Source organism: Nocardioides taihuensis (assembly GCF_042657275.1).
Classification (GTDB): domain Bacteria; phylum Actinomycetota; class Actinomycetes; order Propionibacteriales; family Nocardioidaceae; genus Nocardioides; species Nocardioides taihuensis.
The window spans coordinates 1-224,485 of the sequence record NZ_JBHSKD010000027.1 but is presented as its reverse complement, the minus strand read 5'-3'; the positions used below and the strand labels follow the sequence as shown (position 1 = coordinate 224,485).

Annotated in this window: 214 protein-coding genes (1 of these 214 cut by a window edge); 120 read left to right on the top strand and 94 right to left on the bottom strand. The window is 73.1% G+C overall.

Features of this window, described 5'->3' with window-relative positions; genetic code table 11:
- The 4 genes from ACFPGP_RS19100 to ACFPGP_RS19085 form a co-directional block, all read right to left on the bottom strand.
- Positions 1 to 502: the 5' portion of a multicopper oxidase family protein gene (locus tag ACFPGP_RS19100; protein WP_378592525.1), read on the bottom strand. Its footprint begins 947 nt before the window's first position; the window shows 502 of its 1,449 coding nt (coding positions 1-502); it begins with the start codon at positions 500 to 502; the stop codon falls past the left edge of the window.
- 3 nt (positions 503 to 505) lie between these two features.
- Positions 506 to 1,000: a hypothetical protein gene (locus ACFPGP_RS19095; protein ID WP_378592524.1), complete on the bottom strand. Its 495-nt coding sequence runs from the start codon at positions 998 to 1,000 to the stop codon at positions 506 to 508.
- A 174-nt stretch (positions 1,001 to 1,174) separates the two neighbouring features.
- Positions 1,175 to 1,750 carry a hypothetical protein gene (locus ACFPGP_RS19090; protein ID WP_378592522.1) on the bottom strand — a complete coding sequence of 192 codons (576 nt, stop codon included), beginning with the start codon at positions 1,748 to 1,750 and terminating at the stop codon, positions 1,175 to 1,177.
- 106 nt (positions 1,751 to 1,856) lie between these two features.
- Positions 1,857 to 2,510 carry a thymidine kinase gene (locus tag ACFPGP_RS19085; protein WP_378592520.1) on the bottom strand — a complete coding sequence of 218 codons (654 nt, stop codon included), beginning with the start codon at positions 2,508 to 2,510 and terminating at the stop codon, positions 1,857 to 1,859.
- 51 nt (positions 2,511 to 2,561) lie between these two features.
- Here ACFPGP_RS19085 and ACFPGP_RS19080 point away from each other — a divergent pair, with 51 nt between their 5' ends.
- On the top strand, positions 2,562 to 3,428 hold the full coding sequence (locus tag ACFPGP_RS19080; protein WP_378592518.1) for a sulfurtransferase: 867 nt from the start codon (positions 2,562 to 2,564) through the stop codon (positions 3,426 to 3,428).
- On the opposite strand, the gene ACFPGP_RS19075 is transcribed toward ACFPGP_RS19080, so the two are convergent.
- Positions 3,425 to 6,643, bottom strand: a complete 3,219-nt coding sequence (locus tag ACFPGP_RS19075; protein WP_378592516.1) for a S8 family serine peptidase — start codon at positions 6,641 to 6,643, stop codon at positions 3,425 to 3,427. The genes ACFPGP_RS19080 and ACFPGP_RS19075 overlap by 4 nt on opposite strands.
- Before the next feature lie 126 nt (positions 6,644 to 6,769).
- Positions 6,770 to 8,779, bottom strand: coding sequence for an SDR family oxidoreductase (locus ACFPGP_RS19070; protein ID WP_378592514.1), 2,010 nt, complete (start codon positions 8,777 to 8,779; stop codon positions 6,770 to 6,772).
- Between the two features lie 115 nt (positions 8,780 to 8,894).
- Here ACFPGP_RS19070 and ACFPGP_RS19065 point away from each other — a divergent pair, with 115 nt between their 5' ends.
- Complete coding sequence (locus ACFPGP_RS19065) at positions 8,895 to 11,981, top strand: MMPL family transporter (RefSeq protein WP_378592513.1); 3,087 nt, start codon at positions 8,895 to 8,897, stop codon at positions 11,979 to 11,981.
- A 24-nt stretch (positions 11,982 to 12,005) separates the two neighbouring features.
- Here the strand turns inward: ACFPGP_RS19065 and sepH are convergent, their stop codons facing one another.
- The 3 genes from sepH to ACFPGP_RS19050 all read right to left on the bottom strand — a co-directional run bounded on the left by sepH (position 12,006) and on the right by ACFPGP_RS19050 (position 15,635).
- Positions 12,006 to 13,004, bottom strand: a complete 999-nt coding sequence (gene sepH, locus ACFPGP_RS19060) for a septation protein SepH (RefSeq protein WP_378592511.1) — start codon at positions 13,002 to 13,004, stop codon at positions 12,006 to 12,008.
- A gap of 93 nt (positions 13,005 to 13,097) precedes the next feature.
- Positions 13,098 to 14,408 carry a D-arabinono-1,4-lactone oxidase gene (locus ACFPGP_RS19055; protein ID WP_378592510.1) on the bottom strand — a complete coding sequence of 437 codons (1,311 nt, stop codon included), beginning with the start codon at positions 14,406 to 14,408 and terminating at the stop codon, positions 13,098 to 13,100.
- Between the two features lie 9 nt (positions 14,409 to 14,417).
- Positions 14,418 to 15,635, bottom strand: a complete 1,218-nt coding sequence (locus ACFPGP_RS19050; protein WP_378592508.1) for an MFS transporter — start codon at positions 15,633 to 15,635, stop codon at positions 14,418 to 14,420.
- 83 nt (positions 15,636 to 15,718) lie between these two features.
- Here ACFPGP_RS19050 and ACFPGP_RS19045 point away from each other — a divergent pair, with 83 nt between their 5' ends.
- From ACFPGP_RS19045 to ACFPGP_RS19035, 3 genes are all read left to right on the top strand, one after another.
- Positions 15,719 to 16,831: a ferrochelatase gene (locus ACFPGP_RS19045; protein WP_378592506.1), complete on the top strand. Its 1,113-nt coding sequence runs from the start codon at positions 15,719 to 15,721 to the stop codon at positions 16,829 to 16,831.
- Positions 16,828 to 17,646 (top strand): inositol monophosphatase family protein, encoded by an 819-nt coding sequence (locus ACFPGP_RS19040; protein WP_378592504.1) that lies wholly within the window; start codon positions 16,828 to 16,830, stop codon positions 17,644 to 17,646. Before ACFPGP_RS19045 ends, ACFPGP_RS19040 begins: the two co-directional genes overlap by 4 nt.
- 170 nt (positions 17,647 to 17,816) lie before the next feature.
- Positions 17,817 to 18,107 carry a DUF4193 domain-containing protein gene (locus ACFPGP_RS19035; protein WP_378592503.1) on the top strand — a complete coding sequence of 97 codons (291 nt, stop codon included), beginning with the start codon at positions 17,817 to 17,819 and terminating at the stop codon, positions 18,105 to 18,107.
- 99 nt (positions 18,108 to 18,206) lie between these two features.
- Here the strand turns inward: ACFPGP_RS19035 and ACFPGP_RS19030 are convergent, their stop codons facing one another.
- The 5 genes from ACFPGP_RS19030 to ACFPGP_RS19010 form a co-directional block, all read right to left on the bottom strand.
- Positions 18,207 to 18,545, bottom strand: coding sequence for a DUF4235 domain-containing protein (locus ACFPGP_RS19030; protein ID WP_378592501.1), 339 nt, complete (start codon positions 18,543 to 18,545; stop codon positions 18,207 to 18,209).
- 78 nt (positions 18,546 to 18,623) lie between these two features.
- Positions 18,624 to 18,785 carry a hypothetical protein gene (locus ACFPGP_RS19025; RefSeq protein WP_378592499.1) on the bottom strand — a complete coding sequence of 54 codons (162 nt, stop codon included), beginning with the start codon at positions 18,783 to 18,785 and terminating at the stop codon, positions 18,624 to 18,626.
- A 43-nt stretch (positions 18,786 to 18,828) separates the two neighbouring features.
- Complete coding sequence (locus tag ACFPGP_RS19020) at positions 18,829 to 19,641, bottom strand: TSUP family transporter (protein ID WP_378592498.1); 813 nt, start codon at positions 19,639 to 19,641, stop codon at positions 18,829 to 18,831.
- On the bottom strand, positions 19,638 to 21,008 hold the full coding sequence (locus tag ACFPGP_RS19015) for a rhodanese-like domain-containing protein (RefSeq protein ID WP_378592496.1): 1,371 nt from the start codon (positions 21,006 to 21,008) through the stop codon (positions 19,638 to 19,640). Before ACFPGP_RS19015 ends, ACFPGP_RS19020 begins: the two co-directional genes overlap by 4 nt.
- Positions 21,005 to 21,337 carry a rhodanese-like domain-containing protein gene (locus ACFPGP_RS19010; RefSeq protein WP_378592495.1) on the bottom strand — a complete coding sequence of 111 codons (333 nt, stop codon included), beginning with the start codon at positions 21,335 to 21,337 and terminating at the stop codon, positions 21,005 to 21,007. The genes ACFPGP_RS19015 and ACFPGP_RS19010 overlap by 4 nt, the downstream gene beginning before the upstream one ends.
- Before the next feature lie 123 nt (positions 21,338 to 21,460).
- Between ACFPGP_RS19010 and ACFPGP_RS19005 the strand changes: the two genes are divergently transcribed.
- On the top strand, positions 21,461 to 21,727 hold the full coding sequence (locus ACFPGP_RS19005; protein WP_378592494.1) for a metal-sensitive transcriptional regulator: 267 nt from the start codon (positions 21,461 to 21,463) through the stop codon (positions 21,725 to 21,727).
- On the opposite strand, the gene ACFPGP_RS19000 is transcribed toward ACFPGP_RS19005, so the two are convergent.
- Complete coding sequence (locus ACFPGP_RS19000) at positions 21,690 to 22,172, bottom strand: DUF3093 domain-containing protein (protein WP_378592493.1); 483 nt, start codon at positions 22,170 to 22,172, stop codon at positions 21,690 to 21,692. The genes ACFPGP_RS19005 and ACFPGP_RS19000 overlap by 38 nt on opposite strands.
- Before the next feature lie 52 nt (positions 22,173 to 22,224).
- Here ACFPGP_RS19000 and dut point away from each other — a divergent pair, with 52 nt between their 5' ends.
- From dut to ACFPGP_RS18980, 4 genes are read left to right on the top strand one after another with little or no spacing between them, the layout of a single operon-like run.
- On the top strand, positions 22,225 to 22,728 hold the full coding sequence (dut, locus tag ACFPGP_RS18995; RefSeq protein ID WP_378592492.1) for a dUTP diphosphatase: 504 nt from the start codon (positions 22,225 to 22,227) through the stop codon (positions 22,726 to 22,728).
- 9 nt (positions 22,729 to 22,737) lie between these two features.
- Entirely contained in the window at positions 22,738 to 23,391 is a 654-nt protein-coding gene (locus ACFPGP_RS18990) for a DUF3710 domain-containing protein (RefSeq protein WP_378592490.1), read from the top strand.
- Between the two features lie 7 nt (positions 23,392 to 23,398).
- Positions 23,399 to 23,767, top strand: coding sequence for an OB-fold nucleic acid binding domain-containing protein (locus tag ACFPGP_RS18985; protein ID WP_378592489.1), 369 nt, complete (start codon positions 23,399 to 23,401; stop codon positions 23,765 to 23,767).
- The gene (locus ACFPGP_RS18980) at positions 23,764 to 24,483 is read left to right on the top strand and encodes a DUF3159 domain-containing protein (RefSeq protein WP_378592488.1); all 720 of its coding nucleotides are present in this window, start codon (positions 23,764 to 23,766) and stop codon (positions 24,481 to 24,483) included. The genes ACFPGP_RS18985 and ACFPGP_RS18980 overlap by 4 nt, the downstream gene beginning before the upstream one ends.
- Positions 24,484 to 24,805: 322 nt before the next feature.
- Here the strand turns inward: ACFPGP_RS18980 and ACFPGP_RS18975 are convergent, their stop codons facing one another.
- Complete coding sequence (locus ACFPGP_RS18975) at positions 24,806 to 25,144, bottom strand: hypothetical protein (RefSeq protein ID WP_378592486.1); 339 nt, start codon at positions 25,142 to 25,144, stop codon at positions 24,806 to 24,808.
- A gap of 88 nt (positions 25,145 to 25,232) precedes the next feature.
- Between ACFPGP_RS18975 and ACFPGP_RS18970 the strand changes: the two genes are divergently transcribed.
- Complete coding sequence (locus tag ACFPGP_RS18970) at positions 25,233 to 26,114, top strand: GNAT family N-acetyltransferase (RefSeq protein WP_378592485.1); 882 nt, start codon at positions 25,233 to 25,235, stop codon at positions 26,112 to 26,114.
- Positions 26,115 to 26,145: 31 nt separating this feature from the next.
- Here the strand turns inward: ACFPGP_RS18970 and ACFPGP_RS18965 are convergent, their stop codons facing one another.
- Together ACFPGP_RS18965 and ACFPGP_RS18960 are read right to left on the bottom strand one after the other, a co-directional pair.
- The gene (locus tag ACFPGP_RS18965; RefSeq protein ID WP_378592484.1) at positions 26,146 to 26,817 is read right to left on the bottom strand and encodes a potassium channel family protein; all 672 of its coding nucleotides are present in this window, start codon (positions 26,815 to 26,817) and stop codon (positions 26,146 to 26,148) included.
- The gene (locus ACFPGP_RS18960) at positions 26,817 to 27,482 is read right to left on the bottom strand and encodes a potassium channel family protein (protein WP_378592483.1); all 666 of its coding nucleotides are present in this window, start codon (positions 27,480 to 27,482) and stop codon (positions 26,817 to 26,819) included. The genes ACFPGP_RS18965 and ACFPGP_RS18960 overlap by 1 nt, the downstream gene beginning before the upstream one ends.
- A gap of 116 nt (positions 27,483 to 27,598) precedes the next feature.
- Here ACFPGP_RS18960 and ACFPGP_RS18955 point away from each other — a divergent pair, with 116 nt between their 5' ends.
- The 5 genes from ACFPGP_RS18955 to ACFPGP_RS18935 all read left to right on the top strand — a co-directional run bounded on the left by ACFPGP_RS18955 (position 27,599) and on the right by ACFPGP_RS18935 (position 36,651).
- Positions 27,599 to 29,647 (top strand): APC family permease, encoded by a 2,049-nt coding sequence (locus ACFPGP_RS18955; RefSeq protein WP_378592482.1) that lies wholly within the window; start codon positions 27,599 to 27,601, stop codon positions 29,645 to 29,647.
- Positions 29,644 to 30,804, top strand: a complete 1,161-nt coding sequence (locus ACFPGP_RS18950; protein ID WP_378592481.1) for a class I SAM-dependent RNA methyltransferase — start codon at positions 29,644 to 29,646, stop codon at positions 30,802 to 30,804. Before ACFPGP_RS18955 ends, ACFPGP_RS18950 begins: the two co-directional genes overlap by 4 nt.
- 203 nt (positions 30,805 to 31,007) lie before the next feature.
- Positions 31,008 to 32,441, top strand: a complete 1,434-nt coding sequence (locus ACFPGP_RS18945; RefSeq protein WP_378592480.1) for an NAD(P)/FAD-dependent oxidoreductase — start codon at positions 31,008 to 31,010, stop codon at positions 32,439 to 32,441.
- Between the two features lie 677 nt (positions 32,442 to 33,118).
- On the top strand, positions 33,119 to 35,917 hold the full coding sequence (locus ACFPGP_RS18940; RefSeq protein WP_378592479.1) for an aconitate hydratase: 2,799 nt from the start codon (positions 33,119 to 33,121) through the stop codon (positions 35,915 to 35,917).
- Between the two features lie 41 nt (positions 35,918 to 35,958).
- Positions 35,959 to 36,651 carry a sulfite exporter TauE/SafE family protein gene (locus ACFPGP_RS18935; protein WP_378592477.1) on the top strand — a complete coding sequence of 231 codons (693 nt, stop codon included), beginning with the start codon at positions 35,959 to 35,961 and terminating at the stop codon, positions 36,649 to 36,651.
- A gap of 14 nt (positions 36,652 to 36,665) precedes the next feature.
- On the opposite strand, the gene ACFPGP_RS18930 is transcribed toward ACFPGP_RS18935, so the two are convergent.
- Positions 36,666 to 37,073, bottom strand: a complete 408-nt coding sequence (locus ACFPGP_RS18930; protein ID WP_378592476.1) for a VOC family protein — start codon at positions 37,071 to 37,073, stop codon at positions 36,666 to 36,668.
- A 94-nt stretch (positions 37,074 to 37,167) separates the two neighbouring features.
- On the opposite strand from ACFPGP_RS18930, the gene ACFPGP_RS18925 reads away from it, so the two are divergent.
- Positions 37,168 to 37,890, top strand: coding sequence for a phosphatase PAP2 family protein (locus ACFPGP_RS18925; RefSeq protein ID WP_378592475.1), 723 nt, complete (start codon positions 37,168 to 37,170; stop codon positions 37,888 to 37,890).
- Here the strand turns inward: ACFPGP_RS18925 and ACFPGP_RS18920 are convergent.
- Complete coding sequence (locus ACFPGP_RS18920) at positions 37,884 to 38,927, bottom strand: S66 peptidase family protein (protein WP_378592474.1); 1,044 nt, start codon at positions 38,925 to 38,927, stop codon at positions 37,884 to 37,886. The two genes, ACFPGP_RS18925 and ACFPGP_RS18920, sit on opposite strands and share 7 nt — an antisense overlap.
- A gap of 37 nt (positions 38,928 to 38,964) precedes the next feature.
- Between ACFPGP_RS18920 and ACFPGP_RS18915 the strand changes: the two genes are divergently transcribed.
- Positions 38,965 to 39,267, top strand: coding sequence for a thiamine-binding protein (locus tag ACFPGP_RS18915; RefSeq protein WP_378592473.1), 303 nt, complete (start codon positions 38,965 to 38,967; stop codon positions 39,265 to 39,267).
- The gene (locus tag ACFPGP_RS18910; protein ID WP_378592471.1) at positions 39,264 to 39,887 is read left to right on the top strand and encodes a DUF3105 domain-containing protein; all 624 of its coding nucleotides are present in this window, start codon (positions 39,264 to 39,266) and stop codon (positions 39,885 to 39,887) included. Before ACFPGP_RS18915 ends, ACFPGP_RS18910 begins: the two co-directional genes overlap by 4 nt.
- Positions 39,888 to 39,903: 16 nt before the next feature.
- Here the strand turns inward: ACFPGP_RS18910 and ACFPGP_RS18905 are convergent, their stop codons facing one another.
- Positions 39,904 to 40,689 (bottom strand): GNAT family N-acetyltransferase, encoded by a 786-nt coding sequence (locus tag ACFPGP_RS18905; RefSeq protein WP_378592470.1) that lies wholly within the window; start codon positions 40,687 to 40,689, stop codon positions 39,904 to 39,906.
- A gap of 40 nt (positions 40,690 to 40,729) precedes the next feature.
- On the opposite strand from ACFPGP_RS18905, the gene ACFPGP_RS18900 reads away from it, so the two are divergent.
- From ACFPGP_RS18900 to ACFPGP_RS18875, 6 genes are all read left to right on the top strand, one after another.
- Positions 40,730 to 41,137 (top strand): secondary thiamine-phosphate synthase enzyme YjbQ, encoded by a 408-nt coding sequence (locus tag ACFPGP_RS18900; protein WP_378592469.1) that lies wholly within the window; start codon positions 40,730 to 40,732, stop codon positions 41,135 to 41,137.
- Positions 41,134 to 41,736, top strand: a complete 603-nt coding sequence (locus ACFPGP_RS18895) for a GNAT family N-acetyltransferase (RefSeq protein WP_378592467.1) — start codon at positions 41,134 to 41,136, stop codon at positions 41,734 to 41,736. Before ACFPGP_RS18900 ends, ACFPGP_RS18895 begins: the two co-directional genes overlap by 4 nt.
- 49 nt (positions 41,737 to 41,785) lie before the next feature.
- Entirely contained in the window at positions 41,786 to 42,154 is a 369-nt protein-coding gene (locus ACFPGP_RS18890) for a hypothetical protein (RefSeq protein WP_378592466.1), read from the top strand.
- A 98-nt stretch (positions 42,155 to 42,252) separates the two neighbouring features.
- Positions 42,253 to 44,079, top strand: coding sequence for a bifunctional metallophosphatase/5'-nucleotidase (locus tag ACFPGP_RS18885; protein ID WP_378592465.1), 1,827 nt, complete (start codon positions 42,253 to 42,255; stop codon positions 44,077 to 44,079).
- A 40-nt stretch (positions 44,080 to 44,119) separates the two neighbouring features.
- The gene (locus ACFPGP_RS18880; protein WP_378592464.1) at positions 44,120 to 44,767 is read left to right on the top strand and encodes an SDR family oxidoreductase; all 648 of its coding nucleotides are present in this window, start codon (positions 44,120 to 44,122) and stop codon (positions 44,765 to 44,767) included.
- 20 nt (positions 44,768 to 44,787) lie between these two features.
- Positions 44,788 to 45,219, top strand: a complete 432-nt coding sequence (locus tag ACFPGP_RS18875; RefSeq protein WP_378592462.1) for an NUDIX domain-containing protein — start codon at positions 44,788 to 44,790, stop codon at positions 45,217 to 45,219.
- On the opposite strand, the gene ACFPGP_RS18870 is transcribed toward ACFPGP_RS18875, so the two are convergent.
- On the bottom strand, positions 45,195 to 45,731 hold the full coding sequence (locus tag ACFPGP_RS18870) for a hypothetical protein (RefSeq protein WP_378592461.1): 537 nt from the start codon (positions 45,729 to 45,731) through the stop codon (positions 45,195 to 45,197). The genes ACFPGP_RS18875 and ACFPGP_RS18870 overlap by 25 nt on opposite strands.
- 156 nt (positions 45,732 to 45,887) lie before the next feature.
- Here ACFPGP_RS18870 and ACFPGP_RS18865 point away from each other — a divergent pair, with 156 nt between their 5' ends.
- Genes ACFPGP_RS18865 through ACFPGP_RS18845 form a run of 5 tightly spaced genes read left to right on the top strand, consistent with a single transcriptional unit; the run spans position 45,888 to position 52,103 of the window.
- Positions 45,888 to 47,009: a sensor histidine kinase gene (locus ACFPGP_RS18865; protein ID WP_378592459.1), complete on the top strand. Its 1,122-nt coding sequence runs from the start codon at positions 45,888 to 45,890 to the stop codon at positions 47,007 to 47,009.
- The gene (locus ACFPGP_RS18860; protein WP_378592458.1) at positions 47,006 to 47,677 is read left to right on the top strand and encodes a response regulator; all 672 of its coding nucleotides are present in this window, start codon (positions 47,006 to 47,008) and stop codon (positions 47,675 to 47,677) included. Before ACFPGP_RS18865 ends, ACFPGP_RS18860 begins: the two co-directional genes overlap by 4 nt.
- 9 nt (positions 47,678 to 47,686) lie before the next feature.
- A complete protein-coding gene (locus ACFPGP_RS18855) occupies positions 47,687 to 48,619 on the top strand; it encodes an SMP-30/gluconolactonase/LRE family protein (protein WP_378592457.1) in 933 nt (310 codons plus the stop codon).
- 25 nt (positions 48,620 to 48,644) lie between these two features.
- Complete coding sequence (dxs, locus tag ACFPGP_RS18850; protein WP_378592455.1) at positions 48,645 to 50,549, top strand: 1-deoxy-D-xylulose-5-phosphate synthase; 1,905 nt, start codon at positions 48,645 to 48,647, stop codon at positions 50,547 to 50,549.
- 51 nt (positions 50,550 to 50,600) lie between these two features.
- On the top strand, positions 50,601 to 52,103 hold the full coding sequence (locus tag ACFPGP_RS18845; protein ID WP_378592454.1) for an amino acid permease: 1,503 nt from the start codon (positions 50,601 to 50,603) through the stop codon (positions 52,101 to 52,103).
- A gap of 71 nt (positions 52,104 to 52,174) precedes the next feature.
- Here the strand turns inward: ACFPGP_RS18845 and ACFPGP_RS18840 are convergent, their stop codons facing one another.
- Positions 52,175 to 55,051, bottom strand: a complete 2,877-nt coding sequence (locus tag ACFPGP_RS18840; protein ID WP_378592453.1) for a PxKF domain-containing protein — start codon at positions 55,049 to 55,051, stop codon at positions 52,175 to 52,177.
- Positions 55,052 to 55,273: 222 nt separating this feature from the next.
- Between ACFPGP_RS18840 and ACFPGP_RS18835 the strand changes: the two genes are divergently transcribed.
- Positions 55,274 to 56,176, top strand: a complete 903-nt coding sequence (locus ACFPGP_RS18835; protein WP_378592452.1) for a homocysteine S-methyltransferase family protein — start codon at positions 55,274 to 55,276, stop codon at positions 56,174 to 56,176.
- A gap of 322 nt (positions 56,177 to 56,498) precedes the next feature.
- Here ACFPGP_RS18835 and ACFPGP_RS18830 read toward each other — a convergent pair whose 3' ends face one another.
- From ACFPGP_RS18830 to ACFPGP_RS18820, 3 genes are all read right to left on the bottom strand, one after another.
- Positions 56,499 to 57,218 (bottom strand): peptidoglycan-binding domain-containing protein, encoded by a 720-nt coding sequence (locus tag ACFPGP_RS18830; RefSeq protein ID WP_378592450.1) that lies wholly within the window; start codon positions 57,216 to 57,218, stop codon positions 56,499 to 56,501.
- A gap of 85 nt (positions 57,219 to 57,303) precedes the next feature.
- Positions 57,304 to 59,406: a 3-hydroxyacyl-CoA dehydrogenase NAD-binding domain-containing protein gene (locus ACFPGP_RS18825; protein ID WP_378592449.1), complete on the bottom strand. Its 2,103-nt coding sequence runs from the start codon at positions 59,404 to 59,406 to the stop codon at positions 57,304 to 57,306.
- Positions 59,406 to 60,620 (bottom strand): thiolase family protein, encoded by a 1,215-nt coding sequence (locus ACFPGP_RS18820; protein WP_378592447.1) that lies wholly within the window; start codon positions 60,618 to 60,620, stop codon positions 59,406 to 59,408. The genes ACFPGP_RS18825 and ACFPGP_RS18820 overlap by 1 nt, the downstream gene beginning before the upstream one ends.
- 220 nt (positions 60,621 to 60,840) lie before the next feature.
- Between ACFPGP_RS18820 and ACFPGP_RS18815 the strand changes: the two genes are divergently transcribed.
- Both ACFPGP_RS18815 and ACFPGP_RS18810 read left to right on the top strand, forming a co-directional pair.
- On the top strand, positions 60,841 to 61,806 hold the full coding sequence (locus ACFPGP_RS18815; protein WP_378592446.1) for a PAC2 family protein: 966 nt from the start codon (positions 60,841 to 60,843) through the stop codon (positions 61,804 to 61,806).
- A complete protein-coding gene (locus ACFPGP_RS18810; RefSeq protein WP_378592444.1) occupies positions 61,803 to 62,654 on the top strand; it encodes an acyl-CoA thioesterase in 852 nt (283 codons plus the stop codon). Before ACFPGP_RS18815 ends, ACFPGP_RS18810 begins: the two co-directional genes overlap by 4 nt.
- Before the next feature lie 20 nt (positions 62,655 to 62,674).
- On the opposite strand, the gene ACFPGP_RS18805 is transcribed toward ACFPGP_RS18810, so the two are convergent.
- Positions 62,675 to 63,517 (bottom strand): MaoC family dehydratase, encoded by an 843-nt coding sequence (locus ACFPGP_RS18805; RefSeq protein ID WP_378592443.1) that lies wholly within the window; start codon positions 63,515 to 63,517, stop codon positions 62,675 to 62,677.
- A 1-nt stretch (position 63,518) separates the two neighbouring features.
- Positions 63,519 to 64,871 (bottom strand): 3-oxoacyl-ACP reductase, encoded by a 1,353-nt coding sequence (locus ACFPGP_RS18800; protein WP_378592442.1) that lies wholly within the window; start codon positions 64,869 to 64,871, stop codon positions 63,519 to 63,521.
- A 97-nt stretch (positions 64,872 to 64,968) separates the two neighbouring features.
- Between ACFPGP_RS18800 and ACFPGP_RS18795 the strand changes: the two genes are divergently transcribed.
- Positions 64,969 to 66,249 (top strand): acetyl-CoA C-acetyltransferase, encoded by a 1,281-nt coding sequence (locus ACFPGP_RS18795; protein WP_378592441.1) that lies wholly within the window; start codon positions 64,969 to 64,971, stop codon positions 66,247 to 66,249.
- 40 nt (positions 66,250 to 66,289) lie between these two features.
- The gene (locus tag ACFPGP_RS18790) at positions 66,290 to 67,702 is read left to right on the top strand and encodes a serine/threonine-protein kinase (RefSeq protein WP_378592439.1); all 1,413 of its coding nucleotides are present in this window, start codon (positions 66,290 to 66,292) and stop codon (positions 67,700 to 67,702) included.
- Positions 67,703 to 67,712: 10 nt separating this feature from the next.
- On the opposite strand, the gene ACFPGP_RS18785 is transcribed toward ACFPGP_RS18790, so the two are convergent.
- Together ACFPGP_RS18785 and ACFPGP_RS18780 are read right to left on the bottom strand one after the other, a co-directional pair.
- On the bottom strand, positions 67,713 to 68,396 hold the full coding sequence (locus ACFPGP_RS18785) for a TetR/AcrR family transcriptional regulator (protein ID WP_378592438.1): 684 nt from the start codon (positions 68,394 to 68,396) through the stop codon (positions 67,713 to 67,715).
- A gap of 55 nt (positions 68,397 to 68,451) precedes the next feature.
- Complete coding sequence (locus ACFPGP_RS18780; protein ID WP_378592437.1) at positions 68,452 to 69,984, bottom strand: ATP-dependent DNA ligase; 1,533 nt, start codon at positions 69,982 to 69,984, stop codon at positions 68,452 to 68,454.
- A 75-nt stretch (positions 69,985 to 70,059) separates the two neighbouring features.
- Between ACFPGP_RS18780 and ACFPGP_RS18775 the strand changes: the two genes are divergently transcribed.
- Positions 70,060 to 70,710, top strand: coding sequence for an FMN-binding negative transcriptional regulator (locus tag ACFPGP_RS18775; protein ID WP_378592436.1), 651 nt, complete (start codon positions 70,060 to 70,062; stop codon positions 70,708 to 70,710).
- Here ACFPGP_RS18775 and kynA read toward each other — a convergent pair.
- A complete protein-coding gene (gene kynA, locus ACFPGP_RS18770) occupies positions 70,707 to 71,579 on the bottom strand; it encodes a tryptophan 2,3-dioxygenase (protein WP_378592435.1) in 873 nt (290 codons plus the stop codon). The genes ACFPGP_RS18775 and kynA overlap by 4 nt on opposite strands.
- A gap of 84 nt (positions 71,580 to 71,663) precedes the next feature.
- Between kynA and ACFPGP_RS18765 the strand changes: the two genes are divergently transcribed.
- Together ACFPGP_RS18765 and ACFPGP_RS18760 are read left to right on the top strand one after the other, a co-directional pair.
- Positions 71,664 to 72,605: a DNA-3-methyladenine glycosylase family protein gene (locus ACFPGP_RS18765; protein ID WP_378592434.1), complete on the top strand. Its 942-nt coding sequence runs from the start codon at positions 71,664 to 71,666 to the stop codon at positions 72,603 to 72,605.
- Positions 72,606 to 72,663: 58 nt separating this feature from the next.
- Complete coding sequence (locus ACFPGP_RS18760; protein ID WP_378592433.1) at positions 72,664 to 73,623, top strand: SCP2 sterol-binding domain-containing protein; 960 nt, start codon at positions 72,664 to 72,666, stop codon at positions 73,621 to 73,623.
- An 8-nt stretch (positions 73,624 to 73,631) separates the two neighbouring features.
- On the opposite strand, the gene ACFPGP_RS18755 is transcribed toward ACFPGP_RS18760, so the two are convergent.
- The 5 genes from ACFPGP_RS18755 to ACFPGP_RS18735 all read right to left on the bottom strand — a co-directional run bounded on the left by ACFPGP_RS18755 (position 73,632) and on the right by ACFPGP_RS18735 (position 79,425).
- Positions 73,632 to 74,795, bottom strand: a complete 1,164-nt coding sequence (locus ACFPGP_RS18755; protein ID WP_378593555.1) for a phospholipase D-like domain-containing protein — start codon at positions 74,793 to 74,795, stop codon at positions 73,632 to 73,634.
- Between the two features lie 175 nt (positions 74,796 to 74,970).
- Positions 74,971 to 75,564 (bottom strand): GTP-binding protein, encoded by a 594-nt coding sequence (locus ACFPGP_RS18750; protein WP_465263272.1) that lies wholly within the window; start codon positions 75,562 to 75,564, stop codon positions 74,971 to 74,973.
- On the bottom strand, positions 75,545 to 75,916 hold the full coding sequence (locus tag ACFPGP_RS18745) for a DUF742 domain-containing protein (RefSeq protein ID WP_378592432.1): 372 nt from the start codon (positions 75,914 to 75,916) through the stop codon (positions 75,545 to 75,547). The genes ACFPGP_RS18750 and ACFPGP_RS18745 overlap by 20 nt, the downstream gene beginning before the upstream one ends.
- Before the next feature lie 6 nt (positions 75,917 to 75,922).
- On the bottom strand, positions 75,923 to 76,366 hold the full coding sequence (locus ACFPGP_RS18740; protein ID WP_465263271.1) for a roadblock/LC7 domain-containing protein: 444 nt from the start codon (positions 76,364 to 76,366) through the stop codon (positions 75,923 to 75,925).
- On the bottom strand, positions 76,363 to 79,425 hold the full coding sequence (locus ACFPGP_RS18735) for an ATP-binding protein (RefSeq protein WP_378592430.1): 3,063 nt from the start codon (positions 79,423 to 79,425) through the stop codon (positions 76,363 to 76,365). Before ACFPGP_RS18735 ends, ACFPGP_RS18740 begins: the two co-directional genes overlap by 4 nt.
- Before the next feature lie 122 nt (positions 79,426 to 79,547).
- Here ACFPGP_RS18735 and uvrB point away from each other — a divergent pair, with 122 nt between their 5' ends.
- From uvrB to ACFPGP_RS18720, 3 genes are read left to right on the top strand one after another with little or no spacing between them, the layout of a single operon-like run.
- A complete protein-coding gene (gene uvrB / locus ACFPGP_RS18730) occupies positions 79,548 to 81,677 on the top strand; it encodes an excinuclease ABC subunit UvrB (RefSeq protein ID WP_378592429.1) in 2,130 nt (709 codons plus the stop codon).
- Entirely contained in the window at positions 81,674 to 82,117 is a 444-nt protein-coding gene (locus ACFPGP_RS18725) for a VOC family protein (protein WP_378592428.1), read from the top strand. Before uvrB ends, ACFPGP_RS18725 begins: the two co-directional genes overlap by 4 nt.
- 44 nt (positions 82,118 to 82,161) lie before the next feature.
- On the top strand, positions 82,162 to 82,713 hold the full coding sequence (locus ACFPGP_RS18720; protein ID WP_378592426.1) for a hemerythrin domain-containing protein: 552 nt from the start codon (positions 82,162 to 82,164) through the stop codon (positions 82,711 to 82,713).
- 86 nt (positions 82,714 to 82,799) lie between these two features.
- Here ACFPGP_RS18720 and ACFPGP_RS18715 read toward each other — a convergent pair whose 3' ends face one another.
- Entirely contained in the window at positions 82,800 to 83,366 is a 567-nt protein-coding gene (locus ACFPGP_RS18715; RefSeq protein ID WP_378592425.1) for a DUF1707 SHOCT-like domain-containing protein, read from the bottom strand.
- 179 nt (positions 83,367 to 83,545) lie between these two features.
- On the opposite strand from ACFPGP_RS18715, the gene ACFPGP_RS18710 reads away from it, so the two are divergent.
- The 7 genes from ACFPGP_RS18710 (at position 83,546) to ACFPGP_RS18680 (ending at position 88,889) form a co-directional block, all read left to right on the top strand.
- Positions 83,546 to 84,514, top strand: coding sequence for an NAD(P)/FAD-dependent oxidoreductase (locus ACFPGP_RS18710; protein ID WP_378592423.1), 969 nt, complete (start codon positions 83,546 to 83,548; stop codon positions 84,512 to 84,514).
- Between the two features lie 23 nt (positions 84,515 to 84,537).
- Positions 84,538 to 84,978: a pyridoxamine 5'-phosphate oxidase family protein gene (locus ACFPGP_RS18705; protein WP_378592422.1), complete on the top strand. Its 441-nt coding sequence runs from the start codon at positions 84,538 to 84,540 to the stop codon at positions 84,976 to 84,978.
- 47 nt (positions 84,979 to 85,025) lie between these two features.
- Positions 85,026 to 85,223, top strand: coding sequence for a ferredoxin (locus ACFPGP_RS18700; RefSeq protein ID WP_378592421.1), 198 nt, complete (start codon positions 85,026 to 85,028; stop codon positions 85,221 to 85,223).
- Positions 85,220 to 86,119, top strand: a complete 900-nt coding sequence (locus ACFPGP_RS18695; protein WP_378592420.1) for a 3-oxoacyl-ACP reductase — start codon at positions 85,220 to 85,222, stop codon at positions 86,117 to 86,119. The genes ACFPGP_RS18700 and ACFPGP_RS18695 overlap by 4 nt, the downstream gene beginning before the upstream one ends.
- Before the next feature lie 42 nt (positions 86,120 to 86,161).
- The gene (locus ACFPGP_RS18690; protein WP_378592419.1) at positions 86,162 to 86,917 is read left to right on the top strand and encodes a glucose 1-dehydrogenase; all 756 of its coding nucleotides are present in this window, start codon (positions 86,162 to 86,164) and stop codon (positions 86,915 to 86,917) included.
- A 165-nt stretch (positions 86,918 to 87,082) separates the two neighbouring features.
- Positions 87,083 to 87,265 carry a PAS domain-containing protein gene (locus ACFPGP_RS18685; RefSeq protein WP_378592417.1) on the top strand — a complete coding sequence of 61 codons (183 nt, stop codon included), beginning with the start codon at positions 87,083 to 87,085 and terminating at the stop codon, positions 87,263 to 87,265.
- A 193-nt stretch (positions 87,266 to 87,458) separates the two neighbouring features.
- Positions 87,459 to 88,889: a sensor histidine kinase gene (locus ACFPGP_RS18680; protein WP_378592416.1), complete on the top strand. Its 1,431-nt coding sequence runs from the start codon at positions 87,459 to 87,461 to the stop codon at positions 88,887 to 88,889.
- 17 nt (positions 88,890 to 88,906) lie between these two features.
- Here ACFPGP_RS18680 and kstR read toward each other — a convergent pair whose 3' ends face one another.
- On the bottom strand, positions 88,907 to 89,515 hold the full coding sequence (gene kstR, locus ACFPGP_RS18675; RefSeq protein ID WP_378592415.1) for a cholesterol catabolism transcriptional regulator KstR: 609 nt from the start codon (positions 89,513 to 89,515) through the stop codon (positions 88,907 to 88,909).
- Positions 89,516 to 89,766: 251 nt separating this feature from the next.
- Between kstR and ACFPGP_RS18670 the strand changes: the two genes are divergently transcribed.
- Genes ACFPGP_RS18670 through ACFPGP_RS18660 form a run of 3 tightly spaced genes read left to right on the top strand, consistent with a single transcriptional unit; the run spans position 89,767 to position 92,885 of the window.
- Entirely contained in the window at positions 89,767 to 91,065 is a 1,299-nt protein-coding gene (locus tag ACFPGP_RS18670; RefSeq protein ID WP_378592414.1) for a glycosyltransferase family 4 protein, read from the top strand.
- Positions 91,052 to 91,789 (top strand): class I SAM-dependent methyltransferase, encoded by a 738-nt coding sequence (locus ACFPGP_RS18665; RefSeq protein WP_378592413.1) that lies wholly within the window; start codon positions 91,052 to 91,054, stop codon positions 91,787 to 91,789. Before ACFPGP_RS18670 ends, ACFPGP_RS18665 begins: the two co-directional genes overlap by 14 nt.
- Entirely contained in the window at positions 91,776 to 92,885 is a 1,110-nt protein-coding gene (locus ACFPGP_RS18660; protein WP_378592411.1) for a prenyltransferase, read from the top strand. Before ACFPGP_RS18665 ends, ACFPGP_RS18660 begins: the two co-directional genes overlap by 14 nt.
- Before the next feature lie 9 nt (positions 92,886 to 92,894).
- On the opposite strand, the gene ACFPGP_RS18655 is transcribed toward ACFPGP_RS18660, so the two are convergent.
- The gene (locus ACFPGP_RS18655; RefSeq protein WP_378592410.1) at positions 92,895 to 93,569 is read right to left on the bottom strand and encodes a class I SAM-dependent methyltransferase; all 675 of its coding nucleotides are present in this window, start codon (positions 93,567 to 93,569) and stop codon (positions 92,895 to 92,897) included.
- Positions 93,570 to 93,652: 83 nt separating this feature from the next.
- Between ACFPGP_RS18655 and ACFPGP_RS18650 the strand changes: the two genes are divergently transcribed.
- Positions 93,653 to 95,728: an acyl-CoA dehydrogenase family protein gene (locus ACFPGP_RS18650; RefSeq protein WP_378592409.1), complete on the top strand. Its 2,076-nt coding sequence runs from the start codon at positions 93,653 to 93,655 to the stop codon at positions 95,726 to 95,728.
- A 42-nt stretch (positions 95,729 to 95,770) separates the two neighbouring features.
- Here ACFPGP_RS18650 and ACFPGP_RS18645 read toward each other — a convergent pair whose 3' ends face one another.
- On the bottom strand, positions 95,771 to 97,048 hold the full coding sequence (locus ACFPGP_RS18645) for an alpha/beta hydrolase fold domain-containing protein (protein ID WP_378592408.1): 1,278 nt from the start codon (positions 97,046 to 97,048) through the stop codon (positions 95,771 to 95,773).
- A gap of 56 nt (positions 97,049 to 97,104) precedes the next feature.
- Here ACFPGP_RS18645 and ACFPGP_RS18640 point away from each other — a divergent pair, with 56 nt between their 5' ends.
- Positions 97,105 to 98,541 carry a WS/DGAT/MGAT family O-acyltransferase gene (locus ACFPGP_RS18640; RefSeq protein WP_378592407.1) on the top strand — a complete coding sequence of 479 codons (1,437 nt, stop codon included), beginning with the start codon at positions 97,105 to 97,107 and terminating at the stop codon, positions 98,539 to 98,541.
- Here the strand turns inward: ACFPGP_RS18640 and ACFPGP_RS18635 are convergent.
- Positions 98,501 to 98,647, bottom strand: a complete 147-nt coding sequence (locus ACFPGP_RS18635) for a hypothetical protein (RefSeq protein WP_378592406.1) — start codon at positions 98,645 to 98,647, stop codon at positions 98,501 to 98,503. The genes ACFPGP_RS18640 and ACFPGP_RS18635 overlap by 41 nt on opposite strands.
- Positions 98,648 to 98,777: 130 nt before the next feature.
- Between ACFPGP_RS18635 and ACFPGP_RS18630 the strand changes: the two genes are divergently transcribed.
- The 7 genes from ACFPGP_RS18630 (at position 98,778) to ACFPGP_RS18600 (ending at position 106,753) form a co-directional block, all read left to right on the top strand.
- Complete coding sequence (locus ACFPGP_RS18630) at positions 98,778 to 100,772, top strand: ArnT family glycosyltransferase (RefSeq protein ID WP_378592404.1); 1,995 nt, start codon at positions 98,778 to 98,780, stop codon at positions 100,770 to 100,772.
- Positions 100,769 to 102,001, top strand: a complete 1,233-nt coding sequence (locus ACFPGP_RS18625) for a bifunctional glycosyltransferase family 2/GtrA family protein (protein WP_378592403.1) — start codon at positions 100,769 to 100,771, stop codon at positions 101,999 to 102,001. Before ACFPGP_RS18630 ends, ACFPGP_RS18625 begins: the two co-directional genes overlap by 4 nt.
- 82 nt (positions 102,002 to 102,083) lie before the next feature.
- Entirely contained in the window at positions 102,084 to 104,300 is a 2,217-nt protein-coding gene (locus ACFPGP_RS18620; RefSeq protein ID WP_378592401.1) for an acyl-CoA dehydrogenase, read from the top strand.
- The gene (locus ACFPGP_RS18615; protein ID WP_378592399.1) at positions 104,300 to 104,812 is read left to right on the top strand and encodes an FAS1-like dehydratase domain-containing protein; all 513 of its coding nucleotides are present in this window, start codon (positions 104,300 to 104,302) and stop codon (positions 104,810 to 104,812) included. Before ACFPGP_RS18620 ends, ACFPGP_RS18615 begins: the two co-directional genes overlap by 1 nt.
- Positions 104,809 to 105,210: a Zn-ribbon domain-containing OB-fold protein gene (locus ACFPGP_RS18610; RefSeq protein WP_378592398.1), complete on the top strand. Its 402-nt coding sequence runs from the start codon at positions 104,809 to 104,811 to the stop codon at positions 105,208 to 105,210. Before ACFPGP_RS18615 ends, ACFPGP_RS18610 begins: the two co-directional genes overlap by 4 nt.
- The gene (locus ACFPGP_RS18605; protein ID WP_378592396.1) at positions 105,207 to 105,593 is read left to right on the top strand and encodes a MaoC family dehydratase; all 387 of its coding nucleotides are present in this window, start codon (positions 105,207 to 105,209) and stop codon (positions 105,591 to 105,593) included. Before ACFPGP_RS18610 ends, ACFPGP_RS18605 begins: the two co-directional genes overlap by 4 nt.
- Positions 105,590 to 106,753 (top strand): lipid-transfer protein, encoded by a 1,164-nt coding sequence (locus ACFPGP_RS18600; protein WP_378592395.1) that lies wholly within the window; start codon positions 105,590 to 105,592, stop codon positions 106,751 to 106,753. The genes ACFPGP_RS18605 and ACFPGP_RS18600 overlap by 4 nt, the downstream gene beginning before the upstream one ends.
- Before the next feature lie 15 nt (positions 106,754 to 106,768).
- Here ACFPGP_RS18600 and ACFPGP_RS18595 read toward each other — a convergent pair whose 3' ends face one another.
- On the bottom strand, positions 106,769 to 107,512 hold the full coding sequence (locus ACFPGP_RS18595; RefSeq protein ID WP_378592394.1) for a dienelactone hydrolase family protein: 744 nt from the start codon (positions 107,510 to 107,512) through the stop codon (positions 106,769 to 106,771).
- 141 nt (positions 107,513 to 107,653) lie between these two features.
- Between ACFPGP_RS18595 and ACFPGP_RS18590 the strand changes: the two genes are divergently transcribed.
- Together ACFPGP_RS18590 and ACFPGP_RS18585 are read left to right on the top strand one after the other, a co-directional pair.
- Positions 107,654 to 108,163, top strand: a complete 510-nt coding sequence (locus tag ACFPGP_RS18590; RefSeq protein ID WP_378592393.1) for a 2'-5' RNA ligase family protein — start codon at positions 107,654 to 107,656, stop codon at positions 108,161 to 108,163.
- Between the two features lie 11 nt (positions 108,164 to 108,174).
- Positions 108,175 to 109,068, top strand: coding sequence for an aminoglycoside phosphotransferase family protein (locus tag ACFPGP_RS18585; protein ID WP_378592392.1), 894 nt, complete (start codon positions 108,175 to 108,177; stop codon positions 109,066 to 109,068).
- Between the two features lie 15 nt (positions 109,069 to 109,083).
- On the opposite strand, the gene ppk2 is transcribed toward ACFPGP_RS18585, so the two are convergent.
- From ppk2 to kstD, 3 genes are read right to left on the bottom strand one after another with little or no spacing between them, the layout of a single operon-like run.
- Complete coding sequence (gene ppk2 / locus ACFPGP_RS18580) at positions 109,084 to 109,893, bottom strand: polyphosphate kinase 2 (protein WP_378592391.1); 810 nt, start codon at positions 109,891 to 109,893, stop codon at positions 109,084 to 109,086.
- A gap of 34 nt (positions 109,894 to 109,927) precedes the next feature.
- The gene (locus tag ACFPGP_RS18575; RefSeq protein WP_378592389.1) at positions 109,928 to 110,779 is read right to left on the bottom strand and encodes a MaoC/PaaZ C-terminal domain-containing protein; all 852 of its coding nucleotides are present in this window, start codon (positions 110,777 to 110,779) and stop codon (positions 109,928 to 109,930) included.
- Positions 110,779 to 112,476: a 3-oxosteroid 1-dehydrogenase gene (kstD, locus tag ACFPGP_RS18570; RefSeq protein WP_378592388.1), complete on the bottom strand. Its 1,698-nt coding sequence runs from the start codon at positions 112,474 to 112,476 to the stop codon at positions 110,779 to 110,781. The genes ACFPGP_RS18575 and kstD overlap by 1 nt, the downstream gene beginning before the upstream one ends.
- Positions 112,477 to 112,511: 35 nt before the next feature.
- On the opposite strand from kstD, the gene ACFPGP_RS18565 reads away from it, so the two are divergent.
- Genes ACFPGP_RS18565 through dmpG form a run of 3 tightly spaced genes read left to right on the top strand, consistent with a single transcriptional unit; the run spans position 112,512 to position 115,350 of the window.
- Positions 112,512 to 113,306 carry a 2-keto-4-pentenoate hydratase gene (locus tag ACFPGP_RS18565; RefSeq protein ID WP_378592387.1) on the top strand — a complete coding sequence of 265 codons (795 nt, stop codon included), beginning with the start codon at positions 112,512 to 112,514 and terminating at the stop codon, positions 113,304 to 113,306.
- Between the two features lie 14 nt (positions 113,307 to 113,320).
- Positions 113,321 to 114,262 (top strand): acetaldehyde dehydrogenase (acetylating), encoded by a 942-nt coding sequence (locus ACFPGP_RS18560; protein ID WP_378592386.1) that lies wholly within the window; start codon positions 113,321 to 113,323, stop codon positions 114,260 to 114,262.
- Positions 114,259 to 115,350, top strand: a complete 1,092-nt coding sequence (dmpG, locus tag ACFPGP_RS18555) for a 4-hydroxy-2-oxovalerate aldolase (RefSeq protein ID WP_378592385.1) — start codon at positions 114,259 to 114,261, stop codon at positions 115,348 to 115,350. Before ACFPGP_RS18560 ends, dmpG begins: the two co-directional genes overlap by 4 nt.
- 5 nt (positions 115,351 to 115,355) lie before the next feature.
- On the opposite strand, the gene ACFPGP_RS18550 is transcribed toward dmpG, so the two are convergent.
- Positions 115,356 to 116,507: a Kelch repeat-containing protein gene (locus ACFPGP_RS18550; protein WP_378592384.1), complete on the bottom strand. Its 1,152-nt coding sequence runs from the start codon at positions 116,505 to 116,507 to the stop codon at positions 115,356 to 115,358.
- 123 nt (positions 116,508 to 116,630) lie between these two features.
- Between ACFPGP_RS18550 and ACFPGP_RS18545 the strand changes: the two genes are divergently transcribed.
- The 6 genes from ACFPGP_RS18545 to ACFPGP_RS18520 all read left to right on the top strand — a co-directional run bounded on the left by ACFPGP_RS18545 (position 116,631) and on the right by ACFPGP_RS18520 (position 122,405).
- A complete protein-coding gene (locus tag ACFPGP_RS18545) occupies positions 116,631 to 117,089 on the top strand; it encodes a hypothetical protein (RefSeq protein WP_378592383.1) in 459 nt (152 codons plus the stop codon).
- Between the two features lie 350 nt (positions 117,090 to 117,439).
- Positions 117,440 to 118,675 (top strand): DUF222 domain-containing protein, encoded by a 1,236-nt coding sequence (locus ACFPGP_RS18540; RefSeq protein WP_378592382.1) that lies wholly within the window; start codon positions 117,440 to 117,442, stop codon positions 118,673 to 118,675.
- Between the two features lie 66 nt (positions 118,676 to 118,741).
- Complete coding sequence (gene hsaA, locus ACFPGP_RS18535) at positions 118,742 to 119,929, top strand: 3-hydroxy-9,10-secoandrosta-1,3,5(10)-triene-9,17-dione monooxygenase oxygenase subunit (RefSeq protein ID WP_378592381.1); 1,188 nt, start codon at positions 118,742 to 118,744, stop codon at positions 119,927 to 119,929.
- Positions 119,930 to 120,829 (top strand): 4,5:9,10-diseco-3-hydroxy-5,9,17-trioxoandrosta-1(10),2-diene-4-oate hydrolase, encoded by a 900-nt coding sequence (gene hsaD, locus ACFPGP_RS18530; RefSeq protein ID WP_378592380.1) that lies wholly within the window; start codon positions 119,930 to 119,932, stop codon positions 120,827 to 120,829.
- Positions 120,826 to 121,725: an iron-dependent extradiol dioxygenase HsaC gene (hsaC, locus tag ACFPGP_RS18525; RefSeq protein ID WP_378592379.1), complete on the top strand. Its 900-nt coding sequence runs from the start codon at positions 120,826 to 120,828 to the stop codon at positions 121,723 to 121,725. The genes hsaD and hsaC overlap by 4 nt, the downstream gene beginning before the upstream one ends.
- A gap of 14 nt (positions 121,726 to 121,739) precedes the next feature.
- Complete coding sequence (locus ACFPGP_RS18520; RefSeq protein WP_378592378.1) at positions 121,740 to 122,405, top strand: flavin reductase family protein; 666 nt, start codon at positions 121,740 to 121,742, stop codon at positions 122,403 to 122,405.
- 39 nt (positions 122,406 to 122,444) lie between these two features.
- On the opposite strand, the gene ACFPGP_RS18515 is transcribed toward ACFPGP_RS18520, so the two are convergent.
- From ACFPGP_RS18515 to ACFPGP_RS18495, 5 genes are read right to left on the bottom strand one after another with little or no spacing between them, the layout of a single operon-like run.
- Positions 122,445 to 122,828: a cupin domain-containing protein gene (locus ACFPGP_RS18515; RefSeq protein ID WP_378592377.1), complete on the bottom strand. Its 384-nt coding sequence runs from the start codon at positions 122,826 to 122,828 to the stop codon at positions 122,445 to 122,447.
- Positions 122,829 to 122,854: 26 nt separating this feature from the next.
- The gene (locus ACFPGP_RS18510; RefSeq protein WP_378592375.1) at positions 122,855 to 123,829 is read right to left on the bottom strand and encodes an acyl-CoA dehydrogenase family protein; all 975 of its coding nucleotides are present in this window, start codon (positions 123,827 to 123,829) and stop codon (positions 122,855 to 122,857) included.
- Positions 123,829 to 124,737: an acyl-CoA dehydrogenase family protein gene (locus ACFPGP_RS18505; RefSeq protein WP_378592374.1), complete on the bottom strand. Its 909-nt coding sequence runs from the start codon at positions 124,735 to 124,737 to the stop codon at positions 123,829 to 123,831. Before ACFPGP_RS18505 ends, ACFPGP_RS18510 begins: the two co-directional genes overlap by 1 nt.
- The gene (locus tag ACFPGP_RS18500) at positions 124,734 to 125,888 is read right to left on the bottom strand and encodes an acyl-CoA dehydrogenase family protein (protein WP_378592372.1); all 1,155 of its coding nucleotides are present in this window, start codon (positions 125,886 to 125,888) and stop codon (positions 124,734 to 124,736) included. Before ACFPGP_RS18500 ends, ACFPGP_RS18505 begins: the two co-directional genes overlap by 4 nt.
- Positions 125,888 to 127,420 carry a FadD3 family acyl-CoA ligase gene (locus ACFPGP_RS18495; protein ID WP_378592371.1) on the bottom strand — a complete coding sequence of 511 codons (1,533 nt, stop codon included), beginning with the start codon at positions 127,418 to 127,420 and terminating at the stop codon, positions 125,888 to 125,890. The genes ACFPGP_RS18500 and ACFPGP_RS18495 overlap by 1 nt, the downstream gene beginning before the upstream one ends.
- 38 nt (positions 127,421 to 127,458) lie before the next feature.
- Between ACFPGP_RS18495 and ACFPGP_RS18490 the strand changes: the two genes are divergently transcribed.
- The 5 genes from ACFPGP_RS18490 to ACFPGP_RS18470 all read left to right on the top strand — a co-directional run bounded on the left by ACFPGP_RS18490 (position 127,459) and on the right by ACFPGP_RS18470 (position 133,622).
- Entirely contained in the window at positions 127,459 to 128,592 is a 1,134-nt protein-coding gene (locus ACFPGP_RS18490; protein WP_378592370.1) for an acyl-CoA dehydrogenase family protein, read from the top strand.
- Entirely contained in the window at positions 128,593 to 129,396 is an 804-nt protein-coding gene (locus tag ACFPGP_RS18485; RefSeq protein ID WP_378592369.1) for an SDR family oxidoreductase, read from the top strand. It begins immediately after the preceding gene.
- Positions 129,393 to 129,971 (top strand): TetR/AcrR family transcriptional regulator, encoded by a 579-nt coding sequence (locus ACFPGP_RS18480; RefSeq protein WP_378592367.1) that lies wholly within the window; start codon positions 129,393 to 129,395, stop codon positions 129,969 to 129,971. Before ACFPGP_RS18485 ends, ACFPGP_RS18480 begins: the two co-directional genes overlap by 4 nt.
- Positions 129,964 to 131,139, top strand: a complete 1,176-nt coding sequence (locus ACFPGP_RS18475; RefSeq protein ID WP_378592365.1) for an acetyl-CoA C-acetyltransferase — start codon at positions 129,964 to 129,966, stop codon at positions 131,137 to 131,139. Before ACFPGP_RS18480 ends, ACFPGP_RS18475 begins: the two co-directional genes overlap by 8 nt.
- Before the next feature lie 209 nt (positions 131,140 to 131,348).
- Positions 131,349 to 133,622: a M4 family metallopeptidase gene (locus ACFPGP_RS18470; RefSeq protein ID WP_378592363.1), complete on the top strand. Its 2,274-nt coding sequence runs from the start codon at positions 131,349 to 131,351 to the stop codon at positions 133,620 to 133,622.
- Positions 133,623 to 133,713: 91 nt separating this feature from the next.
- Here the strand turns inward: ACFPGP_RS18470 and ACFPGP_RS18465 are convergent, their stop codons facing one another.
- Positions 133,714 to 134,061, bottom strand: coding sequence for a hypothetical protein (locus ACFPGP_RS18465; protein ID WP_378592361.1), 348 nt, complete (start codon positions 134,059 to 134,061; stop codon positions 133,714 to 133,716).
- A gap of 79 nt (positions 134,062 to 134,140) precedes the next feature.
- Here ACFPGP_RS18465 and ACFPGP_RS18460 point away from each other — a divergent pair, with 79 nt between their 5' ends.
- On the top strand, positions 134,141 to 135,133 hold the full coding sequence (locus ACFPGP_RS18460) for a GNAT family N-acetyltransferase (RefSeq protein ID WP_378592360.1): 993 nt from the start codon (positions 134,141 to 134,143) through the stop codon (positions 135,131 to 135,133).
- On the opposite strand, the gene ACFPGP_RS18455 is transcribed toward ACFPGP_RS18460, so the two are convergent.
- From ACFPGP_RS18455 to ACFPGP_RS18440, 4 genes are read right to left on the bottom strand one after another with little or no spacing between them, the layout of a single operon-like run.
- Positions 135,123 to 136,193 carry an NAD(P)H-dependent flavin oxidoreductase gene (locus ACFPGP_RS18455; protein WP_378592358.1) on the bottom strand — a complete coding sequence of 357 codons (1,071 nt, stop codon included), beginning with the start codon at positions 136,191 to 136,193 and terminating at the stop codon, positions 135,123 to 135,125. The two genes, ACFPGP_RS18460 and ACFPGP_RS18455, sit on opposite strands and share 11 nt — an antisense overlap.
- On the bottom strand, positions 136,186 to 136,980 hold the full coding sequence (locus ACFPGP_RS18450; protein ID WP_378592356.1) for a CoA-transferase subunit beta: 795 nt from the start codon (positions 136,978 to 136,980) through the stop codon (positions 136,186 to 136,188). Before ACFPGP_RS18450 ends, ACFPGP_RS18455 begins: the two co-directional genes overlap by 8 nt.
- The gene (locus ACFPGP_RS18445; RefSeq protein ID WP_378592355.1) at positions 136,977 to 137,870 is read right to left on the bottom strand and encodes a CoA transferase subunit A; all 894 of its coding nucleotides are present in this window, start codon (positions 137,868 to 137,870) and stop codon (positions 136,977 to 136,979) included. The genes ACFPGP_RS18450 and ACFPGP_RS18445 overlap by 4 nt, the downstream gene beginning before the upstream one ends.
- Positions 137,867 to 138,622 (bottom strand): enoyl-CoA hydratase family protein, encoded by a 756-nt coding sequence (locus tag ACFPGP_RS18440; protein ID WP_378592353.1) that lies wholly within the window; start codon positions 138,620 to 138,622, stop codon positions 137,867 to 137,869. Before ACFPGP_RS18440 ends, ACFPGP_RS18445 begins: the two co-directional genes overlap by 4 nt.
- Positions 138,623 to 138,661: 39 nt before the next feature.
- Between ACFPGP_RS18440 and ACFPGP_RS18435 the strand changes: the two genes are divergently transcribed.
- A complete protein-coding gene (locus ACFPGP_RS18435; protein WP_378592352.1) occupies positions 138,662 to 139,405 on the top strand; it encodes an SDR family oxidoreductase in 744 nt (247 codons plus the stop codon).
- Positions 139,406 to 139,413: 8 nt separating this feature from the next.
- Positions 139,414 to 140,292: an SDR family oxidoreductase gene (locus ACFPGP_RS18430; RefSeq protein ID WP_378592350.1), complete on the top strand. Its 879-nt coding sequence runs from the start codon at positions 139,414 to 139,416 to the stop codon at positions 140,290 to 140,292.
- Between the two features lie 7 nt (positions 140,293 to 140,299).
- Here ACFPGP_RS18430 and ACFPGP_RS18425 read toward each other — a convergent pair whose 3' ends face one another.
- On the bottom strand, positions 140,300 to 141,463 hold the full coding sequence (locus ACFPGP_RS18425) for a steroid 3-ketoacyl-CoA thiolase (protein ID WP_378592349.1): 1,164 nt from the start codon (positions 141,461 to 141,463) through the stop codon (positions 140,300 to 140,302).
- Between the two features lie 111 nt (positions 141,464 to 141,574).
- On the opposite strand from ACFPGP_RS18425, the gene ACFPGP_RS18420 reads away from it, so the two are divergent.
- The gene (locus ACFPGP_RS18420) at positions 141,575 to 142,834 is read left to right on the top strand and encodes a cytochrome P450 (RefSeq protein ID WP_378592347.1); all 1,260 of its coding nucleotides are present in this window, start codon (positions 141,575 to 141,577) and stop codon (positions 142,832 to 142,834) included.
- A 66-nt stretch (positions 142,835 to 142,900) separates the two neighbouring features.
- Here ACFPGP_RS18420 and ACFPGP_RS18415 read toward each other — a convergent pair whose 3' ends face one another.
- Positions 142,901 to 143,107 carry a hypothetical protein gene (locus tag ACFPGP_RS18415; protein WP_378592345.1) on the bottom strand — a complete coding sequence of 69 codons (207 nt, stop codon included), beginning with the start codon at positions 143,105 to 143,107 and terminating at the stop codon, positions 142,901 to 142,903.
- Between the two features lie 13 nt (positions 143,108 to 143,120).
- Complete coding sequence (locus tag ACFPGP_RS18410; protein ID WP_378592344.1) at positions 143,121 to 144,098, bottom strand: alpha/beta fold hydrolase; 978 nt, start codon at positions 144,096 to 144,098, stop codon at positions 143,121 to 143,123.
- 148 nt (positions 144,099 to 144,246) lie between these two features.
- On the opposite strand from ACFPGP_RS18410, the gene ACFPGP_RS18405 reads away from it, so the two are divergent.
- A complete protein-coding gene (locus ACFPGP_RS18405; RefSeq protein WP_378592342.1) occupies positions 144,247 to 145,191 on the top strand; it encodes a homocysteine S-methyltransferase family protein in 945 nt (314 codons plus the stop codon).
- A gap of 8 nt (positions 145,192 to 145,199) precedes the next feature.
- Here the strand turns inward: ACFPGP_RS18405 and ACFPGP_RS18400 are convergent, their stop codons facing one another.
- Both ACFPGP_RS18400 and map read right to left on the bottom strand, forming a co-directional pair.
- The gene (locus tag ACFPGP_RS18400; RefSeq protein ID WP_378592340.1) at positions 145,200 to 148,112 is read right to left on the bottom strand and encodes an AfsR/SARP family transcriptional regulator; all 2,913 of its coding nucleotides are present in this window, start codon (positions 148,110 to 148,112) and stop codon (positions 145,200 to 145,202) included.
- Between the two features lie 102 nt (positions 148,113 to 148,214).
- Positions 148,215 to 148,982, bottom strand: coding sequence for a type I methionyl aminopeptidase (map, locus tag ACFPGP_RS18395; RefSeq protein WP_378592339.1), 768 nt, complete (start codon positions 148,980 to 148,982; stop codon positions 148,215 to 148,217).
- A gap of 91 nt (positions 148,983 to 149,073) precedes the next feature.
- Between map and ACFPGP_RS18390 the strand changes: the two genes are divergently transcribed.
- Both ACFPGP_RS18390 and ACFPGP_RS18385 read left to right on the top strand, forming a co-directional pair.
- On the top strand, positions 149,074 to 149,706 hold the full coding sequence (locus ACFPGP_RS18390) for a ClpP family protease (RefSeq protein WP_378592337.1): 633 nt from the start codon (positions 149,074 to 149,076) through the stop codon (positions 149,704 to 149,706).
- Complete coding sequence (locus ACFPGP_RS18385; RefSeq protein WP_378592335.1) at positions 149,703 to 150,308, top strand: ClpP family protease; 606 nt, start codon at positions 149,703 to 149,705, stop codon at positions 150,306 to 150,308. The genes ACFPGP_RS18390 and ACFPGP_RS18385 overlap by 4 nt, the downstream gene beginning before the upstream one ends.
- Positions 150,309 to 150,337: 29 nt before the next feature.
- Here ACFPGP_RS18385 and ACFPGP_RS18380 read toward each other — a convergent pair whose 3' ends face one another.
- Genes ACFPGP_RS18380 through ACFPGP_RS18360 form a run of 5 tightly spaced genes read right to left on the bottom strand, consistent with a single transcriptional unit; the run spans position 150,338 to position 154,750 of the window.
- Positions 150,338 to 150,679, bottom strand: coding sequence for a helix-turn-helix domain-containing protein (locus ACFPGP_RS18380; protein ID WP_378592333.1), 342 nt, complete (start codon positions 150,677 to 150,679; stop codon positions 150,338 to 150,340).
- 9 nt (positions 150,680 to 150,688) lie between these two features.
- Complete coding sequence (locus ACFPGP_RS18375) at positions 150,689 to 151,501, bottom strand: hypothetical protein (RefSeq protein WP_378592332.1); 813 nt, start codon at positions 151,499 to 151,501, stop codon at positions 150,689 to 150,691.
- Positions 151,502 to 151,552: 51 nt separating this feature from the next.
- On the bottom strand, positions 151,553 to 152,716 hold the full coding sequence (locus ACFPGP_RS18370; protein WP_378592330.1) for a thiolase domain-containing protein: 1,164 nt from the start codon (positions 152,714 to 152,716) through the stop codon (positions 151,553 to 151,555).
- The gene (locus ACFPGP_RS18365; protein WP_378592328.1) at positions 152,713 to 153,765 is read right to left on the bottom strand and encodes a thiolase domain-containing protein; all 1,053 of its coding nucleotides are present in this window, start codon (positions 153,763 to 153,765) and stop codon (positions 152,713 to 152,715) included. The genes ACFPGP_RS18370 and ACFPGP_RS18365 overlap by 4 nt, the downstream gene beginning before the upstream one ends.
- Before the next feature lie 10 nt (positions 153,766 to 153,775).
- Positions 153,776 to 154,750: a Zn-ribbon domain-containing OB-fold protein gene (locus tag ACFPGP_RS18360; RefSeq protein WP_378592327.1), complete on the bottom strand. Its 975-nt coding sequence runs from the start codon at positions 154,748 to 154,750 to the stop codon at positions 153,776 to 153,778.
- A gap of 45 nt (positions 154,751 to 154,795) precedes the next feature.
- Here ACFPGP_RS18360 and ACFPGP_RS18355 point away from each other — a divergent pair, with 45 nt between their 5' ends.
- From ACFPGP_RS18355 to ACFPGP_RS18345, 3 genes are all read left to right on the top strand, one after another.
- A complete protein-coding gene (locus ACFPGP_RS18355) occupies positions 154,796 to 155,839 on the top strand; it encodes an LLM class F420-dependent oxidoreductase (protein WP_378592325.1) in 1,044 nt (347 codons plus the stop codon).
- Positions 155,836 to 157,416, top strand: coding sequence for a fatty-acid--CoA ligase FadD8 (gene fadD8 / locus ACFPGP_RS18350; protein WP_378592324.1), 1,581 nt, complete (start codon positions 155,836 to 155,838; stop codon positions 157,414 to 157,416). The genes ACFPGP_RS18355 and fadD8 overlap by 4 nt, the downstream gene beginning before the upstream one ends.
- A gap of 72 nt (positions 157,417 to 157,488) precedes the next feature.
- The gene (locus tag ACFPGP_RS18345) at positions 157,489 to 160,302 is read left to right on the top strand and encodes a hypothetical protein (protein ID WP_378592322.1); all 2,814 of its coding nucleotides are present in this window, start codon (positions 157,489 to 157,491) and stop codon (positions 160,300 to 160,302) included.
- 23 nt (positions 160,303 to 160,325) lie between these two features.
- Here the strand turns inward: ACFPGP_RS18345 and ACFPGP_RS18340 are convergent, their stop codons facing one another.
- Positions 160,326 to 161,153 (bottom strand): crotonase/enoyl-CoA hydratase family protein, encoded by an 828-nt coding sequence (locus tag ACFPGP_RS18340; RefSeq protein WP_378592320.1) that lies wholly within the window; start codon positions 161,151 to 161,153, stop codon positions 160,326 to 160,328.
- 46 nt (positions 161,154 to 161,199) lie between these two features.
- Here ACFPGP_RS18340 and ACFPGP_RS18335 point away from each other — a divergent pair, with 46 nt between their 5' ends.
- From ACFPGP_RS18335 to ACFPGP_RS18320, 4 genes are all read left to right on the top strand, one after another.
- Positions 161,200 to 162,846 carry an acyl-CoA synthetase gene (locus tag ACFPGP_RS18335; protein ID WP_378592319.1) on the top strand — a complete coding sequence of 549 codons (1,647 nt, stop codon included), beginning with the start codon at positions 161,200 to 161,202 and terminating at the stop codon, positions 162,844 to 162,846.
- On the top strand, positions 162,843 to 163,958 hold the full coding sequence (locus ACFPGP_RS18330) for an NAD(P)H-dependent flavin oxidoreductase (protein WP_378592317.1): 1,116 nt from the start codon (positions 162,843 to 162,845) through the stop codon (positions 163,956 to 163,958). Before ACFPGP_RS18335 ends, ACFPGP_RS18330 begins: the two co-directional genes overlap by 4 nt.
- 149 nt (positions 163,959 to 164,107) lie before the next feature.
- A complete protein-coding gene (locus ACFPGP_RS18325; protein ID WP_378592315.1) occupies positions 164,108 to 164,278 on the top strand; it encodes a hypothetical protein in 171 nt (56 codons plus the stop codon).
- A gap of 29 nt (positions 164,279 to 164,307) precedes the next feature.
- The gene (locus ACFPGP_RS18320; protein WP_378592313.1) at positions 164,308 to 164,604 is read left to right on the top strand and encodes a hypothetical protein; all 297 of its coding nucleotides are present in this window, start codon (positions 164,308 to 164,310) and stop codon (positions 164,602 to 164,604) included.
- A gap of 13 nt (positions 164,605 to 164,617) precedes the next feature.
- Here the strand turns inward: ACFPGP_RS18320 and ACFPGP_RS18315 are convergent, their stop codons facing one another.
- The gene (locus ACFPGP_RS18315) at positions 164,618 to 165,508 is read right to left on the bottom strand and encodes a LysR family transcriptional regulator (protein WP_378592312.1); all 891 of its coding nucleotides are present in this window, start codon (positions 165,506 to 165,508) and stop codon (positions 164,618 to 164,620) included.
- Positions 165,509 to 165,583: 75 nt separating this feature from the next.
- On the opposite strand from ACFPGP_RS18315, the gene ACFPGP_RS18310 reads away from it, so the two are divergent.
- The 4 genes from ACFPGP_RS18310 to ACFPGP_RS18295 all read left to right on the top strand — a co-directional run bounded on the left by ACFPGP_RS18310 (position 165,584) and on the right by ACFPGP_RS18295 (position 169,808).
- Positions 165,584 to 165,841, top strand: coding sequence for a hypothetical protein (locus ACFPGP_RS18310; RefSeq protein ID WP_378592310.1), 258 nt, complete (start codon positions 165,584 to 165,586; stop codon positions 165,839 to 165,841).
- A gap of 147 nt (positions 165,842 to 165,988) precedes the next feature.
- On the top strand, positions 165,989 to 166,948 hold the full coding sequence (locus ACFPGP_RS18305; RefSeq protein WP_378592309.1) for a helix-turn-helix domain-containing protein: 960 nt from the start codon (positions 165,989 to 165,991) through the stop codon (positions 166,946 to 166,948).
- Positions 166,949 to 167,102: 154 nt separating this feature from the next.
- Positions 167,103 to 169,232, top strand: coding sequence for an MMPL family transporter (locus tag ACFPGP_RS18300; protein WP_378592307.1), 2,130 nt, complete (start codon positions 167,103 to 167,105; stop codon positions 169,230 to 169,232).
- A 69-nt stretch (positions 169,233 to 169,301) separates the two neighbouring features.
- The gene (locus tag ACFPGP_RS18295; protein WP_378592305.1) at positions 169,302 to 169,808 is read left to right on the top strand and encodes a metallophosphoesterase family protein; all 507 of its coding nucleotides are present in this window, start codon (positions 169,302 to 169,304) and stop codon (positions 169,806 to 169,808) included.
- 62 nt (positions 169,809 to 169,870) lie between these two features.
- Here the strand turns inward: ACFPGP_RS18295 and ACFPGP_RS18290 are convergent, their stop codons facing one another.
- Together ACFPGP_RS18290 and ACFPGP_RS18285 are read right to left on the bottom strand one after the other, a co-directional pair.
- Positions 169,871 to 170,965 (bottom strand): acyl-CoA dehydrogenase family protein, encoded by a 1,095-nt coding sequence (locus ACFPGP_RS18290; protein WP_378592304.1) that lies wholly within the window; start codon positions 170,963 to 170,965, stop codon positions 169,871 to 169,873.
- A 7-nt stretch (positions 170,966 to 170,972) separates the two neighbouring features.
- The gene (locus ACFPGP_RS18285) at positions 170,973 to 172,151 is read right to left on the bottom strand and encodes an acyl-CoA dehydrogenase family protein (protein ID WP_378592303.1); all 1,179 of its coding nucleotides are present in this window, start codon (positions 172,149 to 172,151) and stop codon (positions 170,973 to 170,975) included.
- Between the two features lie 63 nt (positions 172,152 to 172,214).
- Here ACFPGP_RS18285 and ACFPGP_RS18280 point away from each other — a divergent pair, with 63 nt between their 5' ends.
- Genes ACFPGP_RS18280 through ACFPGP_RS18270 form a run of 3 tightly spaced genes read left to right on the top strand, consistent with a single transcriptional unit; the run spans position 172,215 to position 174,761 of the window.
- Positions 172,215 to 173,366 carry a Rieske 2Fe-2S domain-containing protein gene (locus ACFPGP_RS18280; RefSeq protein WP_378592301.1) on the top strand — a complete coding sequence of 384 codons (1,152 nt, stop codon included), beginning with the start codon at positions 172,215 to 172,217 and terminating at the stop codon, positions 173,364 to 173,366.
- Positions 173,366 to 173,668, top strand: a complete 303-nt coding sequence (locus tag ACFPGP_RS18275) for a hypothetical protein (protein WP_378592300.1) — start codon at positions 173,366 to 173,368, stop codon at positions 173,666 to 173,668. Before ACFPGP_RS18280 ends, ACFPGP_RS18275 begins: the two co-directional genes overlap by 1 nt.
- Before the next feature lies 1 nt (position 173,669).
- Entirely contained in the window at positions 173,670 to 174,761 is a 1,092-nt protein-coding gene (locus ACFPGP_RS18270; RefSeq protein ID WP_378592298.1) for a 2Fe-2S iron-sulfur cluster-binding protein, read from the top strand.
- Positions 174,762 to 174,772: 11 nt separating this feature from the next.
- Here the strand turns inward: ACFPGP_RS18270 and ACFPGP_RS18265 are convergent, their stop codons facing one another.
- From ACFPGP_RS18265 to ACFPGP_RS18255, 3 genes are all read right to left on the bottom strand, one after another.
- Positions 174,773 to 175,384 carry a hypothetical protein gene (locus ACFPGP_RS18265; protein WP_378592296.1) on the bottom strand — a complete coding sequence of 204 codons (612 nt, stop codon included), beginning with the start codon at positions 175,382 to 175,384 and terminating at the stop codon, positions 174,773 to 174,775.
- A 130-nt stretch (positions 175,385 to 175,514) separates the two neighbouring features.
- Positions 175,515 to 176,201, bottom strand: a complete 687-nt coding sequence (locus ACFPGP_RS18260; RefSeq protein WP_378592295.1) for an MBL fold metallo-hydrolase — start codon at positions 176,199 to 176,201, stop codon at positions 175,515 to 175,517.
- On the bottom strand, positions 176,198 to 176,977 hold the full coding sequence (locus tag ACFPGP_RS18255; RefSeq protein WP_378592294.1) for a maleylpyruvate isomerase family mycothiol-dependent enzyme: 780 nt from the start codon (positions 176,975 to 176,977) through the stop codon (positions 176,198 to 176,200). Before ACFPGP_RS18255 ends, ACFPGP_RS18260 begins: the two co-directional genes overlap by 4 nt.
- A 167-nt stretch (positions 176,978 to 177,144) precedes the next feature.
- On the opposite strand from ACFPGP_RS18255, the gene uvrA reads away from it, so the two are divergent.
- From uvrA to ACFPGP_RS18200, 11 genes are all read left to right on the top strand, one after another.
- Positions 177,145 to 180,156: an excinuclease ABC subunit UvrA gene (gene uvrA, locus ACFPGP_RS18250; RefSeq protein WP_378592293.1), complete on the top strand. Its 3,012-nt coding sequence runs from the start codon at positions 177,145 to 177,147 to the stop codon at positions 180,154 to 180,156.
- Between the two features lie 61 nt (positions 180,157 to 180,217).
- Positions 180,218 to 180,703, top strand: coding sequence for a Rieske (2Fe-2S) protein (locus ACFPGP_RS18245; protein WP_378592292.1), 486 nt, complete (start codon positions 180,218 to 180,220; stop codon positions 180,701 to 180,703).
- Positions 180,704 to 180,747: 44 nt separating this feature from the next.
- Complete coding sequence (uvrC, locus tag ACFPGP_RS18240; protein ID WP_378592291.1) at positions 180,748 to 182,748, top strand: excinuclease ABC subunit UvrC; 2,001 nt, start codon at positions 180,748 to 180,750, stop codon at positions 182,746 to 182,748.
- The gene (gene rapZ / locus ACFPGP_RS18235; RefSeq protein WP_378592290.1) at positions 182,749 to 183,624 is read left to right on the top strand and encodes an RNase adapter RapZ; all 876 of its coding nucleotides are present in this window, start codon (positions 182,749 to 182,751) and stop codon (positions 183,622 to 183,624) included.
- A gap of 7 nt (positions 183,625 to 183,631) precedes the next feature.
- Positions 183,632 to 184,621, top strand: a complete 990-nt coding sequence (locus ACFPGP_RS18230) for a gluconeogenesis factor YvcK family protein (protein ID WP_378592289.1) — start codon at positions 183,632 to 183,634, stop codon at positions 184,619 to 184,621.
- Positions 184,622 to 184,642: 21 nt separating this feature from the next.
- Complete coding sequence (gene whiA, locus ACFPGP_RS18225) at positions 184,643 to 185,629, top strand: DNA-binding protein WhiA (RefSeq protein ID WP_378592287.1); 987 nt, start codon at positions 184,643 to 184,645, stop codon at positions 185,627 to 185,629.
- A gap of 223 nt (positions 185,630 to 185,852) precedes the next feature.
- Positions 185,853 to 186,878 carry a type I glyceraldehyde-3-phosphate dehydrogenase gene (gap, locus tag ACFPGP_RS18220; protein WP_378592285.1) on the top strand — a complete coding sequence of 342 codons (1,026 nt, stop codon included), beginning with the start codon at positions 185,853 to 185,855 and terminating at the stop codon, positions 186,876 to 186,878.
- A gap of 1 nt (position 186,879) precedes the next feature.
- Positions 186,880 to 188,079: a phosphoglycerate kinase gene (locus ACFPGP_RS18215; RefSeq protein ID WP_378592284.1), complete on the top strand. Its 1,200-nt coding sequence runs from the start codon at positions 186,880 to 186,882 to the stop codon at positions 188,077 to 188,079.
- A 55-nt stretch (positions 188,080 to 188,134) separates the two neighbouring features.
- The gene (tpiA, locus tag ACFPGP_RS18210; RefSeq protein WP_378592283.1) at positions 188,135 to 188,926 is read left to right on the top strand and encodes a triose-phosphate isomerase; all 792 of its coding nucleotides are present in this window, start codon (positions 188,135 to 188,137) and stop codon (positions 188,924 to 188,926) included.
- Between the two features lie 31 nt (positions 188,927 to 188,957).
- Entirely contained in the window at positions 188,958 to 189,194 is a 237-nt protein-coding gene (gene secG, locus ACFPGP_RS18205; protein WP_378592281.1) for a preprotein translocase subunit SecG, read from the top strand.
- Between the two features lie 15 nt (positions 189,195 to 189,209).
- Positions 189,210 to 189,569 (top strand): RNA polymerase-binding protein RbpA, encoded by a 360-nt coding sequence (locus ACFPGP_RS18200; RefSeq protein ID WP_378592279.1) that lies wholly within the window; start codon positions 189,210 to 189,212, stop codon positions 189,567 to 189,569.
- A 67-nt stretch (positions 189,570 to 189,636) separates the two neighbouring features.
- Here ACFPGP_RS18200 and ACFPGP_RS18195 read toward each other — a convergent pair whose 3' ends face one another.
- The 3 genes from ACFPGP_RS18195 to ACFPGP_RS18185 form a co-directional block, all read right to left on the bottom strand.
- Positions 189,637 to 189,783, bottom strand: a complete 147-nt coding sequence (locus ACFPGP_RS18195; RefSeq protein ID WP_378592278.1) for a hypothetical protein — start codon at positions 189,781 to 189,783, stop codon at positions 189,637 to 189,639.
- A gap of 133 nt (positions 189,784 to 189,916) precedes the next feature.
- Positions 189,917 to 190,654 (bottom strand): VOC family protein, encoded by a 738-nt coding sequence (locus ACFPGP_RS18190; protein ID WP_378592277.1) that lies wholly within the window; start codon positions 190,652 to 190,654, stop codon positions 189,917 to 189,919.
- Between the two features lie 37 nt (positions 190,655 to 190,691).
- On the bottom strand, positions 190,692 to 191,285 hold the full coding sequence (locus tag ACFPGP_RS18185; protein WP_378592275.1) for a hypothetical protein: 594 nt from the start codon (positions 191,283 to 191,285) through the stop codon (positions 190,692 to 190,694).
- A gap of 204 nt (positions 191,286 to 191,489) precedes the next feature.
- Between ACFPGP_RS18185 and ACFPGP_RS18180 the strand changes: the two genes are divergently transcribed.
- The gene (locus ACFPGP_RS18180; protein WP_378592274.1) at positions 191,490 to 191,663 is read left to right on the top strand and encodes a hypothetical protein; all 174 of its coding nucleotides are present in this window, start codon (positions 191,490 to 191,492) and stop codon (positions 191,661 to 191,663) included.
- A gap of 60 nt (positions 191,664 to 191,723) precedes the next feature.
- Here the strand turns inward: ACFPGP_RS18180 and ACFPGP_RS18175 are convergent, their stop codons facing one another.
- From ACFPGP_RS18175 to tkt, 8 genes are all read right to left on the bottom strand, one after another.
- On the bottom strand, positions 191,724 to 191,984 hold the full coding sequence (locus ACFPGP_RS18175) for a hypothetical protein (RefSeq protein ID WP_378592272.1): 261 nt from the start codon (positions 191,982 to 191,984) through the stop codon (positions 191,724 to 191,726).
- 36 nt (positions 191,985 to 192,020) lie between these two features.
- Complete coding sequence (locus ACFPGP_RS18170) at positions 192,021 to 192,215, bottom strand: hypothetical protein (protein ID WP_378592271.1); 195 nt, start codon at positions 192,213 to 192,215, stop codon at positions 192,021 to 192,023.
- Between the two features lie 638 nt (positions 192,216 to 192,853).
- Positions 192,854 to 193,585, bottom strand: coding sequence for a 6-phosphogluconolactonase (pgl, locus tag ACFPGP_RS18165; RefSeq protein ID WP_378592269.1), 732 nt, complete (start codon positions 193,583 to 193,585; stop codon positions 192,854 to 192,856).
- On the bottom strand, positions 193,582 to 194,496 hold the full coding sequence (locus ACFPGP_RS18160; protein ID WP_378592268.1) for a glucose-6-phosphate dehydrogenase assembly protein OpcA: 915 nt from the start codon (positions 194,494 to 194,496) through the stop codon (positions 193,582 to 193,584). Before ACFPGP_RS18160 ends, pgl begins: the two co-directional genes overlap by 4 nt.
- Before the next feature lie 28 nt (positions 194,497 to 194,524).
- Positions 194,525 to 196,075 carry a glucose-6-phosphate dehydrogenase gene (gene zwf, locus ACFPGP_RS18155; RefSeq protein WP_378592267.1) on the bottom strand — a complete coding sequence of 517 codons (1,551 nt, stop codon included), beginning with the start codon at positions 196,073 to 196,075 and terminating at the stop codon, positions 194,525 to 194,527.
- Entirely contained in the window at positions 196,072 to 197,712 is a 1,641-nt protein-coding gene (locus ACFPGP_RS18150) for a glucose-6-phosphate isomerase (RefSeq protein WP_378592265.1), read from the bottom strand. The genes zwf and ACFPGP_RS18150 overlap by 4 nt, the downstream gene beginning before the upstream one ends.
- On the bottom strand, positions 197,709 to 198,818 hold the full coding sequence (gene tal, locus ACFPGP_RS18145) for a transaldolase (RefSeq protein ID WP_378592264.1): 1,110 nt from the start codon (positions 198,816 to 198,818) through the stop codon (positions 197,709 to 197,711). The genes ACFPGP_RS18150 and tal overlap by 4 nt, the downstream gene beginning before the upstream one ends.
- A 75-nt stretch (positions 198,819 to 198,893) precedes the next feature.
- Complete coding sequence (gene tkt / locus ACFPGP_RS18140) at positions 198,894 to 200,945, bottom strand: transketolase (protein ID WP_378593550.1); 2,052 nt, start codon at positions 200,943 to 200,945, stop codon at positions 198,894 to 198,896.
- A gap of 186 nt (positions 200,946 to 201,131) precedes the next feature.
- Between tkt and ACFPGP_RS18135 the strand changes: the two genes are divergently transcribed.
- Positions 201,132 to 202,082: a heme o synthase gene (locus tag ACFPGP_RS18135; protein WP_378592262.1), complete on the top strand. Its 951-nt coding sequence runs from the start codon at positions 201,132 to 201,134 to the stop codon at positions 202,080 to 202,082.
- Between the two features lie 78 nt (positions 202,083 to 202,160).
- Here the strand turns inward: ACFPGP_RS18135 and ACFPGP_RS18130 are convergent, their stop codons facing one another.
- The 9 genes from ACFPGP_RS18130 to ACFPGP_RS18090 all read right to left on the bottom strand — a co-directional run bounded on the left by ACFPGP_RS18130 (position 202,161) and on the right by ACFPGP_RS18090 (position 211,965).
- Positions 202,161 to 203,147 carry a COX15/CtaA family protein gene (locus tag ACFPGP_RS18130; RefSeq protein WP_378592261.1) on the bottom strand — a complete coding sequence of 329 codons (987 nt, stop codon included), beginning with the start codon at positions 203,145 to 203,147 and terminating at the stop codon, positions 202,161 to 202,163.
- The gene (locus ACFPGP_RS18125) at positions 203,138 to 203,905 is read right to left on the bottom strand and encodes an ABC transporter permease (RefSeq protein ID WP_378592260.1); all 768 of its coding nucleotides are present in this window, start codon (positions 203,903 to 203,905) and stop codon (positions 203,138 to 203,140) included. The genes ACFPGP_RS18130 and ACFPGP_RS18125 overlap by 10 nt, the downstream gene beginning before the upstream one ends.
- Complete coding sequence (locus ACFPGP_RS18120) at positions 203,902 to 204,855, bottom strand: ABC transporter ATP-binding protein (RefSeq protein ID WP_378592258.1); 954 nt, start codon at positions 204,853 to 204,855, stop codon at positions 203,902 to 203,904. The genes ACFPGP_RS18125 and ACFPGP_RS18120 overlap by 4 nt, the downstream gene beginning before the upstream one ends.
- 62 nt (positions 204,856 to 204,917) lie before the next feature.
- Positions 204,918 to 205,244, bottom strand: a complete 327-nt coding sequence (locus ACFPGP_RS18115) for a lipopolysaccharide assembly protein LapA domain-containing protein (protein WP_378592257.1) — start codon at positions 205,242 to 205,244, stop codon at positions 204,918 to 204,920.
- Between the two features lie 51 nt (positions 205,245 to 205,295).
- On the bottom strand, positions 205,296 to 205,955 hold the full coding sequence (locus tag ACFPGP_RS18110) for a glycerophosphodiester phosphodiesterase (protein ID WP_378592255.1): 660 nt from the start codon (positions 205,953 to 205,955) through the stop codon (positions 205,296 to 205,298).
- Positions 205,952 to 206,725 carry a phosphatase PAP2 family protein gene (locus ACFPGP_RS18105; protein WP_378592254.1) on the bottom strand — a complete coding sequence of 258 codons (774 nt, stop codon included), beginning with the start codon at positions 206,723 to 206,725 and terminating at the stop codon, positions 205,952 to 205,954. The genes ACFPGP_RS18110 and ACFPGP_RS18105 overlap by 4 nt, the downstream gene beginning before the upstream one ends.
- A 102-nt stretch (positions 206,726 to 206,827) precedes the next feature.
- Positions 206,828 to 207,715, bottom strand: a complete 888-nt coding sequence (locus tag ACFPGP_RS18100; RefSeq protein WP_378592252.1) for a lysylphosphatidylglycerol synthase domain-containing protein — start codon at positions 207,713 to 207,715, stop codon at positions 206,828 to 206,830.
- A gap of 92 nt (positions 207,716 to 207,807) precedes the next feature.
- The gene (locus ACFPGP_RS18095; protein WP_378592251.1) at positions 207,808 to 210,126 is read right to left on the bottom strand and encodes a xanthine dehydrogenase family protein molybdopterin-binding subunit; all 2,319 of its coding nucleotides are present in this window, start codon (positions 210,124 to 210,126) and stop codon (positions 207,808 to 207,810) included.
- Positions 210,127 to 210,219: 93 nt separating this feature from the next.
- Positions 210,220 to 211,965: a sialidase family protein gene (locus ACFPGP_RS18090; RefSeq protein ID WP_378592249.1), complete on the bottom strand. Its 1,746-nt coding sequence runs from the start codon at positions 211,963 to 211,965 to the stop codon at positions 210,220 to 210,222.
- Positions 211,966 to 212,313: 348 nt separating this feature from the next.
- On the opposite strand from ACFPGP_RS18090, the gene ACFPGP_RS18085 reads away from it, so the two are divergent.
- Genes ACFPGP_RS18085 through ACFPGP_RS18050 form a run of 8 tightly spaced genes read left to right on the top strand, consistent with a single transcriptional unit; the run spans position 212,314 to position 218,778 of the window.
- Entirely contained in the window at positions 212,314 to 213,012 is a 699-nt protein-coding gene (locus ACFPGP_RS18085; RefSeq protein WP_378592247.1) for a helix-turn-helix transcriptional regulator, read from the top strand.
- Positions 213,009 to 214,427, top strand: coding sequence for a Fe-S cluster assembly protein SufB (gene sufB, locus ACFPGP_RS18080; RefSeq protein ID WP_378592245.1), 1,419 nt, complete (start codon positions 213,009 to 213,011; stop codon positions 214,425 to 214,427). Before ACFPGP_RS18085 ends, sufB begins: the two co-directional genes overlap by 4 nt.
- On the top strand, positions 214,427 to 215,587 hold the full coding sequence (gene sufD, locus ACFPGP_RS18075; RefSeq protein ID WP_378592244.1) for a Fe-S cluster assembly protein SufD: 1,161 nt from the start codon (positions 214,427 to 214,429) through the stop codon (positions 215,585 to 215,587). Before sufB ends, sufD begins: the two co-directional genes overlap by 1 nt.
- Positions 215,587 to 215,922, top strand: a complete 336-nt coding sequence (locus ACFPGP_RS18070; protein WP_378592242.1) for a non-heme iron oxygenase ferredoxin subunit — start codon at positions 215,587 to 215,589, stop codon at positions 215,920 to 215,922. Before sufD ends, ACFPGP_RS18070 begins: the two co-directional genes overlap by 1 nt.
- The gene (gene sufC / locus ACFPGP_RS18065; RefSeq protein WP_378592241.1) at positions 215,919 to 216,677 is read left to right on the top strand and encodes a Fe-S cluster assembly ATPase SufC; all 759 of its coding nucleotides are present in this window, start codon (positions 215,919 to 215,921) and stop codon (positions 216,675 to 216,677) included. Before ACFPGP_RS18070 ends, sufC begins: the two co-directional genes overlap by 4 nt.
- A gap of 2 nt (positions 216,678 to 216,679) precedes the next feature.
- On the top strand, positions 216,680 to 217,957 hold the full coding sequence (locus tag ACFPGP_RS18060) for a cysteine desulfurase (protein ID WP_378592239.1): 1,278 nt from the start codon (positions 216,680 to 216,682) through the stop codon (positions 217,955 to 217,957).
- Between the two features lie 3 nt (positions 217,958 to 217,960).
- The gene (sufU, locus tag ACFPGP_RS18055) at positions 217,961 to 218,413 is read left to right on the top strand and encodes a Fe-S cluster assembly sulfur transfer protein SufU (protein WP_378592238.1); all 453 of its coding nucleotides are present in this window, start codon (positions 217,961 to 217,963) and stop codon (positions 218,411 to 218,413) included.
- The gene (locus tag ACFPGP_RS18050) at positions 218,410 to 218,778 is read left to right on the top strand and encodes a metal-sulfur cluster assembly factor (protein ID WP_378592236.1); all 369 of its coding nucleotides are present in this window, start codon (positions 218,410 to 218,412) and stop codon (positions 218,776 to 218,778) included. Before sufU ends, ACFPGP_RS18050 begins: the two co-directional genes overlap by 4 nt.
- 72 nt (positions 218,779 to 218,850) lie before the next feature.
- Here the strand turns inward: ACFPGP_RS18050 and ACFPGP_RS18045 are convergent, their stop codons facing one another.
- Positions 218,851 to 219,444, bottom strand: coding sequence for a hypothetical protein (locus ACFPGP_RS18045; protein WP_378592235.1), 594 nt, complete (start codon positions 219,442 to 219,444; stop codon positions 218,851 to 218,853).
- Between the two features lie 145 nt (positions 219,445 to 219,589).
- Here ACFPGP_RS18045 and ACFPGP_RS18040 point away from each other — a divergent pair, with 145 nt between their 5' ends.
- Entirely contained in the window at positions 219,590 to 222,934 is a 3,345-nt protein-coding gene (locus ACFPGP_RS18040; protein ID WP_378592233.1) for a BTAD domain-containing putative transcriptional regulator, read from the top strand.
- A gap of 56 nt (positions 222,935 to 222,990) precedes the next feature.
- Positions 222,991 to 224,385, top strand: coding sequence for an FAD-binding oxidoreductase (locus ACFPGP_RS18035; RefSeq protein ID WP_378592232.1), 1,395 nt, complete (start codon positions 222,991 to 222,993; stop codon positions 224,383 to 224,385).
- Positions 224,386 to 224,485: the final 100 nt, after the last annotated feature.

Here is a 224,485-nt window from a genome sequence, read left to right as displayed (position 1 = left end):
TCCCGGCCTGGTCGGCGACGAAGCGGTAGACGAACTCCTCGCCGGGCATCACGGCGTCCTGGGTCACGCCGGCCACGCCGTCCTCGGCATTGGGGACGTCGACACCGTGCCAGTGCAGCGTGGTGCCCTCCTCGACGTTGTCGTTGACCAGCGTCACCTCGACGAGGTCACCGAGCGTCGCCTCGAGCAGCGGGCCGGGAGAGGTGCCGTTGACGGTGTAGCCCCCGTCGTCCTCGCGCCGCACGGTGAAGGTCGCGCGGACGTCGGCGGTGCGATCAGGATCGGCGGTCAGCTCGGAGACGGGGGTCGTGTGCATCCCCGCCATCCCCTCCATGGACGCGTGCTCGCCGACCGGGCCGCCGCCCCAGTCGGCGTACCCCATCTCCGCCATGTCGTAGGAGTCGGGCAGCAGGCTGCTCCACCACAGCCAGGCCACGGGCAGCACGAGGACGGCCGTGGCGGCGAGGGCCAGCCACAGCCGCCGTCGGCCGTGCGATGCCACCCCTCAGGCGGAGACGGTGTCGGGGTCGCCGCTGGAGCGCACCTTCTGCGGCCGCTCCTTGATCGCGGCGCCGGCCCGCCCGCCGGCGTAGATCGCGACGCCCATCAGCACCAGCGCGTTGATGCCGTGGAGCCCGCCGAAGCCGGAGCCGGCCGAGCGCGACAGCGCGGGCAGGATCATGATCTGGGCGATCACCAGGGCGACGATGACCACGGCCAGCATGATGCCGCGGGGCACCTTGGCGAAGAACGACGTGACCAGCAGCGCCAGGGAGACCAACGGGATGGCGATGAGCCCGTTGAAGAACATGTGGATGGCGAAGCCCCACTCGGCGGTGAAGTTCTGCTCGCAGTCGGTGCACTCGAGGAGCGCCTTGTTGACCACACCTCCGTCGTCGGAGATCCAGTTGACCATGCCGAAGAACGCCCAGGCGATGGCGCCGGCCTGCACGACCACGAGCACGGCGATGGTGTAGGCGAGGAAACGGTAGACCTTCATTGCAGTGACCCCCTCAGGTCTCGGCGCTCCCGAGCCGCGCAACGATGTCCGAGCGGGGAAGACGATCCTCCTCTTCGCGCCGAACGGCAATGGGTAGGTGAGAGGCGAAGGCCGGCGCCCCGGAGCGCGGTCAGTGGGACTGCGACTCCGGGGCGCCCTGGTCGGGGTGTCGGGTCAGCCGATCGCCGATCCGGTGAGGACGCAGTCCGCGCCGGCGAACCCGTCCTCCTCGCTGAGCTCGACCACCGCGGTGTCGCCGTTGGAGGCGACGTAGCGCAGGTGCCCGATGATGTCGGAGTGGGCGACGTTGGAGAAGTCGAGGTCCACCGGGCTGGCCGACGTGAAGCTGTCGACGTTCTGGTCGATGCTGCTGTCGTCGCTGGCGTCGACCGCCTCCCACGAGAGCTCGGCGTCGCCGGAGGTCGTCTTGGCGGTGACGGTCGCGACGCCGCCGGTGCAGCTCGCAACCAGGCTGAACGAGTTCAGGCGAAGGATCGTGGTGGCTCCGACAGGGCTGGCCCCGACGAGGCGGATCCGCTTGACCTGGACGCCGCCGACCTTGTCAGCGTTCTTGGCCGCGGGCACCTTCGCCAGCGAGGACTCCTTGACATCCTTGCCGGTGACGGAGTCGTTCTTGATGTCGGCCCCGGTGATCAGTCCGGCGGCGACGGCGCCGCTGCCGAGACTGACCACGAGGGCCAGGATCGCGATACCGGTGGCGGGATGGAGCAGGGTGCGGAGGCGGGACATGGGACTCCTCGGGGGTGGGGGTTGTCGAGCGTCCCGACGCTAGGAGCCACGGAGCCGGAAGCCCGGCACATCCGCCGCGGCGACACGACTGGTCTGGCCACGTGGTCTAGCCGAAGGGCAGCGGTTCGGGCGCCAGCGAGACCGCCTTGGCGCGCGCCGCGGTGAGCCGGCGCCGGTGGTGCTGGCGGCAGAGCACCTCGTAGGCGACCTCGGCCGGGGCCGCGTCGTGGTCGTCGACGTCACCCACCACGATCACTTCACCCTCGACGACCATCACGCCGTTCTCGGTGCGCGCGTTGTGGGTGGCCCGCTTGCCGCACCAGCAGAGCGCCTCGACCTGGAGCACGTTCATCCGGTCGGCGAGCTCGACGAGTCGCCGGCTGCCCGGGAACAGCTCGGAGCGGAAGTCGGTGAGGATCCCGAAGGCGAAGACGTCGATCTGCAGCTCGTCGACCACCTTGGCCAGCTGGTCGATCTGGTCGGGGGAGTAGAACTGGGCCTCGTCGCAGATCAGGTAGTCGATCCGCTCACCCCGGGTGAGGCTGTCGACGACGTAGCGCCAGAAGTCGAAGTCGGTCGCCACCTCGAGAGCGTCGTGCGTGAGCCCGAGGCGGCTCGAGAGCGTGGCCTCGCCGGCGCGGTCGTGGGTGGTGAAGATCCGTCCGACGCGGCCGCGGGCGGCGTGGTTGTGGTTGGTCTGCAGGGCCAACGTCGACTTGCCCGAGTCCATGGTCCCCGTGAAGAAGTGCAGTTCGGCCACGGGCGCTGATCCTGTCACAGGTGGCCGCGGTGGATCGGGTTGGATGGCGCCGTGCCCCGATCCCTCGTCTCCGCCGCCGACCTCCGCCGCCTGCTCGACGACGACCCGCAGCACGTCACCGTCCTCGACGTGCGCTACCGCCTGGGCGGGAGCGGGGGCGGTCTCGAAGAGCATGCGGCCGGCCACGTGCCGGGCGCGGTCTACGTCGACCTCGACGACGCGCTCGCCGACCCGCCGGGGGAGCGCGGACGTCACCCGCTGCCCGACCCGGCACGGTTCGCCGTCGCGATGCGCGCGGCCGGCGTCAGTGCCTCCCGCACCGTCGTGGTGTACGACGACTGGGCCGGGCGGGCCGCGGCGCGGGCCTGGTGGCTGCTGCGGCACCACGGCCACGCGGACGTCCGGGTGCTCGACGGCGGCTGGCCGGCCTGGCGCGCCGCCGGCGGTGCGGTGGAGACCGGCGCGGTGGCCGCGCCCGTGCCGGGGGACTTCGAGTCGCAGCCGGGTGACCTGCGCATGGTCACCGCCGCCGAGGTCCCGGGAGTGGGGGTGCTGGTCGACGCCCGGGCACCCGAGCGCTACCGCGGGGAGGTCGAGCCGATCGACCCGGTGGCCGGCCACGTGCCCGGCGCGGTCAACGTGCCCACCGACGCCAACCTCGACGCCGACGGACGCTTCCGCCCCGCCGAGGAGCTGCGCGCGCTCTACGCCGGCGTCGGGGCGACCGCCGGCGCCGACGTCGCGGCGTACTGCGGCAGCGGCGTGACCGCCGCCCACGACGTGCTCGCCATGGAGATCGCCGGGGTGGGCGCGGCGCTCTACGCCGGCTCGTGGAGCGAGTGGGTGGCCGATCCGGCGCGGCCGGTGGCCCGCGGGCCCCACCCCCAGGAGGAGGGGCCCGCGGACCGGTCCGGCTAGTTCGGCGTCACCTGCTGCACCACCACGTCGCCCGACCCGACGAGGACGTTCGCGTCGGTCCGGACCTGCACGGTGCCGAGCAGCACCCGGCTGGCGGCCGGAGCGGCGTTGGCCGTCACCGCGCCTGGCACGGTCCACGTCGAGCCGGCCGGGCGCAGCGCGTTCGCGTCGGTCACCGCGACCGAGCCGAACGCCGGGTTGGCGAACACGTCGACGTAGTCGTACGTCGTCGTCCCGCTCGGCACCGAGTAGCCGTCGACCAGCGCCACCCAGGTGCCGGCCGCCGGGTTGGCGATCGTCACCGACTCCTCGGAGTCACCGTCCGCCGACTGCGCGGCCAGCACACAGGGGCTGCCGGACGTGCAGTTGTAGACGTACAGGTCGAGGTCGGCCCCCGGGTCGGAGGTGTGGCCGATCGTGACCCGCAGGCTCGTCGACCCCGCCGCCACGTTGATCGCCGTCTGGCTCTGCGCGAGGTTGGCGATCGTGGGCGTTGCCAGCTTGGCGCTGCCCAGCGCGGTGCCGACCGCCCGGCCGGTGAAGGCGCCGAACAGGTTGGTCATCGTGTACGACCTGGCCACAGGGACCCCGATGTCCGCCGAGGGGATGGTGTCCGGGTTGGGGGAGACCGAGGCGCCGAGGATCGACGCCGTCAGCGTGTACGGCGCGGACACGGCATCCGAGGTGCGCCGGGCCTCGACCGTGACCTCCCACACGCCGGGCAACGGGTTGCTCGTGGTGCGGCTCGTCGCCGAGCCCGTGCTGCACCCGGCTCCGGCGTTGGGGTTGTAGCAGTTGGTGGTCGCGTTGCCGTCGATGCCGACGCCGTACGGGTGGAACCGCAGGAACCGGATCTGCCCCGCCCCAGCAGCGGCGCCGCCACCCGTGAGGTCGACCTTGAACGCCGGCGTCCCCGCCGGCACGCGGAAGAAGTACGACGTCGTCTGGTTGCGGCCGATCTCGCCGGAGTGCGTGACCGTGTAGGAGTTGCCGGCCGTGAAGTCCTCGGCCGCGACCACCGTGTTCAGCGTCTGGGCGTCGGTGCCCGGGGTGGCGGGGTTGTCGAGGTTGAGGATCGCCGAGTGGATCCCGGCGTCCTCCGGGTTGACCCGCACGGCGAGCGTCACCGGCGTGTTCAGCGGCAGCGAGATCGTCGACGCCGCCGCCGAGAAGGTGCCGTCGTTGCCGACCCACCCGAGGTTGTAGGTGATCGCCTTGCTGCCGCCCGTGGTGCGGGTGAAGGTGTAGGTGCGGGTGTAGTCGTCACCGACGGCCACGCCCTCGCGGTCGTAGATGCCCGTGCCGAAGCCCGGAGTCGCCAGGAAAGCCGACAGCACGGTGTGCACCGCGACCTTCGAGGTGATCGAGACCGGCTTCACCGTCTGCCGCAGCACGTCCCAGGCCGCGCCGACCCGGAGCAGGCCGTTGCCCTGCTCGTAGGCGCCGTAGCGGGGGAGGAACCGGGCCGAGGACAGCACGGCCTGCCGCAGCTGGGCCGGCTGGCTCTGCACGCCCGCCTGCTTCGCCGCGCTGACCAGGAGCGCCAGCGCACCGGCGGTCTGCGGCGAGGCCATCGAGGTGCCGTTGAGCATGCTGTAGCCCGGCGGCAGGGAGTATGTGCCACCGACCGGACCGCCCGGCTGCCACAGCGGGGTCGTCGAGATCGCCGCTCCCGGTGCGACCAGCTGCGGCTTGAAGCCGCCGTCCTCGCGCGGGCCGCGCGAGGAGTACCCGTGGATGTTGTCGTCGTACGCCGAGTCGGAGCCGTAGTTGGAACGCCAGGTGTCGTCGGTGACGTAGGAGCCGACGGCAAGCGCGTCCGTTGCCACGGCCGGGTCGCCGATGGTGTTGAGGCCCGAGCCGCTGTTGCCCGCCGAGAGGACGATCTGCACGTTGTACTGAGAGATGAGGCGGTTGTAGAGGACGGCCCGGGTGTTGTTGCCGTCGTTGAGTGCGGGCAGGCCGCCGATCGACATGTTCACGACGTCGACGTTGCCCTGCTTGGTCACCCAGATCATGCCCTCGAGCAGGGCGTGCGCCGTGCAGCTGCCCAGGAAGAGGCAGGCGCGCACGGACTTGACCTTCGCGCCCGGGGCGGCGCCGTCCATGTCGCCGCCGAAGAGGCTGTTGCCCGCGGTGATGCCGGCGACGTGCGAGCCGTGCTGTGCGGAGACGACGCCGATGTTGACGAACTTGTTCTTCCCGTCGGTCTGCACGGTGAACGGCATCTGCTCCCGGACGTCGGTCGCGGGGTTGTCGGCGCCGAAGTGGCCGACGTCGTAACGCACGCCGTAGTCGGTCATCGCCTGCTCGTCACCGAGGTCGTGGTCCTGGTCGGTGTCGACCCAGACGTTGTTGCTGCTGGTGTTCCAGAGCACGGCGAAGATCCCGCTGCTCCCGGCGGGGTTGCCGTCCCGGTTGATGTCGTTGCCGAGCTCGCCGCCGAAGTTGGGGTCGCGCTCGTCGAAGAGGCCGATCCGGTAGCTGCCACTTGCCGGGGCGGTGTAGGTCACGCCCTGGTAGCTGAACGACGCACCACTGACCTGCGCGGCCATGCTCACCCAGGTCGGGTCGCCGTCGGTCAGCGGGTCGGTGTAGGTGACCCAGTCGACGATCTTGCGCGCGCCGGTGCTCGTGGTCTGCAGGGCCGGGTGGTCGAGGTCGACGCCGGAGTCGACGATGCCGACCGTGACGCCGCGGCCGTCCCAGGTCGGGTGGGCCGCCACGAACTGCGGGGCACCGGTGTCCTGGGTGGGCAGGTAGGGGTTCAGCGCCGGTGTGCCCGGGCCCGGCGGGGTCTGCGGGGTCGCCCCCTGGGCGCCCTGGGGGGCGGGGTCGTCGAGCGGGACGTCCTCGTCGAGGTCCACGGCCTGGATGCCGGCGACCCGGGCGGCGGCCTCGGCCTTGCCGATCGGCACGCTGACGCGCAGGTAGCTGACGTCGTCGTCGCGCTTCTGCACGGTGCCGCCGAGGGCGGTCACGCCGCTGACGACGGTCTTGTTGGCTCCGGACTTCGCGGCGATCAGGAGCGTGACGCTCTTGTCGCCTTCGGCGCGGGCGTCCGCGAGAAGCTCGCGGTCGTGCTTGTCGAGGCCGGCGCCCTGGGCGGTCGGCGCCGCGACCGCGGCCGGCGTGGGCGTGAGGACGAGCAGGGCCACCGGCAGTGCGGCGGCGAGCAGACCGGCGAAGCCGGCGCGAGATCGGGATCGAGACACGGTGATGCGACCTTCCCTCCGTGGGCCGCCCCTGCGGGCGGCGGACCGGAGGAGACACCCTCCGCGCCCGAGGTCTTCCTACTCCCGTCGACGGGCGGTGTCCATGGTCCTACTCGGGTAGGGCACTCACCAGTGCACGCCCTTGAACACCTTGGCCAGCATGATCTGCTCCGATTCGCGGGTGCCCTGCGAGGCCGCCTCGCCCTTGGCCGCCGCGGAGTCGGGGAACACGTGGTAGGCCATGTTGAGCACCCGGAACGCGGTGCGCGGCGCGACGGTGTGGGCGACGGCCCCGACGTTGCCGAGGAGGGTGTTGATCTCGTGCGGCCGCTCGACCATCGCCTCGATCACGAGGTCGGCCGCCTGGGCCGGAGAGATGGTCGGGAAGCGGTCGTAGAGCTTGGTCGGCGCGATCATCGGCGTGCGCACCAGCGGCATGTGGATGTTGGTGAAGGTGATGCCGTCACCGAAGAGCTCGGAGGAGACCACGTTGCTCCAGGCGTCGAGCGCGGCCTTCGACGCGACGTACGCCGAGAAGCGCGGCGGGTTGGTCTGCACGCCGATGGAGGAGATGTTCACGATGTGGCCCGACTTCTGCTGCCGCATCGCCGGGACCAGCCCCATGACCAGCCGGATCGCGCCGAAGTAGTTGAGCTGCATGGTGCGCTCGAAGTCGTGGAAGCGGTCGTGCGAGAGCCGCAGTGAGCGCCGGATGGAGCGGCCTGCGTTGTTGATGATGAAGTCGATGCCGGGCAGCTCCGCGGTGACCTGCTCGCACAGGCGGTCGATCGCCTCGAGGTCGGAGAGGTCGCACGGGAAGACGTACGCCGTGCCGCCGCGCAGCTCGATCATCGAGCGGGTCTCCTCCAGCTTGTCCTTGCCGCGCGCCACGAGCACCGGGACGCCGCCGGCCTGCGCGACCTTGAGCGCGGTGACCTGGCCGATGCCCGACGAGGCCCCGGTGATCAGCACGTGCTTGCCCTGGAGCGCCGCGCGGATGACCGGGTCACGACCGGTGGAGGTGTCGAGGTTGTCCTCCCAGTAGCCCCAGAGGGTGCGGGCGTAGGACTCGAGGTCGGGGACGGCGATGCCGGAGCCGGCCAGCGCCTTCTCGGTGCGGCGGGAGTCGAAGACGGCCTCGAAGCTGGTGTGCGCGAGCACCTCGGCCGGGACGCCGAGGCGGCCCACGGTCTGGTCGAGGAGCAGCTGGCCGGGGCCGGACTTCACGACGCCGTTGAGCAGCGACAGCGGGCGCAGCCGCCGGGGGACCAGCCCCAGCAGGCCCGACTGGGTGACCGAGCGGTCGACGGGGGTGGCGAACCGCGGCGCCCCGGCGGCCGAGCAGAACAGGTTGATCACCTCGCTGACCGGCTGCGGCTCGGGGTTGACGAGGTGGAAGGCCTCGCCGTCGCGGTCGGGCAGGTGCGCGAGGTGGTCCATCGCCTTGGCGACGTAGTCGACCGGCACCACGTTGGTGTCGCCGAGGTCCGCGCCCACGAGCGGGAGCCACCCGGGCACCCGGTCGCGCAGCGCCTTCATCAGCGGGAAGAAGTAGTAGGGGCCGTCGATCTTGTCCATCGCGCCGGTCTGGCTGTCGCCGACCACGATCGCGGGGCGGTAGACCCGCCACGGCACCGGGCTCTCCTCGCGCACGATCTTCTCGGACTCGAACTTCGTGCGGTGGTACGGCGAGGGCAGGTCCTGCCCCTCGTCGAACATGGTCTCGTCGAAGGCGCCGTGGTAGTCCCCGGCCGCGGCCACCGACGACACGTGGTGCAGGTGGCCCGCCTCGAGGGCTCCCGCGAGCTCGAGGGCGTGCCGGGTACCGCCGACGTTCATCGCCTCGTTGGTCTCGTCGTCCGCGGTCATGTCGTAGATCGCGGCGAGGTGGAAGAAGTGGTCGACGTCGCCCCGGTGCGCCTCGACCCACTCCGGGTCGACACCGAGCCCGGGATCGGCGAGGTCCCCGACGACCGGCGTCACGCGGTCGGTGCCCCAGCGCCGCAGCAGCGGCTCGAGCCGCGGCAGCGAGGCCTCGCGGCACAGCACGAAGACCTCGCCCTCGCGGTGGTCGACGAGCTCCTGGACCAGGTGGCGGCCGATGAACCCGGTGGCTCCCGTGACGAAGTACGACATGGCCGGAGACTACCGACTGGTAGCCCGCACGGGCAGGGGTCCCGCGTCGCGATCGCTGACGGGTGCGCGGCTGCTGCGCTACAGTCCAGCCACCTTTGCCGCCAGAGGGGATCCGATGTACCGGGCGCTCCGCGCTCTCGGGAAACTGTGTGCACGACGGCCGTTCGTCGTGGTCGGTGCGTGGGTGCTCCTCGTCCTGGTCGTCAGCCTGAGCGTCACCACCTTCGGTGCACAGACCAACGACGACCTCAGCCTGCCGGGCACCGGCAGCCAGCAGGTGAAGGACCTGCTCGAGGAGAAGTTCCCGCCGCAGCAGAACGGCGTCAACCCGATCATCCTGCACGTGGACTCGGGGAAGCTGACCGACGCGGCGAACAAGGCAGCCGTGAAGCAGGCGGTGCAGGACCTGCGCGCGGCGCCCCACGTCTACAGCGTCACCAACCCGCTCAGCAGCAGCGGCCAGACCGCGGGCCTGCTGTCGGACGACGCCCGCACCGGCTTCGTGCCGGTCCTGCTCGACGTGAACTCGGGCGCCGTCGACGAGGACCTGGCGAACCAGATCTTCTCCACCGCCGACCCGGCGCGCGACGCCGGCATCGAGGTGGAGGCCGGCGGCTCGCTGGGCAGCACGCTGTCGAAGGAGCCGACCGAGAGCAGCGAGGTGGTCGGCATCGCCGCCGCGATGGTGATCCTCAGCCTGGTGCTGGGCAGCCTGGTCGCGATGGGGCTGCCGATCATCACCGCGGTGGTCGGGCTCGCCACGGCGCTCGGGGTGATCGGCCTGGTCGGCCACCTGGTCAACATGCCGTCGACCGGCGCGACGCTGGCCACGATGATCGGGCTCGGCGTCGGCATCGACTACGCGCTGTTCCTCATCACCCGCCACCAGGACGGCCTCCGCGACGGCCTGCCCGTGGAGGAGTCGATCGCGCAGGCGGTCGGGACGTCGGGCAGCGCGATCGTCTTCGCCGGCACCACCGTCGTGATCGCCCTGCTCTCGCTCGGGGTCGCCGGCATCCCGCTGGTCAGCGCGCTCGGCCTGGCCTCGGCGATCGCGGTGGTCACCGCCGTCCTCGGCGCGATCTCGCTGCTGCCCGCGCTCCTCGGGCTGCTCAAGCACCGGATCGCGTGGCTCTCGATCCCCGCGTTCCTCACGCCGCACCCCGAGCCCGGACGAGGCATGTGGGAGCGCTGGTCGGGCGTGGTCGGCCGGCACCCGGCCTGGGTGGCGCTGGGCTCGCTCGCGCTGCTGGTGCCGCTGATCATCCCGGTGTTCAGCCTCGAGCTCGGGCAGGAGGACGTCGGGGCCACCGACCCCTCGACGACCGAGCGCAAGGCCTACGACCTGATCACCGCCGGCTTCGGCGTCGGCTTCAACGGCCCGCTGCAGGTGGCGTCCGAGATGTCGCCGCCAGCGGCGCCCAGCGCGGAGTTCACGAAGAAGTACGACGAGGCGACCTCGCTGCAGAAGGAGCTGGAGAAGGCGCAGAAGCAGCTGCCCAAGCAGCAGGCGGCGCTGGAGGCGCAGAGCGCCGAGCTGCAGCAGGAGCAGAAGGCGCTGCAGAAGCAGGCCGACGAGCTGCAGGCCCAGCAGGCGGCGCTCGAGGCGCAGGCCGCGGACCTCCAGGCCGAGCAGGCTTCACTCGAGGCCGAGTCGGCCCGGCTCCAGCAGCAGGGAGACGAGCTGGCGCGCGAGCAGACCGCGCTCGAGCGGCAGCGCGACCGGCTGCGCGAGCAGGCGCAGGCTCTGGCGGCGAAGATCCGTCCCCTGGCCCGCGAGCTGGCCGGCCTGCTGGCACGAGAGCGGGTGCTCGAGCGACGGATCGAGCACGCGCAGGAGAACGGCAACGAGGTCCGCGTCGCCCGGCTGCGCGCGCGCCTCGCCGAGGTGCGGGCGCAGGCCGGGGAGGTGCGCCAGCAGCTCGCGCCGCTCGAGCAGCGGGCCCGTGAGCTCGCCGCGCAGGCCGAGCAGCTGGTCCGGGAGGCCGAGCAGCTCCAGCAGCAGCGCGACGCCCTGCTCGCGCGCAAGAGCCGGCTCGAGGCGCAGGGTGCCGCGCTCGCCCAGCAGGGCCAGGAGCTGCAGGCGCAGAAGGCCTACCTCGAGCGGCGGGCGGCGGTGCTCCAGCAGCAGGGCGACGAGCTGCAGGCCGAGGGCGACGCGCTGCAGCGGCAGGCCGACGAGCTGAAGCAGGAGAAGAAGCAGGCCCAGCAGGAGAAGAAGCAGGCCGAGCAGCTCCAGAAGGAGCTCACCGACATGCTCACCGCCGCCGGTGGCGACGAGCGCGGCACCGACCCGCGGGTCGTGGCCCTGCAGCAGGCCCTGCTCGACACCGACGGGGTCGTCTCGCTGACCCTGCCGCAGATCAACGAGCCGGGCAGCGTGGTGCTGCTCTCCGCCGTGCCGAGCACGGCGCCCGCCTCCGACGAGACGGCGGCGCTGCTCGCGACCGTCCGTGACGACGTGCTGCCGGAGGTCGAGGCCGCCGAGGCCATCACGTCGTACGTCGGCGGCTACACCGCGTCGTACGTCGACCTCGCGACGCTGATCACCGACCGCCTGCTGCTGGTGATCGGGACCGTGATCCTGCTCGGCTACCTGCTGCTGATGATCGCCTTCCGCTCGCTGCTCATCCCGCTGCAGGCGGCGGTCACCAACCTGCTCTCGGCAGCGGCTGCCTTCGGCGTGCTGACCGCCTGCTTCCAGTGGGGCTGGGGCGTCGACCTCGTCGGGCTCGACACGACGAGCGGGACGGTGCCGATCGCGAGCTACGTGCCGCTGATGATGTTCGCCGGCCTCTTCGGGCTCTCGATGGACTACGAGGTCTTCCTGGTCAGCCACATCGAGCAGCACCACCTCGCTGGCGAGCCCGCGTCGCGGGCGGCCGCGAGCGGACTTGCGTCCAGCGCCCGGATCACCACCGCGGCGGCGCTGATCATGGCGTCGGTGTTCGCGAGCTTCATCATCAACGGCGACCCGACGATCAAGCAGTTCGGTGTCGGCCTGTCGGTCGCGGTGCTGCTGGCGGGGATCCTCGTGGTGACCCTGGCCCCGGCGGCGCTGGTGCTCTTCGGCAACGCCGCCTGGTGGCTGCCCCGGTGGCTCGACCGGCTGCTCCCGCACATCTCGGTCGAGGGCGAGTCGTCACCACCGCCGCCGGCCGAGCCGGTCGTGCCCGAGCCGGAGCCCGAACCTGCGGGCTGACGCGGGAGTGCCGCCCGGCGGGCGTCAGTCGGCCTTGCCACCGCCGAACATGATCTCGTCCCAGCTCGGGACCGAGGCCCGGCCCTTCTTGCGCGCCGGGCGCCGGGTCGCGGGGGGCTCCGGCTCGGCCTCGGCGGGGGTGTCGGTCTCCCCGGTGGGCTCGACCGGCTCGGCCTGCTCGGTGGGCGCGGCGGCCTCGGGCTCGTCCGGCTCCGCGGACCCCTCGGCCGGCGCGTCGAGGTAGGCCTCGACCGACTGCTCACTGCCGAGCGCGGCGTCGCCGTCGTCGGCGGTGACCATCTCGATCACGTCGTCGCCCAGCGGCAGCTCGTCGGCCGGCACGGCGGAGAGCCGGCGGGCGCGGGCCTGCGACAGGTCGTCGGCCGGGGCACCGACCGGGGCCTGGGCGGCCGGGGTGGCGGTGGCCTCGCCGACCAGCCAGCGGCCGTCGTCGTCCTCGGCCACCACGTAGTTGCCCGGGGCGTCGAAGGTGAAGGTGGCGACGCCGCTGCGCTGCCCGGCGTCGAACTCGCCGGTCAGGGTCCAGCGGCCGTCCTCGCGGCGGCAGGCGTCCCACTCCACGGTGCCGGGGTCGACGTTGAGCGAGCGGAGGTGGCCGCTGACCGCGTCGCCCAGCGTGCGCGCCCCGCCCAGCGAGCCCTCACCGGCGCGGCGGCGCACCGACGAGCGCTGCGCGCGCTCGGCGACGTGCTGGCGCTCGGCGAGCACGGGCGCGGCGAAGGCCATGATCTTGTCGACCGAGGTCTGTGCGGCCTGCGCCACCTGCTCGGGGGACTCCCCGGCCCTGATCCGGGCCTGGATGTCGCGCGGGCGGAGGGTCGAGTCCATGGTGATCTCCAACTGGCCGAGGCGGGCGTGATCGCCGCGCAGGGCGGCCCGGAGCCTGTCGTCGACGTCGAGGGTGAACTCGACGCCCTTGTCGCTGACCAGCAGCAGGCGCTTGCCGTCCTCGCTCAGTCCCGCGAGCGTGAGGTGCGCCATCCCTGCCCTGCTCCTGCTCATCAGCCTGTCTCCGGTTCCTGCGAGCCTACGCCAGCGACCACCCCCGCCCGGAGCACCGTGTCCGGCGCGGCGGGACCCTCCTGACCTGCGGGATCAGTCGCCGAGCACCCGCCGCAGGTAGGTGTTGGCGAAGACCCGGTCGGGGTCGAGCCGGTCGCGCATCGCCAGGAAGTCGCCGAACCGGGGGTAGGACGCCGCGAGGTCGGCCGAGCCGAGCGTGTGCAGCTTGCCCCAGTGGGGCCGGCCGCCGTGGTCGCGCACGATCGCCTCCATCGCGCCGAAGTACGCCTCGTGGTCGGCGAGGTCGGACTTCCAGTGGGTGTGGAAGGCGAAGTAGCAGGAGGCCCGGTCGTACGCCGTGCTCAGCGGCACGTCGTCGGCGGGCGCGGTGCGCAGCTCGACCGGGAAGCTGATCCGCCAGCCCGAGGAGTCCACGACCCGGCGCACCTCGCGCATCACGTCCGGACCGGCCGCGCGTGGCACGGCGTACTCCATCTCGCGGAAGCGGACGTCGCGGGTGGTGGTGAACACCCGGTGGGCGACGTCGCTGTAGCGGCGCTCGGAGAGCACCCGCGAGGTCAGCCGGTTCATCCGCGGGATCGCCGCCGGCACCCGGTTGGCCGCGGCGGTGAGGCCGCCGAAGACCGTGTTGGAGAGGAACTCGTCGTCGAGCCAGCCGCGCCAGCGGGGGAGCCGCTCGGCCTCGTCGAGCGGCGCGTCGAGGCGGTCGTTGGTCTTGGCCATGAAGCGGTCGGTGTGCGGGAACCAGTACATGTCGACGTGGTGGTGGGAGTCGAAGCGCTCGTCCCAGCCGCCCAGCGCCTCGTCCCAGCCCAGCGGCTGCTCGTGGGCCTCGAGCAGGAACAGCGGCTCGACGCGGAAGCTGATCGTGGTCAGCACGCCGAGCGCGCCGAGGCCCACCCGCGCGAGGTCGAGGACGTCGGCGTTCTCCTCGGGGGTGCAGCGCAGCACCTCGCCGGTGCCGGTGACGAGCTCGAGGGCGGCGATCTGGGCCGACAGCCCCGCGGCCACGCCGCCGGTGCCGTGGGTGCCGGTGCTGGTGGCGCCGGCGAGCGTCTGCTCCGCGATGTCGCCCATGTTGTGCAGCGAGAGGCCGAGCCGCTCGAGCTCGGCGTTGAGCACCTTCAGCTGGGTGCCGGCCAGGGCGGTGACCGTGAGCGCGTCGCGGTCGACGCCGATGATCCCGCGCAGCCGGTCGGGGGCGAGCATCGTGCCCTCGGGTGCCGCGATGGCGGTGAAGCTGTGGCCGCTGCCGACCATCTTCACCGTGCTGCCGTTCGCGCGGGCCTTCTCCACGGCCGTGACCACGGCCGCCGTGTCGGCCGGGTGCGCCACCTCCGTCGGCGTGGCCGAGGCCAGGCCGCTCCAGCTGCTCCACTCCACGAGCGGAGCCTACGACCCGGTCGGCACCGGGGTGGTGCGGATCGGGCGGCGGGGCAGCGTCTGGGCCGCGAGCGCAGCAACCACCCCCGCCGCCAGCGAGACGAGGTAGGCCGCCGACGCGCCGTGGGCGTCGATCACGATGCCCCCGATCGTCGCGCCGGGGGCGACCCCGGCGACGATGCCGGTCTGGATGATCGCCATGCCCTCGGTGAGCCGCCCCGCCGGGACGGTCTGCTCGGTCAGGGCCATCGTCGCGATCAGGGTCGGGGCGATGGCGAACCCGGCCACGAAGAGCATCGCCCCCATGGCGGGGATCGAGCCGACGAAGGCCAGCGGCGCCATCGCCACCATCATCCCGACCGCGCCGAGGCGCACCCGGACCTCCGGGCCGCGCCGCCAGTGGATGGCGCCGGTGATCAGCCCGGCGAGCAGGCTGCCGGCCGCCCACAACGCGAGGAGGAAGCCGGCCGCGCCGGTGTGGCCCTGCTCCTCGGCGAACGCCACGGTCGTCACCTCGGCGGCGCCGAAGAGCGTGCCGAGAGCCGCGGCGACGAAGGCCAGGGGCACGACCGTGCGCCACGGCATGCCCGGCCGGTCGCCCCGCTCGACCGCCCGCGGGTGCGGTGGCGGCTCGGTCGGGCGCTGCGAGCCGAGGTAGAGCGTGCCGAGCAGGCCCGTGAGCAGGGCCGCGGACAGCCCGGCGACCGGGTGCCAGGCGGTGGCCAGGGTGGTCACCAGGATCGGGCCGGTGATGAAGACGGACTCGTCGACCACCGCCTCGAGCGCGAATGCCGTCTGCAGCTGGGCGGGCCGGCCGTGCAGCAGGTGCGACCAGCGCGCCCGCACGCAGGAGCCGACCGCGGGCAGCCCGGCGCCGGTCAGCGCGGCGACGAGGTACGTCACCCATATCGGCCACGACGACTCGACCGACCACATCAGCAGCGCCAGCGACACGGCGTACACGGTGATCGCCAGGGGCAGCACCCTCGACTGGCCAAAGCGGTCGATCCACCGCCCCTGCGGGATCGCGAAGAGCGCGTTGGCGAGCAGGTACGCCGCCGCGGTCGCCCCGGCCTGGGCGTAGGAACCGGTGGCGTTCTCCACGAGGATCACCACGCCGAGGCCGACCATCGAGATCGGCAGGCGGGCCACGAGCCCGGTGGCGCTGAACCGCAGCGCGCCCGGGTAGCGGAGCACGCGGCCGTACGACGAGCTCATCGCGGTCATCTCGCGCGCAGCGTAGGCCCGGTCCGGAGGGGTGGACCAATCCCGGCGCGGGGGCACCACCGCCGCCTTCCTACGATGAGGACATGCCAGACACCGAGGCGCCCGACGTCACGCCGTACGACGCGCTGCTCCTGCTCTCCTTCGGCGGCCCCGAGGCGCCCGAGGACGTCGTCCCCTTCCTGGAGAACGTCACCCGCGGCCGCGGCATCCCGCGCGAGCGCCTCGAGGAGGTCGGGCAGCACTACCACCTCTTCGGCGGGCGCTCGCCGATCAACGACCAGAACCGCGCGCTGCTGGCCGCGATCCGCGAGGACCTCGCGGGCGCGGGCATCGACCTGCCGGTCTACTGGGGCAACCGCAACTGGGACCCCTATCTCGCCGACGCGCTGCGGCAGATGCGCGATGACGGCGTGCAGCGGGCGGCGGTGTTCGTCACCAGCGCCTACTCCTGCTACTCCTCGTGCCGGCAGTACCGCGAGAACCTCGCCGAGGCCAGCGCGGAGGTCGCGGCCGAGGGCCGCGGGGTGCCGGCGCTCGACCGCTTCCGGCAGTACTACAACCACCCCGGCTTCGTGGAGCCCGTGGTCGACGCCACCCTCGCCGCGCTGGCCGAGCTGCCCGAGGCGGTGCGCGACGAGGCCCGGCTGGTCTTCGTCACCCACTCGATCCCCGAGGCGATGAACGACGCCAGCGGTCCCGGGGGAGGGGCGTACGTCGCCCAGCACCGCAGCGGGCTCGGCGCGGTCGTCGACCGGGTGCGTCAGGAGACCGGGCGCCGCCACGACCACGACCTCGTCTACTGCTCGCGCTCCGGCCCGCCGCAGGTGCCGTGGCTCGAGCCCGACGTCAACGACCACCTCGCGGAGCTCGAGAAGGGCGGGACGCCGGCGGTGGTGCTGATCCCGATCGGCTTCGTCTCCGACCACATGGAGGTCATCTACGACCTCGACACCGAGGCCCTGGCCACCGCCGCCGAGCTCGACCTCCCGGCCGTGCGGGCCGCGACGCCGGGCATCGACCCGCGCTTCGTCGCGATGGTCCGCGACCTGCTGGTCGAGCGGGCCGCGGCCGAGCGGGGCGAGGCCCCCGCGCGGCCGGCGCTCGGCAGCCTGGGCGTGATGCCGGACCGGTGCGCCGTGGGGTGCTGCGCCAACGCGCGCGGCCCGCGCCCGGCGCTCGGCGGCCAGGACTCGTGAACGCCGGCGCCGCAGAGCTCCGCACCCTCGCGGTGGAGGTCGCCCGCGCAGCCGGGGCGCTGGTGCGCGAGCGCCGCGCGACCGGTGTCAGCGTGGCGGCGACCAAGAGCAGTGACGTCGACGTCGTCACCGAGGCCGACCGCGCCAGTGAGGAGCTCGTGCGCCGGTTGCTCGCCGAGGCGCGCCCCGGCGACGGGTTCCTCGGCGAGGAGGGCCACGACGACGACGGGTCGACCGGCGTGCGGTGGGTCGTCGACCCGATCGACGGCACCGTGAACTTCCTCTACGGCATCCCCCAGTACGCCGTGTCCGTCGCGGCGCAGCGCGACGGCGTGAGCGTCGCCGGGGCGGTGCTCGACGTCGCGAGCGGCTCGGTGTGGAGCGCGGAGCGCGCCGACGACGGCTCCGCGGCGTCGTGGCGCGACGGCGTACCGACCGCCGTGCGGGCCCCTGCGCCGCTGGCGCAGCGGCTCGTCGGCACCGGCTTCAGCTACGAGGCGCGGGTGCGCGCGCTCCAGGCCGCGGCCGTGGGGCGCCTGCTGCCGCAGGTGCGCGACATCCGCCGGTTCGGGTCGTGCGCGCTGGACCTCTGCGGGGTGGCCTCGGGCCTGCTCGACGGCTACGTCGAGGAGGGCACGCACCTGTGGGACCACGCGGCCGGCTCGCTGGTCGCGGAGGGGGCCGGGGCCCGCTGGGCGCTGGCGCGCGGGGTGGGCGGCGGCGACCTCCTGGTGTGTGCGCCGGCACACGGCTTCGACGAGCTCTGGGAGACCGTCGTGGCCTGCGGGTTCGCGGCGGCGTCCGACACCGTCTGACGCGCCCGTGCGGGGGAATAGCCACCCTGCGCGTACTGTTCACCCGCCACGCCCCGGACCGGTGTTCCGAGTCGGGGACGGATGGTGCACAATCTGGCGCCGACGACGACGAAGAGTGAGATGCGAGCCCGGTGAGACGGGCGATGCCCGCAGGACAGGGGAGGCAAGCCATGGCGACCGACTACGACGCGCCACGCAAGAACGAGGAAGACCAGTCCGAGGAGAGCATCGAGGAGCTCAAGGCCCGCCGCCACGACAAGAACTCGGGCAAGGTCGACGAGGACGAGGCGGAGGCCGCTGAGGCCTTCGAGCTGCCCGGCGCCGACCTCTCCCACGAGGAGCTGGCGGTGGAGGTGAAGCCGAAGCAGGAGGACGAGTTCACCTGCATGAGCTGCTTCCTGGTCCACCACCGCTCGCAGCTGGCCGACGAGAAGAAGCTGATCTGCAAGGACTGCGCCTGAGCGCTGCGCGCCGCCTCAGCGGCGCGACGAAGGGCCGCCACCCGGCTGGGTGGCGGCCTTTGCGCATGTCGAGGCGGTGACCCTGGGTCAGGTCGTGCGTCAGGAGGTCGGCGCGCCGGCCTTGTCGGCGTCCTGCCCGTCCTTCTGCAGCTCCGGGGGCAGGTGGCCGGTGGAGCGCGCGTAGTAGTTGGCGGCCTTGCGGGCGGCCAGCATCCGGGCCAGGGCGATGAAGGTGCCGCTGACGGTGGCCCAGGCCACCGCCTCCCACAGGTCGACGTCGGGGTCGGCGGGGTTGGCCGGCGGGTTCTTGCCCGTGGCCGCGCGCCAGGACGTGTTGATCGTCTTCTTCGCCACGGCGGCGGCGCCCAGCGCGGCCACCAGCGAGAAGACGGTCCAGACCTTGGAGCTCCCGGAGCTCCCCTGCGACGAGTCAGCCATGACCCGACCTTACCCAGCCACCCGGGCGCGCATGAGCCCCAGGGGAGCCCCAGGGGGAGAAGGCGGACGGCGGCGGGCTCAGCGGCTGAACAGGCGCGCCAGGAAGCCGGTGCCCGGCTCCTTGGGGTGTCCGGCGCAGCGCTGGGAGCGCGGCACGCCGGCGAGCACCTGCTCGACGTGGCGGCCGCAGCCGGCCCAGCCGGTCTTGCCGCACTTCCGGCACACGGTCGGTCGACACACAGTGGTTCTCCTCTTCCTCGGGGGTGGTGGTGGGTTCGGGGGGTCAGGCCAGGACAGCGGTCGCGGAGGCCACGGCCACCCCGAGCAGCAGCGCGATGAAGGCCTGCGACAGCCGTCGGGGGTCGGTGCGGCGTGCCGTGCGCACGCCGGCCAGGGCGCCCACGACGGCGGCGGCGGTGAGCACCAGCACGATGCCCCAGTCGGGCACCGGCGCGTCACCGGGGAGGCGGGCGAGCAGGGCGACGGCGCTGGTGGCCACGATCACGACGAGGGAGGTCCCGGCGGCCTCGGCGACCTCGAGACCGAGCGAGAGCACGAGGGCCGGCACGACCAGGAAGCCCCCGCCCACCCCCAGGAAGCCGGTCAGCAGCCCGGTCACGGTCGCCGCCACCAGCACCTTGAGCGCCCGCGGGCAGGCGCAGGTGAAGGGCCGCAGGGTGATGATCGGGACGTCGGCCGGTCGCTGCTCGGCGGGCAGCCCGCGCCGCCGGTGACTGCGCACCAGCATCGCCAGCGCCACCACGAGCAGCAGGGCCGAGAAGGCCAGCAGGAGGACGTCCCCCGGGGTCCGCAGCGCGAGCCGGGAGCCGACCACCGCACCGCCGGTCGCTGCGGCGCCGAAGGCCAGGCCGCGGCCGACACGCACGGTGCCCGATGGTCGCGTCGCGACCGCGGCCACCAGCGCGGTGGCGCCGACCACGACCAGCGACCCGGTCGTCGCGGCGATCGGCGACTGTCCGAGCAGGTGCACCAGGACCGGGACGGCGAGGATCGAACCGCCGCTTCCGAGGGCGCCGAGGCTGAGCCCGATGAGCAGGCCCGCCGCGACGGCCACCAGCCCGGTCACCAGGGTCACGCCGACGCCTCCACCAAGGGCAGTCCGGCGTCAGCGGCCCGGTCGAACTCGTCGTCCACGACCACGACGGAGCGGCCGCGTGCCGCCAGCAGCGACCCGGCGGTCGCGGCTCGGTACCCGGCGCCGCAGTGCACCCACACCTCGCCGTCGGGCACCTCGTCGAGGCGTCCGGGCAGCTCGTGCAGCGGGATGCCGAGCGCGCCGTCGAGCCGGCGCTCGGCGTGCTCGCCGGCGAGCCGCACGTCGAGCACGACCACGTCGCGGTGGCGGCGTACGGACTCGAGGTCGGCGAAGCGGGCGACCGGGAACGACGACGGCTCCGTGGTCCAGTCCTGCGGACCTCCGGTCGCCTGGGCGGCCGGACGGTCGAGGCCGATCCGCGACAGCTCGCGCTGCGCGAGGGCCACCTGCTCCGGCGTCTCGCCCAGCAGGGTCAGCGGGGTGCCCGCGGGGATCAGCCAGCCGAGGTAGGTGGCGAAGGAGTCCTCGAGCCCGAAGCTCAGCGAGCCCGGCACGTGCCCGGCCGCGAAGGCCGTGCGGTGCCGCAGGTCGACCACCCACTCGCCGGCGTGCAGCGCCCGCCGGATCTGGTCGGCGTCCGCGTGGCGCGGGGGAGTGAGGTCGGGGGCGTCGGGGCCGGCGAGGTTGGCCGGTGCCATCCGGGCGTAGTAGGCGGGCCAGGCGTCCAGACCGGCCAGCAGGCCGGCCACCCATGTCTCGACGTCCTCGCGGAGCACCGGGTTGGCCAGGCGCTCGTCGCCGATGGTGGAGGCCGTCACGTCGGACTGGGTCGCGGAGCAGAAGGAGCCGAAGCCGTGCGTGGGCAGGAGGCGGGCGCTGCCCGGCGCGAGGTCGGCGAGCAGGTGGGCCGAGGCGTGCTGGCGGCGCACGAGTGCGTCGGTGTGGTCGGGGCCCAGGAGGTCCGGTCGCCCGGTCGACCCGTGGAGGAGAGAGCCCCCGGAGAGCACCGCCAGGGTCCGGCCGGCGGTGTCGTCGGCGAGCAGGTAGGAGAGGTGGGTCCAGGTGTGGCCGGGCGTCGCCACGGCGGTGAGCCGCATCCGGTCGCCGACGGCGACCACCTGCCGGTCCTCGACCGGCACCCGGTCGAAGGAGACGGGGTCGGCGGCGTTGACGAGGTACGCCGCGCCGGTCTCCCGCGCCAGCGCGTAGCCGCCGGTGACGTAGTCGTTGTGGATGTGGGTCTCGAGCACGTGGGTCAGGCGCACGCCCTCCTGCTCGAGCAGGTGCTGGACGCGGTCGATGTCGCGCTGCGGGTCGACGACGAAGGCGACCTCGCCGTCGTGGACCAGGTAGCTCCGGTCGCCCAGGCTCTTCGTGTCGACCGGGAGGATCGTCAGGTCGCTCACCGGGAGACCCCCGGTGCCGGTGCCAGGCCGGTCTCGACCGGCCGACCGGAGCGCACCCAGGCCGACGTCCCGCCGACGACGTTGAGCGCGTCGTACCCGGCGGCGCTCAGCACGTTGCAGATCACGCCGCTGCGGTTGCCGGTGGCGCACACGACGAGCACCGGCCGCTCGCGGTCGATCTCGGCGAGCCGCCCGGTCACCTGGGCCATCGGCACGAGCAGCGCGCCGGGCAGGTGCCCGGCGACGTACTCCCTCGGCTCGCGCACGTCCACGAGCGTGGCACCGGCGGCGACGGCGCCCTCGACGTCCTCGATCGCGATCTCTCGCACGGGGTTCTCCTCGGTTCGACCTCCATACCCGACGGGGTATGCCTTGCGAGTGCGACATTAACACCCCGGGGGGTATAGTGCACACCGAGGAACGACGACGACGGCGCCCCCCGAGGAGACCCCATGGAGCTCGACCCCACCGAGATGGTCCCGGTGATCAACCGGATCAAGCGCGCCCAGGGTCAGCTGGCCGGGGTGCTGCGGATGCTCGAGGAGGGCCGTGAGTGCGAGGACGTCGTGACCCAGCTCGCGGCGGTGTCCAAGGCGCTCGACCGGGCCGGCTTCGCGATCGTGGCCACCGGCCTCCAGCAGTGCCTGGTCCAGGGTGACGGCGACGCCGACCCGCTCGACGTCAAGAAGATGGAGAAGTTGTTCCTGTCGCTCGCGTGAGCGCGCCCAGCGCCGCGACCAGCTCCTCGGGGCGGCGCGTGCTGACCAGCCAGTACGGCGCGGGGTCGGCCGGGTCGACGACCTCGACCTTGACCGCTCGCTTGAGGTACGGGCGCAGCAGGAGGTAGGCGCGGGCGTCGGCCTCGCGGCCGGCGACGCGCCGGGTGGCCTCGGGGTCGAGCGCGGTCGAGGTCCCGAGGTGCTCCGCCCCGATCCGGGCGCGACCCGCGCGGAGCACGCCGCCGCCGACCTGCACCCGGGCCGCGCCGTAGGCGACGAAGAGACCGGCCATCAGGGCGAGGGCGAGGGCCGTGACCACCCAGGCCGCGGGGCCCGGGACAGCGACCACGACGGCGATCCAGAGCGTGGCGACGAGCATCGTCCCCTGCACCCACCAGCGCAGCGGGACGCCGAGCCGCTCGTCGTACTCCACCGGCGTGTCCACGGGCACGATCGTAGGCGGCGCGGTGCCGGCGCCCGGCGGGTAGGGTCCGCCCGTGAGCCCAGCCGAACCCCCCGCCGGCCCGCTGCAGGTGGCGGTCCTCCGCCTCGACCCCGACCTCCCGCTCCCGGCGTACGCCCACCCCGGCGACGCGGGCGCGGACCTCGTGACCGCGGTCGACGTGAGCCTCGCGCCGGGGGAGCGGGCGCTGGTGCCGACGGGCGTCGCCCTGGCGCTCCCGGCCGGCTACGTCGGCCTGGTGCACCCGCGGTCGGGCCTCGCCGCCCGGCACGGGCTCTCGATCGTGAACACCCCCGGCACCATCGACGCCGGCTACCGCGGCGAGATCAAGGTGCTGCTGGTCAACCACGACCGCCACGAGCCGATCGAGCTCCGGCGGGGCGACCGGGTGGCGCAGCTGGTCGTGCAGCGGTACGAGCACGTCGCCTTCCACGAGGTGGAGGCCCTGCCGGACTCCGTGCGCGGTGCCGGGGGCTACGGTTCTACCGGAGGTTTCGCGTCGTCCGTCGAGCGCGAGGCCCGAGTCGAGGGGAGCTGAGGAACCGCCGTGAAGTTCCGTCGCAAGGCCGCTGACGAGCCCGTCCCGGAGGACGAGGGGTCGTCCGAGCTGCTCGACGCGCCGGCGGTGCCGGACGAGGCGCCCACCGCCGGGCCGTACGACGTCGCCGACGTCGGGGACGACGGTGTCGAGCGGGTCGACCTCGGGTCGCTGCTGATCACGCCCGAGGCCGGCCGCGAGCTGCGCCTGCAGGTCGACGAGAACACCCAGTCCGTGCAGTCGGTCGTGCTGGCCGGCTCCGACGGCGCGCTCGAGCTGCGCGCCTTCTCCGCCCCGCGCGGGGGAGACCTGTGGAGCGAGGTGCGCCCGCAGGTGGCGGCCGACATGGCGCGCCGGGGCGGCACCGCCACCGAGCGCGAGGGCGCCTTCGGCACCGAGCTGGTCTGCCAGCTCACCGTGCAGAGCCCCGACGGCAAGACGGCGACGCAGCCGTCGCGCATCGTCGGGATCAACGGCGCGCGCTGGATGCTGCGCGCGACCTTCCTGGGCCGGCCGGCCCTCGACCCCGAGGGCGCCGAGGGCTGGGACGACACCCTGCGCTCGGTCGTCGTACGCCGGGGCGAGCACGCCATGCCCGTGGGGGACCCGCTTCCCCTGGTGCTGCCGGCGAACGCGCGCCGGCAGGCGCCCCCGGCCGGTTGAGCCGACGATGGCACACGAGAGCCGGATCCGCCGGAGCCTGAGCCGGTGGGCCAACAGCTCGGAGATGCACGAGCGTGAGCTGCGCCGCGCCTTCTCCGAGTCGGGGCTGGTGCCCATCGCGGACGCGCCCGACCGCGAGCTGGTGCGGCTGCGCGGGACCGTGCGGACGGTCACGCTGCGACCCCGGGGCGGCGTACCGGCGCTCGAGGCGGAGCTCGGGGACGGATCCGGCTCGCTGACCCTCATCTTCCTCGGCCGCCGCCGGATCGCCGGGATCGCGCCGGGCTCGGACCTGCAGGTCGAGGGCCGGATCGGCGTCCACCAGGGCGAGCGGATCATGTACAACCCGCGCTACGAGCTGATCCCGCCGCCATGAGCGCCGCCGCCCACGAGCCGGCTGCCGTCGAGACCGTCGAGGCAGTGGTGCGCGCCCAGCTCGCGCGTGCCCTCGGTGGTCGCCGCGGGATGGTCGAGGCCGCCGTGCCGACGCTCGTGTTCACCGTGCTCTGGCTGACCACCAAGGACCTCACCCTGGCGATCGCCTCCAGCGTCGGCGTGGCGCTGGTGCTCCTCGCGGCCCGGCTGGTGCAGCGCTCGACGATCCAGTTCGTCGTGAACGCGCTGTTCGGCATCGGCATCGGCTGGCTCTTCGTCCACCTCTCCGCCCGCGGCGGGGGGAGTGCGGACGACCAGGCGCTGGCGTACTTCCTGCCCGGCATCCTCTACAACTCCGTCTACTCGGTGCTGCTCGCCTTCTCCTGCCTGGTCGGGTGGCCGCTGGTCGGCTTCATGGTCGGCAGCGTCACCGGTGACCCGACCGCCTGGCACTCCGACCGCCAGGTCGTGCGGCTCTGCTCGCGGCTGACGTGGGTGCTGGTGGCGCCGTGCATCATCCGGGTGCTCGTGCAGGCGCCGGTCTGGCTGTCGGCGAAGTCGGGCGCCCTGGACGTGGACACCGCCGTCGCCGTCCTCGGCGTCGCCAAGATCGTGATGGGCTGGCCGCTCCAGCTCGCCGCGCTGGGGCTGATGGTGTGGCTGCTGGCCCGCAACCACACGCCGCTGGAGCAGTCGGTCGCCGAGCCGGAGGCCTGAGCCCGTCGAGACCACGCCCGGGTGCCGTCGGTGCAGCCCGTCGGTCGAGCTCGTCGAGACCACCATTCCCGCCGCCGGTCTGTGCACGGGGTGATCTGGACGTGTGACCCCCGTGCCTCAGCGGCGGCCAAGCAGGCACGGGAGTCACACCGATGGTGGGGGGAGGTGCCGCCCGCCACGGCCTGGCACGCGGTTGGGTGGGCCACGGAGATCCACTCGGCCACCGAGGCGGGGGCACTCCCTCGTGCTCCTACTGTGCGCCTCGAACGGCGGGCGTGCATCGCCGAAATCGACGATAGCTGGCCGGGACCGCGCGCCGTCGTCAGGTGCGCGACAGCCAGACCTCGTCGGCCTTGACCTTCGCCCTGCGCCGGAGGAGTGACGCTGCGACGACGAGGCCGGCTCCGAGACCGACCGCGGCGAGCGCGAGCGGCAGCCGGGCGTCGGCGGTCTCCCGGCACGCGGTGAAGCCGTCGGTCCCCTGGTAGCCCTCGGAGTTGTCGAAGAGGAAGGCGGAGCCACAGTGGAAGCTCTCGCTGTCGTAGAGGCCCCCGACGGGCGCGAACCCGATGACGGAGCCGCACACGAGCAGCACGCCACCGGCGACGAGCAGCGCGGCCGCGGCGACGAGCAGCCACGGGGGCCGGCGACCACGATCCATGCGACCAGTTGACCGCACTGCGGAGGGCTCGGCGGCGCGGACCGCCGGTCATACCCCCATGTGGGGGTGCGGCGGACTACCGTGCGGCATGGACCTGTCCGTCTGCGTCACCGACGAGCAGTACGACGCGTGGCGCGCCGTGCGGCTCGTCGTCGAGCCGGCGTCGCGCACCCAGAGCCTCCAGGAGATCCGGGCCGAGGACTCCCCGGAGCGACTGCTGCTCCTCGCCGTCGACGAGGGTCACGTCGTGGGATGCGGCATCGCCAAGAAGGGCGAGACCGCCGGCGGGTTCGTCATGCCACGCGTCCTGCCCGAGCACCGTCGGCGGGGCGTGGGCTCGGCGCTCCTGCATCGGCTCGCCGACCACTGCGGCGACCTGGGTCTCACGTCGGTGTCGACCGGCGTCGAGGACGAGGGTGCGCTGGCGTTCGCGGAGCGCTTCGGGTTCGTCGAGGTCGACCGTGAGGTCGAGCAGGTGCGGGCGGTGGGCGTCGAACCGGCACCCGGGGCGCCACCGGAGGGCGTCGTGGTGGTCGAGGCGAGCCGGCGCCCCGGGCTGTGGGGAGCGTGCTTCGAGACGTTCGGCCGGGAGGTGCTCGCCGACTTCGCCCTGCACTCGCCGCTCGAGATCACCGCCGGGCAGTGGAACGCGGACTGGTGCGGCGACCCGATGTGGTTGGCCCTGCTCGGTGACGAGGTGATCGGGTGCGCGGGCCTGATCCGCGACGCGGACCGGCCGGGGCGCGCCGAGAACTCCCTGACCGCGGTCAGTCGTGCGTGGCGCGGTCGTGGCGTCGCCTCGCACCTGAAGCGCCTCACCCTCCACTGGGCCGCCCAGCACGGGCTGGAGGAGGTCTACACCTGGACGCAGGACGGCAACGCGTCGATGCGGCGCCTCAACGAGCACCTCGGCTACGTCACCACCCGCAGCTCCATCACCGTCTCGCGGCCGCTGCCGCTCACCATCTGACCGCGGTGACCTGGGCGGCAGCCCGGGGCACTCAGCCCCCGTGGTGCGTGGGCGCGAGCAGCCGCTCGAGCTCGTCCTCGACGTCGGCGGAGACCACGAAGAGCAGCTCGTCGCCCGACTCGATCGGCTGCTCGGCGCTCGGCGTGTAGACCTGACCGTCGCGCAGGATGGTGACGAGGGCACAGTTCTCCGGCAGGGGGATCAGGCCGGCCGGCTTCCCGACGTACGGCGAGTCCTCGGGCAGCGTCAGCTCGACCAGGTTGGCGTTGCCCTGGCGGAAGGTGAAGAGCCGGACCAGGTCGCCGATGGTGACGGCCTCCTCGACCAGGGCGGACATGATCCGCGGGGTCGAGACGTTGACGTCCACGCCCCAGGCCTCGGTGAAGAGCCACTCGTTGTTCGGGTGGTTCACCCGGCCCACGGTGCGCGGCACGCCGAACTCGGTCTTGGCCAGCAGCGAGGTGACGAGATTGACCTTGTCGTCGCCGGTCGCCGCGATCACCACGTCGCACTGGTCGAGGCGGGCCTCCTCGAGCGAGGAGAGCTCGCACGAGTCGGCAAGCAGCCACTCGGCGTCGGGCACCCGCTCCGGCTTCATCGCCGATGGCGACTTGTCGATGAGCAGCACCTGGTGGCCGTTCGTGATCAGCTCGCGGGCGATGGAGCGCCCCACGGCGCCGGCCCCTGCGATCGCGACGCGCATCAGTCCTCGCCCTCCGGGCCCTGGTCGATGACGGAGTAGGCGTGCGCCGCGTTCTCCTCGCGCATCACGAGGTGGAGGAGGTCGCCCTCCTGGATGATCGTGTCGCGGCCCGGGAGCATGCCCTCGCCGAGCCGGTCGATCCAGGCGATCCGGCTCCGGGTCTGGTCCTGGAACCGGACCGTGCGCTGGCCGACCCACTTCTCCGGCAGCGGCACCTGGTCGAGCCGGATGGTGCCCGACGGGTCGCGGTAGTCGGGCTCGGCGCCGGCCGGCAGCAGCCGCCGCAGCACCTGGTCGGCGGTCCACTTGACCGTGGCGACCGTCGTGATGCCCAGGCGCTGGTAGACCTCGGCGCGGCCGGGGTCGTAGATCCGGGCCACGACCTGGGGGATGCCGAAGGTCTCGCGCGCCACCCGCGCGGCGATGATGTTGGAGTTGTCGCCGCTGGAGACCGCGGCGAACGCCTCGGCGCGGCGGATGCCGGCCTTCTCGAGGACCTGCTGGTCGAAGCCGAAGCCCGTGACCTTGTCGCCGTTGAACGACGGGCCGAGTCGCCGGAAGGCGTCCGGCTCGCTGTCGATCACCGACACCGTGTGGTTGCGGTCCTCCAGGCTGCGGGCCAGCGTGGAGCCGACCCGGCCACATCCCATGATCACCACGTGCACGGGGGCCACCGTATCCCAGTGCCGCCCCCGCGCCGCCCGGCGTCACCGGGGGCGCGCCGTCACCGGCCGACCACGGATGACACGGGGCGCGGGACGGAGGTCTACGCTTCCCACTCGTGGGTGTCGGCGACGTCTCGAAGCGGATCCTGCTGGGGCGCAAGCTGCGCAGCTCCCAGCTGGGCGAGACGCTGCTTCCCAAACGCATCGCGCTCCCGGTCTTCGCCAGCGACGCGCTGTCGTCGGTGGCCTACGCCCCGGACGAGATCTTCATCATGCTCGGCCTCGCCGGCGCATCGGCGTACGTCTGGTCCTGGAAGATCGGCATCGCGGTCGCGATCGTGATGGCGGTCGTGGTCGCGTCGTACCGCCAGAACGTCCACGCCTACCCGAGTGGCGGCGGCGACTACGAGGTGGCCACGGTCAACCTCGGGCGCAACGCCGGCATCACCGTGGCCAGCGCCCTGCTCTGCGACTACGTGCTGACCGTCGCGGTGTCGATCTCGTCGGGCTCGCAGTACGCCGCGGGCGCGATCCCGGCGCTCGTGGGCCACGAGGCCACCTTCGCCACGGCCATGGTGCTGCTGCTGATGGCGATGAACCTGCGCGGCATCCGCGAGTCCGGCACGTTCTTCGCGGTGCCGACCTACGCCTTCATGGTCGCGATCCTCGGCATGTGCGCCTACGGGCTGTTCCAGCTCGTCACCGGCACGCTCCCCGACGTGCAGAGCGCCGACCTCGACATCACGACCGCCCCCGGGTACGAGCAGCCGCTGACGACCGTCGCCCTGATGATCCTGCTCGCCCGCGCGTTCTCGTCGGGCTGTGCCGCGCTGACCGGTGTCGAGGCGATCTCGAACGGCGTGCCGGCCTTCCGCAAGCCCAAGAGCCGCAACGCGGCGACCACGCTGCTGCTGCTCGGGATGATCGCGATCACGATGATGCTCAGCGTCATCGTGCTGGCCGACCAGATGGGCCTGAAGTACGTCGATCCCCACGAGCTCGAGCGGATGACCCTCAACGGGCAGCCGCTGCCGGTGGGCTACGACCAGGACCCGGTGATCGCCCAGATCGCCCGCGCGGTCTTCGACCACTTCCCGGCAGGCTTCTACCTCGTGGTCACGGTCACGGGGATCATCCTGGTGCTCGCCGCCAACACGGCGTTCAACGGCTTCCCGGTGCTCGGCTCGATCCTCGCCGAGGACGGCCTCGCGCCCCGTGCCCTCGGCTCTCGCGGCGACCGCCTGGCCTACAGCAACGGCATCGTCTTCCTCGCGCTGATGGCGATCGTGCTGATCCAGATCTTCGACGCGGAGACCACGCGGCTGATCCAGCTCTACATCGTCGGCGTCTTCGTGTCGTTCAACCTCAGCCAGCTCGGCATGATCCGGCACTGGACCCGCCACCTGGCCACCGAGCAGGACCCGGCGACGCGCCTGAGCATGCAGCGCTCGCGCGTGATCAACACGATCGGCCTGTCCTTCACGGCCGTGGTGCTGGTGATCGTGCTGCTCACCAAGTTCATGGCCGGCGCCTGGATCACCCTCCTGGCGATGGCCACCTTCTTCGCGACCATGAAGGCGATCAGCCGCCACTACGACAAGGTCGCGATGGAGCTCGCCGCCGACGAGGACGACAAGATCCTCCCCACACGGGTGCATGCGATCGTGCTGGTCTCCAAGCTGCACAAGCCGACCCTGCGGGCGCTGGCCTTCGCCAAGGCATCCCGGCCCAACATCCTCGAGGGCGTCTACGTCGCCGACGACGCCGCGAAGACCAACCGGCTGCTGCAGGAGTGGGACGAGCGCAACTTCGGGGTGCCGCTCAAGGTGCTCCATTCGCCCTACCGCGAGGTGGTGCGGCCCATCGTCGAGTACGCCGGCGAGATCCGGCGGTCCAACCCCCGCGGTGTGGTGGCGGTCTACATCCCGGAGTACGTCGTCGGCCGCTGGTGGGAGCAGCTCCTGCACAACCAGACCGCGCTGCGGCTCAAGGGGCGGTTGCTCTTCGCGCCGGGCGTCATGGTCATCTCGGTGCCCTACCAGCTGCGCTCCTCGGAGATCGCGGTGCGGCGCGAGCTCCGCGAGGAGGAGCGCGTCCACGCCGGCGACCTGCGGCGCGGCCGGATCCGGACCCGCAACAACCGCGACACCCAGATCCCGCGGTGAGCGCTCGTCGCGGGGGAGGGCGTCGGGCCCGGGCCCGGCAACCGCGCGGGCGGTCGCGGGTCGGCGAGCAGTTCGAGGCCGAGGTCGGGCCGGTCGCCCACGGCGGGCACTGCGTCGTCCGCCTGCCCGAGCCCGAGTCACGGGTCGTCTTCGTGCGGCACGCCCTGCCGGGTGAGCGGGTGGTGCTGGAGGTGACCGAGGGCACCGACGGCGACCGCTTCTGGCGCGCGGACGCAGTCGAGGTGCTCGACGCCTCGCCCGACCGGGTGCCGGCACCGTGCCCCGTCGCGGGGCCGGGGCTGTGCGGCGGCTGCGACTTCCAGCACGTGACCCTGCCGGCGCAGCGGGCGCTCAAGGCCGCCGTGGTGCGCGAGCAGCTGGTGCGCCTCGGACGGCGCGACGCGGACGACCCGCTCGTGAGCGGCCTGGCGGTCGAGGCGGTGCCCGGCGACGTCGACGGCCTGCGGTGGCGCACCCGGCAGCGGTACGTCGCCCTGCCCGACGGCCGCCGTGGGATGCGCAAGCACCGCTCCCACGACGTCGTACCGGTGGACGACTGCCTGCTCGAGGCGCACGCACCGGCGGCCCACACGGTGCACGGCGTGGACTTCTCGGTCGCGGCCGACGGCTTCTGGCAGGTGCACCCGGGCGCGCCGGAGGTGCTGGTCGACGCGGTGCTCGACCTCCTGGCGCCGCGGTCGGGGGAGACGGCGCTCGACCTCTATGCCGGCGTCGGCCTCTTCGCCCGCTTCCTGCTCGGCGCCGTCGGGCGCGAGACCCGGGTGGTCGCCGTCGAGGGCGACGCGGCCGGCTGCGACCACGCCCGCCTCAACCTGTCCGACCACCCGCGGGCCGTGGTCGCCCACGGCCCGGTCGAGCGCGTGCTCAGGTCGTCGTACGACGAGCCCTTCGACCTCGTCGTCCTCGACCCACCCCGCGAGGGCGCCGGGAAGACGGTCGTCGAGCAGGTCGCCGACCGCGCTCCGCGCGCTGTCGCCTACGTCGCCTGCGACCCCGCGGCGCTCGGCCGCGACGTGGCGACATTCGCCTCGCTCGGCTACCGACTCACCGCCCTGCGCGCCTTCGACCTCTTCCCGATGACCCACCACGTCGAGTGCGTGGCGCTGCTGGAGAAGACCGGATCTCACCTGCGGTGACGCGGATTCGCGATGCGCGCGCTGACGGTCAAGAATCCGCCTTCGGGGGCACTTGGGGGGGCGCTGCGCCGCATCCGACAGGAGGCGGACTTCGTGGAGCTCGGCGCGAATCCCTGACCGGGACTGCTGCGCCAGGTGGTTTCCCCTCGCGCCGAAGTCACGGAGCCGACGGGCGGAACGCGCCCAGCGGACGAACGATCTTGATGGCGCCGCGCGGTTGCTGTGGCAGGGGGATGGTTGAATCCCCGAGCATGGACGGCACATCGCCTCAAGACACGGCTTATGAGGACAGGCCGAGCAGGTCGCCCTGGATCGCCCAACTCGCCGCCGACGGTCCGCCCCGGCCACTGGCCGAGGACACCCGGGCGGATGTCGTGATCGTGGGTGCCGGCATCGCAGGCGTAGCAGCCGCGTTCTTCACATTGCGGGAAACCACGGCGCGGGTGCTCCTGGTCGAGCGCGACCGGGTGGGGCGGGGCGCGACCGGACGCAACGCTGGACAGCTCACGACGTACTTCGAGCGGCCGCTGTGCGACATCGCCGACGAGTTCGGGGTCGAGATGGCAGCTGCCGGCCAGCGCGGGTTCGATGATGCGCACGGCCTGCTCGACCTGATGGTCGCCGAGAGCGAGGCCTCGGTCCGGGTGGAGCGGTTCACCGGCCACATGGGGATGTTCAACCTCCACCACGTGCTCGTGCACCTGCGCAGCAATCTGGTACGTCGACAGGGCGGGCTGCGCCTGGAGACCTGTCTCGTCTCGGACGAGGCCGCCTTCGCCTCAGCGATCCCCGCCGAGCTGGATGGCCTGTACACGCTGGTCCCGCAGGCGCGGATCCGAGAACTCCTGGAGACGCGCGACGACCGGTACTCGGCCGTGCTCTCGGACCGCAAGGGTTGCGCCAACAGCGGCCTCCTGGTCCAGCAGGTGCTCGCCAACCTCGAGCAGCGCTATCCGGAACGCTTCCGGTTCGTCGACCACACTCCCGTCGATCGTGTGGTCGTCGGGGAGGACCGCGTCGTGGCGCACGGCCGGGGTCACACGGTGACGTCGTCCCAGGTGGTCCTGTGCACCAACGGCTTCGTGGACCACCTCGTCACCGATCGGCTCGGAGCACCGATCGGGCTCGCGCCCGACCAACAAGTGACCGGCCGAGTCGCCTACATGACGGCGTTCGTGGACCACCCGCGGCCCCCCGCAGCCATGAGCTACATCCGCAACCCCACCATCGGCGGCGACACGGCCTACGTCTATGTCACCCGGCGCACCTACGACCGACCCGATGACACCGTCACCCTCACCTGCATGGGGGGGCCGGAGTACCCGTTCCACGAAGCAGGCTACGACCCGGACACCCCGTTCCCGGGACCCCTGCTCGGCGCCATGGACCAAGAGGTCCGGCCGTTCGCTCAGCCCGCGCGCCCACCGGGTCTGCCCTACGACTTCCAGTGGCACGGACTGATGGGCTACAACGCCGGCGGGGTCCGCGTCGTCGGAGCCCACCCCCGCCACCCCAGGCTGTACTACAACCTCGGCTGCAACGGCGTCGGGTTCCTGCCCTCGATCTACGGCGGGGAACGCATCGCTCACCTGCTCGCCGGCGAGCGCCTGACCCCCAGCATCTTCGATCCCCGCTGACACCTGTGCCCGAGACCGCCGCAGCGATCGGCTACTCGTGGACTCCACCAGGAGCGACATGCCACCGCGACAGCGGCCAGTTCGCTGCGGCGCTCCTCGCCACGTTGCGTGCGTGCGGTCGAGTTCGCCCACATGGGCAGCGTCGGGAAGCAGCCCCGGTCGCTGGATGAGTCCCGGATGACGACGCAGAGGCGCGACTGGTCGGGCAGAACCTTCCGCGAATCGACGTCGAGCGCCGCTGTGGGGCGATGCCTGTGGCCGGTTGCCATGAGCAGAAGCCGACTCTTCGAGGGCGCGCTCGGGGTGCCCTCTGCATCGCGGTCGTTCGCAGAGGGATGCTGACGTTCAGAGCATCTCAGGCGGCAAATCGGCAGGTCAGCGCCTCTTCGCTCTCCTGAAGGCAGTGGACCGCACAGGCTCGCGCTCACGCTCAGGACGATCGGTGTCTTCCCGATGATCCCCCAGGTCGAGCGCGTGGCGCTGCTGGAGCGGTAGAGCCTCACCCCGGGTCAGGTTGGCACCGGCCCGGCCGACCATGTATCTTGACGTCAAGATAGTTGCGTGGCGGACCCGCCTACCGGGGCTGCCGGCACAGCGGCAAGATGGGGAACCGTGCCCGACGTCCACCACCCTGGGCGCGACCGGGCCACGACGACGACACGACGAGGAGACGGCGGATGGCGAGCAAGGACAGCTTCGGCGCGAGGAGCACCCTGGACGTCGGGGGGACCGGCTACGAGATCTACCGGCTCGACGCGGTCAGTGGCGAGGGCCTCGACGTCGCGACGCTGCCCTACAGCCTCAAGGTGCTGCTGGAGAACCTCCTGCGCACCGAGGACGGCGCAGACATCACCGCCGACGACATCCGGGCGCTGGCCGGCTGGGACGCCGACGCCCAGCCCGACAAGGAGATCCAGTTCACCCCCGCGCGGGTGATCATGCAGGACTTCACCGGCGTGCCCTGCGTCGTCGACCTCGCCACGATGCGCGAGGCGATGGCCGAGCTCGGCGGCGACCCGTCGCGCATCAATCCGCTCGCCCCGGCCGAGATGGTGATCGACCACTCGGTCATCGCCGATGTCTTCGGCACCCCGGAGGCCTTCGAGCGCAACGTCGAGATCGAGTACGAGCGCAACCGCGAGCGCTACCAGTTCCTGCGCTGGGGACAGGGCGCGTTCGACGACTTCAAGGTGGTCCCGCCCGGCACCGGCATCGTCCACCAGGTCAACATCGAGCACCTCGCCCGCGTGGTCTTCACCCGCGAGTCCGACGGCGCGACCCTGGCCTACCCGGACACCTGCGTCGGCACCGACTCCCACACCACGATGGTCAACGGCATCGGCGTGGTCGGCTGGGGCGTCGGCGGCATCGAGGCCGAGGCGGCGATGCTCGGCCAGCCGGTGAGCATGCTGATCCCGCGTGTGGTCGGCTTCAAGCTCAACGGCGACCTGCCCGAGGGTGCGACCGCGACCGACCTGGTGCTCACGATCACCGAGATGCTCCGCAAGCACGGGGTCGTCGGCAAGTTCGTCGAGTTCTACGGCCCCGGCGTGTCCGCGCTGCCCCTGGCCAACCGCGCCACGATCGGCAACATGAGCCCCGAGTTCGGCTCGACCATCGCGGTCTTCCCGATCGACGAGCAGACCGTCGAGTACCTGCGCCTCACCGGCCGCCCCGACGGGCAGCTCGCGCTGGTCGAGGCCTACGCCAAGGAGCAGGGCCTCTGGCACGACCCGGCCGCCGAGCCCCGCTACTCCGAGCGCCTCGAGCTCGACCTCTCCACCGTCGTCCCGTCGCTCGCCGGGCCCAAGCGCCCGCAGGACCGCGTCTCGCTCTCCGAGGCCAAGGACGCCTTCCGCGGGGCGCTGGCGGACTACGTCGAGGGCGACGAGCAGGAGGAGCAGGGGTACGACGAGGCGGTCGCCGAGTCGTTCCCGGCCTCCGACTCGCCCAGCCACGCCGAGGGCAACGGCGCCCCGGCCAGGCCGTCGGCGGCCCCGCGCGACGGCGGTCGCCCGAGCCGCCCGGCGACCGTCACCATCGACGGCCAGGAGGTCGTGCTCGACCACGGCGCGGTCGCGATCGCCGCGATCACCTCCTGCACCAACACCTCGAACCCCTCGGTGATGATCGGCGCCGCGCTGCTGGCCAAGAAGGCGGTCGAGAAGGGCCTCCAGCGCAAGCCGTGGGTCAAGACCACGCTGGCACCGGGCTCGAAGGTCGTCTCCGACTACTACGAGAAGGCCGGCCTCACGCCCTACCTCGACAAGCTCGGGTTCAACCTCGTCGGCTACGGCTGCACCACCTGCATCGGCAACTCCGGCCCCCTGATCCCCGAGGTCAGCCAGGCGGTCCAGGACAACGACCTCGCCGTGGTCTCGGTGCTCTCCGGCAACCGCAACTTCGAGGGCCGGATCAACCCTGACGTGAAGATGAACTACCTCGCCTCGCCGCCGCTGGTGGTTGCCTACGCCCTGGCCGGCTCGATGGACGTCGACCTGTTCCACGACCCGCTCGGCCAGGACACCGACGGCAACGACGTGTTCATGCGCGACATCTGGCCCACCGCGGCCGAGGTCGAGGAGGTCATCGCCAGCGCGATCACCTCGGAGATGTTCACCTCGGACTACTCCGACGTCTTCGCCGGTGACGAGCAGTGGCGCTCGCTGCCCACGCCCGAGGGCGACACGTTCGCCTGGGACGAGGACTCGACGTACGTCCGGAAGCCTCCCTACTTCGACGGCATGCCCGACGAGCCCGAGCCGGTCACCGACATCGAGGGCGCCCGCGTGCTGCTCAAGCTCGGCGACTCGGTCACGACCGACCACATCAGCCCGGCCGGTGCGATCAAGAAGGACAGTCCGGCGGGCCGCTACCTCGCCGAGCACGGCGTCGAGCAGCGCGACTTCAACTCCTACGGCTCGCGCCGCGGCAACCACGAGGTGATGATCCGGGGCACCTTCGCCAACATCCGCCTGCGCAACCAGCTCGCCCCGGGCACCGAGGGCGGCCTGACCCGTGACTTCACCGCGGGCGGCGAGGTGACGACGGTCTTCGAGGCGTCGGAGAACTACCTCGCGGCCGGTACGCCGCTGGTGGTCCTCGCGGGCAAGGAGTACGGCTCCGGCTCCTCGCGCGACTGGGCCGCGAAGGGCACCGCGCTGCTCGGCGTCAAGGCCGTGATCGCGGAGTCCTACGAGCGCATCCACCGCTCCAACCTGATCGGCATGGGCGTCCTGCCGCTGCAGTTCCCGGAGGGGGAGAGCGCGGAGTCGCTGGGCCTGACCGGCGAGGAGGAGTTCTCCTTCACCGGCGTCACCGCACTCAACGACGGCACGACGCCGCGCACCGTGAAGGTGAAGGCCGGCGACGTCGAGTTCGACGCCGTCGTCCGGATCGACACCCCGGGCGAGGCGAACTACTACCGCAACGGCGGGATCATGCCGTTCGTGCTGCGCAACCTGCGCCGCGGCTGAGGCCCGAGCTGCTCGGTCTCAGCGCACCCGTCCTCGTCGCGGTGGCCCTGGCCCTCCTGGCCGGGGCCACCGTGCAGGCGTTGGTGGGCCTCGGTCTCGGCCTGGTCGCCGCGCCGGTGGTCACCCTGGTGGCGCCCGAGCTGATGCCCGAGCTCATGCTCTGGCTCGCCTTCGCCTACCCCGTCGTGACCCTGCTCGTCGAGCGCGATGACATCGACTGGCGCGGTCTGGGGTGGTCGCTGCCGACGCGCGTGCTCGGCACCGGGCTCGGCGTCGCGGCGGTGGCGGCGTTCACGACCCGCCAGCTCGGCATCGCGGTGGCGGTGATGGTGCTGCTGGCAGTGGTCGTCACCTGGCGTGCGGTCGAGGTGCCGATCACCCCGGCGACGCTGATGACCGCCGGTCTGGTGTCGGGGGTGACCGGGACCGCGACGTCGATCGGCGGGCCACCGGTCGCGGTCCTCTACCAGCACCGCCCGCCGCGGGAGATCCGGACCACGCTGGCGGTCTTCTTCATGGTGGGTGCGGGCCTGTCGCTCGGCGGCCTGGCGCTGGCCGGGCAGCTCGACGGGCACCAGGCGCTCGTGGCGCTGCTCCTGGCGCCGGTGCTCCCGCTGGGCGCGCTGCTCGGCCACGCCCTGCGCCGGTGGCTGCCGGCCGCCCACGTGCGGCCGGCCGTCCTGCTGGTCTGCGCCTCGTCGGCCCTCGTGCTGCTCGTGCGCAGCCTGGCCTGAGAGCGCCCGACCGGTCAGCCCCCGGCGATGTTGACCATCCAGGGCGTGCCGAACCGGTCGGTGACCATGCCGAACTCGTCGCCCCACATCTGCTTCTCCAGCGGCATCGTGACCTCGCCGCCCTCCGACAGCTTCTCGAAGTAGCCGCGCAGCCGGTCGCCGTCGGCGTGGTCGCCGCTGATGCTGACCGAGAAGTTGGCGGGACCCGGGGTGTGCTCCATGCCCGGCGGGGTGTCGGAGGCCATCAGGGTGAAGTCGTCGTCGGTGTGCAGGTTCGCGTGCATCACCCCGTCGGCCGGCTCGCCGCCGAACTCCCCGAAGGTGCTGATGTCGAGCTTCCCGCCGAGCACGGACTGGTAGAACTCCATCGCCTCGCGCGTGGTGTCCTTGAAGTTCAGGTAGGGGTTGAGCCGCGATGCCATGGGTCCTCCTGGGTCGGGTCTGGGTGGTGCTCGCGAATCTAGACCGGGGCGCCGACAGGGATTCAGCGGACGCCTGACGGGGAACTGACGAGGCATGACCCCGAGCCCCACCACCTCGTCGCGCGCCGCCGACGCGTCCACGCGCCCCCACGGCGGCTCCTCCGGCCGCGGCTGGCTCTCCACCTCGGCGACGGTGCTGGTCGCCTGGGCGGTGATCCTCGGCGCCGTCCTGGCGGTCGGGTGGCTGATCACCGGCCCGTTCCGCTCCGGCGTCGAGCCGTGGGACGACGACGTCTCCCGGTGGTTCGCCGACCAGCGGACCCCGACCCTGACCACGTTCGCGGACGCCGGCACGCTGCTCGGGGAGACCCCGGTGGGTGCCGGGGTCGCGGCCGTCGTCGCGATCGCGCTGTCGGTGTGGAAGCGCAGCTGGCGGCCGGCGGCGTTCTTCGCCCTGCTGATCGTCGGCATCGGCGGCTTCTACGCCGTGGCCACGATGCTGATCACCCGGCTGCGCCCGCCGGTGAAGATCCTCGACCCCGGCCTGGTGCCCAACGACAGCTTCCCCTCCGGCCACGTGGCCACGGCCACCGCCGCGTACGCCGGCACCGCCGTCGTCGTCTGGTTCCTCGCGCCGGCCCTGCGTCGGTGGGTGGCGGTGCTGTTCCTGCTCCCGCTCGTCGAGGTGCTGTCGCGGCTCTACGAGGGCGCCCACCACCTCACCGACGTCGCCACCAGCGTGCTCTACACGACCGCCTGGATGGCCGTGCTCATCACCGCCCTGATCCTGCCCGGCAGGGAACGCACGGATCAGTAGCGGACCCGCACGGTGCCCGCGGCGGGGTCGACCCGCACCACGCCGCCGTGCGGCAGCACCAGCTGCGGATCGGTGTGGCCGCTGTCGACGTCGAGCACCACCGGGACGTCCGGCGCGTACTCGGCGAGCGCCCCCAGCACTGCCTCCCGCTGGGCCGTGACGTACGACGCGCGCCCGGCGGCGTCGTTCGGGTGGTCGAAGCTCCACGCCTTGGGCCGCCCGACCAGCACCGCCGCGAACTGCTCGAGCAGCCCGCGCTCACCGGCGCACATCAGCACCTCCCCGACGTACTGCGCGGTCGGCATCTCCTCGGAGGTCTCGAGGAACAGCACGCACCCGGCGTACTCCTCGACCGGCCGCACCCAGCGACCCACCCGCAGCTGGAAGTCGACGATCTCCAGGCAGCCGCCCCACAGCCGCCCCTCCACCGCGGCCTCGCTGCCGGGCACGTGCCAGGTCCAGCCCCCGCCCGGGAGCATCTCCGGCTCGCGCTCGAGGCTCTCGGCCAGCTCCCACCGCTCGTCGACGTCGGTGAACGTCTCGGCCGGGCGCAGGTCGTACCATCCCGAGCCGAGGAACGCCCCCTCGAACGCCTCGGCGGTGTGCGGGTTGCGCGACCCGCAGCGACCCGCGTCGGTCATCACGGCGCCGCCGTAGTAGGACACGAGCCCGGTGTTCCACAGCAGGTGGTGGAGGTTGGTGTTGTCGCTGAGGCCGAAGAACGGCTTGGGGTCCGCGGCCAGCACCGCAGGGTCGAGGTGCCGCAGCACCTTGACCTGGTCCTCGCCGCCGATGCTGGTCAGCACCGCCCGGATCCGCGGGTCGGTGAAGGCCGCCGTCACGTCGCGCGCGCGCTCGGCCGGCGTGCCCTGGCGACGCGTCGTCGGGTACTCGACCACCTCGACGTCGTACGCCTCCTGCAGCCGCCGGATCCCCAGGTCGTAGGGCCCGGGGAAGACCTCGGGCAGCGCGGCGCCGGGGGAGAGGACCGCGACGGCGTCGCCGCGACGCGGCTTGGGCGGGTAGAGGGGCGTCATCCGACAACGCTAGGGCCCCACTCGCTACGGTTCCACCATGATCGTCGCCTTCAGCATCAGCCCGGCCACCGCCGATGACACCGGTGGTGTCTCGGCCGCCGTCGCCGAGGCGGTGCGGGTGGTGCGCGAGTCGGGCCTGCCGTCCGAGACGAACAGCATGTTCACCAACGTCGAGGGCGAGTGGGACGAGGTGATGGCCGTGGTGAAGGCGGCGGTGGACGCCGTCGCGGCGGCGTCGCCGCGGGTGTCGCTGGTGCTCAAGGCCGACATCCGCCCCGGTCGCAGCGGCGAGCTCACCGGCAAGGTCGAGCGGCTCGAGCGCGCGCTGGAGGGCCGGTGACCACGGAGGGTCCCGACACCGAGCAGCCGAGCCGCCGCACCGGGGTCGTCGTCGCAGCCGCCACCGGCGTGGCGATCCTGGTGCTCGCCGTGGTGCTCGGCCCGATGATCGTCGACCAGGCGACGGAGGCCAACATCCCGCCGGCGCCGACGGGGCCCAACCTGGCCTCGGTCGACCTGCGCGAGGACATCCCCAACTCCGAGGTGTCTGCCGACATCGACTACCCCGAGGTGCCGCCCGACGGCGGTGACCACGACGAGCAGTGGCTCAGCTGCGGGCTCTACGCCAAGGCGGTGCGCGAGGAGAACGCCGTGCACTCGCTCGAGCGCGGAGCGGTCTGGATCACCTACGACCCCGAGGAGATCAGCCGCAAGCAGGCGAAGGCGATGTTCGACCAGCTCCCCGAGGACAAGGGGATCGTGTCGCCGTACGTCGGGCTGCCGGGCAACGTCGTGCTCTCGGTCTGGGGTGCCCAGCTGCAGCTGCTGAGCCCCGACGACCCGCGCTTCGACCTCTTCCTCGAGGAGTACGGCGACGGCCACCTCGCCCCCGAGCCGGACGCCGGCTGCGCCGACGGCGTGGTGGAGTACGAGAAGAAGGGCGGCGGGGCGCCGGAGTAGGACCCCGCCCACAGGCTCACCCCCGGGGGAGGCGGGCCGCCTGCAGCTGGGTCTCGCCGTCGCGGAAGCCGGCCCGGCGGTAGACCCGGACGGCGTCGTCGTCGGGGTCGGCGACGATCAGCAGCCGCCGCGCGCCGAGCTCGGCCAGCGCGTGCCGCCCGGCGGCGTGCACCAGCGCGGTGCAGAGGCCCCGGCGGCGGTAGGCAGGGTGGGTCTGCACGCCCTGGTAGCGCGCCAACCCGGTCGAGGCCACGAAGACCCCGAGCGAGGCGGCGAGCACGTCGTCCACGAAGGCGCCCCACCACAGCCCGTGGCCGTCCTCGACCAGGCCGCGCTCGGCGCGGGCGCGCCGGGTCGCGAACTCCCGACCACCGGCGAGGTCGGGGTCGCTCATCGAGAGCTCGACCTGCTGCTCCCAGTCCCGGTCGTCGGAGAGCGGGCGGACCACCGCGCCGTCCACCGACGGGGGCGCGGCGGCCAGCGCGTGCGTGGTCAGCACGGTCGAGACCTCCACGCCGAGCCCCGCGGCGCGGAAGCCGCCGAGGTCGTCGAGCGTGCCGCGGCAGCCGTCCACGCCGAAGGTCCGGTGCTGGGCCTCGGGGAAGGCGTCCTCGAAGACCGCGAGCCAGTGCTCGACCGAGGCCGTGCTCGGTGGGGCGGCCAGCAGCAGGAAGTTGCCCCAGTAGAAGGTCGGGTTCGCGGGTGTGCGGACGATGAGGTGGTCGCCGCGGTCCTCGACCTCGCCACCGGCGTACGCACGCAGCGCGACGTCGGTACGCCAGGCCAGCGACCGCACGTCCATGCCTCCGAACCTACGCCGGAGGTCGTGACAGGATCGCCCGATGGACTCCGAGACCCGCAGCTACCGCACCGGGAACCGGGACACGGTGCTCGATCTGACCGACGACTGCGCGGCGTACGTCGCGGGGCGTGGTGACGGCCTGCTGCACCTGTTCGTCCCGCACGCGACCGCCGGTCTGGCGATCCTCGAGACCGGGGCCGGGAGCGACGACGACCTGCTGGCCACGCTCGCCGACCTGCTGCCCGCGGACGACCGCTGGCGGCACCGGCACGGCAGCCCGGGGCACGGCCGCTCGCACGTGATGCCGGCCCTGGTGCCGCCGTACGTGACCGTGCCGGTGCTCGGCGGGCGGATGGCGCTGGGCACCTGGCAGAGCATCTGCCTGGTCGACCTCAACGTCGACAACCACGACCGCGAGGTGCGGTTCTCGTTCCTGGCGGGCGCATGACCGTCCGGTCCGCGACGCCGGGCGACGACGCCGCCGTCGACCGCGTGGTGCGCGCCGCGTTCGACGACGAGGGCGACCAGGTCGCCGCGATCTGGGCGGAGCTGGGGCCGCTGGGCCACCTGCGCGCGAGCCTGGTTGCGGTCGTTGGAGCCGTCGATGGAGCGGACGGGGGAGCGGACGCCGTGGTCGGGCACGTCGGCCTGAGCCGGGCGTGGGTCGATGCCCGGCGCGCGCTGGTCGAGGTGCTCGTGCTCAGCCCCCTGAGCGTGCTGCCGGAGCACCAGGGCCGCGGCCACGGCACGGCGCTCGTGGCCGCCGCCGTCGACACCGCCCGCGCTGCCGGGACGCCGGTGCTGCTGCTCGAGGGGAGCCCCACCTACTACGGCGCGCGCGGCTTCACCCCGGCGGCGCTGCACGGGCTGCTGCCCGCGTCGGTGCGCGTCCCGGCCGCGGCCTTCCAGGCCGTCTTCCTCGACGGGTGGGAGTCGTGGATGGCCGGCCGGCTCGTCTACCCCGACGTCTGGTGGCGGCACGAGGGCGTGGGGCTGCGCGACCCGCTGCTCGCCGAGCTCGAGGGCCTGTTCGGCCGCAGCAGCTGATCCCTGATTGATTCGAACAGGTGTTCGATCCACGGCGTACGATGGGCGGGTGCCCGCGTACGCCCCACCCGGCTGGCCCCGTGCCGTCCGCCCGCCTGACGCCCCCGACTGGGAGGCGACGGCTGCCGCGTGGCTGCTCGACCTCTGCCCGCCCGACTACCGCCGGTACGCCGGGCTGCGCCGCCACGTCGTGGTGCTGGCGCGGTTCGCCGCGCTCCACGTCGAGGCCGGCCAGGCCGCGGTGCGCCGCGGGCTGAGCGAGGCCCGGGCCGACCTGCGCGAGGTGGCCTCGCCCGAGGTGGTCGAGGCAGCCGTCCAGACCTTCCAGCTCGAGGAGGCACGGCTGCTCGCGGTGCGGCGCGAGGTCGGCCTGGTCGAGGAGGCGCTGCGCGGTCGGCGCTTCGTGGCACGGCTCTGACCGGGTTTCACCTGATCTTGACCTGCCCGCCGTTGACTCGTCGGTCAGGACGCGGAAATGTCTCCCTCGTTCCCCAGCCCCCTGAAAGGTCCGTCCTCGTGCCGAACTCCGCCTCCACCGCCCGACGCTGGCTCGCCGGCGCCGGTGTCGCCAGCCTCGCCCTGCTCGGGCTCACGCTCCCGTCCACCTCGGCCGACGCCGCGCCCCGGGCCCACAAGCCCGCGCCGTCGCCCACCGTCGAGGGCAAGCTCCTCGCCTTCAACGACTTCCACGGCAACATCGACCCGCCGACCGGGAGCAGCGGCTACGTGGCGCAGGTGGGCCAGCCGAACACTCCGGCGGGTGGTGTCGAGTACCTCGCCTACTGGATCAAGCAGCTGCGCGCGGAGGCGCTGCAGGAGACCAAGAACGTCTACACCGTGGCGGCGGGCGACCTCATCGGCGCCTCGCCGCTGGTGAGCGCCGCGTTCCACGACGAGCCCTCGATCGAGGAGATGAACGCGCTCGGGCTCGACATCACCAGCGTGGGCAACCACGAGTTCGACGAGGGCGTCGACGAGCTCCTGCGGATGCAGAAGGGCGGCTGCCACCCGACCGACGGCTGCCAGGACGGCGACGGCTTCGCGGGCGCCGACTTCCCGATGCTCGCGGCCAACGTGGTCCGCAAGAGCAACGGCAAGCCGATCCTCCCGGCGTACAAGGTGCGCAAGGTCGGCGGCATCCCCGTCGGCTTCGTCGGCATGACCCTCGAGGGCACGCCGAGCATCGTGAACCCCAACGGCATCACCTCGGTCGACTTCCTCGACGAGGTCGAGACCGCCAACAAGTACGCCGCGCAGCTCGAGGCTCAGGGCGTGAAGTCGATCGTCCTGCTGCTGCACGAGGGCGGCATCCAGTCGCCGTCCAACAGCGACATCGACGGGTGCGCCGGGTTCAGCGGCGCGGTGAAGGACATCGTGGCCGGTCTCGACCCGGCGTACGGCGTCGTGGTCAGCGGCCACACCCACCAGCCCTACGTGTGCCAGCTGCCGGACAGCGGCGGTGAGGACACGCTGGTCACCAGCGCCGGCTCCTTCGGCCGGATCGTCACCGACGTGACCTTCACGATCAGCAAGGCCACCGGGAAGTTCGTCTCCGCCTCGGCCGACAACGAGATCGTGAAGAACGGCATCCAGAACCCCGACGGCACCTGGCAGACGGTCCCGGGCGGCTCGGCGACGGCGTTCGTGCGCAACCCCGACTGGATCGACCCGATGGCCAAGCTGATCGCGGACAAGTACCGCACCGCGGTGGCGCCGATCGCCAACGCCGTGGTCGGGTCGATCACGGCCGACATCACCCGCGTCACCTCGCCGGCCGGCGAGAGCCCGCTGGGCGACGTGATCGCCGACGGGATGGTGGCCTACTCGCAGTCGGCCTCGCCCGACTTCGCGATCATGAACCCCGGCGGCATCCGGGCCGACCTCAACTACGCCTTCAGCCCCGGCGGCGAGCAGCCCGGCCAGGTCACCTACGGCGAGGCGTTCACGGTGCAGCCGTTCAACAACCTCGTGGTCACGCGCACCTACACCGGCGCGCAGATCAAGGAGGTGCTGGAGCAGCAGTTCGCGGGCTACGCCGGACAGGGCGTGACCAAGATCCTCCAGGTCTCCGACGGCTTCACCTACAGCTACAGTGCCAGTGCCGCCCCGGGCAGCAAGGTCAGCGAAATCCGCCTGAACGGCGTCCCGCTCGACATGGGTGCGACGTACAACGTGACGATGAACGACTTCCTCGCCGCGGGTGGTGACAGCTTCACCAACCTCAAGGTGGGGACGAACCCGGTCTACCAGCCGGGCTTCGACGTCGACTCGCTCACGTCCTACCTCGGCACCTTCGGCCCCGTCGCCCCGGGGCCGGTCAACCGGATCACCAGGCTCCCCTGAGGTACCTGCCGGTCCCGGCGCCGGTCCTAGGGTGGCTCCCATGAGCATCCTGGTGATCGGCGCCGGTCCGGGCGTCAGCGGGTCGGTGGCCCGCCGGTTCGCACGTGACGGCCACGACGCCGGCCTGGTCGGCGTCGACGAGGCCCAGCTGGCCACGCTGGGGGAGGAGCTCGCGGCGCTCGGGGTCGCGGCGCACCACGAGGTCGCCGACATCACCGACGCCGAGGCGTGCACGGCGGCCGTACGTCGCCTCGCCGAGCGGCTCGGCCGGGTCGACGTCCTGCACTTCAACCCCAGCGCCTACCGCGAGGCGGACCCGCTCACGCTGACCGTCCCGCAGCTGCTCCAGGACGTCACGCTGGGCGTCGGGGCCCTGCTCACCGCCCTGCAGGCGGCCCGCCCGTCGATGGCGGCCGGTGCCCGGGTCACCGCGACGGGCTCGATGGCCGCCGACAAGCCCGCGCCGGGGGTGGCGTCGCTCGGCGTGCAGAAGGCCGCCCTGCGCAACCTCGTGCAGAGCATCGACGGCGCGCTGCGGGGCGACGGCATCCGGGCGGTGTCGGTCACGGTGCGCGGCGTCCTGGCCCGGGAGGGCGCCTTCACGCCCGACCGGGTCGCGGAGGCCATCCACGCGGCCGCCCACCAGGACGAGGCGGACTGGCGCACCGAGGTGCCCTACTCCGGATAGGCGCGGGATAGGTTCGGCCCGTGGCCAACCGCTTCTCGAGCATCGTGCTCGTCGACGCGCGCGGCTGGCTGCTGCTCCAGGAGCGCGACGAGTTCCCGGTCATCGACCCGGAGAAGTGGGGCTTCGTCGGCGGGCACCTCGACGACGGCGAGGACTTCGAGCCCGGCGCGTACCGCGAGCTCGAGGAGGAGACGGGGCTGGACCTCGACGGCGGTCTCGAGCTGTTCTCGCCGTTCCACGTCTTCCACGAGCACAGCGGCACGCTCGACGAGTTCCGGCTCTTCGTGATGCGCACCGACCTGACCGATGCCGACATCGACTGCCGTGAGGGCCGCCAGATCGTCTTCGTGGACCCCGCCCACGCCCTCGACCTCGACCTGACGGCCGCCGCACGGGTGGCCCTGCCCGTGTTCCTCGCCTCGCCGGCCTACGCCGCGATGGCCGGCTCCTGAGCCTTCTGCCGGACCGGGCTCGGACCCAGCAGGGCGGCGATGCCGACCCAGCCCACCGACCAGGCGAGCAGGCCGTAGCCGTCGCCGAGCGCGATCATGCCGACCAGTGCGGCGAGCAGGACCAGGCCGGCGAAGCGTGGCTCGACCCGGCGGCGCAGGTCGCCCACGGCCAGCGTGAGGTAGCCGAGCAGGATCGCGAGCAGCCCGATCGGGAAGACGGACCCCAGCACGTCGTGCCCGTTCACGTGCGTCGCAGCAGCCACGACGGAGAGGGCTCCGCTGCCGGCGGCTGCCAGCCCGAAGCCGGCGCGGGCGACCCAGGCGCCTGCTGCCCTGGCCAGCGACGCGAGCGTCACCGTGGCAGCGGCCAGGGAGAAGGCGAACAGCGCCTCGAGGGCGAAGTCCGCCGTCGAGACGAAGGGTTCGGCCTGGTCGTGCGGGATGTCGATGGCGGCCGTGGCCGCGAAGAGGCCGGCGGCGGTGAGGGCGAGGTGTCGGGTGGTGATGTTCACGGTCGTGCTCCTGTCGTCGGTGACGTCGCGGGTCGACGTCGTGGCGAGACGCTAGGAGTGGTCACGGGGGCGGGTCGTCGGGCTGCGGACCGGTCCTGACGTCGGACCACGGTCTGACGACAGGCCCGCTCCGGCCCTCCTAGGGTGAGGCGCACCATGGACCGACCCCGACCGTCGCGCCCCCCGCTGCCCGACGTCCTCCTCGCCGCGGCCCTGGCGGCCGTTGCCTGGTGGGAGGTGCTCGTCACGCCCCTGGCCGAGGACGTCGTCTCCGGGCCCGTGTGGCTCGACCTGCTCGCGGTCAGCGCCGGAACCCTGCCCCTCGCCTTCCGCCGGCAGGCGCCCTTCGCCGTGGCGATCGGGGTGTACGGCGTGCTGGCGGCACGGGCGCTGGCCGGGGATCCGCTCGAGCTCTACCCCACCTTCCTCGCGGCCCTCGTCGCCACCTACACGGTGGCGTCGTACGCCCCGCTGCGCGACGCCGTGCTGTCCGCCGTCTTCTCGGCGCTCGCGCTCGCCGTCCTCGTGGTGCGCGGGAGCGGCACCGACGCCGCGCCGGCGCCGCTCGCCACCGCGGTGCTCTTCGGCACGGTCTGGCTGGTCGGGCGGGTCGTCGGTGTCCGCAACGAGCGGGCGCGGGAGCTGCACGCCGCCCGCGACCAGCACGCAGCCGAAGCCGTGGCCGCGGAACGCGAGCGGATCGCCCGGGAGCTCCACGACGCCGTGTCGCACAGCCTGGCCGCGATCGTCATGCAGGCGGGCGGGGCGCGCAACGTGCTGGCCGACGACCCCGAGCGCGCCGCCGCGAGCCTGGCGGTGATCGAGCAGACGGCCCGCCGTGGCCTCGACGAGATGCGGCGCATGCTGGGGCTGCTCGGCGAGGAGGCGGCCCTCGCCCCCCAACCCGGCCTCGACCGCATCGACGCCCTGGTCGCGGACCTGCGCGCGGGTGGGCTCGACGTCCGGCTCTCGACCTCGGGCACGCCCGGGCCCGTCCCGATCGCGGTCGGCCTCGCGGCGTACCGGATCGTGCAGGAGGCGCTCACGAACGTGATCAAGCACGCCTCCCCGTGCCGTGCGGAGGTCCGGCTCGACTGGTCGGACGAGGCGGTCGAGGTCACGGTGACGGACGACGGTCCGGGCACGGGGTCGGCCGGCCCCGGAGCCGGCCGCGGCCTCGCCGGCATGCGCGAGCGGGTGGCCGTGCTCGGGGGTGTGTTCGAGGCCGGCCGTGGCGGGAGCGGGGGATTCCGGGTGCACGCGAGGCTTCCGCGATGACGGCGGTCAGGGTGCTCCTCTGCGACGACCAGGAGCTCGTGCGGGCGGGGCTCGACATGCTCCTGGCGGGGGAGGCCTCCGTCGAGGTCGTCGGCCAGGCCGCGGACGGTCTCGAGGCCGTGCGCCTGGCGCGGTCGGAGGTGCCCGACGTCGTGCTCATGGACATCCGGATGCCGGGGCTCGACGGCATCGAGGCGACCCGGCGGATCCGCGCCGGCGGTCCCGAGGCGCCGCGCGTGGTGATCCTCACGACCTTCGACCTCGACGAGTACGTGTTCGCGGCCTTCCGCGCCGGCGCCAGCGGGTTCCTGCTCAAGGACTCGCCGCGCGAGCGGATCCTCGAGGCCGTGCAGCACGCCGCGGCCGGGGACGCGCTGGTGAGCCCCTCGGTGACGCGCCGCCTGATCGAGCACTACGTCACCCCCACCCCGCGGTCACGACCCCGCCCCCCGGAGCTGGACGCCCTGACCCCGCGCGAGGCCGAGGTGCTCGAACTCATCGGCCGCGGCCTGTCCAACGCCGAGCTCGCCGGCCGCCTCGTCGTCAGCGAGAAGACGGTCAAGACGCACGTCGGACGGATCCTGGCCAAGCTCGGGCTGCGCGACCGGGTGCAGGCGGTGATCCTCGCCTACGAGACGGGGATCGTGGTCCCCGGTGAATCGCCCTAGGTTGAGCGCATGGAGCTCGCGGTGGTCCCGGTCCCCGGACCCGGTGCGGAGGACGTCGTCGTCGCCACGGACGGTCCCGACGAGGGGGCGGTCTTCACCGGCACCGAGGACGGCAGCATCTTCCGGGTCAGCCACGACGGACGACGCGTCGACCGGGTCGCCCACACCCGCGGCCGCCCGCTCGGGATCGAGCTCGACCGCGACGGCCGGCTGCTCGTCTGCGACGCCCGCCGCGGTCTCCTGCGGGTCGACCCCCGCACCGGTGGGGTCGAGGCGGTGCTCGACTCCGTGGGCGGGGCACGCATGGTCTTCTGCAACAACGCCGCGGTCGCGGACGACGGGACCGTGTGGTTCTCCGACTCCTCGACCCGCTTCGGGATCGACCGGTGGAAGGACGACTTCGTCCAGGCGACGCGCACCGGTCGCCTGCTGCGGCTCGACCCGGACGGCCGCGTGAGCGTGGTGCTCGACGGGCTGGAGTTCGCCAACGGCGTGGCCCTGGCCGCCGACGGCTCCTTCGTGGCGGTCGCCGAGACCGGGGGCCGCGACGTCGTCCGGCACTGGCTCACCGGCGAGCGGGCCGGCCGGCGCGACCACCTGGTCGCCGACCTGCCGGGCTACCCCGACAACATCGCCCGCGGCAGCGACGGGCTGGTCTGGGTGAGCATCGCGAGCCCCACCGACCCGGTCGTCGAGCGGATCAAGCGCGGGCCGGTGGTGCTGCGCCGCCAGGTCACCCGGATCCCCGAGCGCGTGCAACCGAAGCCCCGGCGCACCGTCCGCGTGCAGGCCTTCGACGACGCCGGCCGGCTCGTGCACGACCTCGACCTGCCGCGCACGCCCGACCCCGGCTACCACATGGTCACCGGCGTGCGCGAGCACGACGGAAGGGTGTGGCTGGGCAGCCTCCACGAGCCCGCCGTCGCGGTTCTCGATCTCTGACCCCCGTTCACTAGACTCCGACCCCATGGGCCAGCTCGAGCAGATCCGCACGCCCCGCGACCTGCGGGACCTCAGCGACGAGCAGCTCGACGGCCTCGCCGCCGAGGTCCGCGACGTCCTCGTCTCCACCTGCGCGCGCACCGGTGGCCACCTCGGCCCCAACCTCGGCGTCGTGGAGCTGACGCTGGCCATCCACCGGGTCTTCGACTCGCCCCACGACCGCGTGGTGTGGGACACCGGCCACCAGGCCTACGTGCACAAGCTGCTCACCGGCCGGGTCGCGGAGTTCGAGCACCTGCGCCAGGAGGGCGGGCTCTCGGGCTACCCGAGCCGGGCCGAGAGCATCCACGACATCGTGGAGAACTCCCACGCCTCCACCGCGCTCAGCTACGCCGACGGACTGGCCAAGGCCTACGCCATCAAGGGTGAGGAGCGCCACGTCGTCGCCGTGATAGGGGACGGCGCGCTGACCGGCGGCATGGCCTGGGAGGCGCTCAACAACATCGCGGTCGCCCGCTCCAGCCGGCTCGTCATCGTCGTCAACGACAACGGCCGCTCCTACACCCCGACCGTCGGCGGCCTCGCGAACGCGCTCACCTCGCTGCGCACCAACCCGCGCTACGAGCAGGCACTCGACCAGGTGAAGCGGCGCCTCAACGCCGTCCCGGGCGTCGGCCACGCGACGTACGACGCGCTGCACGCGATCAAGAAGGGCCTCAAGGACGCGCTCGCCCCGCAGGGCCTCTTCGAGGACCTCGGGCTCAAGTACGTCGGTCCGGTCGACGGGCACGACCGCGCGGCGGTCGAGCAGGCGCTCGCGCAGGCCAAGCGCTTCGGCGGGCCCGTGATCGTGCACGCGCTGACCCGCAAGGGTTTCGGCTACGACGCGGCGGAGCAGCACGAGGCCGACCAGTTCCACTCGCCGGGTCCGTTCGACGTGGACACCGGTGAGGAGGACCCCAAGGGCCCGATCTGGACCGACGTCTTCGCCGACGAGATCGTCGAGGTGGGCAAGCGCCGCGACGACGTCGTGGCCATCACCGCGGCGATGATGCACCCGGTCGGCCTGCACCACTTCCAGCGGCACTTCCCCGAGCGCACCTTCGACGTCGGCATCGCCGAGCAGCACGCCGCGACCAGCGCCGCCGGCCTCGCCCTCGGGGGGCTGCACCCGGTCGTGGCCGTCTACGCGACCTTCCTCAACCGGGCCTTCGACCAGGTGCTGATGGACGTCGCGCTGCACCGCTGCGGGGTCACCTTCGTGCTCGACCGCGCCGGCGTGACCGGCGACGACGGCGCCTCCCACAACGGCATGTGGGACATGTCGATCTTCCAGGTCGTGCCCGGCCTGCGGATCGCGGCGCCGCGCGACGCCACCCGGCTGCGCGAGCTGCTGAACGAGGCGGTCGAGGTCGACGACGCGCCGACGGTCGTCCGCTTCCCCAAGGGCCCGCCCCCGGCGGACATCCCGGCCGTCGACCGCGTCGGCGGCTGCGACGTGCTCGTGCGCTCCGGTGCCCAGGACGTGCTGCTGGTCGCCGCCGGCTCAATGGCCACCACGGCGGTCGACGTCGCCGACCGGCTCGGCGCCCAGGGCATCGGCGTGACCGTGCTCGACCCGCGGTGGGTCAAGCCGGTCGACCCGGTGATCGTCGAGCTCGCCCGCGACCACCGGCTCGTGGTCAGCCTCGAGGACAACGGCCGGGTGGGCGGCGTGGGGGCCGCGATCATGCTGGCGCTCGACGACGCGGGGGTCGACACGCCGTTCCGGCTGCACGGCATCCCGCAGGAGTTCCTCGGCCACGCCAAGCGCGCGGTCATCCTCGAGCGGATCGGCCTGAGTCCGCAGGCGCTGGCCCGGGGCATCGTGGAGGACGTGACGGCGCTCGCCGAGGGTCGTTCTCCGGTTGACGTGGAGCACCCGATCTGACGCTTCACCGCGCGTGGTTTGGGGCCGCTGCGTCGCGGGCACCGTGCGGGGATGAACGTCTTCCGCACCAAGAGCGTCGAGCAGTCCATCGCGGAGACCGACGAGCCCGGGCACCAGCTCAAGAAGAACCTCGGTGCCCTCGACCTCACGGTCTTCGGCGTGGGCGTGATCATCGGCGCCGGCATCTTCGTGCTGACCGGCACCGTCGCTGCCAGCAACGCCGGCCCGGCCGTGGCCCTGTCCTTCGCGATCGCCGGCGTCGCGTGCGCGCTGGCCGCCCTGTGCTACGCCGAGTTCGCCTCGACCGTGCCGGTGGCGGGCAGCGCCTACACCTTCAGCTACGCGACCTTCGGCGAGCTGGTCGCGTGGATCATCGGCTGGGACCTGATCCTGGAGTTCACGATCGGCTCGGCGGCCCTGGCGACAGGCTTCTCCGGCTACTTCCAGGACGTCGTCGCCGACACCCCGTTCGAGGTGCCCGCCCAGCTCGGCTCGGCCGCGGACGGCACCGTCGACCTGCCGGCGATCATCATCTCGCTGCTCGTGATGGGGATCCTGATCGCCGGCATCAAGCTCTCCAGCCGGGTCAACCAGGTGGTCGTCGCGATCAAGCTGCTCGTGGTCGCGGTCGTCATCGTCGTGGGCATCACGCAGATCACGCCGTCCAACTACACGCCGTTCATCCCGCCCGCCGAGCCGACCCCCGAGGGTGCCGGCGGCTTCATGCAGCTGCCGCTGATCACCTCGCTGCTCGGCATCGAGCCGGCGGTCTACGGCCTCGGCGGCGTCATCGCCGGTGCGGCGGTCGTCTTCTTCGCCTTCATCGGCTTCGACATCGTGGCCACCACCGCCGAGGAGGCCCGCAACCCCCAGCGCGACGTACCGCGCGGCATCCTCGGCTCGCTGGCGATCGTCACCGTGCTCTACATGGCGGTGAGCCTGATCGTCACCGGCATGCAGAGCTACACCCAGATCGACCCCAACGACGCCGCCCCCCTGGCGACCGCGTTCGACTCGGTCGGCCTGGAGGGGATGGGCAGGGTGATCTCCGTCGGCGCCTGCATCGGCCTGATCGTGGTCGTGATGATCCTGATGCTGGGCCAGACCCGGGTCGGCTTCGCGATGGCCCGCGACCACCTGCTGCCGCCGGTGCTGGCGAAGGTCCACCCGACCTTCGGCACGCCGTACGTGATCACGGCGGTGACGGGCACGGCCGTCGCCCTGATCGGCGGCCTGGTCGACCTCGAGACCCTCGTGAACCTCGTGAACATCGGCACGCTCTTCGCCTTCGTGCTGGTCAGCATCGGCGTGGTGATCCTGCGTCGCACCCGTCCCGACCTGCCGCGCTCGTTCACGGTGCGCGCCGTCCCGGTCGTGGCGGGCGCCGCGGTGCTGCTCTGCCTCTACCTGATGCTCAACCTCACCGGCGAGACGTGGGTGCGCTTCCTCGTGTGGATGGCGATCGGCCTCGTCGTCTACTTCGCGTACGGCGTGCGCCGCAGCCGGCTGGCCACCGGTGAGCGCGCGGCCGAGCAGGCGACCGCCGACCGCTGACACACGACGGGTCGTGTGCCCGGGAGCACCCGTCAGGGTGTCCTCAGGCACACGACCCGTGTGCTCTCCCGCTACTTCAACTTGAACAGGGCGTCGAGCACGCTGCCGTCCGCAGTCGTGGTGAGCACGCGGTAGCAGCTGCCCGGCGACCTCGGCGTCTGCCAGTTCTGGATGAACTGCCCCGCCGTCCCGTCGTACCGGAACGTCGTGCCGCCGGTCGTCGTCAGCTCGATGTCGTCCACCGGGGTGGTCGCGCCGGGGCAGGACACGCCCTTGACGGTGAACGTCGCCCCGAGCTCGGTCGTCGTCGCGATCTCGCGGGCCCCGGCGAACGCCTCGAACTTCAGCGGCACCGTCGACCCGCCCTTGACCGTGTTGAGCACGCCGTTCACGTCCACCGGCGCGTAGTAGCCCCGCAGTGACCAGGCGAGCACCGTGTAGGTGCGGGTCGCCGTCGTGTCGTTGCCGGCCACGTCGGTGGCGGTCGCCGTCACGGTGTGCGTGCCGACGGCAGCCGAGTAGCCACTGGTGGTGCACGACGCAGGACCCGACAGGGCGTCGGTCGCCGCGCACGTCGGAGCCGCGGGCACCGAACCGAAGTAGTAGCTGCCCCCGTCGGTGAGCGGTCCGCCCCACGTGACGCCGGGGGCTGTCTTGTCGAGCTTGATGCCGGTGACCTCGGCCGAGGCGGTGTTGTCCGCCCTGTCGCTGCACGTCCCGGTCGCGGTCCGGCTCGCTCCCTCGGTCGAGACCGTGTCGCTGACCGTGGCGGTCAACGCGCCGGAGAGAGCATCGGAGCAGGCCCAGGTGACGGTCACGTCCTCGTGGTTCCAGCCAGAGGCGTTCGGGGCCGGGGTCCGGCTCTGGAGCGCGATCGCCGGTGCGGTGAGGTCGATGTCGATGTCTCCCTGGGAGCCGCTGGCCGTGTTGCCCGCGTGGTCGGTGCAGGTGGCCTCGTACGACTGGTCGGCGCCCTCCTCGCCGAGGGTGTGGGTGCCGCCGTCGTCCGTGGCGCCCGAGAGCTCGTCCGCACACGTCCACACGACCAGCACGTCACCGTTGTTCCAGCCGTACCCGTTCGCCGACGGGCTCCGGCTGATGTCGACGACAGGGTCGGTGAGGTCGATGTCGATCCCGCCGACATCGTCCGTGGCCTCGTTGCCGGCCCGGTCGACGCACCAGGCGGACGCGGTCTGGTCCCTGCCCTCGGTCGTGACGGTGTCGCTGAGGTGCGAGGCGTCCTCGTCGACGCCGGAGAGGACGTCCTGACAGGTCCAGGTGACGGACACGTCGCCGTTGTGCCAGCCGGTCGGGGCCTCGCCGTCGCGCGTCAGCACCGGCAAGGTCTTGTCGATCCTGATACCGGACACCTCGGCTGTGGCGGTGTTCCCGGCCTCGTCGGTGCACGAGGCGGTGGCGACGCCGTCATCACCCTCGCTCGACACCGTGTCGGTGAGGCGCGAGGCGTCCTCGTCGACGCCGGAGAGGATGTCCGTGCACTCCCAGGTGACGGTCACGTCGCTGTTGTGCCATCCCGACGGCTCCTCGCCGAGGAGTGTCAGCTCCGGGTCCGTGAGGTCGACGTCGACCCCGGTCCGGGTGTCGCTCTCCGTGTTGCCTGCCTTGTCGGTGCACGTCCCCGTGGCCGACTGGCCGGTGCCCTCGGTGTCGATCGTGCGGGTGACGGTCTCGTCCACGGGGCCCGAGAGCGTGTCGCTGCACGACCACTCCAGGCTGACCGGGGTGTTGTTCCACCCGGCTGCGTTCGCCTCGGGGTCCTGCTTCTCGAAGGTGATGACCGGGTCGGTCTCGTCCACGTCGATGTCGTCGACCCCGTCCGAGGCCGTGTTGCCGGCCTTGTCGGTGCAGGTGGCCGACCAGGACTGGTTCTCGCCCTCGACGAGGACCTTGCTGCCTCCGGCGTCGACCGCGCCGGCCAGGGCGTCGGTGCAGGTCCACGCGACGGTGACGTCACCGTTGTTCCAGCCGGCGTCGTTGGCGGACGGGCTGAAGCCGATCTCGATGTCCGGCGCAGTCCTGTCGATGCTGATACCGCCCACCGTGTCGGAGGCCGCATTGCCGGCGTGGTCCGCGCAGGTGCCGGTGACCGTCTGGTCGGCGCCCTCGGTCGACACCGTCGCGGAGACCGTGCTGCTGACGACTCCGGAGCCGCTGTCGGAGCAGGTCCACGTGACGGTCACGTCGTCCTTGTTCCAGCCGTGGTCGTTGGCTGCCGGTGTCCGGCTCTGGAAGGTGATGACCGGGTCGTGGGTGTCGACGATGCTGTACGTGGCCAAGGACGTCGCCGTGAGCCCGCCGGCGTCGGTGTAGGAGCAGGAGGCCGTGAACGTCCCCAGCCCGGTCGCCGGGCCGGTCACGGTGGCCGCGAAGCTCTGGGGACCGTCCTCGGCGTCGGTGACCGTGCACCCGGCGGCAGGGACGGCGCCGAGCTCGTAGGTCGAGCCCCCGGACACGCCCGTGATCGCCACGGTCGGTGCGGTGTTGGCCGGCGGGGCGACGACGACGTCGAACGTCGCCGGGGCCAGGTTGAAGGTGCCACCCGTGTTGTTGGAGGCCTGGCTCACCGAGATGGTCGACGATCCAGCGGACACGGGCGTCACCGTCACGGCCGGGGTGTCCCCACAGCTCCCGAACGTGACCGAGGACGGACTGACCGTGGCCACCGCGGTGTTGCTCGAGGCGACGTTGACGACCAGGGTCGTGGAACCCGTGAGGTTGCAGCCCTGCTTGCCGTCGCCGTTGGCTGGACTGATGTAGAGCGTCGTCGACTTCGCGACGCCGCCCACGTTGAGGCTCATCACCTCGGCGGTCGCATCGATGCTGGTGTCGAGCCTGTTCGCGACGTCGTCGGCCAGGGCGGGCCCGGCACCGACGAGGAGAATTGCTGCAGAGGTCGCGAAAGCGCGACCAAGGACGGACCTTGACACGGAGTTCCCCCACCGGCACGGAGCGGCACCGGACGCCGCTCGAATGACCGCAGCGTAGGAACGGGTTGCGGTCGGGCGCCGCGGAGTCGACAAGTGCTGGCGAAGTATTGACGCAACCCAGAACGGCGGGCGACACCGGTCCAGACCACCCTGCCGAACACCCTTGTCGGTGACGCGGGGCAGGACGAGGCTCACCGGATCACGGACCGGGAGGAGGTGCCCATGACCGGCAACCCGCTGGAGCACGGTCGCTTCGTCACCGACGGCGGCCTCGAGACCGACCTGATCTTCCACCGCGGCGTCGACCTGCCCGAGTTCGCGGCGTTTCCCCTGGTCGACCACGCCGACGGACGGCACCTGCTGACCGGCTACTACGACGACTACGCGGCGATCGCCCGCGATGCGGGGGCCGGGCTGCTGCTCGAGACACCGACCTGGCGGGCCAACCCCGACTGGGGTGCCGCCCTGGGCTACGACGCCGCGGACCTCGACCGGTTCAACCAGGCGGCCGTCGAGCTGCTGCTGGTCTTCCGCGAGCAGCACCCCGATCTCACCGTGCTCGTGTCCGGGAACATCGGGCCGCGCGGGGACGGCTACGTGGCGGGGGAGAAGGCCGACCCCGACGAGGCCGCGGACTACCACGCCGCCCAGGTGCGGTCGCTGACGCGGGCCGGCGTGGACGCCGTCCACGCCCTGACGCTCACCGGCCCGGAGGAGGCGGTCGGCGTGGTCCGCGCCGCCCGCGACGCAGGCATCCCCGTCGGCATCTCGTTCACGGTCGAGACCGACGGCCGGCTGCCCGACGGCACGCCGCTCGCCGACGCGATCGGTCAGGTGGACGCCGCCGCACCGCCGGACTGGTTCGGCGTCAACTGCGCGCACCCGACCCACGTCACCCCGGGCCTCGACGGGGGAGCCTGGCAGTCGCGGATCTCGACCGTCCGCCCCAACGCCTCGACCATGACGCACGAGGAGCTCGACGCCATGGAGGTCCTCGACGAGGGCGACCTCGGGCACCTCGCCAGCAGCCTCGGCGAGCTGCGTGCCGACCTCCCCGCGCTCACCACCATTGGCGGGTGCTGCGGCACCGACGCGCGGCACGTGCGTGCCCTGTGGGGCGTGTGAGACCAGCGCCTCCACAGGTGTCCACGAGAAAGCCGCAATTTCATGACAATTGCGTTGGTGCTCGAGGCCCGCGGCGGCACCGTGGAACCAGCTCCCGGCCGGTGGGAGTCAGCCTCTCGGGAGGCACGTGCCGAGCAGTCAGGACCTCCCATGTCCGTTCACCGTCGTACCTCCGACACCGCGATCCACCGTGGCCCCCGCCGCCTGGGCGGCCTGCTGCGGCCCGCCCCCAAGCCGCGTCCGCGCCACCGCGGGGACCGGTCGGAGTCCCAGCAGTCGCCCCAGCCCGCGCACGCCTGAGGTCCCGGCCGCGGCCCGGGGGTCAGAGCACCCGCACCCGCGTGCGGTGACCCTCGGTGAACTCCCAGACGCGCAGCGACATCTCCCGGCTCAGCCGGATGCAGCCGTGCGACTGGTCGAGGTTCGTGCCGAGGTACCAGTCGGGGTGCATCTGCCGCATCGTGCTCTTGTAGACCGGGATCCGGTGGAAGCCGACCCCGCAGGGCGCGAAGCGCACGAAATTCATCAGCCACAGCGTGCCGCTGACCGAGCTGTTGCGCTTCACCCGGGCGGGGCGGCCGCAGTAGGAGCCGGTGGCGTGCCACCCCGTGGGTAGTGCGGACGGCAGGTCGACCATGCCCTGCTGTGCGCGCACCTCACCGCCCGCGCCCACCAGCCAGACCCAGTTCTGGCGCTGGCTGATCACGACCCGCCGGCCCTTCCCGCTGCCTCCCGGCACCGGACGTACGTCGCAGCGGTGCGCGTCGTCGGCGTACAGGCGCTTGCGGGTGGCGTCGGTGAGGTGCCCGTGGGCCGGCAGCCGGTGCCGGGTCTGGAACCGGACGACGGCCGAGCGCGCCCACGGGTCGAGGACGCCGTCGGCGCGTCCCGCGCTGCAGTGGAGGTCGTTGAGCCGCTTCTGCGCGCGCTCGACCCACGGCTTGCCCGCGGCGACGGAGGGTGCGGCGGGCAGGGCGACGGCGAGCGTGCCGGCGACGACGACGGCGACCAGCGCGGCCAGGGCGCGGTGGAGATGACGCATGGGTCCTCCCGGGACGGACGACAGGGGGCCGGACCGGTCGGTCCGCCCCCCCTGTCCGATGCTAGGTCGCCGACGGCGGCCCGCGTCAGTGGAAGCGCCGACCGGTGGCGCGCTCGCTGATGCCGTCGGTGTCGAGCAGCATGGTCAGGCCGCCGTTCCAGAAAGCGAAGCCGGCGCCGGTGATCATCGCGAGGTCGAGGTCCTCCGGGGCCGCGACGACGCCCTCGTCGAGCATCAGCCGTGCCTCCTCGGCCAGGGCGCCGAGCACCCGCTCGCGGACCTCCGCCGCCTCGAGCACGACCGGCTCGGCCGGCTGCTCGAGCATCGCCTCCACCTCGGGGTCGAGCGCACCGTCGGGGCCGTAGTAGCCGGGCTTGCGCGCCGCCACCACCCGCTCGAGCGCGGGGGAGACGTGGAAGCGGTCGGGGAACGCCCGGTGCAGCGTCTCGCTGTTGTGCAGCGCGATCGCCGGCCCGACGAGCGAGAGCAGGACGAACGGCGGCATCGGCGCGACGCCCGCGAAGGCGCCGTCCACGACCGGCACCGGGGTGCCCTCGTCGACGATCCGGCCGACCTCGCCCATGAACCGGCCGAGCAGCCGGTTGACGATGAACGACGGGCTGTCGGTGACCAGGATCGTGGTCTTCTTCAGCGCCTTGCCGGTGGCGAAGGCCGTCGCCAGCGTCGCGTCGTCGGTCGCGCCGCCCCGCACGATCTCGACCAGGGGCATCACCGCCACCGGGTTGAAGAAGTGGAATCCCACGACCCGCTCGGGGTGCTCGAGGTCGGCCGCCATCTCGGTGATCGACAGCGACGAGGTGTTGGTGGCCAGCACGCACTCGGGCGAGACCACCTTCTCCACGTCGGCGAACACCGACTTCTTCACCGACATCTCCTCGAAGACGGCCTCGATCACGAAGTCGGCGTCGGCGAAGGCGTCGGCCTTCTCGACCACGCCGGTGACCAGGCCGCGGTAGCGGTTGGCGCGGTCACGCGACAGGCGCCCCTTCGCCTCGAGCTTGCCGATCTCGTCGTGCACGTAGGCCACGCCCTTGTCGACGCGCTCCTGGTCGAGGTCGGCCAGCACGACCGGCACCTCGAGGCGGCGCACGAAGAGCATCGCGAGCTGGCTGGCCATCAGGCCGGCGCCGACGATGCCGACCTTGGTGACCGGACGGGCCAGGGAGCGGTCGGGTGCGCCCGCGGGGCGCCTGGCGCGCTTCTGCACGAGGTCGAAGGCGTAGAGCGAGGCGATCAGCTCCGGCGTGCGCGACATCGCCTCGAGCGCGTCGTCCTCGCGGGCGAACCCGGCGTCGCGGTCCCCGTCGCGGGCGGCGTCGATCAGCTCGACCGCCGTGCGCGCGGCCGGGCTGGCGCCCCCGGTCTTCGCCTGCACCAGGGCGCGGCCGCGCTCGACAGCGGCGTCCCAGGCGGCGCCGCGGTCGACCTGCGGGCGGTCGACGACGAGCTCGCCGCACAGGACGGCTGCCGCCCAGCGCAGCGACTCCTCGAGGAAGTCGGCGCCCGAGAAGACGGCGTCGGCGAGGCCGAGCTCGTACGCTGCCGCGCCGTTCAACGTCTTTCCGTTGCTGAGCGGGTTCTCGACGACCACGGTCACCGCGGCGTCCGCGCCGAGCAGGTTCGGCAGCAGGAAGGCGCCGCCCCAGCCGGGAACCAGGCCGAGCATGACCTCGGGCAGACCCAGCGCGGGGGCGGAGTCCATCACCGTGCGGTAGGTGCAGTGCAGCGCCACCTCGAGGCCCCCGCCCAGGGCGAGGCCGTTGACGAAGCCGAACGACGGCTTGCCTCCGGGGTCGCCCAGCTTCCGGAAGACGGCGTGCCCGAGCTCGGCCACGACGCGCACGGCGTCGGGCCCGCCGCCGGCGATCGAGGTCAGGTCGGCGCCCGCGGCGAGGATGAACGGCTTGCCGGTGACGCCGATCGAGGTGATCTCGTGGTCCGCCAGGGCCGCGTCGATCGCGGTGTTCAGCTCGAGGAGCGACCTGGGGCCGAAGGTGTTGGGCTTGGTGTGGTCCTCGCCGTTGTCGAGGGTGATCAGTCCCATCACGCCGGCGCGGCGGCCCTCCACGTCGGGCAGGGCGACCTTGCGGAGGTGGGCGTGCGTCACGCGCTCGGCGTCGGAGGAGATCTCCTGCGCGCGTGCCAGCAGGGCGGTCATGTCGCTCATCAGGCGTCCTCTCCGGCGTAGTGCGGGTTCTCCCAGATCACGGTGCCGCCCATGCCGATGCCGATGCACATCGTGGTCAGGCCGTAGCGGACCTGGGGGCGCTCCTCGAACTGCCGCGCGAGCTGGGTCATCAGCCGCACGCCGGAGGAGGCGAGCGGGTGGCCCATGGCGATCGCGCCGCCGTAGGGGTTCACGCGCGGGTCGTCGTCGGCGATGCCGAAGTGCTCGAGGAAGGCGAGCACCTGCACCGCGAACGCCTCGTTGACCTCGAAGGCGTCGATGTCGTCGATGGTCAGGCCGGCCTGGGCCAGCGCCTTCTCGGTCGCCGGGATCGGCCCGGCGCCCATCACCTCGGGCTCGACGCCGACGAAGGCGTAGGTGACCAGCCGCATCTTCACCGGCAGGCCGAGCTCGCGCGCCGTCTGCTCCTCGGCGACCAGGCACGCGGTGGCGCCGTCGTTGATGCCGGCGGCGTTGCCCGCCGTCACCTTGCCGTGGGGGCGGAACGGGGTCTTGAGCGTCGCGAGCGACTCCAGCGTGGTGCCCGGCCGCATCGGCTCGTCGGACGTCGCCAGGCCCCAGCCATGCTCGGCCGAGCGGGTGGCGACCGGCACCAGGTCGGGCTGGATCTTGCCGGCGTCGTACGCCGCGACGGTCTTCGCCTGCGAGCGCACGGCGTAGGCGTCGACGCGCTCCTTGGTGATCGAGGGGTAGCGGTCGTGCAGGTTCTCGGCGGTCTTGCCCATCACCAGCGCGTCGGGGTCGACGAGGCGCTCGGAGAGGATCCGCGGGTTGGGGTCGACGCCCTCGCCCATCGGGTGGCGGCCCATGTGCTCCACGCCGCCGGCGATGGCGATGTCGTAGGCGCCGAAGGCGATGCCCGACGCGGTCGTGGTGACCGCGGTCATCGCGCCCGCGCACATCCGGTCGATGGCGAAGCCGGGGACGCTCTGCGGCAGGCCCGCGAGCAGGGCGGCGGTGCGGCCGATGGTCAGGCCCTGGTCGCCGATCTGGGTGGTCGCGGCGACCGCCACCTCGTCGACGCGCTCGGGCGGGAGCGAGGGGTTGCGGCGCAGCAGGTCACGGATGCACTTGATGACGAGGTCGTCGGCGCGGGTCTCGGCGTACTGGCCGGACGCCTTGCCGGTGCCGAACGGCGTGCGGACGCCGTCGACGAAGACGACCTCCCGCAGTGCTCGGGTGGCGGTGGGCACGAGGTTGCCTCCTGGGGCGCGGGGTGGGGACGCACCAACGTTACCGCGCAGTAACAACGTGCGGAACGCGGTCGCCTGTTGCGGTGGTCACCCCGGCGCGGGGTCCGTGCCACCGCCCGCCGCTGGACCGCGGGGGCACCCGACCGGGAATACTGGGCCCCGCTCCGCGGCTCATCCCCGGGCAGGCCCATCCACCGCATCCCCCGAGAGGACGGTCCGCGTGTCCAAGGAATCCCGGCTGGTGCACATCGTCGACGACGTGCCCGAGCTCGACGTCCACGGTGAGTCCGTGGACGGGCTCGACCGCTCGCTGACCCTGGTGCTCGTGCTCGACGGGTTCCTCGACGCCGGCAGCGCCGCCGCCCGCGCCGCCCAGCACCTCGTCGACCTCAGCCCCGACAGCCGCGTGGTGGCGACCTTCGACGTCGACGAGCTCCACGACTACCGCGCCCGGCGCCCGGCGATGTCGTTCGTCCGCGACCACTACGAGGGGTACGACGCCCCGCGTCTCGTCGTGCGGCTGCTCACCGACACCGGCGGCACGCCGTACCTGCTCCTCCACGGGCCCGAGCCCGACAACCGCTGGGAGGCCTTTGCCCGCGCGGTGCGCCGCGTGGTCGAGCGGTTCGGCGTCACCCGGGTGGTGAGCCTGGGGTCGGTGCCGATGGCGGTGCCGCACACGCGCCCGATCGCGATCACCCCGCACGCGAACCGCTCCGCGCTGCTCACGGCCGAGAGCCCGTGGCGCGGCGAGCTGCGGATCCCCTCGAGCGCGCAGGCGCTGCTCGAGGTGCGCCTGGGGGAGTGGGGCCACGACGCCCTCGGCTACGTCGCGCACATCCCGCACTACCTGGCGCAGCTGGAGTACCCGCGCGCCTCGACCGCCCTGCTCGAGCACCTCGAGATCGGCGGGCACCTGACCGTCGACCTCTCCGGGCTGCGGGCCGAGGCCGAGGACCGCGAGGTCGAGATCGCCCGCTACCTCTCCAGCAACGAGGAGGTCAGCGCGGTGGTGGCGGCGCTCGAGCAGCAGTACGACGCCTTCGAGCGCGCCGAGGAGTCGGGCTCGAGCCTGCTGGCCCAGGACCAGCCGCTGCCGACGGGGGAGGAGATCGGCCAGCAGTTCGAGCAGTTCCTCGCGGGCCTCGACGGCCCGGACGCCGACGGCGAGGAGGACCGCGCGTGACCGCGGCCCGGGAGCTCGTCGAGCTGCTCGACCTCGAGACCCTCGACACCAACCTCTTCCGCGGGCGGCAGCCCGACACCGACCGGCAGCGGGTCTTCGGCGGTCAGGTGGCGGCCCAGGCGCTGGTGGCGGGCATCCGCACCGTCGACGCGGCGTACGTCCCGCACTCGCTGCACTCCTACTTCCTGCGGCCCGGTGACACCTCGGTGCCGATCGTCTACGACGTCGAGGCCCTGCGCGACGGGCGCTCGTTCGCGACCCGGCGGGTGGTCGCCCGCCAGCACGGCCGGCCGATCTACTTCCAGACCGCGAACTTCCAGCGCGTCGAGGAGGGCCTTGAGCACCAGGACGTGATGCCGACGGTGATCCCGCCGGAGGAGGGCCTCGACATCGTCGACCTGATGCGGCGGGCCGGCAACGACGAGGCCGACGCGCTCGCCAAGGAGTGGGCCTCGCTCGAGGCGCGCTACGTCGGCAACTCCCAGCAGGGCCTCGACGAGGACCCCGCGCGCCCCTCGCGGGCCCGGATGTGGATCCGGGTGCAGGAGGAGCTCGGGGACGACCAGCAGCTGCACCTCGCCGCCTTCACCTACGCCAGCGACATGAGCCTGCTCGGCGCGACCCTCGCCGCCCACGACCGGCGGCCGCCCGAGGTGATGATGGCCTCGCTCGACCACGCGATCTGGTTCCACCGGCCGTTCCGGGCTGACGAGTGGTGGCTCTACGACCAGCACTCGCCCTCTGCGCAGGGGGCCCGGGGGCTGGCCTTCGCCGAGGTCTACACGCGTGACGGGACCCTCGTGGCGTCGGTCGCCCAGGAGGGCCTGATCCGGCTCCGCACCCGCTGACCGGGCGCACGGGGGACGGCTCAGAGCGCCCGCGCCCGCCCCACCAGGTGGGCGGCGCCGTCGGCCGGGTTGGCCAGCGAGAAGGTCCGCTCGTGCCGGTCCCCGGCCGTCGCGAAGCGCACCGAGCCGGGCAGCAGCACCGGCTTGCGGAAGGCGACCTCGACCTGCACCGCGTCAGGCAGCCGGTTCTCCAGCGCTGCGAGGCAGCGGGCCAGGGTCGACATCCCGTGCGCGATCTGCCGCGGGAAGCCGAGCGCCCGCGCGGTCCACGGGTAGAGGTGGATCGGGTTGCGGTCGCCCGAGACCGCCGCGTAGCGGCGTCCGAGGTCGGCCGGGAGCCGCCACTCGATCCCGCCGGGCAGCGGGTCGGGCAGCGTCAGTCCGGGGCCCGGCTCGCCGCTGGCGGAGGCTCCGCGGCGAAGGTACGTCGAGACCGACTCCCAGGCCACGTGCTCGCTGCCGCGCACCTCCGTGACGAAGTCGACGAGCGCTCCTCTCGGGTGCGGGCGCGGCCCGCGCACCGTCACCGTGACCTCGAGCGCCTCGCCGACCTCGATGGCGCGGTGCGCGGTGATCGTGTTCTCCAGGTGCACCGAGCCGATGGCCGGGAACGGGAACTCCGGGCTGGTCATCAGCTCCAGGTGCAGCGGGAACGCGAGCACGTGCGGGTAGGGCAGCGGTGCTGTGTCCTTGTGGGGGAAGCCGCAGACGGCGCCGTACGCCGTGACGTGGTCGCGCTCGACGGAGACCTCGCGCGACGCGGACAGGCTGCCGAGGTCGGCTCCGGGCACCTTGCGCACCCCCGGCAGCTGGTTGACGACCGGCACCGACGGCAGCGCCGCCTTGAGGAGCACCGGCAGCACGTCAGGCCCCGAGCATCATCTGGCCGCAGACGCGCACCACGTTGCCGTCGACGGCGGTCGAGGCGGGGTTGGCGAACCAGGCGATGGTCTCCGCGACGTCGACCGGCTGGCCGCCCTGGCTCATCGCGTTGAGGCGACGGCCCACCTCGCGGGTCGCGAAGGGCACCGCCGCGGTCATCTTCGTCTCGATGAAGCCCGGTGCGACGGCGTTGACCGTGATCCCGTCGGGCAGCTCGCCCGCCAGGGCGTCGACCAGGCCGATCACCCCGGCCTTGGAGGTCGCGTAGTTGGTCTGGCCCGCATTGCCGGCGATGCCCGCGATGGAGGCGACGCCCACGATCCGGCCGTTGGCGTGGACCACCTTCTGGTCGAGCAGCTCGCGGGTGATCCGCTCGGGCGCGACGAGGTTGACGTCGAGCACCGACGTCCAGCGGTCGCCGGAGGAGGAGGCGGCCATGTTGGCCAGCTTCTTGTCCCGCGTGATGCCGGCGTTGTGGACCACGACGTCGACGCCGCCGTGCTTCTCCTGCAGGTGGTGGGCGATCCGCTGCGGGGCGTCCTTGCCCGTGATGTCGAGGGTCAGGTGGTCGCCGCCGAGCTCGGCCATGAGCTCCTGCAGCTCGCTGGCCGCCTGCGGGACGTCGATGCCGACCACGGTCGCGCCGTCGCGGTGGAGCACGCGGGCGATCTGCTCGCCGATGCCGCGGCTGGCGCCGGTGACCAGTGCGGTCCGCCCGGCGAGCGGCCGCAGCCAGTCCTCGACCTGCCCGGGCGACGTGGTGCCGGTCGCGCCGACCCGGACCACCTGGCCGGAGACGTAGGCCGACTTGGGGCTGAGGAGGAAGGCCAGGGTCGAGGCGACCGCTCCCTCGGCGCCCTCCGCGACGTAGGCCAGCTGGCTGGTGCCCCCGCGGCCCACCTCCTTGCCCAGGCTGCGGGTGAAGCCCTCGAGCGCGCGCTGCGCCACTCGCTCCGGGCCGTGGCACAGCTCCGGGGGAGTACCGAGGACGACGAGCCGGGCGCAGGTCGTCAGCGAGCGCATCAGGGGGGTGAAGAAGTCGCGCAGCGCCACGAGGTCGGAGGCGCTGGTCAGGCCCGTGGCGTCCAGCACGAGGCCCCGGAACGTCGTGTCCCCGGGCCCTCCGGACGCGTCGGTCGACGCGATGCCGAGCCCGTCGAGGATCTCGGGCAGCGGCCCGGCGAGCCGGCCGCGGCCGCCGAGGCCGACCACGCCGTCGACGAGCGGCTCCCCGGCGGTGTAGCGGTCGAGCCGCACGGGGTCGGGCAGGCCGAGGTTCTTCACGAGGACCCGGCCCAGCGGGGACTGGACGAAGCCCTGGTAGCGGTCGCTCATGAGTACATGTAACTGTCTGTGTAACTCGGAGTCCACATTTCGTGACCTGCCCCTCATTGCGTTCCGTCGGGCCGGACCCGTCGTCCACGATAGGCGCATGCAGACCACCACCCGCCGCGTCGCCGTGCTCGGCGGCAACCGGATCCCGTTCGCCCGCTCCAACACCGCCTACGCGACCGTGTCCAACCAGGACATGCTCACCGCGGCCATCGACGGGCTGGCCGCCCGGTACGGGCTCGAGGGGGAGCGGCTCGGGGAGGTCGTCGCCGGTGCGGTGCTCAAGCACAGCCGCGACTTCAACCTCGCCCGCGAGGCGGTGCTCGGCTCGACGCTCGCGCCGGAGACGCCCGCCACCGACATCCAGCAGGCCTGCGGCACCGGCCTGCAGGCGGCGATCCAGGTCGCGAACAAGATCGCCCTCGGCCAGATCGACGCCGGCATCGCGGGCGGCACCGACACCACCTCCGACGCCCCGGTCGCGATCAGCGACCGGCTGCGCGGCAAGCTGATGAAGGTCAACGCCGCGCGCGACACCACCGGCAAGCTCAAGGCGCTGGGCTCGATCCGGCCCGGGGACATCGGGCTGGAGATCCCGCGCAACGGCGAGCCCCGCACCGGGCTGTCCATGGGCGACCACGCCGCGCTCACGGCGCTGGAGTGGCAGGTGGGGCGCGAGGAGCAGGACGAGCTCGCCGCCCGGTCCCACCAGCGCCTCGCCGCGGCGTACGACGCCGGCTTCCTCGACGACCTGGTCACGCCCTTCCACGGCCTCGAGCGCGACAACAACCTGCGACCGGACTCCTCGGTCGAGAAGCTCGCCACGCTGAAGCCGGTCTTCGGCAAGGGCTCGGCGGCGACGATGACGGCCGGCAACTCCACCCCGCTGACCGACGGCGCCTCGGCGGTGCTGCTCGGCTCGGAGGAGTGGGCCGAGGAGCACGGCCTGCCGGTGCTCGCCTGGCTCACGGCGTACGAGACCGCCGCCGTCGACTACGTCCACGGCGCCGAGGGCCTGCTGATGGCACCGGCGTACGCCGTGGCGCGGATGCTGCAGCGTGAGGGGCTCTCGCTGCAGGACTTCGACTTCTACGAGATCCACGAGGCCTTCGCCTCGCAGGTGCTGGCCACGCTCGAGGCGTGGGAGGACCCGGTCTTCTGCAAGGAGCGGCTGGGCCTCGACGCCCCGCTCGGCGCGGTCGATCGGGACAGGCTCAACGTCAACGGCTCCTCGCTGGCCGCGGGCCACCCGTTCGCCGCGACGGGCGGGCGGATCGTGGCCAACCTCGCGAAGCTGCTCGACCGCAACGGTGGCGGACGCGGCCTGATCTCGATCTGCGCGGCCGGCGGCCAGGGCGTGGTGGCGATCCTGGAGAGGTGACCGGGGGTTCACGTCGCCGTGCGCGGGGTACCACCCGCGCATGGTGGAGGTCGGGGAGGTCCTCGCCGGGCGTTACGCGCTCGGAGACGTGCTGGGGGCCGGCGGCAGCGGCGTGGTCCGGCGGGCACGCGACACGCTGCTCCACCGCGACGTGGCGATCAAGCAGCTGCGCGCCGGGCAGGACGACGACGTGCTGCGGGCGCGGCTGCAGGCCGAGGCGCGGCTCGCCGGCTCGCTGCACCACCCGGGCGTGGCCGAGGTCTTCGACTACCTCGAGGTCGACGGACAGCCCCACCTCGTGCTCCAGCTGGTCGAGGGGACCTCGCTCTGGCAGGTGCTGCGCGACCGGCGGACCCTGCCGGTGCGCGAGGTGCTCGACCTCGTCGCCCAGGTGGCCGACGCGCTCGAGGCCGCGCACGAGGCGGGCATCGTGCACCGCGACCTCAAGCCCTCCAACGTGATCGTCACCGACGAGGGCAGGGCGGTGCTGGTCGACTTCGGGATCGCGCGCAGCGCTGACGCCGAGCCGCTCACCTCGACCGGCACCATCGTCGGCACCGTGGACTACATCAGCCCCGAGCAGTGCTCGGGCCACACGGCCACGCCTGCCTCCGACCTGTGGTCGCTGGGCATGCTCGCCTACGAGTGCCTCACCGGCCACAAGCCGTTCCGCCGCGAGACACCGGTCGCCACCGCGCTCGCGGTGCTGCACGACGACCTCCCGCCGATCGAGGGCCAGCCGCCCGGCGTGGCCCAGCTGGTGGCGGGTCTCGTCGTCCGCGACGCCGGGGCCCGGTTGGGCCATGCGGGAGTGGTGGCCGACACCGCGCGCGAGATCCTGGCGGCGCTGACCGAGGAGACCGAACCCGTGCGCCCGGTCCTGCCGCCGGCGCCCGGCGCCTCCGCGCTTGCGGCGTCCCGGGAGCGACCCTGGCGACGAGCCCTGCGCTCGCGGCGTACGGCGGTCGCCGCGGCACTGGTGGCCGCGAGCCTCGTCGTGATCGGCGGGGTGGCCGCGCGCTCCGAGCCGGACCGGGTGCCCGACGTCGGCCACGCGACCTGGGCCGCGGCCGACACCCGCCTGACGCGCGCCGAGATCGACCACCGCCGGGTGCTCGTCGACGACCCCTCCGCGGAGACGGGAGACGTGCTCGGCCAGTCGCCGGCGCCCGGCAGCCGGGTCGACGACGACACCGTCGTCGTGGTGCGCGTCGCGTCGGGGCAGACGACCCTCGACGCCGACGACGTGACCGGTCTCGGCTACGCCCGCGCGGCGCGCAAGCTGGTCGCCCTCGGCCTCGTCCCGAGCCGGGGGAGCGTGGTGAGGTCCGACGGTGACGGCGCGGTGGTCGCCGTACGACCCGCCGGACGGCTGCCGGTCGGTGCGACCGTGGAGCTCGTGGTGGCGGTCGCCCCGACCCCGGCGTACTCCTGGAGCAGCGAGGAGGGGTGACGGCCGCGGCTCAGCGCGGGGCGACCAGCGCGAGGGCCGAGCGCACCAGGTGGTCGGTCACCTGTTCGGAGGTGATGCTGCCGAGCGTCGGCACGCCCGGCGCGGACTCGGCGACCAGCAGGCCGACCCGCGCGAGCTGGAGGGCGCCGAGGCCGCTGGCGTAGAGGAAGTTGGCGAGCACGACCGGGTCGTCCACGGCGAACTCGCCACCCTCGGCGCCCGCCTCCACCACGCCGCTGAGCACGGCCAGGCAGGAGGAGATGCCGCGGCCGAGCCGGAACAGCGCACCCTCGGAGACCTCCTCGAGCAGCTCGGGGCCGGGGCGGCGCATCAGGGTCTGGGCGCAGTCGACGAACGCCGGGTGGGCCAGCCCGTACGCCGCGAACGCCTCGACGATCGCCGCCAGCCGGCGCTGCGGCGTGCAGTCGGCCGCGTCGGCCTCGGTCAGCGCGTCGCGGAGCTCCTCGAGGTAGCCGACCAGGGTCAGCGCGAAGAGCTCCTCCTTGCCCAGGAAGTGGCGGTAGACGATCGCGCGGTTGATGCCCACCGCCTTGGCGATGTCCTCGATCTGCGCCTCGCGCACCCCACGCTCGTCGAAGAGCCGGCGGGTGGCGGCGAGGATCTCGGCCTCGCGCTCGCGGCGGCGTCGGGCCGCGGCGGTCCGGCGGCCGTCGGTGGGCGGGGCGGTGGTCATGCCGCCGACTCTAGGGGATCTTGCAACAGTGAGTTGCACATCTGTGACGGGATCGTCAGCCGCCGCCGAGCGCCCGCACGGTCTCGATCGTGTCGGCCTCGTCGGCGGTCTTGTCGTCGCGGTAGCGCACGACCCGGGCGAAGCGCAGCGCCAGACCGCCGGGGTAGCGGGTCGACCGCTGCAGCCCGTCGAGCGCGATCTCGACCACCTGGACGGGCGCGACGTGGACGACGTGGCCCGCGCGCGAGGTCTCGAGGCCCAGGAAGCGCTCGGTCTGCCAGGCGAGCATCGCGTCGGTCATGCCCTTGAAGGTCTTCCCGAGCATCACGAAGCCGGTCTCACTCTGCGGGTCGCGAGCGCCGAGGTGGATGTTGGACAGCCAGCCCTCGCGCCGCCCGCTGCCCCACTCGACGGCGAGCACGACGAGGTCGAGGGTGTGCACCGGCTTGACCTTGACCCAGGCGGCGCCGCGGCGGCCGGCGTCGTACGGCGCGTCGAGGTTCTTCACCACGACACCCTCGTGGCCTGCGGTGAGCACCTCGTCGACGAACGCCTGCGCCTCGGCCTCGTCGGCGGTGACCACCCGGGCGACCCGGTGGTCGGCGGGCACGAGCGCCTCGAGGGCGGCGGCGCGCTCGCTGCCGGGGGAGTCCACGAGGTCGCGACCGTCGAGGTGGAGCACGTCGAAGAAGTACGGCGTGACGTGGAGCCCCGGTGCGGCCCCGGGGGCGTGCTGGGTGGCGGTGCGCGACGCCGTCTCCTGGAAGGGGCGCGGGCGGCCGGCCCCGTCGAGCAGGAGCGCCTCGCCGTCGAGCACGACGCGGTCGACCGGGAGGGCGCGGACCGCCTCGACCACCTCGGGCAGCCGGTCGGTGATGTCGTCGAGCGAGCGGGTGGCGACGAGCACGTCGTCACCGGAGCGGTGGACCTGGATGCGGATGCCGTCGAGCTTGGCGTCGACCGCGACCGGAGCGCCGGCGCCGGCCCGGGCGAGCGCGGCCGGGAGGTCGGGGGCGCTGGAGGCCAGCATCGGCAGCACCGGGCGACCGACCGCGAGCCGGAACTCGGCGAGCGCGGCCTCGCCGCCGGTCATCGCCGCCGTCGCGACGGCGGTGGTCGAGCCGGCCATCATCGCCGCGCGCCGCACCGCGGCCAGGGGCAGCCCGGCCGCCGCGGCCACCCCCTCCTGCACCAGCGCGTCGAGGGCGCCCTGGCGCACCGCGCCGGTGACGACGCCGCGCAGCCACGCCTGCTCGTCGGCGGTGGCGCGGGACAAGAGCGCGTCGACGGCCGCCGCCCGGGCTGCCTGCGAGCCGGGCCCGGACATCGCCGCGATCGTCGCGAACGCCTCGTGCACCTCGAGCACCTCGAGCGTCGGCTCGTCCGCGGGGGTGGGCGGCGAGGCGAGCGAGCGCCAGCCCAGGCCCGTGCGCCGCTGCCGCAGGCTGCCCGCGAGGTAGGCGGTCACGGTCGCGACCTCGGCCTCCCCGGCCCGGGCCAGCACCTCGGCGAAAGCCGCGACCTTGGCCTTGCGCGAGCGGGTCGCGGACACCGCGGCGGAGGCGGCGACGACCTCGGCGAGCAGCATGCTCGCCATTGTGCCGGGGGGAGCCGACAGGGCAGAGGGCCGGCGAGCTCCACGGCCCGGTGCCAGACTGGCGCCATGGACCGGCTCTACGTCCCGCGCCACTTCGGCATCGAGGGTGAAGCGGAGGCGCGGGCCCTCGTCGACACCGTCGGCACCGCCCACCTGGTCACGGTCGCGGCCGACGGCACCCCCGACGCGACCTTCCTGCCGGTGCTGTGGCGCGGTGACCGGCTCGTCGGCCACGTCGCCCGCGCCAACCCCCACTGGCAGGCCATCGGGGACGGCGCGCCGGGCCTCGCCGTGGTGACGGGGCCGGACGCCTACGTGAGCCCGTCGTGGTACGCCAGCAAGCGCGAGCACGGTCGGGTCGTGCCGACCTGGAACTACAGCGCGGTCCACCTCCGTGGGCCCGTCCGCGTGGTCGACGACACCGACTGGCTGCTCGAGCTGGTCACGGCGCTCACCGACCGCCACGAGGCGGGCGCGGGACGCCACGACGCGTGGGCCGTGGCCGACGCCCCGGAGCGGTACGTCGCGGGGCAGCTGCGCGCCATCGTCGGCGTCGAGATGGCGGTCGAGCAGGTCGAGGGCAAGGCGAAGCTCAGCCAGAACCGCTCGGACGCCGACCGCGAGGGGGTCGTCGCGGGTCTCGACGGGACACCCGACCAGGCGGTGGCGGACGCCGTGCGTGCGGCGCTCGAGGCCGACCGCGCGGCCGAGGGCTAGGAGCCCACCCGGGTCCGCACCTCGAAGAGCTCGGGGAAGAACGTCAGGTCCAGCGCCCGCCGCAGGAAGTCCACGCCCGACGACCCGCCCGTACCGCTCTTGTGGCCGATCGTGCGCTGCACGACCTGCAGGTGGCGGAAGCGCCAGCCCTGGAAGTTGTCCTCCACGTCGACGAGCTCCTCGCAGGTCTCGTAGACGCCCCAGTGGCCGTGGGGCGCGGCGTACACCTCGGCGATCGTGTCCACCAGCCCGGGGTGCATCCGGTAGGGCTGCGTCCAGTCGCGCTCCAGCAGCTCCTCGGGTACGGCGTACCCGGCGCGCGCGAGGTAGCGCAGGAACTCGTCGTAGAGGCTCGGCTCGTGCAGCAGCACGTCGAGCTCGGCGCGGGCGGCGGGGTCGTGGCGGAAGACGTCGACCATCGCGGCGTCCTTGTTGCCGAGGAGGAACTCGACCTCGCGGTACTGCGCCGACTGGAAGCCCGAGCTGGTGGCGAGGAAGGGCCGGATCTCGGCGTACTCGCTGGGCGTCATCGTGGCCAGCACGCTCCACTGCTCGGTGAGGGTGCGCTGGATGTGCTTGACCCGCGCCAGCCGCTTGAGCGCGGGCGCGAGGTCGTCGGCGGCGAGCAGCGACCGGGCGGAGCGCAGCTCGTGCACCATCAGCTTCAGCCAGAGCTCCGAGGTCTGGTGCTGGATGATGAACAGCAGCTCGTCGTGCTGCGGCGGGGTGCTGCGCGGCCGCTGGGCGGAGAGCAGCTGGTCGAGGCACAGGTAGTCCCCGTAGGACATCTGCTCGGCGAAGTCGCGCTCGATGCCCTCCTCGAGCTCGCGCCTGATCTCGGGTCGCTCCTCGGGTCGCTCCTGGGTCATGGCCGCACCCTAGACGCCGCTCTGGACGTCGCGCTGGTACGCGCGCCCCTGTCCGGTGTCCGCGCAGTCGGCTACCGTCGGGCCATGACCCAGGCCGACCTCGGTCGGCCGGTGCGGTTGGCTCGGTCGTGGCGGCCCGAGTGGCCGTGCCCGGCCGGCACCATCCTCGCCGTGCACCGGCGTGGACGCGGCGACCCCACGTACAAGGTCGACCTCTCCGGCCGCCACTGGCGCGGCATCCGCACGCCCGAGGGCCCCGCCACCCTGGTCGTGCAGGCCAGGCCTGCCGACGGCGAGGTGCTCGCCGCGGCGTGGGGCCCCGGTGCCGAGTGGGCGCTCGACTCGGTACCCGACCTGCTCGGCGCGAGCGACGACCCGAGCGGCTTCGAGCCCCGGCACCCGGTGCTGGTGGAGGCCTTCCGGCGATTCGAGCACGTGCGCTTCGGGCGCACCGGACTGCTGCTGGAGTCGCTCGTCCCGGCGATCATCGAGCAGAAGGTGACCGGCCAGGAGGCCTTCGGCGGCTTCCGTGCCCTCGTCCACCGTCACGGCCAGCGGGCACCGGGCCCGGGTCACGACCTCGACCTGTGGGTCCAGCCCGACGCGGCGACCCTCCGGGCGATCCCGTCGTGGGAGTGGTTGCGGCTCCACATCGATCCCGCCCGCTCGCGCACCGTGGTCCAGGCCGCCCGCGTCGCCGACAGCCTCGAGCGGCTCGTCGCCCTCGACAGCGAGACCGCCGACGCCCGGCTGCGCAGCCTGCCCGGCATCGGGATGTGGACGAGCGCCGAGGTGCGGTCCCGGGCGCTGGGTGACGCCGATGCCGTCTCCTTCGGCGACTACCACGTCGCCAAGGACATCGGGTGGGCGCTGCGCGGGGTCCCGATGGACGACCTCGAGCTCGAGCTGTTCCTCGAGCCGTGGCGCCCGCACCGCGGCCGCGTGCAGCTGCTGGTCAACCTCGCGGGGCTCCACCGCCCCCGGCGCGGGCCCCGGATGGCGCCGCGCACCCACCTCCCGCGCTGACGCCGACTCGCCGTCCGGACCCGTAGGTGTTACCCCGAGACACAGGTAGGGTCGCGGCGTGCCCGTCGTCACCCTCGAGTCCCTGCGCACCGCCGACGCCGAGGCGGCGGCCCGGTTCTTCGCCGAGGTCGACCCCGAGCAGCTCGTCGCCGGGGTCGCGGCCACCGGCGACGACGCGCTGCTCGACCTGATCGGCCGGGAGGAGGTGCGCTCCGCCGCGGTGGTCGGCATCCTCGAGCGCCTCCACGAGTACGCCGTCCCCGAGCGCCTCGCCGCCCTGGAGGGCGTCGTCCGGTTCGACCTCGAGCGCCGCGGGAAGCTGCTGGAACGCCACGCCCTCCACTTCGCCGCCGGCGCGCTCACGACCGTGCCCCGGGTCGCGGCCGGGGCCCACGCCGACGTCGTCATGCGCACCAGCCTGCTGCGCTTCGTGCGCCTGGTCACGGGGGAGCGCAACGCGGGCCTGGAGTACCTCGCCGGCCACCTCGACATCGAGGGCGACGCCGACCTCGCCCTCGCGGTCGGCGGCCTGTTCCAGGTGCCCGGCACCCACCGCGTCGCCGTCGACCCGCGGGCGCTCGACCCGGTCGCCGTGGCCACCGTGCTCGCCCGCGTGAAGCCCGACCACCTGCGCAAGGTCATGCGGTCGGGCTTCCGCGACGTCGTCCTCGGCGAGATCTTCCGGCGCCTGCCCGACTTCCTCGACCCGCACCGCGCGCGCAAGGCGGACCTCACGGTGGGCTTCCGCCTGCTCGGCCACCCGGCCGGCGAGATCGAGCGGTACGTGGTCCGGGTGGCCGCGGGGGCGGCGACGGTCACGGAGGTGCAGGGCCACGACGACGGCGGGGCGGGGGAGCGGCACGCCACGGTGACGCTCGAGGGCCACGACTTCCTGCGCCTCGCGACCGGCCACCTCAGCCCGATCACCGGGGTGCTGAAGGGGCAGCTCAAGGTCCGCGGCGACAAGGCCAGGGCGCTGCAGCTCGCCGGGCTCTTCGACATCCCCTCCGCGCCGTAGGGCCGGCGTCAGAGCAGCGGTCGCAGCGGGGCCAGCACCGCCTCGGTGAACTTGCGGTGCAGGTCGCGCGCCTCCCACTCGGCGCGGCGCAGCTCGAGGCTGTTGGACTCGTCGACGCGGAAGATCTCCTCCATGACCTCGGCCTGGCGCTCGTCGAAGATCTCGACGTTGACCTCGTAGTTGCCGGTGAGGCTGAGCCGGTCGATGTTCGCGGTGCCGACGGTCGACCAGGTGCCGTCGACGGTGGCGGTCTTGGCGTGCACCATCGCGTCGCGGAAGCGGAAGATCCGCACGCCGCTGTCGAGCAGCTGCGAGTAGTAGCCGCGCGAGATCCAGTCGGCCACCACGTGGTTGGACTTCAGCGGCACCAGCAGCCGGACGTCGACGCCGCGCGCGGCTGCCTGCTTGAGAGCGTCGACGAAGTCCTGGTCGGGCAGGAAGTAGGCCTGGGTGATCCACACGTTGCGGCTGGCCCGCGAGATCGCCTCGAGGTACATGCCGCGGATCGGGAACATCCACAGCCGCGGCACGTTGCGGTGCAGCCGGATCCGCGGCTCCCACGACGACGGGGTCTCGATCAGCAGCGGTCGCTCGCTCGGGCGCATCCGCCGGCGCCGGTGCAGGTTCCACAGGTCGGCGAAGGTGCGCTTGAGGTCCGACACGGCAGGTCCGGTGATCCGCACGTGGGTGTCGCGCCACTCGGTCGCGTACGCCGCCCCGATGTTGTAGCCGCCCACGAACCCGACCTCGTCGTCGACCACCAGCAGCTTGCGGTGGTTGCGGCCGTAGCGGCGCAGGTCGAAGAAGCGCCACCCCGCGGCGTACACGGGGTAGCGGAGCACCCGCATCGAGTGCGGGAAGTGCAGGAAGCGGGGCGAGTCCACGAGGTTGGCGAAGCCGTCGTACACGCAGAAGACCTCGACGCCGCGGGCGGCTGCCGCGGCCAGCGCGGCCTTGAACCGCTCACCGACGGCGTCGCCCTTCCAGATGTAGGTCTCGAAGAGCACCTGACGCCGGGCGCCGTCGATCGCCGCGAGCATCGCCTCGAACAGGTCCGCCCCGTAGGTGTACGTGGTGACCGTGCTGTCGCCGACCCGGACGTCGAGCGGCGCGACCGTCGGGAACGGGCGCGGCTTCTTGCCCCGGCGGCGGTAGGAGTCGACGACCGACATGCCCACGGCCAGTGCCAGCTGGGCGGCGAACAGCGAGAGCACCACCCGGCGGACGAGCCGCAGCGCGCGCTCGAGCCCGGACCACTCCCTGTTCACGCCCGCCATCCAACCAGAGGCGGACCAGAGGCCCGGGCGACGACACGGACGCCGCCCGGGCCCTGGTGGCGCGACCCGTCTAGCGAGCGACGGCGGCCGAGCGGTCCAGGTGCGTCAGCGAGTACTCGGTGATCCGGATCAGCGCTTCCTTGGCCGACTCGCGGTCGCGGGCGTCCACCTCGATCATCGGCACGTCGGCCGGGATCGCCAGCGCTGCGCGCACGTCGTCGAGCGCGTAGCGGCGGTTCCCCTCGAAGGTGTTGACCGCCACGATGAACGGCAGCCCCTTGGCCTCGAAGTAGTCCAGCGGCGCGAACGCCTCGTCGAGGCGGGCGGTGTCGACCAGCACCACGGCGCCGATCGCGCCCCGGCACAGGTCGTCCCACATGAACCAGAACCGCTTCTGCCCGGGCGTGCCGAACAGGTAGAGGATCAGGTCCTCGCCGAGCGTGATCCGGCCGAAGTCCATGGCCACGGTCGTGGTCGACTTGGACGGCACCGCCTCCAGGTCGTCGACGCCCTCGGACTCGTTGGTGACGAGCGCCTCGGTGCGCAGGGGCACGATCTCGGAGACCGAGCCCACCAGGGTGGTCTTGCCGACTCCGAAGCCGCCGGCGACCACGATCTTGGTGGAGGCCGCGCTCCGCGCGGCACTAGAGCGAACGGAGTCCACGGAGGGTCCTCTCGATCAGGTCGCGGCGCTCGTCCATCGACGCGTCTTCGTCCAGGGTGGCCCGGACCTTCACGTACCCCTGCTCGACCAGGTCGCCGAGCAGCACCCGGACGACGCCGATGGGCTGGCGGACCCGGGCGGAGACCTCGGCCACGGACTGGCCGGCGGCGACCTCCAGGATCCTTCCGCTGAGGCCGTGCGGGTCGGGGCGGCCGGCCAGGGGCTGGAGTTCCAGCACCGCCTCCACGGGGAGGTCGACGCGGGCGCGCGTGCGTCCGGCGGTCAGCGTGTAGGGGCGGACGCTCCGCGCCGGCGGCGCGTCGTCCTCCCAGTCATTCTCCAGTGCGACCACGGCTGATCACCTGCCCGCTCCGTCGACGGAGACGCGGGCCTTGGCCTGCACCATCCTGCCGACGCGGTCGACCAGCAGGGCCATCTCGTAGCCCACCTGTCCGAGGTCGGCGGAGTCCTGGGCCAGCACCGCGAGGTGCGAGCCGTCACCGACGCTCATGAGGAGCAGGTAGCCGTGCTCCATCTCCACGACCGTCTGCAGCACGCCTCCGCCCTCGAAGAGGCCGGCGGCGCCGACGGCGAGGCTGGCCAGGCCGGAGGAGACGGCGGCCACCTGCTCGGCCCGGTCCTCCGGGATGCTCGCGCTGGCGGCCATGAGGAGACCGTCGGCGGAGACGAGGATCGCGTGCGCCGTCGAGGGGACCTCGTCGACGAACCGGGTCACCAGCCAGTCCAGGCCACGCTCCGCGGAGGTTCCGGACTGGTTGGTCAGCATCATGTTCTCGGTCATACCGGGTCAGCTTCCTTCTGCGGGGCCGGCTGCGCGGCAGCAGCGGCCGGGGCGGGGAGGGGGGATCCGGCGGCCGAGCGACCGCGCGAGACGCCGGCCGCGTGTGCGGCCAGCCGGGTCCGGATGGTTTCCGGGTCCCGGACCAGGGGGGCTGTGGAGCGGGCCGGGCCGGCGGCCGGACCCGCCGGAGCGGCGGGCGCGGCGCCGGGGACGCCACCGGGCACCAGGCGGTTGCCGGGCCGCCGCATGGGCAGGCCGGCGTCGGTCAGGGGGGCGGCACCCGCGCCGGAGACACGGTCCGCGGCATCCCAGCCGGCCTCGACGGCGGACGACGTCCAGGGGCGCTCCTCGGCGCCGTCGGAGCTCAGCCAGTTGGAGCGCAGCTTGCCGAAGATCGGGCTCTCCTCGTGGGCGAGGTCCTCGGGTGCGGCGGGGCTGTCGAGCGCGTCGACCACCGTGAGCGAGGTCGGCGCCACCGGGCGCCGGACCTCGGGCTCGACGGCCACGACCGGCTCGACGACCGGCTCGGGCACGACCTCGGCCACCGGCTGGTCGACGGCCGGCTCCTCGACGCGGTGCTCGACGTCCGGCTGCTCGACGTCCGGCTGCTCGGCGATCTCCACGACCTCCTGCACGGCCGGGGCGGCCGAGGACCGCTGCGGCAGCGCGGACCCGGACGGCGCACCGACGGGCTCGCGGCGCGGCACGGGCGTCGGCCGGGACGGGGTCGTGGTGTCACGGCCCGGGCGCGGGCCGAGCAGGGCAGGGCCCGACGCGGCCGGTGACTCGCTGCCGGCGCCGGTGCCACCGGGCTGGCGCTGGGGGAGCCGGATCACGGCGTTGATCGCGTCGGCGATCGGGTCGCGCTCGGGCTCCCCGGCGGGGACGTCGTCGCCGTCGTCCCCGGTCTCGTCCTCGGTGACCTCGTCCGTGGGGAGGTCGGCGGTCCCGGCGAGCACCGGCTCGTCGGCGGCGTCGGCCTCCACGTCGGCCCCGGCGACCTCCACCTCCACGTCGGCCTCCATGTCGGCCTCCACCTCGGCCTCCACGTCCACGGCGGCGTCGGCCGTGGTGACCAGGTCGGTGTCGGCAGCCTCGGCGACGAGGGCGTCCGCCACCACCTCCGGGTCGGGGACCGGCACCAGGTGCGGCGCCCGGGCCACCGGCGTGGCGGTCGGCTCGTCGGCCTCCGGAGCAGGCGCGGCCCGGAAGAGGATGGAGCCGGGCAGCACGATGGTGGCCGTGGTGCCGCCGCGCTCGTTCGCCTCCAGCCGCACGGTGATGCCGTGGCGGCGGGCCAGGCGGCCGACCACCAGCAGGCCCATCCGGCGGGCGGTCTCGGCGTTGATGTCGCCGCCGACCCGCAGGTCCTCGTTGAGCGCGGTCAGGACGTCGGCCGGGATGCCCAGGCCGGCGTCGCTGATCTGGATCGTGGTGCCGTGCACCGTCGCGGTGGTCATCACCAGCACCGGCGTCGTCGGCGGCGAGTAGGCCAGGGCGTTGTCGACGACCTCGGTCAGCAGGTGGACCACGTCGCCGGCGGCGGCCGGCTTGATCCGCACCGGCGGGGTGGAGACGATCTGCACCCGCTGGTAGTCCTGCACGCCGGCGTTGGCGGCGTGCAGCGCGTCGGCGATCGTGAGCTCGGCGGCCTCGCCGCGGGTCGGGGCGTCGGCGAGCACCATCAGCGACTCCGCCGTCCGGCGCATGCGGGAGGCGAGGTGGTCGAGGCGGAAGAGGCTCTCGAGGCGCTGCGGGTCCTCCTCGTCGTTCTCGAGGTGCTCGATGAGGCGCAGCTGCTGGTTGATCAGCGAGGTGTTGCGGCGCGAGAGCGTCACGAACATGTCGCCGACCTGCGAACGGAGCTGGGCCTCGCCGGACGCCAGCACGACCGCCTGTCGGTGGAGGTCGTCCACGGCCCGGGCCAGCTGGCCCATGTCCTCGTGGGTGGTGACGGCGATCGGCACGATCTCGCCCGGGTCCTCGCCGGCGCGGATCTTGGCGACGACCTCGGGCAGCCGCTCGTTCGCGACCTCGAGCGCGCCGTCGCGCACCGTGCGGATCGGGCGGAGCAGCAGGCGGGAGACCATCAGCGCCAGCAGGAAGGCGAGCAGCAGGGCGCCGAGCGTGACCGCGGCGTTGAGGCCGACGAGGCGCCGGGCCTCGGCCGTGCCGGCCGCGAGCTGGGCGTCGATGCCGTCGAGCAGGTCGACCGAGAGCTTGTCGTAGGCCGAGTAGGCCTCGAGGGCTCCCATGTCGGTCCCGCCGGAGCGGACCTCGCCGAAGCGCAGGGCGTTCTCCTGCTGGAGCTCGAGGACCTCGTCCGGCGCCGGGTCCAGGCTGCCGGCCAGGCGGTCGACGGCGGCGGCCTCGACGCCGACCTCCGCGGCGAGCTCGACCGGGTTGGCGTCGGAGCCGTCCTTGTAGGCCACCATGACCTGCTGCATGGAGAGCGACAGGCGGCCGTCGAGCACGTGCACGAGGGCCAGGAGGCGCGGGTCGGGGTTGATCTGCTCGGTCGAGATCGCGCTCACCAGGGCGGTGACGTTCGACTGCAGGCGGCGGACCTGCGACACGAGGCCCGCCGGGCTGACGTAGGCGCGGCCGTCGCGCAGCTCGCCGCTGGTGGCGAGCAGGTCGTCCATGATGGCCTGCTGCTCGGGGGTCAGGTCGGCGGCGGCGGCGGCGTCCTCGAGGGACTGCCCGGCGTAGTCCACGGCCTCGATGACGGACGTGCGCTCGGGGTCGTCGAGGTCGGTGCCACGCGCGACCACGGCCGCCCGCTCGGCGGCGGTCAGGTACCCGACCGCCGGCCGCAGCACCGTCACCTGGCTCTCGGTGGCGACGTAGTTCGCCGCCTCGTCGAGCTCGGTGCGCACGCGGAGCCCGCCGAACACCGCGGCCAGGACCATCGGGATGGTCAGCGCGAGCGCGAGCTTGCGCCGCAGCGACCACTCCGCGACTGAAAATCTCCTGTGCGACATACCCTCACCGGCCCGTCGATCGAGGAGGCCGGCGGCGCCGGCTCCTGAGACCCCCCACAGGGACTCCCGGCTCACCATAGGGATTCTTGAGAATCCGTGAGGGTGAAATTGCCTAAAGTTTCCACGCCGCCTGCCGCCACCCCGGGAGCGACACGCGACCGGGTGGGGCTGTCGGTGGGCCGGTCTAGGCTCGACGCATGCGACCAGTGACGGACCTCGAGCGCCGGGTGGCGCCCTTCCGGGTCGACTCCGACTTCCAGCCCTCCGGCGACCAGCCCACCGCGATCAAGGAGATCACCGAGCGGGTGCAGGCCGGCGTCCAGGACATCGTGCTGCTCGGCGCCACCGGCACCGGCAAGACCGCCACGGTGGCCTGGGTCGCCGAGCAGGTGCAGCGGCCGATGCTGGTGATGCAGCCCAACAAGACGCTCGCCGCGCAGTTCGCCAACGAGCTGCGCCAGCTCTTCCCCCACAACGCGGTGGAGTACTTCGTCTCCTACTACGACTACTACCAGCCCGAGGCCTACGTCCCGCAGACCGACACCTACATCGAGAAGGACTCCTCGATCAACGAGGAGGTCGAGCGGCTGCGCCACTCGGCGACCAACTCGCTGCTGACCCGGCGCGACGTGATCGTGGTCTCGACCGTGTCGTGCATCTACGGCCTCGGCACCCCGCAGGAGTACGTCGACCGCATGATCCGGCTGCGCGTGGGCGAGGAGCACGACCGCGACTCGATCCTGCGGCGGCTCGTGGAGATCCAGTACACCCGCAACGACATGAGCTTCACCCGCGGCACCTTCCGGGTGCGCGGCGACACCCTCGAGATCTTCCCGGTCTACGAGGAGCACGCGGTGCGGATCGAGTTCTTCGGTGACGAGATCGAGCGGCTGATGACGCTGCACGCCGTCACCGGCGAGGTGCTCACCGAGGACGAGGAGCTCCACGTCTTCCCGGCCACCCACTACGTCGCCGGCCCCGAGCGCATGGAGCGGGCCATCCGTGGCATCGAGCTCGAGCTCGAGGACCGTCTCGCGCAGTTCGAGCGCGAGGGCAAGCTGCTCGAGGCGCAGCGGCTGCGGATGCGCACGACCTACGACGTCGAGATGATGCGGCAGGTCGGCTCCTGCTCCGGCATCGAGAACTACTCGATGCACATCGACGGTCGCAACCGCGGCTCGGCGCCCAACTGCCTGCTCGACTACTTCCCCGAGGACTTCCTCCTCGTCATCGACGAGTCGCACGTCGCGGTGCCGCAGATCGGCGGCATGTACGAGGGCGACATGTCCCGCAAGCGCAACCTGGTCGACCACGGCTTCCGGCTGCCGAGCGCGATGGACAACCGCCCCTTGCGCTGGGAGGAGTTCCTCGACCGGATCGGCCAGACCATCTACCTCTCGGCGACCCCGGGCGACTACGAGCTCGACAAGGTCGGCGGCGACGCCGTCGAGCAGATCATCCGTCCGACCGGCCTGATCGACCCCGAGGTCGTGGTGAAGCCGACCAGGGGCCAGATCGACGACCTGATCCACGAGATCCGGGTCCGGGCCGAGAAGAACGAGCGGGTGCTGGTCACCACACTGACCAAGAAGATGTCGGAGGACCTCACCGACTACCTGCTCGACGCCGGCATCCGCACCCGCTACCTGCACTCCGAGGTGGACACGCTCAAGCGCATCGAGCTGCTGCGCGACCTGCGCCTCGGCGACTACGACGTGCTCGTCGGCATCAACTTGCTGCGCGAGGGCCTCGACCTGCCCGAGGTGTCGCTGGTCGCGATCCTCGACGCCGACAAGGAGGGCTTCCTGCGCTCCGACAAGTCGCTGATCCAGACGATCGGCCGCGCGGCCCGCAACGTGTCGGGCCAGGTGCACATGTACGCCGACCGGATCACGCCGTCGATGGAGTCCGCCATCGACGAGACCAACCGCCGCCGCGCCAAGCAGGTCGCCTACAACGAGGCCCACGGCATCGACCCGCAGCCGTTGCGCAAGAAGATCGCCGACATCACCGAGATGCTCGCCCGCGAGGACGAGAACACCCGCGCCCTGCTCGAGACCTGGGCCGGCACCGAGGCCAAGGGGCGCGCCGGCGGGGTCAAGGCCCGCCAGCCGGTCCCGGCGCTCGCGGCCGCCGCGGCGGGGCAGCACGCCCCGGACATCGCCGGGCTCCCCAGCTCCGAGCTGGCCTCGCTGATCCAGGAGCTGACCGACCAGATGAAGGCCGCTGCCGGGGAGCTGCAGTTCGAGCTCGCCGCCCGGCTGCGCGACGAGATCTCCGACCTCAAGAAGGAGCTGCGACAGATGATGAATGCGGGGGCGTCGTGACCGACGTGCGAGAGCTCCAGCTCACCTTCGACGCCCACGACCCGGGAGCGCTGGCGGCCTTCTGGTGCGAGGCGCTCGGCTACGAGATCGACGCGCCGCCGCCCGGGTTCGACACGTGGGACGCCGCGCTCGAGGCGTTCGGCGTCCCGGAGGACCAGCGCAACAGCGCCTCGGCCTGCCACGACCCGACCGGCTCCGGGCCGCGGCTGTTCTTCCAGCAGGTGCCCGAGGGCAAGACCGCGAAGAACCGCGTGCACCTCGACGTCCGGGCCGCCCCCGGCCTCACCGGCGAGGAGCGGATGGCCGCGCTCGAGGCCGAGTGCGAGCGTCTGGTCAGGCGCGGTGCTACCCGGGTCGAGCGGCACGAGCCGGCACCGCCCATGGGCGCGGGCCACCTCGTGCTGCAGGACCCCGAGGGCAACGAGTTCTGCCTCGACTGATCGCCCGGACCAGACCGGTTGTCCGGCGACCCTAGGGTGACGCCATGACTGCCATCGAGCTCGGCCGCCCCGTCTCGGGCGACGTCGTGGAGCTGATCCTCGACGACCACCGCCGCTTCGAGTCCCTGCTGCGCGACCTGCGCGACGCCAGCTCCGACCGCGACGCCGTGCGCCGGGCGTTCTCGGCTCTGCACGTGGCGCACGCGCTGGCCGAGGAGGAGCACGTCTACCCACAGCTGCGGCGCCGCGACGCCGTCGGTGAGCACGAGGCCGAGCACGGGGAGGAGGAGCACGCCGAGGGCAACCAGGCGCTGCTCGCCGTGCTCGAGCTCGCGGGGACCGACACCCAGGCCTTCGACGACGCCGTCGAGGAGCTGGCCCGGGTGGTCAACCACCACCTCACCGAGGAGGAGCTGACGATCCTCAACCCCGCCCGCGAGGAGATCGGCGACCGGGTGCGGGCCGAGCTCGGCGCGACCTTCGCGACCGCCCGCAACGCGCACCTCGACGACGACTGCGGCGCCCTCACGCAGGTGCGCGCGCTGGTCGCGCAGGCGCGACGCGAGGGCGTGCTCGACGACGGGGACGACGGCTGAGCTACCGCTCCGGCGGCGGCTCCGCGTGTGGCGCGACGGCCTGGGGGCGGGTGAGCCCGACCAGGCGGGTCAGGTCAGCCGGCGGTTCACGCGTCGTCCCCGTCTGCGGCCTCGTCCGTGTCGGCCCCGTCGTCCCCGTCCCGGCGTCGCTCGAGCGCCTTGCGCTCGCGCTTCTCGATGCTGCGGCGCTTCTGGGCCACGATGTCGGCGCGCTGGAACTGGGTGCGCAGCACGTTGAGTGCTGCCGGAACCATGACGAACAACGGCCACGGGAATCCGCCGAGCATCACGACCGCCCAGATCGTCCAGGTCACGGCCGAGGCCCCGATGAACCCCCACAGGGCTTCGCGCCGGTCAGCGCGCCAGGCCTCGACGGCCTCGGCGTCGACCTCGGCGGGGGAGAGTGCGCCCGCCGGGCGGAGGGCGGGCACCGCCGTCCCCGTGGCGACCAGGCCCTCGGCGAGCGGGGGCAGCTCCCCGAGCGTGCGGGCCGCGACCACCGCGCTGGTGCGGACGTCGAACTCCTCGCGGTCGAGCCGGCCGTCGGCATAGGCCTCGGCCAGCAGCTGGTGGAGGACGTCGCGGTCGGCGTCGGAGGCCCGGAGCGCGGCGTTCGCGGGGTCGCGCGGGTCGTGGCTGAACGACTCCCACATGCGCCGCGCCCCCTCTCCAGGCCGTCCGGTCCGTCTCCGCAGGCATCCTAGGTCGCGGCCGTCCGGGGCGGTCGACGGTGGACAGCGCGTCTGCCGCGCGCTACGTTCGCCTAAACTAGAACACGTTCCAGTCCAGCGGGTCGCTTGAGCCTGCCTGTCGCGAGGAGAAGGATCGCGTCGTGCCCGACACCGACCTCCTCGTCATCGGCGCGGGCCCCACGGGGCTCTACGCCACCTACTACGCCGGCTTCCGCGGGCTCCGCGTCGCCGTGGTCGACTCGCTGCCCGAGCTCGGCGGCCAGATCACGGCGATGTACCCCGAGAAGGGGATCCTCGACGTCGCCGGCTTCCCGCACGTCAAGGGGCGAGACCTCGTCGCGGGGCTCGTCGCCCAGGCGGCCACCGCGTCGCCTGAGTACTTCCTCGACCGCACCGCCCTCACGCTGCGCCACGACGAGGACTCCGTGACGGTCGGCCTCGACGACGGCACCGAGATCACGGCCGGCGCGGTGCTGATCACCGCCGGCATCGGCAAGTTCAGCCCCCGGCCGCTCCCGGCGGGGGAGGGCTGGCTGGGTCGCGGCATGGAGTTCTTCGTGCCGAGCTTCGCGCCGTACGCCGGGAAGGACGTCGTGATCGTCGGCGGCGGGGACTCGGCGTTCGACTGGGCGCTGCACCTCGAGCCCGTCGCGCGCTCGGTGGTGCTGGTGCACCGTCGCGACGCGTTCCGGGCGCACGAGCGCACCGTGCAGCAGGTCAAGGCCACCTCGGTCAGGATCGTCACCCGCGCCCAGGTGACCGCCCTGCACGGCGACGGCCACCTCGAGTCGGTCGACATCACCGTGGACGGCGAGGAGACCACGACCTACCCGGCGCAGGCGATGGTGGCCGCGCTGGGGTTCGTCGCCGACCTCGGCCCCCTGCAGCACTGGGGGTTGGAGGTCGAGAAGCGGCACGTCGTCGTCGCGCCGTCGATGCAGACCAGCCTGCGCCGCGTCTTCGCGGCCGGTGACATCACCGAGTACCCCGGCAAGGTCCGCCTGATCTCGGTCGGCTTCGGGGAGGCCGCCACGGCCGTCAACAACGCCGCCGTCGTGATCGACCCGAGCGCCCACGTCTTCCCGGGGCACTCCTCGGAGGGACAGTGAGCTCCGGGCGCGACCGGGTCCGGATGACCGACGACGAGGTCGCCGCCTTCCTCGCCGGCCAGGTCAAGGTGCAGGTCGCGACCACCGGCCGCGGCGGCGTCCCCCACCTGACCACGCTCTTCTACACGCTCGTCGACGGCGACATCGCGTTCTGGACCTACGGACGCAGCCAGAAGATCCGCAACCTCGAGCGCGACCCGCGCCTGGCCTGCCTGGTCGAGGACGGCACCGACTACTTCGAGCTGCGGGGCGTCTCGATCACCGGCACCGCCGAGCTCGTGCGCGACCCGGACCGGATCCGCGCGATCGGCTCGGCCGTGGCCACGCGCATGGTCGGCGCCTCGTCGTTCGAGGAGCTCGGCGAGCTCGGCCGGGCCGAGGTGGAGCGCCAGGTGCTCAAGCGGGTCGCCGTCGTCGTCCGTCCCGAGCACGTCGCCACCTGGGACCACCGCAAGATGGTCTGAGCCCGAACACCCACCACCGTCACCCACGCCAACCCGGAGGAGGCACCGTGAAGATCAAAGTCGACTTCGACCTCTGCGAGTCCAACGCCCTGTGCGAGTCGCTGGCACCCGAGGTCTTCGAGCTGGACGACGACGACTTCCTCCAGCTCAAGACCGACGAGACCACCCCGGAGAACGAGGCCGCCGTGCGGCGCGCCGTCGCCGCCTGCCCGCGCGCCGCGATCTCCCTGGAGGGCGAGGGGTGAGCGACACCTCCCTCGACGGCCGCGTGGCCGTCGTCACCGGCGCGGGCGCCGGCCTCGGCCGTGCCGAGGCCCTCGCCCTCGCCGCGGCCGGGGCCCGGGTCGTGGTCAACGACCTGCCGGGCGCGGCCGAGGGCACGGCCGAGGAGATCCGCGCCGCCGGCGGGGAGGCCGTGGTCGTGGCCGGGGACGTGGGGGAACGCGCCACCGCCGACGCCCTGACGGAGGCGGCCGTCGACGACTGGGGCCGGCTCGACGTCGTCGTCAACAACGCCGGGATCACGCGCGACCGGATGCTCTTCAACCTTTCCGACGAGGAGTGGGACCTCGTCCTGCGCGTCCACCTGCGCGGGCACTTCCTGCTCTCGCGCAACGCCGCCGCCCACTGGCGCGCCCTGTCCAAGAGGAGGGGGGGCCCGGTCTACGGGCGCGTGGTCAACACCGCCTCCGAGGCGTTCCTCGCAGGCTCGCCCGGACAGGCCAACTACGCCGCGGCCAAGGGCGGGATCATGGCGCTCACCCTGTCGACGGCGCGCGGCCTGGCCCGCGCCGGCGTCACGGCCAACGCCATCTGCCCGCGCGCCCGTACCGCGATGACCGCGGAGGTCTTCGGCGAGGACACCTCGGGCCGTGAGGTCGATCCCTACTCGCCCGACCACGTCGCCCCGCTGGTCGCCTGGTTGGCCTCGCCGGCCGCGGAGCGGGTCACCGGACAGTGCTTCGTCGTGTACGGCGGGATGGTCGCGGTGCTCGCTGCCCCGGTCGTCGAGCAGCGCTTCGACGCCACCGGCGCCACCTGGGACGCCGAGGACCTGTCCAAGCAGCTGGGCGGCTTCTTCGCCGGGCGCGATCCGTCGGTCGGGTTCGCCGCCGACGCGGTCATGCAGCTCACCGTCTGAGTCCGGCCCCGGACACCACCGCAGAACCCGAGAGGAACACCCATGGGTCGCCTGGAGAACAAGGTCGCCATCGTCACCGGCGGCGCGCAGGGCCAGGGCGCCGGCATCGTCCGCGCCTTCGTCGCCGAGGGCGCGAAGGTCGTGGTCGCCGACGTCGCCGACGAGCCCGGCGAGGCGCTCGCCGCGGAGCTGGGCGACGCCGCCTGGTTCCGCCACCACGACGTCAGCGACGAAGCGTCGTGGACCACCCTGGTCGCCGAGACCGAGGCGCGGTTCGGGCCGGTCAGCGTGCTGGCCAACAACGCCGGCATCCTCCGCTTCGGCGAGATCGAGACCATGCCCGCCGAGGAGTTCGAGCTCCTCTTCCGGGTCAACCAGCTCGGCTGCTTCCTCGGCATGAAGGCCGTGGCGCGCACCATGCGCGAGCACGGTGGCGGCTCGATCATCAACGCCTCCTCGATCGAGGGGCTCGGCGGCATGGCGTCGTGCGTGGGCTACTCCGCCACCAAGTTCGCGATCCGCGGCATGACCAAGGTGGCGGCGATGGAGCTCGGGCCGAAGGGGATCCGGGTCAACTCGGTGCACCCCGGCATGGTCGACACCCCGATGACCCGCGTGCACGGCGGCGACGCCGCCATGGAGTACGGCGCCACCAAGATCCCGCTCGGCCGGGTCGGCCACCCTGCCGACATCGCCCCGCTGTACGTCTACCTCGCCAGCGACGAGAGCGGCTACGTCAACGGCGCCGAGATCGCCATCGACGGCGGCGTGACCGCCACGCACGCCTTCGGGGGCTGAGCCCCCCGGCGCGGCCGGGGTCTGTCCATCCGGGTCGCTGGACCGCCGCGGAACCAGTGGTCTGGTCGGCGGCCCGGGCCCCGGAGAGCCCACCGGGACACCCGCACCGCCCTGCCCTGCGCTCGCCCCGTGGTCACCGAACAGCCGCCCTCCGGGGGTGGCCGGGTGAGCGGCTCCGGGAGCCTTCCGCCGGCCCCCGACCACGGCCTCGTCGGCCTCGACGCCGACGGGCGCGTCATCGGGCTGAGCGCGGCGGCCTGCGAGCTGCTCGGGGTCGTCCCCGACCAAGTGGTCGACCGACCGCTCGCCCTCGCGCTCACCGGCCCCGACGGTGACCGATCACGCTGACGGAGCGCCTGCTCGTCGACACGGTCGAGTCCGGCCGCGGCAGCTGGTGCGTGAGCAGAGCGGCACCGTGTCGCTCGAGGCCGCGGTCGGAGGTGGCACCCGGGTGCTGATCGACCTGCCGGAGGCGCCGGACTGACCCGCCCGCGGCGTTCGGGACCGCCTCCGCCGGGCACGCGACCCCTACCATCGGAGGATGACCGACCTGGACCAGACCGGCGAGCGCGCGCTCGTCGCCCAGGTGGTCGACTACGCGATCTACGGTCTCGACACCGGGGGCCACGTCTCCAGCTGGAACGCCGGCGCCCGCCTGCTCCAGGGCTGGGACGCCGAGGAGGTCGTCGGGCGCAGCCTGTCGACCTTCTACACCCCGGAGGACCGCGCCGCCGGGCTGCCCGGGCGGCTGCTGGCCCGGGCCCGCGAGGAGGGCAGCGTCCGCGACGCCGGGTGGCGGGTGCGCAAGGACGGCTCGCGCTTCTGGGCCGACGTCGTGATCACCGCGCTGCACGACGACACGGGCACCCTCATCGGCTACGGCGAGGTCACCCGCGAGCTGAGCGACGAGCGCGCGGCGAACCTCGAGCTGGAGGCCAGCGAGGAGCTGTTCCGGCTCCTGGTCGAGCAGGTCGTCGACTACGCGATCATCGGGCTCGACGTCAGCGGCCGGATCACCACCTGGAACGCCGGTGCCGCCTCGCTCAAGGGGTGGAGCACCGACGAGGCGGTCGGGCAGCACTTCTCGCTGCTCTACCCCGAGGCGGACCGGGCGGCCGGCCTGCCGGAGGAGCTGCTCGCACGGGCCGCGGCCGACGGCCGCGCCGAGCACCGGGGCTGGCGGGTGCGCAAGGACGGCTCTCGGTTCTGGGGCGACATCGTGATCACGGCGGTGCACGACGGCTCGGGCCGGCCCACCGGCTACACGAAGGTGACCCGCGACCTGACCGAGCAGCAGCGGCTCGAGGAGGCACGGACGTCGTTCCTCGCCGGCATCTCCCACGACTTCCGCACGCCGCTGACCGCGATCCGCGGCTTCGCCCAGGTGCTCACCCGCACCCCCGACGACGAGCGCGGCCGTGACCTCGCCCAGCGGATCGTGGCGAACGCCGAGCGGTTGAGCGGGATGGTGGACCAGCTCGTCGCCCACACCCGGCTGCGCGCCGGGGCGGTGCGGATCGACCCGCGGCCGCTCGACCTCGCCGTCCTGGCGCGTGACGTGGCCAGCGAGCTCGAGGCGGCGCTCGACGACCACCAGGTGCGCGTCGCCGAGGCCGGCCCGGCCGTGGCCCTGGCCGACGAGGCGGCGATGCGGCGGGTGCTGCAGAACCTGCTGGGCAACGCCGTGGCGTACTCGCCCCCGGGCACCGTGATCGAGGTGACGGTCGGGCCGGTGGCGGGGGAGCCGCGGGTGCGCGCGGAGGTGGCCGACCGGGGCCGCGGCATCGATCCCGAGGACGTCGAGGTGGTGCTCGGGGAGTACGAGCGCGGGCGCCGGGGCGAGGCGGACGGCGGCACGGGGCTCGGCCTCGCGGTCGTCCGCCAGCTGCTCGAGCTCCAGGGCGGCTGCGTGGCGCTGCGACCGCGCGAGGGCGGCGGCACGGTCGTCGAGGTGCGGCTGCCGGTCGCCTGACCAAGCCGCGGAGCGCCTCAGCGCAGGAGCAGCCCGACCGCGACGTCCATCTGGGTGTTGACGTCGTCGGCGGTGGTGCGCCCGGTCACCCACCCGACCAGCGCGGACAACCAGACGTCGCCGATCACCTTGGCGATCGCGACGTCCTCGTCGGAGAGCTCGGTCTTCCCCGGGTGCATGGCGCGGGTGAGCATCGAGGTCAGCAGCATGCCGACCGCGTGGATCTCGTTCTGCACCGAGGCGTCGGCGAACATGAACGCCCGGGTCAGCGCCTCGGTGAGGTGGGGGTCCTTCTGGAGCCCGCGGGTGGTGCGGGTGAGCACGTACATCACCCGCTCGTGGGGGGTGTCGCCGGGGATCGGCTTCTCGCGGGTCGCCGCCTCGGCCACCTCGAACTCGCGGCCGAGCGCCGAGACCAGCAGGTGGATCTTGGAGGGGAAGTAGCGGTAGAGCGTGCCGAGCGCGACGTCGGCCTGCTCGGCCACGGCCCGCATCTGGACGGCGTCGAACCCGCCCTTGCTCGCCAGGGCGATGGTCGTGTCGAGGATGCGCTTGCGGCGCTCGCGCTGGGCCGCGGAGCCGAGCTCGTCGACAGTCAGGGACCCGCTCAGGGAGTTGGTGCTCACGCGTGCTCCGTCCGTGGTGCCGCCGCGGCGGGCCCGCTCGGAGCCGCACGCGACGGGTGTGATCCAGACGACGGCGTCCCTGCGGAACAGGCGCCCCCCGGGCCTCGTTGTCTCGTCACTAGGCTAGCAACCGGTGGACCACAATAGGAACACGTTCCACCTCGTCCGGCCCCGCGTGTCATCCTGTCGCGCAACCCCGGCACCAGCCTCCGGCGAGTGGCCCGGACGTTCCCGAGAAGAGAGGTCGCGACGTGGCACCTGCCGCGCCCGAGGCGCCCCGCGCGGGACGCCCCCTGCGCATCGCCCTGCTGTCGTACCGGAGCAAGCCGCACTGTGGCGGCCAGGGGATCTACGTCCGGCACCTGAGTCGCGAGCTCGTCGCCCTCGGGCACGACGTCGAGGTCTTCTCGGGCCAGCCCTACCCCGAGCTCGACGAGGGCGTCCGGCTGACCCAGGTGCCCAGCCTCGACCTCTACCGCGAGCCGGACCCCTTCCGGATCCCCCGCCCGCGCGAGTTCCGCGACCGCATCGACGTGGAGGAGTTCCTCACCATGTGCGTCGCGGGCTTCCCCGAGCCCAAGACGTTCAGCACCCGCGCGGCCCGCCTGCTGCGGCGCCGGGTCGCCGACTTCGACGTCGTCCACGACAACCAGGTGCTGGGTCGCGGCCTGCTCGACGTCGAGCGGATGGGCCTGCCGATGGTGACCACGGTGCACCACCCGATCACCTTCGACCGGCGGATCGACCTCGCCGCCGCGCCCAACCTCTACCGCAAGCTCACCCTGCGTCGCTGGTACGGCTTCGTGCGGATGCAGGCCCGGGTGGCGCGCGAGGCCCGCCGGATCCTCACCCCGTCGGAGGCCTCGCGCCGCGACATCGCGCGCGACTTCGGCGTGGATCTCGCGAAGATGCAGGTGATCCTGCTCGGCGTCGACGAGGCGTTCACCCCGCCGACCGAGCCGCGGGTGCCCGGACGGATCCTGGCCATGGCCAGCGCCGACGCCCCGATGAAGGGCATCGCCACGTTGCTCGAGGCCTTCGCCAAGCTCCGCACCGAGCGCGACGTCGAGCTGGTGCTGGTCAGCAAGCCGCAGGAGGGCGGGCGCACCGAGCAGCTGGTCGACCGTCTCGGCATCACCGACGACGTGCGCTTCGTGCACGGCATCAGCGACCGCGACCTGGTCACCCTGATGGGCTCCGCCGAGGTCGCCTGCGTGCCGTCGCTCTACGAGGGCTTCAGCCTGCCCACCGCCGAGCTGATGGCCTGCGAGACGCCGCTGGTCGTCTCGCGGGCCGGCGCCATCCCCGAGGTGGTCGGCCCCGACGGCCTCTGCGCCGACCTGGTCACCCCCGGTGACGTCGGCGAGCTCGAGCTGGCGCTGGCCGCGATGCTCGACGACCCCGAGCGCCGGGCCCGGATGGGGGCGGCCGGCCGGCGCCGGGTGCTGGAGAAGTTCAGCTGGCGGGCGGTCGCGGCCGCCACCGCCGCGGCGTACGCCGAGGCGATCGAGGAGTACCACCAGGAGAGGGGCACCCGTGCTGACCGTTGACTTCGACCGGTTGGGGCTGCGGCCCGGCGAGCGGGTCCTCGACATGGGGTGCGGCGCCGGGCGCCACGCCTTCGAGATGTACCGCCGTGGGGCCGACGTCATCGCCTTCGACCAGGACGCCGACGAGCTCGCCGGCGTGCGCGAGATCTTCGCGGCGATGCGTGAGGCAGGCGAGGTTCCCGTCGGCGCCGAGGCCGACGTGAAGGAGGGCGACGCGCTGTCGCTGCCCTTCGCCGACGGCGAGTTCGACCGCGTGGTGGCAGCGGAGGTGCTCGAGCACGTCCCGGCCGACATCCAGGCGATCGCCGAGCTGGCGCGCGTGCTGCGACCGGGCGGCACCATGGCGGTCTCGGTGCCGCGGTGGTTCCCCGAGATCGTGAACTGGCGGCTGTCCTCGGACTACCACGACGTCCCGGGCGGCCACATCCGGATCTACACCGACAAGGAGCTCGTGACCAAGCTCGAGAACGCCGGCCTGGTCTTCGAGGGCAAGGACTACGCGCACGGCCTGCACGCGCCGTACTGGTGGATCAAGTGCGCGGTCGGCGTCCACAAGGACGACCACCCGCTCGCACGCGCCTACCACAAGCTCCTCGTCTGGGAGATCGTCCACCAGCCGAAGGCGCTGCAGCTCGCTGGCAAGCTCCTCGACCCGCTGATCGGCAAGAGCATGGTCGTCTACCTGCGCAAGCCGGGGGCCGGGGCCGGCGATGACCTGGCGTGACGACCACGCGGCGGTGCCCCACGTCCCCGGGATCCTGACCGCGGAGCAGGTCGCCGAGACGGCGGCCTCGATCGCGGCGATGCAGGAGCCGGACGGGGCGGTGCCGTGGACACCCGGGGAGCACACGGACGCCTGGAACCACGTCGAGTCGGCGATGGCGATGATGCTCGGCGGGCAGACCGAGGCCGCCGGACGGGCCTTCGAGTGGTGCCTGCGCATGCAGCGCGAGGACGGTTCGTGGCCGTTGAAGGTCGTCGTGGGCGAGGTCGTCGACCACAGCGGCGAGGCCAACATGTCGGCCTACCTCGCCGTCGGGGTCTGGCACCACTGGCGGCTGTGCCGCGACTCGTCGTTCGTGCAGCGGTTCTGGCCGGCGGTGAAGCGCGGCCTCGACTTCGTGGTCTCCCTCCAGCTGCCCTGGGGCGGCGTCGCGTGGGCGCAGGAGTGGCACGACGGCCAACCGGGCGAGATCACCCCCGACGCGCTGCTGGCCGGCTCCTCGAGCATCTACCAGTCGCTGCGCGCCGGCGTCGCGCTGGCCGCCCTGGTCGACGAGCCCCAGCCGGAGTGGGAGCTCGCGGGCGGACGCCTGGGGCACGCGCTGCGCGAGCACCGCGACCTGTTCCTGGACAAGTCGAACTGGTCGATGGACTGGTACTACCCCGTCCTCGGCGGTGCCGTGCGCGGCGAGGCGGCGCGGGCGCTGCTGGCCACCCGGTGGGACGACTTCGTGGTGCCGGGGCTCGGCATCAAGTGCGTCGACGAGAACCCGTGGGTGACCGGCGCCGAGACCTGCGAGCTGGCGATGGCGCTCGACGCACTGGGCGAGCGGGAGCAGGCGCTGCGCTTCTTCGCCGAGATGCAACACCTCCGCTCGAGCGAGGGCCGCTACTGGACCGGCTACGTCTACCCCGACGCGGTGCACTGGCCGGTCGAGTACACGACGTACACCGCGGCGGCGGTGATCCTCGCCGCGGACGCGCTCAGCGGCACGACGCCCGCCTCGGACGTCATGTGCGGGACCTCCCTCGCGCCGGACTTCGCCGAGATCGGCCTCGGGTGCGGCTGCGTCCCGACCCCCTCGCAGCACGGCTGACGCCGGCTGTCAGACCGGGTCGCCCGGTTCGCCGGTGACCCGGCGCAGCACGCGGACCGAGCCGAGGGCCTCGTCCTCGACGAAGGCGCCGCCGTCGAGGGCGCGCAGGTAGATCTCGTACGGCGGGCGGCCGCCGTCCGCGGGGTCGGGGAACACGTCGTGGATCACGAGCAGGCCGTCGCGGGCGACCCAGCGGGCCCAGCCGTCGAAGTCGGCGTGGGCCGGCTCCTCGCCGTGCCCGCCGTCGATGAACAGCAGCGCCAGCGGCGTGCGCCAGTGGGCCGCCACGACGGTCGACTCGCCGAGCACCGCGACGACCTCGCGCTCGAGCCCGGCCTCCTCGATCGTGCGCCGGAAGACCGGCAGCGTGTCCATCAGGCCCGTCGCGGGGTCGACGAGGGTGGCGTCGTGGTGCTCCCAGCCGGCCTGGTTCTCCTCCGAGCCGCGGTGGTGGTCGACGGTGAACACCACGGCGTCGCCGCCGACGGCGCGGGCCGCGGCGCCGAGGTAGACCGCCGACTTGCCGCAGTAGGTGCCCACCTCGAGCGCCGGGCCGTGGGGGAGCCGCTCGAGCGCGCGCCGGTGCAGCAGCAGCCCCTCGTCGTCGGGCATGAACCCCCGGGCCGCGCGGGCGTGGGCGAGCAGGGAGGGGTCCATGGCGGGCGCGCTGGTGGTGTCGGGCACGGCGGTCAGCCTAGGATGTGGAACACGTTCTAGTTTCGCGCGTCCGTCCTGCCCACTGCTCCCGCCCGCCAGGAGGTGGTCCCGTGACCCTCGGCCTCGACGAGGAGCACCGCGAGCTCGGCGCCAGCCTGCGCGCGTGGGCCGCGGGGCTGGACGGGCCGGCGGCGGTGCGCGCCGCCGAGGGCGACCCCGCGGAGACCTTCGAGAAGGTGCGGGCCGCCGCGGCCGGGATGGGGCTGGCCGGGCTGGCGCTGCCCGCGTCGGCCGGTGGGGACGACGGGTCGCCGCTCGACGTGGCCGTGGCGCTCGAGGCCTGCGCGCACGCGCTGCTGCCCGGACCGCTGCTGGGGCCGGCGGTGTCCGAGCTGCTGCTGGCCGGCGGGCACCCGGGGTCCGACGCCGTCGTCGGCCTCGCGCCCGGCGCCCCCGACCTGGTCTGGGACGCGCCGTCCGCCACCCACCTGCTGCTGCCGGCGCCCGGTGAGGACGACACCTGGGTGCTGGTCGAGGCTGCGGCCGTCGACGTCGAGCCCGTGGTGGCGCTGGACCTGAGCCGGCGCTTCGGGCGGGTGCGGGCGCCGTGGTCGGGCGGGGTGGCGGTGACGGGACTGACCCGCGCGCGGGTCCGTCGTACGACGGTGGCGATGGCGGCGGCCGAGGCCAGCGGCGTGGCGCGCTGGTGCCTGGAGACCGCGACGTCGTACGCCGGCGTGCGCGAGCAGTTCGGGAAGCCGATCGGCAGCTTCCAGGCGGTCAAGCACCTCTGCGCGGAGATGCTGGAGACGGCGGAGGCGGTGACCGCGGCCGCGTGGGACGCCGCGGTCGCCCTGGCGGCGGACGAGGAGCAGGCGGCCTTCGCCGCCGACGTCGCCGGCGCGGTGGCGCTGGACGGGGCGGTGCGGGTGGCGCAGACCTGCATCCAGGTGCTCGGCGGGATCGGCTTCACCTTCGAGCACGACGCCCACCTCTACCTGCGCCGCGCCACGACCCTGCGCGCGCTGCTCGGTGGTGGCGACGTCTGGGCAGCGTCGCTGGCGGCTCGCGCCGCCTCGGGCGTACGACGTCGGGTCGAGGTCGACCTCGGCGGCCGCGACGCCGGGGTCCGCGACGAGTTCCGCACCCGCGTGGCGGAGGTGGCGGCGCTGCCGGAGGACGCGCGCCGGGCCGCGCTGGTCGAGCGCGGCTACCTGACGCCGCACTGGCCGGCGCCCTACGGGCTCGGGGCGGACCCCGTCACCCAGCTCGTGGTGGACGAGGAGCTGGTCCGCGCGGGGATCGGGCGGCCGGACCTCAAGATCGGCGGGTGGGCGGCGCCGACCGTGCTCGAGCACGGCACCGACGCGCAGCGCGAGCGCTTCGTGCGGCCGACGCTGACCGGCGAGATCGGGTGGTGCCAGCTCTTCTCCGAGCCCGGCGCCGGGTCCGACCTCGCCTCGTTGCGCACGCGGGCCGTGCGTGACGAGGCGGCTGGCGGCTGGCGGCTGACCGGCCAGAAGGTGTGGACCTCGCTCGCCCACGAGGCCGACTGGGCGATCTGCCTGGCCCGCACCGACCCCGACGCGCCCCGGCACCGGGGGATCACCTACTTCCTGGTCGACATGGGCAGTCCCGGCATCGAGATCCGGCCGCTGCGCGAGCTCACCGGCGACGCGATGTTCAACGAGGTCTTCCTCGACGACGTGCTGGTGCCCGACGACTGCGTGGTCGGGCAGCCCGGCGACGGGTGGCGGCTCGCCCGCACCACCCTCGCCAACGAACGGGTGGCGATGGCCTCCTCGCGCCTCGGCGTGAGCACCGAGCGGGCCGTCGCGCTCGCCGGGGACGCGACCCCGGCCGAGCAGGTGCGGGTCGGGCACGCGGTCGCGCTGGCGACGGTCTGCACCCTGCTGGGCGTACGCACGACGCTGCGCTCACTCGCCGGTCACGGGCCGGGGGCGGAGTCGAGCGTGGCCAAGCTGCTCGGCGTGCGCAGCCGCCAGGACGCCTCCGAGCTCGTCGTCGAGCTGCTCGGCGAGCGCGTCGTCCTCGAGGCCGACGACCCGCAGGTCGCCGCCGACGTCCACGAGATGCTGATGACCCGCTGCCTCTCGATCGCCGGCGGCACGACGCAGGTGCTGCGCACCGTCGCCGCCGAACGGATCCTCGGCCTCCCGCGCTGACCCGTCGCTCATGAGCGACGGGTCAGCGTTGACTGTCGACCTTCAGCCGGCGTCGGTGTCGATCGCCGCGGGCTCGGCGGGGGAGCGGCCGGCGCGCCACTGGTTCCAGTGCCAGTGCAGGTACTTGTCGAGGGCCCGGACCACCTGGGTGGAACGGATCGAGGGGAAGAGGTCGAAGGCGTGCTGGGCCCCCGGCAGCTCGGCGTAGACGACGGTGCGGCGCGACACCCGGCGCAGGGCGTCCACGAACAGCCGGGCCTGGTCGACCGAGACCAGCGTGTCGCGCACGCCGTGGATCACGAAGAAGTCGGGGGCATCGGGGTGGATGCGCAGGATCGGCGATGCGCGCTCGAAGACCTCGGGGTGGTCCCTCCAGCGCTCCTGCAGGATCCGCGGTGCGAGGAACTGGTCGCGCATCTGCTCGGCGCTCTTCAACCCGGTGGCGCCGGCGAAGTCGTAGACGCCGTAGTGGGGGACCGCCGCGGCGACGCTGGTGTCGGCGTCCTCGAAGCCGGGCTGGTACGCCGGGTCGCCCGGGGTCAGCGCGGCGAGCGCGGTCAGGTGCCCGCCGGCCGAGCCGCCGGTGATCGCGATGTAGTCGGGGTCGCCGCCGTACTCCCCGATGTGCTCGCGGATCCAGGCGATCGCGCGCTTCACGTCGATCACCTGCGCCGGGAACGCGTCGCGCGGGGCGAGGCGGTAGTTGATCGCCACGCAGATCCAGCCCCGGGCGGCCATGTGGTGCATGAGCGGCAGGCCCTGCTCGTCCTTGCTGCCGATCGTCCAGCCGCCGCCGTGCACCTGCAGCAGCACCGGGGCACCGTCGAGCACGCCCTCGGCGGGGCGGTACACGTCGAGCAGGCCGCGACCACCGGCGTCGGAGTAGCGCACGTCGCGGTCGACGCGGATCCGCGGGTCACGCATGCGGAAGGGATTGACCAGGCGCCGCCACTGCCCGCGCGCGACGTCGGCGGGCGTCGGCTGCGCCTCGAGCTCGGCCGTGGTGTCGGCGCCGAGGCCGTCGAGCAGCGCCGCGTCGACCACGTCGCCGACCTTGCGGCTCTGGGCGATCAGCGCCGTCAGGCCGGCCGTGCTCGCCGCCGCCAGCGCCAGCCCGACCCGGTCCGCGGTCGTACGACGTCGCGAGGCGGGCAGGTGGGTGACGGCGTCCGCCGCCGTCAGGGTCAGCAGGTGCGGCGCGAGCTCGCCGGTGAGCCACCCGGCGACGAAGACCGGGATGCCGGCGCGGAAGCTCGGCGAGGGACGCAGCGCGTTCACGGTGAGCGCGGCGACGGCGAGCTGACGACGCAGGAAGGCCACGTACCCATGGTACCGCCAACTAGAACAGGTTTCAGTTTCGGGTAGGATGGCGCACCATGGACCGCCTCTCCGGGCTCGACGCGAGCTTCCTCTACCTGGAGACCCCCGAGCAGCTGATGCACGTGTGCGGCCTGATCGTGCTCGACCCCTCGACGATCCCCGGCGGGTACGCGTTCCCGGCCGTCCGGGCCCAGATCGACCGCCGGGTGCGCGACGTGCCGGCGTTCAACCGCAAGCTGCGCAAGGTCCCGCTGCGCCTCGACCACCCGATCTGGGTGCAGGACACCCACTTCGACATCGACCGGCACGTCCACCGGCTCGCGCTGCCCGCGCCCGGCGGGTACGACGAGCTGGTCGAGCTCACCTCGCACCTCGCCGGCATCCCGCTCGACCGCTCGCGGCCGCTGTGGCAGATGTGGGTGATCGAGGGCTACGAGGGCGACCAGGTCGCGGTCTTCCTCAAGATGCACCACGCCACCGTCGACGGCGTCTCCGGCGCGAACCTGATCTCCCACCTGTGCACCCTCGAGCCGGACACCCCGCCCGACGAGGCCGGCGAGCCGCAGGCGACCGAGCGCGAGCCGGGCGAGCTCGAGCTGGTCGGCCGCGCCCTGGTGCGCAACCTCTCGCTGCCGGTCGCGGCCGTGAAGCTGCTCTCGCCCTCGGTCGCCCTGGTCACCGGGACGGTCGACCGCGCGCGGCGCGGCATCGCGATGGCCGCGCCGTTCTCCGCTCCCCGCACGATGTTCAACGGCACCATCACCGGCCACCGCACGATCGGCTTCGGCGACCTCGACCTCGACACGATCAAGCGGGTCAAGAACGCCACCGGCACCACCGTCAACGACGTCGTGCTCACGGTCGCCGGGGGCGCCCTGCGCAGCTACCTCGAGCACCTCGGCGAGCTGCCGGCCACCTCGCTCCTCGCGACCGTCCCCGTCTCCGTGCGCGGCGCGTCACGGCACGTGGGCGGGGCCAACAAGGTCTCGGCGCTCTTCGCCAAGCTCGGCACCGACGTCGAGGACCCCCTCGCGCGGCTGGAGGCGCTGGCCGAGCACAGCCGCCACGCCAAGGACCACCACAACGCGATCAGCGCCGACGCCCTGCAGGACTGGGCCGAGTTCGCCGCCCCGCGCACCTTCGGCCTCGCCGTGCGGGCGTACGCCGCGCTGCGCCTCGCCGAGCGGCACCCGGTGGTGCACAACCTGGTGATCTCCAACGTGCCCGGACCGCCGGTGCCGCTCTACTTCATGGGCGCCCGGGTGCGGGCGCTCTACCCGCTGGGGCCGGTCTTCCACGGCGCGGGGCTCAACATCAGCGTGATGTCGCAGGCAGGAGACGTGCACGTGGGCGTGATCGCCTGCCGCGAGTCGCTGCCCGACGTCGCCGGCCTGGTCCGGCGCTTCCCCGAGGAGCTGGCCCGGCTGGCCCGGGAGGTCGAGGGGCGGGCGCTCAGCGACCCTCCTGCGGGGGCCGGGCCAGGCTCGCGCTGACCGCGGGCTTGCGTCCCGGCCAGGTCGGCGGCCGCAGCGCGGGAGCGGTCTGCGGCAGGTCGGTGGCGTCGGGGGCCGGAGCAGCGGTGGCCGTCGTGGTGGTCATGGCCCGACGGTGGTGCGCCGGGCTGTGACGTCGCTGTGCGCCGGCTCGGCGGCGGCTGGCAGTCCCGGCACACGGAACCGCCTCAGCGACGGCACAGCAGCCCCACAGCCGCGGCGACGAGGTTCGGGCCATGACGACTTCCGTGATCGAACCTGCCCAGAACCGGTCCGCCGACGGCGGTGAGTCGGACCGACCGCCCACCGACGACCCCCGCTGGGCCCGCCCCGCCTTCTGGGCCCTGCTCGCGGGGACCGCCGTGCTCTACGTCGTGGGCCTGTCGGCCAACGGCTACGCCAACTCGTTCTACTCCGCCGCGGCGCAGGCCGGCTCGCAGAGCTGGTCGGCGCTCTTCTACGGCGCCCTCGACGCCGCGGGGTCGATCACCGTCGACAAGCCCCCGGCGTCGCTGTGGGTGATGGGCCTCTCCGTGCGGGCCTTCGGCCTCGGCTCGTGGTCGATCCTGCTGCCCGAGGTGCTGATGGGCCTGGCCACCGTCGCGGTCGTCCACGCCGGCGTGAAGCGGGTGTCCGGCGCCGTGGCCGGCCTGCTCGCCGGGCTGGTGCTCGCACTGACGCCGGTGGCGGTGCTGATGTTCCGGTTCAACAACCCCGACGCACTGCTCACGCTGCTGATGGCGGTCAGCGCCTACGCCACGCTGCGCGCCGTCGAGCGCGGGTCGCTGCGCTGGCTGGCGCTCGGCGGGGTGCTCGTCGGCCTCGGCTTCCTCACCAAGACCCTCCAGGTCGGCCTCGTGGTGCCGGGCTTCGCGGTCGCGTGGCTCCTCGCCGCGCAGGCGACGGTCCGCCGGCGGCTGCTCGGGTGCCTGGCCTGGCTCGCGGCGTTCGTGGTCTCGGCCGGGTGGTGGGTCGCCGTCGTGGAGCTGGTGCCCGCGAGCAGCCGTCCCTACATCGGCGGCAGCCAGACCAACTCCTTCCTCGAGCTGACCTTCGGCTACAACGGCCTCGGCCGGCTCTCCGGCGACGAGACCGGCTCGGTCGGCGGGGGAGGCGGCTGGGGTGAGACCGGCCTGGGCCGGATGTTCTCCGACTCCGTCGGCGGGCAGGTGTCCTGGCTGCTGCCGGCCGCGCTGCTGCTGCTCGTCGCCGGGCTGGTGCTCCGCGGCCGCGCGCCGCGCACCGACCTGCGCCGCGCGGCGTACGTCGTGTGGGGCGGGTGGCTGCTGGTCACCGGCCTGACCTTCTCGCTGATGGCCGGCATCTTCCACGAGTACTACACGGTGGCCCTGGCCCCGGCGATCGCAGCGCTGGTCGGCATGGGCGCTGCGGAGGCGTGGGAGCGCCGGGCGACCTGGGCCGGGCGGGTGCTGCTCGCCGCTGCCGTGCTGGTTTCCGCGCTGTGGTCGGTGGTCCTGCTCGGGCGCACCGACGCGTACGGCGTGTGGCTGCCCGCGCTGGTCGGCGTCGCCGGGCTCGCCGGCGCGGCCGGGCTGCTGGTGGGGGACCGGCTGGCCGCCGGGCTCGGCGCGCGGGCGGTCACCGCCGTCGTCGCGGCCTCGCTGCTGGCGGTCCTCGCCGGGCCCGCGGCGTACACCGCGACGACCGTGAGCCAGGCCCACACCGGGTCGATCGTCACCGCCGGTCCGACGTCGTCCGGGGGTCCGGGCGGCGGCCTCCCCGGCGGGGGCCTCCCGGGTGGCCGACCGCCGACGGGCCAGGCCCCGACGGGCCGGATGCCGGTGGGCCAGACGCCGATGGGGCAGCCTCCGACCGGCGGCGCGGGCGGCCTGCTCGACGCCTCGACGCCGAGCGACGAGGTCGTGGCGCTGCTGACCGGGGACGCCGGCGACCACACGTGGGTCGCGGCCGCCGTCGGGAGCCAGAGCGCCGCCGGGCTGCAGCTCGGGACCGGCGAGCCGGTGATGGCGATCGGCGGCTTCAACGGCTCGGACCCCAGCCCCACGCTCGCGGAGTTCCAGCAGCTGGTCGCCGACGGCGAGGTGCACTGGTTCGCGGCCGGTGCCTCCGACGACTCCGGCGCGATGGGCCCGGGCGCGATGGGCGGCTCCGGCGCCGGCAGCGAGATCACCGCGTGGGTGGAGGAGAGCTTCATCGCCACCACGGTCGACGGCCAGACGTTCTACGACCTCTCGCAGGCGGCGTCGTGACCGCGCCCGTCCTCGACCTCGTGGTCCCGGTGCACGACGAGGAGCACACCCTGGCCGCGTGCGTGCACCGGCTGCACCACCACCTGACCGCGACCTTCCCCTACCCGTTCCGGATCACCGTCGCCGACAACGCCAGCCGTGACGGCACCCCAGGGGTGGCGGCCACCGTGGCCGCCGAGCTCGACGAGGTGCGGGTCGTCCGGCTCGAGCAGAAGGGCCGCGGCCGGGCCTTGAAGGCGGTGTGGTCGGGGTCCGACGCGTCGATCCTCGCCTACACCGACGTCGACCTGTCGACCGACCTCGACGCCCTGTGGCCCCTGCTGGCGCCGCTGATGTCGGGCCACTCCGACCTCGCGATCGGCACCCGGCTGCACCGCGACTCCCGCGTGGTGCGCGGTCCGCGGCGCGAGGCGGTCTCGCGGGGCTACAACACGATCCTGCGGGCCACCCTCGGCGCGAGCTTCAGCGACGCGCAGTGCGGCTTCAAGGCGATCCGGGCCGACGTCGCGGCCGCGCTGCTGCCGCTGGTCGAGGACCCCGGCTGGTTCTTCGACACCGAGCTGCTGGTGCTCGCGCAGCGGTGCGGCCTGCGGATCCACGAGGTGCCCGTCGACTGGTACGACGACCCCGACTCGCGGGTCGACGTGGTGGCCACGGCGCGCGACGACCTGCGCGGCGTACGCCGGATGCGGCGCGCGCTGCGCTCCGGCGCGCTGCCGACCGACGAGATCCGCGCGCGGATGGGTCGCACCACCCCGGCCGCCGGGCTGGGCGCGCAGACGGTGCGGTTCGGCGTGGTCGGCGCGGGGACGACGGTGCTGCACCTCGGGCTCTTCGCGCTGCTGGCCTCGGCCGGCGCCGGCCTCGGGGCGCAGGCGGCCAACCTGGTCGCCCTGGTGCTCGCCACGCTCGTCAACACCCAGGCCAACCGGCGCTGGACCTTCGGCGTGCGCGGTGGCGAGGGTCTGCTGCGCCACCAGGCCCAGGGCCTCGGGGTGTTCGCCGCGACGTGGGGGTTCACCGCCGGCGCGCTGGCCCTGCTCGGCGTCGGCTGGCCGGCCGCGCCGACGGTCGTGGAGACGCTCGTGGTCGGCGTGGCGACGGTGACCTCGACCGTGGCGAAGTTCCTGCTGATGCGGGGCTGGATGTTCGCCGCCCGCCCGGGGCCGGCGGGGCGGGTGCCCGACGGGGTGCCGGAGCCCTCGCTCGACCACGTCACTCTCGGCTAAGGTAGAACACGTTACAGTTTTCTCGTCCGGGGCTCGGTACCCCCGGGCGTGGCCGCACGCTGTCGTGCAGACAGGAGTCACGGTGAGTACCAGCCAGGAGCCGGACGCGCAGGCGTCCCCGGGGGACACCCGGCAGGTCGTGCGCGACGTCGCGCGGGAGGCGCTCGACCGCGAGGCCACGTGGTTCGACCTGGCCGCCGCCGGCCTGCTCGCGCTCCCGGTGCCGCAGGAGCACGGGGGCGAGGGCCTCGGGTTGCCCGAGGTGGCCGAGCTGCTCGGCGAGGTCGGCGCCCGTGCGGTGCGGCTCCCGGTCTGGGAGACCCTGTGCTGCGGGGTGCTCACACTGGCCGCGGCCGGCAGCCCCGAGCAGCAGGCGGCGCTGCTCCCGCCGGTCGCCACCGGCGAGACGGTGCTGGTGCCGGCGGTGCGCGAGGTCGGGAGCGGCATCCCCGTGGAGCCGGCGACGACCGTGACCGACGGCCTCGTCACCGGGCGCAAGGTCGGCGTGGCGTACGCCGAGGAGGCGACGGCGCTGCTCGTCCCGGCCCGTGACGGTGACCGCACCGTCGTGGTTCTGGTCGACCCGCGCGACGACCGGGTGCGCCTCGAGCCGTCGTTCAGCTCCACCCGGCACACCGAGCACACGGTGGTGCTCGACGGCGTCGCCGGCGAGGTGCTGCCGGGCGACGGCGCCGCCCGCCTGCTGCGCGACCTCGCGGTCGCCGGGCTCTGCGTCGAGGGGGCGGCCTTGGTGCGCGGCGCGACCGCGCTGACCGCGGCGTACGTCGGGGAGCGCGAGCAGTTCGGCCGCAAGCTCGCGGAGTTCCAGGCCGTGGCCCAGCAGGTCGCCGACGTCTACGTGGCGGCCCGGCTGCTCACGCTGGCCGCGGACAACGTCGCCCGCCTGGTGGCCGAGGGGCACGACGCCGCCGACGACCTCGCGGTCGCGGCGTACTGGTTCTGCGCCGAGGCGCTGCCCGCGCTGCACACCTGCCAGCACCTGCACGGCGGGATGGGCGTCGACGTCACCTACCCGTTGCACCGCTACTTCTCGAGCGTCACCGATCTCACCCACGCCCTCGGGGGCGAGGCGCTGGCCCTCGACGCCGTCACGGTCGAGCGGCCGGAGGCCAAGAACCTCGAGCTGACCGACGAGCAGCGCGCGCTCAAGGCCGAGCTGCGCGCCTACTTCACGGGGCTGGCCAGCAGCGAGGAGCACCGCGAGATGGCGGTGGACCGGCACGGCCCGACCTACCAGCGCACGATCAAGCAGCTGGGCAGCGACGGCTGGATGGGCGTCGGCTGGCCGACCGAGTACGGCGGGCACGGGCTCGGCGAGGTCGAGCAGACGATCTTCGCCAACGAGGCGCAGCGCGCCGACGTGCACCTGCCGGCGGTGACCCTGCAGACGGTCGGGCCGACGCTGATCCGCTACGGCACCCAGAAGCAGAAGGACCTGTTCCTCGCGCGGATCCTCGCCGGCGACGTGCACTTCGCGATCGGCTACTCCGAGCCGGACGCCGGCACCGACCTGGCCTCGCTGCGCACGAGCGCCCGGCGGGTCGACGACGACGGTGAGCCCTACTACCTCGTCAACGGGCAGAAGCTGTGGACCACCGGGGGCCACCAGGCCGACTACCTCTGGCTCGCGGTGCGCACCGACCCCGACGCGCCAAAGCACCGCGGCATCTCGATCCTCATCGTCGACACGACCGACCCGGGCTACTCGTGGACGCCGATCATCACCGCCGACGGGTCGCACCACGTCAACGCGACGTACTTCAACGACGTCCGCGTCCCGGTCGACATGCTCGTGGGGGAGGAGAACGAGGGTTGGCGGCTGATCACCACCCAGCTCAACCACGAGCGCGTGATGCTGGGACCGGCGGGGCGACTCGAGGGGCTGCGCGACCGGGTGGCCGCCTGGGCCGAGGGCGCCGGGGTCGCGGACCGGCCCGACGTGCGGGCCGTGGTCGGCGAGGCGACCGCGGCGTTCCGCGTCAACGAGCTGCTCAACTGGGAGGTCGCGCGGGTCGCGGAGTCCGGTGAGGTCGACGTCGCCGACGCCTCGGCCTCCAAGGTCTTCGCCTCCGACCGCGTGCAGGTGCTGGGCCGGCGGCTGGCCGCGGTGGTGCACCGCTACGGCGACCCGGCCGACCCCGCCACCTCCGGGCTGATGGCCTACCTCGACGGCCAGGCCAAGCGGAACCTGGTGCTCACCTTCGGCGGGGGTGTCAACGAGGTGCAGCGCGAGCTGATCGCGATGTTCGGGCTCGGCCTGCCGCGGGTGCCACGCTGATGCCGGCCGAGGGCGCGCACGAGCGGATCATGGCCGAGGCGGAGCGGATCGCCGCGCTCGGCGAGGCGTCGGAGTCGGTGGCGCCGTTCCCGGTGAACCAGCCGACCATCAGCACCTGGCTCGACGCGATGGGCTACGACAACGAGCGGTTCCGCCGCGGCGAGGCGCCGCCGTCGATGGCGCAGGTGTGGACGATGCCGGGACTGGGCCGCCGTCGCCCCGACGACGACCCGCTGAGCCGGATGATGGAGGTGCTCACGGCCGAGGGCTACACCGCCGTGCTCGGCACCAACTGCGAGCAGACCTACGAGCGCTACCTGCGGGTGGGGGAGCAGCTGCGGGTGACGACCGCGCTCGACACGGTCGCGGGACCCAAGCGGACCGCCATGGGCGAGGGCTACTTCGTCACCTCGCGCAACACCTGGTACGTCGACCACGAGGACGGCACGCGCGAGAAGGTGGCGACCATGCTGTTCCGCGTGCTCAAGTTCGTGCCGGGGGGCGACCGGTGACCGCGCCCGGGGTCGTGCGGCCCGTCGTGAACCGCGACTCGCAGTTCTTCTGGGACGGCACCCGCGCCCGGGAGCTGCGCATCCAGCGCTGCAACGCGTGCGGCGCCCGCCGGTTCCCGCCCGGCCCGGCGTGCCGGTCCTGCGACGCCTACGACCGCGGGTACGACCTGGCCGCGGGCACCGGGACCGTCTTCTCCTACGTCGTGCACCGGCACCCGCCGGTGCCGGGCAAGGAGCTGCCGATCGTGATCGCGCTCATCGACCTCGACGAGGGCGTGCGAATGGTGGGGGAGGTCGTCGACGTCGAGCCCGAGGACGTGGCGATCGGCACCCGGCTGCGCGTGGACTTCCGCGACGTGGACGACGAGCTCACCCTGCCCGTCTGGAGGCTCGCGTGAGGGCGCTCGAGGCCGGCGACGTGCTGCCGGAGTGGAGCCTGCCGCTGACGCCGACCACGATCGTGAGCACCGCCATCGCCACCCGTGACTGGCAGGACGTGCACCACGACCGTGACGTCGCGCAGGCCGCCGGGTCGCGGGACATCTTCATGAACATCCTCACCACCAACGGCCTCGTCGAGCGCTACGTCGCCGACTGGGCCGGGCACGACGTCGAGCTGCGGGGGATCGCGATCCGCCTCGGCGCCCCCGCGCACCCCTACGACACGCTCACCTTCAGCGGCACCGTGACCGAGGTCGCCGACGGCATCGCCACGATCGCGGTCGTCGGGCGGGTCTCGCTCGGCGAGCACGTGACCGGGACCGTGCGGGTGCGCGCATGAGCCTGTCCGGGAAGGCGGCGATCGTCGGGATCGGCGCGACGGAGTTCTCCAAGGAGTCGGGACGCTCGGAGCTGCAGCTCTCGGTCGAGGCGGTGCGGGCGGCCCTGGCCGACTGCGGCCTGACCGCGGCCGACGTCGACGGCCTCACGACGTTCACCATGGACACCTCCTCGGAGATCGCCGTCGCCCGCGAGCTCGGGGTGCCGGAGCTGCGGTTCTTCAGCCGCATCAACTACGGCGGCGGCGCGGCCTGCGCGACCGTGCAGCAGGCGGCGATGGCGGTCGCGACCGGGGTCGCCGACGTCGTGGTCTGCTACCGCGGCTTCAACGAGCGCTCCGAGAGCCGCTTCGGGCAGTTCTCGGTCGCGGCGGCCAGCCAGGTCAACACCAACGGGCTCGACAACGCCTGGACCTACCCGATGGGCCTCGGCACGCCGGCGGCCACGGTCGCGATGCAGGCGCGGCGCTACCTCCACGACTACGGCGCGACGTCGGAGGACTTCGGTCGGGTGGCCGTCGCCGACCGGCGGCACGCCGCCACCAACCCCGCGGCGTTCTTCCACGGCCGCCCGATCACGCTCGAGGACCACCAGGCGTCGCGGATGATCGTCGACCCGCTGCACCTGCTCGACTGCTGCCAGGAGTCCGACGGCGCGGTCGCGCTGGTCGTGGTCTCCGCCGAGCGGGCACGCGACCTGCCCCAGCGCCCGGCGTACGTCACCGCGGCGGCCCAGGGAAGCGGTCGCGACCAGTTCGTGATGACGTCGTACTACCGCGAGGACATCGGCATCTCCGAGATGGGTGTCGTGGGCCGGGAGCTGTGGCGCCAGTCGGGCCTGCGGCCCGAGGACATGCGGATGGGGATCCTCTACGACCACTTCACGCCGTACGTGCTCATGCAGCTCGAGGAGCTCGGATTCTGCGGCCGCGGCGAGGCCCCCGGCTTCATCGCCGACGGCGCGATCGAGGTCGACGGCCGCTTCCCCCTCAACACCCACGGCGGGCAGCTCGGCGAGGCCTACATCCACGGCATGAACGGCATCGCCGAGGCCGTGCGCCAGATCCGTGGCACCTCGGTCAACGCGGTCGACGGCGTCGAGCACCTCGTCGTCACGGCCGGAACGGGCGTCCCGACGTCGGGCCTGGTCCTCTCGGCCTGAGGGGCACGTGCGGGCTCACCCCGCCAGCTTCTCCTGCAGGAACGCCAGCACCCGGTCGACGCCCTCCTGCTGCCGGTGCTCGGTGACCGTGGAGTGGCCCTTGCCGGGGAACTCCACCCGGAGGAAGTTGTCGCCGAGCTCGCGGGTGAGCGTCTCGAAGCGGGTGCCGACCGCCTTGTCGTCGCGGTAGCGCAGCCCCAGCACCTCGCACCCGGCCGCCGCGCGCGAGCGCACGCGGTCGAGGTCGGCGGGGGAGAGGTTGAGGTCCGCGGCGCGCGAGGGGGTGACCGCGAAGGGCAGCGACGGCTGGCACAGCACCGGCGCCGCGACCGCGTCGTCCACCATCATCGCGAGCGCGAAGCCGCCGGTGAAGCACATGCCGAGGGCGCCCACGCCCGGCCCGCCGAGCTCCTCGTGCAACGAGCGGGCCAGGCTGCGCAGCCAGTCGGCGATCGGTGAGGTCTGGCGGCGCGCCAGCTTGGTGAACTCGCGGCGCACGCAGACCTGTCCGATGGTCCGCACGACCGACCCGGCGCCGGCTGGCCGCTCGGGCGTGCCGAACAGGCTCGGCATCACGACCGTGAACCCCGCCGCCACGACCTCCTCGCCGAAGCCGATCACCGCCGGGGTCAGGCCCGGGATCTCGTGCACGACCACGACCCCGGGGCCGGTCCCCTTGCGATAGGTGGGGAACGTCGTCGGTCGACCGGCGACGGGGGCCGTGTGCTCGCCGCGGGTCCAGGTCTCCAGGAGGGTCATGTGCTGAGTATGGACATGTGGCTAGGGTCGCGACGTGGGGGACCGACACGTCCGGCTCGCGCTGCCGCACCAGCTCTTCGTCGAGCACCTCGACGTGCCGCGCGGAGCCCACGCCCGCCGCGCACCTGGGTGGCCGGCCTGATGCCGCGGCTGCACGCCCTCGAGCTGGTGCCGGACGACGACGGCCGGGACCTCGTGCTGCGCGACTGGCAGGTCCTGCGCGACCTCGGGCTGCCCTCGCAGCTCGACCACGCCGGTGCCGGCAACACCCCGCACCTGACGGTGGTCTCCGCGCCGGCGGTCACCGGTGCGGTCGAGGAGCTGGCGGTGGCGCGGCTGGGGCCGCTGCTGCCGGTGCGGCTCCGGGTCGCGGGCGTGGTGCTGCTCGGGGGCGCGCAGGTCACGGTCGCCCGCGCCGTCGACGCCGACGACGCGCTGGTGCGCGCGGTGCTCGACGTCCGCGCCGCGACCGATGCCCGGCAGCACGACGGCTGGCTGCCGCACGTCACGCTCGGCCGACGGGTGCCGCGCGCCGAGGCGGGCCGGGTGCTCGCCGCCCTCGACCACCGGCCGGCCGAGCTGCTGCTGGTGGAGCTGCGCCGCTGGGACCCCGACACGAATGCGGTCGTCACGCTCGCCCGGGCCGACTAGGGTCCCGGCTCGTGCACGACGACGAGGTGGTCCCCGACCGCGACCAGGTGGCACGTCTCGTCGCGCGCCAGGTGCCGAGCCTCGCCGGGGAGCCGGTGTGGCGGGTCCGCGAGACCGGCACCGACCACTCGCTGTGGCGCGTGGGCGAGCACCACGTGGCCCGGATGCCGCGGGTGGTGTGGGCGGTCGACCAGGCGCACCAGGACCTGCGCTGGATGCCGGTCCTCGCGCCGCACCTGCCGCTGGAGGTCCCGGAGCCGGTCGCGCTGGGGGAGCCGGGCGAGGGGTTCCCGTGGCCCTGGCTGCTCGTCCGCTGGATCGAGGGCGAGTGCCCCGAGGACTCCCCGGACCCGGCCAACCTCGACCTCGTCCGGGCCGCCGGGGACCTCGCCGACTTCGTCCGGGCACTGCACGCCGTGGACACCACCGGCGGGCCGCCCAAGACCGGCACCACGCGCGGCGTACCCCTGGAGCGGCTCGCGCCCGACGTGCCCCGGGTGATCGCGGACGCGGCGTCGTTCGTCGACACCGGCCGGGCCTGGGCGGTGTGGGACGCCGCGGTGCTCGCCGGCCCGTGGCCGCACGAACCGGTGTGGATCCACGGCGACCTCCAGCACGGCAACCTGATCGCCCGCGACCGGCGCCTGGTCGCGGTGATCGACTTCGGCGCGCTGGGCGTGGCCGACCCTGCACCCGACTACATGACGGCGTGGGCGGTGTTCACGGGGGAGTCGCGCCGGGTCTTCCGCGAGCGCTCCGGCGTCGACAACGCCACCTGGGCCCGGGCCCGCGCCTGGGCGATGCTGCCGGCGCTCACCGGCGCCGTCTACTACCGCGACCGCTGGCCGGCGTTCGCCGCGACCGGCCGGCGCCGGTTGCAGGAGGTCCTCGCCGACGCCCCGTGACGTCGGTCGCGACCCTCACTCCCCGAGCAGCTCCGCGACGTGGTCGGGCACGTACGTCGTGTGCTCCTTGGGCGGGCGGATGTAGCCGGTGCTCGGCGGGCGGTCCGGCACCTCGATCGGCGGCAGCGGCACCGACGTGTAGGGGAGCGTCGAGAGCAGGTGGGCCATCATGTTGAGCCGCGCCACCTTCTTCACGTCGCTCTCCACGACGTACCACGGCGCCTCGGGGATGTCGGTGTGCACCATCATGTCGTCCTTGGCGCGGGAGTAGTCCTCCCAGCGGGTGATCGACTCGAGGTCCATCGTCGAGAGCTTCCAGAACCGCATCGGGTCCTCCAGCCGGGAGCGGAAGCGCCGTTGCTGCTCCTCGTCGCTGACCGAGAACCAGTACTTGCGCAGCAGGATCCCGTCCTCGACCAGCATCCGCTCGAAGATCGGGCACTGGTGCAGGAAGCGGCGGTGCTCGGTCGGCGTGCAGAAGCCCATCACGTGCTCGACGCCCGCGCGGTTGTACCAGGAACGGTCGAACAGCACGATCTCCCCGGCGGCCGGGAAGTGCTCGACGTAGCGCTGGAAGTACCACTGCGTCCGCTCGCGCTCGGTCGGCGCCGGCAGCGCCGCGATCCGGCACACCCGCGGGTTGAGGTACTGCGAGATGCGCTTGATCGTGCCGCCCTTGCCCGCGGCGTCGCGGCCCTCGAAGACCACGACCACGCGCTTGCGCTCGGCACGCACCCACTCCTGCACCTTCACCAGCTCGGCCTGCAACCGGTACAGCTCGGCCTCGTACTGCGCGGTGGTCATCGGGCTCTTGGGCTTGGACACCCGGGCACGATAACCCCGGGCCAGGGGTGGTTCCTCAGCCCTGACGGACGAGCACGCAGTCGGCGAGCACGGGCGCTCCGTCGCGCTCGCCGCCGGCGACGGTGGCGTCGGCGACCACCCGGTCGTCCTCGTGCCAGCCGCGCACCCGCAGCGTCTCGCCGGGGAAGAGCACGCCCGCGAACCGCGCCGCGAAACCGCCGACGGCGGCCGCGTCGCCGTCGAGGAGGTCCTCGGTCAGCGTGCGGAGCGCGATTCCCCAGGAGCAGAGGCCGTGCAGGATCGGGGCCGGGAAGCCGGCGGCCCGTGCGAACGCCGGGTCGGCGTGCAGCGGGTTGCGGTCGCCGCAGAGGCGGTAGAGCAGCGCCTGCTGCGGGGTCACGTCGTACGTCGTGTCGCTGTCCGGCGCGCGGTCGCGAACCTCCACCGGGGACGATCCGCCGCGGTCACCGCCCCAGCCGCCCTCGCCCCGTACAAAGATCGAGGAGCGCACGGTCCACAGCTGCTGGCCGGCGGCGTCGGTGGCGACACCCTCCTGCCAGATCACGGCCGCCCTGCCCTTGTCCCACACGTCGGTGATCCGCGTGCGCAGCGTCGCTGCGCCCGAGGTCGGCAGCGGCCCGGCGACCCGGACCTCCTGGGCTCCGTGCACGACCTGCGCGAGGTCGATGTCGCAGCCGGGCAGGTCGAGGGGCGGCGGGTCGGTCTCGTGGAACGTCGGCGCCACGACGCCGAACGACGGCAGCACCTGGAGCCCGGCGGTCTCCAGGGTCCAGTGCAGGTCGGTGGCGCCGATGGCGAGGTGGTAAAGCAGGACGTCGCTCTCGGACCACGAGAACGTGCGGTCGGGCAGCTGCGCGCCGACGGCGACGGTCGGGTCGATCGGCATCAGGCGGTGCCCTCCGCGATGTCCTCGGCCGCGAGGTACCCGAACACCAGCGCGGGGCCGATCGTCGCGCCGGGCCCGGCGTAGGTCCGCCCCATCACCGCCGAGGAGACGTTGCCGGCGGCGTACAGGCCGGGCACGACCGACCCGTCGGGGCGCAGCACGCGCGCCCGCTCGTCGGTGACGAGGCCGCCCTTGGTGCCGAGGTCGCCGGGGACGATCCGGATCGCGTAGAAGGGCCCCTGGTCGATGCGGTGCAGCGAGGGGTTGGGCTTCACGGTCGGGTCGGAGTAGTAGAGGTCGTAGCCGCTCTCGCCGCGGTGGAAGTCCTCGTCGACGCCGGTCTCGGCGAAGCCGTTGAAGCGCGCGACGGTCTCCTCGAGCGCCCCGGGCGGAACCCCGATCTCGGCGGCGAGCTCGGCCAGCGTCGCGCCCTTGCGGACGGTGCCGAACTTGTACCAGTGGCCCGGGAAGGGCTGGCGCGGTGAGAGCCCCGCGAAGAGGTAGCGGTTGCGGTAGCGCTGGTCGACGACCATCCAGGCGGGCACGTGGGGGACACCCGAGGCCTCGCCCTCGTAGATCGCGTGCACCGCCTCGACGTAGGGGAGCGCCTCGTTCATGAAGCGGCGGCCGGCCTGGTTGACGATGATCGAGCCGGGCAGGTTGCGCTCGGCGAGGCAGAACCACGGACCCGAGGGCAGCGGGATGGTCGGCCCCCACCAGGCGTCGTCCATGAGGTCCGTCGCCGCGCCGGCCGCGATGCCGGCGAGCACGCCGCCCCCGGTGTTGTTGACCGAGCCCGTCGTCCAGTCGACCGATGTCGGTCGGGGCTGGTGCTTCTCGCGGAGCTCGAGGTTCTTCTCGAAGCCGCCGCTGCCGAGGACGACGCCGCGGCGCGCGCGGACCGTGTGATCCTGCCCGTCGTGGCGCACGCGCACCCCGACGACCCGGCCGTCCTCGATCACCAGGTCGGTCAGCTCGGCCTCGTAGACCACCGGGACCCCGGCGTCGACGAGACCCTGGCGCAGCCCGATCGCGAGCGCGTTGCCCATGGCGTACATCCGCTGCCCCCGCAGCAGGCTGACCATGCGCTTCACGAGCACCCTGGCCATGGTCACCGGGCCCCGCCAGGTGCGCAGGCCGAGGCTGATCCTGCGGAAGTCGGCCTGGGTGACGATCAGGTTCGCCGGCGCCTTGGTGTACGGCGGGTGCAGCCGCTCGAGCTCGTCGCCGAGGAAGCGCGCGTCCATCGGCACGGGCTCCACGCTGCGCCCGCGGAGCCGCCCGCCCGGTCGCTCGGGGTGGTAGTCGGCGTACTCGGGCACCCACGCGAAGCGCACCGGGGTGTTCTCGCGGATGAAGTCCATGACCTCGGGCCCGCGGGCGAGGTAGGTGTCGCGGCGGGCCTTCGGCACGACGTCCCCGACGATCGCGTCGAGGTACTCGCGGCTGCGCTCGGCGTCGTCGGCGTCCACCTGGCCGGCCGCGCGCAGGGCGTAGTTGCCGGGGATCCACACGCCGCCGCCGCTGCGGGCGGTCGACCCCCCGAACCACGGGCTCTTCTCGAGCACGACGGTGCCCAGGCCCCGGTGCGCGGCGGCCAGCGCGGCGGCCATGCCGGCGCCGCCGGCCCCCACGACCACGACGTCCACGGCAGCCGGGAGGGCGCCGGTGAGGTGTCCGGGGAGGGGGCCGCGCATAGCGCAAAACTGTAACAGGTTCTAGAATCCCGGCCATGCTGTCCCAGGAGGTCGTGCAGGCCGCGGTGGAGCGCCTCGCGCGTGCCCGGGAGACGCGCCACCCCTGCCCGCCCGTGCGCGACCTGATCGGCACCGACGACCTCGCCGCGGCGTACGCCGTGCAGCGCGGCCTGGTGGAACGGCGCCTCGCTGCCGGCGCCCGGGTGGTCGGACGCAAGATCGGTGCCACGTCGAAGGCGGTCCAGGACCAGCTCGGGGTCGACCAGCCCGACTTCGGCTACCTGCTCGACGACATGGACGTCAGCGACGACGACCCCGTGTCGATGGCCACCCTGGTGCAGCCGCGGGTGGAGGCTGAGGTGGCGTTCGTGCTCGCGCGCGACGTCGACCTGCCCGAGGAGGAGCTCACCGTCGAGGCGGTGCGCGGGTGCGTCGAGGTCGCCCTGCCGGCGCTGGAGATCGTGGACTCGCGGATCGCGGACTGGGACATCGGCTTCACCGACACCGTCGCCGACAACGCCTCCAGCGGCCTCTACGTCGTGGGCCGCGGCGGGCGGTCGCTCGCGGAGCTCGAGCCGCGCGACGTCGAGATGGAGCTGCGCATCGGCGGCGCGGTGCGGTCGTCGGGCACCGGCGCCGCGTGCCTCGGCGACCCGCTGCTGGCGCTGCGCTGGCTCGCCGTGCAGGCGCAGCGCTTCGGCGACCCGCTGCGGGCAGGACAGGTCGTGCTGTCGGGCGCGCTGGGGCCGTTCGTGCCGTTCGCGGCCGGCGACGAGGTGGTCGCCTCCATCAGCGGCTTCGCGCCGCTCTCAGTCACCTTCCACCAGTGAGGCGAGGAGCAGGGATGACCAGGGCAACTGCCGCGATCGTCGGGCCGGGCAACATCGGCACCGACCTCATGTACAAGCTGCTTCGCAGCGCCGAGGCGGGCGGGCCGGTCGAGCCGCGCTGGATGATCGGCGTCGACCCCACCTCCGAGGGCCTGCGGCTCGCCGCCGAGCACGGCCTCGAGGTCAGCCACGAAGGGGTGGACTGGCTGCTGAAGCAGGACGAGCTCCCGGACCTGGTCTTCGAGGCCACCTCGGCGTACGTGCACCGCGAGTACGCCCCGCGCTACGAGGAGGCCGGGATCCGCGCGGTCGACCTCACGCCCGCGGCCGTGGGACCGGCCGTGATCCCGTCGGTCAACGGTGAGGCGCACCTCGACGCGCCCAACGTCAACATGATCACCTGCGGTGGCCAGGCCACGATCCCGATGGTGGCCGCGGTCGCGCGGGTGACGCCGGTGTCGTACGCCGAGATCGTCGCCTCGGTCTCCTCGGTCTCGGCCGGCCCCGGCACGCGGGCGAACATCGACGAGTTCACCCGCACGACGGCCGCCGGCGTCGAGCGGATCGGCGGCGCCGCGCAGGGCAAGGCGATCATCATCCTCAACCCGGCCGAGCCGCCGATGATCATGCGCGACACGATCTTCTGCGCGGTCGACCCCGACGCCGACCGCGACGCGATCGTCGCGTCGGTGCTGGAGATGGAGCGGGCGGTGCAGGAGTACGTCCCGGGCTACCGCCTGCTGCAGGAGCCGCAGGTCGACGAGCCGTCGGAGGCGACGCGGGGGAGGCTCAAGGTCTCGGTCTTCGTCGAGGTCGAGGGCGCCGGCGACTACCTGCCGCCGTACGCCGGGAACCTCGACATCATGACCGCCGCGGCCGCTCGCGTGGGCGAGTCGATGGCCCGGTCGCTCGCCCCGTCGGTCGAGCTCGTCGAGACCACGGAGGCAGCACGATGACCGACCTGGACACCCTGGCCCGCACCTGGTCGGGCGCCCACGGCGACGAGCCGTGGGGCGACCTCGACCTCCGACTGACCGACACCTGCCTGCGCGACGGGTCGCACCACAAGCGGCACCAGTTCACGGCGCAGGAGGTGCGCGACATCGTCGGGGCGCTCGACGCCTCCGGCATCCCGGTGATCGAGGTGACCCACGGCGACGGGCTCGGCGGGTCGTCGTTCAACTACGGCTTCTCGCGGACGCCGGAGCAGGAGCTGATCCGGATCGCCGCCGAGACCGCGACGCGCGCCCGGATCGCCTTCCTGATGCTGCCCGGCGTCGGCACCAAGGACGACATCCGGGCCGCGCAGGACAACGGCGGCCAGATCTGCCGGATCGCCACCCACTGCACCGAGGCCGACGTGTCGGTGCAGCACTTCGGGCTGGCCCGCGAGCTCGGGCTGGAGACCGTGGGTTTCCTGATGATGAGCCACACCCAGCCGCCCGAGGTGCTGGCGAGGCAGGCACGGATCATGGTCGACGCCGGCTGCCAGTGCGTCTACGTCGTCGATTCCGCCGGTGCCCTGGTGATGGAGCAGACCGCCGACCGGGTGGCTGCCCTGGTGGCCGAGATCGGGGACGTCGCGGACGTCGGCTTCCACGGCCACGAGAACCTCGGGCTCGGCGTCGCCAACACCGTGATCGCGGCCCGGGCCGGCGCCACCCAGATCGATGGGTCGGTGCGCCGCTTCGGCGCCGGCGCCGGCAACACCCCGCTCGAGGCCTTCATCGGCGTCTGCGACAAGCTCGGCTGGCGCACCGGGGTCGACTTCCTGCAGGTCGTCGACGCCTCCGAGGACGTCATCCGTCCTGCCATGCCGGAGGAGTGCCGGCTCGACCGGATGACGCTGATGATGGGCTACGCCGGCGTCTACTCCTCCTTCCTCAAGCACGCCGGCAACGCTGCCGAGCGCTACGGGGTCTCGGGTGCGCAGATCCTGCTCGAGGCGGGCCGCCGCAAGCTGATCGGGGGGCAGGAGGACCAGCTGATCGACATCGCGCTGATGCTGAGGGCCGAGGCCGACAAGGAGGCCGCCAACTCCTGAGGGCGTCAGCGGGCCGGCGCCGTCCACAGCCGGGCGTCGGCCACGAGCTCGCCGTCCCCGGCTCCGCCGCCGCTCCAGCGTTGCCCGCCGAAGACGACGAGGTCCCGACCCAGCGCGGTGCTGGAGTCGTCGTACACGTCCTCGCGGTCGGGCGGCGCCGGCACCGCCACGAAGGTCAGGGCGGTGCTGTCGTAGACGTACACATCGCCCGAGGCCACCGAGCCGGCGCTGCCCGGGAGGTCGTAGACGGCGCCGTCCCGCTCGAGGACGCCACTGACGTTGTCGTGGCCACCGCCCTCGTCGGGGAGCGGCGACCAGGTCCAGGTACCGGGGTCGAGGACCCAGCCGGGCGACTCACCGAAGTGCCCGTCGAGCACCGGGCCGCCGTCTCCGGGGAACAGCTGGTAGCCCGGTCCGGGCGCGTCAGGGAGCCTGGTCCACGCCTCGTGGCCGAGGTCGTACCGCGCGGCGAGCTTCGGCGGGTTCTTCCCGGCGTCGACCCCGGCGGTGGGGGAACCGGCCAGCACGAGCTGGTCGCCGACCGGCACGACGAAGCGGTCGAAGGTGCGCGGCAGCGGGTCGTCCGGCAGCCGGCTCCAGGACGACCGCGCGGGGTCGTAGGCCAGGTCGGGAACCTCGCCGTGCTCGTCGCTCCCCGCGTAGACCACGAGGTCGCGCCCGGCGGCGGTGACCTGGCGGTAGCGCTCGTCGCCGGGCACGCGGCCGCGGTCGTCCCACCGGTCCGCGGTGAGGTCGTACGACAGGAGCCGCAACGGGCCGCCGCAGTCCGGCCCCGCGGCACAGCCGGTCAGCAGGTACGCCGTGTCGCCGACCGCAGTGGTGTCGTGCGACGTCGCCCGGACCCCGAACGGTGGCGGGCTGATCGGGCGCCACGCGTCGGCGGCCGGGTCGTAGACGGCGCCGTCGTCGAGCAGCGGCGCCTCCGGCAGGGCACAGTCGGCCATGGGCGGGCAGAGGAACTCCCACCCGCCGACCACGAGCACCTGGCCTCCGACCCCCACGACGACCGCGTCGTCGCGCGGCGACAGCGGCGCCTCGGGCAGCGTGTGCCAGGCGCCGGTCGCGCGGGCCCCGGAGCTGTCGTCGCCCGCCCCGCAGCCGGTGGCGGAGAGCGCGACGGATGCCAGGAGGACCACGACGCTGCCCGTGGCTGTCGCGCGAGGGGTCCCCATACCGGTCCGACGGGCGGGGCGTCGGATCCGTTCCGTCGTGCAGGTGCCGCTGTGGACGAGCGCGACCGGTCGCCCGATGATCCCTGCGTGGCGTACCTGATGGCCGGGCAGCTGAGTGAGCTGGACCGCCTCCAGCTGCAGTCGCGTCTCGTGGCACCGGGCGGGATCCTGGCACTGGAGGACCCGGACACGGCCTCCTGGACCTTCTCGCCCGACGCGCCCGCGGCGCGGCGACTGGTCGCGCTGATCCTGCGGGCCTTCCGGTCAGCTGGCGGCGACTTCGACGCGGGGCGCGTGACGTTCGACCTGCTGCGGGCCGCTGGTCTGGAGCCCGCCCTGCGGGCGGACATCGTCGCCCTCGAACCCGGACACCCCTATCTCCGGTTGCCGCTGCAGTTCGCGGCGTCGTTGCGGCCACGACTGCTGGAGGAGGTCGCGGAGCCCGAGCTCGACGCGCTGCTGGCCGAGGTCGAGGCCGAGCTGAGCGATCCGGAACGGCGCGGACTGACCTTCACCCTCGTCCAGACCTGGGCCGTGCGGCCCTGAGGCGACGCCCGCCGCGGCCGCGGCGAGGGTCGGGAGGAGGAGCCGGAGCTGGCGTTCGAGCTGCTGCGCCGGGCCTGGGGGCGGGGCTGCGCGCCCGAGGCTGACGCGGCTGGGGTTCGAGGAGACGGGGCGCACGGAGGCGGACCCGCAGCGCGGCACCAGGCTGTTCACGGTCAAGCAGCTGTGACACCTTGCGCAGTATCCGAAAGTATGTTTGAATATGGACAGAGACAGTCCAGATCGCCGGAAGCGGCGGCTTCGCCCACGAGGCGCACTGTCTTCCGTACGTGGTGGACCCGGCACAGCCCCGGGCGATTCGTCTTGTCGACTCGTTCTGCTGAGGCCCGTCCATGTCCCTGCTCTCCTGCCCGCCGTCGCACCCGGTGCTCGCGCTGGTCGACGAGCTCGACGCGCTGCTGGGCAGGGCAGCCGACGTCGATCCGTCCTTCCTGACCACCGCGCACACGGAGGCCGCGCTGGTCGGCCTGAGCCGGCTGGGCGACCGGCTGGCCGAGCTGCGGCTGCGGGTGCTCGCAGCCGCGGGCGACGTGGCGGCGGAGCACGGGTCCCGCGACGCCGCGACGTGGGTGGCCGCCGAGGTCGGGCTCGACCGGCGACAGGCACGAGCCGACCAGCGGTTGGCGGAGGCGCTGGTCCGGCGGTGGGGCGGGGTGGCCCGCGCGGTGCGGGCGGGGACGATGAGCCTCGCGCAGGCCGAGGTCGTCGTGCGGGCGCTGGACGACCTGCCGACCGACCTGCCGCCCGGCGTGGCCGACCGGGCCGAGGCGCACCTCGTCGCGGAGTCCGGCACCTTCGCGCCCTCGGAGCTCCGGATGATGGGCCGCCGGGTGCTCGACGTCGTCGCCCCCGAGGTCGGCGAGCGCCACGAGCTGCTCCTCCTCGAGCGCGAGGAGGCGCTGGCGGCCCGCCTGACCAGCCTGACGACCCGTCGGCGGGGCGATGGCACGACCGAGATCCGCGCACGGGTCGCCGACGGGGTGGCCGACCGCCTGCTCACCTACCTGCACGCCTTCTCCTCGCCGCGGCGCGCGGCCACGACCGACGGCGCCAGCCGGCAGCGGTACGACGTCCGCCTGGGACACGCCTTCGGCGCCTTCCTGGAGTCCGTCGACACCAGTCGGCTGCCGTTGCACGGCGGCGACGCCACGACCGTCGTCGTGACCGTGGAGCACGAGGCGCTCGCGACCGGGCTCGGCACCGCGCTCGTCGGCGACCAGCCCGTCAGTGCGGGGGAGGCGCGGCGGCTGGCCTGCACCGCGCACGTGCTCCCGATGGTGCTCGGCGGCGACTCCGAGGTGCTCGACCTCGGCCGGTCACGTCGCCTCTTCTCGCCGTCCCAGCGCAAGGCGCTGGCGGTGCGCGACCGCACCTGTCGCGCCCGGGGCTGCGACATCCCGGCGGCCTGGTGCGAGGCCCACCACGCGGGCGCCCCGTGGGTGGCGGGCGGGGCCACCGACCTGGCCGACGGGCTGCTGCTGTGCAGCTTCCACCACCACCGCGCCCACGACCGGCGCTACGTCACCAGCCGGCTCGGGCGGAGGGTGCAGTTCCACCGGCGGACGTGAGGGACTACCGCCAAAACGAGAACGTGTTCTAGTATTGCCGTGCCCGCACCACGACAGGAGATCCCCATGCCGGTGACCGACGTCTCCGACGCCAGAGCCGTGCTCGACGGCGTCCGCGACCTGCTGCCGACGTTCCGCGACCGCGCCGACGAGGCCGAGCGGCTCCGCGTCGTCCCCGAGGCCTCGGTGAAGGAGCTCGAGGAGACGGGCTTCTTCCGGCTGCTCCAGCCGCGGCGCTTCGACGGGCTCGAGGCGGACCCGGTGACCTTCTACACGGCCGTCCGCGACATCTCCTCCGCGTGCGGCTCGACCGGCTGGGTCGCCAGCGTGGTCGGCGTCCACCCGTGGCAGGTCGCGCTCTTCGCCGACGAGGCGCAGCAGGCGGTCTGGGGCCACGACACTGCGACCCGGCTGTCGTCGTCGTACGCCCCGACCGGCAAGGCGGTCGTCACCGACGGCGGCTACACGCTGTCGGGCAGGTGGAGCTTCTCCTCCGGCTGCGACCACTGCTCGTGGGTCCTGCTCGGCGGGCTCGTCTTCAACACCGACGGACAGGTCGTGGACTTCAAGACGTTCATGGTGCCCCGCGAGCACTACCAGATCGTCGACGTCTGGAACGTCGTCGGACTGCGCGGCACCGGGTCCAACGACATCGTCGTCGACGAGGTCTTCGTGCCCGAGGCGTTCACGCTCAGCATGAGCGACACCGGTCGCTGCTTCGGCCCCGGCCAGGAGCAGAACACCTCTGACCTCTACAAGCTCCCCTTCCACTCGATCTTCACCGGGACCATCACCACGCCGATCGTCGGCATGGCGAGGGGCGCGTACGCCGAGCACGTCGAGATGCAGCAGAAGCGGGTGCGCGCGGCGTACCTGGGGGAGAAGGCGAGCCTCGACCCGTTCGCGGCCGTGCGCATCGCCCGAGCGTCCTCGGAGATCGACGCCGCCTGGGCGCTGCTGGTCAACAACATCCGCGAGGAGCAGGAGCACGTCGCCCGCGGGGAGAAGATCCCGCTCGCGCTGCGGCTCAAGGTCCGCCGCGACCAGGTCCTCGGCACCCAGCGGGCGATCGACGCGATCGACGCGCTGTTCGAGGCCTCCGGCGGTCGGGCGCTGGCCGAGGGCACCTACCTCCAGCGGGCCTGGCGCGACGCCCACGCCGGTCGCGTGCACGCCGCCAACGACCCCGAGCGCGCCCTGCAGATGTACGGCGCGCACGAGTTCGGGCACAAGGTCGACCCGGGGATGTACTGAGTGACGCTGACGAGGGAGTCCACGCGCCGTACCGCCCGGGTCAAGACCGAGGCGGCCGGCGAGGTCTCGCTGAGCTGGCACGAGGCCGGGGAGCCGTCCGGCCTCGGCGGCGGGCTGCCGCTGGTGATGCTGCACGGCGGCGGCCCGGGCGCGAGCGCGTGGTCGAACTTCGGTCGCGCCCTGCCCGGGTTCGCCCACGACTTCCGGACGCTCCTGGTCGACCAGCCGGGCTTCGGCGCCTCCGACAAGCCGCCGGTGGTCGGCAACTACTACCGGTTCGCGGCCGACCTCGTGGTCGCCCTGCTCGACGAGCTCGGCCTCGAGCGGGTCCACCTGCTCGGCAACAGCCTCGGCGGCGGTACGGCGATGCGGCTGGCGCTCGAGCACCCCGGCCGCGTCGGGCGGCTGGTGCTGATGGGCCCGGGCGGCCTGTCGCTCAACGTCTTCCACGCCGACCCGACCGAGGGGGTCCAGCGGCTGATGGACTTCGCCGGCGACCCGACCCGCGAGCGGCTGCGTGCCTTCATCTCGACGATGGTGGTCGACCAGTCGCTGGTGACCGAGGAGCTGGTCGAGGAGCGCTTCGCCGACGCCACCGCCCCCGGGGCGCGTGAGGCGATGGCCTCGATGGGCATGTCGTTCTGGAATCCCGAGACCGCCGAGGACGGCATGCTCTGGCGCGAGGCGCACCGTCTCCGCCAGCACACCCTGCTCACCTGGGGCCGAGAAGACCGCGTCAACCCGCTCGACGGCGCGCTGGTCGCGCTCAAGCTGATCCCGAAGGCCCAGCTGCACGTCTTCGGCCGCTGCGGCCACTGGGCGCAGATCGAGGCCGCCGAGGAGTTCCGCGAGATCAGCACGGCCTTCCTCGCCCGTCACGTCGAGAGGACCGGTTCGTGATCGACATCCGGAGCATGGGCTACGTCCGGGTAGCCAGCACCGACCCGGGGCAGTGGCGGACCTTCGCGGGCAAGGTGCTCGGCCTGGCCGAGGGGCGCGGCCCCCACCCCGACCACCAGTACTGGCGCATCGACCAGGTCTCCGCGCGGCTGGTCGTGGTGCCCGCCGAGGTCGACCGGCTCGAGGCCACCGGCTGGGAGGTCGCCGACCACCGCGCGCTCCAGGACGCCCGCGAGCACCTCGAGAAGGCCGGCGTCGCCGTCGAGGACGGCACCCGCGAGGAGCTCGAGGACCGCCGGGTGCAGGAGATGGTCCGGTTCCGCGACCCGTGGGACAACGTCTTCGAGCTCTTCCACGGCATCACCTACGAGTCGCGGCCGGTGGTGACGCCGTACGCCGCGACGTTCGTGACGGGCGACCAGGGCATGGGCCACATCGTGGTGCCGGTGGACGACGACGTGGAGGCGCTGCGCTTCTACACCGACGTGCTCGGCTTCCGGCTGCGCGACTCGATGAGCATGCCGGGGGAGTTCGTCGGCAAGGAGCCGGGGTCGAAGGTGTGGCTGCGGTTCCTCGGGGTGAACCCCCGCCACCACTCGCTCGCCTTCCTGCCGATGCCCAACCCGGCGCGGTGCGTGCACATCATGCTCGAGGTCGACCGGCTCGACGACGTCGGCCGCGCCCTCGAGCGGGTGCGCAGGTACGGCGCCCCCCTCTCGGCGACGCTCGGGCGTCACATGAACGACGAGATGGTCTCGTTCTACGTGCGCTCGCCCGGCGGCTTCGACGTGGAGCTCGGCACCGACGGCCTGCAGGTCGACGACAGCCGCTGGGTGGCCCGCGAGTCGACCGCGGTCTCCTACTGGGGCCACGACTTCGGCGTCGGCTCGGGGTGACTAGCGTGGGGGCCATGCCGTCGTCCGAGGGAGTCCCGCCGACCCCGGACCCGCGAGACCTCTCGATCCCCGAGGGGATGAGCCCCGACGCCCGCGAGACCTGGCCCAGCCCCGAGCTGATCAGCTCCTGGCTGGGTGACGCCGACTTCGACTTCGAGTGGCGCCCCGGCGAGGTCACCGAGGTCCACCCGGACGACCCCGCGGCGGTCGCGCGGGCCCGGCACTTCCGGGACGTGCTGTCGCGCTTCGCCTCCGGGGTGACCGTGGTGACCGGCACCAGTGCGGGCGAGCCCGTCGGCCTGACCTGCCAGTCGTTCTCGAGCGTCTCGCTCGACCCACCGCTGGTGCTCTTCGTGCCCGCCAAGACGTCGCGGGCGTGGCCGCTGATCCACCGGGCGGGCAAGTTCTGCGTTAACTTCCTGGCCCACGACCAGGCCGAGCTGTCGAACACCATGGCCAGCCGGGGGGTCGACAAGTTCGCCGACGTCGCGTGGCGTCCCTCGGAGGCCACCGGCTCGCCGCTGCTCGAGGGCGTGCTGGGCTACGTCGACTGCGCCATCCACCAGGTCGTGGAGGCCGGCGACCACTACGTCGTGATCGGACGCGTGCTCGACCTCGCCGAGGCCGACTCCGAGCACCCGCTGCTCTTCTTCCGGGGGCAGTACCGCACCGCGGGCTGAGCGCGTGCTGCGACCGACCCCGGTCACCCACCGCGATCCTCAGGCGTCGTGGGGAGCCGGCGGGTGGTCGACGTTGACGGTCGGCGTGCCGCCGCCGGCGCGGGCGATCACCGCGACGGAGGGCTCGTCGGTCGGGTTGCTCTCGCGGTGGACCGTCCAGGCGGGCACGTGCACGAAGTCGCCCGGGCCGGCGTCGAGAGCGCCGTCGAAGCCCTCGAACTCGAGCCGCAGGATCCCGGACACGACGTAGAGGCTGGTCTCGTTGCGCTCGTGGTGGTGCCACCCCGAGACCGCGCCCGGCGCCGTGGTGACGCGGCCGGCCCACAGCACGCCGAGCTCGAAGGCGAGCTCGCGGTGCATGCCGGGCGTCGGGTCGGCGGCGACGAGGTCACCGGGTCGGTAGACGCGCACGGGCGGGTTCACGGACGCCAGCCTGCCACCGGGCGCCCTCAGAGCGCGACGGCCGCGCGGTGCTCGCGTGCGGAGCCGAAGAGCTGGCCCAGGGCGTGCGCCCGCTTGAGCACGAGGTGGGCGTCGTGCTCCCAGGTGATCGCGATGCCGCCGTGCAGCTGCACGGTCTCGCCGGCGACGACCGCGCACGCCTGCGAGCAGTAGGCCTTGGCGGCGTGGGCCCGGGCGGCGAGGGGCTCGCGCAGCGCGGGTCGGTCGGCCGGCTCCGCCGAGACGTAGGCCGCGGCGGCCGCGGTCGCGGCCCACGACGCGGAGCGCGACATCTCGACCAGCACCAGCAGGTCGGCCATCCGGTGCTTGAGCGCCTGGAAGGAGCCGATCGGGCGACCGAACTGCACGCGCTCGCGGCTGTAGGCGACGGTCATGTCGAGCCCGCGCTGCGCGACGCCGACCTGGACGGCGGTGGTCAGCGCCGCCGCCACGAGCGTCAGGGCCTGCGACGGCGCCGCCACGACGTCGAGGTGACCGAGCTGCAGGGCGGGGTCGAGGGCCTGCCGCGCCGCCGGTCGCACGTCCGTCACCACGAGCCCGGGACCGTCGGGCACCAGCACCACGTCGGCCGCGGGGTCGAGCACCAGCGGCGGCTCCACGACCACCGTCGCGGTCGCGCCGGCCGCGATGGCGGGCAGCAGCTGCGCACGCTGAGCTTCCGACCCCTCGAGCAGCAGCGCCGCCGTGGCCACCGCCGTCGCGAGCAGGGGGGACGGCGCGAGCGAGCGGCCGACCTCCTCGAGCGCCACCGCGGTCTCGGCCAGCGAGGCGCCCACGCCGTCGTACGCCTCGGGGACGGCGAGCGCGGCCACGCCGACCTGCTGGCACAGCGTGCGCCAGAGGTCGGCGTCGTACCCGTGCTCGTCGGCGATCGCGGCGCGCACGGCGCGGCTGTCCGCCCGGCGGTCGAGCAGGCTGCGCAGGGTCGCTGCCAGCTCCTGCTGCTCGTCGGTGCGCTGCATCAGCGAGCTCCCGCCCGAGCCGACAGGTGCTCCAGGAGCGCGGCGCGGTGGTGCGCCGGCGTGCCCCAGGCGCCGACCAGCGCCCGCACCGCGAGGATCCGGCGGCCCAGGTCGAGCTCGCGGGTGTAGCCGATCGCGCCATGGACCTGCAGAGCCGCGCGGGCGGCGGCGTACGCCGCGTCCCCGCACGCCACCTTCGCCGCCGACACCGGCACCTCGCCGAGGGCCGCGCCCTGCAGCAGGGGCCGCGCGAAGTCGAGCCCGATCCGCACGTCGGCCAGCCGGTGCTTGACGGCCTGGTAGGAGCCGATCTCGCGCCCGAACTGCCGGCGCTGCTTCACGTGGACGACCGACGCGTCCAGCAGCGCCTCGCCCAGCCCGAGCAGTTGCGCCGAGGCCGCGAGCACCGCGAGGTCGAACGCCTCCGACGGTGAGCCCGCGACGGTCACGGGGTCGCCGACGACCACGTCGTACAGGTGCCGCGCCGGGTCGACCGAGGCGTGCGACGCGCCCGCGGTCGCCGTCCGCGCCTGGTCGCCGTCGACGACGAGCAGCGTCGTGGCCACGTCGGCGTCGAGGGCGCGTGGCACGTGGGGGAGCACCGCCACGGAGCCGGGGCCGTCCAGCTCGCGGCCGAGCAGCACGGGCAGGTACGCGGCCGACTCGACCCACGGGCCCGGGACGCCGTGGCGCCCGAGTGCCTCGAAGCCCACGCAGACCTCGACCGGCGTCGCCTCGAGCGCGAGAGCGCCCAGGCCCTGCTCGAGCAGCCGCTCCCACAGCGCCAGGCCGGGGGCCCGGTCGCCGGCCGCCCACGCGCGGGCCACCCGCGGCACGTCGACGGCCGCCAGCAGCCGGTCGAGCGAGCCAGCGTAGTCGCGCTGCTCGGCGGTGGGCTCGAACCTCATCGCGCCGCACCCTTCGGTTCGCGCGGCAGGCCCAGGATCCGCTCGGCCACGATGTTGCGCTGGATCTCGTTGGTGCCGGCGTAGATCGGCCCCGAGAGCGAGAAGACGTAGCCGTCCACCCACGGCGACGCGAGCTCCGCGTCGGGCCCGAGCAGCTCGAGCGCGGTCTCGTGCAGGGCGATGTCGAGCTCGGACCAGAAGACCTTGTTCACCGAGCCGGCCGCGCCGATGTCGCCACCGCCGGCCAGCCGGGTGACCGTGCCCCAGGTGTAGAGCCGGTAGGCCTGCGCGCGCAGCCAGGCGTCGACGACGCTGTCGGCCGTCGACGGCACGGACGCTCCCCGGACCCGCCACAGGTCGACCAGCCGGTCCGCCGCGGCGCAGAAGCGGCCGGGGGAGCGCAGCGAGAGGCCGCGCTCGTTGCCGGCCGTGCTCATCGCGACCCGCCAGCCGTCGCCGGGCGCGCCGAGCACGTCGGAGTCGGGCACGAAGACGTCCTCGAGGAAGAGCTCGGCGAAGCCGACCTCGCCGTCGAGCTGCTCGATCGGGCGCACGGTCACGCCCGGGGCGTCGAGGGGGAAGAGGAAGTAGGTGAGCCCGCGGTGCCGCTCGGCCGTCGGGTCGCTGCGGAAGAGCCCGAAGCCCCAGTGCGCGAACGACGCCCGCGACGACCAGGTCTTCTGCCCGTCGAGCACCCAGCCGCCGCGGGCCTCGTCGCGGCGGGCGGTCGAGCGCAGCGAGGCGAGGTCGGAGCCGGCCTCGGGCTCGGACCAGGCCTGGGCCCACACCTGCTCGCCGCGCCCCATCGGCGGGAGGAAGCGCCGCTGCTGCTCCGGGGTCCCGTGGTCGAAGAGGATCGGCGCGAGCAGGAAGATCCCGTTCTGCGACACCCGGCCCGGCGCCCCCGCGCGGAAGTACTCCTCCTCGAAGAGCACCCACTCCACGAGCGAGGCGCCGCGGCCACCGAGCTCCTCGGGCCACGAGACCACCGACCAGCGCGCGTCGGCGAGCTCGCGCTCCCAGGCCCGGTGGGCCTCGAAGCCGGCAGCGGTGTCCATCGAGGGCAGCGGCTCGGCGGGCACGTGCGCGGCCAGCCAGGCCCGTGCCTCGTCGCGGAAGGCCAGCTCGGCGGGGGAGAGGTCGAGGTCCATCAGCCCGGCCCCCCGCGCTCGCGCAGCCGGGTCTTCAGGACCTTCCCGGACAGGTTGCGGGGCAGCACGTCCACCGACTCGACGTACCGCGGCACCTTGAAGTTGGCCAGCCGCCCCCGCGCGAACGCGACCACGGCCTCCGGGTCGACGTCGCCCACGACGTACGCCTTGCCGACCTCGCCCAGCCGCTCGTCGGGCACGCCCACGACGGCGACGTCCGTCACGCCCTCCATCCGGGCCAGCGCCTGCTCGACCTCGGCGGGGTAGACGTTGAAGCCGCCGGAGATGTACATGTCCTTGAGCCGGTCGGTGACCGTCAGGTTGCCGTGCTCGTCGAGCCGGCCGACGTCGCCGGTGTGCAGCCACCCCTCGGCGTCGATCGCCTCCGCCGTCGCCTCCGGGTCGTCGAGGTAGCCGAGCATCACCCAGTCGCCGCGCAGCAGCAGCTCGCCGGTGCCGTCGTCGCGGGGGTCCGCGATCCGCGCCTCCATGCCGGGTACGGCGCGCCCGCAGGTCGTCGCGACCGTCTCGGCGGAGTCGTCGGGGCGGCACATCGTGGCGACCACGGCCTCGGTCATGCCGAACGCGGTGACCACCTGGTCGATCCCCAACCCCTCGGGCGCGGGCGCGCGCATCCGCTCGATGAGCACGACCGGCACCACCGCGGCGCCGGTGACCGCGAGACGCAGGGAGGAGAGGTCGTGGGCCGCACGGTCAGGGGCGGCCAGCAGCGACTGGAAGAGCGTGGGCGCACCGGGGAAGACCGTGATCCGCTCCCGCTCGACGATCCGCATGGTCTCGGCGACGTCGAAGGTCGGGACCGGGTAGAGCGTCGCGCCGGTGAGCAGCCCCACCACGATCCCGATCTTGTAGCCGAAGGAGTGGAAGAACGGGTTGACCACCAGGTAGCGGTCGTCGTGCCGCACCCCGCCCAGCTCCGCCCACGCCCGCGCGACGCCGATCGTCTGGCGGTGCGCGCTCATCGCGCCCTTGGAGCGACCGGTGGTGCCGGAGGTGAAGAGGATGTCGGCGACGTCGTCGGGGGAGACCGCATCGGCTCGTGCCTCGGCGCGATCGACGTCGGGGTGCCACTCCTGCGCGATGCTGTCGACGGTCATCCGGGCCTTCGTGCGGTGCGTCCGGAAGAGGATCACCGCCCGCACCGACCCGAGGTCGGAGGCCGCCACGAGGTCGTCCTCCTGGGTGCGCCCGAGGAAGCCGTCGTCGACGAAGACGACCCTGGCCCGGGTGCGGTCGACGATGTCGGCGACCTCCGTGGCCGTGTAGCGGGAGTTGACCGGCACCAGCGTCCCGCCGCCGTAGGTCGTCGCCAGCGCGGCGACCACCCACTCGATGCCGTTGGGGCCCCAGACGACGACCCGGTCGCCGGGCTCGAGACCCAGGTCGACGAGCGTCTCGGCGGCGTTGCGCACCTGCGCGTGGAGCTCGGCGTACGACAGCGTCCGCCGGCCGTCGACGTACGCCGGGTGGTCGCCGAAGCGCTCCGCGGCGGCACGGAGGAGGGCGGGCAACGTGTCCAAACCAAGCATTTGCTTGGTAGGGTAGCACCGTGGACGCTCCCGAGGTCGAGGCCTTCCGCGCCGAGGTGCGCGCGTGGCTGGCGGCGCACCTGCCCACCGACCTCGACCCGCTCGCCTGGAACCGGCTGCTGGCCGAGCACGGCTGGACCTGCGTCGGCTGGCCGGTCGAGCACGGCGGTCGCGGGCTGTCGCTGGCCGAGCAGGTGGTCTTCCACGAGGAGTACGCACGCGCGGGCGCACCGACCCGGGTCAACCACCTCGGCGAGGAGCTGCTCGGCCCGACCCTCATCGCCTTCGGCACACCGGCGCAGCGGCAGCGGTTCCTGCCGCCGATCCGGGCGGTCGAGGAGCTGTGGTGCCAGGGCTACTCCGAGCCGGGCGCCGGCTCCGACCTCGCGAACGTGCAGACCCGCGCCCGGATCGACGGTGGCGACTGGGTGGTCGACGGGCAGAAGGTGTGGACCTCCCACGCCCACGAGGCGGACTGGATCTTCGTGCTCGCGCGCACCGAGCCGGGATCGCAGCGCCACCACGGCCTGTCGTTCCTGCTGGTGCCGCTCGACCAGCCGGGCATCGAGGTGCGGCCGATCGAGCAGCTCACCGGCGGGGCGGAGTTCAACGAGGTCTTCCTCACCGGCGCCCGCACCGCGGTCGACCTCGTCGTCGGCGAGCCGGGGCAGGGGTGGGCCGTGGCGATGGGCCTGCTGGGTTTCGAGCGCGGCGTCTCGACGCTGGGCCAGCAGGTCGGCTTCGCCCGCGAGCTCGACGGCGCGGTCGCCCGCGCCCGGGCCAACGGCGCGCTCGACGACCCGGTCGTCCGCGACCGCCTGGCCGGGCTCAAGGTCGAGCTCGACGTCATGCACAGCAACGCGCTGCGCGGCCTGGCGGCCGCGGAGGCGGGGTCCGGCTCGGACGCCGCGGGTGGCGCCGCCTCGATCGCCAAGCTGGTGTGGGCCGGGTGGCACCGCAGGCTCGGCGAGGCGGCGATGGAGGTCGCCGGCCGCGACGGCCTGGTCGTCGGCGACGGCTACGCGATCGACGAGTGGCAGCGGCTCTTCCTCTTCTCCCGCGCCGACACGATCTACGGCGGGAGCGACGAGGTGCAGCGCAACATCCTGGCCGAGAGAGTCCTCGGCCTGCCGCGAGAGCCCAAGGGGGCCTGAGTGACCACCACCAGACCAGCGCAGCCGCCGCCGGCGTACGTGCCCGGCCACGGCCTGCTCGCCGACCGGGTGGTGGTCGTGACCGCCGCCGCCGGTGCCGGGATCGGCGCCGCGGTCGTCCGCCGCGCGCTCGAGGAGGGTGCCCGCGCCGTCGTGCTCAGTGACACCCACGAGCGCCGGGTGGGCGAGGCGCAGGAGGCGCTGTCCGCCGAGTTCGGCGCCGACCGGGTGCGCAGCCTGCTCTGCGACGTCACCGACGAGGCCGCGGTCGGGCGCCTGCTCGACGCGGCCGACGAGCTCGGCGGGGTCGACGTGATGGTCAACAACGCCGGCCTCGGCGGCACCGCGAGCATCACCGAGATGACCGACGAGGAGTGGTCGCGGGTCCTCGACATCACGCTGACCGGCACCTTCCGCTGCGTGCGGGCCGCCGGCCGGCGCATGGTCGCGGCCGGTAGCGGCGGCACGATCGTCAACAACGCCTCGGTGATCGGCTGGCGCGCGCAGGAGGGCCAGGCCCACTACGCCGCGGCCAAGGCCGGCGTGATGGCGCTGACCCGCTGCGCCGCGCTCGACCTGGCCCCGCACGGCATCCGCGTCAACGCGGTCGCGCCGAGCCTGGCGATGCACCCGTTCCTGGCCAAGGTCACCAGCGCCGACCTGCTGGCCGAGCTCGAGCGGCGCGAGGCCTTCGGTCGCGCCGCTGAACCCTGGGAGGTCGCCAACGTGGTGGTGTTCCTCGCGTCCGGCTACTCGTCGTACCTCACCGGTGAGGTCGTGTCCGTGAGCAGCCAGCACGCATGAGCGAGACCCGACGCGAGGAGCTGCTCGCCATCGCCGCCGGCCTGTTCGCCGAGCGGGGCTACCGCAACACCACGGTCCGCGACATCGCCGACGCCGCCGGCATCCTGTCCGGCAGCCTCTACCACCACTTCGACTCCAAGGAGTCGATGGTCGACGAGATCCTGCGCTCGTTCCAGGAGGAGCTCTTCGGGGAGTACGACGCGATCCTCGCCAGCGACGACGACGCGCGCACCAAGCTCGAGCGTGCCGTACGGGTCTCGTTCGCCGCGATCCACGACCACCGGTCCGAGGTCGCGATCTTCCAGAACGAGGCCGACCAGCTCGGCACCCTCGACCGGTTCGGCTACCTGGCCGAGCGCAACGCGCAGTCGCGTGAGGTGTGGATGACGCTGCTGCGCGAGGGCGTGGCGTCGGGGGCGCTGCGCGACGACCTCGACGTGGAGCTCGTCTACCGCTTCATCCGCGACACGGTCTGGGTGGCCGTGCGCTGGTACCGCCCCGGTGGCGGGCTCCCCCACGAGACGGTCGCCGACCAGTACCTGACCATCCTCCTCGACGGGATCGCCCATGCCTGAGGCCTCGCCGCACGCCTACATCGTCGACGCGGTCCGCACGCCGGTCGGCAGGCGCGGGGGAGCGCTGGCCGGGGTGCACTCCGCCGACCTGGCCGCCCACGTGCTGACCGCGCTGGTCGGGCGCACGGGCGTCGACCCCGGTGCCGTCGACGACGTGATCCTGGGCTGCTGCGACACCATCGGCTCCCAGGCCGGCGACGTCGCCCGCACCGCCTGGCTGGTGGCCGGGCTGCCCGACCACGTGCCGGGCGTGACCATCGACCGGCAGTGTGGGTCGTCGCAGCAGGCCGTGCACTTCGCCGCGCAGGGCGTGCTGTCGGGGACCCAGGACCTCGTCGTCGCCGGCGGGGTGCAGAACATGAGCGCGATCCCGATCTCCGCGGCCATGCTCGTCGGGAAGGAGTACGGCTTCTCCACGCCGTTCGCGGAGTCGCCGGGCTGGCGCGCCCGCTACGGCGACCAGGAGGTCAGCCAGTTCCGCTCCGCGGAGATGATCGCGGAGCGCTGGGACATCGGCCGGGAGGCGATGGAGGAGTTCGCGCTCGCCTCGCACGAGCGGGCTCGGGCGGCGATCGCCGAGGGCCGCTTCGAGCGCGAGGTGGTGCCGGTGCCGCTGGCCGACGGCACGACGTTCGACACCGACCAGTGCCCCCGCGAGACCTCGCTGGAGAAGATGGCCGCGCTCGAGCCGCTGGCCCCGGGCGGCCGGATCACCGCAGCGGTGGCCTCGCAGATCTGCGACGCGTCGTCCGCGCTGCTCGTCGCCTCCGAGCGCGCCGTGGCCGGGCACGGGCTCACGCCCCGCGCCCGCGTGCACCACCTCTCGGTGCGCGGCGACGACCCCGTCTGGATGCTCACCGGCCCGATCAGGGCCACCCGGCACGCGCTGGAGCGCACCGGCCTCACCGTCGACGACATCGACCTCTTCGAGTGCAACGAGGCCTTCGCCTCCGTCGTCCTGGCGTGGATGCAGGAGCTCGACGTGCCGCACGACAAGGTCAACGTCAACGGCGGCGGGATCGCGCTCGGCCACCCCATCGGCGCCACCGGCACCCGGATCATGGCCACCCTGCTCGCCGAGCTCGAGCGCACCGGCGGCCGCTACGGCCTGCAGACGATGTGCGAGGGCGGCGGCCAGGCCAACGTCACGATCATCGAGCGCCTCTGACGCATCCGGGCGCGACGTTCTGCGGGTTCGTGCAATGCGACAACCTGTGGCAGCGACCTCGTTGACCACCGGGAGCCCGCGGGCGCACATTGCCCGCGGTCCAAGTTTCTCGGGCGGACACTCCGACAGATCTCGGCGCTCCACCTCGCGGGCCTCCACCCCTACCCACACCGGGTCCGCGCGCGGACCCGTACCGAACGGAGTGTCGAGTGAGAAGACTCGTCGCCGGGGGCTTCACCGCAGCCCTCGTCTCGGCCGTGGTCGTGGTCTCGCTGCCCACCGGCAGCCAGGCCGCCGACCACCGGACCACCACCCCGACGGGCGGCTCGGCTCGCGCCGAGCAGTCGGCCCGGGCCCTCGTGGCCGATCCGCCCCCCGCCCTGCACGCCAGCCGCCACGACACCTTCCGGGCCCAGGACACCCTGGCCTCCGGCGGCCTGCGCTACGTCCCCTACGAGCGGGCCTACCGCGGCCTGCCCGTCGTGGGCGGCGACTTCGTGGTCGCCACCGACGCCGAGGGCACCATCCTCGGCACCACCGTCGCGCAGCGCCGCGCGGTCGCGCTGCGGTCGGTCACGCCCACCGTCGGCAAGGACGCCGCGCGGGCGACGTCGGCCCGCCTGGTCCGCGACGCCACCCTCGGCGCCACCCGGCTCGTCGTGCTCCAGCGCGGTCACAGCGACCTCGCCTGGGAGACCCTGGTCACCGGCACCCGTGACGGCGCGCCCTCGCGCCTGAGCGTGTACGTCGATGCCCGCGACGGCGGCGTGCTGAAGACCCAGGAGCACGTCGTCGAGGGCACCGGCAGCTCGGCCTACGCCGGATCGGTGACGATCCCGACGACCCTGTCGGGCTCGACGTACTCGATGAAGAACCCCAACGCCACCACGATGGTCTGCCAGGACGCCGCGACCAACACGACGTTCTCCGGCACCGACGACCTGTGGGGCAACGGCTCGGCGACGAGCAAGGAGACCGGCTGCGTCGACGCCTTCTGGGCCGCCGAGAAGGAGCGGCAGATGCTGTCGGCCTGGCTGGGCCGCAACGGCATGAACGGCTCCGGTGGCTGGGTGCCGATCCGCGTCGGCCTCAACGACGTCAACGCCTACTACGACGGCACCCAGGTCCAGATCGGGCACAGCCAGTCCGGCGGCCGCTGGATCGGCGAGATGGACGTCGTGGCCCACGAGTTCGGGCACGGCATCGACGACACGACGCCCGGTGGCATCTCCGGCGGCAAGACCCAGGAGTTCGTCGCCGACACCTTCGGCGCGATGACCGAGTGGTACGCCGACAACGCCGTCGACACCCCCGACTACACCGTCGGCGAGATGGTCGACCTGGTCGGCTCGGGCCCCATCCGCTACATGTACAACCCCTCGCTGGCCGGCGACGACAACTGCTACTCCTCGAGCACCCCGACCCAGGAGGTGCACGCGGCAGCCGGCCCGGGCAACCACTGGTTCTACCTGCTCGCCGAGGGCAGCAACCCGAGCAACGGCCAGCCGACCAGCCCGACCTGCAACAGCTCGACGGTCGCGGGCATCGGCATCCGATCAGCCGCGAAGATCATGTACAACGCGATGCTGATGAAGACCAGCAGCTCGTCGTACCTGAAGTACCGGACGTGGACCCTCACGGCGGCCAAGAACCTCTACCCGGGCAGCTGCGCGGAGTTCAACGCCGTCAAGGCGGCCTGGAACGCCGTCAACGTGCCGGCGCAGACCGCCGACCCGACCTGCTCGACCTCGGGCAACACGGTCACGGTGAACAACCCCGGCAGCCAGACCGGCACGGTCGGCACCGCGAAGTCGGTGCAGATGACCGCGACCGACAGCCAGGCGGGCCAGACCTTCACCTGGTCGGCCACCGGACTGCCGACCGGCCTGTCGATCAACAGCTCGACCGGTCTCATCTCCGGTACGCCGAGCGCCGCGGGCACCTTCTCCTCGACGGTGACCGCGCGCGACACCACCGGCGCGACCGGCTCGGCCACCGTGTCGTGGACGATCAGCGGCACCAGTGGCGGCTGCTCGGGCCAGAAGCTCGGCAACCCCGGGTTCGAGACCGGCACCGCCGCGCCGTGGACGGCCTCGTCGGGCGTGGTCGACAGCTCGACCGGCCAGCCCGCCCGCTCGGGCAGCTGGAAGGCCTGGCTCGACGGCTACGGCTCCTCGCACACCGACTCGCTGACGCAGTCGGTGTCGATCCCGGCCGGTTGCCGCGCGACGTTGAGCTTCTACCTGCACATCGACACGGCCGAGACGACCACGACCACGGCGTACGACAAGCTCACGGTCAAGGCCGGCACGACCACGCTCGCGACGTACTCGAACCTCAACAGGAACACCGGGTACGCGCTGCGGTCCTTCGACGTCTCGTCGCTGGCGGGCCAGACGGTCACGATCAGCTTCAGCGGCGTCGAGGACAGCTCGCTGCAGACCAGCTTCGTGATCGACGACACGGCCCTCACCCTGGGGTGACCGGGTCCTGACAGTCGCCGGCGGCCGCCACTCCACGGGGGTGGCGGCCGCCGGTCGCGTCAGGCCCGGCGCGCGGGCGGTCAGCAGAAGGTCAGCGGAAGGTCAGCCAGAGGCCCACGATGCCGGGCACGAGGCCGAGCAGCAGCCAGGGCGTGAGCAGGCGGGCTCCGTGGATCCCGCGGGCGACGAGCACCGCGATCACGCCGAAGGCCGCGGCGATCACGTTGAGGCCGATCCGGGCATCGGTGCGGTCGGCGTCGGCGTAGATCGCGGCGATGGCCAGCCCTGCTGACAGGTGCAGGATCGTCGTCGCCGCGAGCACCGACATCACCCACTTCTGCACCTGGGTCAGGCTCATCCCGGTCGCCGGTGCCGGTCGTCGGGGCGCGTTCGGGTCCATCAGGTGGCGGGCCCGGCGGGGGGTCTGCTGCTCGGTCATGTCGGTGCCACGGTACGGCCGCGGTGCGGCAGCCGCGAAACCGGTGGCGGCGCCGGACCCCGACCGGGATGCTCGTCGGGTGGACGTCCATGAGTTCGGGCCCGACGACGCGCCCTCGGTCGCCGCCTTCGCCGAGGTCGCCGACGCCTGCCACCGGGTCGACGCGCCCTGGCTGTACCCCGTCACGCCGTACCGCGTCGAGATGGACATGCGGCACGGCTGGGACGGCGAGGTGGGCCGGTACTTCCTGGCCACCGACGAGGGGGTGCCGGTCGGCGCGCTCAACGTCAACACCAGCGAGCACGACAACCTCGACCTGGCGTGGGTCGACCTCCGCGTGCACCCCGACCACCGCCGCCGCGGGCACGGGCGCGCGCTCCTCGGGCACGCGACCGACACCCTGCGCGCGATAGGGCGCGGCCTGCTCTCGACCTCGGGATGGGACGCCGAGGCGGTCCGCGCGTTCGCCGCCGCCACCGGGCTCGCCGAGAAGGCCCGCGAGGTCCAGCGCCGCCAGGTGCTGGCCGACCTGCCGCCCGGACTGGTCGAGGCGGTCCACGCCGAGTCGCTGCCGCACGCGGCGGGGTACGAGCTGCTGCGCATCCCCGGCTACGCGCCCGACGACCTGCTGGCCGACCTGGCCCGGGTGACGGAGTCGATCAACGACGCGCCGATCGACGACCTCGAGTTCGAGGACGAGAAGTACTCCGCCGACCGGGTGCGTGGGTACGAGCGCGCCCAGCAGGAGGCCGGGTTCAGGCTCTACCGCGTCGTGGCAAGGCACCGCGGCACCGGGGAGCTCGCCGGCCACTCGGTGGCGGTGGTCGACGCGGAGACGCCGACGATCTGCTACCAGCACGACACGGCCGTGGCGCGCGACCACCGCGGCCACCGCCTCGGCCTGCTGCTCAAGGCCGACCTGCTGCGCTGGCTGGCCGACGAGGAGCCCCAGCTGGCGACCGTCGACACCTGGAACGCCGAGTCGAACACCCACATGATCGGCGTGAACGAGCGCCTCGGGTACCGCCCGGTCGGGCGTGAGCTGGTCTTCCAGCTGCGCGTCAGCGGCTGAGCAGGTCCGCGGCCCGCCGCAGCTCGGCCGCGGCCTGGTCGACGACGCGGTCGATGAGCTCCTCGCAGCTCGGAAGGTCGTCGATCACGCCGACCACCTGGCCGCTCGCGAGGACGCCGGCGCCGGTGTCGCCGTCGACGAGGCCGGCCTTGAGCATCATCGGGGTGTTGGCGGCGAGCGCGGTCTGCGCCAGCGACCGGCCCTGGGTCCTGCGCATCGCCCGGCCGTCGCGGGCCAGGGCCAGCCACGACATCCCGCTCTCGCGCTTGAAGGCGACGGTGCGGCGCACCGTCGGTCCGATGCGGCGCGCGGTGGAGTGCTCCTGCAGCTCCTCGACGAGGTCGGTGCGCAGCATCCGGTGCGGCATCCCGTCGACCTTGTCGGTGACGACGGTGCCGTCGAGCCCGTGGGCGAGGTAGAGCTGCTTGACCGCGTCCGGCACCGCCGAGTCGCGGGTCAGCAGGAACCGGGTGCCCATGCCGACCCCGGCAGCGCCGTACGCCAGCGCGGCCGCGAGGCCGCGCCCGTCGAAGTAGCCGCCCGCGGCGACGACCGGGATGTCCACCGCGTCGAGCACGGTCGGCAGCAGCAGCGAGGTCGGCACGCTGCCCGTGTGTCCGCCACCCTCGCCGCCCTGCACCATCACGGCGTCGGCGCCCCAGGCGGCGACCTTCTCGGCGTGCCGCGCGGCCCCGACCGAGGGGATCACCACGATCCCGGCGTCCTTGAGCCGGGCGATCAGCTCGGGCCTGGGCGCGAGCGCGAACGACGCCACCCGGACGCCGTGGCGCACGAGCAGGTCGCAGCGGGCCGCGGCGTCCCCGGCGTCGGCGCGGAGGTTGACCCCGAACGGCGCGTCGGTGCGGCCCTGCACCTCGAGGATCGCGGCCTCGAGCTCGGCGAGGCTCATGGTGGCGCTGGCGAGGATGCCCAGCCCACCGGCGTTCGCGGTCGCGGTGACCAGCCGGGGCCCCGACACCCAGCCCATGCCGGTCTGCACGACGGGGTGCCGCACCCCGACGAGGCCGGTGAGTGCGGTGCGGATCGTCTGCTCACGCACCTGCGGGCACCTCCCGGTGACGCAGGCCGCGCGGGTCGAGCACCTCGCGGACCAGCACCCGCTCCTCGACCGTGGGCTCGCGGGTGTGCGGCACGTCGGCGTCGGAGCCGTCGACGACGAGCTCGAAGCCCGTGGCCGCGTGCACGTCGGCGACGGTCACGCCCGGGTGCACGCTGCACAGCCGCACCGTCCCGCCGGGGCCGCCGAGGTCGAGCACCGCGAGGTCGGTGACGATGCGGTGGACGTCGTGGAAGCGCTCTGCGGCCGGGCCGGCCTCGCGGGCACGGGCCGGGCCCACCCCCGAGACGACGTCGACCTGCTCCACGAAGACGCGGGGGGAGTGGCGGGGCACCCAGTAGGACGTGCGGTTGTTGACCGTGTTGCCGGGCGCGCCGCGCGAGCCGAGCAGCTGCCGGGTCGGGCGCGCGAAGTCGCCGATGGCGGAGATGTTCTGGTTGCCGTGGCGGTCGACCTGGGTGGCGCCCATCATCACGTGCCGCCGGCCCCACGCGACGACGTCGAAGACCCGGCGGAAGGGGATCCAGCCCTCGACCACGTCGCCGGGCGCGAGGAGCGGGGGAGTGCCGGCGAGGAACAGCGACTCGCCGTCGGAGATCACCAGGTCGGGGTTGCTGGTCAGCCGCGCCAGCCGTACGCCGAGCGTCGGCAGCAGCCCCATCGGGCTGGCGAACAGCTCGCCGTCGTCGGCGAAGGCGTCCGCGATCGCGGCGGCGCACACCTCGGCGCGGGTGAACGTGGCGAGCGGGTCGGAGGTGCTCGCGCTCATGCCTGCTCCTCCGCGAACGCCCGCACCGCCGCCTGGTAGGCGTCCTCGTCACCGGCGAGGAACCGCTGCTCGAAGGCCGCCCACTCGTCGGCGGTGCCGGAGGCCGCGGCGACGTACGCCTTCTGGAAGCGCTCGTCGCGCTCGTAGTCGGGCGTGCACGTCGTGAAGTGTGCGCCGTGCGGGGTCTCGACGACCCCGTCGACCATCATCCGGCTGATGAGCAGGCGCTGCACCGGGGCCTCGACGGTGAGGCCGGCCGTGTCGACGACCTGCTCGCACGAGAGGTAGGTGCGGTCGGCGGCCATCGCGAACAGGTCGTCGAAGTAGGGGTCGGGCCCGAGGTAGGTCGCGTTGCCGTGCGCGTCGGCGCGGTTGAGGTGCACCAGCGCGACGTCGAGGTGGAGCGCGGGCACGGCGACCAGTTCCTCCTGCACGCCGTCGGGTCCGTCGTACGGGCTGGTGACCGTGCGCAGCCACGGGTTGTTGACCATCACGTCGGAGCCGAGGCCCGCGCGGGTGGGCAGGAAGGGGAGCCGCTGTGCGGCCGCCCGCAGGCCGGTGAGGAACATGCCCTCGTCGAGCTCGACGACCTCGGGGATCGTGCCCTGCTGGCGGGCGCGCTGGAAGTTGGGCTCGAGGGGCACCGAGTCGAGCGAGACGAAGGCGTAGACGACCTTGCGCAGCTTGCCGGCGCGGGCCAGCAGGCCGACGTCGGCACCGCCCCACGAGACCAGCGTCAGGTCGCGCAGGTCGGAGCGGAGGATCGCGCGGACCAGCGCCATCGGCTTGCGCCGCGGGCCCCAGCCGCCCACGCCGATCGTCATCCCGTCCTCGAGGCTGTCGACCACCTCGGCGACCGTCATCTGCTTGTCGCGGGGACCGCGGGTCACTGCTGCGCCTTGTCGGTGCCGGCGAACCGGTCGCGGAGCTCGTCGCTGACGCCGGCGAGGTTGAGCTCGAAGGTGAAGCCCTGCTCGAACCGGTAGCTGCGGTTGACGTCGACGGGGTCGATGCCGTTGAGCGCCTCCTTGGCGGCGCGGATGACGCGCGGGTCCTTGGCGGCGATCTCGCCGGCGACGGCGAGCGCGGCCCCGTCGAGCCGCTCGCGCGGGACCACCTCGAGCACCGAGCCGTGCGGCACGAGGTCGGCCGCGCTGATGGTGCGGCCGGTGAGGTAGAGGGTGCGCATCAGGTGGGGCGGCACCATCCGGGCCAGGTGCGTCGCGGCACCGAGGGCGCCCCGGTCGACCTCGGGGACACCGAGGTAGGCGTCGTCGCTGGCCACGACGCAGTCGGCGTTGCCGACCAGGCCGACGCCGCCGCCGAGGCAGAAGCCCTGCACCGCGGCGACCACCGGCACCGCGCACTCGTAGACCGCCTTGAACGCCGCGAAGCAGCCGCGGTTGGCGCCGAGCAGGGCGTCGAAGCCGTCGGTGTGCTGCATCTCCTTGATGTCGACGCCGGCGTTGAAGCCGCGGCCCTCCGCGCGCAGGACGACCACGCGGGTCAGGGGGTCGGCGCCGGCCTCGTCGAGCGCCGCGGCGAGGTCGAACCAGCCCTGCACGGGCAGCGCGTTGACGGGCGGGGCGTCGACGGTCACCACGCGGATGCCGTCGGGGCGGAGCTCGGATGTGATGGGCATGTGTCTCCTGACCAAGCAAGTGCTTGGTAGGGTACCAGCATGACACTCGCCCTGGACCTCTCCGGTCGCGTGGTCCTGGTGACCGGTGGCACGCGCGGCATCGGCCTGGGCATCTCCGAGGCCTTCCGCGCCGCCGGCGCCCACGTCGTGACCTGTGCGCGCTCGGAGGTCGAGGGTGCCGCGGACCACCACGTGTGCGACGTGCGCGACCCCGCACAGGTGGAAGACCTGGTGGCGGCGGTCGTCGCGCGGCACGGTCGGCTCGACGTGGTGGTCAACAACGCCGGGGGAGCGCCCAGCGCGGTCGCGGCGACGGCGTCGCCGCGGTTCCACGAGAGGGTCGTCGGCCTCAACCTGCTCAGCCCGCTGCTGGTCTCCCAGGCCGCCAACGCCGTCATGCAGCAGCAGGCGACCGGCGGCGCGATCGTCAACATCTCGTCGGTGGCCGCGCACCGTGCGGCCCCCACGGTCGCGGCGTACGGCGCGGCGAAGGCCGGGCTGGACGCGCTGACCCGCTCGCTCGCCGTGGAGTGGGCGCCGAAGGTCCGGGTCAACGCGATCGACGTCGGGCTCTGCCGCACCGAGCAGACCGGCGACCACTACGGCGACGACGCCCGGGTGGCCGCGATCGCGGACACCATCCCGCTGGGCCGGATGGCCGACCCCGTCGAGGTCGGCCACGTCGCGGTCTTCCTGGCGAGCGACCTGGCGTCGTACGTCTCCGGGGCGCGCGTCGCCTGCGACGGTGGCGGCGAGCCGCCCGTCTTCCTGCACACCGACTGAGGAGCACCATGCCCGGACTCTTGGAGGGCCGCGTCGCGATCGTCACCGGCGCCGGACGCGGGATCGGCCGCGAGCACGCGCTGGAGCTCGCCCGGCACGGCGCCGCGGTGGTGGTCAACGACCTCGGCACCGAGGCCGACGGGTCGGGCGTCTCGTCGGGGCCCGCGCACGAGGTGGTGGCGCTGATCGAGGCCGGAGGCGGCCGGGCGGTCGCGAACGGCGCCGACGTCGCCGACTTCGACGCCGCGGCCGCCCTGGTTCGGCAGGCGGTGGACACCTTCGGCGGGCTCGACGTGCTGGTGAACAACGCGGGCTTCGTGCGCGACCGGATGCTGGTCAACACCAGCGAGGAGGAGTGGGACGCCGTGGTGCGGGTGCACCTCAAGGGCCACTTCGCCCCGCTGCGCCACGCCGCGGCGTACTGGCGCGAGGAGGCCAAGGCCGGACACACCCGCGCGGCCCGCGTGGTCAACACCTCCTCGGGCGCCGGCCTGCAGGGCTCGGTCGGCCAGGCCACCTACTCCGCGGCCAAGGCCGGCATCGCCGGGCTCACCCTGGTCGCCGCCGAGGAGCTGGCCCGCTACGGCGTCACGGTGAACGCGATCGCGCCTGTCGCCCGCACCCGGATGACCGAGGGCGTCTTCGGCGCCGACCTCCCCGACCCGGCCGACAACTCCCCGGTCGTCGCCTGGCTCGCCTCGGAGCAGTCCGGCGACATCACCGGCCGCGTGATCGAGATCGAGGGCGGCACGATCTGCCTCGAGCAGGGCTGGACCCACGGCCCCCGCGCCACCCGCCCCGGCCGCTGGGACGCCGCCGACGTCGGCGACGTCCTCCGCGCCCTGGTCGCCCGGGCGCCGGCGCCGGAGGCGGTGTACGGGGCGTGACGGGCACCTAGACCCGCTCGAGGATGGTGCCGGTGGCCATCGCGCCGCCGGCGCACATCGAGAGCAGGGCGGTGGCGGCGTCGCGGCGCTCGAGCTCGTGCAGGGCGGTGGTGATCAGGCGGGTGCCGGTGGAGCCGACGGGGTGGCCGAGGGCGATGGCGCCGCCGTTGACGTTGACCAGGTCGAGGTCGACCTCGTGCACCTGCGCCCACGACAGCACGACCGAGGCGAAGGCCTCGTTGACCTCGAAGAGGTCGAAGTCGCCGATGGTGCGACCGGTGCGCCCGAGCAGCCGGTACGTCGCGTCGACCGGGCCGTCGAGGTGGTAGTAGGGGTCGGAGCCGACCAGGCAGTGCTGGGTGATCCGGGCCCGTGGCGTGAGCCCGAGGGAGCGTGCCTTGTCCTCGTCCATGATCAGCACCGCCGAGGCCCCGTCGGAGATCTGGGAGGACGTGCCGGCGGTGTGCAGGCCGCCCTCGAGCACCGGCTTCAGCCCGGCGAGGCCCTCGAGGGTGGTGTCGCGCAGGCCCTGGTCGGCCTCGACCACGTGTGTCCCACCGGTCGGCTGCCCCCCGGCGTCGAGCACCGGCGCGGTGACGGGCGCGATCTCGCGCTTGAAGCGCCCCTCGTCCACCGCCACCCGCGCCCGGACCTGCGAGGAGAGGCCGAAGGCGTCGAGGTCGGCGCGGGTCAGGCCGCGGTTGCGGGCGATGCGGTCGGCGCCCCCGAACTGGTCGGGCATGTCGATCGTCCAGCCGTCAGGGCGCGGGTTCCCCAGCCCCGGCGGCACGTTGCCACCCAGCGGGATCCGGCTCATCGACTCGATGCCGCAGGCGATGCCGACGTCGATCGAGCCGGCCGCGACGAGGTCGTTGACGAGGTGCGCCGACTGCTGTCCCGAGCCGCACTGCGCATCGATCGTGGTGGCACCGGTGCGCTGCGCGAGACCCGCGTTGAGCCAGGCCCGGCGGACCATGCCGTTGGACTGCTCACCGGCCTGGGTGACGCACCCGCCGATGACCTGGTCGACCTCGTCGGAGTCGAGCCCGGTGCGCTCGAGCAGTGCCGTGAGCACGTCGCCGAGCAGGTTGGCGGGGTGTACGCCGGCCAGCCAGCCCCGGCGCTTGCCGAGCGGGGTGCGGACGGCGTCGACGATGACCGGGGTGCCCATGGCACGAAACTAGAACACGTTCTCATTCTGGGCAAGCGGGGGCTTCCGGACCGACCGCCGGTATGCCACCATCCTCACTAGAACACGTTCCAGTAACAGACGAGGTGCCCTGTGACCGCTGTCGAGCCCGACGCCACCCCGACCGCCCCCGTGCTGCCGCCCGGGTTCGACTTCACCGATCCCGAGCTCAACGAGCGCTCGATCCCGCACGACGAGTTCCGCGCCGTACGCCGGTCGTCGCCGGTCACCTGGATCGAGCAGGAGCCGCGCGCCCGGGCCGGCATGGAGGGCGGCACCGGCTACTGGGCCGTCAGCCGCCACGCCGACGTCGCGGCCGTCAGCAAGAATTCCAAGGACTTCTCCACGGCCGAGAACGGCGCGATCATCCGCTTCAAGGAGGACATGACGCGCGAGATGGTCGAGTTCCAGCGGGTCATGCTGATCAACCAGGACCCGCCCGAGCACACGGCCACCCGGCACATCATCAGCCGGGGCTTCACCCCGCGCGCCATCGCCACCCTCGACGACCTGATGAAGCAGCGCGCCGAGCAGATCGTGCGCGACGCCGTCGAGCGCGGGTCGGGCAACTTCGTCGACGAGGTGGCCTGCGAGCTCCCCCTGCAGGCGATCGCCGACTTCATCGGCGTCCCCCAGGAGGACCGCCGCAAGCTCTTCGAGTGGTCCAACCAGATGCTGGCCTACGACGACCCGGAGATCGAGGTCGACCCCGACGTCGCCGCCGCCGAGATCCTCGGCTACTCGATGATGCTGGCCGCCGACCGCAAGGCGAACCCGCGCGACGACATCGTCACCAAGCTCGTCCACGCCGACAAGGAGGGCCGCGGACTCAACGACGACGAGTTCGGCTACTTCGTGATCATCCTGACCGTGGCCGGCAACGAGACCACGCGCAACGCGATCACGCACGGCATGAACGCCTTCCTCGACCACCCCGACCAGTGGGAGCTGTGGAAGCGCGAGCGCCCGGAGACCATGGTCGACGAGGTGATCCGCTGGGCGACGCCGGTGAGCGCCTTCCAGCGCACCGCGCTCCACGACGTCGAGGTGGGCGGCGTCCCGGTCGCGAAGGGCCAGCGCGTCGGCCTGTTCTACGCCAGCGCCAACTTCGACGAGGACGTCTTCGACGACCCCTACACCTTCGACATCACCCGCGACCCCAACCCCCACGTCGCCTTCGGTGGACACGGGGCGCACTACTGCATCGGCGCCAACCTGGCCCGCCAGGAGGTGCGGCTGATGTTCCACGCGCTCGCGGACTTCGCGCCCGACATCACCAAGGTGGCCGAGCCGCGGCGCCTGCGCTCCGGGTGGATCAACGGCATCAAGGAGCTCCAGGTCAAGTACCGCTGACCGGCGTCCACCACCACGCCAACGCTGACCCGCCGTCAACCAACGGCGGGTCAGCGTGACCCGGGTTCAGTCGCCGACCGGCAGGCAGAGCCAGGTTCCCCGTCCCGAGGTCGGGTCGGGCGCCACGGCGAAGGACCGGTGGGCGACCTGTTCGCAGACCGTTCGCTCCGCCCAGAAGGTGCCCATGCCGTCGAGAGTCGCATCCTGGCAGCGCCAGCCGCCGAACCGGGCGAGGTGGAAGGTCCCCCCGCCGGCCAGGCACAGCGCACGCACCTGGGTCAGCCCGTCAGGCGCGGCCTCGGCGGCGGCGGGCCCGGCCAGGGAAGCCGACGCGGTCAGGACGGTGGCCGCCAGGGCGGTACTGGCGCAGAGCGCGACCACGGAGGGACGACGGGTGGTGGGGCGGTGCTTCATGGGTACTCCTGGGTTGGTGGGCTCGTGGGTCTTCTGACGGTGTCGGTGCGTCAGCAGGGAGGTGGCCGACCACCGCCTCGGCGAGGAGGTGTGGCGCGGTGACCTGGGCGGCGTGCGCCTGTCCGGGCAGGGTGATCACGGAGCTGCGGCGCAGTCCCGCGGCCACCTGGGCGACCACGGCCTTCTGGCCGGACGTGCTTGCCCCTCCGAGGAGCAGCACAGTCGGGACGTCGATGTCGCGGTGCTCCTCCGGGTCGAAGGCGAGACGTGCCACGGTCCGGAGCTCACGGCCCAGGGTCGGGGTCGTCCTCACCCGGGCGTCCCAGCTCGGCTGGCCGCGCATCGCCGCCACCTCGTCGGCCGTCATGCCGACCCCGGCGCGGTAGAAGTGCTCCAGCGCCCGGTCCGGGTGCCCTGTCGCCACGAGGGCGTCGAGTCGCTCCACGAGGCGGTCGACGTCGTCCAGGACGCTGCCGTAGCCGGGCTCGTAGAGCAGGAGCTGCTCCACGTGATCGCTCAGCCTGGCGGCCCCGAGCGCGCAGACCGCGCCGTAGGAGTGGCCGTACAGGCTGACGGACCTACCTGAGCGGGCGGCGACAGCGTCGACGACGGCCGCGACGTCCGCGTACTCCAACGTGATGTCGTACGTCGGTGCGTCGCCGCTGTGTCCTCGGCCGCGTCGGTCGAGGACGTGGACGGCGAAGTGTGGTTCGAGCAGGGGGACCACCAGCGACAGTGCGGTGTGGTCCGCGGTGGCGCCGTGCACCATCACCAGCGGCGGGCCGGCGCCGGTCGAGCGGTAGGCGATGCGGGTGCCGTCGATCGAGACGGCATGCTGGAGGTGCGACACGTGAGTCGTCCTTTCGTCGGTGTGTGTGTTCGGGTCCCGAGCGTGCGCGGCTGCCCTGACACGGCGATGACGCTGTGTGCCTCGCGGTGTCAGGCGCGCGTCAGGTCGCCGCGGCAGCCTCGTCCTCCCGACCGAACGAGGAGATGACATGACCACCACCAGCGCCGCCGCCCTACCCCAGCTCGGGGACCAGGTCTTCCTGACCGACGGCGGCATCGAGACCACGCTGATCCACCACCACGGCGTGGACCTGCCCGAGTTCGCAGCCTTCGTGCTGCTCCAGCACGCGGCCGGGCGGAGCGCCCTGCGCCGCTACTTCGACTCCTACCTCGACCTGGCCCAAGCCACCGCCACCGGGCTGGTGCTCGAGACCGCCACCTGGCGCGCCAGTCCTGGGTGGGGCGCCCTGCTCGGGTACTCCCGCGAGGCGCTCGCGGACGCCAACCGGGAGGCGGTCGCGCTGCTCGCCGAGCTGCGAGCCGAGCGGGGTCCGCTCACGGCTCCCGTCGTGATCAGCGGTTGTCTCGGGCCGCGCGGAGACGGATACCAGCCCGAAAGCCTGATGAGCGCCACACAGTCCGAGGACTACCACTCCGAGCAGATCGCCAGCTTCTGCGGCACGGACGCCCAGCTGGTCACCGCCATCACGATGACCCACAGCGGGGAGGCCGTGGGCATCGCCCGTGCCGCCGAGGCGCACGGGCTGCCCAGCGTCATCTCCTTCACCGTGGAGACCGACGGGCGGCTCCCGTCAGGAGAGGCGCTCGCGGAAGCGGTGCGCGTGGTCGACGAGGCGACGGGAGCGGCGCCTGCCTACTACATGGTCAACTGCGCCCACCCGAGCCACGTCGCACCGACCCTCGTCGCGGGGCGGGAGTGGAACGCCCGGGTGCGGGGGCTGCGCGCCAACGCCTCGACGATGAGCCACGCGGAGCTCGACGAGGCCGACACGCTCGACATCGGGGACATCGAGGACTTCGGTGCGTGGTACGCCCGGCTCCGGGAGCGCCTGCCGCAGCTGACGGTCCTGGGGGGATGCTGCGGGACCGACACTCGGCACATCGACGCTGTCCGGCGCGCCTGCCTGACCTGAGGCAGAGGTCAGCGACCCCTGTCGAGCTGCTGGCCGAGGTCGTGCCCGACCTGGCGGGCGAGTGCCAGAGCCTCGTCGATGGGGAGGGTCGCGCCCTCGGCCAGTGCGGTCTCCGTGGCCGGTGACGCGAGGCGGTCGCGCAGGCGGTCGAGCGTGTCGGACAACCGGCCCTCGTCCCCCAGCAGCATGTACCGCCGGTCGCCGTTGGCCAGCACGGAGCCGATGAGGAGCGCGGCCTCGTGCTCGCGCCCGAGCCGGGAGATGAGCATGGCGTGGTTCATGAGCACCCACCACAGGGCTGCGACGTTGCCGAGGGCGTCCCACTCCGCGATCACGCGCTCGAACTCGACAAGAGCCTCGACCGGAGGACCTTCCCGGGCGGCGAGCGCGACCGACGAGCTCCTTGCCAGGTTGAGGAACAGGCGGTTGTCGACCAGCCGGGCGTGCTCGGCTGCGGCACGGTATGCGGCGAGCGCGGCGGGCACGTCGGTCTCCGCCGCTGCCTCACCGCTGACGAAGTGCGCCCACGCGGCGGCACTCGGGCTGCCGGTGGCCTCCGCCCGGGCGCGGAGTTGCGCCAGGGCGCTGGCCGCAGCGGCTCCCCGGCCCCCGTAGACAGTGGCTTGGCACACGGAGATCTCGCACATCAACGCCGCGAGCGGGTTGCCCTCTGTCCTGCTGAGCTCCGCGGACTCGTGGAAGCGCTCGGCCGCGAGGTCGAAGTCGCCGGCAAACATGGCCAGGTTTCCGGCCTGACCGACCACCCGCGCCCGGGGACTTCCCTCACCGCTCATGGCGACGTCCATGCCGCGCAGGGCGAGTCTGTGCGCGTCGTCCAGGTCGCCGGCCGCCCAGGCGGCGGCAGCAGCAGTCGCGAGCGCCGGGGCGAGCAGTGGGTGCTCGACGTCCCATCCGGCCACCTGACGACCCCAGTCGAGCAGGTCGAGGCGCTGACGCTGGTAGGCGTAGTCGTACACGGCGGCAGCGAGCTCGACGGCGAGCCCCCGGTCGTGCCGGCTGGCATGGTCCCACGCGAGATGCAGGTCGCTGGTCATGCCGGCGAGCGCCGCGACGCACTCCGCCTCGGCCGGTGGGCGGTCGTGCCATCGGAGCTCCGCGAGGCGGTCGGCCACATCGCGGGCGTGGCGGTCGCGAAGCGAGAGACGCTCGGGCGGGTCGAGCAGCTCCAGGGCGTAGCTCCGCAGGGTCTCCAGGAGCCAGAAGCGCCCCCCGCCGGCCTGCACCAGCGACTGCTCCACCAGCCGTGCGAGGAGGTGTGCCACCCTGGTGGGGGCGAGCGAGTCGTCGGCTCCGACGGAGCGGGCCTGCGCGAGACGGAACGACCCGGGGAAGACCGCGAGCCGCGCGAAGAGGGTTGCCTCGTCCGGGTCGAGCTGGGCGTACGAGGCGTCCACGACCGCGCGCAGTGTCCGGTGCCGGGCCGCGGCCGTGCGACGCCCTCCTGACAGCAGGTCGAGGCCGGTTCCGAGCTGGTCCAGCAGCTCACGGACGCCGAAGGTCGGTGCCCGTGCGGCTCCGAGCTCGATGGCCAGTGGCAGCCCGTCGAGGCGGCGACACAGGTCCGCCACCTCGGCCAGGTCGGTGCCGGCCAGCGTCTGGCCGGCCCGCTCGAGGAACAGGCGGACGGCGGGGTTGTCGGGATCGTCGCCCTCGGGCAGTGGAAGGGGCGCGAGCACCTGGGCGACCTCGGCCGCGATGGTCAGCCGTTCGCGCGAGGTCACCACGAACCGCAGCTGCGGTGCGGCATCCGTCACCGCCTCGACGAGGGGCGCCAGTGCGTCCAGCACGTTCTCGGCGTTGTCCAGGAAGACGACGGTGCTCGCGTTGCGCAGGGAGACCGCCAGGGCGCGGACGGGGTCGTGGCCGCGGGGCATCACGACCCCGGCGGACTCGGCGACGAGGTCGACAAGACGATCCGGCTCGACGGTCGTGAAGTCGACCCACGCGACCTGCCGACCCGCGCCCCTGAGCTGGTGCGCGGCTTCCAGTGCGAGCCGGGTCTTGCCGACCCCGCCGGGGCCGACCACCGTGACCACGGAGGACGAACCGACGAGGGCGAGAAGCGTCGCGAGATCCGGGTCCCGCCCGATGATCGAACCCGGGCGCCACGGCAGGGGAGCCAGGGACGGTCCACCGCCCCCGGGGAGGGGTGGCGCGGATGGCGCGTCGGGCACGTCGTCGCGCAGGATCCGGATCTCGAGGTCGCGCAGTCCCGCCGAAGGATCCAGCCCCAGGTCGTCGGCCAGGCGGGCGCGATGGAGGCCGTAGGCCGCGAGGGCCTCGGGCACCCGGCCCGCGGCGTGCAAGGCTCGCATCAGCAGCTCGACGGGGCGTTCTCGCAGCGGTTCGGCGGCGACCAGCTCCTGCGCGGCCGCCACGGCTTCCAGCGGACTGCCCGCGCGCAGGAACAGCTCGGCGCGATCTTCGAGCGCCGTGGTCCTCAGCTCCGCGAGGCGGGCGGCTGCGACCAGGGCGAACCCCTCGCCGAACTCGCCGTACGCCGGACCCCGCCACAGAGCGAGAGCCTCGTCGAGGGTCCGACCTGCCTGCTCGGGGTCGCTCCCGACCTGTGACCGCGCTCGGCGGCACAGCGACTCGAAGACCTCAGCATCGACGGTGTGATCGTGCGTGACGAGTGCGTACCCACCCTCCCGGGTCTCCAGGCAGCTCGCCGCGTCCCCCAGCCGCGCGCGTACGCGCGCCACGACCTGCTGGAGCGCGTTTGCGGGTTCCCGAGGCGGTCGGTCACCCCAGAGTGCGTCGACGAGGCGGCTCGACGGAACCAGTGCGCCCGGCTGCAGGAGGAGCGCAGTCAGCAGTGCGCGGGGGCGCACCCCGCGGAGGGCCAGGGGTCCGTTGTCGCCCTCGATCTCGAGTGGACCCAGCACGCGGAACCACATCAGCACAGACGGTAGCGCCGACCGGCCCGGACGTGGGTGGGATTTCGCGCGGCCCACCACCTCACCGACGCTGACCCGCCGTCAACCAACGGCGGGTCACCGTCAGTCGCGGGCGGTGAGGACGATCGGGCCGTCGGTGGTGAGGGCGACGGTGTGCTCCATGTGCGCACCGCGCGAGCCGTCGGCCGAGCGGATCGTCCAGCCGTCGGCGTCGGTGTAGATCTGGTCGGTCGTGTGCAGGAACCACGGCTCGATCGCGACCACCAGGCCCGGCTTGAGGGTGAGGCCGCGGCCGGGGCGGCCGTCGTTGGTGAGGTGCGGGTCGCCGTGCATCGTGCGACCCACGCCGTGCCCGCCGAACTGGAGGTTCACCCGGAGCCCGGCGTCGCGGGCGACCGAGCCGATCGCGTGGGAGACGTCACCGAGCTTGTTGCCGACCTGGGCCGCGGCGATGCCGGCCTCGAGGGCCCGGCCGGTGACCTCGATCAGCCGCAGGTCCTCCTCGCGCGGGGTGCCGACGACCAGGCTGTACGCCGAGTCGGAGACCCAGCCGTCCACCGACGCGGCGAAGTCGACGCTGAGCAGGTCGCCGTCGCGGAGCTGGTAGTCGTGCGGCAGGCCGTGCAGCACCGCGTCGTTGACCGAGGTGCACAGCACCTTGCCGAAGGGCATGGCGCCGAAGCTGGGGTGGTAGTCGATGTAGCAGGACTCCGCGCCCGCCTCGCGGATCATCTGGTGCGCCAGGGCGTCGAGGTCGAGCAGGTTGACACCGACGTCCGCGGCCTCGGCGAGGGCGGTGATCACCGAGGCGACGAAGCGGCCGGCGGGACGCATCTCCTCGATCTGCGCGGGCGTGCGGTACTCGATCATGCGGACAGGCTAGAGGGGTCCTCCGCTGACGGCGGAACCGCCTGCAGCAGAACCGCTGGGGTCCGGGCCGCGCGCCGGTCACGCTCGGGACATGACCACTCCACCGACGTACGCCGGCACCCTCGACGACCAGCTCACGGCCCGCCTCCTGCACCAGCGGATCATCGTCCTCGGCCAGCAGGTCGACGACGCGATCGCCAACCGGCTGTGCGCGGAGCTGCTGCTCCTCTCCGCGGAGGACCCGCACCGCGACATCAGCCTCTACATCAACTCCCCGGGCGGATCGGTCTCCGCCGGGCTCGCCATCTACGACACGATGCGGCTCGTGCCCAACGACGTGAGCACGCTCGCGATGGGGCTCGCGGCGAGCATGGGCCAGTTCCTGCTGTCGGCCGGCACGCCCGGCAAGCGGTTCGCGCTGCCGCACAGCCGGGTGCTGCTGCACCAGGGCTCGGCCGGCATCGGCGGCACCGCGATCGACATCGAGATCCAGGCCGAGAACCTCGAGCACACCAAGAACGTGCTGATGGGCCTGATCGCCGAGCACACCGGCCAGCCGGTGGAGCGGGTCGAGCAGGACGCACGGCGCGACAGGTGGTTCACCGCCGAGGAGGCGAAGGCGTACGGCTTCGTCGACCAGGTGCTGAGCGACCCCGGGGTGCTCCGCTCGGTCACCCCGGAGCGCTCGGGTGCGGCGTTCGGGTTGGCAGGAGGGGCGCGGTGAGCAGCTACACGATCCCGAGCGTCGTCGAGCGCACCAGCCGTGGGGAGCGCGCGGTCGACATCTACAGCCGCCTGCTCACCGACCGGATCGTCTACGTCGGCACCGAGGTGGACGACGGGGTGGCCAACGTGGTGATCGCGCAGCTGCTGCACCTCGAGTCGGACAACCCCGACGCGCCGATCAACCTCTACCTCAACAGCCCGGGTGGCTCGGTGACCGCGATGCTGGCGGTCTACGACACCATGCAGTTCATCAGGGCGCCGGTCGGGACGACCGCGGTCGGGCAGGCGGGCTCGTCGGCGGCGGTGCTGCTCGCGGCCGGTGACCCGGGTCGGCGTACGGTCCTGCCCCACGCGCGGGTGGTGCTGCACCAGCCGTCCGGCGGCGGGCAGGGGACCCTGCCCGACCTCGCCCTGCAGGCCAAGGAGATCGTGCGGCTGCGCGCCGAGATGGAGCAGATCCTGGTCCGCCACACCGGCCAGCCGGTGGAGCGGCTGCGCGAGGACACCGAGCGCGACCTGGTGCTCGACGCCGAGCAGGCGGTCGCCTACGGGATCGCCGACGCGGTGCTCGACAGCCGCAAGGCGGTGCCGGTCGGCTGAGCGTCCACCGGGGCGTCCGGCGGCGATGCTCAGGCGGCCAGGCAGACCGGGCCCGAGATCCCGCCGGAGGTGATCCGCCGGGTGACCCGGGCCGTGAGGTCGACCAGGCGCAGCCCGAGGGCGCCGGCGACGGCGCCGAGGACCTCCGAGCTCGGCTCCTTGAGCCCGCGCTCGACCTCGGAGAGGTACTGCGTGGAGACGCCCGCGGTCCCGGCGACGTCCGCGAGGGTGCGGCCCGCGTCCTGGCGCTCCTCGCGCAGCTCGCGCCCGACGGCCTCGCGCCACAGCGGCTCCGGCTCGGGCGCCCGACGGTGCTCGGGGCGGTGGTCGGGCTCGTGGTCGGGCCGGGGGAATGCGATGACGTCACCCATGGGCCGAGATTACGCTCCCGGCCGCAGCCACGCGGTCCAACGCTCGAGCGCGAGGTAGCCGAGCCGCTCGTAGACCGGCCGTCCGTCGTCGCTGGCCACGAGGATCGCCGGGCCCTCGGGATCGGCCAGGGTCGCTGCCCAGGTGACCCCGCCGCCGACCCCGCGGCCGCGGGCGGCCGGCAGGGCGGCGACGTAGGTGACCAGGCTGAGGCCGCGGGTGCAGACCGCGGCCGAGACCGCGACGGGCTCGTCGTCGAGGTAGCCGAGCCAGAAGCGCATCGGGCCGCCGAGCAGCGCGGGGGAGAGGACGTCGCCGGCCGTGAGCGGCTCGGCCTCCGGCATCGGGTAGGCCTCGACGAGCAGACGCTCGGCGACGGCCAGGGTGTCGGCGTCGGTGACCTCGCGGACGTCGGCGTCCTGTGCCGGGCCGGGGCCGGCGGGGCGCAGCATCAGCGGCGGGTGACCCACGCGGGCGAGGCCGTGGCTGGTCAGGTCGGGGGTCGGGAACGGGCTCAGCAGGAGGTACGGCGCCGGCGCGGGCACCAGGTCGGCGACCTCACCGAGCACCTCGGCCAGGTCGTCCTCGCCGCGCGGCGGGCGGAGCAGGATGACCATGTTGGTGAAGGCGCCGCGGTCACCGGCGTACGCACCCGCCCAGCGGTCGGTGCGCCGCCACGGGCGGCCCTTGGCCTCGGCGGCGATCGTCGCCCAGTCGGCATGGGCCAGCACGCACTGGCGCACCACCGTGTCGGTCTCGGGGGCGTCGGGCTCCCAGCCGTCGGTCAGGTGCTCGTCGGGGTCGGCAGCGACGGAGTCACTCATCCCGCCATGGTGCTCGGTCCGGAGGGCGACGTACAAGGCCCGGGCCGGTGGTCAGCTCGCGAGCGGCTCCGCGCCCACGACCCACATCGAGAAGAACTGCGAACCGCCGCCGTAGGCGTGCCCGAGCGCCCGGCGCACGCCGTCGACCTGGTGCTCGCCGGCCCGGCCGCGCACCTGCAGCGCCGCCTCGGCGAAGCGCAGCATCCCCGACGCCCCGATCGGGTTGGACGACAGCACGCCGCCGGAGCAGTTGACCGGCAGCACGCCGTCCATCGCCGTCCCGCCCGACTCGGTGAGCTTCCATCCCTCGCCCTCGGGCGTGAAGCCGAGGTTCTCCAGCCACATCGGCTCGAACCACGAGAACGGCACGTAGATCTCGGCCGCGTCGATCTCGGCCAGCGGGTCGGTGATGCCGGCCTGCTCCCAGAGCGCGGCCGCGGCGTCGCGGCCGGCCTGCGGGTTGACCTGGTCGCGCTCGGCAGCCGTGGTGGGCTCGGAGCGCATCACCGTGCCGTGGATCCAGGCGGGGGAGTCGGCGCCGCGGGCGACGTCCTCGCTCGCGATCACCAGCGCGCAGGCGCCGTCGGAGGACGGGCAGGTCTCGTCGTAGCGGATCGGGTCCCACAGCATCTGCGAGGCCAGCACCGACTCGACGGTGGTGTCGGGGTTGCGCAGGTGGGCGTAGGGGTTCTTGAGCGCGTTCTGCCGGTCCTTGGCGGCGACGATCGCGCCGACGTGGGTCGGTGCGCCGGAGCGGCGGATGTACGAGCGCACGTGCGGCGCGAAGTAGCCGCCCGCGCCGGCGTGCACCGGCATGCTGAAGGGCACGGGCACCGACAGCGCCCACATCGCGTTGGACTCCGACTGCTTCTCGAAGGCGACCGTCAGCACCCGCGCGTGCACGCCGGCCTGCACCAGCGACGAGGCGACGATCGCGGTCGAACCGCCGACCGAGCCGGCCGTGTGCACCCGCAGCAGGGGCTTGCCGACGGCGCCGAGCGCCTCGGCCAGGAAGAGCTCGGGCATCATCACGCCCTCGAAGAGGTCGGGGGCCTTGCCCACCACGACCGCGTCGATCTCGTCGAAGGTCATCCCGGCGTCCTCGAGCGCCCGGTCGATCGCCTCCCGGCACAGGCCGGCCATGGAGACGTCCTCGCGCTTGGCCCGGTGGTGGGTCTGCCCGATCCCGATCACCGCGGCGGGGGTCTTGCTCATGCGGAGGCTCCCATCGTGCACACGAGGTTCTGCTGGAGGGCCGGGCCGCTGGTCGCGTGGCCCACCACCCGCGACGCGCTGCCGTCCCAGACGCGGCGGGCGGCCTCGCCGATCCGGACCAGGCCCCCGGTGAACATCGGGTTGCCCGACAGCGGACCGCCCGAGGGGTTGACCCGGACGTCGTCGCGCAGCCCCAGCTCGCTGCGCAGCACCAGCTCCTGGTGGCTGAACGGCGCGTGCAGCTCGGCGACCTCGACGTCCCCGAGGTCGAGGCCGGCCGCGGCCCGCTGCACGGACGGCGCCCGGGTGAGGTCGCGGGTGCCGATGCTGATCGCGTCGACGGAGTGCGCGATGCCGGTGATCCACGCCGGACGGTCCGCGGCGTCGCGGGCGCGGTCACCGGCGGCGAGCACGACGGCGGCCGCGCCGTCGGTGACCGGGGCGCAGTCGTGCTTGCGCAGCGGGTCGGCGTACAGCGGCCGGGCGAGCAGCTCCTCGACCGACGAGCCGCCCTGGCGCACGGCGTGCTCGTTCTTCTCCGCGTCGGTGAGGGAGCGGTTCACCACCTCGGCCATCGCCCGCTCGTCCCACCGGCCGGCGTCGATGCCGACCCGGGCCTGCAGGCCGGCCAGCGACACGGTGTCGGGCCACAGCGGCGTCATCGTGTAGGGGTCGAGCTGCATCGCGAGCGTGCGCCGCAGCACGCCGGCCGACGACTTGCCGAAGCCGTAGACGAGAGCGGTGTCGACCTCGCCGGTCTGGATCTTCAGCCAGGCCTCGTAGAGCGCCCACGCGGCGTCCATCTCGACGTGCGACTCGTTGACCGGGGGGATCGCGCCGATCGCGTCGACCGCGGACACGAACGAGAACGACCGCCCGGCGAGGTAGTCGGAGGACCCCGAGCACCAGAAGCCGATGTCCTGGCGGGTGAAGCCGGTCTGCTCGTAGCACTCCGCGAAGATCGGCACGAGCAGCTCCACGCACGTGGGCGACCCGTCGAACTCGCTCATCTGTCGCTGGGCGAACCCGACGACGGCGACGTCTCTCATCTGGTGGTCCTCACAGGTGCTGGGCGTAGGTCTCGTACGGCGCGTCGGGCTCGCCGGTCGGGCGGAAGTGGCTGATGTTCTCGATCGTGGTGCCCCACTCGTCCCGCGGCTTCCAGACCGCCTCGACCCGCATCCCCATCCGGACCTCCTCGGCCGGGCAGCCGAGGATCAGGTGCAGGAAGGCGATGTCCGCGCCGTCGAGCAGCACGTACGCCGAGACGTAGGGCGGGGTGATCCTCTGGCCGAGGAACGGCACGTTGACGATGCAGAACGTGGTCACGGTGCCGGTGTGCCCGAGCTCGACCTCGTCGGTGGTGGCGACCCCGTCCACCGGGCAGGCGCTGCGCGGCGGCACGTACACCTTGTGGCACGTCGGGCAGCGCTGGCCGAGGATCCGCCCCCCGGCCAGGCCGCGGTAGAACGCCGACTCCTCCGGCGACGCGGCGTACACGTAGTCGAGGGCGACCGGCGTGACCACGCCGGTGACGGGTTCGTCGGCGACCTCGGTCTCGACAACATCGCCCGCCGTGGCGGAGGCCCGCCCGTCGGCCGCCACCGGCTCGAAGCACGCGATGTCGGTGATCGCGCCGACCCGCTCCTGCGCCCAGCGCACCCGCACCCGCATGCCGGTCGACACCCCGGCGGGCGAGGCGACGTCGAGGGCGTGCAGCAGGGGCGCGTCGGCGCCGACGAGCGTGACGAGCGCGAAGGCGAACGGCCGGTCGAACGGCTGGCCGGCGACGGGCTCGGGGACCCACGTCCACGAGGTGACCGTGCCGGTGTCGGCGACCTCGACGAAGTCCTCGACGGCGCGGTGGGTGACGGGGTCGAACTCCGGCGGCGGCACCACCACCCGGCCCTCGGAGGTGCGGCCGCCGACGACCACGCCGTCGCGCAGGCCCGTGAGGAAGCGCCCGAGCACCGGCCCGGTCGACCGGGTGTAGTCGAACGAGACCGTCACCGGTGCTTGCAATGTCCGCGCCATGGGTGAAAACTAGAACAGGTTCTAGGTGCCTGACAAGGGAGACGGATGAAGCTCGGACTGCAGCTCGGCTACTGGGGCGCACAGCCGCCCACGAACACCGGTGAGCTCGTCGCGGCGGCGGAGGAGTCGGGCTTCGACGCGATCTTCACCGCCGAGGCGTGGGGGAGCGACGCGTTCACCCCGCTGGCCTGGTGGGGCCGCGAGACGCGCCGGGTGCGCCTGGGCACCTCGATCGTGCAGATGTCGGGCCGGGCACCGACCAGCATCGCGATGCACGCGCTCACGCTCGACCACCTGAGCAACGGCCGCGTCGTGCTGGGCATGGGCGTCTCCGGGCCGCAGGTCGTCGAGGGCTGGTACGGCGTGCCCTTCAGCAAGCCGCTCGCCCGCACGCGCGAGGTGGTCGAGATCATCCGCAAGGTCCTCGCCCGCGAGGCCCCGGTCACCAACGACGGGCCGCACCACCCGCTGCCCTACACGGGTCCGGGTGCCGTCGGGCTCGGCAAGCCGCTCAAGCCGATCGTGCACCCGCTGCGCGCCGACATCCCGATCTGGCTCGGCGCCGAGGGGCCGAAGAACGTCGCGCAGACCGCGGAGATCGCCGACGGCTGGCTCCCGATCTTCTACACGCCGCGCTCGGCCGCCATGTACCAGCCCTGGCTCGACGAGGGCTTCGCCCGGCCCGGCGCCCGGCGCACGCGCGACGACTTCGAGATCGCCGCGACCTGCCACCTGCAGATCACGTCGTCGGAGGAGGAGCGCCGCGGTGTGATCGACGGCCTCAAGCCGGTCATCGCGCTCTACATGGGCGGCATGGGCGCCAAGGAGCAGAACTTCCACAAGAACGTCTTCGACCGGATGGGCTACGAGCACCTGACCGGGCAGGTGCAGGAGCTGTTCCTCGCCCAGGAGCGCGAGGAGGCGACCGCGCTGATCCCCGACGAGCTGGTCGAGGAGATGCACATCGTGGGCGACGAGGGCTACGTGCGCGAGCGCGCGGCCGCGTGGGAGGAGACGGGCGTGACCACGCTGCTGCTCAGCTGCCGCGACGCCGCCGAGGTGCGCCGCGTGGCGGAGGTGCTGGCATGAGCGACCTGCGCACCGGCGTCCACAACGGCCACCTGATGGTGGCCGCGCTCAAGCGGCACCGCGACGTGCCGGTGATGCACCTCGGCGAGACCACGCTGACCGGCGGCGAGACCGCGGCGCGGATCAGCCAGTACGTGCAGGCCTTCGAGGCGCTCGGGGCCGGCACCGGCACCCACGCCGCCCTGCTCGCGCTCAACCGCCCGGAGGTGCTGTTCATCCTCGGCGCGGGCCAGACCCAGGGCTTCCGCCGCACGTCGCTGCACCCGCTGGGCTCCGTCGACGACCACGCCTACGTCATCGACGACGCCGGCATCACCACGCTCGTCGTCGACCCGGTCTTCGCCGAGCGGGCGCTGGCGCTGCTGGAGAGGTGCCCCCGGCTCGAGCAGGTGCTGACGATCGGGCCGCTGCCGGAGGCGCTGGCCGGCCGCGGGCACGACCTCGTCGCGGCGGCCGCGTCGTACGAGCCGCAGCCGCTGGTGGCGCGCACGCTCGACCCCGACCACGTCGTCTCGATCACCTACACCGGCGGCACCACCGGCCACCCCAAGGGCGTGGTCGGGACGTCGCGCGCGATGTCGACGATGACGCAGGTGCAGATGTCGGAGTGGGAGTGGCCGGAGAACCCGCGCTTCCTGATGTGCACCCCGCTGTCGCACGCCGGCGCGGCATTCTTCGTGCCGACGGTGCTCAAGGGCGGCTGCCTCTACGTGCTCCCGCGGTTCGACCCGGCCGAGGTGCTGCGCACCATCGAGGAGCAGCGGATCTCCGCGACCATGCTCGTGCCCTCGATGCTCTACGCGCTCCTCGACCACCCCGACGCAGCAACCCGCGACCTCTCGTCGCTGGAGACCGTCTACTACGGCGCGTCGGCGATCAACCCGGTGCGGCTGCAGGAGGCGATCGACCGGTTCGGCCCGATCTTCGCCCAGTACTACGGGCAGTCCGAGGCGCCGATGGTGATCTCCTACCTCGCGAAGGCCGACCACCTCGGCGACCAGCGGCGCCTGGCGTCGTGCGGTCGACCCTCGGCGTTCCTGCGCACGGCGCTGCTCGGCGAGGACGGCCTGCCGGTGCCGCCCGGCGAGCCGGGGGAGATCTGCGTGGCCGGTCCGCTGCTGGCCGCCGGCTACTGGAACCTGCCCGACGAGACGGCCGAGACGTTCCGTGACGGCTGGCTGCACACCGGCGACGTGGCGCGCGAGGACGAGGACGGCTTCTGGTACATCGTCGACCGCACCAAGGACATGATCGTCACCGGCGGCTTCAACGTGTTCCCGCGCGAGGTCGAGGACGTCGTGGCCGAGCACCCGGCGGTGGCCCAGGTGGGCGTGATCGGGACGCCGGACGCGAAGTGGGGCGAGGCGGTCACCGCGGTCGTCGTCCTGCGCGAGGGGCACGAGCTGACCGATGCCGTCGTCGCCGAGGTCCAGGACGCGGTCCGGCAGCGCAAGGGCCCGGTGCACGTGCCCAAGCGGGTCATCGCCGTCGACGCGCTGCCGCTGACGGGGCTGGGCAAGCCGGACAAGAAGGCGCTGCGGGCACAGTTCTGGCAGGGCGAGCGCGCGGTCGGGTAGCCCCCGACGATCCCGGTCGCCGCGGGACCATCGCCTCTGGGGCGGTGCGGCCCGGCGGGGGAGCGTGGAGCCGTGACGAGGCAGGGCGTGCCGCTCGTACGGCGCGCGCGGGTGCGGCGACGCGCGGCGGCCGTGGTGGCGGCCCTGTGCCTGGCGCCGGTCCTCCTCCCGCTCGTGGTCACCACACCGGCGACTGCCGGAGGCACCGTGGCGGTGCCCGACGCGGCGCGCGGGCGCTGGTCGGTCGTGGCCACCCCGTCCGGGCCCGAGGCGGTGTGGCGGGCTCCCGGCCGCCTGCCGACCACGGACGCGCGGCCCGAGCTCCGGGTGGACGGCACGGTGGTGGCGGTCCCCGACGTCGACCCGGACGGGCACAGCGTGAGCGTCCCCCTGGCCGCGCTCGGCGGCGCCGACGCGGGCGACCTCGAGGTCTGGCTCGGCGCGCGGCGCCTCGACGTCACCAGCCAGCCGACTCCCCCTGCGCCCGGGCAGGCCACGTCCGGCGCGGCCCTGGCTCGGCAGGCGGTCACGCCCGGCACCGACCCCGGCCTCCCCGGGCCCCGCACGTGGACCGCCTTCGACTACACCGCTCCCGACCTGCCGTGGCCGACCTTCGACGCCCCGATGGAGGTGCTCGGTCACGCCGTGCTCCCCGACGAGGTCGACCACGCGCCGCTCGTGGTGTTCCTGCACGGTCGTCACATCGCCTGCTACGGACCGCACGACCACGGCTTCTGGCCGTGCGCCCCGACCTCGCAGCCGGTCCCGAGCTACCTGGGGTACACCTACCTGCAGGAGCTGCTGGCCAGCCAGGGCTACGCCTCGGTGAGCATCTCCGCCAACGCCGTGAACGCCCAGGACGGCATGACGAACGACGGCGGCGCGCGCGCCCGCGGCACCCTGGTGCGCCACCACCTCGAGCTGCTCGCCGGCTGGTCGGCCGACCCCGCCGACGCGCAGTGGGGCGGGCGGCTCGACCTCGACCGCGTGGTGCTGGTCGGTCACAGCCGCGGCGGCGAGGGCGTCGACCAGGCGGCGATCGACACGCCCGCGGACGCGCCGTACCGCCTGCTCGGTCAGGTGCTGCTCGCCCCCACGGACTTCGGCTGGCAGACCGCGTCGTACCTGCCGACCGAGGTGCTGCTCGGCTACTGCGACGGCGACGTCAGCGACCTCCAGGGCCAGCGGTACGTCGACGCGGCGCCGCTGCTCGCCCCCGACGACCCGTCGCTGCGCAGCAGCGTCCTGCTGATGGGCGCCAACCACAACTTCTTCAACACCGAGTGGACCCCGCGCATCTCGCAGGCGCCCAGCACCGACGACTGGTGGAACCGCACCGACCCCGTGTGCGGGTCGCGCACCTCGCCGACGCGGCTCACCGCGGCCGAGCAGCGCCGCGCGGCGCAGACCTGGGTGGCCGCCGGGGTGCACGCCTTCCTCGCGGGCGACCCCGCGCAGGCCGACGACTCCCTCGCCTGGATCGACGCCGGGGAGCCGGTCGCCCTGCCCGCCGCCGGCCCGGCCGTCGCGCTCACCGCGGCCCTCGGCGGCCACCGCAGCACCGTCGGCCTCGACGGCGGCGCCACCGCGGCCGGTGCCGCCGCGCCGTGCCTGGCCGGGGAGCCGTACGGCGACCTCGGCGGCCTGGCCCGCACCGTCCCCGGCGACGACGAGCTGTGCGGCATCCACGGCTTCGACCGCGAGCCGCACTGGACCCCGACCTACCCCTCCCCGGCTTCGGTGCACGCCGCCGACGCGGCGAGCGGGCTGGCGCAGCAGGAGCGCCTCGCGTGGACGACGACCGGCGCCGAGGGCGGGTGGCACCTCGCCCAGCCGCTCGACCTCGGCGGGGAGGGGACCAGCCTCGACCTCCGCGTCGTCGTCGACCCCGACAGCCCGCCCGTGGACCTCGAGGTGGTGCTCGGCGCCGGCGGTGAGACCTTCGCCGCGCCGGCCCGGACCCTCCAGCCGCTCCCCGGCTTCTCCGACCTCGCCGCGCTGTGGGCGCAGACGCTGCGCGTCGACCCCGACGACTACCGCGGCCACCTCGACCTCGCCCAGGTCGACTCCGTGCAGGTGCGCACGGTGAGCGACCTCGGCCGGCTCTGGCTGCTCGACGCCTCGCGCCGCGAGCCCGGGCTGGCGCCCGTGCCCGACACCTCACTGCCCGTGGTGCACCTCGGGCGGGTGGTCCAGCCGGAGGGGTCGGCGACGACCGGCGGCACCGCGCTCCTGCCGTTCCGTGTCACCGGTGAGGTCACCGCCCCGGCGCGGTTCGCGGTCGCCGCCGAGCAGTGGACCTGGGGCTGGCGGCGCCGCCCGCAGTTCGTGACCGTCGACCTCGAGCTGGGTCAGACCGCCGGCACGATCGCGGTCCGCTACCAGGCCGACGACGTCGACGACCTCGGGCGCGTGACCCAGCGGGTGCACGCCGTGGCCAAGCGGGGCGTGGCGTTGAGCCGCTTCGTGGGCGACGTCGTGGTCCGCGACGACGACCCCTCGCCCGCGGTCACCTTCGAGCCCGCCCCGGCCCACGTGGCGTACGGCGACGAGGTGGTGTTCCGGGTGCACCTCTCCGCGCCCGTCGACTACTGGGTGGACAACCAGGCCCGGGCCGTGCGGCGACCCGGCGTCCGACCGCTGCGGACCTCCGACGTCTCACGTGCCTGGCTGCGCGCCCAGCTGGGCCAGGTGCCGGACGACGTGCCGCTGTGGCGGGTGTGGCGCTGGGGCTTCGTCGACCTCCCCCCGGGCGCGACGACGGCCCGGCTCGTGATCCCGACCCGGGCGCACCCGCGTCACCCGGGTGCCAAGGTGCTGACCGTGCGCTTCACGGCGCGACCGCTCGACGCGCCGCTGGTCGCCTCGGCCCGCGTCGGCTCGTGACCCGCCGGGCCGTGTCGTGGTGATCAGGTGCCGGTGAACTGCGGCGTGCGGCGCTCGAGGAAGGCCCGGGGGCCCTCCCTGGCGTCGTTGGAGGCGAACACGGCGGCGCCGACCGCGGCGTCGTCGCGCCAGCAGTCGTCCTCGTGCTTGCCCTCCGAGGCGCGGATCGTGCGCAGCACGGCCTGGACGGCGAGGGGGCCGTTGGCGGCGATCATCCCGGCCAGCTCGTGCGCCTTCTCAAGCGCGGTGCCGTCGGGGACGACGTGGCCGACGAGCCCGATCTCCCGGGCCTCGGCCGCGCTCACGTGCCGACCGGTGAGCAGCAGGTCGGCCGCGACGGTGTACGGGATCTGCCGCGGCAGCCGCACCGCCGACCCGCCCAGGGGGTAGAGGCCCCAGCGGGGCTCGGAGACCCCGAATTTCGCCGACTCTCCCGCGACCCGGATGTCGGTGGCCTGGAGGATCTCGGTGCCGCCGGCGATGGCGGGCCCCTCGACGGCGGCGATGAGCGGCTTGGTCAGCCGGAAGCCCTTGAGCAGCGACTTGATCACCGACGGGTCGAACTCGCCCGACTCGAAGCGGTCGGAGGGGGAGGACGTCGACATCGCGGCGAGGTCGGCGCCGGCGCAGAACGCCCCGCCGGCGCCGGTGAGGATGCACACGCGCACGTCCGCGTCGTCGTTCACCCGGTCCCAGGCATCGGCCATGATCTCGAGCATCTCGCCCGACAGCGCGTTCTTCTTCGCCGGACGGTTCATGGTGACCACGAGCGTGTGGCCGACCAGCTCGACGAGGGCGTGCGGGGCCGGCTCGGCGCCCGCGTCGGGACCGGTCTCAGGGGCGGTGCTCATGGCCGGGATCCTAGCCAAGAACGAGAACGTGTTCTAGTCTCGCGCCGTGGCCCACAACATCGCCGACCTCTTCGAGCACGCCGTCGACGTCGCCCCGGACAACCCCGCCGTCAAGGTCGGGGACCGCGTGGTCACCTACGCCGAGCTCGAGCGCGACGCCAACCGCCTGGCCCACCACCTGCAGGCGCAGGGCATCGGGGAGGGCGACCACGTCGCGATCTACGCCAAGAACTCCATCGAGCACGTCGTGGCGATCCTGGCGGTGGTCAAGATCCGGGCCACGAACATCAACGTGAACTACCGCTACGTCGAGGGCGAGCTCGACTACCTCTTCGACAACGCCGACGTGGTCGCGGTCATCCACGAGCGCACCTACGCCCCGCTCGTCGCGGCCTGCTTCCCCCGGCACGAGAGGCTGCGGCACGCGGTGGTGATCCCCGACGTGCTCGCGCCCGACGACACCTCCGACGTCTCGTCGTACGGCGGGGTGCTGTGGGAGGACGCGCTGGCCGGCCAGAGCGACGAGCGCGACTTCGGCGAGCGCAGCGCCGACGACGTCCACATCATCTACACCGGTGGCACCACCGGCTTCCCCAAGGGCGTGATGTGGCGCCACGAGGACTTCTGGCGGGTGCTCGGCGGCGGCATCGACTTCTACACCGGCGCGCCGCTGACCGAGTTCGACCAGTCGGCCCAGGCCACCGACCCGCGGATGGTCACGTTCCCGCTCAGCCCGCTCATGCACGGCGGGGCCCAGGCCGGACTGCTCATGCACCTGTTCGCCGGGCACCTGACCATCCTCGAGCCGAAGTTCGACCCCGTCCGCACCTGGCAGATCATCGACCGCGAGGGGGTCCAGCTGATCTTCATGACCGGTGACGCGATGGCCCGCCCGCTGATCGAGGCCTACGAGGCGGGCGACTTCGACGGCAGCAGTCTGTTCGCGATCTCGAGCAGCGCTGCGATCTTCAGCCCGCAGGTGAAGAAGCGCTGGATGGACGCCTTCCCCAACGCCGTGTTCACCGACTCGATCGGCGCCTCGGAGACCGGCTTCCAGGGCATGGGCCTGCAGGACAAGGACAACATCAGCAAGGACGGCCCCGTCGTCGCGCTCGGCCCCAACAGCGTGGTCATCGACGACGACAACCGGCTCCTCGACCCCGCGACCGACGTCGGCAAGATCGGGCGCCTCGGGCGCGGCGGCAGCGTCCCCGTCGGCTACTACAAGGACCCCGAGAAGTCCGCGCGCACCTTCCTCGAGATCGACGGCGAGCGCTACTCGGTGCCCGGCGACTTCGCCCGGATCGAGGAGGGCGGCAAGGTCACCATGCTCGGCCGCGGCTCGAACTGCGTGAACACCGGCGGGGAGAAGGTCTACCCCGAGGAGGTGGAGATGGCGATCAAGGGCCACCCCGCGGTGTACGACGCCCTCGTGGTCGGCGTCCCCGACGAGCGCTACGGCCAGGCGGTGGCGGCGGTCGTCGAGCTCCGCGAGGGCACGACGCTGGAGCTCGAGGACCTGCGCTCCTTCCTGCGTGGCCACCTCTCCGGCTTCAAGCTGCCCCGGGTGCTCGCGGTCGTGGACCGGATCCCGCGCAACGCGACCGGCAAGGCGCAGTACCCGCGCGCCAAGGAGATCGCCCTGGCCTCGCTCGGCACGGGCGCCGACACCGAGCAGCCGACGGACGCGTGACCGGCGTGCGCACCCCGCTCTGCGACGAGTTCGGCATCGAGCACCCGATCTTCGCCTTCACCCCCTCCGAGCACGTCGCCGCCGCGGTCTCCCGCGCGGGCGGGCTCGGAGTCCTCGGCTGCGTGCGGTTCAACGACGCCGAGGAGCTCGACCGGACCCTGACCTGGCTCGACGAGAACACCGACGGCAAGCCCTACGGCGTCGACGTGGTGATGCCGATGAAGGTGCCGACCGAGGGCACCTCGGCCGACCTCGCGTCGCACATCCCCGAGGAGCACAAGGCGTTCGTCGACGAGACGCTGCGCAAGCTGGGCGTCCCGCCGCTGCCCGAGGGCGAGGGGCGCGAGGGTGTCCTCGGCTGGCTGCACTCGATGGCGCGCTCGCACGTCGACGTCGCCCTCCAGCACCGGCCGGTGCTGATCGCCAACGCGCTCGGCACGCCGCCCACCGACGTGATCGAGGAGTGCCACGCCGCCGGGCTCAAGGTCGCCGCGCTGGCCGGTGCGCCCAAGCACGCCCAGAGCCACATCGCCAACGGCGTCGACATCATCGTCGCGCAGGGCTACGAGGCCGGCGGCCACACCGGGGAGATCGCCTCGATGGTCCTCACGCCCGACGTCGTCGACGCCGTCGGGCCCGACGTCCCGGTGCTCGGCGCGGGCGGCATCGGCTCCGGGCGGCAGGTCGCGGCGTCGCTCGCGCTCGGCGCCCAGGGCGTGTGGACCGGGTCGATCTGGCTCGGCACCGAGGAGTACCGCAACCTCGCCGGCAACAGGGGCTGGGAGACCGCCTTCCTGCGCGCCTCGTCCTCCGACACCGTGCGGACCCGGATCTACACCGGCAAGCCGGCGCGCCTGCTCCGGACGAGGTGGACCGACGCGTGGGCCGCCGAGGACGCCCCGGCGCCGCTGCCGATGCCCCTGCAGAACCTGCTGGTCGCCGAGGCCCACAACCGGATCAACGCCAGCGGCGACCCCGACGTGATCTCGATGCCGGTCGGGCAGGTCGTGGGGCGGATGAACGCGGTGCGTCCGGTCGCCGACGTGATGCGCGACCTCGTCGCGGAGTTCGAGGAGGCCGTCCGGCGCCTCGACGGCATCGCCGCCGGCTGACCCACGGGGCGCGTCGAACCGTCAGTTCGGGCGCGTCGAACCGTCAGTTCGGGCGCGTCGAACCGTCAGTTCGGGCGCGTCGAACCGTCAGTTCGGGCGGCGGGGAGCCGCGCGGCGGCCCGGGCTGCGCGGCCGCCGAGAGGGGAGCCGTGCAGGAACCGTGGTTCGAGGACGTCACCGGGAGCGAGGCGGGGGAGGCGCCCTTCGGCGTCGTGGTGAGCGCCCTCGAGGACCGCGGATTCCGGGTGCTGGGGCGCATCGCGCAGCGTCGGGTGCCGGGCGGCCGGCTCGCCCACGACCGTGAGGCGCGGGGGCACTGACCGACTGGGCGGCCCGCCCACCCGGCACGTTGCTGGCCGCGGGCGACCACGCGTCGTACGTCGTGGTGGGCAGGTTCGGCAAGGCTCCGGTGCTGCGCTTCCGCACCGTGCTCGACGACGGCGCGGTCGTCGAGACGGTGTCGGTGGCGAAGCCACGGGTGCTGCGCCCCCGGGGCCAGGATCCGTTCGCGGGCTTCACCCTCGCCGTGCGGGCACTGGTCGGCACGGTGTGCCTGGTGGTGGTCGCAGCCGCCCTCCTCGTCGGCACCCGTCTCGGGTTGCGGGCGCTGCGTGAGGCGTGGTGGTGGCGGCCGCGGTATCCCTGAGCACGCAGGGTCGTCAGCGCGGGGCCGTGGCCAGCACGTGCTCGCGGAAGAGGGCCGCGGACGGCAGCAGCCGGCGCTCCTGAGACCAGGCGACCCCGACGTCGCGGTGCGCGCCGTCGTCGTCGAGCCGCACCAGGCGCTCGCGGGCGGGCGAGAGCAGGTCGGCCTCGACGGGCAGGGCCGGGATGATGCCGACGCCGAGGCCGGCCGCCACGAAGCCGCGGACGACCGTGAGGTCGTCGACCTCGAAGCCCACGCGGGGCGAGAAGCCGGCCCGCGCGCACAGGTCGTCGCAGAGGGCGCGGAGCTCCCACGTCGGTCCGAGCATCACGAAGGTCTCCTCGGCGACGTCGGCCAGCGACATCGAGGAGCGCCGCGCCGCGGGGTGGTCGGGCGGCAGGGCGAGGTAGAGCGGTTGGGAGAGCAGCCGCTCCCAGTGCACCGCGGGGTTGCGGGGCCGGCGAGCGGTGAGCTCGAGGTCGATCCGGCCGCCGGCCACCATGGACGAGCCGAGCGCGTCCTGCGAGGGAACCAGCTGGAAGCGCACCCGCGGGTACTGGGCCAGGAACCGGTCGATGAGCCCGGGCACCAGCGAGACGCCCAGCGAGAGCTGGAAGGCCAGCGAGACCGTGCCGGTGCGCGGGTCGACCAGCTCGGACACGGCGGCGAGGCCGTCGTCGACCGCGTGCAGGGCGGCGTCGAGGTGGCGCTTGAAGACGGTGCCGGCGTGCGTCGGCCGCAGCACGCGCCCCGAGCGGTGCAGCAGCGGGGCGCCCACCTCGCGCTCGAGCCTGGCCAGCGCGCGGGAGACCCCCGGCTGGCTGACCTGCCAGGTCTCGGCCACCTCGGTGACGGTGACCCCGTCGACCACCTGCTGGAACCAGCGCATCGCCTCGGTGTCCATAGCATGACTCTAGTGCATGGATAACCGTAGATCAGGCTATTGGACGTATGGATCGAACGCGCGGACACTGGAGTCATGAACACATCGACCCCCGTCCGACGAGAGGCCACCACCATCCGCACCGCCGTCCGCGAGCGCTGGACCAGCGCCCGCGACGCCCGCACCGCGCGCCGCACGCTCGAGCGCGAGCTGGCCTCCTACCGCACCTCCGCCGAGGTCTACGACCTCCTCGCCCTCGTCGAGGGCACCGACGGCGACGACCAGGACGCCATCCGCAGCATCCTCGTCGGCCGGCTCCAGACCGAGGAGCAGGGCGCCCGCCTCGCCTCCTGACCACCCGCGTCGGGCGCGGCCGACCTGGTGCGGGTCCACCGTGCCCGCCTGCCGCCACTCCTGCACGGCGTCGTTCGTCGCAGGAGGGTGTCCATACGGCTCCCGTGAGCCACTGCCCCGGAGGCCGGCCGTCACTAGCATTCGGCCATGCACGTGGTCGCGGCCGTGGCGAACGAGGGGGTTCTCACGTTCGACCTCGCCGTGCCGTGCGAGGTGTTCGGGTGGGACCGGTCCTACCTCGGCGTGGAGTGGTACGACTTCTTCGTCTGCGCCGCCGACCCCCCGCCGTTGCGCACCTGCACGGGGTTCAGCATCGACACGCCGCACCGGCTCGACGACTTGGCCCGCGCTGACACGGTGATCATCCCGGGCTGGTCGGACCCGGAGCACGAGCCGTCGGCGGAACTGGTCGACGCCTTGCAGGAGGCCTACCGCCGCGGTGCCCGGATCGCCTCCATCTGCATCGGGGCCTTCGTGCTGGGGTGTGCCGGCCTCCTCGACGGCCGGCCCTGCACCACGCACTGGGCCTTCGCCGACCAGCTCAGCAGGCGCTTCCCCCGGGCGCGCGTCGACCCCGACGTCCTCTACGTGGACGACGGACAGGTGCTCACCTCGGCGGGGACCGCGGCCGGGATGGACCTGTGCCTGCACATGGTCCGCACCGACCACGGCGTCGAGGTCGCCAACGGCGTCGCCCGACGCGTGGTCATGCCGCCGCACCGGGAGGGCGGTCAGGCGCAGTACATCGAGCGTCCGGTCCCGGAGACCGGGGACGACGGTCTGCAGCGCGCCTGCACCTGGGCGCTCGAGCACCTCGATGAGTCCTTGGGCGTCGAGGACCTGGCACGTCACGCGGCCATGAGCACCCGCACGTTCGCCCGCAGGTTCCGGGCGGCGATCGGCACGACCCCGGGGGAGTGGCTGCTCCAGCAGCGCCTGCTATTGGCCCAGCGGTTGCTCGAGACGACCGACCACAGCGTCGACCGCGTGGCCCACGCGGTGGGCTTCGGCACCGCGACGACGTTGCGGCACCACTTCGCCGCGCGCGTGCACACGAGCCCTCACGCGTACCGGCGTACCTTCCGCGGGGAGCAACCGGCGGTCTGACAGGTAGTCGCGAGGTGTCGCAAGGTGGCCGGATGTTGGCGATGCGTGACCTCGTTCGCGGCGGACCGGGGACATGGCCGGACCCGACTCTGGGAGGGCAAGGTCCCCCTCGCCGCCGGCAGGTGGGACGTTCCCACCACTGTCGGAGGACGACATGTACGCAGCAATCGGACGCTTCACCCACCGCCACCGCTGGACCGTCATCGCGGCCTGGGCCGTGCTCCTCGTGCTCGGCTTCACCATCGGGGTCTCCGTCTTCGGACACCTCTCCGACTCCGGAGGTTCTGGCAACGCCGAGTCCGTGCAGGGCTACGAGCGCCTCGCGCGGTTCCAGACGTCGCAGCCGGGCATCGTCGCGCTGGTCGACGGAGCGCCCGTCGACAGCCCGGCCGTCGCCTCGGCCGTCACCGAGACCGCGCAGGCGCTCGCCGCTCTTCCCTACGTCGCCGAGGTCCGCACCGCCTACCAGCCGGGCGACGGCATGCTGCGGGGGCCGGACGGGAGGACCAGCCTCCTCACGGTGACCGTGGAGCGCACCGAGGACATGATGGCGATGCACGAGCACGTCCAGGAGGTGCGCGACACGCTGCACGGCGCGGTCCCGGGGGCGCGCGTGCTCGTCGGTGGGCCGGACGCGGTGATGGCCGACGAGATGAGGACGAGCCAGGAGGACCTCTTCCGGGGGCAGCTGGTCGCGTTGCCCGTGCTGCTCCTCGCACTGCTCGTCGTCTTCCGCGGGTTCCGGTCTGCCGTGCTGCCGATCCTGGGTGCGCTGGTCACCGTCGCCGGCGCGCTGCTCCTGCTGCTGGCGGCGACGCGGGTCGTCGACGTCGCCGGCTACGCCGTCGACGTCGTCGCGCTGTTCGGGCTCGGGCTGGCGGTCGACTACAGCTTGCTCATGGTCAGCCGGTTCCGCGAGGAGAAGGCGCTGAGGTCCGACACCGGGACCACGATCGAGCACACGGTCGGCTCCGCGGGCCGCACGATCACCTACTCGGCCATGACCGTCATCGCCTCGCTCTCCGGGCTGCTCGTCTTCGACGACCCGGTCTTCCGGTCCCTGGCCATCGGGGGGATCGCCACGGTCCTCGTGGCCCTGGCGGCCGGCCTCACCCTGGTGCCCGCGCTGCTCGCGCTGTGGGGCGGCCGGATCAAGGCCGAGGCGCCCGGCGGGGTGGACGCCGGGTTCTTCGCCCGCCTGGCCCGGCTGGCCCAGCGGCGGCCGGCCGCCGTGGCGGGCGCCACGACTGCCGTCCTGCTGCTCGCCGGGACACCGTTCCTCGGCGTGAGCTACAGCAACGGTGACCACCGGGTGCTGCCGACCTCGCTGGAGAGCCGGCAGGCGACCGACCTCGTCGGGCAGCGCTTCCCCGGCATGACCGCAGGGCCGGTCCAGGTTGTCGCCGGCGCTCCCGCCTCCGACCCGTCGGTGCAGAGGTACGTCGCGCAGCTGCGTGAGCTGCCGGACGTCGAGGGGGTCTCCGTCGAGCAGCTCGGAACCGGCCTCAGCCTGGTCTCGGTGGCCTCGGCCGGTGAGCCGCAGGGCGACGAGGCGCAGCGGCTGGTCGAAGCGCTGCGCACCGACCGGCCGGAGTTCGAGACGTGGGTGACCGGGCAGGCCGCCTTCCTCGTCGACGCCCGTGCCTCGATCGCCGACCGCTTGCCGTACGCCGTCCTGCTGATCGCCCTGGCGACGTTCGTGCTGCTGTTCCTGATGACGGGGTCGGTGCTGGTGCCGCTCAAGGCGCTGCTGATGAACACGCTCTCCCTCGGAGCGACGTTCGGCACGATGGTCTGGATCTTCCAGGACGGCCACCTCTCCGGACCGCTCGGCTTCACGGCCTTCGGTTCGATCGAGCTGTGGGTGCCGATCGTCGTGTTCGTCTTCGCCTTCGGCCTGTCGATGGACTACGAGGTCTTCCTGCTGTCGCGGATCAAGGAGGCTCACGACCGCGGGCTCGCGACCGACGCTGCCGTGGTCGACGGGCTGCAGCGATCGGGCCGGATCATCACCTCGGCCGCACTCCTGGTGATGATCGCCTTCCTCGGCTTCGCCACCGGGCAGAACCTCGGCATCAAGGAGATGGGTGTGGCCCTCACCGTGGCCGTGCTCGTCGACGCGACCCTGGTGCGGTGCCTCTTGGTGCCCGCGACGATGACGATGCTGGGCGGGGCCAACTGGTGGGCGCCGCCCTGGCTGCGCAGGGTGCACCGTCGGGTGGGCCTGCACGAGGCGCCTGACGTGGGGCGTCCGACCGGTGCTCCGGTCAAGGTGCTGGTCTGACCACGCCTGCCGGGGACCGCTCCCGCCGACGCGGCGGGAGCGGTCCCGTGCCGGACCTAGGGTGGGCCGATGCCGACGCACCTGCTGATCGTCGCCGACACCCACGTCCCGAAGCGGGCCCGCGACCTGGCGCCCGCGCTGTGGCACGAGATCGAGGCAGCGGACGTCGTGCTCCACGCCGGCGACTGGGTCGACGAGACGCTGCTCGACGCGTTCGAGGCCCGCGCCCGCCGGCTGGTCGCGGTGCGGGGCAACAACGACCACGGCGCCCTCCGGGAGCGCCTGCCCGAGGTCGCCCGGGTCGAGGTCGACGGGGTCCGGATCGCGGTGGTCCACGAGACCGGCTCCGCGAAGGGCCGCGAGGAGCGGTGCAGCGCGGCGTACGACGACGTGGACGTGCTGGTCTTCGGCCACAGCCACATCCCGTGGGACACCACGAGCACCACCGGGCTCCGGCTGCTCAATCCGGGCTCACCCACCGACCGCCGGCGCCAGCCGCACTGCACCTACCTCACGGCGACCGCCGACCAAGGTGCGCTGCTCGACGTCACCCTCCACCGCGTCGACCGCAGCTGATCCGCAGCCGGCGAGGTGAGCCGCGGCGTCGCGCGGCGCCTGCTGCCCGTCGAGGAGTCCCGTCAGGCGGGCTCGGCGGCGAGCACCCGGCCGACGCGCAGCGCCTGCTCGGTGGCGCCTCCGTAGAGGAACTCGAAGCGCTTGGCGGTCGTGAAGTAGCGGTGGGCCTCGCCGTCGAGGTCGATGCCCACGCCGCCGTGCACGTGCACGGTGGTGTGGGCGAGGCGGTGCCCGGCGTCCGCGGCCCACAGCTTCGCGGTCGCCACCTCGACCTCGGCCGGCAGCCCCTCGGAGAGCCGCCACGCGGCCTGCCACAGGGTCAGGCCCTGCCCGAGGACGTCGATGTAGCCGTCGGCCAGCCGCTGCGAGACGGCCTGGAAGGTGCCGATCGGGCGGCCGAACTGCTCGCGCGTCCGGGCGTACGACGCGGTCAGCGCCAGCGCTCCCTCGGTGACGCCGAGCTGCTCCGCGACCGCCGCCACGACGAGCAGCTGCGCGAGCCGGGTGGCGGCGTCGGCGCCACCGAGCGGCTCGGCCGGGACGCCGGCCAGGTCGAGGCGTACGACGAGGTCGCGGTCGGAGACGTGCTGCTCGACGACGGTGAGCCCCGGGGCCCCGGCCTCGACCAGGAACACTCCGGTGCCCGACCCCGCCGACCCGAGCGAGGCGGTGACCAGGAAGACGTCGGCGGCGGCGCCCGCGCGCACCAGCACCTTGCTGCCGTCGAGGCGACCGTCGCTCCAGGAGGTGGTCGGGTGGTCGGGGAGGTGCACGAGCTCCTCGGCGACGGCGGCGGTGAGCACCCGCTCTCCCGTCGCGGCGCCCGGCAGCCAGCGCTGCTGCTGCTCGTCGCTGCCGAGCTCGGCGATCGCCATCGCTGCCGGGCCGTGCACCGCGAGCGGCACGGGTGCGACGGTCTTGCCGACCTCGACGAGCACGCGGCACAGCTCGACCAGGCCGAGCCCCGCGCCGCCGTGCCGCTCCGGGATCGCGAGCGACAGCATCCCGGCGTCGCCCAGCTCGCGCCACAGCTCGCGGTCGAACCGGTCGCCGCCGCGCTCGACCTCCTGCTGGCGCGCGTTGGTCGCGCGGTCGACGAGGATCTGCCGCGCGAGCTCGGCGGCGTCGTCCTGCTCGGGGGTGAAGTCGAAGTCCACGTCTCGCCTATCTCTTCGCCGCGGGCAGGCCCAGCCCGACGTAGCCGATGATGTCGCGCTGGATCTCGTTGGTGCCGCCGCCGAAGGTCATCACCAGCGACGAGCGGTGGAACCGCTCGAGCCGCCCGGCGAGCACGGCACCCACGGAGTCGCCGATGACCGCGGCCAGGGGGCCCACGACCTCCATCAGCGAGCGGTAGACCTCGGTCGCGAGCTCGGATCCGTAGACCTTGGTCGCCGAAGCGTGCGCGGGGGAGAGGTCGTCGACCGACGAGGCCAGCTTCCAGTTCAGCAGGGTGAGCATGTCGGCCCGCGCGTGCGCGCGGCCGAGCAGCACCTGCACCCACTCCTGGTCGATGACCCGGCGGCCGTCGGCGTCCTTGGTGTCCTGCGCCCAGCGCCGCACGAGCCCGATCGAGTGCGTCAGGGGTGCGGCCGAGGTCAGCGCGACGCGTTCGTGGTTGAGCTGGTTGGTCATCAGCGCCCAGCCGCCGTTGCGCTCCCCCACGAGGTTGCCGACGGGCACCCGCACGTCCTCGTAGTAGGTCGCGCTGGTGCCGACCCCGGCCACCGTGTGCACCGGGGTGTAGGAGAAGCCGTCGGCATCGGTCGGGACCAGGATCATCGAGAGCCCCTTGTGCCGGGGCAGGTCGGGGTCGGTGCGGCAGGCCAGCCAGACCCAGTCGGCGTACTGGATGAGCGAGGTCCACATCTTCTGGCCGTTGATCACCCACTCGTCACCCTCCTGCACCGCGCGCGTGCGCAGCGAGGCGAGGTCGGTGCCGGAGGCCGGCTCGGAGTAGCCGATGGAGAAGTGCAGCTCGCCGGCCAGGATCCGGGGGAGGAAGTAGTCCTTCTGCTCGTCGGTGCCGTAGCGCATGATCGTCGGCCCGACGGTGTTGAGCGTCAGGTAGGGCACCGGGACGCCCGCCACCGCCGCCGCGTCGGTGAAGATCAGCTGCTCGACCATGGAGCGCGCCTGCCCGCCGTACTCCTCGGGCCAGCCGATGCCGAGCCACCCGTCGGAGCCCAGCCGACGGATGACGTCCTTGTAGACCTCGGCGTCTCCGAACTCGCCGGAGGCCGCCGCCAGACCGGCGCGGACCTCGGGGGTGACCAGGTCGGCGAAGTACGCGCGCAGCTCCTCGCGCAGTCGCTCCTGGGCGGGTGTCAGGGCCACGTGCATGTGGTAAAACTATAACGTGTTCTCGTTTTGGTCCACCACCGTCCACGGGCACCGGAGGTGCGCATGAGCGACAGCCGACAGCTCGACCGCGGCACCCCACCCGAGCGGTTCGCGCGGGGCTGGCACTGCCTCGGGCTGGCGCGGGACCTCGCCGACGGCACGCCGCACGCCGTCGAGGCGTTCGGCGGCAAGCTGGTCGTCTGGTCGGACTCGCAGGGCGAGCTGCACGTGCTCGACGGCTACTGCCGCCACATGGGCGGCGACCTGACGCAGGGCACCGTGAAGGGCGACGAGATCGCGTGCCCCTTCCACGACTGGCGCTGGGGCGGTGACGGCCGCTGCAAGCAGATCCCGTACGCCCGGCGCGTCCCGCTGCGGGCGCGGACGCAGCGCTACGAGAGCGTCGTGCGCAACGGCCAGCTGCTCGTGTGGCACGACGTCGAGGGCAGCGCGGCCGACCACGACATCCTGCCGCCGGTGCTCGAGGGCATCGGCACCGACGCGTGGACCGACTGGACCTGGCGGGTGATCGACGTCCCGGGCGCCCACTGCCGCGAGATCGTGGACAACGTCGTGGACATGGCGCACTTCTTCTACATCCACTTCGCCTTCCCGACCCACTTCCGCAACGTGTTCGAGGGACACACGGCGACCCAGTTCATGGAGTCGACCGGCCGGCCCGACATGAAGGGCGAGGGCTACGGCGACGAGGACCTCGTGCTGAAGTCGGAGGCGACGTACTACGGCCCGTCGTACATGGTCAACTGGCTCACCACCGACTACAAGGGGTTCGTCACCGACGTCGTGCTCATCAACTGCCACGTGCCGACGTCGCAGAGCTCCTTCAAGCTCCAGTACGGCCTCTGCGTCCGCAAGCCGGAGGGCGTCGACGAGAAGACGTCGCAGTACATCGCCAGCCGCTACTCGCAGATGTTCGGCGACGGCTTCCTGCAGGACGTGCACATCTGGCTCAACAAGGCGCCCGTCCAGAACCCGCTGCTCTGCGAGGAGGACGGCCCGGTCTACCAGCTGCGCCGGTGGTACGAGCAGTTCTACGTCGACAAGGACGACGTCACGCCGGAGATGACCGAGCGCTTCGAATTCGAGGTCGACACCAGCAAGGCCAACGAGTTCTGGCGCACCGAGGTCGCGGAGAACCTGGCGCGCAAGGCCGCCGAGGACGCCGCGCCGGCCGAGCCCGTCGAGACCTCCTGATGGCCTCCTTCACCCCCACCAGCGCCGAGACGCTGGAGGACCGGCGTCTCTACACGCAGGCGCGACTGGTCGAGGTCGCCTGCCTCGACTGCCTCGCCGTGGTGGGGGTCAAGAAGAACTCCGAGCACCACACCTCCATCCAGTGGACGGACCACGCGCTGCACCAGTGCCAGGAGTTCGCCAGAATGGCGGCCGCGCCCGGGGGGCGGCCGGTGCACGCCGCCTGCCCCCGGCTGGCGGCCAGCATCGAGGCCGCCGTACGCGACGGACAGGTGTCGATCGGGGCCGAGGACGGGTACTGACGTGGACGAGGGCTCCTACCTGCTGAGGGTCGCCGACCTCGTCCGCGAGACCGCGGACGCCGTGTCGGTGGTCTTCGAGGTGCCCCCGGAGCACGCCGAGGCGTTCACGTTCCGGCCCGGCCAGTTCCTCACCCTGGGCATCCCCTCGGACCGCACCGGCCTCGTCGCGCGCTGCTACTCGATCAACGTGCCGCCGGGGGAGCCGCTGCAGGTCACCGTGAAGCGGACGCCCGGCGGCTTCGCCTCGCACTGGATCAACGACGAGCTGCGCGTGGGCGCCACCGTGCGGGTCCTGCCGCCGAGCGGCATCTTCACGCCGAAGTCGCTCGACGACGACCTGCTGCTCTTCGCCGGCGGGTCCGGGATCACGCCGATCATGTCCATCACCCGCACCGCGCTGCGCGACGGCTCGGGCCGGGTCGTGCTCTTCTACGCCAACCGGGACGAGCAGTCCGTCATCTTCGCCGCCGCGCTGCGCGAGCTGGCCGCAGAGCACCCCGACCGGCTGCAGGTCGTCCACTGGCTGGAGTCGGTGCAGGGGCTGCCCTCGACCGCGCAGCTGAAGGCGTTCGCGGCGCAGTACGCCGCATGGACGGCCTTCGTGTGCGGCCCAGCGCCGTTCATGAAGGCGACCACCGACGTCCTCAAGGAGCTCGGGTTCCCCCGGGCGCGGCGCCACCAGGAGAAGTTCGTCTCCCTCGGCGGCAACCCGTTCGGCGACGTCGAGGAGGTGGCCGCCGCGTCCGCGACGCTCGCGGAGGCCGACGACCACGAGGCCGAGGACGACCTCCCCGCCGACGCCGGGGGCCCGGAGGGCCCGGTCACGCTCGTCGTCGACCTCGACGGCGAGGTGCACGAGTACGACGACTGGCAGCCCGGCACCAAGCTGCTCGAGCACCTCGAGTCCAAGGGCCTGCGCGCGCCGTACTCCTGCCGCGAGGGCGAGTGCTCGGCCTGCGCCTACCGCCTGCTGGAGGGCGAGGTGAAGCTGCTCCACAACGACGTGCTCGACGAGGAGGACCTCGCCGACGGCATCCGCCTCGGCTGCCAGTCGCTCCCGGTGACCGACCGGGTGTCGATCACCTACCAGTAGCCACCGGTCCTCTACGGCGTGACCTCGGTGACCGCACCGACCTCCACCCCGGTCATCGTGACCTGGTTGATGCCCACGTTGTGGCCGTGGCAGGTGAAGGTGGCGTCCCGGTCGCTCGCGGCGAGCACGACCAGCTGGGTCCCGAGGGAGGCGTACTCCCCGGGGAGGGCGACCGTCGTGTTGGTCCGCGCGAACCCGTTGTCGGGCGCCTCGAGCTCGCAGCTGATCCACGGGACCTGGGGGTCGTTGCTGAAGACGTGGGGGAAGGCGGTGGCGCTCACCGTCACGAGCCACCGGCCCTCCGGGAGCGCCAGGCTCTGCACGAGCGTGTTGCTGTCGTCGTCGGGGAGGTAGATGCCGTCGCCCGTCCGGGAGTACACGAGCCGCGGGGCGAGGTCCTCTGCCGTGGCGGGCGACAGGTCCCGGACGCCCAGGCTTCCGTCCTTGACGTCGGCGGACTTCAGGGTGCCGTCCTTGACGTCGGCGGACGTGACGGTGCCGTCCTTGATGTCCTTGCCGGTGATCTTGCCGGCGGCGTAGCCGCCACCGGCGGCGCCCACGACGAGCAGTGCGGCGGCGCCGAGGACGGCGGTGGTGCGGGTGCGGATGGAGCTGGCGGGCATGGGGGCCTCTTCCGTGGACCGGGCCCGAGACGGCCCCACGCTCGTGCGGCCCCGACGACTCCGGACGCTAGCGGCGAGCGTCCCTCGCGTCCACGACCCTGGATCGCCGGTCCGCACTTTCCGCGGCCGGCTACCAGCCCCGCTCGCGCCACTCGGCGAGGTGCGGCCGCTCCGCGCCGAGCGTGGAGTCGTCGCCGTGGCCGGGGTAGAACCAGGTCTCGTCAGGCAGCGTCCCGAACAGCTTGGTCTCGACGTCGTCGACCAGCGACCGGAAGGCGTCCGCGTCGCCGAACGTGTTCCCGACGCCCCCGGGGAAGAGCGAGTCCCCCGTGAAGAGGTGGTGGTGCACGCCGCCAGCGACCGGGTCGTCGTACACGAGCGCGATCGAGCCGGGGGTGTGACCGACCAGGCCGATCACCCGGAGCGTGCACGAGCCCACCGCGACCGTGTCGCCGTCCCAGACGGGGCGGGCCACAGCCACACCGGTCTGCTCGGTGATCGCCTCCGCGTCGGGACGCCCGGCGACGGTCGTCGCGCCGGTCGCGGCGACGACGTCGGCCAGGGCGCGGTGGTGGTCCCAGTGCTGGTGGGTCGTGACCACGGTGGTGAGGCCGGCGTCGCCGGCCAGCGCGAGCAGCGTCGGGGCGTCGTCCGCGGCGTCGATCAGCACCTGCTCACCTGTCTCGTGGCACCGCAGGAGGTAGCAGTTGTTGGACATCTGCTCGTCGACGGCGACCTTGGTGATCGTGAGCCGGCCGAGCTCGCGGACCGCGGCGCCGCCGCCGGGCCGCACGCCGCCGGTGTAGTCCGCGCTCACCACGCACCCACCTGCGGCAGCGTGCCGGTCGAGCTCGAGACCCCGTCGCCCGACCCCCGCCCGGTGAGCCACCAGGCCAGGTCGGCGGCCGAGCCGGTCACGGTCGGACCGTCGGCCGGGGAGTCGCCGTAGCCCCACGAGCCGTCGAGGTCGAGCGGCCGCACCGTGAAGGACTCCGCGCCGACCCCCCGCTTGGCCATGGCGCCGAGCACGTTGGTGCACAGCTCGGGCGTCCACGACGACCGCTCGTAGCCCGCGTCGAGGTCGACGTGGTGGATCTCGACCTCGCGCCAGCGCATCCCGACCGCCGCCGCGGCCGAGAAGGTGCGCCCGCCGGGGGTCCGCTCGATGCGCGTGCCCCACAGCTCCGCCGGCACCGAGGCCGCCGCCTCGGCGTACGACGAGCTGGCCGCCAGCAGCCGGTCGCGCAGCTCGCCCTGCTCGGCCGTGGCGAGCGACGCGATGTCGCCGTCGCGTGCCTCCTGCGAGGCGTACATCGGCACCTGAGCGCCCGCCACCACGCCCCGCAGTGCGGACGCGAGGCCCTCGCCGTTGAGGGCGAGGTGGGCGACGACGTGGGCGCGGGTCCAGCCGGGCAGCCCCGACGGTCCGGTCCACTGCTCGGGCTCGAGCCCGTCGACGGTGCGGACCAGGCGGTTGGTCGCCTCGTGGAGGAGCGCCAGGTCGCGGCCCGGGTCGTGGGCCTGGTCACGCACCGGGTCACGCACCGGGTCGTGGGCCGGGTCGTGGGTACGGGCGTCGGTGTCGGGTGGCATGACCACATCCTGTCCCAGCCGCGGTGAGGGCGGCCAGCACCCGCTCGCGGGGACCTTGTCGGTGCTGCGTGAGAGGGTGAGATCGGTGGGCGTGGACGCTTGTGCCACGCCGTACGATGACGAACACTTGTTCGAACCAGCGTGGACGACGACCGAGGAAGCACGACGTGGCGGATCAGCTCATCATCCGGGGTGCCCGGGAGCACAACCTCAAGGACGTCTCGATCGACCTGCCGCGCGATGCGCTCATCGTGTTCACCGGTCTGTCGGGGTCCGGCAAGTCCAGCCTCGCCTTCGACACGATCTTCGCCGAGGGCCAGCGCCGCTACGTCGAGTCGCTGTCGGCGTACGCCCGCCAGTTCCTCGGGCAGATGGACAAGCCCGACGTCGACTTCATCGAGGGCCTCTCGCCGGCGGTGTCGATCGACCAGAAGTCGACCTCCAAGAACCCCCGCTCCACGGTCGGCACCATCACCGAGGTCTACGACTACCTCCGCCTGCTCTTCGCCCGCATCGGCCACCCCCACTGCCCGACCTGCGGCGCCCCGATCGAGCGGCAGACCCCGCAGCAGATCGTCGACCGCGTGCTCGCGCTCGAGGAGGGCCGCCGGTTCCAGGTGCTGGCGCCCGTCATCCGCGGCCGGAAGGGGGAGTACGTCGAGCTCTTCCGCCAGCTCCAGACCCAGGGCTTCTCCCGGGCCAGGGTCAACGGCGAGACGTACTCGCTCGACGCCCCGCCCACCCTCGACAAGCAGAAGAAGCACACGATCGAGGTCGTCGTCGACCGCCTCGCGGTGAAGGGGTCCGCGAAGCGCCGCCTGACCGACTCGGTCGAGACCGCGCTCAACCTCGCCGGTGGCCTGGTGCTGCTCGACTTCGTCGACCTGCCCGACGACGACCCCCACCGCGAGATGCGCTTCTCCGAGAAGATGTCGTGCCCCAACGAGCACCCCATCGACACCGACGAGCTCGAGCCGCGGTCGTTCTCGTTCAACAGCCCGTTCGGCGCCTGCCCGCAGTGCCACGGCCTCGGCACCCGGATGGAGGTCGACCCCGAGCTCGTCGTCCCCGACCCCACCGCCACCCTCGGCGAGGGCGCCATCCAGCCGTGGAGCCAGGCGCACGTCGCCGACTACTTCCTGCGGCTGATGGGCGCGCTGGGCGAGGAGCTCGGCTTCGACCTCAACACCCCGTGGGACGACCTCACCGCGAAGGCCCGCCGGTCGCTGCTGCAGGGCCACCCGACCAAGGTGCACGTGGTCACCCGCAACCGCTACGGCCGCGAGCGCGCCTACTACGCCGAGTTCGAGGGCGTGCAGCGCTACATCGAGCGCCGTCACCGCGAGGCCGAGTCCGACACCAGCCGCGAGCGGTTCGAGGGCTTCATGCGCGAGGTGCCCTGCCCCGCCTGCGACGGCAGCCGGCTCAAGCCGGTCTCGATGTCGGTCACCCTCGGCGGGCGCAACATCGCCGAGGTCTGCGCGCTGCCGATCAACGAGACCGCCGACTTCCTGCGCTCCCTCGACCTGTCTCCCCGCGAGCGCCAGATCGGTGAGCGGGTGCTCAAGGAGATCCAGGAGCGGCTCAACTTCCTGCTCGACGTCGGGCTCGACTACCTCTCCCTCGACCGGCCGTCCGGGTCGCTGTCGGGCGGCGAGGCCCAGCGGATCCGGCTGGCCACCCAGATCGGCGCCGGCCTGGTCGGCGTCCTCTACGTGCTCGACGAGCCGTCGATCGGGCTCCACCAGCGTGACAACCAGCGGCTGATCGAGACCCTGGTCCGGCTCAAGGACCTCGGCAACACCCTCATCGTGGTCGAGCACGACGAGGAGACGATCCGCACCGCCGACTGGGTGGTCGACATCGGCCCGGGCGCCGGCGAGCACGGCGGCCAGGTGGTGCACAGCGGCGACGTGGCCGGGCTGCTGGCCCACCCCGACTCGATGACGGGCCAGTACCTCTCCGGCCGCCGCGAGATCCCGGTGCCCGAGGTGCGCCGCCCGCGCACCAAGGGGCGCGAGCTGACCGTCCACGGCGCCCGTGAGCACAACCTCCAGGACGTCGACGTCACCTTCCCGCTCGGGCTGTTCGTGTCGGTGACCGGTGTCTCCGGGTCCGGCAAGTCGACCCTGGTCAACGACATCCTCTACACCGCGCTCGCCAAGCAGATCTACCGCGCGCGCACCGTGCCCGGCCGGCACCAGAAGATCAGCGGTCTCGACCACGTCGACAAGGTCATCCACGTCGACCAGTCGCCGATCGGTCGCACCCCGCGTTCCAACCCGGCGACCTACACCGGGGTCTTCGACCACGTGCGGAAGCTCTTCGCCTCGACGCCCGAGGCCAAGATGCGCGGCTACCTCCAGGGCCGGTTCTCGTTCAACGTCAAGGGCGGCCGCTGCGAGGCGTGCGCCGGCGACGGCACGATCAAGATCGAGATGAACTTCCTGCCCGACGTCTACGTCCCGTGCGAGGTCTGCCACGGCGCGCGCTACAACCGCGAGACGCTCGAGGTGCACTACAAGGGCAAGACCATCGCCGAGGTCCTCGACATGCCGATCGAGGAGGCCGCGGAGTTCTTCGCGGCCGTGCCCGCGATCTCGCGGCACATGAAGACGCTGTGCGAGGTGGGGCTCGGCTACGTCCGCCTCGGTCAGCCGGCCACGACGCTGTCCGGTGGCGAGGCGCAGCGGGTCAAGCTGTCGTCGGAGCTGCAGAAGCGGTCCACCGGCCGCACCGTCTACGTGCTCGACGAGCCCACCACCGGCCTCCACTTCGAGGACATCCGCAAGCTGCTGCTGGTGCTCGGCCGACTGGTCGACCAGGGCAACACGGTGCTGGTGATCGAGCACAACCTCGACGTGATCAAGACCTCCGACTGGATCATCGACATGGGTCCCGAGGGCGGTTCGCGCGGTGGCACCGTCGTCGCCGAGGGCACGCCGGAGGAGATCGCGGTGCACCCCGACAGCCACACCGGGGCGTTCCTGAGCCCGCTGCTCGAGGGGCGCGAGGCCACGGCGTCCCCGCCGCGCAAGGCCGCCGCGGCGGCCGCGCAGGCTCACGCCCGGAAGACGACGGCGACGAAGAAGGTGGCGACCACGAAGGCCGCCCCGCGGAAGGCGCCGGCGAAGAAGACCGCGAAGACGACCGCGAAGAAGGCCGCCGCGCGCCGCTGAGAGGCGCTGCGCGCCTCTCATGGTTCTCTCATGGGCTCTGGCTAGTCTCACGTTCAACCACATGACCCTCGAGACAGGGGAGCCCGAGATGACCACTGACGGACTCAGCCGTCGCCACGCCCTCACCGGTGTCGCCACCGTCGGCCTCGGCCTGCCCCTCCTCGCCGCCTGCGGCGGCAGCGGCTCCGGTACGGCGACCGACTCCTCGTCCGGCGGCACCGGGTCGGACGCGACGTCACCCGGTGGCGGGGGAGCGGGTACGGGCGTGCTGACGACCACCGACCAGATCGAGGTCGGCGGCGGCACGATCTTCGCCGACCAGCAGGTCGTGGTGACCCAGCCCACCGAGGGCGACTTCAAGGGCTTCTCGGCGATCTGCACCCACCAGGGCTGCACCGTCGGCAGCGTGTCCGGCGGCTCCATCAACTGCCCCTGCCACGGCAGCCAGTTCTCCATCGAGGACGGTTCGGTGCAGACGGGGCCGGCCACGGCGGGGCTGCCCGCGGTCGACCTCACGGTCAAGGGTCAGGACATCAGCCTGGCCTGACCCACCCCGGGCCCGGTGTCCCCGGGCGCCCGTAGGGTTGGGGCGTGCCCGCCGCCCGCCCCTCCCGCACCACCCGGGGGCCGCTGTCCTACCGTCCCGCGACGGGGTCGATCCCGACCCAGCCGGGCGTCTACCGCTTCCGCGACGCCCGAGGACGGGTGATCTACGTCGGCAAGGCGAAGAACCTGCGGGCCCGGCTCTCGTCGTACTTCCAGGACGTCGGCAACCTGCACCCCCGCACCGCGACCATGGTCACCAGCGCCGCCGGCGTGGACTGGACCGTCGTCAACACCGAGGTCGAGGCGCTGCAGCTCGAGTACTCCTGGATCAAGGAGTTCGACCCCCGCTTCAACGTCAAGTACCGCGACGACAAGTCCTACCCCTGGCTCGCCGTCACAGTCGGCGAGGAGTTCCCGCGGGTGATGGTCGGGCGCGGGGCCAAGCGCAAGGGCACCCGCTACTTCGGCCCCTACAGCCACGCCTGGGCGATCCGCGAGACCGTCGACGTGCTGCTGCGCGTCTTCCCGATGCGCTCGTGCAGCAACGGTGTGTTCAAGAGATCGTCGCAGATCGGGCGGCCGTGCCTGCTCGGCTACATCGGCAAGTGCTCCGCGCCCTGCGTCGGGCAGGTGAGCGCCGAGGAGCACCGCCAGATCGTCGACGACTTCTGCGAGTTCATGGCCGGGCGCACCCGCCCGTTCATCAAGCGCATCGAGACCCAGATGTACGCCGCGTCCGAGGAGCTCGACTTCGAGCGCGCCGCCCGGCTGCGCGACGACCTCGGCGCCATCGACCGCGCCCTGGAGAAGCAGGCGGTGGTGCTGGGCGACGGCGCCGATGCCGACGTGATCGCGCTGGCCGAGGACCCGCTCGAGGTCGCGGTGCAGGTCTTCTACGTGCGCGGTGGCCGGATCCGCGGCCAGCGCGGTTGGGTCGCGGACCGGGTCGAGGAGGGCGGCACGCCCGAGCTGGTCGAGACGCTCCTGCTCCAGCTCTACGTCGGCGCCGACCCCGGCGAGGAGGCCGACACGATCCCGCGCGAGATCCTGGTCCCCGCGCGGCCTCCCGACGTCGAGACCTTCGAGGAGCTGCTCAGCGACCTGCGCGGCAGCAGGGTGCGGGTCCGGGTGCCGCAGCGCGGCGACAAGAAGACCCTGCAGGAGACGGTGGGCCGCAACGCCGGCCAGGCGCTGGCCCTGCACAAGACCAGGCGGGCCAGCGACCTCACGACGCGCAACCGGGCGCTGGAGGAGATCCAACAGGCGCTGGCGCTCGACGAGGTGCCCCTGCGGATCGAGTGCTACGACGTGTCCAACCTCCAGGGCACCGAGGTGGTCGCCTCGATGGTGGTCTTCGAGGACGGCCTGGCCCGGAAGAGCGAGTACCGCCGCTTCGTGATCCGCGGCGTCGACGGGCAGAACGACGTCGCCTCGATGCACGAGGTGATCACCCGGCGGTTCCGACGACTGCTCGACGAGCAGGCCCGCTCGGAGACGGTCGTGGGGGAGGACGGGCCCATGCTGGTCGACCCCGAGACCGGCCGCCCCCGGAAGTTCGCCTACGCCCCCGGCCTCGTGGTGGTCGACGGCGGCCCGCCCCAGGTCGCGGCGGCGGCGCGGGCGCTCGACGAGCTCGGGATCGACGACATCCCGGTCTGCGGCCTCGCCAAGCGGCTCGAGGAGGTCTGGCTGCCCGAGCAGGAGGACCCCGTGATCCTCGCCCGCTCCAGCGAGGGCCTCTACCTGCTCCAGCGGGTACGCGACGAGGCGCACCGGTTCGCGATCACCCACCACCGCGGGCGCCGGTCGAAGTCGATGGTCGAGAGCCTCCTCGACGACGTCCCCGGACTGGGGGAGGTGCGGCGCAAGACGCTGCTCAAGCACTTCGGCTCGCTGCGCAAGCTGCGCGCGGCCACCGTCGAGGAGATCGCCGAGGTGCCCGGCATCGGCACCCGTACCGCGACCGCGATCAAGGATGCGGTCGCCGCGTCCGGCGGCCAGACTGTCGCCGTCAACACCGCGACCGGCGAGCTCCAGGAGGACTGAATGCCAGCCAGGTACGACGCGCGCGGCGAGCTGGTCGTGGTGACCGGCATGACCGGGGCCGGGCGCAGCACGGTCGCCAAGGAGCTGGAGGACCTCGGCTACTACGTCGTCGACAACCTGCCGCCCACCCTCCTGCGCGACGTGGTGCGCCTCGTCGACGAGAGCCGCGGGCTCGACCAGCCGATCGCGGTGGTGGTCGACGTCCGGTCAGGGTCGTTCTTCGCCTCGTTGCAGGCCAACCTCGCGCAGGGGGCCACCGGCCGGCACACCACGCTGGTGTTCCTCGAGGCCGGCGACGACGTGCTGGTGCGCCGCCAGGAGGCCGCCCGGCGTCCGCACCCGCTGCAGGGCACCGGTCGCCTCCTCGACGGGCTGCACCGCGAGCGCGAGGTGCTCGCCGACCTGCGCAGCGAGGCCGACCTCGTCATCGACACCACCGACCTCAACGTGCACCAGCTCACCGACCGCATCGCCGAGGCGTTCGGCTCGCCCGACGCGACCCGGCTCAAGGTCACGGTGATCAGCTTCGGCTTCAAGTACGGCATCCCGGTCGACGCCGACTTCGTGGCCGACATGCGCTTCCTGCCCAACCCCTACTGGGTGCCCGACCTGCGCGCGCTGACGGGCCGCGACGCCGAGGTGTCGGCGTACGTGCTCGGGCAGGAGGGTGCCCCGGAGTTCCTCGACTCCTACGTCCGGCTGCTCGAGGGCGTCGCCGAGGGCTACCTCCGGCAGGGCAAGCGCTTCATGACGATCGCCGTCGGCTGCACCGGCGGCAAGCACCGCAGCGTGGCGACGACCGAGGAGATCGCCCGCCGCCTGGCCGACGCCGGCCACCACGTCCGGCCCACCCACCGCGACCTCGGGCGGGAGTGAGACGACCGTGACCCCGCCGGCTCGGAGGCGTGCGGCCGCGCGCGCCCAGTCCGCGGTGGCGCTGGGTGGCGGCCACGGCCTGCACGCCTCGCTCCAGGCGCTGCGGCGCCTGGTCGCCGACCTCACGGTCGACGAGCTGGCCGCCGTCGTCACCGTCGCCGACAACGGCGGCTCGTCGGGCCGCCTGCGCGGCGAGTTCGGCGTGCTGCCGCCCGGCGACCTCCGGATGGCCCTCGCCGCCCTCTGCGGCGACGACGCCTGGGGCGACACCTGGGCGCGGGTCGTCCAGCACCGCTTCGCGGGGGACGGCGAGATGCGCGGGCACGTGGTCGGCAACCTGCTGATCGTCGCCCTCTGGGAGCTGCTCGGCGACCACGTCGACGCCCTGGACTGGATGGGCCGGCTGCTGGGCGCGTCGGGCCGGGTGCTGCCGATGGCGCTCACGCCGATGGACATCACCGCCGAGGTGCGCGGCGCCGACCCCGCTCGCCCCGACGAGCTCAGCACGGTGCGCGGCCAGGTCGAGGTCGCCACGACCCTGGGGGCGATCACCTCGATCGCGCTCGACCCGCCCGAGCCCGCGGCCTGCCCCGAGGCGGTGGCGGCGATCCGCGCGAGCGACTGGGTCGTGCTCGGGCCCGGCTCCTGGTTCAGCTCGGTGATCCCGCACCTGATGGTCCCGGAGCTGCGCTCCGCCCTGGTCGAGACCGGTGCCCGGGTCGTGGTGGTGCTCAACCTGGTCGCCGAGGCGGGGGAGACGGGCGGGTTCGCGCCCGAGGACCACCTGGTCGCGCTGTGGGAGCACGCCCCCGACCTGATCGTGCACACCGTGCTCGCCGACCCCCGCAGCCTGCCCGACCGCGAGGGCTTCGCGGCCGCCGTCGCGTCGTACGGCGCACGGCTGGTGGTGGCCGACGTGGCGGTCGGCGACGGCACCCCGCGGCACGACCCCGACAAGCTCGCGGAGGCGTTCCGGACGATCGTCGAGGGTGATTGACGCGCATGCGAGGATCGCCCTATGGCGATGACGCAACAGGTCAAGGCAGAGCTCGCCAGCACCCCGATCACCAAGACCTGCTGCCGCAAGGCGGAGGTCGCGTCGATGCTCCGGTTCGCCGGAGGCCTCCACATCGTCAGCGGCAAGATCGTGGTCGAGGCCGAGCTCGACACCGGCTCCGCGGCCCGTCGGCTGCGCAAGGACGTCGCCGAGGTCTACGGCCACCACGCCGACGTGGTCATGGTGCAGGGCAACGGCATCCGCAAGGGCAGCCGCTACCTCGTCCGCGTCACGAAGGACGGTGAGGCCCTGGCCCGGCAGACCGGCCTGCTCGACCAGCGCGGCCGTCCCGTCCGCGGCCTGCCGCCGAGCGTCGTCTCCGGCGGCGGCTGCGACGCCGTGGCCGCCTGGCGCGGTGCCTTCCTGGCCCACGGCTCGCTGACCGAGCCCGGGCGCTCGTCCTCGCTCGAGGTCACCTGCCCCGGTCCGGAGGCCGCGCTCGCCCTCGTCGGCGTCGCCCGCCGGCTGGGCATCTCGGCCAAGGCCCGCGAGGTGCGCGGCGTCGACCGCGTGGTGATCCGCGACGGCGACGCGATCGGTGAGCTGCTCGCCCGCGTCGGCGCCCACGAGACCCTGCTCGCGTGGGAGGAGCGGCGGATGCGCCGCGAGGTCCGCGCCACCGCCAACCGCCTGGCCAACTTCGACGACGCCAACCTGCGTCGCTCCGCGCGCGCCGCCGTCGCCGCCGGCGCCCGGGTCGAGCGGGCCCTGGAGATCCTCGGCGACGACGTCCCCGACCACCTGAGCCTGGCCGGGCACCTGCGCCTCGAGCACAAGCAGGCCTCGCTCGAGGAGCTCGGGCAGCTGCACGACCCGGTGCTCACCAAGGACGCGATCGCGGGCCGCATCCGTCGCCTGCTGGCGATGGCCGACAAGCGCGCCGAGGAGCTCGGCATCCCCGACACCGAGGCCTCCCTGACACCGGAGATGCTGGCCGACGAAGCCTGACCGCGAGGCAGGGCCGCCCGCCCGGCGCCCGTCCGGCGTACGGCTGCGTCCCCGACCGGGACCTAGGACCCGGTCGCCGGCAGGGTCCTTGGTTACCCGCACGTACGGCGGACGACCCGTGCGGGTGCACCGGCCCCCCGCGATAGGGTCGAGACGTCCTGGGACCCGGACCACCCCTTCGGGCTAGGCCAGGCGCACAGACCCCGCACAGAGGAGCTCCGCAGTGACCGTTCGCGTAGGTATCAACGGGTTCGGCCGGATCGGCCGCAACTTCTTCCGCGCCGTCCAGGCGTCGGGTGCCGACGTCGAGATCGTCGGTGTCAACGACCTGGCGCCCAACGACGTCCTCGCCCACTTCCTCCGCTACGACTCGATCCTGGGGCGCTTCCCCGGCGTGATCGAGTCCGACGACAACTTCCTGACCGTCGACGGCACCAAGATCCACGCGACCGCCGAGCGCGACCCCGCCGCCCTCAATTGGGGCGAGATCGGCGCCGACATCGTCATCGAGTCGACCGGGCTGTTCACCAAGGCCGCCGACGCCGGCAAGCACATCGAGGCCGGCGCCAAGAAGGTCATCATCTCCGCGCCCGCCTCCGACGAGGACATCACGATCGTGATGGGCATCAACGACGGTGACTACGACCCTGCGAACCACCACGTCATCTCCAACGCCAGCTGCACGACCAACTGCCTCGCGCCGATGGCCAAGGTGCTCCTCGACAACTGGGGCATCGAGCAGGGCTTCATGACCACGGTGCACGCCTACACGACCGAGCAGCAGCTGCTCGACCAGATCTCGCTCAACCGCAAGGGCCAGATCAACCTGCGCCGGGCCCGCGGTGGCGCGACCAGCATCATCCCGACCACCACCGGTGCCGCGAAGGCGATCTCGCTCGTGCTGCCCGAGCTCAAGGGCAAGCTCGACGGCTACGCCCTGCGCGTCCCCGTGCCGACCGGCTCCGTCACCGACCTCACCGTCACCCTCGGCGCCGAGGTCACCAAGGACGAGGTGAACGCCGCGTTCAAGGCCGCCGCCGAGTCCGGCCCGCTGGCGCCCTACCTGGAGTACACCGAGGACGAGATCGTCTCCGCCGACATCGTCACCTGGCCCGCCTCGTGCACGGTCGACGCCGGTTGCACGCTCGCCAACGGCAACCAGGTCAAGATCGTCGGCTGGTACGACAACGAGTGGGGCTACTCCAACCGCCTGATCGACCTGTCGGCGCTCGTCGGCTCCTCGCTCTGAGGTGGCGGACTTCGACGGCCTCGGCGACGTCCGGGGCAAGCGGGTCCTGGTCCGCTCCGACCTGAACGTGCCGCTCGACGGCGCACGGATCACCGACGACGGCCGGGTGCGGGCGAGCGTCCCGACGATCCAGGCGCTGGCCGAGGCCGGCGCCCGGGTCGTGGTCGTCGCCCACCTCGGGCGTCCGAAGGGCGAGCCCGACCCGCGGTTCTCGCTGGCCCCGGTGGCCGAGCGGCTCGGTGAGCTGCTCGGCCGGCCGGTCGCCTTCGCGACCGACACGGTGGGGGAGGGCGCGGTCTCGACCGTCGACGCCCTCGGCGACGGCGAGGTCGCCGTGCTCGAGAACGTCCGCTTCAACCCCGGCGAGACGAGCAAGGACGACGAGGAGCGAGCGGCGTTCGCGGGCGAGCTCGCCCGGCTGGCCGACGCCTTCGTCTCCGACGGCTTCGGTGTCGTCCACCGCAAGCAGGCCTCGGTGTACGACGTCGCGCTGCGGCTCCCGCACGCGATGGGCGGGCTGGTGTCGCGCGAGATCGACGTGCTGCGCCGGCTGACCGTCGACCCCGAGCGCCCCTACGCGGTCGTGCTCGGTGGCTCGAAGGTCTCCGACAAGCTCGGCGTGATCGACCACCTGCTCGGCAAGGCCGACGTGCTGCTCATCGGCGGGGGGATGGTGTTCACCTTCCTCGCCGCCCAGGGCCACGAGGTGGGCGCGAGCCTCCTCGAGGAGGACCAGCTCGAGACGTGCCGCGGCTACCTCGCGCGTGCCGAGGAGTCCGGCGTACGGATCGTGCTGCCGACCGACATCGTCGTCGACACCGAGTTCCCCTCCGGCGACCGCGAGCCGCAGCCCCGCGTCGTGCCGGCCGACCAGATCCCGGCCGACAGCCTCGGCCTCGACATCGGGCCCGACTCGGGCGCGGCGTTCGCCGAGGTGATCCGCGGGGCGCGCACGGTGTTCTGGAACGGGCCGATGGGCGTCTTCGAGACCCCCGCCTTCGCCGAGGGCACCCGTGCGGTGGCCGAGGCGCTCACGCAGGTCGACGGACTCTCGGTGGTCGGCGGCGGCGACTCGGCCGCGGCCGTGCGCAGCCTCGGCTTCGACGAGTCGGCCTTCGGTCACATCTCCACCGGCGGCGGCGCCAGCCTCGAGTTCCTCGAGGGCAAGGAGCTGCCGGGCATCGCCGTCCTCGAGCGCTGAACCCGGCCCGGGACACCCGGGCACACCCCCACCTGACACAGGAGCTGCTCTACCCATGACCTCGCGCACCCCGCTGATGGCCGGCAACTGGAAGATGAACCTCAACCACCAGGAGGCGGTGGTCCTGGTCCAGAAGCTGGCCTGGACGCTCGCGGACAAGAAGCACGACTACGGCCAGGTCGAGGTGGTGGTGCTGCCGCCGTTCACCGACCTGCGCTCGGTGCAGACGCTGGTCGACGGTGACCGCCTGCTGGTGAAGTACGGCGCGCAGGACGTGTCCGTCCACGAGTCCGGCGCCTACACCGGCGAGGTCTCGGCGGGCATGCTCGCCAAGCTCGGCTGCTCCTACGCCGTGGTCGGTCACTCCGAGCGCCGCGCGTACCACGCGGAGTCCGACGAGCTGGTCAACGCCAAGGCGAAGGCCGCCCTGGCCGCGGGGATCACCCCGGTCGTGTGCGTCGGCGAGGGCCTCGAGGTCCGGCAGTCCGGCGAGCACGTGGCGTACACGCTCGCCCAGCTCGACGGCTCGCTGGCCGGCTTCTCCGCCGAGCAGGTGGCCGGCCTGGTCGTGGCCTACGAGCCGGTGTGGGCCATCGGCACCGGCGAGGTAGCCACGCCCGACGACGCGCAGGAGGTCTGCGCGGCGATCCGCGGGCGGGTCCGCGAGGTGCACGGCGACGAGGCGGCGGACGCGCTCCGGATCCTCTACGGCGGCTCCGTGAAGGCCGCGAACGTGGCCGGGATCATGGATCGCGACGACGTCGACGGCGCCCTGGTGGGCGGCGCCAGCCTCCAGGCCGACGAGTTCGGCGGGATCTGCCGCTTCTACGACATGCCGCTGCTCTGATCTCGGCATCCGTGACGTAGGCTTACCGACCGTGACTGTCCTCATCACCATCGTGCTCATGCTCGCGAGCGCCCTGATGATCCTGCTGGTGCTCCTCCACAAGGGTCGCGGCGGCGGCCTCTCCGACATGTTCGGCGGTGGCGTCTCCAGCTCGCTCGGCGGCTCGTCCGTGGCAGAACGCAACCTCGACCGGCTCACCATCGGGGTGGGCGTGATCTGGTTCGCGTCGATCGTCGCGCTCGGACTGCTGAACTCCTACGGCGGCTGAGGGAGGAGCGGACACATGGCTGGTGGAGGAAATGCCATCCGCGGGAGTCGCGTCGGCGCCGGCCCGATGGGCGAGGCGGAGCGCGGCGAGGCCGCGCCGCGGCAAGCGGTCACCTACTTCTGCTCCCACGAGCACCGCTCGGTGGTGACGTTCTCGGTCGAGGCCCAGGTGCCCGAGTCGTGGGACTGCCCCAAGTGCGGCCTGCCCGCGAGCATGGACGCGGAGAACCCGCCCCCCGCACCGCGGATCGAGCCCTACAAGACGCACCTGGCCTACGTGAAGGAGCGTCGCTCCGACGCCGAGGCCCAGGACATCCTCGACGAGGCGATCCAGCTGCTCCGCAGCCGTCGCAAGTCCGGCGAGATCATCTTCTGACCTCAACACCGCGCTGACCCGCCGTTAGTTGACGGCGGGTCAGTCGTCGTTCGAGGGCCCGTCGCGCTCAGCAGGCGCCGCGGGTGAGGCCCTGGGTGTTGATGTCGCGCTTGATGTCGCGAAGCTGGTGCGCAAGCCTGCGTGATTCGGCGGAACGGTTCCGGTAGGACTGCAGCCACGTGGAGCGGCCAGCCTTGCGGGTCAGGTCGGACATGTCGTGCTCCTGGATCGATGGTGCGGCGGCTCGGATCGTGGGCCGGCCTTCTGGTAACGCGGGCGCGCTCGACGTGGTTCCCGGTGGCGCGCCGGTGTGCGGGTGAGGTTGCTCACGCGACGATCGGACTCGGTCAGCCGGGGGCCAGGAGGCAGAACTCGTTGCCTTCCGGGTCGGCGAGGACGGTCCACGACACATCACCCTCGCCCAGGTCGACGTCGGTGGCGCCCAGGGCCCGCAGCCTGGCCGCCTCGGCGTCGAGATCGTCCTCCGGGTAGGGGCGGAGGTCGAGGTGGACCCGGTTCCACACGGTCTTCACGTCGGGCGTACGGCGGAGCTGCAGGTACGGGCCGACGCCCTGGCCGGAGCGCAGCACCGCGTCGTCGTCCGTCACCTCGAGCAGCGTCCAGTCCATGGCCTGGTCCCAGAAGTGGGCCATGGCTCGTGGATCCGCGCAGTCGACCACGACGGTGGCGATCGGGCCGGTGTCACGGACCGGGTCGTGCCAGTCCAGCACACAGAACTCGTTGCCCTCCGGGTCGGCCAGGACCTTCCACGGGACGTCGCCCTGTCCCACGTCGGCGGGTGTCGCGCCGAGATCCAGCAGCCGGGTGACCAGCTCCGCCTGGTGGGCCGCAGAGGTGGTGGCGAGGTCGACGTGCACGCGGTTCTTCACCGTCTTGGGTTCGGGTGAGACGACCAGATCGATGACCACGGCGACAGGGTCGGGGTAGAAGAAGCCCTCGGGTTCCAGGTTCGTCACGCCGGGCCCCTCGCTGGAGATCCCCCAGCCGAGCGCCTCCGCCCAGAAGCCGCCCAGAGCGGCGTCGTCCCGAGCCTTCATGTTGATCTGAACCAGCCGCGTCCCCATGCCGACGCATGCTAGCGGCGGCTCGGGGAGGCGGCGGTCACGAGGGGCCCCCCAGGTGTCGCCGCACCACGCGCCGCCGCAGGGTGGGGGAGGCGACCACCTCGTAGCCGGCCTCGAGGAACACCTGCAGCAGCCCCACCGACGCCTCGTCCCAGATCACGGCCTTCCCCGGCGCCGGCTCGATCGGGTAGCCCTCCAGGACGCGGGCGCCCACCTGCTGGCCGTAGTCGACCGTGGCGGCGGCGAGCTCGTAGGTCAGCCCCGAGTGGCGCCACCCCTGGCGCACGACGAAGCAGGTGACCGACCAGACGCCCTCCAGGTCGGGGTCCATCCGCATCCACGCCTGCTTCCGGCTCCACAGCCGGGGGTAGTTCTCCCGCTTCTCGACCGCTACCCAGCCGGCCGCCTCGCCGTCGACGTACCCGATCAGCCCGGACGTCGGTCCGTTGGTGCCGCAGGCGGTCTGCTCGAGCAGCGCTGCATCGCGTTGCTCCTGGGTGGTGTCGCGCCAGATCCATCCCGGCACCTTCATGGCTTGGCAGCGGCACTTGCACGCGCCTCCGGTGGCGAACAGCGCCTCGACGTCCTCGGTCGTTGCCCGGTTGGCCGGGAACCAGGTGAAGTCAGACATGGTGTGAGCCTAGGAACCGGACCCGACATCCGGCGGACCCTCTCGGCGGATCAGCGCACGGTCAGCGGCACGACCGGCATCCGATGACCTCACTCAACTCGACAGTTCGGCGCACGACCCACGGTGCGGGCGATTGGTTTCGATCCCGTCACGGGTAGTGGTCGTGCGGGGCGAACGCCGATGCGTGGGTGGGATCGTGCCGCCGTGCGAACCTTCGCCTCGTCGCTGTCCATCATCCTGATCGCGAGCCTCGGCGCGTGCGGAGGGACCTCCGACACGGACAAGGCCTTCTCCACTGGCGACTGTGCGGAGCTGTGGAAGGTCAATGACAAGCTGCGCTCGCCGTGGAAGCTGGCCGAACCCCGCCGTGCGGCATGAGTGTCAGGCTCCACTGCCGTGGCTCGGGGGCCATGACAAGGCGCCTGGGGGCGGTCCTCGTCAACTGTCCGAGATCTCGATCGACGCGATGTCGTCGCCGAATCTCTTCGTGAACCTCCCGACTGCGGCGTCGATCCTAGCCTCCAGAGTCCGGTCGCGGACCGTGTCTCCGGCACTCACCTCCAGGACGACCACTGCCACCTCGACGACCTCCGTGCGGTCCTCCCGTGGCTGGGCGAACTCGACGCCCTCCTCACGCAACAGGTGTGCCAGAGCACCCACCAGGACCCTCGGTCCTCGATATGTGATCGTCTGCGGCATGGATCCTCCTTCGCCGGGGGAACTGTCCATGATCCATCAAGCCTGAGGTAGAACGCGGCAGAGCGGACAGGCAGGCGCGAGTTCCTGGCGTTGCCTCGAACGCTCCCGCGGGATGCCCGTTGCGATCCAGGAGAAGCCGAACAGAAGCAGAACGGAACCGGTGAGCTCGACCGTCGGGTCGCTGTCGAAGGGCAGGGCCGATCCGATCAGCATGAAGGCGTGCCGCAGCATCGCACGCTACCTGCTGCACGAGCGGACGATGCGGTGCGCCGGCGCTTCGGCGCTGACTGGTGCGTCGAGGTAGCACGCCCCGTAGGTCTCTTCCGGGGACGCATCTCTACCCGTTGAAGATGCCGGGTACTGCGCCGTTCCCGATGCACTGCCCGAGCTCGTAGTACTGACCGGTGGCGTAGGAGTACCAGTAGGCCTGCGTGGTCAACTGGGCCCCGATGTCCTGCGTCCACTCGTAGCCGCCGGCGGCCGCGATGTTGAACGGCCCGTACCACAGGCCGGGCCGAGCGGACCGTGGCCGTGAGCAGGTCAGCGCACTCCGCGCTCACCGGCTTGCTTCGCGCACGCTTGTCTCTACCGACGTGTCCTCCCGGAACGGCTTGGCCCGGAGGTCCGCTCCGTGCAAGACCCTGCGGACGCGGACGCTCGCAATCCCGTACCGCGCACACGACGACTTCTGGCCTGAACGGGCGGTCGACGGCATCGACTCAGGTCGGGCCATCCTCGGGGTCGAATCTTCGACCACCCTGGATCGCTGCACGGACGGGGCGTCGCTTCTCGCGGCTGACGCTCGGCACCACATCCGCAGCGCGGGGGGAGCGCCGGCCACTGCGTGCTCCTCGCGACGTGCGCAACGATCACAGCTTCGAGGCGGACTCGCGGTCGAGGAACCACACCGTCTCCACCGAGCCGGTGACGCCGGCCGCCGGCACCTCGTGCGGGTCGGCGGGAGGGTGCTCGGCGAGTGCCTTCGCCACGGCCTCGGCCTTGGCCTCGCCGCTGACGATGAACCAGACTGTCCGGGCCCGGTTGAGGGCGTTGAAGGTGAGGCTGACCCGCTGCGGCGGCGGCTTGGGTGAGTCGGTCACCGCGACCGCGATCCCCTCGTCGTCGAGGGCGGGGTGGCCCGGGAACAGCGAGGCGACGTGCCCGTCGGGCCCGACGCCGAGCAGCACGACCTCGAACTCGCCGCTGCCGTGCTCGCGCAAGGTGGTGGCGTACGCCGCGGCAGCCGCCGCGACGTCGTCGACCTCGTCGGCGGCGGGCACCTCGTGCACCTTGCCCGGGTCGGCGCCGACGGGGTCGAGGAAGGCCGCGCGGGCCGCGCCCGCGTTGCGTTCGTCGGAGCCGCGCGCGACGAAGCGCTCGTCCCCCCACCAGAAGACGACCCGCGCCCAGTCGGTCCCGTGGTCGTTGCCGAGCCGGGTGAGCTGGTGGTGCAGCTGGTCGGCGATGCTGCCGCCGGTGAGCGCGACCTGCGGCTCCTCGCCGCGCTCCTGGGCGTCAGCCAGTCGTGCGACGAGCGCACCGGCAACGGCGGTGGCCAGGGCCGTCGCGTCGTCGTGGACCTCGATCAGCGGCTCGGTCACGACTTGCCCCCGCGGCTGCGGTGCAGGCGCCGGGCGGTGGCGGCGTACACGTCGTCCTCGTCGAGCCGCCGCAGCTCCTCGGCGAGCAGGTCGGGCAGGTCGCGCCGCTTCAGCGCGACAGGCCGGTCGGGCTGGCCGGGCGAGCTCAGGACCGCGAGCCGGCCGTCGGGCCGGGCGAGCCGGATCGACCCCTCCCTGGTGTCGAGCACCACCTCGGTGATGCCGGGCCCCTGGCTGGTCGAGCGCTCGACCTTGACCTTGAGCCGGTCCTGCAGCCAGGCCGCCATCAGCTCCGCGCTCGGGCTGATCCGCTCCGCGACGACGTGCGCCCGGGTGACCTTGGCCGGGTGCTGGTCGAGGGCCGCCGCGAGGAGGGCCCGCCACGGCGTGAGGCGGGTCCAGGCGAGGTCGGTGTTGCCCTTGGCGTACGTCGAGCACTGGGTGTGGATGGCCGTGCTGCGGCGCCGTCCGACGGCAGCGGCGTCGGTGATCCGGCGCTGGGCCAGCTGGCCCAGCGCGTCGGCGGCCGGGTCGTCGGGTGCGTCGGTGGGCCACCAGATCGCGACGGGGGAGTCGGGCAGCAGCAGCGGCAGCACCACCGACTCGGGGTGCTTGACCACCTCGCCCTGGAGGCGGATCAGCGCGGTCTCGCCGGTCCACCCGGCGCCGGTGCCGACCTGGGCGTTGACGACCCCGTGCCCGCGACCGTCGCCGAGGATCACGCCGAGCACCCGTGCGGGGTGCTCGTGCGAGGCCGAGCGGGCCGCGGCCATGGCGTCCTCGGCGTCGTCCTCGGGGACGACGATGATCAGTGTCATCACCATCCCCATCGCCGGGCTGCCGGCCCGCGTGCGGGCGCGGACGAACTCGGCGGCGATCTCCGAGGCGCTGGTGTCGGTGAGCTCGATCATCGCGCTCCTCCCTGTGCTCGTGCGGCGCTCACGGCCGCCGCCAGGCGCGGCCGTCGCGGGCCAGCATCTTGTCGGCGGAGGCTGGCCCCCAGCCGCCCGAGGCGTACTTCTCGGGCTTGTGCCTGCCGGCGGCGTCCTGCTTGGCCCAGTGCTCGAGGATCGGGTCGAGGATCTTCCACGACAGCTCCACCTCCTCGTGGCGGGGGAACAGCGGTGGGTCGCCGAGCAGCACGTCGAGGATCAGCCGCTCGTAGGCCTCGGGGCTGGCCTCGGTGAAGCTGCCGCCGTAGGCGAAGTCCATGTTGACGTCGCGGATCTCCATGTGGGTGCCGGGCACCTTGGAGCCGAAGCGCATCGTCATGCCCTCGTCGGGCTGCACGCGGATGACGAGGGCGTTCTGGGTCAGCTCCTCGGTCGACGACGCGCTGAAGGGCAGGTGCGGCGCGCGCTTGAAGACCACCGCGACCTCCGTCACCCGGCGGCCGAGGCGCTTGCCGGTGCGCAGGTAGAACGGGACGCCGGCCCAGCGCCGGGTGTCGATGCCGAGCTTGACCGCGGCGTAGGTCTCCGTCGTGGAGGTCGGCTTGATGCCCTCCTCCTCGCAGAAGCCCGCGACCTTCCGGCCGCCGGCCCACCCCGCGGCGTACTGCCCGCGCGCCGTCGTCAGGTCGAGCCGCTGGGGGAGCACGACGCTCGCGAGCACCTTCTGCTTCTCGATCCGCAGCGACTCGGCCTCGAACGACGTCGGCTCCTCCATCGCCACCAGCGCCATCAGCTGGAGCAGGTGGTTCTGGATGACGTCGCGGGCGGCGCCGATGCCGTCGTAGTAGCCGGCCCGGCCGCCGATGCCGACGTCCTCGGCCATGGTGATCTGCACGTGGTCGACGTAGTTGGCGTTCCAGATCGGTTCGAACATCGTGTTGGAGAACCGCATCGCCAGGATGTTCTGGACGGTCTCCTTGCCGAGGTAGTGGTCGATGCGGAAGACCGAGCCCGACGGGAAGACCTCGGCGAGGGTGCTGTTGAGCTCGATGGCGCTCTGGAGGTCGTGGCCGAAGGGCTTCTCCACGACGACGCGCCGCCAGCGCCCGTCGGTCTCCTCGGCGAGCCCGTGCTCCTTGAGCTGGCCGACGACGTCACCGAAGAACGACGGGGGGATCGCGAGGTAGAAGGCGTGGTTGCCGCCGGTGCCGCGCTGCTCGTCGAGCTCCTCGATGGTGCGGCGCAGGTGCGCGAACGCCTGGTCGTCGTCGAAGTCGCCCGGGACGAAGCGGAAGCCCTCGGCGAGCTGCTTCCAGACCTCCTCGCGGAACTCCGTGCGGGCGTGCTGCTTGACCGAGTCGTGCACGATCTGCGCGAAGTCCTGGTCGGCCCAGTCGCGGCGGGCGAACCCGGTGAGGCTGAACCCCGGCGGCAGCAGGCCGCGGTTGGCCAGGTCGTAGATCGCCGGCATCACCTTCTTGCGCGACAGGTCACCGGTGACCCCGAACAGCACCATGCCGCACGGGCCGGCGATGCGGGGGAGCCGGCGGTCCTGGGGGTCGCGGAGCGGGTTGTGCCACCCGGCGGGAGCGCTCACCCGAGCACCTCGCGCAGGTCCGCGAGGTCACCGTGCCCGGCCACGTGCAGCCGCAGTACCGGCCGGTCGTGCCCGGCGAGCACCTGGCCGTCGCCGACCGCCTGCGCGGTGAGGAACTCGTGGAAGGTGAAGGGGCGGTCGGGCACCGCGAGGTCGGCCTCGGGCTGCCCGGTGACCTGCAGGAAGACGCCGGTCGGGGGGCCGCCCTTGTGGTACTGGCCCGTCGAGTGCAGGAACCGCGGCCCCCAGCCGAAGGTCACGGGCCGGCCGGTGCGGACCGCGAGGGCGTCGCGGACGGCGGCCAGGTCACGGTCGCGGTGACGGTCGAGGTAGGCCTGCACGGCGAGGTAGCCGTGGTCGGGGTCGATCCGGTCGAGCAGCGCGGCGACCGCGTCGACGACCGTCGAGCAGCCCTCGGGCAGCCAGCCGCCGGAGGCGTAGACCGTGACCGGCCCGTCGGTGAGGACCGGCGTCGGGGTCTGGCCGCCGCCGTCGAGCATCTCGCGGGCCGCGGCCTTGGCGCTCTCCACGTCGGGCTGGTCGAAGGGGTTGATCCCGATCATCCGACCCGCGACCGCGGTCGCGACCTCCCAGAGCAGCATCTGTGCGCCGAGGCGTCCGTCGACGGTGGCGCCGAAGCCGGACGCGGGTCGCACGCCGTCGAAGGGGAAGCCGGGGCCGTAGGTCACCAGCACCTCGTCGCGCGTGCTGGGGTCGAAGTTGGGGCTGGACGACGAGTCGACCACCACGGGCAGCAGCCCGCGGCCGTCCTTGCCGGTGGACTCGGCCACCAGCTGCTCGACCCAGTCGCCGAGACCGGCGTACGGCGCGCCCGCGTCGGCGAGCACGACCTTGTCGGCGCCGGCCCGGTAGCCGAGGCCCAGCAGCGCACCCAGCCGGAGCCCGGCATTGCCGGCGTCGTCGGCGGCCAGGGCGTCGCGGGCGGCGGCGGCGTCGTCGAGCAGCCCGACGACGTCGGCACCCGCGAGCCCGCTGGGCACCAGCCCGAACGCGGTCAGCGCGGAGTAGCGCCCCCCGACCTCGGGGTCGGCGAGGAACACGCGGTAGCCGGCCTCGCGGGCCGACTGCTCCAGCGGCGAGCCGGGGTCGGTGACGACCACGATCCGCTCCGCGGGCTCGATGCCCGCATCGGTGAAGGCCTTCTCGAAGGCGCGGCGCTGGCTGTCGGTCTCGACCGTGCCGCCGGACTTGGAGGACACCACCACGACGGTCTCGGCGAGCCGGTCCTCGAGGGCGGTGCGCACGAAGTCGGGGTCGGAGGAGTCGAGCACGTCGAGGTCGACCCCCGCGGCCGCGCAGATCACCTCGGGTGCGAGCGAGGAGCCGCCCATGCCACACAGCACGACCTTGGTCAGCCCGCGCTGGCGCAGCTCCACCTCGAGCGCGGCGATCTCGGTGAGCAGGGGGCGTGAGGTCTCGGGAAGGTCGACCCAGCCGAGCCGCTTGGCCGACTCCTCCTCGGCCGCCTCGCCCCACAGCGTCGCGTCGCGGGCGAACAGCCGGCTGGCCACGCGGTCGGTGACCAGCTCCTCGACCGCCGCGGCCAGCGCCGCCTCGTCGGGGTAGCCGAAGCGCAGGTCGTGGCCCGGCCCGGACGCGGCGTTCCAGGCAGTCACCGGTCCGCCGCCTCCATCTGGCCCTGCACGGTGTCGAGGAGCTCCTGCCACGAGGCCTCGAACTTCTCCACGCCCTCGCGCTCGAGCACCTCGATCACGTCGTCGTAGTCGATGCCGACGGCCGCGAGGTCGTCCATGACCTGCTGCGCGTCGTCGTAGCGCGTGGTCACCTGGTCGCCGTCGACCTCGCCGTGGTCGGCGAAGGCCTCGAGCGTCTTCTCCGGCATGGTGTTGACGGAGTGCGCGACCACGAGGTCGGTGACGTACATGGTGTCGCGGTAGTCGGGGTTCTTGACGCCGGTCGACGCCCACAGGGGGCGCTGCACGCGGGCGCCGGCCTCGGCCAGGCGGGCCCACCGGTCGCCGGAGAAGAACTTCTCGAAGTCGCGGTAGGCCAGGCGCGCGTTGGCGATGCCGGCCTTGCCCCGCAGCGCGAGCGCCTCGTCGGTGCCGATCGCCTCGAGCCGCTTGTCGATCTCGGTGTCGACACGCGAGACGAAGAACGACGCGACCGAGTGGATGCGGGACAGGTCGCGACCCGCCTCGAGCGCCTTCTCCAGGCCGGTGAGGTACGCCTCCATCACCGAGCGGTAGCGCTCCAGGCCGAAGATCAGCGTCACGTTCACGCTGATCCCGTCGCCCAGGGCGTCGCTGATCGCCGGGCCGCCCTCGGTGGTGGCCGGGATCTTGATGTGGACGTTGTCGCGACCGACCTCGGCCCACAGCTCGCGCGCGGCGGCGAGGGTCTCGTCGGTGTCGTGGGCGAGCGTGGGCGGCACCTCGATCGACACCCGGCCGTCGACGCCCTCGGTGGCGGCGTAGGTCGGCTGCAGGACGTCGCAGGCGTTGCGGACGTCGCCGGTGGTCAGCTTGAAGACCACCCGGTCGACGTCGGCGCCGTCGGCCACGAGCGCCCGCACCTCGTCGTCGTACCGCTCGCCGTCGGCGACCGCGCCCGCGAAGATCGTCGGGTTGGTGGTCACGCCGACCACCGACTTCTCCTTGACCAGCTCGGCCAGGTTGCCGGTCTCGATCCGCTCGCGGGAGAGGTCGTCGAGCCAGATGGACACCCCCGCCCCGGACAGCTCATGGAGTCTCTCGGACATGCGGTGCTCCTCCCGATCGGTGGTGCTGGTGGCGATGCTGTTGTCTGGTCTGCTGTCGGGGATGCTGTCAGCCGGTCAGCGGGCGGCCTTGCCCGCGGCCCGGATGCTCTCCTCGGCCGCGAGCACGACCGCCTCGGCGGTCAACCCGAACTCGCGGTAGAGCGTGTCGTAGTCGGCAGAGGCGCCGAAGTGGTCGAGCGAGACGATCTGGCCGTGCTGGCCGACGACCTCGCGCCAGCCCTGCGCGACCCCGGCCTCGACACTGACCCGCGCCGGCACGATCGGCGGGATGACGGTGTCGCGGTAGGCCTGGTCCTGGGCGTCGAACCACTCGCGGCACGGCATCGACACCACGCGGGCGGCGATGCCCTTCCCGGCCAGCTGGGCGCGCGCCTCGACGGCGAGCTGCACCTCCGAGCCGGTGCCGATGAGGACGACGTCGGGGGTGCCGCCGGCGCCCTCGAGGTCGGGGGCGTCGACGAGCACGTAGCCGCCGCGGGCCACGCCGTCGGTGGTGGCGAAGCCGTCCTCACCGCGCGGGAAGGTCCGCACGTTCTGGCGGGTGAGCGCGAGACCGGCGGGGCGGTCGGTGTGGCCGAGGATCGTGGCCCACGCGGCGACGGTCTCGTTGGCGTCGGCGGGCCGGACCACGTCGAGGCCCGGGATCGCCCGCAGCGCCGCGAGGTGCTCCACCGGCTGGTGGGTCGGGCCGTCCTCGCCGAGGCCGATGGAGTCGTGGGTCCAGACGTAGGTCACGGGCAGGCCCATCAGCGCGGCCAGCCGGACGGCCGGGCGCATGTAGTCGGAGAACACCAGGAACGTGCCGCCGTAGACGCGGGTGCCGCCGTGCAGCGCGATGCCGTTCATGATCGAGCCCATGGCGTGCTCGCGGATCCCGAAGTGGAGCACCCGGCCGTAGACGTCGCCCTGGAAGTCCTTGGTCGAACGGTCCGCCGGGACGAACGACGGCTCGCCCTTGGGGGTGGTGTTGTTGGACCCGGCGAGGTCGGCCGAGCCGCCCCACAGCTCCGGCAGCACCGGTGCGATCGCACCCAGCACGTCGCCCGAGGCGACGCGGGTGGCCACGCCCTTGGCGTCCGCCTCGAAGGTCGGCAGCGCCGACTCCCAGCCCGCAGGCAGGGTGCGGGTGCTCATCCGCTCCAGCAGCGCGACGCCGTCGGGGTTGGCCGCCGCCCACGCGTCGTACCGCTCGCGCCAGGCGTCGTGGGCCGCCCGCCCGCGCCGGGCGAGGCTGCGGGTGTGCTCGAGCACCTCGGTGGGGACCTCGAAGGTCTGGCCGGGGTCGAAGCCGAGGATCTTCTTGGTCGCCGCGACCTCGTCGTCGCCGAGCGCGGAGCCGTGGGCCTTGCCGGTGTTCTGCGCCTTGGGCGCGGGCCAGGCGATGATCGTCTTCAGCACGATCAGGCTCGGCTGGTCGGTGACCTTGTCGGCCTTCTCGAGCGCCCGCCACACGGCCGGGACGTCCTCGGCGTACTCGGTGCCACCCTGGGTGAAGTCGACGGTCTGGACGTGCCAGCCGTAGGCCTGGTAGCGCTTGGCGACGTCCTCGCTGAAGGCGATGTCGGTGTCGCCCTCGATCGAGATCCGGTTGTCGTCGTAGATCAGCGTGAGGTTGCCGAGCTGCTGGTGACCGGCCAGCGACGAGGCCTCGCCGCTCACGCCCTCCTCGAGGTCTCCGTCGCTGCACAGCGCGTAGACGTGGTGGTCGAAGGCGCTCTCGCCGGCGGGGGCGCCGGGGTCGAGGAGGCCACGCTCGCGGCGGGCTGCCATCGCCATGCCGACGGCGTTCGCCACGCCCTGGCCCAGCGGCCCGGTGGTGGTCTCGACGCCCGCGGTGTGGCCGTGCTCGGGGTGGCCGGGCGTCTTCGAGCCCCAGGTGCGCAGCGCCTTGAGGTCGTCGAGCTCGAGGCCGAAGCCGCCGAGGAAGAGCTGGGTGTAGAGGGTGATGGAGGAGTGGCCGCACGACAGCACGAACCGGTCACGACCGACCCACGCCGGGTCGGTCGGGTCGTGCACCATCTTCTTCTGGAAGAGCAGGTAGGCGACGGGCGCGAGGCTCATCGCGGTGCCCGGATGGCCGTTGCCGACCTTCTGCACCGCGTCCATCGCCAGCACGCGGCAGGTGTCCACCGCCCGGTCGTCGACATCGGTCCAGTCGAGAGTGGTCACGGGGTTCCCTTCGGGGTGGGGGAGGTGCCGTCGGCGGCGCTGCTCGGCTCGGCGTCGAGCCTACTCACCCGGGCCGATAGACTGCGAGGCGCACCAGCACCTCGACCCTCCAGGGGACTCCCCGTGACGTCTGTCGGCCAGCAGGCCTCTGCGCTCTCGCAGCCGGAGCCGGAGCCGACCCGCGCGACCCTGCGCGACGTGGTCGCGGCGTACGTCGGGCTCACCAAGCCGAGGGTCATCGAGCTGCTCCTCCTCACCACCGTGCCGGTCATGTTCTTCGCCGCCGGGGGTGTCCCCGAGCTCGGCCTGGTCGTCGCCACCGTGGTCGGCGGCACGCTGTCGGCCGGGTCCGCGTCCGCACTCAACTGCGTCTACGACCGCGACATCGACGAGCAGATGCGCCGTACCCGCCGACGCGCCCTTCCACGCCACATCGTCTCGGCGCGCGCGGCGCTGGTCTTCGGCCTGGCGCTGGGCGTGATCTCGACCGTCGTGCTGGCGGTGTGGGTCAACTGGCTCTCCGCCGCGCTGGCGCTCGCGGCCAACGCCTTCTACGTGCTCGTCTACACGATGGTGCTCAAGCGCCGGACCACCCAGAACATCGTGTGGGGTGGCCTGGCCGGCTGCTTCCCGGCGCTCATCGGCTGGACGGCGGTCACCGGCTCGCTGTCGTGGGTGCCGGTCGTGCTGTTCGCGGTGGTCTTCTTCTGGACCCCACCGCACACCTGGGCGCTGGCGCTGCGCTACCGCGAGGACTACGCCAACGTCGACGTCCCGATGCTTCCCGTCGTGGCGCCCGCGGCCGAGGTGGCCCGCCGGATCGTGATCTACAGCTGGGTGATGGTGGCGACGTCGCTGCTGCTCTGGCCGGTCGCGGACACCGGGCTCTTCTACCCGGTCGCCGCGCTCGTCCTCGGGGCGGTGTTCCTCGTCGAGGCCCACCGGATGTGGCGCCGGGCTCGCGGCACCGAGGACCTGTCGAAGATCCAGCCGATGCGGCTGTTCCACGCCTCGAACCTGTACCTGTCGCTGCTCTTCGTCGCTGTCGCGCTGTCCCCGCTGGTCCCGCTCTGACCGCGGCCGCCGACGCTCTCGGGAAAAAAGTTCAAAAAGTTCGGGAGCGGACGCAACCTGACGGGGCCCCGCGACGTCCTACAGGTTGACGAGCGGCGAGGCCTGTTCACGGGGGTGCGGGCCCGCCGCCGTCTTCTCGTCCGGCCCTGCGGCCGATCCGGTGCCCGCTCCGTCCTCGCGGACCGAGACAAGGGCCCACGTCACGGTGGCCGAGATCGCCGCCGCGCCGAGCATGTGCACGCCGACCAGGACGACCGGCAGGTCGGTGAAGTACTGCACGAAGCCGACGAGCCCCTGCGCCAGCTCGATCCCGAGCAGCCACAGTGCTGCGCGCTGCGCCGTCGGCGATGCGCCTGTGGCGCGCAGGGCGAGCAGGAGCCCGGTGGTGAGGCCGAGCAGCAGGAAGACCGCGTCCGCGTGCAGCTGGCTGGTCTGCACCGGGTCGAGCCCGTTGCGGGGGACGTCGAGGTCGCCGGCGTGGGGCCCGGACCCCGTGACCACGGTCCCGACGTAGAGCACGGCCCAGGCGGCGGCGAAGGTCAGCCAGGCGAGCGTGACGACCGGCCCGCGGCCGACCACGGGGTCGGGGTGGTCGACGCGGCGCAGGAAGAGCACGGTCAGCCCGATGATGGCCAGCGAGCAGAGCAGGTGGAACGAGACGATCCAGGGGTTCAGGTCGGTGAGCACCGTGATGCCGCCGATCACCGCCTGGGCGGGGATGCCGAGGCCCATCCACAGGGAGATCCAGAACAGGTCGCGACGCCGGGTGCCCCAGGCGGACAGGAGCGTCAGCACCGCGACCACGGCCAGCACGCCGGTGAGCGTGCGGTTGCCGAACTCGATCGCGGAGTGGACGTCCATGGCGCCGTGGGGCGTGAAGCTCTCGTCGGTGCACCGCGGCCACGTGGGGCAGCCGAGACCCGACGCGGTCAGTCGTACGGCGCCACCGGTCACCACCAGCACCACGTTGGCGACCAGGCTCGCCCATCCCAGCGCCCGGACGCGGGGCGCGAGGGCGTCGAGGGTGCGGGTCCAGGCCCGGCCCAGGCTGCTGCTCACTCCCATCGGAACGTCCGGGCCGTGAGGAAGGTGCCGAGCAGGGCCCAGGCGACCAGCACGGCGAGGTCGCCCCACGCGACCGCGCCGTCGATGAGCGCCGTGCGCATCGCGTCGCCGAGGGCGCCCGACGGGAGCCAGGTCACCCACGTGCTGGCCCCGCCGTAGACGCTCGCGGGGAGGACGACGGCGCCGCCGGCGAGGAGGAGCAGGTAGACCAGGTTGGCCGCGGCCAGCGTGGCCTCGGCGCGCAGGACGCCCGCGAGGAACAGGCCGAGCGAGGCGAAGGCCGCGGTGCCGGCGACGACGGCCAGGAAGGCGCCGATCCAGCCGGGTGCGGGGTCCCAGCCGAGCGCGAACCCCACGCCGCCGAGCACGACGAGCTGGAGGGCCTCGACGAGGAGCAGGCCGAGCACCTTGCCGGCCAGCAGGCCCGAGCGGGGGAGCGGCGACGAGCCGAGGCGCTTGATCACGCCGTAGCGGCGCTCGAAGCCCGTGGCGATCGCCAGCGAGGTGAACGACGTCGACATCACCGCGAGGGCCAGCACGCCCGGCGTGAAGACGTCGACGGGTGCGTGCGACAGCCCGAGGTCGAGCCGGTCGGCGCCGTACACGCCGCCGACGAGGACGATGACCGGGATGACGACGGCGAGCAGCAGCTGCTCGCCGTTGCGCAGCATCAGCCGGGTCTCCATCGCCGCGTGGGCGAGGACCATCCGGGTCGCCGGCGCCGAGCCGGGGGCGGGGGTGAGGTCGAGGGCGGTCACGGTGCGAGCTCCCGTCCGGTGAGCTGGAGGAAGACGTCCTCGAGGTTGCGCTGGCCCAGGGAGAGGCTCTCGGGGAGCACCCCCTGCTCCTCGCACCAGCGCGACACCCTCGCGAGCGTCGAGGCGTCGGCGGGACCGCTGACCAGGAGGCTGACGTCGTCGAGCTGGGTCACCTCGACCCGGGTGCCGAGTGCGGCGCGCAGCGACTGCGGAGCGCCGGCCGGGAAGGGGCGGGTCACCACCAGCCGGATGGTGGCCACGTGCTCCTCGCCGGCGGCGTTGCTGCCGCGGGTGAGCTCGAGCGGGCTGCCGCTGGCGATGAGCCGGCCGTGGTCGATGATGTGGATCCGGTCCGCGAGCCGCTCGGCCTCGTCCATGTAGTGGGTGGTGAGCACGACCGTCACCCCGGCGCCGCGCAGCTCGGCGAGCAGCTCCCAGGTGTTGCGGCGGGCCTGGGGGTCCATGCCGGCGGTCGGCTCGTCGACGAAGACGATCTCCGGCCGGCCGACCACCGCGAGGGCCAGCTTGAGGCGCTGCTGCTGGCCGCCGCTGAGCCGCCGGTACGGCGTGCGGCCGCAGTCCTCGAGCCCCATCCGCTCCGCCAGGGTGTCCGGGTCGTGCGGGTGCGCGTGCAGGCGGGCGACGTACCGCAGCATCTCGGTGGCGCGCACCCCGCTCCACGCGCCGCCGGCCTGCAGCATCACGCCGATGCGGGGGAGCAGGTCGCGGCGCTGGCGGACCGGGTCGAGCCCGAGCACGCGCACGGTGCCGCTCTGGGGTGCGCGGTAGCCCTCGCAGGTCTCCAGCGTCGTGGTCTTGCCCGCCCCGTTGGGGCCGAGGACCGCGGTGATCGAGCCGCGCTCGACGGTGAGGCTGAGGTCGTCGACCGCCGTCTTCTCGCCGTACCGCATCACCAGACCGTCGACGGCGACGGCGGGCGCTTCGGACACCCCGCCAGTCTAGGGAGCGCACCCCCCGGCCCCGCGGGCGGTCGGCCCGTGCGAGACCCGGGTCACGTGCGGCCGCGCCGCACCCGGCGCCGCAGCTGCAGGATCCGCAGCGTCCCGGCCACCAACGCGATCGCGATGCCCACCAGCGCGGCGATCAGCAGCGCCACCGCCAGGGGTGCCTGCCCGTTCCAGCCCAGGAACGAGACCTCGACGTCCTGGGTGTTCTGCGCGATGAAGATGACCAGCACCAGCAGGAGGACCGCCAGCAGGGTCACCCCGAGCCAGGCGCCGCTGGTGCGGGACCCGCGCAGGGGGTCCTTCTCCGGTCGCCGTCGGGGGGTCTCGTCAGCGCCGGGGCGGTCAGCGTGCTCGTGGGTGGGTTCGGTCATGCGGATCCGTACCCCGCGGGAGGACGGCTCACTCGACCCGGTGGTCGGCCGTCACGACCCGGCGCGTCGCCGCAGCAGCTCGGCGAGCACGTCCGGCTCGTCGCTGATGATGCCGTTGACCCCGATGCCGAGCAGCCGCCCGAGGAGGGGCACGTCGTTCACCGGCCAGGACATCACGACCTCCACCCGCGCGTCGAGCTCGGCCACCACCGCCTCGTCGAGGAGCGAGGCGTGCACGGACACGCCGTGGACCCCCGGGCCGTCGGCGAGCCGGCGCCGGAGCCGCCCGAGCTCGGAGCGGTTGCGCGCGGAGAGCACGGGGCGCACGAAGTCGAGCGTGGCGAGCGTGTCGATCGCCGGCCACCAGCGCCCGCACACCCAGATCGGGTGCTCGATGCCCGAGTCGTGGAGCTGCCGGGCCACCGCCTCCGCCGTCGACGGGCGCCGTCCCTTCACGTCGAGCATCAGCGTCGTGTCGTGGTGGTCGGCGTCGAGCAGCTCCGCGAGCCCGAGGCGCGGTGCCGAGGCCGGGACCAGCTCCCAGGTGTCCCAGAGGAGCGGCAGCGGGCCGGCGGTCTTGAGGTGCCGCACCTCCAGCCGCCCGCGGTGCTCGCGGACGTCGCACTCGATGACGTCGACACCGAGGGTGCGGGCCGCGCGCAGGCCGGCCAGCGAGTTGCCGGCCCGGTGCGCGATCGCGTGGACGGTCACGTTCGCGCCCCCACGGCCGGTGTGCCCGGTCGCTCCCGGCGCTGGTCGCGACGACGCTCGCGGTGGCCCTCCAGCAGCACGGCGGCAGCGTACGAGACGAGCACCAGCGCGACCCCGGCGACGACGTCGACGACGAAGTGGTTGGCCGTGGCGACGACGGCCAGCGCCATCAGCACGGGCAGGGCCACGCCCACCGCGCGGAGCAGCACCGTGGAGGCGGCGGAGATGATGGCGATGCCGATGAGCAGGTCCCAGCCGATGTGGAGGCTCGGCAGCGCGGCGTACTGGTTGGTGAACGCCGGCGGCTGCAGCACCCGGTAGGCGTCGGAGCGCTGGGTGACGGTGTCCACGAGGCCGAGGTCCGCCAGGCGCGGTGGAGCCACGGGGTAGAGCGCGAAGACCAGCATGCCGATGCCGCCGGAGATCAGCATCGCGTCGCGCAGGCGGACGAACTCGTGCTGGTGGTGCCACACCAGCCACGCCATGGTGACGAGGATGACCGGCCAGTGCCCCCAGATGTAGACCCAGTTGGCCAGCGTGACGAGGTCCTCCGACGGGGCGACGAAGGACTGCAGCGGCTGCTCGAAGTACAGCCCGGTCGCGCGTTCGAACGCGACGAGGTCGTGCGCGTGGTCGACAGCGGCGGCCTCCGAGCCCTCCGTCAGGTGACGGACCCGGAAGTAGACGGTGATCCCGGCCGCGACGATCGCGGCCTGGATGACCACCCAGCGCAGACGGCTCCGCGCATGGGCGCTTCGTTCGACCAGCATCGGCGTGGTCGCCTTCTCGTTGCGGAGTCCCTGTCTCCCTCCACCGTCTCCCGCGACGCGGGAGAACCGCCCGGGTCGAAGGTCCTCAACCGGCGGGACAGCTCAGGCGGGCACGGGGACCGGTGCCGCCGCCGCCCGCAGGGCGCGGCGGGTGAGCACCAGGCTGGCGCCTCCCAGCAGGAGCGCCGGCAGCCAGGCGACGGCCGCCTTGAGCGTGACGGCGGCCGCCGCGGCGGCCCACGGCACGCCGAGGGCGGCGAGGGCGGCGACGAGCGCGCCGTCGCGCGGGCTGGCGCCGTTGGGGCCCGGCAGCACACCCGCCAGCTGGCTGGCGCCGAAGGCGCCGAGGAGGGCGAGCGGGGTGAGCGAGTTCCCGGTGGCGGCCACGGAGCCCCACAGGAGCGCCGCGATGCTGAGCTGGTAGCCGGCCGACAGCAGCAGTCCCAGGGCCAGGGCCTTCGGCGGCGGGAGCGCGCGGCGGGGCAGCAGGCCCGGCCGCAGCCGCCGTACGACGAGCGCGCCGGCGACGACCGCCAGTGCGACGCCGAGGGCGATCAGCAGGTAGCGCGCGGGCAGGCTCGGCCCGGCGAACACCACGAACGCCATGAGCCCGAGCGCCCCGACCAGCCGGTCGAGGCCGACGCTCAACACCGAGTCGGCCTTGCTCAGCCCGGTCCGGCACAGGCTGGTGACCCGCCAGACGTCGGCGCCGACGTGGCCGGGCGTGAGCAGCCCGAGCAGCTCGGACTCGGCGTACGTGCGCACGAACCAGCCGCGGGTGGGACCGGGACCAGTGATCGCCTGCCAGCGCAGCGGGCACAGCAGGTACTTGCCGACCACCCAGGGCAGCAGGCCGAGCAGGAGCGGCCACAGCGTGACCGAGGGGAGCCGGGGGAGCGTGACGGCGGGGACCACGATGCTGACGAGGACGCCGACGACGAGCAGGGCGCGCGAGTGGAGGACCGCGCGCAGGCGTTCGGGGAGGTGCACGGGGGTTCCAGGGGGTTCGGTCGGGAGGCTGTCGACCTCCCGATCGGCGGGGGGAGCGTCCACTTCAGGGTAGGTGACGGTCCCGCAGGTCCTCAGATCGCCGACGATTCCCCGTCGTCACCGCTGGACCGGGCGTCGCTGGACCGGTCCAGACCAGCGAACGCCGCGGGCGGGTCGCGCCACAGCTCCACCGGGCCGCTCCGGGCCGCCAGGATCGCCCGCCACACCCGCTCGGGCGTGCACGGCAGGTCGACGTGACGCACGCCGAGGTGGCGGACGGCGTCGACGACGGCGTTCTGCACGGCCGGCGTGGCCCCGATGGTCGCGGACTCGCCGATGCCCTTGGCGCCCAGTGGGTTGAGCGGGGTCGGGGTCTCGGTGGAGGAGGTCTCCAGAGAGATCGTGTCGGCCGCGGTCGGCAGGGTGTAGTCCATGAAGGTCGACGTCAGCGGCGTCCCCTCCGCGTCGTACACGAACTCCTCCCAGAGGGCCTGCGACATCCCCTGCACGGCGCCGCCGTGCTGCTGGCCGGCCACGATCAGCGGGTTGAGCACCCGGCCGCAGTCGTCGACCGCGACGTGCCGCAGCGGCCGGGTCCGGCCGGTCTCGGTGTCGACCTCGACGATCGCCACGTGTGCTCCGAACGGGAAGGTCGCGCCCGTCTGCTCGAACTCCGTCTCCACCCCGAGGCCGCCGTCGTGCTCGTGGGCGTACGCCGCGACCTCGCGCCAGCCCACGTCGGAGCCGGGGACGCCCTCGACGAAGAACCGGCCGTCCTCGAGCCGGACGTCGCCCGGGTCGGCCTCGAGCAGCCGCGCCGCCACGGCGGTGGCCTTCTCGTGCACCTCGCCGGCCGCCTGGAGCACCGCGTTGCCGCCCATCTGCAGCGAGCGCGAGCCGCCCGTGCCGCCCCCGGTGCGCACCACGGCCGTGTCGGACTGCTCGTAGTGCAGGTCCTCCATCGGGATGCCGAGCCGGTCGCAGACCAGCATCGAGAACGACGTCGCGTGGCCCTGGCCGTGGGCGGAGGTGCCGGCCCGCAGGGTGGCGGTTCCGTCGGCGTGGACGTCGACGGACCCGAGCTCGGTGCCGCCGAAGCCGGTGATCTCGACGTAGACGGCGATGCCGATGCCGATCTGCCGGGGGTCCCCGGACTCGCGGCGCCGCTGCTGCTCGGCCCGGGCGCCCTCGATGTCGGCGATGCGCAGCGCCTCGCGCAGGGGCAGGTCGAAGTCGGCGACGTCGTAGGTGACGCCGGTGACGGTCTCGAAGGGGAAGGCGTCGGGCTCGATCAGGTTCCGGCGCCGCAGCTCCTCGGGGGCCAGCCCGAGCTCGTCGGCGGCGACGTCGAGGAGCCGCTCGAGCAGTGCCGCCGCCTCGGGGCGTCCCGCGCCCCGGAACGCGCCGACGGGCGCGGTGTTGGTGAGGGCGGCGATGCCGGAGTAGCCGATCTTCGGGATCCGGTAGGGGCCCTGCGCCATCATCCGTGTCGGACCGAGGGCGAGACCGCCGCCGAACCCGGCGTACGCGCCGCAGTCACCGACCACCCGCAGCCGCAGCCCGGTGATCCGGCCCTCGTCGTCGAGCCCGAGCTCGGCGTACTGCACCTGGCCGCGTCCGTGCATCGAGAGCATCGCCTCGCTGCGGGTCTCGGTCCACTTCACCGGGCGGCCGACCGCCCGCGCGGCCTCGACGACCACGGCGTGCTCGACCGCGATGCCGGCCTTCCCGCCGAAGGCGCCGCCGACGTGGGGCGCGATCACGCGCACCTGGTCCTTCTCGAGCCCGGAGTACTCCGCGATCTGGTCGCGCGCGTCGTGGGGGTGCTGGGTGGCGACCCAGGCGGTGAGCACGTCCGCGGTGGGGTCGACCAGCACGGCGTGGCCCTCGATCGGAGAGGTGGCGATGCGGCGGTTCTCCATGCGCACGCGTACGACGTGCGTCGCGTCGGCCAGCGGGTCGTCGTCCCCGGTCACCCGCCCTGCGGCCACGTTGGTGCCGAGCTCGTCGAACTGCAGCGGCGCGCCCGGCTCGATCGCCGCCTCCATGTCGACCACGACCGGCAGCGGGTCGTAGTCGACGTCGACGAGCTCGGCGGCGTCGACCGCCTGGGCCCGGGTCTCCGCGACCACGAGCGCGACCGGCTCGCCGACGAAGCGGACCCGGTCGGAGGCCAGCCCGCGGCGCTCCACGTCGTCGTTCGCCCGCCAGGTGGGCACGGGCCGGTCGGGGAGGTCGTCGGCGGTGAGCACCGCGACCACGCCGGGGGCCGCCGCGGCGGCGGTGGTGTCGACCCGCGTGACGGTGGCGTGCGCGAACGGGCTGCGGACGAAGACCGCGAAGGTGGTGCCCGGCGGGCGGTGGTTGTCGACGAAGGTGGAGCGTCCCGTGATCAGCTCGGGGTCCTCCACGCGGCGGACGGCACTGCCAAGAATCGAACCGGGCACGGCGCCACCTTACGGCCCGCGGCGTGCCCGGCTCGATCCCTCAGCGGCGTGCGCCGGTCACGGTGTGGGGTCCGTGAACGTGCCGCCGTACACGGACGAATTCCCGAAGGTCGCCGGGCAGTCGTCGTTCGGTCCCGGCCGCAGCTCGCTCGAGTGGCTGTCGGGCAGCTCGCCGGACTCCGCCGGGTCCTCCTTCTCGTCGGCCACCCGCGGCTCGGCCTGGCCGCTCACCACGTCCTCGACGAACGCCTGGCGGTAGGCGTCGATGGCGGGGCAGTCGGCGGCGTCGCGCACGTCGGTCCACACGGCAGAGCCGTACTCGTCGGTGGCCACCGCGTAGTTGTAGTCACCGAGGAACTCCGCGGTGAGGCCGTTCGCGCTCGACGCACGGGCATCGCCGCTCGGCCCGGCATACACGGTCGTGAAGGCACCGATCGACCCCGCCGTGACGTCGGCGTGCCGGACCACGCCCTGCATCGGGCGAGGGCTGGCGGTGTCCTCCTGCCACGGTGCGAGGAAGGCCTCGTAGACCAGCCACACATCGGTACCGCTGGGCGAGATGGCGACGGCCGGCTGGTTGGCGCGGCCAGCGCCGTCGTTGGCGTCGATCGGGTCCGACCACGAGTGTCCGTGATCGGTGGAGGTCACGACCCAGGCCCTCTCGTGGTCCTGACCCGCCCGGTCGTCGGACCAGGCGACCACGAGCTGGTCGGTCGCACCCTCGCCGGACGGAGCACCGTTCGCCACGTCGAGGCTCGGGAAGGTGTTGGTCCGCGCTCCGGCCACGCCGTCGATCGTGAACCGTCCCTGGGCGGGGTCGAGCCGGCCGATCCCGGCGACGTGGGTGACGACGCGGGGTCGACCGAAGTTGGCCCCACCGTCGTGCGAGCGTGCCAGGAAGAACACGTCGTGCCGTCCCCTGATCGCCGTACCCTCCCAGAGCACGTAGACCGTGCCCGTGCTGTCGGTGCGGATCGTGCAGCCCTGTCGGCCACCGGTCTGGTTGGTGTTGGTGGCGCTCGTGAGCTGGCGGGTCCGCCAGGTGTCGCCGCCGTCGCTCGAGCGCGACAACGTCACCGGCTCGGACCCGGCGCTGCCGCGGAAGCCCACGTTGCAGACGTAGACGTTGCCGAAGAACGGGCTGGACGCGGCGTTGTCCGCCCAGATCTGCTCCTTGTCGCTGAACAGCGCGCTGTTCTGGCGGGTCACGACCACCGGGTCCATCCAGGCGTCGTCGTCACCGGCTGCCGCACCGGCCACGTCGTCGGTGCGGGAGACCGCGATGGCGGAGTCGCCCCTGAACGGGCGCGTGCCGGGGAAGGGCGTGGCGATGTTGGCGTAGTAGAGCCGCTGGCCGTTGTCCCAGGAGAAGTCGCCGTGATGGTCGGGCACCGGCCCGAAGACCAGCTCGGGGTCGCCGTTGGAGACGAGGTGGTTCTCGTAGTAGCCCGGGAGCGTGCCGATGTTGCCTGACTCGTCAGGGACGCAGCCGGTGTCCCCGGCCGGCGGTTCTCCCGGCGCCGGATCCGGGGCACCGTGGCAGGACGCGACGTCGCGGGCGGAGTAGCCGGTGTAGTCGGGCTGCGTCCACGTGGCGCCGGCGTCCATCGAGAACTGCACGCCCGAGGTTCCCACCCCGGGAGTGAAGGGGCAGGTCCGGTCGTCGCCGGCGTTGCACCACTCGAGGTCGGTGTTGTCGTTGGCGCCGGCCACGAGCACCTCGGGATGGACGGGGTTCACGGCCAGGCCGGGCTCGTTCTGCTTGTTCTGCGAGAAGTGGGTGTCGTCGCTGCCCACGGTCACCTCCGTGGAGCCTCCCGGGGTGACGGGGGCGGCTCCGGCGACCGCGGGTGAGAGAGCGACGGCTGCAGCGGCCGCTGTGGCGGCCAGTGCTCGGAACGGGTGCATGACACTCCTTGGATCGGTGGGACACGGAGTGCGGCGCGCCAGGTCGGTGCCAGGCCGTCGTGAGGTCGGCATCGGCAGGGTGGTCGCCGGTACACCGTCGCTCCCGTGGTGCCGGGAGGGCAAGAGGTTCGGTGGGGATGTTCGAGACCGTTCGGTGGAGCTCCGCGGCTCGTGGCGACCGGGAAACCCTGATAAGGGCAGCCTTACTTGAACGCTCCGGGCCAATAACGTCACAATGGCGTTGTGGAATTCGACGACACCCCCGCCCGTGGCCACTCGGCCACGCGCGAGCGCGTCGTCCGTTCCATCCTCGTCAACGGGGCCTCGACCGCGGTGGCGCTCGCCGAGCGGCTCGACCTGACCCCCGCCGCCGTCCGCCGCCACCTCGACCAGCTGCTCGAGGAGGGCATGATCGAGTCCCGCGAGCAGCGCGCCTCGCGCCGCGGTCGCGGCCGCCCCGCGAAGGAGTTCGTGCTCACCGAGTCGGGGCGTGACCACTTCGACCAGCAGTACGACGACCTCGCGGTGCAGGCGCTGCGGTTCGTGCGCGAGACGGGCGGTGACGACGCGGTGCGCGAGTTCGCGCAGCGCCGGGTCGCCTTCATCGAGGAGCGGTTCGACGACCGCGCCCGCGCCAACCCCCACCTGAGCCCGGCCGAGGTGCTGGCCGAGGTGTTCACCGACGAGGGGTACGCGGCCGCCGTCCGCGAGGCACGCATGGGGGAGCAGCTGTGCCAGCAGCACTGTCCCGTCTCGCACGTCGCCCACGAGTTCCCCCAGCTGTGCGAGGCCGAGACCGAGGCCATCGGCCGCGTGCTCGGCCGCCACGTGCAGCGCCTGGCCACGATCGCCCACGGCGACGGGGTGTGCACGACGTGCATCCCCGAGGGCCCCACGTCCGCCGCTACTCCCACCACGAAGAAGGAGCGGGTCACCTCATGACCTCCATCGAGGAGCTCAACCCCGAGCTGAAGAACATCGGTCGCTACGAGTTCGGCTGGGCCGACAGCGACGTGGCCGGTGCGGCCGCCAAGCGCGGCCTGAGCGAGGAGGTCGTCCGTGACATCTCCGCCAAGAAGAGCGAGCCGGAGTGGATGCTCGACCTGCGCCTGAAGGGCCTCAAGCTCTTCCACCGCAAGCCGATGCCGACGTGGGGCTCCGACCTCTCGGGCATCGACTTCGAGAACATCAAGTACTTCGTCCGGTCCAGCGAGAAGCAGGCTGCGACCTGGGAGGACCTCCCCGAGGACATCAAGAACACCTACGACAAGCTCGGCATCCCGGAGGCGGAGAAGCAGCGGCTGGTCTCCGGCGTCGCGGCCCAGTACGAGTCCGAGGTCGTCTACCACTCGATCCGCGAGGACCTCGAGGAGCAGGGTGTCCTCTTCCTCGACACCGACACCGCGCTGCGCGAGCAGCCGGAGCTCTTCAGGGAGTACTTCGGCACCGTCATCCCGGTCGGCGACAACAAGTTCGCCGCGCTCAACACCTCGGTGTGGTCGGGCGGCTCGTTCATCTACGTGCCGAAGGGCGTGCACGTCGACATCCCGCTGCAGGCCTACTTCCGGATCAACACCGAGAACATGGGCCAGTTCGAGCGGACGCTGATCATCGTCGACGAGGACGCCTACGTGCACTACGTCGAGGGCTGCACCGCTCCGATCTACTCCTCCGACTCGCTGCACTCCGCGGTCGTGGAGATCATCGTGAAGAAGGGCGGCCGCTGCCGCTACACGACCATCCAGAACTGGTCCAACAACGTCTACAACCTCGTCACCAAGCGCGCCACCTGCGAGGCCGGCGCCACCATGGAGTGGGTCGACGGCAACATCGGCTCCAAGGTGACGATGAAGTACCCCGCCATCTACCTGATGGGCGAGCACGCCAAGGGTGAGACGCTCTCGATCGCCTTCGCGGGCGAGGGCCAGCACCAGGACGCCGGCGCCAAGATGGTGCACGCGGCCCCGCACACCTCGAGCTCGATCCTGTCGAAGTCGGTGGCGCGCGGCGGCGGCCGCACGTCGTACCGCGGGCTGATCCAGATCAACGAGGGTGCGCACGGCTCGAAGTCCAACGTGCTGTGCGACGCGCTGCTCGTCGACCAGATCTCGCGCTCCGACACCTACCCCTACGTCGACATCCGCGAGGACGACGTGTCCATGGGCCACGAGGCGAGCGTCTCCAAGGTCTCCGACGACCAGCTCTTCTACCTCATGTCGCGCGGCATGGAGCAGGACGAGGCGATGGCGATGATCGTCCGCGGCTTCGTCGAGCCGATCGCCAAGGAGCTGCCGATGGAGTACGCGCTCGAGCTCAACCGCCTGATCGAGCTCCAGATGGAAGGAGCAGTCGGCTAGTGACTGCTGTGGCAGATGCTCTCGAGCTCCCCCGGGTCGAGAGCCACCTCAACCCGCCCCCGTCCTACGACCTGGGCGCCCACCCCGTCCCGACCGGGCGCGAGGAGGTCTGGCGCTTCACGCCCCTCAAGCGGCTGCGCGGGATCCTCGACGGCGAGTCGTCCGACGCGCACCTGACGTGGGAGACCTCGCTGCCGGAGGGCGTGACCCTCACCGAGGTCTCCGACGAGCAGGCGCGCGAGCTCGGCGAGCTCGCGCCCAACGACCGCCCGTCCGCGCTGGCCGCGGCCAACGCCGGGTCGGCGCTGCTGCTCGACGTGCCCGCGGGCACGGAGGTGTCCGAGCCGGTCGTGCTCCGTCTGCACGGCGAGTCCGTCGACGACCTCGTCTGGGGCCGCCTGATCGTGCGCGTGGGCAACCACGCCCAGGCGACCGTGGTGATCACCCACACGGGCTCGGCACGCTACGCCGCGATCACCTCGGTCCTGGTCGGCGACGGCGCCGCCGTCAACGTGCTCTCGCTGCAGGACTGGGACGACGACGCCGTCCACCTCGGCCGTGACGCCATCCGGGTCGGCCGCGACGCCACCGTCAAGCACACCTCGGTGTCCTTCGGCGGCGACCTGGTCCGGATGCACGCCAACGTCGAGTACGCCGGCCCCGGCGGCGACGCCGAGCTGCTCGGCCTCTACTTCGCCGACGAGGGCCAGCACCTCGAGCACCGGCTCTTCGCCGACCACACGGCGCCCAAGACCCGCAGCCACGTGCTCTACAAGGGCGCGCTGCAGGGCCAGGGCGCGCACACGGTCTGGATCGGCAACGTGCTGATCCGCAAGATCGCCGAGGGCATCGAGACCTACGAGGAGAACCGCAACCTGGTGCTCTCCGACGGCTGCCAGGCCGACTCCGTGCCCAACCTCGAGATCGAGACCGGTGACATCGAGGGTGCCGGCCACGCGTCGGCGACGGCGCGGTTCGACGACGAGCAGCTGTTCTACCTGCGCTCGCGCGGCGTGTCGGAGAAGGAGGCGCACCGCCTCGTCGTGCACGGCTTCTTCAACGACCTGATCCGCAAGGTCGGCATCCCGATGGTCGAGGAGCAGCTGCTCGCGACCGTCGAGGCCGAGCTGGCGAAGAACCTGCTGGAGGGCGAGGACTGATGGCCTTCCAGCGTGCCTGCGCGGTCGACGAGGTGCCCGAGGACGAGGCGCTCGGCCTCACCGTCGGGGCGTACGCCGTGGCGGTCGCCCGCAACGGCGACGAGTTCTTCGCGCTCCAGGACCTCTGCTCCCACGCCGCGGTGGCGCTGAGCGAGGGCGAGGTGGCCGACTGCACCGTCGAGTGCTGGCTGCACGGCTCCCGCTTCGACCTCCGCACCGGCAAGCCCACCGGCCTCCCGGCCACCGAACCCGTCGCGACCTTCCCGATCGAGGTCCGCGGCGACGACGTCTACGTCGACACCGACACCACCCTGAACGGAGTCACCCCCTCATGAGCACCCTGGTCATCACGGACCTGCACGTCTCGGTCGACACCGAGGACGGCCCCAAGGAGATCCTCAAGGGCGTCACCCTCACCATCGGCGACGGCGAGACCCACGCGATCATGGGGCCCAACGGCTCCGGCAAGTCGACGCTGGCGTACTCGATCGCCGGCCACCCGCGCTACAACGTCACCGGTGGCACCGTCGCTCTGGACGGCGAGGACGTCCTGGCGATGTCGGTCGACGAGCGGGCCCGCGCGGGCCTGTTCCTCGCGATGCAGTACCCCGTCGAGGTGCCCGGCGTCTCGGTGGCCAACTTCCTGCGCACCGCCAAGACCGCGATGGACGGCGAGGCCCCCAAGCTGCGTACGTGGGTCAAGGACGTCAACGCCGCGCTCGAGAACCTCAACCTCGACGCGACGTTCTCGCAGCGCTCGGTGAACGAGGGCTTCTCCGGTGGTGAGAAGAAGCGCCACGAGATCGCCCAGCTCGAGCTGCTCGACCCTCGGATCGCGGTGCTCGACGAGACCGACTCCGGCCTCGACATCGACGCGCTCAAGATCGTCTCCGAGGGCGTCAACCGCTTCCGCGCGAAGGAGGGCAAGGGCGTCCTGCTGATCACCCACTACACGCGGATCCTGCGCTACATCAAGCCCGACCACGTGCACGTGTTCGTCAACGGCCGCATCGCCGAGCAGGGCGGCGCCGAGCTCGCCGAGCAGCTCGAGGCCGAGGGCTACGACAAGTACCTCAAGGCCGGGGTCTGACCATGTCCCGCCCGGAGGGCCTGCTGCCCGATCTCGAGGTGGTCCGCAAGGACTTCCCGATCCTCGCGCGCACGCTCGCGGGCGGTCAGCCGCTGGTCTACCTCGACAGCGCGAACACCTCGCAGAAGCCGCAGGTCGTCATCGACACGATGGTCGACCACCTCGAGCGGCACAACGCCAACATCGCCCGCGCCATGCACCAGCTCGGAGCGGAGTCGACCGAGGCGTTCGAGGACGCGCGCGACAAGGTGGCGGCGTTCCTCGGGGCGCCCGACCGCGACGAGGTGATCTTCACCAAGAACGCCACCGAGGCGCTCAACCTGGTCGCGAACACGCTCGCCTGGGCGCGGGGCCCGCTCGCCGTCGGCGAGGGGGACGACGTGGTGATCACCGAGATGGAGCACCACTCCAACATCGTGCCGTGGCAGCTGCTGACCCAGCGCACCGGCGCGACGCTGCGCTGGTTCGGGCTCACCGACGGCGGCGAGCTCGACCTGTCGGACATCGACGACCTGATCACCGAGCGCACCCGCGTCGTGTCCCTGACCTGGGTGTCCAACATGCTGGGCACCATCAACCCGGTCGCCGCGATCGCCCGCCGCGCGCACGAGGTCGGCGCGCTCGTCGTCCTCGACGCCTCCCAGGCCGCCCCGCAGCTGCCGATCGACCTGGCCGCGATGCCGGTCGAGGAGCGCCCGGACTTCCTGGCCTTCACCGGCCACAAGGTCGTCGGTCCGACGGGCATCGGCGTTCTCTGGGGCCGTCGCGACCTGCTCGAGGAGCTCCCACCGTTCCTCGGGGGCGGCGAGATGATCGAGACGGTCACCATGGCGCACTCGACGTACGCCGGGATCCCGCACCGCTTCGAGGCCGGCACGCCGCCGATCGTCGAGGCGGTCGGGCTGGGGGCGGCCGTCGACTACCTGCGCCACCTCGGTCTCGACGCCGTGCGCGCCCACGAGCACGCGGTCACGGCGTACGCGCTCGAGGGGCTCGCCACCGTGCCCGGGCTGAGCATCCTCGGGCCGCTCGACGCCGCTCGACGCGGTGGTGCCATCAGCTTCGAGCTCGAGGGGGTGCACCCGCACGACGTGGCGCAGGTCCTCGACTCGCGCGGCGTCGCCGTGCGCGCCGGCCACCACTGCGCGAAGCCCGCTCACGCCCGCTTCGGCGTGCAGAGCTCGACGCGCATGTCGTCGTACCTCTACACGACGTTGGGCGAGGTCGACGCGTTGGTCGAGGCGCTGGAATACACCCGCTCCTACTTCAAGTTGGGCTGAGTGATGGATCTCGACAGCCTGTACCAGGACGTGATCCTGGACCACTCCAAGCGCAAGCTGAACGCCGGTCTCCGCGAGCCCTTCGAGGCCGAGGTGCACCACGTCAACCCGACCTGCGGCGACGAGGTCACCCTGCGCGTCCACCTCGACGGCGACACCGTCCGCGACATCTCCTACGACGCGCTCGGCTGCTCGATCTCGACGGCCTCCGCGTCGGTGATGACCGACCTGCTCATCGGCCGCAGCGTCGGGGAGGCCGACGTCGTGCTCCAGGAGTTCCTGGCGATGATGCGCGGCAAGGGCCGCTACGAGCCCGACGAGGAGGTCCTCGACGACGCCGTCGCCTTCCAGGGCACCGCACGGCTCTCGGCGCGCGTGAAGTGCGCGCTGTTGTCGTGGATGGCCTACCAGGACGCCCTCACCCGAGCCACCGAGAACACGGAGGAACCCGCATGACCGCCGACCACAGCGACCTGCCCGAGGTCCCGGAGGCCGCCGGGGGCGGCACCGCCACCGTCTCCGTCGACGACGTGACCGAGGCGATGAAGGACGTCGTCGACCCCGAGCTCGGCATCAACGTCGTCGACCTCGGCCTGGTGTACGGCGTGCACGTCGACGAGGGCCACAACTGCGTCATCGACATGACACTCACCTCGGCCGCATGCCCGCTGACCGACGTGATCCAGGACCAGACCAACACCGCCCTCGAGGGCCTGGTCAACGACGTCGCGATCAACTGGGTCTGGATGCCCCCGTGGGGTCCCGACAAGATCACCCCCGACGGCCGCGAGCAGCTCCGCGCCCTCGGCTTCAACGTCTGAAAGTCGACAAATCACGCTGACCCGCCGTTAGTTGACGGCGGGTCAGCGTGATTTTCGGGGTGAGGCTGTGGATCAGCAGTCCACCAGGGGGTTGAAGGGCGCGAACATGCCGTCGGGGTTGGGCGTGTAGATCCAGGCGTGCAGGTCGTAGTGCACCGGCATGGTCGGGTCGTGGCCCGGCATCGGGCCGTCGAAGCCGCGGCCGAAGAGGGAGGGGCGGTCCTCGTCGGTGGTGAGGTCCTGGTCGGCGTCGGGCACCATCCACTCCACGCCGGCGAGGCGCAGTGTGCCGTCGGCGCGCGGGGCGTACATCAGGATCGGCGGCTTCGCCGGGTCGACCGGCGCCATCAGCCGGTCGACGTTGATGTAGTGGATGCCCATGCCGGCCGAGCCGTCGGGCAGCTCGGCGCACTCCGGCGTCGGCACCCAGCCGTCGGCCACGGCGGCCGCCGGGTCGAGGTACTGGTGGTGGGTCTGCCGGATCGTGTTGAGCTGGCGCCGCACCTCGGTGGGGGTCGGCGCGGACGTCGTGGGCGCCGGCGACTCGTCGTGCGCCGCGGACGGCGAGGCGGCCGGCAGCAGGGCGGCGCCCACGAGGGCGGCGGCGCCGGCCGCGGCCAGGCCGAGGCGGGTGCGGGACGGGTGTCGGGACTCGTGACGGGACATGGGACTGCCTCTCGGGTCGGGTGACCGCCCCGGTCGGGGCGACGGAGCGATCACACCGAGGGGCGCCTACCGCGGGCTGATCAGCCGCTTACCGGTCCCTGGATCACCTAGGCTGGCCGCCGATCGGGGGGATCGGAGGGGTGGCGTGGCCGAGGTGCGGATCGATGTCCTCGGGCCGCTGCGGGTCCACGTCGACGGCGTGGAGCAGCGGCTCGGTGGGCGGCGCGAGCGTGCCGTGCTCGCGCTGCTGGCAGCGTCGGGCGGCCGGGCGGTGAGTGCCGAACGGCTCGTCGACGAGGTCTGGGGCGAGGACGCCCCGGCGTCGGCCACCGGCTCGCTGCAGGTGGCCGTGAGCCGGCTGCGCGGCAGCATCGAGCCCGACCGGGCGTCGGGAGCGGCGCCGGCGGTGCTGACCCGGGGGCCCGGGGGCTACGCGCTCGAGCAGGTCGTCGTCGACGCCGAGGAGCTCAGCGAGGCCGCCACGGCCGTCGCCGGCCTCGAGCCCGCCCGGGCCGTGGCACGCGCGGAGGCGGCCCTGGCGCTCTGGCGGGGCGAGCCGTACGACGGGCTGGCCGACCTGCCGACCCTCGACGCGGAGGCCACCCGGCTGCGCGAGGACCGCCTGCGGCTCCACGAGGCGCGGGCGGCCGCGCTGCTCGACCTCGGCCGCCACGACGAGGCGCAGGCGACGCTGGCCACGCTGGTCGGCGACCACCCGTTCCGCGAGCGGCTGTGGTCGCTGCTGGCGGTGGCGCTCTACCGCTGCGACCGGCAGGCCGAGGCCCTCGAGACGCTGCGCCGGCTGCGCACCGCCCTGGTCGACGAGCTCGGCGTGGACCCGTCGCCCTCGGTGCGGGCGCTCGAGGCCGACCTGCTCGCCCAGGCGCCGCACCTCGCGGCGCCGGCGGTGCCCGCGGCCTCCGCCGCACCCGCGGCCGACGCCACCCGCAGCGTGGGCAGCGGCGTGGTGGGTCGCACGGGCGTGATCACCGCCCTCGACGCGTCGCTCGCCGCGCTCTCGGGCGAGGGGCGCGGGGGAGTGCTGGTGCTGACGGGTGAGGCCGGCATCGGCAAGAGCATGCTCGCGGCCGAGCTCGGCCGCCGGGCCCGGCAGCGTGGCGTCCGGGTGAGCGTGGGTCGCTGCCACGAGGCCGACCTGGCCCCGGCGTACTGGCCCTGGCTGCCGGTGCTCCGCGACCTCGCGGCGGGCCTCCCCGCCGACCAGGTGCCGCCCGAGGTCGCGCTGCTGGTCGGCACCCGCGGCGCCGACGCCCCCGAGACCGTGAGCGGCGGCGCGGCCGCGCTGCGGACGTACGACGCCGTGGCGCGGGTGCTCGCGGCCGTGCCGGAGCCGCTGCTGGTGGTGCTCGAGGACGTGCACTGGTCCGACGCCTCGTCGTTGCGGCTGCTGGCGTTCGCGGCCGAGGTGCTGCGCGACCGGCCGGTGCTCCTCGCGGTCACGGTCCGCGACGTCGACCCCGCGACCCACCACGACCTGACCACGGCCCTGGCCGCCCTGACCCGCCACGGCGCGACGCGGCTGCGCGTGCCGCACCTCGGCGACGAGGCGGTCGCCGAGCTGCTGCTCGACGTCGTGCCCGAGCCCGACGCCGAGCTCGCGGCCGTGCTCCGCCGCCGCACCGACGGCAACCCGTTCTACGTGCTGGAGATGGCGCGGCTGCTGACCGCCACCGGCGAGCCGACGGCGGAGCGGGCGGCCGCGCTCGAGGTCCCCGAGGGCATCGCCGACGTCGTCCGCCTGCGCACGCTCCAGCTGCCCGAGACCGCGCGCGAGGCGCTCGGCGTGGCGTCGGTGGTCGGCCGCGACTTCGACGCCGAGGTGGTCGAGGCGGGGCTGGGCCGCCACGCGCTCGACGACCTCGACGACGCCCTGGCCGCCGGCGTGATCACCGCCGACGAGGTGCCGGGCCGCTACCGGTTCGTCCACGCCCTGACCCGCGAGACGCTCTACGGCGACCTGCGCCCCGGGCGCCGCGCCCAGGCGCACGCGCACGTCGGGGCCGCCCTGGCCCGCCGCCTCCCCCAGCAGCCCGACCTGCTGACCGAGGTCGCCCACCACCACGCCCGCGCCGCGGCGTACCTCCCCGACCTCGTCGTCCCCGCCGTCGACCTCGGCCGCGCGGCCGCCCGGGCGGCGGAGGAGCGGGGTGCCTTCGTGGAGGCCTCCGAGCTCTGGACCCGCACCCTCGAGGTCGAGTCGCGCGCCCCGGATCCCGACCCCGAGCGGCGGCACCGCCTGCTGCTCGACACCGCGATCGCCCGGCAGCGGCTCGGCGACATCCGGGGAGCCCAGGCCGTGCTCGACGAGGCGCTCGACCGGGCGCGGGCCGACCGCCACCACCGCCGGATGGCCGAGGCCGCGACCGGCTTCCGGTCGTTCGGCGTGTGGCACTGGCGCGACCTCGGGGTCACCGACCCCGCCACGACGCAGACGATCCTCGAGTGCCTCGACGCGATCGACGACCTCGGCCTGCAGGCGCAGCTGTGGGCGAGCCTGAGCGTCGAGCGCTTCATCGGCTACGACTCGCCCGGCGCCGCGGAGGCGGGGGAGCGCTCGATCGAGGTGGCCCGCGCGTCGGGGGACCTCGAGGCGCTGCAGTTCTGCCTGGAGTTCCGCTGCATCGCCCTCTACCTCCCCGGCTGCGCGCGCGAGCTCGAGGAGACCGCCCGCAGCTACCTCGCCCTCGGCCTCGCCGCGGAGCGCGAGATCGCGGCGCGCTTCCACCTCGCCGTGGCGCTGCACCGGCAGGGCCGCATCGCGGAGTCCGACGACGAGATCGCGGTGGCCTTCCGGCTGCAGTCCGAGCTGCGCCACACCGGGTGCGACGTCCCGCTCGCGTGGTGGCGGTGGTTGCGGGCCCTCGAGACCGGCAGCCCCGACGCCGACGAGATCGGCCGGCAGGCCCTGGCCCTGCACCGTCGTACCAGCGTCGTGGGCCTCGAGGAGCTGACCGGCCTCACGCTGCTCGAGCGCGAGCCGGCCAGCGGCGCCGTGCCTCCCGACATCGTGCTCAGCGCCGAGCACAACCCCAACCGCTCCTACCACGTGTACGTCGCGCACGCCCTGGCCCGCTCGGGCGACGTCGAGGGCGCGCTGCGCCTGATGGGCCCGCCGGCGCCGGCCCACGAGAACGACTACGCCAGCCACTTCGCCAGCTGCCTGCGGCTCGAGGTGCTGGTGATCGCCGGACGTCTCGACGAGCTGCCCGAGGTACTGGGGCGGATCGAGCCCTACCTCGACGAGATGGCCGACTACGGCTCGGTGCTCTCGGCCGGCTCGACGGCGTACTTCACCGGCATCGCCCACGAGGCCCTCGGCGACCTCGGCACGGCGGCGGCCCACCTCGAGCGTGCCGTGAGCGTCAACGAGGCCGCCGGCCACGGCCGCTGGGTGTCGCACTCGAGCCGGGCGCTGGCGCGGGTGCGGGCGGCCCAGACGGGCGGTAAGGCGACCGCAAGCCCCGCGTAAGCACCGCACCGCAGTCTCCTCGGCAACGACAGGTGCCACACCCGAGGAGACACACCATGACCACCACCGCCAGCACCACTGCCAGCACGACCGCCACCCCCGACTGGGCCGCCCTGCGCGGCGCCGTCCGCGGCCGGCTGGTGAGCCCCGACGAACCCGGCTGGGAGGCCGCCCGGACCCCCTGGCTGGTCAACGTGCCCCAGCAGCCGGCCGCCGTCCTCGAGGTCGCCGACGTCGAGGACGTCGTCGCGGCGGTCCGCTGGGCGGTCGCGCACGGCGTACCCGTCGCCGCGCAGCCCCGCGGCCACGCCCCGCGCACGGTCCTCGACGGCACCCTCCTGCTCCGCACCGGCGCCCTCGACGAGGTCGTGGTCGACCGCGCCCGGGCCACGGCCCGGGTCGGAGCCGGTGTGCAGTGGGGCACGCTCGGCGCCGCGCTCGACGGCACCGGCATGGTCGCCCTGGCGGGCAGCAACCCCGACCCGACGGTCGTCGGGCTGCTGCTCGGCGGCGGGGTCAGCTGGTTCACCCGCAAGCACGGCTTCACCGCCAACAGCGTGGTCAGCGTCGACCTCGTCGACGCCACCGGCACGCTCGTCCACGTCACCCGCACCTCCGACCCCGACCTGTTCTGGGCCGTGCGCGGCGGTGGCGGTGACTTCGGCATCGTCGTCGCCGCGGAGCTCGCGCTCTTCCCTGCCAGCGAGATCTACGGCGGGCAGCTGATGTGGCCGGTCGAGCACCTGGTGCCCGTGCTGCGGGCCTTCCGCGAGGTGACGGCGACCGCGCCCGACGAGCTGAGCGTGTGGGCGCACGTGCTGCACTTCCCGCCCCTCCCGGACTTCCCGGAGCCCCTCCGCGGCCGCTCCTTCGTCTCGGTGGCCCTCACCCACCTCGGCACCGCCGCGGCGGCCGAGCGGCTGCTGGCACCGCTGCGGGCCGCCGCCCCCGTGGAGATGGACCTGCTCGGGCCGGTGACCCCCGGCACCCTCGGCGACGTCGCCGGCGAGCCGACCGACCCGATGCCCGGCCTGGAGACCTCGGCGCTGCTGCGCGACCTCGACGACGAGGCGATCGCGGGGCTGGCCGCCACCGTCTCCGACCCGCGCACCTGCCCGCTGACGATCGTGCAGATCCGTCACCTCGGAGGCGCCTTCGCCCACGAGCACCCCGGGCACGGCGCCACGAGCCCGGTCACCGAGCCGTTCCAGCTGTTCGCGCTCGGCGTGCCGGCGGTGCCGGAGCTCGCCGAGGCGATCCCGCACGGCTTCGCGGCCCTGCACGCGGCGCTCGCCCACGTCGAGGCAGGACACCGGCTCCCCAACTTCCTGGCCGACGGCGACGCCACCGCGAGCGCCTACCGTCCGGAGGTGCTCGAGCGGCTGCGGCAGATCAAGGCCGAGCGCGACCCCGACGGCGTGATCCGCAGCAACAAGCCCGTCCTGGGCTGAGAGAAGTCGACTTCACGCTGACCCGCCGTCAACTAACCTCGCGCTTTCACGTTGCCGGTGTGGAGTACGGCGTGTAAAGCACGGAAGTGCCTGTCCTGCA

Excerpts from the sequence above, each read along its gene's own strand:
- ACFPGP_RS18440 (WP_378592353.1), bottom strand. The coding sequence starts at position 138,622 with ATGCCCATCACATCCGAGCTCCGCCCCGACGGCATCCGCGTGGTGACC.
- ACFPGP_RS18715 (WP_378592425.1), bottom strand. The coding sequence starts at position 83,366 with ATGTGGGAGTCGTTCAGCCACGACCCGCGCGACCCCGCGAACGCCGCG.
- ACFPGP_RS19070 (WP_378592514.1), bottom strand. The coding sequence starts at position 8,779 with ATGTCGTACTTCGTCACGGGAGCCACCGGGTTCATCGGCCGCCACCTG.
- ACFPGP_RS18985 (WP_378592489.1), top strand. The coding sequence starts at position 23,399 with ATGGCACACGAGAGCCGGATCCGCCGGAGCCTGAGCCGGTGGGCCAAC.
- ACFPGP_RS18200 (WP_378592279.1), top strand. The coding sequence starts at position 189,210 with ATGGCTGGTGGAGGAAATGCCATCCGCGGGAGTCGCGTCGGCGCCGGC.
- ACFPGP_RS18785 (WP_378592438.1), bottom strand. The coding sequence starts at position 68,396 with ATGACCACCGCCCCGCCCACCGACGGCCGCCGGACCGCCGCGGCCCGA.
- hsaA (WP_378592381.1), top strand. The coding sequence starts at position 118,742 with ATGCCGGTGACCGACGTCTCCGACGCCAGAGCCGTGCTCGACGGCGTC.
- ACFPGP_RS18300 (WP_378592307.1), top strand. The coding sequence starts at position 167,103 with ATGTACGCAGCAATCGGACGCTTCACCCACCGCCACCGCTGGACCGTC.
- ACFPGP_RS18185 (WP_378592275.1), bottom strand. The coding sequence starts at position 191,285 with ATGTCTGACTTCACCTGGTTCCCGGCCAACCGGGCAACGACCGAGGAC.
- ACFPGP_RS18835 (WP_378592452.1), top strand. The coding sequence starts at position 55,274 with ATGACCGGCAACCCGCTGGAGCACGGTCGCTTCGTCACCGACGGCGGC.
- ACFPGP_RS19095 (WP_378592524.1), bottom strand. The coding sequence starts at position 1,000 with ATGAAGGTCTACCGTTTCCTCGCCTACACCATCGCCGTGCTCGTGGTC.
- ACFPGP_RS18380 (WP_378592333.1), bottom strand. The coding sequence starts at position 150,679 with ATGGGTGACGTCATCGCATTCCCCCGGCCCGACCACGAGCCCGACCAC.
- sufB (WP_378592245.1), top strand. The coding sequence starts at position 213,009 with ATGACCTCCATCGAGGAGCTCAACCCCGAGCTGAAGAACATCGGTCGC.
- ACFPGP_RS18565 (WP_378592387.1), top strand. The coding sequence starts at position 112,512 with ATGCTGTCCCAGGAGGTCGTGCAGGCCGCGGTGGAGCGCCTCGCGCGT.
- dmpG (WP_378592385.1), top strand. The coding sequence starts at position 114,259 with ATGACCGACCTGGACACCCTGGCCCGCACCTGGTCGGGCGCCCACGGC.
- ACFPGP_RS18170 (WP_378592271.1), bottom strand. The coding sequence starts at position 192,215 with ATGCTGCGGCACGCCTTCATGCTGATCGGATCGGCCCTGCCCTTCGAC.
- ACFPGP_RS18295 (WP_378592305.1), top strand. The coding sequence starts at position 169,302 with ATGCCGACGCACCTGCTGATCGTCGCCGACACCCACGTCCCGAAGCGG.
- ACFPGP_RS18880 (WP_378592464.1), top strand. The coding sequence starts at position 44,120 with ATGAGCATCCTGGTGATCGGCGCCGGTCCGGGCGTCAGCGGGTCGGTG.
- ACFPGP_RS18370 (WP_378592330.1), bottom strand. The coding sequence starts at position 152,716 with ATGAGCAAGACCCCCGCCGCGGTGATCGGGATCGGGCAGACCCACCAC.
- ACFPGP_RS18765 (WP_378592434.1), top strand. The coding sequence starts at position 71,664 with ATGACCCAGGCCGACCTCGGTCGGCCGGTGCGGTTGGCTCGGTCGTGG.
- ACFPGP_RS18930 (WP_378592476.1), bottom strand. The coding sequence starts at position 37,073 with ATGGCATCGCGGCTCAACCCCTACCTGAACTTCAAGGACACCACGCGC.
- sufC (WP_378592241.1), top strand. The coding sequence starts at position 215,919 with ATGAGCACCCTGGTCATCACGGACCTGCACGTCTCGGTCGACACCGAG.
- ACFPGP_RS18390 (WP_378592337.1), top strand. The coding sequence starts at position 149,074 with ATGACCACTCCACCGACGTACGCCGGCACCCTCGACGACCAGCTCACG.
- ACFPGP_RS18600 (WP_378592395.1), top strand. The coding sequence starts at position 105,590 with ATGAGCCTGTCCGGGAAGGCGGCGATCGTCGGGATCGGCGCGACGGAG.
- ACFPGP_RS18400 (WP_378592340.1), bottom strand. The coding sequence starts at position 148,112 with ATGTGGTTCCGCGTGCTGGGTCCACTCGAGATCGAGGGCGACAACGGA.
- ACFPGP_RS18160 (WP_378592268.1), bottom strand. The coding sequence starts at position 194,496 with ATGATCGAGCTCACCGACACCAGCGCCTCGGAGATCGCCGCCGAGTTC.
- ACFPGP_RS18900 (WP_378592469.1), top strand. The coding sequence starts at position 40,730 with ATGGACTCCGAGACCCGCAGCTACCGCACCGGGAACCGGGACACGGTG.
- ACFPGP_RS18830 (WP_378592450.1), bottom strand. The coding sequence starts at position 57,218 with ATGCGTCATCTCCACCGCGCCCTGGCCGCGCTGGTCGCCGTCGTCGTC.
- ACFPGP_RS18435 (WP_378592352.1), top strand. The coding sequence starts at position 138,662 with ATGACACTCGCCCTGGACCTCTCCGGTCGCGTGGTCCTGGTGACCGGT.
- ACFPGP_RS19065 (WP_378592513.1), top strand. The coding sequence starts at position 8,895 with ATGTACCGGGCGCTCCGCGCTCTCGGGAAACTGTGTGCACGACGGCCG.
- ACFPGP_RS18245 (WP_378592292.1), top strand. The coding sequence starts at position 180,218 with ATGACCCTCGAGACAGGGGAGCCCGAGATGACCACTGACGGACTCAGC.
- map (WP_378592339.1), bottom strand. The coding sequence starts at position 148,982 with ATGATCGAGTACCGCACGCCCGCGCAGATCGAGGAGATGCGTCCCGCC.
- rapZ (WP_378592290.1), top strand. The coding sequence starts at position 182,749 with ATGCCAGCCAGGTACGACGCGCGCGGCGAGCTGGTCGTGGTGACCGGC.
- ACFPGP_RS18920 (WP_378592474.1), bottom strand. The coding sequence starts at position 38,927 with ATGACGCCCCTCTACCCGCCCAAGCCGCGTCGCGGCGACGCCGTCGCG.
- ACFPGP_RS18860 (WP_378592458.1), top strand. The coding sequence starts at position 47,006 with ATGACGGCGGTCAGGGTGCTCCTCTGCGACGACCAGGAGCTCGTGCGG.
- ACFPGP_RS18195 (WP_378592278.1), bottom strand. The coding sequence starts at position 189,783 with ATGTCCGACCTGACCCGCAAGGCTGGCCGCTCCACGTGGCTGCAGTCC.
- ACFPGP_RS18970 (WP_378592485.1), top strand. The coding sequence starts at position 25,233 with ATGGACCTGTCCGTCTGCGTCACCGACGAGCAGTACGACGCGTGGCGC.
- uvrB (WP_378592429.1), top strand. The coding sequence starts at position 79,548 with ATGCGACCAGTGACGGACCTCGAGCGCCGGGTGGCGCCCTTCCGGGTC.
- ACFPGP_RS18740 (WP_465263271.1), bottom strand. The coding sequence starts at position 76,366 with ATGACCGAGAACATGATGCTGACCAACCAGTCCGGAACCTCCGCGGAG.
- ACFPGP_RS19035 (WP_378592503.1), top strand. The coding sequence starts at position 17,817 with ATGGCGACCGACTACGACGCGCCACGCAAGAACGAGGAAGACCAGTCC.
- ACFPGP_RS19090 (WP_378592522.1), bottom strand. The coding sequence starts at position 1,750 with ATGTCCCGCCTCCGCACCCTGCTCCATCCCGCCACCGGTATCGCGATC.
- ACFPGP_RS18060 (WP_378592239.1), top strand. The coding sequence starts at position 216,680 with ATGTCCCGCCCGGAGGGCCTGCTGCCCGATCTCGAGGTGGTCCGCAAG.
- ACFPGP_RS18375 (WP_378592332.1), bottom strand. The coding sequence starts at position 151,501 with ATGAGTGACTCCGTCGCTGCCGACCCCGACGAGCACCTGACCGACGGC.
- ACFPGP_RS18105 (WP_378592254.1), bottom strand. The coding sequence starts at position 206,725 with ATGCTGGTCGAACGAAGCGCCCATGCGCGGAGCCGTCTGCGCTGGGTG.
- ACFPGP_RS18615 (WP_378592399.1), top strand. The coding sequence starts at position 104,300 with ATGCCGGCCGAGGGCGCGCACGAGCGGATCATGGCCGAGGCGGAGCGG.
- ACFPGP_RS19030 (WP_378592501.1), bottom strand. The coding sequence starts at position 18,545 with ATGGCTGACTCGTCGCAGGGGAGCTCCGGGAGCTCCAAGGTCTGGACC.
- ACFPGP_RS18895 (WP_378592467.1), top strand. The coding sequence starts at position 41,134 with ATGACCGTCCGGTCCGCGACGCCGGGCGACGACGCCGCCGTCGACCGC.
- ACFPGP_RS18340 (WP_378592320.1), bottom strand. The coding sequence starts at position 161,153 with ATGAGCACCGCCCCTGAGACCGGTCCCGACGCGGGCGCCGAGCCGGCC.
- ACFPGP_RS18430 (WP_378592350.1), top strand. The coding sequence starts at position 139,414 with ATGCCCGGACTCTTGGAGGGCCGCGTCGCGATCGTCACCGGCGCCGGA.
- ACFPGP_RS18790 (WP_378592439.1), top strand. The coding sequence starts at position 66,290 with ATGGTGGAGGTCGGGGAGGTCCTCGCCGGGCGTTACGCGCTCGGAGAC.
- ACFPGP_RS18780 (WP_378592437.1), bottom strand. The coding sequence starts at position 69,984 with ATGCTGCTCGCCGAGGTCGTCGCCGCCTCCGCCGCGGTGTCCGCGACC.
- ACFPGP_RS18365 (WP_378592328.1), bottom strand. The coding sequence starts at position 153,765 with ATGAGAGACGTCGCCGTCGTCGGGTTCGCCCAGCGACAGATGAGCGAG.
- ACFPGP_RS18690 (WP_378592419.1), top strand. The coding sequence starts at position 86,162 with ATGGGTCGCCTGGAGAACAAGGTCGCCATCGTCACCGGCGGCGCGCAG.
- fadD8 (WP_378592324.1), top strand. The coding sequence starts at position 155,836 with ATGAGCGACCTGCGCACCGGCGTCCACAACGGCCACCTGATGGTGGCC.
- ACFPGP_RS18315 (WP_378592312.1), bottom strand. The coding sequence starts at position 165,508 with ATGGACACCGAGGCGATGCGCTGGTTCCAGCAGGTGGTCGACGGGGTC.
- ACFPGP_RS18305 (WP_378592309.1), top strand. The coding sequence starts at position 165,989 with ATGCACGTGGTCGCGGCCGTGGCGAACGAGGGGGTTCTCACGTTCGAC.
- ACFPGP_RS18360 (WP_378592327.1), bottom strand. The coding sequence starts at position 154,750 with ATGGCGCGGACATTGCAAGCACCGGTGACGGTCTCGTTCGACTACACC.
- ACFPGP_RS18855 (WP_378592457.1), top strand. The coding sequence starts at position 47,687 with ATGGAGCTCGCGGTGGTCCCGGTCCCCGGACCCGGTGCGGAGGACGTC.
- ACFPGP_RS18425 (WP_378592349.1), bottom strand. The coding sequence starts at position 141,463 with ATGGGCACCCCGGTCATCGTCGACGCCGTCCGCACCCCGCTCGGCAAG.
- ACFPGP_RS18310 (WP_378592310.1), top strand. The coding sequence starts at position 165,584 with ATGAACACATCGACCCCCGTCCGACGAGAGGCCACCACCATCCGCACC.
- ACFPGP_RS18255 (WP_378592294.1), bottom strand. The coding sequence starts at position 176,977 with ATGCCACCCGACACCGACGCCCGTACCCACGACCCGGCCCACGACCCG.
- ACFPGP_RS18480 (WP_378592367.1), top strand. The coding sequence starts at position 129,393 with ATGAGCGAGACCCGACGCGAGGAGCTGCTCGCCATCGCCGCCGGCCTG.
- ACFPGP_RS18800 (WP_378592442.1), bottom strand. The coding sequence starts at position 64,871 with ATGAGCGACCGCTACCAGGGCTTCGTCCAGTCCCCGCTGGGCCGGGTC.
- tkt (WP_378593550.1), bottom strand. The coding sequence starts at position 200,945 with ATGGACGCGGTGCAGAAGGTCGGCAACGGCCATCCGGGCACCGCGATG.
- ACFPGP_RS18130 (WP_378592261.1), bottom strand. The coding sequence starts at position 203,147 with ATGGGAGTGAGCAGCAGCCTGGGCCGGGCCTGGACCCGCACCCTCGAC.
- ACFPGP_RS18115 (WP_378592257.1), bottom strand. The coding sequence starts at position 205,244 with ATGACCGAACCCACCCACGAGCACGCTGACCGCCCCGGCGCTGACGAG.
- ACFPGP_RS18845 (WP_378592454.1), top strand. The coding sequence starts at position 50,601 with ATGAACGTCTTCCGCACCAAGAGCGTCGAGCAGTCCATCGCGGAGACC.
- ACFPGP_RS18660 (WP_378592411.1), top strand. The coding sequence starts at position 91,776 with ATGACCTGGCGTGACGACCACGCGGCGGTGCCCCACGTCCCCGGGATC.
- ACFPGP_RS18190 (WP_378592277.1), bottom strand. The coding sequence starts at position 190,654 with ATGGGGACGCGGCTGGTTCAGATCAACATGAAGGCTCGGGACGACGCC.
- tal (WP_378592264.1), bottom strand. The coding sequence starts at position 198,818 with ATGTCCGAGAGACTCCATGAGCTGTCCGGGGCGGGGGTGTCCATCTGG.
- ACFPGP_RS18635 (WP_378592406.1), bottom strand. The coding sequence starts at position 98,647 with ATGACCACCACGACGGCCACCGCTGCTCCGGCCCCCGACGCCACCGAC.
- sufU (WP_378592238.1), top strand. The coding sequence starts at position 217,961 with ATGGATCTCGACAGCCTGTACCAGGACGTGATCCTGGACCACTCCAAG.
- ACFPGP_RS18450 (WP_378592356.1), bottom strand. The coding sequence starts at position 136,980 with ATGAGCGCGAGCACCTCCGACCCGCTCGCCACGTTCACCCGCGCCGAG.
- ACFPGP_RS18050 (WP_378592236.1), top strand. The coding sequence starts at position 218,410 with ATGACCGCCGACCACAGCGACCTGCCCGAGGTCCCGGAGGCCGCCGGG.
- kstD (WP_378592388.1), bottom strand. The coding sequence starts at position 112,476 with ATGCGCGGCCCCCTCCCCGGACACCTCACCGGCGCCCTCCCGGCTGCC.
- ACFPGP_RS18865 (WP_378592459.1), top strand. The coding sequence starts at position 45,888 with ATGGACCGACCCCGACCGTCGCGCCCCCCGCTGCCCGACGTCCTCCTC.
- kynA (WP_378592435.1), bottom strand. The coding sequence starts at position 71,579 with ATGACCCAGGAGCGACCCGAGGAGCGACCCGAGATCAGGCGCGAGCTC.
- ACFPGP_RS18640 (WP_378592407.1), top strand. The coding sequence starts at position 97,105 with ATGGACCGCCTCTCCGGGCTCGACGCGAGCTTCCTCTACCTGGAGACC.
- ACFPGP_RS18940 (WP_378592479.1), top strand. The coding sequence starts at position 33,119 with ATGGCGAGCAAGGACAGCTTCGGCGCGAGGAGCACCCTGGACGTCGGG.
- ACFPGP_RS18475 (WP_378592365.1), top strand. The coding sequence starts at position 129,964 with ATGCCTGAGGCCTCGCCGCACGCCTACATCGTCGACGCGGTCCGCACG.
- ACFPGP_RS18355 (WP_378592325.1), top strand. The coding sequence starts at position 154,796 with ATGAAGCTCGGACTGCAGCTCGGCTACTGGGGCGCACAGCCGCCCACG.
- ACFPGP_RS18825 (WP_378592449.1), bottom strand. The coding sequence starts at position 59,406 with ATGAGCGACATGACCGCCCTGCTGGCACGCGCGCAGGAGATCTCCTCC.
- ACFPGP_RS18755 (WP_378593555.1), bottom strand. The coding sequence starts at position 74,795 with ATGTCGGTCGTCGACTCCTACCGCCGCCGGGGCAAGAAGCCGCGCCCG.
- ACFPGP_RS18575 (WP_378592389.1), bottom strand. The coding sequence starts at position 110,779 with ATGCCGATCGACCCGACCGTCGCCGTCGGCGCGCAGCTGCCCGACCGC.
- ACFPGP_RS18265 (WP_378592296.1), bottom strand. The coding sequence starts at position 175,384 with ATGCCCGCCAGCTCCATCCGCACCCGCACCACCGCCGTCCTCGGCGCC.
- ACFPGP_RS18280 (WP_378592301.1), top strand. The coding sequence starts at position 172,215 with ATGAGCGACAGCCGACAGCTCGACCGCGGCACCCCACCCGAGCGGTTC.
- ACFPGP_RS18795 (WP_378592441.1), top strand. The coding sequence starts at position 64,969 with ATGCAGACCACCACCCGCCGCGTCGCCGTGCTCGGCGGCAACCGGATC.
- ACFPGP_RS18945 (WP_378592480.1), top strand. The coding sequence starts at position 31,008 with ATGGCGCCGCGCGGTTGCTGTGGCAGGGGGATGGTTGAATCCCCGAGC.
- ACFPGP_RS18965 (WP_378592484.1), bottom strand. The coding sequence starts at position 26,817 with ATGCGCGTCGCGATCGCAGGGGCCGGCGCCGTGGGGCGCTCCATCGCC.
- ACFPGP_RS19050 (WP_378592508.1), bottom strand. The coding sequence starts at position 15,635 with ATGACCGCGATGAGCTCGTCGTACGGCCGCGTGCTCCGCTACCCGGGC.
- sepH (WP_378592511.1), bottom strand. The coding sequence starts at position 13,004 with ATGAGCAGGAGCAGGGCAGGGATGGCGCACCTCACGCTCGCGGGACTG.
- ACFPGP_RS18405 (WP_378592342.1), top strand. The coding sequence starts at position 144,247 with ATGACCACCACCAGCGCCGCCGCCCTACCCCAGCTCGGGGACCAGGTC.
- ACFPGP_RS18520 (WP_378592378.1), top strand. The coding sequence starts at position 121,740 with ATGCCGTCGTCCGAGGGAGTCCCGCCGACCCCGGACCCGCGAGACCTC.
- ACFPGP_RS18925 (WP_378592475.1), top strand. The coding sequence starts at position 37,168 with ATGACCCCGAGCCCCACCACCTCGTCGCGCGCCGCCGACGCGTCCACG.
- ACFPGP_RS18680 (WP_378592416.1), top strand. The coding sequence starts at position 87,459 with ATGACCGACCTGGACCAGACCGGCGAGCGCGCGCTCGTCGCCCAGGTG.
- ACFPGP_RS18705 (WP_378592422.1), top strand. The coding sequence starts at position 84,538 with ATGACCGACGACGAGGTCGCCGCCTTCCTCGCCGGCCAGGTCAAGGTG.
- ACFPGP_RS18465 (WP_378592361.1), bottom strand. The coding sequence starts at position 134,061 with ATGACCGAGCAGCAGACCCCCCGCCGGGCCCGCCACCTGATGGACCCG.
- ACFPGP_RS18590 (WP_378592393.1), top strand. The coding sequence starts at position 107,654 with ATGCCGCGGCTGCACGCCCTCGAGCTGGTGCCGGACGACGACGGCCGG.
- ACFPGP_RS18905 (WP_378592470.1), bottom strand. The coding sequence starts at position 40,689 with ATGGACGTGCGGTCGCTGGCCTGGCGTACCGACGTCGCGCTGCGTGCG.
- ACFPGP_RS18500 (WP_378592372.1), bottom strand. The coding sequence starts at position 125,888 with ATGGACCTCGACCTCTCCCCCGCCGAGCTGGCCTTCCGCGACGAGGCA.
- ACFPGP_RS18035 (WP_378592232.1), top strand. The coding sequence starts at position 222,991 with ATGACCACCACCGCCAGCACCACTGCCAGCACGACCGCCACCCCCGAC.
- ACFPGP_RS18275 (WP_378592300.1), top strand. The coding sequence starts at position 173,366 with ATGGCCTCCTTCACCCCCACCAGCGCCGAGACGCTGGAGGACCGGCGT.
- ACFPGP_RS18775 (WP_378592436.1), top strand. The coding sequence starts at position 70,060 with ATGGACCGGCTCTACGTCCCGCGCCACTTCGGCATCGAGGGTGAAGCG.
- ACFPGP_RS19005 (WP_378592494.1), top strand. The coding sequence starts at position 21,461 with ATGGAGCTCGACCCCACCGAGATGGTCCCGGTGATCAACCGGATCAAG.
- ACFPGP_RS18560 (WP_378592386.1), top strand. The coding sequence starts at position 113,321 with ATGACCAGGGCAACTGCCGCGATCGTCGGGCCGGGCAACATCGGCACC.
- ACFPGP_RS18720 (WP_378592426.1), top strand. The coding sequence starts at position 82,162 with ATGACTGCCATCGAGCTCGGCCGCCCCGTCTCGGGCGACGTCGTGGAG.
- ACFPGP_RS18510 (WP_378592375.1), bottom strand. The coding sequence starts at position 123,829 with ATGCAGCGCACCGACGAGCAGCAGGAGCTGGCAGCGACCCTGCGCAGC.
- ACFPGP_RS18630 (WP_378592404.1), top strand. The coding sequence starts at position 98,778 with ATGACGACTTCCGTGATCGAACCTGCCCAGAACCGGTCCGCCGACGGC.
- dxs (WP_378592455.1), top strand. The coding sequence starts at position 48,645 with ATGGGCCAGCTCGAGCAGATCCGCACGCCCCGCGACCTGCGGGACCTC.
- ACFPGP_RS18595 (WP_378592394.1), bottom strand. The coding sequence starts at position 107,512 with ATGACCCTCCTGGAGACCTGGACCCGCGGCGAGCACACGGCCCCCGTC.
- tpiA (WP_378592283.1), top strand. The coding sequence starts at position 188,135 with ATGACCTCGCGCACCCCGCTGATGGCCGGCAACTGGAAGATGAACCTC.
- ACFPGP_RS18975 (WP_378592486.1), bottom strand. The coding sequence starts at position 25,144 with ATGGATCGTGGTCGCCGGCCCCCGTGGCTGCTCGTCGCCGCGGCCGCG.
- whiA (WP_378592287.1), top strand. The coding sequence starts at position 184,643 with ATGGCGATGACGCAACAGGTCAAGGCAGAGCTCGCCAGCACCCCGATC.
- ACFPGP_RS18915 (WP_378592473.1), top strand. The coding sequence starts at position 38,965 with ATGATCGTCGCCTTCAGCATCAGCCCGGCCACCGCCGATGACACCGGT.
- ACFPGP_RS18045 (WP_378592235.1), bottom strand. The coding sequence starts at position 219,444 with ATGTCCCGTCACGAGTCCCGACACCCGTCCCGCACCCGCCTCGGCCTG.
- ACFPGP_RS19045 (WP_378592506.1), top strand. The coding sequence starts at position 15,719 with ATGCCAGACACCGAGGCGCCCGACGTCACGCCGTACGACGCGCTGCTC.
- ACFPGP_RS18505 (WP_378592374.1), bottom strand. The coding sequence starts at position 124,737 with ATGAGGTTCGAGCCCACCGCCGAGCAGCGCGACTACGCTGGCTCGCTC.
- ACFPGP_RS18285 (WP_378592303.1), bottom strand. The coding sequence starts at position 172,151 with ATGCACGTGGCCCTGACACCCGCCCAGGAGCGACTGCGCGAGGAGCTG.
- ACFPGP_RS18540 (WP_378592382.1), top strand. The coding sequence starts at position 117,440 with ATGTCCCTGCTCTCCTGCCCGCCGTCGCACCCGGTGCTCGCGCTGGTC.
- ACFPGP_RS18070 (WP_378592242.1), top strand. The coding sequence starts at position 215,587 with ATGGCCTTCCAGCGTGCCTGCGCGGTCGACGAGGTGCCCGAGGACGAG.
- ACFPGP_RS18980 (WP_378592488.1), top strand. The coding sequence starts at position 23,764 with ATGAGCGCCGCCGCCCACGAGCCGGCTGCCGTCGAGACCGTCGAGGCA.
- ACFPGP_RS18175 (WP_378592272.1), bottom strand. The coding sequence starts at position 191,984 with ATGCCGCAGACGATCACATATCGAGGACCGAGGGTCCTGGTGGGTGCT.